Annotated in this window: 204 protein-coding genes, 1 tRNA gene and 1 pseudogene (2 of these 206 running past the window's edge); 112 read left to right on the forward strand and 94 right to left on the reverse strand. The window is 70.3% G+C overall.

Annotated features, from left to right (window positions below; all coding sequences use genetic code 11):
* On the reverse strand, positions 1-124 hold the 5' end (the start) of the coding sequence (locus BLQ91_RS03260; RefSeq protein ID WP_090095031.1) for a Gfo/Idh/MocA family protein. The gene continues 884 nt to the left of window position 1, outside the view; the window shows 124 of its 1008 coding nt (coding positions 1-124); its start codon is at positions 122-124; the stop codon falls past the left edge of the window.
* 197 nt (positions 125-321) lie between these two features.
* Between BLQ91_RS03260 and BLQ91_RS03265 the strand changes: the two genes are divergently transcribed.
* Both BLQ91_RS03265 and metX read left to right on the forward strand, forming a co-directional pair.
* Entirely contained in the window at positions 322-1608 is a 1287-nt protein-coding gene (locus BLQ91_RS03265; protein WP_090095032.1) for a bifunctional o-acetylhomoserine/o-acetylserine sulfhydrylase, read from the forward strand.
* Positions 1608-2621 (forward strand): homoserine O-acetyltransferase MetX, encoded by a 1014-nt coding sequence (gene metX / locus BLQ91_RS03270; protein ID WP_090095033.1) that lies wholly within the window; start codon positions 1608-1610, stop codon positions 2619-2621. Before BLQ91_RS03265 ends, metX begins: the two co-directional genes overlap by 1 nt.
* Here the strand turns inward: metX and BLQ91_RS03275 are convergent.
* The gene (locus BLQ91_RS03275) at positions 2584-3270 is read right to left on the reverse strand and encodes a TioE family transcriptional regulator (RefSeq protein ID WP_090095034.1); all 687 of its coding nucleotides are present in this window, start codon (positions 3268-3270) and stop codon (positions 2584-2586) included. The two genes, metX and BLQ91_RS03275, sit on opposite strands and share 38 nt — an antisense overlap.
* A gap of 78 nt (positions 3271-3348) precedes the next feature.
* Between BLQ91_RS03275 and BLQ91_RS03280 the strand changes: the two genes are divergently transcribed.
* Positions 3349-4464: an erythromycin esterase family protein gene (locus BLQ91_RS03280; protein ID WP_090095035.1), complete on the forward strand. Its 1116-nt coding sequence runs from the start codon at positions 3349-3351 to the stop codon at positions 4462-4464.
* On the opposite strand, the gene BLQ91_RS03285 is transcribed toward BLQ91_RS03280, so the two are convergent.
* Complete coding sequence (locus BLQ91_RS03285; RefSeq protein WP_090095036.1) at positions 4436-4942, reverse strand: hypothetical protein; 507 nt, start codon at positions 4940-4942, stop codon at positions 4436-4438. The genes BLQ91_RS03280 and BLQ91_RS03285 overlap by 29 nt on opposite strands.
* Positions 4943-5062: 120 nt before the next feature.
* On the opposite strand from BLQ91_RS03285, the gene BLQ91_RS03290 reads away from it, so the two are divergent.
* The 4 genes from BLQ91_RS03290 to BLQ91_RS42420 are packed head-to-tail and all read left to right on the forward strand — an operon-like array spanning position 5063 to position 8607.
* A complete protein-coding gene (locus BLQ91_RS03290; RefSeq protein WP_090095037.1) occupies positions 5063-6181 on the forward strand; it encodes a sensor histidine kinase in 1119 nt (372 codons plus the stop codon).
* On the forward strand, positions 6178-6831 hold the full coding sequence (locus tag BLQ91_RS03295) for a response regulator (protein ID WP_090095038.1): 654 nt from the start codon (positions 6178-6180) through the stop codon (positions 6829-6831). The genes BLQ91_RS03290 and BLQ91_RS03295 overlap by 4 nt, the downstream gene beginning before the upstream one ends.
* A 52-nt stretch (positions 6832-6883) precedes the next feature.
* On the forward strand, positions 6884-7588 hold the full coding sequence (locus BLQ91_RS03300; RefSeq protein WP_090095039.1) for an alpha/beta hydrolase: 705 nt from the start codon (positions 6884-6886) through the stop codon (positions 7586-7588).
* Positions 7585-8607 carry an acyltransferase family protein gene (locus tag BLQ91_RS42420; RefSeq protein WP_245733048.1) on the forward strand — a complete coding sequence of 341 codons (1023 nt, stop codon included), beginning with the start codon at positions 7585-7587 and terminating at the stop codon, positions 8605-8607. Before BLQ91_RS03300 ends, BLQ91_RS42420 begins: the two co-directional genes overlap by 4 nt.
* A gap of 1369 nt (positions 8608-9976) precedes the next feature.
* Here BLQ91_RS42420 and BLQ91_RS43575 read toward each other — a convergent pair.
* Positions 9977-10438 (reverse strand): annotated as a pseudogene (locus BLQ91_RS43575) (hypothetical protein); the annotation flags it as partial.
* 118 nt (positions 10439-10556) lie between these two features.
* Positions 10557-11129, reverse strand: a complete 573-nt coding sequence (locus BLQ91_RS03310) for an SACE_7040 family transcriptional regulator (protein ID WP_090095041.1) — start codon at positions 11127-11129, stop codon at positions 10557-10559.
* A gap of 467 nt (positions 11130-11596) precedes the next feature.
* Here BLQ91_RS03310 and BLQ91_RS03315 point away from each other — a divergent pair, with 467 nt between their 5' ends.
* The 5 genes from BLQ91_RS03315 to BLQ91_RS03335 all read left to right on the forward strand — a co-directional run bounded on the left by BLQ91_RS03315 (position 11597) and on the right by BLQ91_RS03335 (position 20044).
* On the forward strand, positions 11597-12382 hold the full coding sequence (locus BLQ91_RS03315) for an SGNH/GDSL hydrolase family protein (protein WP_090095042.1): 786 nt from the start codon (positions 11597-11599) through the stop codon (positions 12380-12382).
* A gap of 138 nt (positions 12383-12520) precedes the next feature.
* Positions 12521-14110 carry a carboxyl transferase domain-containing protein gene (locus BLQ91_RS03320; protein ID WP_090095043.1) on the forward strand — a complete coding sequence of 530 codons (1590 nt, stop codon included), beginning with the start codon at positions 12521-12523 and terminating at the stop codon, positions 14108-14110.
* A gap of 2 nt (positions 14111-14112) precedes the next feature.
* On the forward strand, positions 14113-16029 hold the full coding sequence (locus BLQ91_RS03325; protein WP_090095952.1) for an acetyl/propionyl/methylcrotonyl-CoA carboxylase subunit alpha: 1917 nt from the start codon (positions 14113-14115) through the stop codon (positions 16027-16029).
* 5 nt (positions 16030-16034) lie between these two features.
* A complete protein-coding gene (locus BLQ91_RS03330) occupies positions 16035-17189 on the forward strand; it encodes an acyl-CoA dehydrogenase family protein (protein ID WP_090095953.1) in 1155 nt (384 codons plus the stop codon).
* 119 nt (positions 17190-17308) lie between these two features.
* Complete coding sequence (locus tag BLQ91_RS03335; protein ID WP_090095044.1) at positions 17309-20044, forward strand: type 1 periplasmic-binding domain-containing protein; 2736 nt, start codon at positions 17309-17311, stop codon at positions 20042-20044.
* Here BLQ91_RS03335 and BLQ91_RS03340 read toward each other — a convergent pair.
* Positions 20041-21576 carry an acyl-CoA dehydrogenase family protein gene (locus BLQ91_RS03340; protein WP_090095045.1) on the reverse strand — a complete coding sequence of 512 codons (1536 nt, stop codon included), beginning with the start codon at positions 21574-21576 and terminating at the stop codon, positions 20041-20043. The genes BLQ91_RS03335 and BLQ91_RS03340 overlap by 4 nt on opposite strands.
* A gap of 170 nt (positions 21577-21746) precedes the next feature.
* Between BLQ91_RS03340 and BLQ91_RS03345 the strand changes: the two genes are divergently transcribed.
* Together BLQ91_RS03345 and BLQ91_RS03350 are read left to right on the forward strand one after the other, a co-directional pair.
* The gene (locus BLQ91_RS03345; protein ID WP_090095954.1) at positions 21747-22997 is read left to right on the forward strand and encodes an FAD-binding oxidoreductase; all 1251 of its coding nucleotides are present in this window, start codon (positions 21747-21749) and stop codon (positions 22995-22997) included.
* Entirely contained in the window at positions 22998-24230 is a 1233-nt protein-coding gene (locus tag BLQ91_RS03350; RefSeq protein WP_090095046.1) for an SAM-dependent methyltransferase, read from the forward strand. It begins immediately after the preceding gene.
* Positions 24231-24300: 70 nt separating this feature from the next.
* Here BLQ91_RS03350 and BLQ91_RS03355 read toward each other — a convergent pair whose 3' ends face one another.
* The 4 genes from BLQ91_RS03355 to BLQ91_RS03370 form a co-directional block, all read right to left on the reverse strand.
* The gene (locus BLQ91_RS03355) at positions 24301-25128 is read right to left on the reverse strand and encodes a S1C family serine protease (protein ID WP_090095047.1); all 828 of its coding nucleotides are present in this window, start codon (positions 25126-25128) and stop codon (positions 24301-24303) included.
* Between the two features lie 66 nt (positions 25129-25194).
* On the reverse strand, positions 25195-27228 hold the full coding sequence (locus BLQ91_RS03360; protein WP_176959547.1) for an EAL domain-containing protein: 2034 nt from the start codon (positions 27226-27228) through the stop codon (positions 25195-25197).
* A gap of 148 nt (positions 27229-27376) precedes the next feature.
* Positions 27377-27844: a GNAT family N-acetyltransferase gene (locus BLQ91_RS03365; RefSeq protein WP_090095049.1), complete on the reverse strand. Its 468-nt coding sequence runs from the start codon at positions 27842-27844 to the stop codon at positions 27377-27379.
* Entirely contained in the window at positions 27841-28941 is a 1101-nt protein-coding gene (locus tag BLQ91_RS03370) for an LLM class flavin-dependent oxidoreductase (protein ID WP_090095050.1), read from the reverse strand. The genes BLQ91_RS03365 and BLQ91_RS03370 overlap by 4 nt, the downstream gene beginning before the upstream one ends.
* 190 nt (positions 28942-29131) lie before the next feature.
* On the opposite strand from BLQ91_RS03370, the gene BLQ91_RS03375 reads away from it, so the two are divergent.
* A complete protein-coding gene (locus tag BLQ91_RS03375) occupies positions 29132-30826 on the forward strand; it encodes an FAD/NAD(P)-binding protein (protein ID WP_090095955.1) in 1695 nt (564 codons plus the stop codon).
* On the opposite strand, the gene BLQ91_RS03380 is transcribed toward BLQ91_RS03375, so the two are convergent.
* From BLQ91_RS03380 to BLQ91_RS03390, 3 genes are read right to left on the reverse strand one after another with little or no spacing between them, the layout of a single operon-like run.
* On the reverse strand, positions 30815-31282 hold the full coding sequence (locus tag BLQ91_RS03380) for a flavin reductase family protein (protein WP_090095051.1): 468 nt from the start codon (positions 31280-31282) through the stop codon (positions 30815-30817). The genes BLQ91_RS03375 and BLQ91_RS03380 overlap by 12 nt on opposite strands.
* Positions 31279-31758, reverse strand: a complete 480-nt coding sequence (locus BLQ91_RS03385) for an NADPH-dependent FMN reductase (RefSeq protein ID WP_090095052.1) — start codon at positions 31756-31758, stop codon at positions 31279-31281. The genes BLQ91_RS03380 and BLQ91_RS03385 overlap by 4 nt, the downstream gene beginning before the upstream one ends.
* 56 nt (positions 31759-31814) lie before the next feature.
* Positions 31815-33470: an FAD-binding dehydrogenase gene (locus tag BLQ91_RS03390; RefSeq protein ID WP_090095053.1), complete on the reverse strand. Its 1656-nt coding sequence runs from the start codon at positions 33468-33470 to the stop codon at positions 31815-31817.
* A 383-nt stretch (positions 33471-33853) separates the two neighbouring features.
* Between BLQ91_RS03390 and BLQ91_RS03395 the strand changes: the two genes are divergently transcribed.
* Positions 33854-34297 carry a DUF6098 family protein gene (locus tag BLQ91_RS03395; protein ID WP_090095054.1) on the forward strand — a complete coding sequence of 148 codons (444 nt, stop codon included), beginning with the start codon at positions 33854-33856 and terminating at the stop codon, positions 34295-34297.
* On the opposite strand, the gene BLQ91_RS03400 is transcribed toward BLQ91_RS03395, so the two are convergent.
* Complete coding sequence (locus tag BLQ91_RS03400) at positions 34281-34970, reverse strand: hypothetical protein (RefSeq protein ID WP_090095055.1); 690 nt, start codon at positions 34968-34970, stop codon at positions 34281-34283. The two genes, BLQ91_RS03395 and BLQ91_RS03400, sit on opposite strands and share 17 nt — an antisense overlap.
* A 112-nt stretch (positions 34971-35082) precedes the next feature.
* Between BLQ91_RS03400 and BLQ91_RS03405 the strand changes: the two genes are divergently transcribed.
* Positions 35083-35625, forward strand: a complete 543-nt coding sequence (locus BLQ91_RS03405) for a hypothetical protein (protein WP_090095056.1) — start codon at positions 35083-35085, stop codon at positions 35623-35625.
* 251 nt (positions 35626-35876) lie between these two features.
* Positions 35877-39110 carry a S8 family serine peptidase gene (locus BLQ91_RS03410; RefSeq protein WP_090095057.1) on the forward strand — a complete coding sequence of 1078 codons (3234 nt, stop codon included), beginning with the start codon at positions 35877-35879 and terminating at the stop codon, positions 39108-39110.
* Between the two features lie 51 nt (positions 39111-39161).
* Here BLQ91_RS03410 and BLQ91_RS03415 read toward each other — a convergent pair whose 3' ends face one another.
* Positions 39162-39437: a hypothetical protein gene (locus tag BLQ91_RS03415; RefSeq protein ID WP_143022508.1), complete on the reverse strand. Its 276-nt coding sequence runs from the start codon at positions 39435-39437 to the stop codon at positions 39162-39164.
* A 156-nt stretch (positions 39438-39593) separates the two neighbouring features.
* Positions 39594-40676: a mechanosensitive ion channel family protein gene (locus BLQ91_RS03420; RefSeq protein WP_245733049.1), complete on the reverse strand. Its 1083-nt coding sequence runs from the start codon at positions 40674-40676 to the stop codon at positions 39594-39596.
* 115 nt (positions 40677-40791) lie between these two features.
* Between BLQ91_RS03420 and BLQ91_RS03425 the strand changes: the two genes are divergently transcribed.
* Genes BLQ91_RS03425 through BLQ91_RS03440 form a run of 4 tightly spaced genes read left to right on the forward strand, consistent with a single transcriptional unit; the run spans position 40792 to position 44596 of the window.
* On the forward strand, positions 40792-41799 hold the full coding sequence (locus BLQ91_RS03425; protein WP_090095059.1) for a protein kinase family protein: 1008 nt from the start codon (positions 40792-40794) through the stop codon (positions 41797-41799).
* A 2-nt stretch (positions 41800-41801) separates the two neighbouring features.
* Positions 41802-42782 carry a hypothetical protein gene (locus tag BLQ91_RS03430; protein ID WP_090095060.1) on the forward strand — a complete coding sequence of 327 codons (981 nt, stop codon included), beginning with the start codon at positions 41802-41804 and terminating at the stop codon, positions 42780-42782.
* 1 nt (position 42783) lies between these two features.
* A complete protein-coding gene (locus BLQ91_RS03435; RefSeq protein WP_245733051.1) occupies positions 42784-44115 on the forward strand; it encodes an adenylosuccinate synthetase in 1332 nt (443 codons plus the stop codon).
* Complete coding sequence (locus BLQ91_RS03440) at positions 44033-44596, forward strand: NUDIX hydrolase (RefSeq protein ID WP_245733053.1); 564 nt, start codon at positions 44033-44035, stop codon at positions 44594-44596. The genes BLQ91_RS03435 and BLQ91_RS03440 overlap by 83 nt, the downstream gene beginning before the upstream one ends.
* A gap of 36 nt (positions 44597-44632) precedes the next feature.
* On the opposite strand, the gene BLQ91_RS03445 is transcribed toward BLQ91_RS03440, so the two are convergent.
* From BLQ91_RS03445 to BLQ91_RS03465, 5 genes are all read right to left on the reverse strand, one after another.
* Positions 44633-45829, reverse strand: coding sequence for a M1 family metallopeptidase (locus tag BLQ91_RS03445; protein WP_090095957.1), 1197 nt, complete (start codon positions 45827-45829; stop codon positions 44633-44635).
* Positions 45826-49563 carry a Pls/PosA family non-ribosomal peptide synthetase gene (locus tag BLQ91_RS03450; RefSeq protein WP_090095062.1) on the reverse strand — a complete coding sequence of 1246 codons (3738 nt, stop codon included), beginning with the start codon at positions 49561-49563 and terminating at the stop codon, positions 45826-45828. The genes BLQ91_RS03445 and BLQ91_RS03450 overlap by 4 nt, the downstream gene beginning before the upstream one ends.
* Before the next feature lie 101 nt (positions 49564-49664).
* Positions 49665-51557 carry a DUF4153 domain-containing protein gene (locus tag BLQ91_RS03455; protein WP_143022509.1) on the reverse strand — a complete coding sequence of 631 codons (1893 nt, stop codon included), beginning with the start codon at positions 51555-51557 and terminating at the stop codon, positions 49665-49667.
* 88 nt (positions 51558-51645) lie between these two features.
* Complete coding sequence (locus BLQ91_RS03460; protein WP_090095064.1) at positions 51646-52644, reverse strand: HAMP domain-containing sensor histidine kinase; 999 nt, start codon at positions 52642-52644, stop codon at positions 51646-51648.
* Entirely contained in the window at positions 52641-53330 is a 690-nt protein-coding gene (locus tag BLQ91_RS03465; protein WP_090095065.1) for a response regulator transcription factor, read from the reverse strand. Before BLQ91_RS03465 ends, BLQ91_RS03460 begins: the two co-directional genes overlap by 4 nt.
* Before the next feature lie 83 nt (positions 53331-53413).
* On the opposite strand from BLQ91_RS03465, the gene recD2 reads away from it, so the two are divergent.
* The 4 genes from recD2 (at position 53414) to BLQ91_RS03485 (ending at position 59479) form a co-directional block, all read left to right on the forward strand.
* Positions 53414-55585 carry an SF1B family DNA helicase RecD2 gene (recD2, locus tag BLQ91_RS03470; RefSeq protein ID WP_090095066.1) on the forward strand — a complete coding sequence of 724 codons (2172 nt, stop codon included), beginning with the start codon at positions 53414-53416 and terminating at the stop codon, positions 55583-55585.
* Positions 55586-55931: 346 nt separating this feature from the next.
* Entirely contained in the window at positions 55932-57212 is a 1281-nt protein-coding gene (locus BLQ91_RS03475) for a M14 family zinc carboxypeptidase (RefSeq protein ID WP_090095067.1), read from the forward strand.
* A gap of 14 nt (positions 57213-57226) precedes the next feature.
* Positions 57227-58306: a serine hydrolase domain-containing protein gene (locus BLQ91_RS03480; RefSeq protein WP_090095068.1), complete on the forward strand. Its 1080-nt coding sequence runs from the start codon at positions 57227-57229 to the stop codon at positions 58304-58306.
* 81 nt (positions 58307-58387) lie between these two features.
* Positions 58388-59479, forward strand: coding sequence for a serine hydrolase domain-containing protein (locus tag BLQ91_RS03485; RefSeq protein ID WP_090095069.1), 1092 nt, complete (start codon positions 58388-58390; stop codon positions 59477-59479).
* A 73-nt stretch (positions 59480-59552) separates the two neighbouring features.
* Here BLQ91_RS03485 and BLQ91_RS03490 read toward each other — a convergent pair whose 3' ends face one another.
* Positions 59553-61172 (reverse strand): glycosyl hydrolase family 18 protein, encoded by a 1620-nt coding sequence (locus tag BLQ91_RS03490; RefSeq protein ID WP_090095070.1) that lies wholly within the window; start codon positions 61170-61172, stop codon positions 59553-59555.
* 306 nt (positions 61173-61478) lie between these two features.
* Positions 61479-63887 carry an ATP-binding protein gene (locus tag BLQ91_RS03495; protein ID WP_090095071.1) on the reverse strand — a complete coding sequence of 803 codons (2409 nt, stop codon included), beginning with the start codon at positions 63885-63887 and terminating at the stop codon, positions 61479-61481.
* A gap of 204 nt (positions 63888-64091) precedes the next feature.
* Between BLQ91_RS03495 and BLQ91_RS03500 the strand changes: the two genes are divergently transcribed.
* Positions 64092-64805: a response regulator gene (locus BLQ91_RS03500; protein WP_090095073.1), complete on the forward strand. Its 714-nt coding sequence runs from the start codon at positions 64092-64094 to the stop codon at positions 64803-64805.
* A 95-nt stretch (positions 64806-64900) separates the two neighbouring features.
* Positions 64901-65812, forward strand: coding sequence for a DNA-3-methyladenine glycosylase family protein (locus tag BLQ91_RS03505; RefSeq protein ID WP_245733055.1), 912 nt, complete (start codon positions 64901-64903; stop codon positions 65810-65812).
* A 268-nt stretch (positions 65813-66080) separates the two neighbouring features.
* Here BLQ91_RS03505 and BLQ91_RS03510 read toward each other — a convergent pair whose 3' ends face one another.
* Both BLQ91_RS03510 and BLQ91_RS03515 read right to left on the reverse strand, forming a co-directional pair.
* Positions 66081-66962 (reverse strand): serine/threonine-protein kinase, encoded by an 882-nt coding sequence (locus tag BLQ91_RS03510; protein ID WP_090095076.1) that lies wholly within the window; start codon positions 66960-66962, stop codon positions 66081-66083.
* Between the two features lie 109 nt (positions 66963-67071).
* A complete protein-coding gene (locus tag BLQ91_RS03515) occupies positions 67072-68454 on the reverse strand; it encodes an N-6 DNA methylase (RefSeq protein ID WP_176959548.1) in 1383 nt (460 codons plus the stop codon).
* 52 nt (positions 68455-68506) lie between these two features.
* On the opposite strand from BLQ91_RS03515, the gene BLQ91_RS03520 reads away from it, so the two are divergent.
* A complete protein-coding gene (locus BLQ91_RS03520) occupies positions 68507-69202 on the forward strand; it encodes a PP2C family protein-serine/threonine phosphatase (RefSeq protein WP_090095079.1) in 696 nt (231 codons plus the stop codon).
* A gap of 54 nt (positions 69203-69256) precedes the next feature.
* Here BLQ91_RS03520 and BLQ91_RS03525 read toward each other — a convergent pair whose 3' ends face one another.
* From BLQ91_RS03525 to BLQ91_RS03535, 3 genes are all read right to left on the reverse strand, one after another.
* Complete coding sequence (locus tag BLQ91_RS03525; protein ID WP_245733057.1) at positions 69257-71032, reverse strand: alpha/beta hydrolase; 1776 nt, start codon at positions 71030-71032, stop codon at positions 69257-69259.
* 176 nt (positions 71033-71208) lie between these two features.
* Positions 71209-72099 (reverse strand): helix-turn-helix transcriptional regulator, encoded by an 891-nt coding sequence (locus BLQ91_RS03530; protein WP_236216704.1) that lies wholly within the window; start codon positions 72097-72099, stop codon positions 71209-71211.
* Between the two features lie 58 nt (positions 72100-72157).
* Positions 72158-72973: an oxidoreductase gene (locus BLQ91_RS03535; RefSeq protein ID WP_090095081.1), complete on the reverse strand. Its 816-nt coding sequence runs from the start codon at positions 72971-72973 to the stop codon at positions 72158-72160.
* A gap of 126 nt (positions 72974-73099) precedes the next feature.
* On the opposite strand from BLQ91_RS03535, the gene BLQ91_RS03540 reads away from it, so the two are divergent.
* Positions 73100-73627 (forward strand): TetR/AcrR family transcriptional regulator, encoded by a 528-nt coding sequence (locus BLQ91_RS03540; RefSeq protein ID WP_090095083.1) that lies wholly within the window; start codon positions 73100-73102, stop codon positions 73625-73627.
* Positions 73628-73630: 3 nt separating this feature from the next.
* Here BLQ91_RS03540 and cobF read toward each other — a convergent pair whose 3' ends face one another.
* From cobF to BLQ91_RS42430, 3 genes are read right to left on the reverse strand one after another with little or no spacing between them, the layout of a single operon-like run.
* Positions 73631-74374, reverse strand: a complete 744-nt coding sequence (gene cobF, locus BLQ91_RS03545; protein WP_090095960.1) for a precorrin-6A synthase (deacetylating) — start codon at positions 74372-74374, stop codon at positions 73631-73633.
* Between the two features lie 9 nt (positions 74375-74383).
* Entirely contained in the window at positions 74384-75022 is a 639-nt protein-coding gene (locus tag BLQ91_RS03550; protein WP_090095084.1) for a peptidylprolyl isomerase, read from the reverse strand.
* Positions 75023-75068: 46 nt separating this feature from the next.
* Entirely contained in the window at positions 75069-75302 is a 234-nt protein-coding gene (locus BLQ91_RS42430) for a DUF2306 domain-containing protein (protein WP_245733060.1), read from the reverse strand.
* 669 nt (positions 75303-75971) lie between these two features.
* On the opposite strand from BLQ91_RS42430, the gene BLQ91_RS03560 reads away from it, so the two are divergent.
* The 3 genes from BLQ91_RS03560 (at position 75972) to BLQ91_RS03570 (ending at position 81209) form a co-directional block, all read left to right on the forward strand.
* Positions 75972-76826: a M23 family metallopeptidase gene (locus BLQ91_RS03560; RefSeq protein WP_090095961.1), complete on the forward strand. Its 855-nt coding sequence runs from the start codon at positions 75972-75974 to the stop codon at positions 76824-76826.
* A 443-nt stretch (positions 76827-77269) separates the two neighbouring features.
* Positions 77270-79399, forward strand: coding sequence for a bifunctional diguanylate cyclase/phosphohydrolase (locus tag BLQ91_RS03565; RefSeq protein WP_245733063.1), 2130 nt, complete (start codon positions 77270-77272; stop codon positions 79397-79399).
* Between the two features lie 262 nt (positions 79400-79661).
* Entirely contained in the window at positions 79662-81209 is a 1548-nt protein-coding gene (locus BLQ91_RS03570; RefSeq protein ID WP_090095086.1) for a tannase/feruloyl esterase family alpha/beta hydrolase, read from the forward strand.
* Here BLQ91_RS03570 and pip read toward each other — a convergent pair.
* From pip to BLQ91_RS03585, 3 genes are all read right to left on the reverse strand, one after another.
* On the reverse strand, positions 81206-82153 hold the full coding sequence (gene pip, locus BLQ91_RS03575) for a prolyl aminopeptidase (protein WP_090095088.1): 948 nt from the start codon (positions 82151-82153) through the stop codon (positions 81206-81208). The two genes, BLQ91_RS03570 and pip, sit on opposite strands and share 4 nt — an antisense overlap.
* Positions 82154-82239: 86 nt before the next feature.
* Complete coding sequence (locus BLQ91_RS03580; protein ID WP_090095089.1) at positions 82240-82782, reverse strand: DUF305 domain-containing protein; 543 nt, start codon at positions 82780-82782, stop codon at positions 82240-82242.
* Positions 82783-82881: 99 nt separating this feature from the next.
* On the reverse strand, positions 82882-83355 hold the full coding sequence (locus BLQ91_RS03585) for a hypothetical protein (protein WP_143022510.1): 474 nt from the start codon (positions 83353-83355) through the stop codon (positions 82882-82884).
* Positions 83356-83634: 279 nt separating this feature from the next.
* On the opposite strand from BLQ91_RS03585, the gene BLQ91_RS03590 reads away from it, so the two are divergent.
* From BLQ91_RS03590 to BLQ91_RS03600, 3 genes are read left to right on the forward strand one after another with little or no spacing between them, the layout of a single operon-like run.
* The gene (locus BLQ91_RS03590) at positions 83635-84387 is read left to right on the forward strand and encodes a lytic polysaccharide monooxygenase (protein ID WP_090095093.1); all 753 of its coding nucleotides are present in this window, start codon (positions 83635-83637) and stop codon (positions 84385-84387) included.
* Between the two features lie 4 nt (positions 84388-84391).
* Entirely contained in the window at positions 84392-84988 is a 597-nt protein-coding gene (locus tag BLQ91_RS03595; protein ID WP_090095095.1) for a DUF305 domain-containing protein, read from the forward strand.
* Positions 84989-85023: 35 nt separating this feature from the next.
* Entirely contained in the window at positions 85024-86046 is a 1023-nt protein-coding gene (locus tag BLQ91_RS03600; protein WP_090095096.1) for an FAD-dependent monooxygenase, read from the forward strand.
* Here the strand turns inward: BLQ91_RS03600 and BLQ91_RS03605 are convergent.
* Both BLQ91_RS03605 and BLQ91_RS03610 read right to left on the reverse strand, forming a co-directional pair.
* A complete protein-coding gene (locus BLQ91_RS03605; protein WP_176959549.1) occupies positions 86015-88612 on the reverse strand; it encodes an ATP-binding protein in 2598 nt (865 codons plus the stop codon). The two genes, BLQ91_RS03600 and BLQ91_RS03605, sit on opposite strands and share 32 nt — an antisense overlap.
* A 4-nt stretch (positions 88613-88616) precedes the next feature.
* Complete coding sequence (locus BLQ91_RS03610) at positions 88617-89378, reverse strand: AraC family transcriptional regulator (protein WP_090095100.1); 762 nt, start codon at positions 89376-89378, stop codon at positions 88617-88619.
* Between the two features lie 50 nt (positions 89379-89428).
* On the opposite strand from BLQ91_RS03610, the gene BLQ91_RS03615 reads away from it, so the two are divergent.
* Together BLQ91_RS03615 and BLQ91_RS03620 are read left to right on the forward strand one after the other, a co-directional pair.
* On the forward strand, positions 89429-89827 hold the full coding sequence (locus BLQ91_RS03615; RefSeq protein ID WP_090095963.1) for a DUF2000 domain-containing protein: 399 nt from the start codon (positions 89429-89431) through the stop codon (positions 89825-89827).
* A 127-nt stretch (positions 89828-89954) separates the two neighbouring features.
* The gene (locus BLQ91_RS03620) at positions 89955-91160 is read left to right on the forward strand and encodes an MFS transporter (protein WP_090095102.1); all 1206 of its coding nucleotides are present in this window, start codon (positions 89955-89957) and stop codon (positions 91158-91160) included.
* Here the strand turns inward: BLQ91_RS03620 and BLQ91_RS03625 are convergent.
* Positions 91070-91891, reverse strand: coding sequence for an alpha/beta fold hydrolase (locus BLQ91_RS03625; RefSeq protein ID WP_090095103.1), 822 nt, complete (start codon positions 91889-91891; stop codon positions 91070-91072). The two genes, BLQ91_RS03620 and BLQ91_RS03625, sit on opposite strands and share 91 nt — an antisense overlap.
* Complete coding sequence (locus BLQ91_RS03630) at positions 91888-92571, reverse strand: SRPBCC family protein (protein ID WP_090095105.1); 684 nt, start codon at positions 92569-92571, stop codon at positions 91888-91890. The genes BLQ91_RS03625 and BLQ91_RS03630 overlap by 4 nt, the downstream gene beginning before the upstream one ends.
* A gap of 135 nt (positions 92572-92706) precedes the next feature.
* Here BLQ91_RS03630 and BLQ91_RS03635 point away from each other — a divergent pair, with 135 nt between their 5' ends.
* Positions 92707-93291, forward strand: coding sequence for a DUF998 domain-containing protein (locus BLQ91_RS03635; protein WP_090095106.1), 585 nt, complete (start codon positions 92707-92709; stop codon positions 93289-93291).
* Positions 93292-93349: 58 nt separating this feature from the next.
* Here the strand turns inward: BLQ91_RS03635 and BLQ91_RS03640 are convergent, their stop codons facing one another.
* Positions 93350-93574 carry a zinc-ribbon domain-containing protein gene (locus tag BLQ91_RS03640; RefSeq protein WP_090095107.1) on the reverse strand — a complete coding sequence of 75 codons (225 nt, stop codon included), beginning with the start codon at positions 93572-93574 and terminating at the stop codon, positions 93350-93352.
* A gap of 87 nt (positions 93575-93661) precedes the next feature.
* On the opposite strand from BLQ91_RS03640, the gene BLQ91_RS03645 reads away from it, so the two are divergent.
* The 6 genes from BLQ91_RS03645 to BLQ91_RS03670 are packed head-to-tail and all read left to right on the forward strand — an operon-like array spanning position 93662 to position 98423.
* The gene (locus BLQ91_RS03645) at positions 93662-94168 is read left to right on the forward strand and encodes a GNAT family N-acetyltransferase (protein WP_218130145.1); all 507 of its coding nucleotides are present in this window, start codon (positions 93662-93664) and stop codon (positions 94166-94168) included.
* Positions 94169-94198: 30 nt separating this feature from the next.
* The gene (locus tag BLQ91_RS03650) at positions 94199-94789 is read left to right on the forward strand and encodes a nucleotidyltransferase family protein (RefSeq protein ID WP_090095111.1); all 591 of its coding nucleotides are present in this window, start codon (positions 94199-94201) and stop codon (positions 94787-94789) included.
* Positions 94752-95000 carry a BON domain-containing protein gene (locus BLQ91_RS03655; RefSeq protein ID WP_089921671.1) on the forward strand — a complete coding sequence of 83 codons (249 nt, stop codon included), beginning with the start codon at positions 94752-94754 and terminating at the stop codon, positions 94998-95000. Before BLQ91_RS03650 ends, BLQ91_RS03655 begins: the two co-directional genes overlap by 38 nt.
* Positions 94997-95716 (forward strand): metallophosphoesterase family protein, encoded by a 720-nt coding sequence (locus BLQ91_RS03660; protein WP_176959550.1) that lies wholly within the window; start codon positions 94997-94999, stop codon positions 95714-95716. The genes BLQ91_RS03655 and BLQ91_RS03660 overlap by 4 nt, the downstream gene beginning before the upstream one ends.
* Entirely contained in the window at positions 95713-97476 is a 1764-nt protein-coding gene (locus BLQ91_RS03665) for a thiamine pyrophosphate-requiring protein (protein ID WP_090095113.1), read from the forward strand. The genes BLQ91_RS03660 and BLQ91_RS03665 overlap by 4 nt, the downstream gene beginning before the upstream one ends.
* Positions 97473-98423: a TIGR03557 family F420-dependent LLM class oxidoreductase gene (locus BLQ91_RS03670; RefSeq protein ID WP_090095115.1), complete on the forward strand. Its 951-nt coding sequence runs from the start codon at positions 97473-97475 to the stop codon at positions 98421-98423. Before BLQ91_RS03665 ends, BLQ91_RS03670 begins: the two co-directional genes overlap by 4 nt.
* Before the next feature lie 133 nt (positions 98424-98556).
* On the opposite strand, the gene tuf is transcribed toward BLQ91_RS03670, so the two are convergent.
* Complete coding sequence (gene tuf / locus BLQ91_RS03675; RefSeq protein WP_090095117.1) at positions 98557-99738, reverse strand: elongation factor Tu; 1182 nt, start codon at positions 99736-99738, stop codon at positions 98557-98559.
* Positions 99739-99943: 205 nt separating this feature from the next.
* Entirely contained in the window at positions 99944-100813 is an 870-nt protein-coding gene (locus tag BLQ91_RS03680) for a LysR family transcriptional regulator (protein ID WP_090095119.1), read from the reverse strand.
* Between the two features lie 70 nt (positions 100814-100883).
* Here BLQ91_RS03680 and BLQ91_RS03685 point away from each other — a divergent pair, with 70 nt between their 5' ends.
* Together BLQ91_RS03685 and BLQ91_RS03690 are read left to right on the forward strand one after the other, a co-directional pair.
* Complete coding sequence (locus BLQ91_RS03685; protein WP_090095120.1) at positions 100884-101879, forward strand: FAD-binding oxidoreductase; 996 nt, start codon at positions 100884-100886, stop codon at positions 101877-101879.
* Between the two features lie 193 nt (positions 101880-102072).
* On the forward strand, positions 102073-102456 hold the full coding sequence (locus tag BLQ91_RS03690) for an STAS domain-containing protein (protein WP_176959551.1): 384 nt from the start codon (positions 102073-102075) through the stop codon (positions 102454-102456).
* Positions 102457-102474: 18 nt separating this feature from the next.
* On the opposite strand, the gene BLQ91_RS03695 is transcribed toward BLQ91_RS03690, so the two are convergent.
* The 11 genes from BLQ91_RS03695 to BLQ91_RS03745 all read right to left on the reverse strand — a co-directional run bounded on the left by BLQ91_RS03695 (position 102475) and on the right by BLQ91_RS03745 (position 116063).
* Positions 102475-103620 carry a glycosyltransferase gene (locus BLQ91_RS03695; RefSeq protein ID WP_090095124.1) on the reverse strand — a complete coding sequence of 382 codons (1146 nt, stop codon included), beginning with the start codon at positions 103618-103620 and terminating at the stop codon, positions 102475-102477.
* A 49-nt stretch (positions 103621-103669) separates the two neighbouring features.
* On the reverse strand, positions 103670-104749 hold the full coding sequence (locus tag BLQ91_RS03700) for a nucleotide disphospho-sugar-binding domain-containing protein (protein WP_090095125.1): 1080 nt from the start codon (positions 104747-104749) through the stop codon (positions 103670-103672).
* A 73-nt stretch (positions 104750-104822) separates the two neighbouring features.
* Complete coding sequence (locus tag BLQ91_RS03705) at positions 104823-105341, reverse strand: TetR/AcrR family transcriptional regulator (RefSeq protein ID WP_090095127.1); 519 nt, start codon at positions 105339-105341, stop codon at positions 104823-104825.
* Positions 105342-105697: 356 nt separating this feature from the next.
* Positions 105698-108457, reverse strand: a complete 2760-nt coding sequence (locus tag BLQ91_RS03710) for a helix-turn-helix transcriptional regulator (RefSeq protein WP_090095129.1) — start codon at positions 108455-108457, stop codon at positions 105698-105700.
* 86 nt (positions 108458-108543) lie between these two features.
* Positions 108544-109461 (reverse strand): LCP family protein, encoded by a 918-nt coding sequence (locus tag BLQ91_RS03715; protein WP_090095131.1) that lies wholly within the window; start codon positions 109459-109461, stop codon positions 108544-108546.
* Entirely contained in the window at positions 109458-109964 is a 507-nt protein-coding gene (locus tag BLQ91_RS03720) for a SigE family RNA polymerase sigma factor (RefSeq protein WP_090095133.1), read from the reverse strand. Before BLQ91_RS03720 ends, BLQ91_RS03715 begins: the two co-directional genes overlap by 4 nt.
* Before the next feature lie 95 nt (positions 109965-110059).
* On the reverse strand, positions 110060-110440 hold the full coding sequence (locus BLQ91_RS03725) for a very short patch repair endonuclease (protein WP_090095965.1): 381 nt from the start codon (positions 110438-110440) through the stop codon (positions 110060-110062).
* A gap of 63 nt (positions 110441-110503) precedes the next feature.
* Positions 110504-111307, reverse strand: a complete 804-nt coding sequence (locus tag BLQ91_RS03730; protein ID WP_090095134.1) for an SAM-dependent methyltransferase — start codon at positions 111305-111307, stop codon at positions 110504-110506.
* A gap of 58 nt (positions 111308-111365) precedes the next feature.
* Positions 111366-112406, reverse strand: coding sequence for a hypothetical protein (locus tag BLQ91_RS03735; protein WP_090095136.1), 1041 nt, complete (start codon positions 112404-112406; stop codon positions 111366-111368).
* On the reverse strand, positions 112399-112878 hold the full coding sequence (locus BLQ91_RS03740) for an RNA polymerase sigma factor (RefSeq protein WP_176959552.1): 480 nt from the start codon (positions 112876-112878) through the stop codon (positions 112399-112401). The genes BLQ91_RS03735 and BLQ91_RS03740 overlap by 8 nt, the downstream gene beginning before the upstream one ends.
* Positions 112879-112988: 110 nt before the next feature.
* Positions 112989-116063, reverse strand: a complete 3075-nt coding sequence (locus BLQ91_RS03745; RefSeq protein WP_090095140.1) for a TIR domain-containing protein — start codon at positions 116061-116063, stop codon at positions 112989-112991.
* Positions 116064-116264: 201 nt separating this feature from the next.
* Between BLQ91_RS03745 and BLQ91_RS03750 the strand changes: the two genes are divergently transcribed.
* Positions 116265-116744, forward strand: a complete 480-nt coding sequence (locus tag BLQ91_RS03750; protein WP_090095143.1) for a DUF4262 domain-containing protein — start codon at positions 116265-116267, stop codon at positions 116742-116744.
* Positions 116745-117020: 276 nt separating this feature from the next.
* Here the strand turns inward: BLQ91_RS03750 and BLQ91_RS03755 are convergent, their stop codons facing one another.
* The gene (locus BLQ91_RS03755; protein WP_090095144.1) at positions 117021-117974 is read right to left on the reverse strand and encodes a helix-turn-helix transcriptional regulator; all 954 of its coding nucleotides are present in this window, start codon (positions 117972-117974) and stop codon (positions 117021-117023) included.
* Positions 117975-118056: 82 nt separating this feature from the next.
* Between BLQ91_RS03755 and BLQ91_RS03760 the strand changes: the two genes are divergently transcribed.
* Positions 118057-118530, forward strand: a complete 474-nt coding sequence (locus tag BLQ91_RS03760) for a VOC family protein (RefSeq protein ID WP_090095146.1) — start codon at positions 118057-118059, stop codon at positions 118528-118530.
* Between the two features lie 15 nt (positions 118531-118545).
* Here BLQ91_RS03760 and BLQ91_RS03765 read toward each other — a convergent pair whose 3' ends face one another.
* The 4 genes from BLQ91_RS03765 to BLQ91_RS41035 all read right to left on the reverse strand — a co-directional run bounded on the left by BLQ91_RS03765 (position 118546) and on the right by BLQ91_RS41035 (position 122453).
* Positions 118546-119916, reverse strand: coding sequence for an NAD(P)/FAD-dependent oxidoreductase (locus BLQ91_RS03765; protein ID WP_090095148.1), 1371 nt, complete (start codon positions 119914-119916; stop codon positions 118546-118548).
* A complete protein-coding gene (locus tag BLQ91_RS03770) occupies positions 119917-121137 on the reverse strand; it encodes an MAB_1171c family putative transporter (protein WP_090095149.1) in 1221 nt (406 codons plus the stop codon). It abuts the gene before it with no gap.
* The gene (locus BLQ91_RS40090) at positions 121124-121681 is read right to left on the reverse strand and encodes a hypothetical protein (protein WP_176959553.1); all 558 of its coding nucleotides are present in this window, start codon (positions 121679-121681) and stop codon (positions 121124-121126) included. Before BLQ91_RS40090 ends, BLQ91_RS03770 begins: the two co-directional genes overlap by 14 nt.
* Positions 121682-121745: 64 nt before the next feature.
* A complete protein-coding gene (locus tag BLQ91_RS41035) occupies positions 121746-122453 on the reverse strand; it encodes a hypothetical protein (protein WP_176959554.1) in 708 nt (235 codons plus the stop codon).
* Positions 122454-122678: 225 nt separating this feature from the next.
* On the opposite strand from BLQ91_RS41035, the gene BLQ91_RS41040 reads away from it, so the two are divergent.
* Together BLQ91_RS41040 and BLQ91_RS03785 are read left to right on the forward strand one after the other, a co-directional pair.
* Positions 122679-123593 (forward strand): GGDEF domain-containing protein, encoded by a 915-nt coding sequence (locus BLQ91_RS41040; protein ID WP_245733214.1) that lies wholly within the window; start codon positions 122679-122681, stop codon positions 123591-123593.
* A 252-nt stretch (positions 123594-123845) separates the two neighbouring features.
* Complete coding sequence (locus BLQ91_RS03785; RefSeq protein ID WP_090095155.1) at positions 123846-125933, forward strand: M6 family metalloprotease domain-containing protein; 2088 nt, start codon at positions 123846-123848, stop codon at positions 125931-125933.
* Between the two features lie 42 nt (positions 125934-125975).
* On the opposite strand, the gene BLQ91_RS03790 is transcribed toward BLQ91_RS03785, so the two are convergent.
* Positions 125976-127370 (reverse strand): LLM class flavin-dependent oxidoreductase, encoded by a 1395-nt coding sequence (locus tag BLQ91_RS03790; RefSeq protein WP_090095157.1) that lies wholly within the window; start codon positions 127368-127370, stop codon positions 125976-125978.
* Between the two features lie 64 nt (positions 127371-127434).
* On the opposite strand from BLQ91_RS03790, the gene BLQ91_RS03795 reads away from it, so the two are divergent.
* Positions 127435-127917: a MarR family winged helix-turn-helix transcriptional regulator gene (locus tag BLQ91_RS03795; protein ID WP_245733070.1), complete on the forward strand. Its 483-nt coding sequence runs from the start codon at positions 127435-127437 to the stop codon at positions 127915-127917.
* A 103-nt stretch (positions 127918-128020) separates the two neighbouring features.
* Here the strand turns inward: BLQ91_RS03795 and BLQ91_RS03800 are convergent, their stop codons facing one another.
* Complete coding sequence (locus BLQ91_RS03800) at positions 128021-128812, reverse strand: hypothetical protein (RefSeq protein ID WP_090095161.1); 792 nt, start codon at positions 128810-128812, stop codon at positions 128021-128023.
* A gap of 158 nt (positions 128813-128970) precedes the next feature.
* On the opposite strand from BLQ91_RS03800, the gene BLQ91_RS03805 reads away from it, so the two are divergent.
* Together BLQ91_RS03805 and BLQ91_RS03810 are read left to right on the forward strand one after the other, a co-directional pair.
* On the forward strand, positions 128971-129192 hold the full coding sequence (locus BLQ91_RS03805) for an SWIM zinc finger family protein (RefSeq protein WP_090095163.1): 222 nt from the start codon (positions 128971-128973) through the stop codon (positions 129190-129192).
* A 1-nt stretch (position 129193) separates the two neighbouring features.
* A complete protein-coding gene (locus BLQ91_RS03810; protein ID WP_090095165.1) occupies positions 129194-130588 on the forward strand; it encodes a DUF6880 family protein in 1395 nt (464 codons plus the stop codon).
* A gap of 98 nt (positions 130589-130686) precedes the next feature.
* Here BLQ91_RS03810 and BLQ91_RS03815 read toward each other — a convergent pair.
* Positions 130687-130761, reverse strand: a tRNA-Arg gene (locus BLQ91_RS03815).
* 150 nt (positions 130762-130911) lie between these two features.
* On the opposite strand from BLQ91_RS03815, the gene BLQ91_RS03820 reads away from it, so the two are divergent.
* Entirely contained in the window at positions 130912-131820 is a 909-nt protein-coding gene (locus tag BLQ91_RS03820) for a cation diffusion facilitator family transporter (protein ID WP_090095966.1), read from the forward strand.
* Positions 131821-132082: 262 nt separating this feature from the next.
* On the opposite strand, the gene BLQ91_RS03825 is transcribed toward BLQ91_RS03820, so the two are convergent.
* The 4 genes from BLQ91_RS03825 to BLQ91_RS03840 form a co-directional block, all read right to left on the reverse strand.
* Entirely contained in the window at positions 132083-136315 is a 4233-nt protein-coding gene (locus BLQ91_RS03825; RefSeq protein ID WP_090095166.1) for a GH92 family glycosyl hydrolase, read from the reverse strand.
* 587 nt (positions 136316-136902) lie between these two features.
* Positions 136903-138777, reverse strand: a complete 1875-nt coding sequence (locus BLQ91_RS03830; protein WP_090095168.1) for an acyl-CoA dehydrogenase family protein — start codon at positions 138775-138777, stop codon at positions 136903-136905.
* A 148-nt stretch (positions 138778-138925) separates the two neighbouring features.
* Complete coding sequence (locus BLQ91_RS03835) at positions 138926-139618, reverse strand: DUF305 domain-containing protein (protein ID WP_090095170.1); 693 nt, start codon at positions 139616-139618, stop codon at positions 138926-138928.
* Between the two features lies 1 nt (position 139619).
* Positions 139620-140447: a thioredoxin-like domain-containing protein gene (locus tag BLQ91_RS03840; RefSeq protein ID WP_090095172.1), complete on the reverse strand. Its 828-nt coding sequence runs from the start codon at positions 140445-140447 to the stop codon at positions 139620-139622.
* A 169-nt stretch (positions 140448-140616) separates the two neighbouring features.
* Here BLQ91_RS03840 and argS point away from each other — a divergent pair, with 169 nt between their 5' ends.
* The 6 genes from argS to rho all read left to right on the forward strand — a co-directional run bounded on the left by argS (position 140617) and on the right by rho (position 149222).
* Entirely contained in the window at positions 140617-142245 is a 1629-nt protein-coding gene (argS, locus tag BLQ91_RS03845; protein ID WP_090095174.1) for an arginine--tRNA ligase, read from the forward strand.
* Positions 142245-143663: a diaminopimelate decarboxylase gene (gene lysA, locus BLQ91_RS03850; RefSeq protein WP_090095967.1), complete on the forward strand. Its 1419-nt coding sequence runs from the start codon at positions 142245-142247 to the stop codon at positions 143661-143663. Before argS ends, lysA begins: the two co-directional genes overlap by 1 nt.
* The gene (locus tag BLQ91_RS03855) at positions 143660-144961 is read left to right on the forward strand and encodes a homoserine dehydrogenase (RefSeq protein WP_090095176.1); all 1302 of its coding nucleotides are present in this window, start codon (positions 143660-143662) and stop codon (positions 144959-144961) included. The genes lysA and BLQ91_RS03855 overlap by 4 nt, the downstream gene beginning before the upstream one ends.
* Positions 144958-146025: a threonine synthase gene (gene thrC, locus BLQ91_RS03860; protein ID WP_090095178.1), complete on the forward strand. Its 1068-nt coding sequence runs from the start codon at positions 144958-144960 to the stop codon at positions 146023-146025. The genes BLQ91_RS03855 and thrC overlap by 4 nt, the downstream gene beginning before the upstream one ends.
* On the forward strand, positions 146022-146876 hold the full coding sequence (thrB, locus tag BLQ91_RS03865) for a homoserine kinase (protein ID WP_090095180.1): 855 nt from the start codon (positions 146022-146024) through the stop codon (positions 146874-146876). Before thrC ends, thrB begins: the two co-directional genes overlap by 4 nt.
* 321 nt (positions 146877-147197) lie before the next feature.
* Positions 147198-149222 carry a transcription termination factor Rho gene (gene rho / locus BLQ91_RS03870; protein WP_090095182.1) on the forward strand — a complete coding sequence of 675 codons (2025 nt, stop codon included), beginning with the start codon at positions 147198-147200 and terminating at the stop codon, positions 149220-149222.
* 121 nt (positions 149223-149343) lie between these two features.
* Here the strand turns inward: rho and BLQ91_RS03875 are convergent, their stop codons facing one another.
* On the reverse strand, positions 149344-149730 hold the full coding sequence (locus BLQ91_RS03875) for a hypothetical protein (RefSeq protein ID WP_143022515.1): 387 nt from the start codon (positions 149728-149730) through the stop codon (positions 149344-149346).
* A gap of 254 nt (positions 149731-149984) precedes the next feature.
* Between BLQ91_RS03875 and rpmE the strand changes: the two genes are divergently transcribed.
* The 5 genes from rpmE to prmC all read left to right on the forward strand — a co-directional run bounded on the left by rpmE (position 149985) and on the right by prmC (position 154872).
* Positions 149985-150197, forward strand: coding sequence for a 50S ribosomal protein L31 (gene rpmE / locus BLQ91_RS03880; RefSeq protein WP_090095185.1), 213 nt, complete (start codon positions 149985-149987; stop codon positions 150195-150197).
* A gap of 88 nt (positions 150198-150285) precedes the next feature.
* Positions 150286-151350 carry a peptide chain release factor 1 gene (gene prfA / locus BLQ91_RS03885; RefSeq protein ID WP_090095187.1) on the forward strand — a complete coding sequence of 355 codons (1065 nt, stop codon included), beginning with the start codon at positions 150286-150288 and terminating at the stop codon, positions 151348-151350.
* Positions 151283-152581, forward strand: coding sequence for an acyl-CoA thioester hydrolase/BAAT C-terminal domain-containing protein (locus BLQ91_RS03890; protein WP_143022516.1), 1299 nt, complete (start codon positions 151283-151285; stop codon positions 152579-152581). Before prfA ends, BLQ91_RS03890 begins: the two co-directional genes overlap by 68 nt.
* 11 nt (positions 152582-152592) lie before the next feature.
* Positions 152593-153978 (forward strand): dihydrolipoyl dehydrogenase, encoded by a 1386-nt coding sequence (gene lpdA, locus BLQ91_RS03895; protein WP_090095189.1) that lies wholly within the window; start codon positions 152593-152595, stop codon positions 153976-153978.
* Between the two features lie 18 nt (positions 153979-153996).
* Positions 153997-154872 carry a peptide chain release factor N(5)-glutamine methyltransferase gene (prmC, locus tag BLQ91_RS03900; protein ID WP_090095968.1) on the forward strand — a complete coding sequence of 292 codons (876 nt, stop codon included), beginning with the start codon at positions 153997-153999 and terminating at the stop codon, positions 154870-154872.
* Here prmC and BLQ91_RS03905 read toward each other — a convergent pair.
* Positions 154866-155189 carry a hypothetical protein gene (locus tag BLQ91_RS03905; protein ID WP_090095190.1) on the reverse strand — a complete coding sequence of 108 codons (324 nt, stop codon included), beginning with the start codon at positions 155187-155189 and terminating at the stop codon, positions 154866-154868. The two genes, prmC and BLQ91_RS03905, sit on opposite strands and share 7 nt — an antisense overlap.
* Positions 155186-156907, reverse strand: coding sequence for a hypothetical protein (locus BLQ91_RS03910; RefSeq protein WP_090095192.1), 1722 nt, complete (start codon positions 156905-156907; stop codon positions 155186-155188). The genes BLQ91_RS03905 and BLQ91_RS03910 overlap by 4 nt, the downstream gene beginning before the upstream one ends.
* A 175-nt stretch (positions 156908-157082) precedes the next feature.
* Between BLQ91_RS03910 and BLQ91_RS03915 the strand changes: the two genes are divergently transcribed.
* On the forward strand, positions 157083-158039 hold the full coding sequence (locus BLQ91_RS03915; protein WP_090095193.1) for a TIR domain-containing protein: 957 nt from the start codon (positions 157083-157085) through the stop codon (positions 158037-158039).
* A gap of 108 nt (positions 158040-158147) precedes the next feature.
* On the opposite strand, the gene BLQ91_RS03920 is transcribed toward BLQ91_RS03915, so the two are convergent.
* The 5 genes from BLQ91_RS03920 to BLQ91_RS03940 form a co-directional block, all read right to left on the reverse strand.
* On the reverse strand, positions 158148-158549 hold the full coding sequence (locus tag BLQ91_RS03920) for a hypothetical protein (protein ID WP_143022517.1): 402 nt from the start codon (positions 158547-158549) through the stop codon (positions 158148-158150).
* Positions 158550-158713: 164 nt separating this feature from the next.
* Positions 158714-159466 carry an ESX secretion-associated protein EspG gene (locus BLQ91_RS03925; protein ID WP_090095197.1) on the reverse strand — a complete coding sequence of 251 codons (753 nt, stop codon included), beginning with the start codon at positions 159464-159466 and terminating at the stop codon, positions 158714-158716.
* Positions 159463-160737 (reverse strand): hypothetical protein, encoded by a 1275-nt coding sequence (locus BLQ91_RS03930; protein WP_090095199.1) that lies wholly within the window; start codon positions 160735-160737, stop codon positions 159463-159465. The genes BLQ91_RS03925 and BLQ91_RS03930 overlap by 4 nt, the downstream gene beginning before the upstream one ends.
* Before the next feature lie 22 nt (positions 160738-160759).
* A complete protein-coding gene (locus BLQ91_RS03935) occupies positions 160760-161299 on the reverse strand; it encodes a DUF3558 family protein (protein WP_090095201.1) in 540 nt (179 codons plus the stop codon).
* Positions 161299-161742, reverse strand: a complete 444-nt coding sequence (locus BLQ91_RS03940; RefSeq protein ID WP_176959557.1) for a type VII secretion target — start codon at positions 161740-161742, stop codon at positions 161299-161301. Before BLQ91_RS03940 ends, BLQ91_RS03935 begins: the two co-directional genes overlap by 1 nt.
* 230 nt (positions 161743-161972) lie before the next feature.
* On the opposite strand from BLQ91_RS03940, the gene BLQ91_RS03945 reads away from it, so the two are divergent.
* From BLQ91_RS03945 to BLQ91_RS04005, 13 genes are all read left to right on the forward strand, one after another.
* Positions 161973-162623 carry an L-threonylcarbamoyladenylate synthase gene (locus BLQ91_RS03945; RefSeq protein ID WP_090095204.1) on the forward strand — a complete coding sequence of 217 codons (651 nt, stop codon included), beginning with the start codon at positions 161973-161975 and terminating at the stop codon, positions 162621-162623.
* An 80-nt stretch (positions 162624-162703) separates the two neighbouring features.
* Positions 162704-163843, forward strand: coding sequence for a glycosyltransferase family 4 protein (locus BLQ91_RS03950; protein WP_090095205.1), 1140 nt, complete (start codon positions 162704-162706; stop codon positions 163841-163843).
* A 96-nt stretch (positions 163844-163939) separates the two neighbouring features.
* Complete coding sequence (locus BLQ91_RS03955) at positions 163940-164386, forward strand: Cg1360 family ATP-synthase-associated protein (protein ID WP_090095207.1); 447 nt, start codon at positions 163940-163942, stop codon at positions 164384-164386.
* A gap of 149 nt (positions 164387-164535) precedes the next feature.
* Complete coding sequence (gene atpB / locus BLQ91_RS03960) at positions 164536-165312, forward strand: F0F1 ATP synthase subunit A (protein ID WP_090095208.1); 777 nt, start codon at positions 164536-164538, stop codon at positions 165310-165312.
* 64 nt (positions 165313-165376) lie between these two features.
* Positions 165377-165628, forward strand: coding sequence for an ATP synthase subunit c family protein (locus BLQ91_RS03965; protein ID WP_090095210.1), 252 nt, complete (start codon positions 165377-165379; stop codon positions 165626-165628).
* A 29-nt stretch (positions 165629-165657) separates the two neighbouring features.
* Entirely contained in the window at positions 165658-166206 is a 549-nt protein-coding gene (locus tag BLQ91_RS03970; protein ID WP_425412407.1) for a F0F1 ATP synthase subunit B, read from the forward strand.
* A gap of 3 nt (positions 166207-166209) precedes the next feature.
* A complete protein-coding gene (locus tag BLQ91_RS03975) occupies positions 166210-167043 on the forward strand; it encodes a F0F1 ATP synthase subunit delta (RefSeq protein ID WP_090095211.1) in 834 nt (277 codons plus the stop codon).
* 46 nt (positions 167044-167089) lie between these two features.
* Complete coding sequence (gene atpA, locus BLQ91_RS03980) at positions 167090-168736, forward strand: F0F1 ATP synthase subunit alpha (RefSeq protein WP_090095212.1); 1647 nt, start codon at positions 167090-167092, stop codon at positions 168734-168736.
* Positions 168737-168744: 8 nt separating this feature from the next.
* Positions 168745-169659, forward strand: a complete 915-nt coding sequence (locus BLQ91_RS03985) for a F0F1 ATP synthase subunit gamma (protein ID WP_090095214.1) — start codon at positions 168745-168747, stop codon at positions 169657-169659.
* Entirely contained in the window at positions 169652-171088 is a 1437-nt protein-coding gene (atpD, locus tag BLQ91_RS03990) for a F0F1 ATP synthase subunit beta (RefSeq protein WP_090095970.1), read from the forward strand. The genes BLQ91_RS03985 and atpD overlap by 8 nt, the downstream gene beginning before the upstream one ends.
* Positions 171089-171252: 164 nt before the next feature.
* Positions 171253-172419, forward strand: coding sequence for an MFS transporter (locus tag BLQ91_RS03995; protein ID WP_143022519.1), 1167 nt, complete (start codon positions 171253-171255; stop codon positions 172417-172419).
* A 90-nt stretch (positions 172420-172509) separates the two neighbouring features.
* On the forward strand, positions 172510-173940 hold the full coding sequence (locus BLQ91_RS04000) for an ABC transporter transmembrane domain-containing protein (protein ID WP_218130146.1): 1431 nt from the start codon (positions 172510-172512) through the stop codon (positions 173938-173940).
* Positions 173937-175664, forward strand: a complete 1728-nt coding sequence (locus tag BLQ91_RS04005) for an ABC transporter ATP-binding protein (RefSeq protein ID WP_090095218.1) — start codon at positions 173937-173939, stop codon at positions 175662-175664. The genes BLQ91_RS04000 and BLQ91_RS04005 overlap by 4 nt, the downstream gene beginning before the upstream one ends.
* Here BLQ91_RS04005 and BLQ91_RS04010 read toward each other — a convergent pair whose 3' ends face one another.
* Positions 175665-176888 (reverse strand): hypothetical protein, encoded by a 1224-nt coding sequence (locus BLQ91_RS04010; protein ID WP_090095220.1) that lies wholly within the window; start codon positions 176886-176888, stop codon positions 175665-175667.
* On the reverse strand, positions 176879-177367 hold the full coding sequence (locus BLQ91_RS04015; RefSeq protein ID WP_090095221.1) for a SigE family RNA polymerase sigma factor: 489 nt from the start codon (positions 177365-177367) through the stop codon (positions 176879-176881). Before BLQ91_RS04015 ends, BLQ91_RS04010 begins: the two co-directional genes overlap by 10 nt.
* 115 nt (positions 177368-177482) lie before the next feature.
* On the opposite strand from BLQ91_RS04015, the gene BLQ91_RS04020 reads away from it, so the two are divergent.
* Positions 177483-177839 carry a F0F1 ATP synthase subunit epsilon gene (locus BLQ91_RS04020; RefSeq protein ID WP_176959606.1) on the forward strand — a complete coding sequence of 119 codons (357 nt, stop codon included), beginning with the start codon at positions 177483-177485 and terminating at the stop codon, positions 177837-177839.
* 22 nt (positions 177840-177861) lie between these two features.
* Positions 177862-178293 carry a DUF2550 domain-containing protein gene (locus BLQ91_RS04025; protein WP_090095224.1) on the forward strand — a complete coding sequence of 144 codons (432 nt, stop codon included), beginning with the start codon at positions 177862-177864 and terminating at the stop codon, positions 178291-178293.
* Between the two features lie 49 nt (positions 178294-178342).
* Here BLQ91_RS04025 and BLQ91_RS04030 read toward each other — a convergent pair whose 3' ends face one another.
* Entirely contained in the window at positions 178343-178915 is a 573-nt protein-coding gene (locus BLQ91_RS04030; protein ID WP_090095226.1) for a cob(I)yrinic acid a,c-diamide adenosyltransferase, read from the reverse strand.
* Between the two features lie 35 nt (positions 178916-178950).
* Between BLQ91_RS04030 and murA the strand changes: the two genes are divergently transcribed.
* Positions 178951-180216 (forward strand): UDP-N-acetylglucosamine 1-carboxyvinyltransferase, encoded by a 1266-nt coding sequence (gene murA, locus BLQ91_RS04035; protein WP_090095227.1) that lies wholly within the window; start codon positions 178951-178953, stop codon positions 180214-180216.
* Here the strand turns inward: murA and BLQ91_RS04040 are convergent.
* A complete protein-coding gene (locus BLQ91_RS04040) occupies positions 180213-180500 on the reverse strand; it encodes a hypothetical protein (RefSeq protein WP_090095229.1) in 288 nt (95 codons plus the stop codon). The genes murA and BLQ91_RS04040 overlap by 4 nt on opposite strands.
* Before the next feature lie 103 nt (positions 180501-180603).
* On the opposite strand from BLQ91_RS04040, the gene BLQ91_RS04045 reads away from it, so the two are divergent.
* Complete coding sequence (locus BLQ91_RS04045) at positions 180604-182598, forward strand: protein meaA (RefSeq protein WP_090095231.1); 1995 nt, start codon at positions 180604-180606, stop codon at positions 182596-182598.
* Positions 182599-182615: 17 nt separating this feature from the next.
* Positions 182616-183374, forward strand: a complete 759-nt coding sequence (locus BLQ91_RS04050) for an enoyl-CoA hydratase-related protein (protein WP_090095232.1) — start codon at positions 182616-182618, stop codon at positions 183372-183374.
* On the opposite strand, the gene BLQ91_RS04055 is transcribed toward BLQ91_RS04050, so the two are convergent.
* Positions 183289-184143 carry a helix-turn-helix transcriptional regulator gene (locus BLQ91_RS04055; RefSeq protein WP_218130147.1) on the reverse strand — a complete coding sequence of 285 codons (855 nt, stop codon included), beginning with the start codon at positions 184141-184143 and terminating at the stop codon, positions 183289-183291. The two genes, BLQ91_RS04050 and BLQ91_RS04055, sit on opposite strands and share 86 nt — an antisense overlap.
* Positions 184144-184245: 102 nt before the next feature.
* On the opposite strand from BLQ91_RS04055, the gene BLQ91_RS04060 reads away from it, so the two are divergent.
* Positions 184246-184947 carry an SDR family oxidoreductase gene (locus BLQ91_RS04060; protein ID WP_090095234.1) on the forward strand — a complete coding sequence of 234 codons (702 nt, stop codon included), beginning with the start codon at positions 184246-184248 and terminating at the stop codon, positions 184945-184947.
* On the opposite strand, the gene BLQ91_RS04065 is transcribed toward BLQ91_RS04060, so the two are convergent.
* Together BLQ91_RS04065 and BLQ91_RS04070 are read right to left on the reverse strand one after the other, a co-directional pair.
* Positions 184944-185351, reverse strand: coding sequence for a hypothetical protein (locus BLQ91_RS04065; protein ID WP_090095972.1), 408 nt, complete (start codon positions 185349-185351; stop codon positions 184944-184946). The genes BLQ91_RS04060 and BLQ91_RS04065 overlap by 4 nt on opposite strands.
* Positions 185348-185938, reverse strand: a complete 591-nt coding sequence (locus BLQ91_RS04070) for a DJ-1/PfpI family protein (protein WP_090095236.1) — start codon at positions 185936-185938, stop codon at positions 185348-185350. Before BLQ91_RS04070 ends, BLQ91_RS04065 begins: the two co-directional genes overlap by 4 nt.
* Positions 185939-186047: 109 nt before the next feature.
* On the opposite strand from BLQ91_RS04070, the gene BLQ91_RS04075 reads away from it, so the two are divergent.
* Positions 186048-186974 (forward strand): GlxA family transcriptional regulator, encoded by a 927-nt coding sequence (locus tag BLQ91_RS04075; RefSeq protein ID WP_090095973.1) that lies wholly within the window; start codon positions 186048-186050, stop codon positions 186972-186974.
* Here BLQ91_RS04075 and BLQ91_RS04080 read toward each other — a convergent pair.
* Positions 186971-187465 carry an NUDIX domain-containing protein gene (locus BLQ91_RS04080; protein WP_245733073.1) on the reverse strand — a complete coding sequence of 165 codons (495 nt, stop codon included), beginning with the start codon at positions 187463-187465 and terminating at the stop codon, positions 186971-186973. The genes BLQ91_RS04075 and BLQ91_RS04080 overlap by 4 nt on opposite strands.
* Positions 187466-187561: 96 nt before the next feature.
* On the opposite strand from BLQ91_RS04080, the gene nucS reads away from it, so the two are divergent.
* The gene (gene nucS, locus BLQ91_RS04085; protein WP_090095240.1) at positions 187562-188221 is read left to right on the forward strand and encodes an endonuclease NucS; all 660 of its coding nucleotides are present in this window, start codon (positions 187562-187564) and stop codon (positions 188219-188221) included.
* On the opposite strand, the gene BLQ91_RS04090 is transcribed toward nucS, so the two are convergent.
* The gene (locus tag BLQ91_RS04090; protein WP_090095241.1) at positions 188222-188428 is read right to left on the reverse strand and encodes a hypothetical protein; all 207 of its coding nucleotides are present in this window, start codon (positions 188426-188428) and stop codon (positions 188222-188224) included.
* Positions 188429-188615: 187 nt separating this feature from the next.
* On the opposite strand from BLQ91_RS04090, the gene BLQ91_RS04095 reads away from it, so the two are divergent.
* The 4 genes from BLQ91_RS04095 (at position 188616) to BLQ91_RS04110 (ending at position 193392) form a co-directional block, all read left to right on the forward strand.
* On the forward strand, positions 188616-190307 hold the full coding sequence (locus BLQ91_RS04095; RefSeq protein WP_090095243.1) for a sodium:solute symporter family protein: 1692 nt from the start codon (positions 188616-188618) through the stop codon (positions 190305-190307).
* A gap of 11 nt (positions 190308-190318) precedes the next feature.
* A complete protein-coding gene (locus BLQ91_RS04100; protein ID WP_090095244.1) occupies positions 190319-190555 on the forward strand; it encodes a hypothetical protein in 237 nt (78 codons plus the stop codon).
* 227 nt (positions 190556-190782) lie between these two features.
* On the forward strand, positions 190783-191787 hold the full coding sequence (locus BLQ91_RS04105) for a DUF3558 domain-containing protein (RefSeq protein ID WP_143022520.1): 1005 nt from the start codon (positions 190783-190785) through the stop codon (positions 191785-191787).
* 99 nt (positions 191788-191886) lie between these two features.
* Positions 191887-193392, forward strand: coding sequence for an aldehyde dehydrogenase family protein (locus tag BLQ91_RS04110; protein WP_090095247.1), 1506 nt, complete (start codon positions 191887-191889; stop codon positions 193390-193392).
* Between the two features lie 22 nt (positions 193393-193414).
* On the opposite strand, the gene BLQ91_RS04115 is transcribed toward BLQ91_RS04110, so the two are convergent.
* Complete coding sequence (locus BLQ91_RS04115) at positions 193415-194407, reverse strand: ABC transporter substrate-binding protein (RefSeq protein ID WP_090095249.1); 993 nt, start codon at positions 194405-194407, stop codon at positions 193415-193417.
* Positions 194408-194551: 144 nt separating this feature from the next.
* Here BLQ91_RS04115 and dhaK point away from each other — a divergent pair, with 144 nt between their 5' ends.
* The 5 genes from dhaK to BLQ91_RS04140 all read left to right on the forward strand — a co-directional run bounded on the left by dhaK (position 194552) and on the right by BLQ91_RS04140 (position 199776).
* Positions 194552-195544, forward strand: a complete 993-nt coding sequence (gene dhaK / locus BLQ91_RS04120; protein ID WP_090095250.1) for a dihydroxyacetone kinase subunit DhaK — start codon at positions 194552-194554, stop codon at positions 195542-195544.
* Between the two features lies 1 nt (position 195545).
* Positions 195546-196172: a dihydroxyacetone kinase subunit DhaL gene (gene dhaL, locus BLQ91_RS04125; RefSeq protein WP_090095252.1), complete on the forward strand. Its 627-nt coding sequence runs from the start codon at positions 195546-195548 to the stop codon at positions 196170-196172.
* On the forward strand, positions 196169-196876 hold the full coding sequence (gene dhaM / locus BLQ91_RS04130; protein WP_090095253.1) for a dihydroxyacetone kinase phosphoryl donor subunit DhaM: 708 nt from the start codon (positions 196169-196171) through the stop codon (positions 196874-196876). The genes dhaL and dhaM overlap by 4 nt, the downstream gene beginning before the upstream one ends.
* A 490-nt stretch (positions 196877-197366) precedes the next feature.
* On the forward strand, positions 197367-199142 hold the full coding sequence (locus BLQ91_RS04135) for a 3-hydroxyacyl-CoA dehydrogenase family protein (protein WP_090095254.1): 1776 nt from the start codon (positions 197367-197369) through the stop codon (positions 199140-199142).
* Positions 199143-199185: 43 nt separating this feature from the next.
* Positions 199186-199776: a DUF3558 family protein gene (locus tag BLQ91_RS04140; protein ID WP_090095256.1), complete on the forward strand. Its 591-nt coding sequence runs from the start codon at positions 199186-199188 to the stop codon at positions 199774-199776.
* Here BLQ91_RS04140 and BLQ91_RS04145 read toward each other — a convergent pair.
* Positions 199773-199976, reverse strand: coding sequence for an FmdB family zinc ribbon protein (locus BLQ91_RS04145; protein ID WP_090095257.1), 204 nt, complete (start codon positions 199974-199976; stop codon positions 199773-199775). The genes BLQ91_RS04140 and BLQ91_RS04145 overlap by 4 nt on opposite strands.
* A gap of 32 nt (positions 199977-200008) precedes the next feature.
* Between BLQ91_RS04145 and BLQ91_RS04150 the strand changes: the two genes are divergently transcribed.
* Entirely contained in the window at positions 200009-200302 is a 294-nt protein-coding gene (locus BLQ91_RS04150; RefSeq protein WP_090095974.1) for a hypothetical protein, read from the forward strand.
* Position 200303: 1 nt separating this feature from the next.
* On the opposite strand, the gene BLQ91_RS04155 is transcribed toward BLQ91_RS04150, so the two are convergent.
* The 5 genes from BLQ91_RS04155 to mce all read right to left on the reverse strand — a co-directional run bounded on the left by BLQ91_RS04155 (position 200304) and on the right by mce (position 204989).
* On the reverse strand, positions 200304-200996 hold the full coding sequence (locus BLQ91_RS04155) for an alpha/beta fold hydrolase (protein ID WP_090095259.1): 693 nt from the start codon (positions 200994-200996) through the stop codon (positions 200304-200306).
* On the reverse strand, positions 200996-201541 hold the full coding sequence (locus tag BLQ91_RS04160) for a GNAT family N-acetyltransferase (protein ID WP_090095260.1): 546 nt from the start codon (positions 201539-201541) through the stop codon (positions 200996-200998). Before BLQ91_RS04160 ends, BLQ91_RS04155 begins: the two co-directional genes overlap by 1 nt.
* A gap of 139 nt (positions 201542-201680) precedes the next feature.
* The gene (locus tag BLQ91_RS04165) at positions 201681-203045 is read right to left on the reverse strand and encodes a coiled-coil domain-containing protein (RefSeq protein ID WP_090095262.1); all 1365 of its coding nucleotides are present in this window, start codon (positions 203043-203045) and stop codon (positions 201681-201683) included.
* Positions 203046-203081: 36 nt separating this feature from the next.
* Positions 203082-204395: a crotonyl-CoA carboxylase/reductase gene (gene ccrA, locus BLQ91_RS04170; RefSeq protein WP_245733079.1), complete on the reverse strand. Its 1314-nt coding sequence runs from the start codon at positions 204393-204395 to the stop codon at positions 203082-203084.
* Positions 204396-204542: 147 nt separating this feature from the next.
* The gene (gene mce, locus BLQ91_RS04175) at positions 204543-204989 is read right to left on the reverse strand and encodes a methylmalonyl-CoA epimerase (protein WP_090095265.1); all 447 of its coding nucleotides are present in this window, start codon (positions 204987-204989) and stop codon (positions 204543-204545) included.
* Between the two features lie 125 nt (positions 204990-205114).
* On the opposite strand from mce, the gene BLQ91_RS04180 reads away from it, so the two are divergent.
* The 5 genes from BLQ91_RS04180 to BLQ91_RS04200 all read left to right on the forward strand — a co-directional run bounded on the left by BLQ91_RS04180 (position 205115) and on the right by BLQ91_RS04200 (position 210190).
* Positions 205115-206305 carry an acetyl-CoA C-acetyltransferase gene (locus BLQ91_RS04180; RefSeq protein ID WP_090095267.1) on the forward strand — a complete coding sequence of 397 codons (1191 nt, stop codon included), beginning with the start codon at positions 205115-205117 and terminating at the stop codon, positions 206303-206305.
* 9 nt (positions 206306-206314) lie between these two features.
* Complete coding sequence (gene meaB, locus BLQ91_RS04185; protein ID WP_090095269.1) at positions 206315-207265, forward strand: methylmalonyl Co-A mutase-associated GTPase MeaB; 951 nt, start codon at positions 206315-206317, stop codon at positions 207263-207265.
* Positions 207262-207870 (forward strand): hypothetical protein, encoded by a 609-nt coding sequence (locus BLQ91_RS04190; RefSeq protein ID WP_090095271.1) that lies wholly within the window; start codon positions 207262-207264, stop codon positions 207868-207870. The genes meaB and BLQ91_RS04190 overlap by 4 nt, the downstream gene beginning before the upstream one ends.
* 170 nt (positions 207871-208040) lie before the next feature.
* Positions 208041-209546: a GAF domain-containing sensor histidine kinase gene (locus BLQ91_RS04195; RefSeq protein ID WP_176959558.1), complete on the forward strand. Its 1506-nt coding sequence runs from the start codon at positions 208041-208043 to the stop codon at positions 209544-209546.
* A complete protein-coding gene (locus BLQ91_RS04200; RefSeq protein ID WP_090095274.1) occupies positions 209537-210190 on the forward strand; it encodes a response regulator in 654 nt (217 codons plus the stop codon). The genes BLQ91_RS04195 and BLQ91_RS04200 overlap by 10 nt, the downstream gene beginning before the upstream one ends.
* Here BLQ91_RS04200 and BLQ91_RS04205 read toward each other — a convergent pair.
* Complete coding sequence (locus BLQ91_RS04205) at positions 210187-211482, reverse strand: glycosyltransferase family 2 protein (RefSeq protein ID WP_245733085.1); 1296 nt, start codon at positions 211480-211482, stop codon at positions 210187-210189. The two genes, BLQ91_RS04200 and BLQ91_RS04205, sit on opposite strands and share 4 nt — an antisense overlap.
* Positions 211483-211858: 376 nt before the next feature.
* Here BLQ91_RS04205 and wecB point away from each other — a divergent pair, with 376 nt between their 5' ends.
* The 3 genes from wecB to BLQ91_RS04220 all read left to right on the forward strand — a co-directional run bounded on the left by wecB (position 211859) and on the right by BLQ91_RS04220 (position 215778).
* A complete protein-coding gene (wecB, locus tag BLQ91_RS04210; RefSeq protein WP_090095277.1) occupies positions 211859-213115 on the forward strand; it encodes a non-hydrolyzing UDP-N-acetylglucosamine 2-epimerase in 1257 nt (418 codons plus the stop codon).
* Positions 213116-213391: 276 nt separating this feature from the next.
* On the forward strand, positions 213392-215152 hold the full coding sequence (locus tag BLQ91_RS04215; RefSeq protein WP_218130148.1) for a DUF2334 domain-containing protein: 1761 nt from the start codon (positions 213392-213394) through the stop codon (positions 215150-215152).
* Positions 215153-215163: 11 nt separating this feature from the next.
* Entirely contained in the window at positions 215164-215778 is a 615-nt protein-coding gene (locus BLQ91_RS04220; RefSeq protein WP_245733088.1) for a hypothetical protein, read from the forward strand.
* Here BLQ91_RS04220 and BLQ91_RS04225 read toward each other — a convergent pair.
* The 4 genes from BLQ91_RS04225 to BLQ91_RS04240 all read right to left on the reverse strand — a co-directional run bounded on the left by BLQ91_RS04225 (position 215763) and on the right by BLQ91_RS04240 (position 221093).
* Positions 215763-217277 (reverse strand): alpha/beta hydrolase, encoded by a 1515-nt coding sequence (locus BLQ91_RS04225; RefSeq protein ID WP_090095281.1) that lies wholly within the window; start codon positions 217275-217277, stop codon positions 215763-215765. The genes BLQ91_RS04220 and BLQ91_RS04225 overlap by 16 nt on opposite strands.
* A gap of 12 nt (positions 217278-217289) precedes the next feature.
* Positions 217290-218816 carry an alpha/beta hydrolase gene (locus tag BLQ91_RS04230; RefSeq protein WP_090095282.1) on the reverse strand — a complete coding sequence of 509 codons (1527 nt, stop codon included), beginning with the start codon at positions 218814-218816 and terminating at the stop codon, positions 217290-217292.
* Positions 218817-219081: 265 nt separating this feature from the next.
* Positions 219082-220113: a class I mannose-6-phosphate isomerase gene (locus BLQ91_RS04235; protein WP_245733090.1), complete on the reverse strand. Its 1032-nt coding sequence runs from the start codon at positions 220111-220113 to the stop codon at positions 219082-219084.
* A complete protein-coding gene (locus BLQ91_RS04240) occupies positions 220110-221093 on the reverse strand; it encodes a LacI family DNA-binding transcriptional regulator (protein WP_090095976.1) in 984 nt (327 codons plus the stop codon). The genes BLQ91_RS04235 and BLQ91_RS04240 overlap by 4 nt, the downstream gene beginning before the upstream one ends.
* A gap of 560 nt (positions 221094-221653) precedes the next feature.
* Between BLQ91_RS04240 and BLQ91_RS04245 the strand changes: the two genes are divergently transcribed.
* The 6 genes from BLQ91_RS04245 to BLQ91_RS04270 all read left to right on the forward strand — a co-directional run bounded on the left by BLQ91_RS04245 (position 221654) and on the right by BLQ91_RS04270 (position 229447).
* Positions 221654-223870 (forward strand): GH92 family glycosyl hydrolase, encoded by a 2217-nt coding sequence (locus BLQ91_RS04245; RefSeq protein WP_281199210.1) that lies wholly within the window; start codon positions 221654-221656, stop codon positions 223868-223870.
* A gap of 28 nt (positions 223871-223898) precedes the next feature.
* Complete coding sequence (locus tag BLQ91_RS04250; RefSeq protein ID WP_090095287.1) at positions 223899-226145, forward strand: ATP-binding protein; 2247 nt, start codon at positions 223899-223901, stop codon at positions 226143-226145.
* 96 nt (positions 226146-226241) lie between these two features.
* Positions 226242-227033 carry a hypothetical protein gene (locus BLQ91_RS04255; RefSeq protein ID WP_090095288.1) on the forward strand — a complete coding sequence of 264 codons (792 nt, stop codon included), beginning with the start codon at positions 226242-226244 and terminating at the stop codon, positions 227031-227033.
* A gap of 77 nt (positions 227034-227110) precedes the next feature.
* Positions 227111-228022 (forward strand): ABC transporter ATP-binding protein, encoded by a 912-nt coding sequence (locus BLQ91_RS04260; protein WP_090095289.1) that lies wholly within the window; start codon positions 227111-227113, stop codon positions 228020-228022.
* Positions 228019-229062 (forward strand): ABC transporter permease, encoded by a 1044-nt coding sequence (locus BLQ91_RS04265; RefSeq protein WP_090095291.1) that lies wholly within the window; start codon positions 228019-228021, stop codon positions 229060-229062. Before BLQ91_RS04260 ends, BLQ91_RS04265 begins: the two co-directional genes overlap by 4 nt.
* A gap of 49 nt (positions 229063-229111) precedes the next feature.
* Positions 229112-229447: a DUF3817 domain-containing protein gene (locus tag BLQ91_RS04270; RefSeq protein WP_090095293.1), complete on the forward strand. Its 336-nt coding sequence runs from the start codon at positions 229112-229114 to the stop codon at positions 229445-229447.
* On the opposite strand, the gene BLQ91_RS04275 is transcribed toward BLQ91_RS04270, so the two are convergent.
* Positions 229419-229620, reverse strand: the end of a protein-coding gene (locus BLQ91_RS04275) for a phosphotransferase (protein ID WP_143022522.1). It continues 842 nt past the right edge of the window; 202 of the gene's 1044 nt are visible here — the last part of the coding sequence; the start codon falls outside the window, past its right edge; its stop codon occupies positions 229419-229421. The genes BLQ91_RS04270 and BLQ91_RS04275 overlap by 29 nt on opposite strands.

Here is a 229620-nt window from a genome sequence, read left to right on the forward strand (position 1 = left end):
CCTCTGCCTGGCGCCGGGGGTTCGAGGTGACGACGGCCGAGAGCTCCAGGCCCTCGGTTGCCTCGATGAACGGGGCGTGGAAGGCGGCCCCACCTAGTCCGTAGCCGACGAGAGCTGTGCGCATGCGATCAGCCTATGCGGTCTCACCTGTTGGACGGGGTGTCCACAGGACCGTGTGGCCCCTTACATTCGTCAACTATGACCATGCCGCTGGTTAGCCGACGCCACGTCGATTACGTGCGCGTCACCAGCATGGCCTGTCGTTGCTCTCGTTGATCCCGGCCCTCTCCCAGCAGTCAACGAACGTTCTGGAGCACAGCCATGTCCTGGTCCTTTGAGACGACGCAGATCCACGCGGGCGCCGCGCCCGACCCGGCCACCGGCGCCCGCGCCACGCCGATCTACCAGACCACCTCCTACGTCTTCCGGGACACGCAGCACGGTGCGGACCTGTTCGCGCTCGCCGAGCCCGGGCACATCTACACGCGCATCAACAACCCCACGCAGGACGTTCTGGAGCAGCGGGTCGCCGCCCTCGAAGGGGGCGTGGCGGCCGTCGCCTTCGCGTCCGGGTCGGCTGCCGGGACCGCGGCGATCCTGAACCTCGCGCGGGCCGGGGACCACCTCGTGTCCAGCGCCTCGTTGTACGGCGGCACGTACAACCTGTTCCACTACACGTTGCCGAAGCTGGGCATCGAGGTGTCCTTCGTGGACGATCCCGACGACCTGGACGCGTGGCAGGCCGCGGTGCGGCCGAACACCAAGCTGTTCTTCGGCGAGACGCTCGCGAACCCGCGCAGCCACGTGCTCGACGTCGAGGGTGTCGCCGGGGTCGCGCACGCGAACCAGGTGCCGCTGATCGTCGACAACACGGTGCCCACGCCCTACCTGCTGCGGCCGTTGGAGCACGGCGCGGACATCGTCATCCACTCCGCCACGAAGTACTTGGGCGGCCACGGCACGGCCATCGCCGGTGTGGTCGTCGACGGCGGCAAGTTCGAGTACGGCGCCGAGAAGTTCCCCGACTTCCACGAGCCCGACCCCAGCTACAACGGCCTGCGGTACTGGCCGGTGCTCGGCCACGGTGCCTTCGCGGCCAAGCTGCGGGTGCAGGGGCTGCGGGACACGGGTGCGGCCATCGCCCCGCTGACCAGCTTCCTGGTGATCCAGGGCATCGAGACGCTGTCGCTGCGCATCGAGCGGCACGTGCAGAACGCGCAGGCGCTCGCGGAGTGGCTGGAAGGGCGCGACGAGGTCGAGAAGGTCCACTACGCGGGCCTGCCGTCGTCGCCGTTCCACGCCAACGCGCGGAAGTACCTGCCGAAGGGCGCCGGCGCGGTCGTCAGCTTCGAGCTGCGCGGCGGGGTCGCGGCGGGGCGGGCGTTCGTGGACGGCACGAGCCTGTTCAGCCAGCTGGTGAACATCGGTGACGTGCGGTCGCTGATCGTGCACCCGGCTTCGACGACGCACAGCCAGCTCTCACCCGAGGAGCAGGTCGTCACGGGTGTCACGCCCGGTCTGGTGCGCCTCTCGGTCGGGCTGGAGGGGCTCGAGGACCTCAAGGCGGACCTGGAGGCGGGCTTCACCGCGGCGAAGTCCGAGTTGTAGTGGGCGGCTGGCGCTTCGGCGACCCCAACGGCCGGCGGAAGTGGTTCAGCCACACCGAGTCGTTCGCGGGGCTGCCGGGTTTCCAGCTCGCGTACGAGACGTGGGGGACCTTGAACGCGGAGGCCTCCAACGCGGTGCTCGTGCTTCACGCCCTCACCGGTGACAGCCACGTCGCCGGGGGCGTGGAGCCGGGCCACCCCACGCCGGGCTGGTGGAACTCCCTGATGGGAGAGGGAAAACCGCTCGACGGGTCGTTCGTGGTCGCGCCGAACGTGCTGGGCGGCTGCCAGGGCAGCACCGGACCCTGGCAGTACCCCGAGTTCCCCGGCATCACGATCCGCGACCAGGTCGCGGCCGAGGTGCACCTCGCCGACTACCTCGGCATCGAGCGGTGGGCCGCGGTGCTCGGCGGGTCGATGGGCGGGATGCGCGCGGTCGAGTGGGCGGTGAGCCGCCCCGAACGGGTGAAGTCGTTGCTGGTGCTGGCGACGACGGCGGCGGCGTCGGCGGAGCAGATCGCGCTCGCGTCCGCGCAGGTGCACGCGATCAGGGCCGATCCCGTCGGGGGGTTGGGGGTCGCGCGCCGGATCGCGCACATCAGCTACCGCAGCGAGCAGGAGCTGCAGGCCCGGTTCGGCAGGAGGAAGCAGGAGGACGGGCGGTTCGAGGTCGAGTCCTACCTGGACCACCACGCGGCGAAGCTCACCGGGAGGTTCGACGCGGCCAGCTACGTCACGCTCACCGAGGCGATGAACTCGCACGACGTCGGGCGTGGCCGGGGCGGTGTCCAGGCGGCGTTGCGGCGGGTCACGGCGCGCACGATCGTCGCGGGCGTGGACTCGGACCGGCTCTACCCCTTGGCGCAGCAACGGGAACTGGCGGCGGGCATCCCCGGCGCCGACGAGCTCAGGGTGATCGAGTCGCCGTACGGGCACGACGCGTTCCTGGTCGAGAGCGAGCAGGTGGGCGCTCTCGTCACGGAACTGGTGCCCGTGCGGTCAGGTACTCGTTGAGCCGCGCGGAGGCGGCGAGCATCGCGAGGCCCTGCGCTCTCAGGCGGTGTCGCCAGTCGGCGAGGGCGGCACCCAGCGTGCCGGTGCCGCCCGCCGTCCGGATCTGCTCGACCACCAAGGCGATGCGCGCCAGCGGGTAGCCGCCGCGCCGCAGCAGGTGGGCGAGCTCGGCGTCGCGCACGTCCTCGGCGCGGAACACGCGGTAGCCGGTGGGTTCCCTGGGCGGGACGAGGATTCCGGCCTGCTCCCACGAGCGCAGCGTCGCGGGGGTGACGTCGAGGCGGCGGTCCAGCTCGCCGATCGAGCGCGGCCGCGGAGCCGGTTCGAAGTCGGCCAGGTCCCGCACGGCGTTGCTGACCGAGTCGAGCGTCGCGCGGTCGCGCAGGAGCTGTTCGTGACCGCGGTCGACGGCCAGCAGCACGTCGTCGACCGCGCCGGCGTGCACGGCGTTCATGATCTGGCCCGCGCGGAGGTGGCCGAACGCCGGGACCAACGCGAGGAACGCGCGCAACGCGGCGGCGTGGACCTCGGTGTAGACGCGGTAGCCCGACGGCGTGCGCTCGGCGGGCGGGAGGAACCCGGACCGCTCGTAGTTGCGCACCGCCTGGGTCGAGATGCCGTGCTCGCGGGCGAGGTCAGCTGGGCGCACGTTGAGACTTTAGCGGCCCACTCCAGCCCTAACTGGATAAAAGCTTCAACGGAGCTTTCAATGTTACGGTTGAACCACATGAGCCAGGACATTCGCGAGTTCATCACCCCCTTCACCGAGCTGCTGGGATTCGGCGAGCCGACCCACCTCGAGCACGCCCACACGTGGATCCGCAATGAGCTGTTCGAGCAGCTGGCGGGCCTGGGCTTCCGCTCGATCGCGCTGGAGAGCTGCCGGATCCGGGGGCTGGCCGTCGACGACTTCGTCCACGGCGGACCGGGCGACCTCGACACGATCATGAAGGAGGGCTTCTCCCACTCGTTCGGCGAGAACTGGCCCGCCAACCGCGAGCTCGTGCAGTGGATGCGCGAGTACAACTCGGACAAAGCGCCGCAGGAGCAGCTGTCGTTCCACGGCTTCGACTTCCAGGGCGAGACGGCCAGCGCGCCCAGCCCGCGCCCGTACCTCGAACACGCGCGCGACCACCTCGGCGAGGACGTCGACCTCACGATCGACGACGAGGAGTGGAGCCGCGACGAGGCCGTCCTGGACCCCGCCCGGTCACCGGGGCGGTCGGCGGAGGCCGTCAGGCTGCGTGAGATCGGCACAGGGATGCTCATGCGGCTGCACGAGCGGAAGAGCACCGACGAGGCGTGGGCGCGCGCTGAGACGTACCTGACGGCCGGTCTGAGCCTCCTGCAGTACCACCGGGAGTGCGCGGAACCGAACCCGCTGGGCGTGCGCCTCAACCGCCTGTGCCAGATGCGCGACGGCGTGATGGCGCGGAACCTGCTGGAGATCCGGCGCGCCGAGGCGGCGAAGGGTCCGACGTTCGTGTTCGCGCACAACGCCCACCTGCAGCGCACCGGCAGTTCGATGGAGATGGCGGGCGAACGGGTCGAGTGGCTCTCCGCGGGCGCGCTCGTCGCGCCGATCCTCGGTGACCGGTACACGGTCATCGGTGGCACCCTCGGCCGCAACGACACCTTCGGGCTGGGCGAACCGGACGGGGCGACCCTGGAAGGGCAGTTGCAGGGCCGGTTCACCACCTGGGGCGTCACCGCCGACAAGCCGCGCGGCACGACCCGCACCGACGCGAGGCCGGAGATGGGCTACTTCCCGCTCGACCAGCACCTGATGGACGGTGTGGACGCGCTGCTGCACGTCAGGGTTGGTCGTCCAGTGACGAGGTGATCCACGAGGCGACGGGCAGGTCGCGCGTCTCGCACTCGATCGCCAGCTTCAACGTCCACCGCAGGGCTTGCAGCACCACGGTCGCGAGCTCCTGCGGCTGGCCGTTGGCGAGGGCGATCTCGATCTGCTCCGACGCCGCGTCCTGGTCGCCGTGCACCTCGGCCAGCAACGCGCGGATCGCGGTGCGCACGGGCGGGTCCGCGTCGTCGATCTGGACCTCGTTGCCCTCCTCGTCGAACACCTGCATCTTCACCGGGGTCGCGCCGCCGGAGCCGAGCTCGCTCACCATGCTGCTGCACTCGGCGAACAGCAGGAGCACCAGCTCACGGATCTCCTCGTTGCCCTCGGGCGACCCGCTGAGGTACCCGGTCACGAGGTCCACCGCCACAGCGTCTTCCCCGGCCCTGGCGGCAGCCAGCGCCTCACCGGCCACGGCGGTGAGCCGTGACCAGCGATCTGGATCCTGTGGTGGTTTCACAGGTACTGCCTACCGCGCGGTGTCACGCGTTCGCAATGCCCCATCTTGATCAGAGTCATACCGGGGTATGTCACTCCGCAGGTCAATGTGCAAATTCGCGGCTCCACCTAGCATCGGCTGGTGTTCCGCGCGCTGTACCGAACCGTTCTGGGTCCCGACCGCACCCGAGTGCTGGCCAGGGCGCTCGGCCGGCTGCGCATCCCGGTGCACGCGGCGTTGATCGTCTACGCCTTCGCGTGGGCGGTCGTCGCGAGCGCCGGCTACGTGCGCCAGGAGGACTCCGACGGCTGGTGGGTGGTCGTCTTCCTGGCGACGCTGGTGCCGTACGTGCTGCTGATCTGGTCGCCCCTGCTCGCCTGGCGAGTGGCCGCGCTGATGTTCTACGTGGTGAGCCTGCTGTGCAGCGGTGAGGGAGCCGCCCCCTTCCAGTACTGGACGGCGATCCCGCTCCTCGTGGCAGTCGCTGCCTTCTACTCGCGGCCGATCGTGATCAGCGCCACGCTGGTCAGCATGGGCGTGGTCGTGGCCTCCGAGCCGCAGGCCGCGGACATGGCGTTCTTCGTGCCGATCATTTGCACCGTGGTGTACCTCTTCGGCGCGCGGGGCAGGGCGGAACGCGAGCTCGAGGAGGAGCGGGACGCCAAGGCCGCGCTCGAGGAACGCGCCCGCATCGCGCGCGAGATGCACGACGTGGTGGCGCACCACATGTCGATGGTGGTGGTCAGGTGCGAGACCGCGCCTTACCGCCTCAGCGGCCTGGGCGAGGACGCGGAGAAGGAGTTCGCCGAACTCGGCGAGGCCGCGCGTGAGGCGATCACCGACATGCAACGGCTGTTGGGCGTGCTGCGCGGCAACGGGGAGGTCGCGCAACGCGAACCGCAGCCGGGCATCAGCCGCATCCCCGAGCTGGCGAGGCCCGGTGACTCCGCCGAGGTCGACGTGGACGACGTTCCGGAGGCGGTCGGCCTCACCGCGTACCGGATCGTGCAGGAGGCGCTCACGAACGCGACCAGGCACGCGCCCGGCTCCCGCGCGTCCGTCCACGTGCGCCGCGACGGCGACCGGCTGGACGTGCTGGTGCGCAACACCGCGGGCGGACCGTCCCGGGGTGGCGGCAGCGGGCAGGGTCTGGTGGGGATGCGGGAACGCGTGGCCGTGCACGGTGGCACGCTGACCGTGAAGTCGACCGAGGACGGCGGGTTCCTGGTCAGGGCGAGAATTCCGTTGGGGGACAAGTGATCAGGGTGGTCGTGGTGGACGACCAGGAGATGGTGCGCGAAGGGTTCTCCGCGCTGCTGGACGCGCAGGACGACATCGAAGTGGTCGGTGCGGCGGGCGACGGGGTGCAGGGCGTCGCGTTGGCGCGTACGGTCAAACCCGACGTCGTGCTGATGGACATCCGCATGCCGGAGATGGACGGGCTCACCGCCACCCGGCTGCTGCTGGACGGGTCGGACGACGTCAAGGTCCTCGTGCTGACCACGTTCGACCTCGACGACTACGTCTACGACGCGTTGCAGGCCGGCGCGAGCGGGTTCCTGCTCAAGCACGCACCTGCCCGCGAGCTGCTGGGCGCCGTCCGCGTGGTGGCCGCGGGGGAGGCGCTGCTGGCCCCGTCGATCACCAAGCGCCTGATCGAGGACTTCGTGAAGTCGCGCCGCGGTGAGCGCGTCCGGCCCGCGCAGCTGTCCGTCCTGACCGAACGGGAGACCGAGATCCTCCTGCTGGTCGCGCAGGGCCTGTCGAACTCCGAGATCGCCGCGCACCTCGTGCTGGCCGAGCAGACGGTCAAGACGCACGTGAGCCGCGTGCTGATGAAACTGGGGCTCCGCGACCGCGCCCAGGCCGTCATCGCGGCGTACGAGAGCGGGCTCGTGGTACCGGGGTAATGGCACCGCGGGGTGACGATCCGGGGCCTGTCGACTTCCTAGCTTCTGGGGCATGCGCCGTGCCGTTCTGTTCCTCCTGCTGATCGCCCTGCCGTCGGTCGCCCCGTCGATCGCGCAGTGGCGGTCCGACGTCGCCCGCCGGGTGGCGGTCGTCGGCGACCTGGGCACCGCCCGCGACGTCGTGGTCGTCGTGCCGGGGTCCGACGTGGACGTCGACCGGTTCGACCGCACGATCGGGAGGATGGCGGTCAACCTGCACGAGCAGGCCCGCCGCGACGACCTCGCGGTGATCGCGTGGCTCGGCTACCGGACTCCGCAGGGGCTCGGCGTCGACGCGATGACCGGCTCGCTGGCCCGGCAGGGCGCCGCCGACCTGGTCGACTTCGTGCGCGCGTTGCGGACCGACGCGCGCATCCACGTCTTCGGGCACAGCTACGGCTCGGTGGTCGTCGGACTCGCGGCGCCCGACCTGGACGTGGCGGACATCGTGTTCACCGGCAGCCCCGGCGTGCGCGCCGGTTCCGTGAGCGAACTGGGCACGCGCGCCAAGGTCTGGGCGGTGCGGCTGGACGGCGACTGGATGCGGTTCGTGCCGAACGTCCGGTTGTTCGACCTCGGGCACGGCACCGATCCCGCCTCGGACGGCTTCGGCGCCTCGGTCCTGCGGTTCGGGGGCGGCAAGCACGACACCTACTACGAGCCGGGCAGCGAGACCCTGGCCGCGCTCGTGCGAATCGCCTCGGGGGAGCAGCTGTGAGAAATCCGTTCATCGACGCCGTGCGCGCTATCGCCGTCGTCACCGTCGTGCTCGGCCACTGGCTCGTGACCGCGCTGGTGGACACGCCCACCGGCATGCACATCGACAGCCCTCTCCGGCACTTCTCCGCGTTCACGCCGGTGTCGTGGGTGCTGCAGACGCTGGGCCTGTTCTTCTTCGTGGGCGGGTTCGCGGCCGCGCACTCGAAGACGCCGTTCTTCGTCAGGGTGAAACAGCTCGCCGTGCCCACGTCGCTGATGCTGGCCTGCTGGGCGGCCGTCCTGTTCGGACTGGTGCTGCGCGGGGCCGACCAGGGAACGGCGTGGAACATCGGGTTCCTGGTCACGACGCCGCTGTGGTTCCTGGGCGTCCACCTGGTGCTGCTGGCGATGAAACCGTTGGTGCGCCTGCTGGACGAGCACTCGTGGGGTGTGCTCGTGCCGGTGGTGCTCGTGCTGGTGGTCCCGTACGCGGTGTGGTGGGCGGCCTGGCAGCTCGGGCACTCGCTGGCGCGCAGGAGGATCCCCGGTCCGCCGCTGCTGGTCCTGGGCGTGCTCGGGTACGCGCTGCTGACGACGTTCGGCGGCTACCCGGCGTCGGCGGTCGGCATCCCCGGCGAGGTGGTCTCGAACCTGAACCCGCCGAACTACGCGACGCTCGCGCTGGCGTTCGCGCAGATCGGCCTGGTGCTCACGATCGCGCCGCTGCTGACCAGGCTCGGCACGGCGGCCCCCGTGGCGTGGCTGAACCGGCGGGCGCTGGGGATCTTCCTGGCGCATCAGAGCGCGCTGGTCACCGTGACGCTGGCGCTCAGCGCGTGGGGGCCGTTGCCGGGGCTCCAGCAGCCACCAGATCATCCGGACTGGGTGTGGCAGCGGCTGCTGTGGCTGCCGGTGTGCGCGGCCGTGACCTGGGGATGGCTCCGAGCACTGCGAGGCCGATCGCCACGGCGTGCAGCACCACCACCGGGGGAGTCGGGTCCAGCGCCAGCATCGGCGGTACGCAGGCCAGTGCCGTGAGCAGCCACGGCAGGCGGGTGTCGCAGCTGCCGTGGCGGGCGGTGTGGATCAGGTACCAGCCGAGCAGGAGGTGGATGAGGTTCTGCAACGGGTCGACCGGCAGCAGCACGAGCACCCCGTCGCCGAGGAACCCGCTCACCACGAACCCGAGCACGCCGAGCGTGCCGAACGACACGCCCATGCCCGTCGCGAGGCGCGTGCGGTGCGACTCGTGCACCAGGCGCGGGAACCGGACCAGGCGCCGTTCGAAGCGGTGGAACACGAGCACGAGCGGCACCAGCCCCAGCACCAGCCAGATCGGTGCCTGCGTCAGCCCGAGCAGGCCGACCAGGGCGCCCAGCACGGCCAGGTACGCCAGGTACAACGTCATCGGTGAGCGGCGGGCGAAGTCGACGACGTGCCAGAACGGGCCGTCGAGCCACGTGCTGGCCCGGCCGCGCGCGAGCAGCGCCAGGCAGACCTGGGCCACGCCGAGCACCATCATCGAGCGCGGGTAGCCGCTGAAGAACACCAGAGCGGGCAGCGTGACCGCGCCCAGCGCCGCCGGCACCCGCCGGGACAGCTGCTGCAGCGTGCCGTCGGCGTAGAAGAAGCCGACCTGCTGCATCAGCAGCGCGCCGACGATCAGGTTCACGTACCCGCCGGTCCTCCAGTCCGTCGACGTGCGGGCGACCTCGACGAACAGCGTCACGAGCACCAGCACGAACGGCGTGGCGCGGCGGAGGTGCCGGTGCAGCCACGCGGCGGCGGGCGTGGCGGCCACCGCGAGCAGGTAGACCCCCAGGAACCACAGCGGGTGCGTGATCAACCGGCTGTACTCGTCGACCTCCACGTCCAGCAGGTTCAGTCCCGCGAACAGCACCACCCACAGCAGCACGAACGCCAGCACCGGCCGCAGCAGCCACGACGTCCGGCTGGACACCCAGCACCCGAAGCCGCCCTGGTGCGCCTGCCAGCTGCGCAGGTTCGCGTGCCCGCCGGCGAAGAAGAACAGCGGCACCGCCTGCAACGTCCACAACCAGGGCGTGCCGACGCCTCGCAGGTGCGCGAGCGTCGCCACCGTCTCGCCCAGCACCAGCAGCGCGAGGCTGAACAGCCGCAGGAACGTCGCGTAGCGGTCCTGCTCGGCGTGGGCGAGGACCGGCGGCAGCGAGTTCGCGTCGCCGCGCGGCCCGTCGTCGCGGCGGCGCCCGTGCAGGCGTGCCAGCAGGAGGAACACGACGACGGCGCTGCCGAACGCCCAGGCCACCACGGGCTCGTGGCCCGGCGCGCCCCACCGCTGCCGCCAGGAGTTGAACTTCAAGCCGAGTGCGTAGGTCTCGGCCACCGCGTGGCAGCTCTGCTCGGCGCCGCGCGGGTTCAGCCGGCACTGGGTGTGCAGGTCGGCCGCGAGCCGGTCGTCCAGCGCCTTGCGCGCGTCCGGCCCCAGCGGGTCGCCCTTGTGGTCGGCGTAGCGCAGCAGGTCGTAGCCCAGGTCGTGCGCGCGGCACGCGGTGCCGAAGTCCCACTCCGTGTCCCCGGCGGGTCCGGAACAGCCACCGCCGGCGTCGACGACCCGCAGCGTCCCGTCCGGAGCCGTCACCGTCTTCGGATCGCGCCCCATCTCGCGGGCGAAGTCCGACGGCAGATTCACGTGGGGGTCGTGCGTCGCGGACGGCGACACGAACGCGTCGACGGCGTTGGCCGCGGCGATCACGTCGGCGGTCGGCGGTGTCCCGCCGTCACCGGTGGCGGGACGGGAGGCGATCACCCCGCAGACGAACACCGCGAGCGTGATCACCGTGAACCGGAACCAGGCCGGGAGCCGGAGGAGGAGTTTGCGCGCACCCATCACCGCGCAGGTTACGGAAGGGTCTCGGCCGACCGCCAGTTCGCCAGGTCAGCGGCGTGCCACCCGAAGCTCGGCGGAGGCGGGCCGACGACACCGCGGCCCACCGGCGAGGCCTGCTTCAGGACCTCACGACGGCCGGCGTGAGCGAGGCCAGCGCCATGCGCGACAACAGCGCCGCCATCTGGTCACGGTCGAGATGAGCGCTGTGGGGCGTCGAGTTGATCAACCCGAACACGGCGTGCGCGGCAGCACGAGCCGTCGGCTCGTCGAAGTCCGGCACCGTGTGCCGGATCGTCTCCACCCACACCTCGACGTAGCGGCGTTGCAACGCGCGCACCCGCCGCCGGTCCGGATCCGTGAGGTTCGCGAGGTTGCGCATCTGCACCGTGATGAGCGCGGGATCGTCCAACGCGAAGTCGACGTGCCACCCGATGAGCTCCCGCAACGCCTCATCGGCACTCGTCGCGGCGTCCACCCGGGCCTGCCCGCCGTCGAGCAACCGCTCCGAGATGGACGTCAGCATCTCCCCGAGCATCGCGTCCTTGCTGCGGAAGTGCCGGTACAGCGCGGGCCCGGAGATCCCCACAGCGGCACCGATGTCGTCGATGCCCACGCCGTGGAAGCCGTGCCGCGCGAAGAGCTCAGCCGCGGCGTTGAGGATCTGGTCCCGACGCGAGGGTTTCTCAGCCACCCGCGCAGGTTAGCAGGCGTTTACCTGACGCCTTGGCCCACAACCGGGCCGCCTGGCGAGGCGCACACGAGGTGTCAACCGCAGCCACCAATGCAAGGCGATCAGCCACACACGCAGCCTGACGTGGTGATGCGAAGCGAGCCGGTTGGACCCGGCGCCGCCGGGTGGCGGTCGCCACCCCGGCGCTTCGTCCCGACCTGAGGAACCACCCCCGCAAGGCGGTCCAACCGCGCCGGCGCAACCACTCCGCTGGTGCCGCAACGCATCAACGCAAGCCGTCCCGCACCCGGCGCCACCAACGGCGTCGAAGGCAATCCGGCCGCACACCCCCGTCGTCCGATGGGTGGAATTTCCGCAGGTACAAGCCCCAAATGTTGACTGTTGACCAATACTTCACACAGGTCTTACCCGTGGGTAACGATGAACCCGCACTGCATCAACCCCTGCGGCCCCTTCGGGAGTCTTCGATGCGTCCTGCCCACTTCCTCGCCTCGGTGGTCACCGCCGCCGCGGCGGTCATCGCCCTCGCCGGCCCGGCGAGCGCGGCCCCCGTCAACTACGTGGCCCTCGGCGACTCCTACGCCTCGGGCCTCGGCACCGGCAGCTACGACGGCACCAGCGGCAGCTGCAAGCGCGGCCCGTACGCCTACCCGGCCCTGTACGCCGCGGCGACAGCCCCGGCCAGCTTCAAGTCCGTGGCCTGCTCCGGTGCGCGAACAGGCGACGTCCTCACCCAGACCAACAACCTCACGAGCGCCACGAACCTGGTGACCGTCCAGGTCGGCGGCAACGACGCGGGCTTCACCGACGTGATCACCACCTGCACGTTCGGCTCGGACCAGGACTGCGTCAACCGGGTCAACACGGCCAAGAACTACGCCGCGAACACGCTTCCCGGGCTGCTGAACAACGTCTACGGCACCATCAGGTCGAAGGCCCCGTCTGCGCGCGTGGTCGTGCTCGGCTACCCGCGCATGTACAAGGTGCCGGGCTCCTGCAACGTCGGCCTGAGCGACACCAAGCGCGCCGCGATCAACTCCGGTTCCGACGCCCTGCACAGCACCATCAGCGCGCGGGCGGGTGCGGCCGGGTTCACCTACGTCGACGTGCGCGGGGCGTTCACCGGGCACGAGATCTGCTCGTCGAGCTGGTGGCTCAACAGCCTGAGCTGGCCGGTCGAGGAGTCGTACCACCCGAACCGCGCCGGGCACGCCAGCGGCTACCTGCCCGCGCTGCGGGGTGTCGTCGGCTAGGGAATTCCGGAACGTGGGAGTGCCTGATCAGATGGCTGACCTGCGATCAGGTCACTCTCCGGCCTCTTCGGTGGACCGTCAGGTGAGCGGGCGTTAACATGGCCTTGTTAACGCCCGCTAACCTGAGGTCTGGGGAGCATGGACGCACCTGTCCTGCGCAGCGCCGCCGAGCCGTCGGACCGCTACGCCAAGGAGCACACCGCGCTCGTCGACGAGCTGCGGAGCAAGCTCGCCACCGCCGCTCCAGGCGGTCCCGAGAAGGCACGTCAGCGCCACGTCGACCGCGGCAAGCTGTTGCCCCGCGAACGCGTGGACACGCTGGTCGACCCCGGTTCGCCGTTCCTCGAGCTGTCGCCGCTGGCCGCGAACGGCATGTACGGCGACGAGGCGCCGGCCGCGGGCATCATCACCGGCGTCGGGCGGGTCTCCGGGCGCGAGTGCGTGATCGTCGCGAACGACGCCACGGTCAAGGGCGGCACGTACTACCCGATCACGGTCAAGAAGCACCTGCGCGCGCAGGAAGTGGCGCTGCAGAACAACCTCCCGTGCATCTACCTCGTCGACTCCGGCGGCGCGTTCCTGCCGAAGCAGGACGACGTGTTCCCCGACCGCGAGCACTTCGGCCGGATCTTCTACAACCAGGCCACGATGTCCGCGAAGGGCATCCCGCAGATCGCCGCGGTGCTGGGCTCGTGCACCGCCGGTGGCGCGTACGTGCCGGCGATGAGCGACGAGGCGATCATCGTCCGCAACCAGGGCACGATCTTCCTCGGCGGCCCGCCGCTGGTGAAGGCCGCGACCGGGGAAGTGGTCAGCGCCGAGGACCTCGGCGGCGGCGACCTGCACTCGCGCACGTCCGGCGTCACCGACCACCTGGCGGAGAACGACGCGCACGCGCTGCGGATGGTCCGTTCGATCATCTCGACGCTCGGCCCCCGCGCGCAGCGGCCGTGGGACGTCGCGCCCGTCGAGGCGCCGGTGGTGACGGACGACCTCTACGGCGTCGTGCCGACGGACTCCCGGACGCCCTACGACGTGCGCGAGGTGATCGCGCGGATCGTCGACGGCTCGAAGTTCCAGGAGTTCAAGAAGGAGTACGGGCAGACGCTCGTCACCGGCTTCGCCCGCATCCACGGCCACCCGGTCGGCATCGTCGCGAACAACGGCATCCTGTTCGGCGAGTCCGCGGTCAAGGGCGCGCACTTCATCCAGCTGTGCGACAAGCGGTCCATCCCGCTGGTGTTCCTGCAGAACATCACCGGGTTCATGGTCGGCCGCGAGTACGAGGCAGGCGGTATCGCCAAGCACGGCGCCAAGATGGTGACGGCGGTGGCGTGTGCGCGCGTCCCGAAGTTCACCGTGATCATCGGCGGCAGCTTCGGCGCCGGCAACTACTCGATGTGCGGCCGGGCGTACTCGCCGCGGTTCTTGTGGATGTGGCCCAACGCCCGCATCTCCGTGATGGGCGGCGAGCAGGCGGCGTCCGTGCTCGCGACCGTGCGCCGCGACCAGCTCGGTGACGAGTGGTCAGCGGAGGACGAGGAGGCGTTCAAGGCGCCGATCCGCCAGCAGTACGAGGACCAGGGCAACCCGTACTACTCGACCGCGCGGCTGTGGGACGACGGCGTGATCGACCCGCGGGACACCCGCACGGTGCTCGGCCTCGCGTTGTCCAGCGCGGCCAACGCCCCCATCGACGATGTTTCCTACGGCGTCTTCCGGATGTGATCATGTTCGACAGCGTTCTGGTGGCGAACCGCGGGGAGATCGCGGTCAGGGTGATCCGCGCGCTGCGGTCGCTCGGGATCCGTTCCGTCGCCGTCTACTCCGACGCGGACGCCGAGGCGTTGCACGTCAGGCTGGCCGACGAGGCCGTGCGGATCGGCCCTGCGGCCGCCCGTGAGAGTTACCTGTCCATCGAGAAGATCGTTCAAGCCGCCGTTTCCACCGGTGCGCAAGCAATCCACCCCGGTTATGGCTTCCTCGCCGAGAACACGGCGTTCGCGGCGGCCTGCGATGAGGCGGGGATCGTGTTCGTCGGCCCGCCCGCGTCGGCGATCGAGGCGATGGGCGACAAGATCCGCGCGAAGCTGACGGTGTCGGCGGCGGGCGTTCCCGTGGTGCCGGGCCGCACCCGCGAGAACATGTCCGACGACGAGATCGTCGAGGCCGCCGCCGAGATCGGCTTCCCCGTGCTGCTCAAGCCCTCCGCGGGCGGGGGCGGCAAGGGCATGCGGCTGGTGCACGAGGAGTCCGCGCTGCGCGAGGCGATCGAGTCGGCCCGGCGGGAGGCGCGCGGGTCGTTCGGCGACGACACGCTGCTGATCGAGCGGTTCGTCACGAACCCGCGCCACATCGAGATCCAGGTCCTCGGTGACGCGCACGGCAACGTGGTCCACCTCGGCGAGCGCGAGTGCAGCCTCCAGCGCCGGCACCAGAAGATCATCGAAGAGGCGCCCTCACCGTTCCTCACGCCGGAGATGCGCGAGGCGATGGGCTCCGCGGCGGTCGACGCGGCCAAGTCCGTCGGGTACGTCGGCGCGGGCACCGTCGAGTTCATCGTGGACGGTGCGTCCGGCGACTACTTCTTCATGGAGATGAACACCCGGCTGCAGGTCGAGCACCCGGTGACCGAGATGGTCACGGGCGTCGACCTCGTCGAGTGGCAGCTCCGCGTGGCGTCGGGAGAGGCCCTCGACCTGACCGTCGGGCTGCGAGGCCACTCGGTCGAGGCGCGCGTCTACGCCGAGGACCCGGCGCGCGGCTTCCTGCCGACCGGCGGCCGCGTGCTGGCGCTGAGCGAACCCACCGACGTCCGCGTGGACTCCGGACTGTACGAGGGGCTCGTCGTCGGTTCGGACTACGACCCGATGCTCGCCAAGGTGATCGCGCACGGCCGCACCCGCGAGGAGGCGCTGCGGCGCCTCGACCACGCGCTCGGCGAGATGGTGCTGCTCGGCGTCACGACGAACATCCCGTTCCTGCGCGCACTCCTGCGCGACGAGGACGTCCGCGGCGGCGCCCTGGACACCGGCCTGGTCGAGCGGAAGCTGGACGCGCTGACGACGGCCGAGGTCCCGGACGAGGTCTACGTCGCGGCCGGCCTGGAGCGCTCGCTGCAGCCGCACGGCGACGACCCGTGGGACCAGCTGACCGGCTGGCGCGTCGGCGAGCACGCCTGGACGACCTGGCGGATCAACGACGTCGACGTGCGCGTGCGCGGCGACGAGGTCGTCGTGGGTGCCGGAGAACCGGTCAGGGCGCGCGCTCGCAGGGAAGGCGCCGACCTGCTCGTCGGCTCGCGCCGCTACTCGATGGCCCGCGACGGCGACGTGCTGTGGCTCGGCCGCGACGGAGCCTCCTGGGCGTTGGTCGAGGCCGAGTTCCTCGTCGGCGCCGCCGGTGGTGGTGCCGCCGCCTCGGGCGGCCCGGTGAAGTCCCCGATGCCCGGCACCGTGCTGGTCGTGCGCGCGGAGCAGGGCGGCGAAGTGACCGCCGGTCAAGCGTTGTTCGTGGTCGAGGCCATGAAGATGGAGCACACCGTGACCGCACCGGTCGACGGCGTGCTCGCCGAAGTGAACGTGCAAGCAGGCCAGCAGGTCGCACTCGACCAGGTGCTGGCCCTCGTCGTCTCTCACGAGGAGTGACAGTGGTGTTGGACTTCAGGCTCCCGAGCGAGTACGAGGACCTGCGCAAGACCGTCGAGGAGTTCGCCCGCGAGGAGGTGGCGCCGGTCATCGGCGACTACTACGAGCGCTGCGAGTTCCCGTACCCGATCGTCGCGAAGATGGGGCAGATGGGCCTGCTCGGCCTGCCGTTCCCGGAGGAGCACGGCGGCATGGGCGGCGACTACTTCGCCCTGTGCGTCACGCTGGAGGAGCTCGCGCGCGTCGACTCGTCGGTCGCGATCACGGTCGAGGCGGCCACGTCGCTCGGCGCGATGCCGATCTACCGCTTCGGCACGGACGAGCAGAAGGCGCGGTGGCTGCCTTCCCTGACCTCGGGTGAGATGCTCGGCGCGTTCGGCCTCACCGAGCCCGGTTCCGGTTCGGACGCGGGCGCCCTCGCCACCACCGCCCGCCTCGAAGGCGACGAGTGGGTCATCAACGGCACCAAGGCGTTCATCACGAACTCCGGCACCGACATCACCGGCCTCGTCACCGTCGCCGCCGTCACGGGCACGCTCCCGGACGGCCGCAAGGAGATCTCCTCGATCATCGTCCCGTCCGGCACCCCGGGCTTCACGGTGTCGAAGAAGTACTCCAAGGTCGGCTGGAACGCCTCCGACACCCGTGAGCTGTCCTTCTCCGACTGCCGCGTGCCCGCCGCGAACCTCCTCGGCGAGCGCGGCCGCGGCTTCGCCCAGTTCCTGCGCACGCTGGACGAGGGGCGCGTCGCCATCGCCGCGCTGTCCGTCGGCCTCGCCCAGGGCTGCGTGGACGAGTCGGTCCGCTACGCCCACGAGCGCGAGACCTTCGGCGCGAAGATCGGCACCTACCAGGCGATCCAGTTCAAGATCGCCGAGATGGAGGCCCGCGTCCACACCGCGCGCCTCGCGTACTACGAGGCGGCGTCGAGGATGCTGCGCGGCGAGCCGTTCAAGAAGCAGGCGGCCATCGCGAAGCTCGTGTCGTCCGAGGCGGCGATGGACAACGCCCGCGACGCCACGCAGATCTTCGGCGGCTACGGCTTCATGAACGAGTACCCGGTGGGCCGCTTCTACCGCGACGCCAAGATCCTGGAGATCGGCGAGGGCACGTCCGAGGTGCAGAAGATGCTGATCGCCCGCGAGCTCGGCCTGCGCTGACGCTGGTCCGTTCCAGCCGAATAACTCCAAACCACCGGTTCGGCCCGTTCGGTCCGGCTACCGTCGTTTCCCTCCGCACGAGTGTGAGGGAGCAGATGACAGGTAGCCGGACAGAACCCGTGTTCCCGGGTTCGAACGTTCTCCTCGAGGTCATCCGCGGCCTGTGCGACCGGCCCGGGTTCTTCTACCGGAGCAGGACCGAGGAAGTGGTCGGCGACCAGCCGCTCCCGCTGCTCTACCTGGAGGGCGAAGCCAGTCCGACGGACTTCCTGCACGCACTCGGGCGCAAGCTCGACGAAGGGCGCCCGCCGATCCCGCACGCCTACGTCGACGTGTCCGCGGTCAGCGCGGAGGTCGCCAAGAGGTGGCCGCCGGAGGCGCGGGAGACCGAGCCGCTGCTGCCGTTGCTCGACGTGCTGAGCCACCGGTTGTCGGAGGTCCACGTCGGCAGCGAGCGGCTGACGCGGTTCGACCACTACCGGCTCGTCGACTGGCTCACGAGCAAGCGGCTGCCGCGCAAGCCGGGCCGCGACGACCGGGCGAGCGTCATCGAGCTGCTGCGGCAGTGGACCGGCAGGACCGGGGGCGGCGGCGACGAGCTCAACCGGGCCGTCGACGCGTTCATCCCGAACCTCGTCACGCGGCTGGGGCTCGGGCTCGTCGCGTGGGTCGGCAGCAAGGCGGGGTTCCGCTGGCTCGGCAAGCGCGTGCCGGGGCTGCGGCGCGAGTCCCGGTGGTTCATGAAGGGGCAGAACTTCGCGCTGCCCCACCACTCCATCGAGTTCCTCGGGTTCGCCGAGCGGCTCACCCTCGGCCGGCGCGAGTCGGAGAACACCGGGCAGATCAAGCTGTTGCTCGTGCACGCGTTCCTGGAAGACCTGCGGATCGCGTACCGGCGGCGCTCCCGCTTCCTGCCGCGCAGGGCCGGGTGGCGGCGCACCGCCTACATCCCCGTGCTGCTCGACGGCGTCACGGAGGACAACGGCGGCTGGGAGCTGCTGGAGCTGATCAACGACGTCCGCAACGAGACGGGCGAGCTCGACCCGTTGCTGGTGATCGCGGCCAGCTCGGTGCAGCCCGCCCTGTCGCAGCGGCTCGGGACCGCGCCGGTCGTGCCGGACGAGACCGCGGACGCGCTGGCGACGTGGCGGGAGGAGCTGCCGCGCAAACGGCAGATGCTCGCGCCCGACGCCCGCTACCTCATGATCAGGCTGTCGTTCCCGAGCCCGGACAAGAAGAGGTGGAAGGGCGCGCCCTCGTTCCACGCCGCGCCGGTGCGGTGGCTCGCGAAGTCGCGGCGGCTGGAGGCCATCATCGCGGCGGTGGTCCTGGTGCTGCTGGTGCCGGGGTTCGTGACCGTGCAGAACCACTTCGACGCCAACTGCTCGATCGTCGGCTCCGCGGTCTCGCCCGGTGTGTCGACGAGGCTGATGGAGGTCGAGGGCAACGTCGAGTGCCTCGGCTACAGCGACAACAGCGGCCAGGTGTTCGGTGCGAACGAACGGCTGCGGTGGACGCAGCGGTCGGTCTTCGCGCAGAACGAGGAGGCGGAACGGCTGCGCGCCGGCTCCACACGCCCGCTCGTGACGGTGCTCTACTTCTCGAGCCTCACCCACAGGGACAGCAACCCCGACGCCGACCACTCCAGGGCGGAGGAGCTCGAGGGCATGCTGCTGCGGCAGCGGCAGCAGAACGACAGGTCGAGCTCGGGACCGCTGCTGCGCGTCGTGGTCGCGAACGGCGGCGCGAAGATGGGCCGCGCGCACGACGTGCTGACCGAGATGCTGACCCCGTTGCTGGAGCGGGACGCGGGCATCATCGGCGTGGTCGGGCTCGACCGCAGCGTCGAGCAGACCAGGAAGGTCATCACCTCGCTCGGGTCGCTCGGCGTGCCGACCATCGGCACCACGCTCACCGAGGCGTCGCTGCCGAAGCTCTCCACGATGTACTTCCAGCTGATCCCCGGCAACGTGCGGCAGGCCGACCTCGTCCGGCGCTACGCCCAGCACGTCCGCGCGACCAAGGTGACGATCCACCACCCGAAGCTGCGGCAGGACGACGTCTACCTCGACAACCTGGTCGCCGTCCTGGGGCAGGAGCTCGCCAGGTCGGGCGTGAACTACGAGGCGCGCGAGTGGGCGGGCGGCCCGCAGGAGGTGCCGTCGCAGTGCGTCGAGGACCACTCCGGCGAGCTGGTGTTCTTCGCGGGCCGCGAGGAGCACTTCGGCGAGTTCCTCCAGGCCGTCGGCAGGAACTGCTACGACAAGAACCGCCTGCCGCGCATCCTCGCGGACGACGCGATCATCCGGTTCATCGCGCAGGAGGCCAGCCGCAAGCGCGACTCGCTGGCCGGCATGCGCGTGTCCTACGTGAGCATGGCGGGCCTCGTCGTGCTCGCCGGCAAGCCCTGCGTGGAGGGCAGGCCGGACGAGAGGACGCGCGGCGGCCTGCCCCTCGACGCCTTCTGCGCCGGCTACAGCAAGCTGACCGGGGAGGTCCAGGGCTCCTCGCTGCCCCGCGAGGACAAGCCCGCCAAGCCGTGGCCCGGCGAGCACATGGCGGTCGCCTACGACGCCGCGGGGCTCTTCCTCGACGCCGTCCGCAACGCCCAGGCCCGGCTGGCCGGGCACACGCCGCACCGGGGTGCGATCGGCGGTGAGCTGCGCGAGCTGGAGTTCTTCGGCGCCACCGGGCGCACCGACTTCGCGGTGTCGCGGGTGGGGGAGACGAGGAACTTCACGATCCTCGAGATCGCGGACATCTACGAGTTCGACCAGCAGCCGACGTGCGTGTTCCTGACCGGCGACCTGTACGGGCCGGACTCGCCGCGGCAGGACAACGGCTGTCCTGCCTAGAGCTTCGGCACGGCCCGGTCGATGATCGCGGCGAAGTCGGTCGAGCGGGGGAGCGTGCCGAACGCGACGCCCCAGTCGCCGCCCAGCCGCGAGGCGAGGAACGCGTCCGCCACGGCCGGGTGCCCGTGCCGCACGAGCAGGGCGCCCTGCAGGACCAGGGCCATCTTCTCGACGATCCGGCGCGCCTGCGACTGGTCCACGTCGGACAGCGCGGTGCCCAGTTCGCCCACCGCCCTGTCGATCCGCGCGTCGACGCCGGTGACGGCGGCGAGGAACTCCTGCACGGACTCGGGTTCCTTCCGCACGGCGCGCAGGACGTCGAGCGCGGCGACGTTGCCCGAGCCCTCCCAGATCGACATGAGCGGCGACTCGCGGAACAACCGCGGCATCCCGCTGTCCTCGATGTAGCCGTTGCCGCCCAGGCATTCCAGGGACTCAGCCGCGTGCACCGGGCCGCGCTTGCAAACCCAGTACTTCGTGACCGCGAGGCCGAGCCGGGGCCTGTGCCGGGCGAGCCACATCGCGGTCGTGGTCGCCGCCTCGGACTCGATCGCGAGGTCCGCCAGCACGTTGCGCATGGCGGGCTGGTCGACCAGGTAGCCGCCGAACGCCTTGCGGTGCGCGGCGTGGTGCGCGGCCTGGCGCAGCCCGAGGCGCATGCCCGCCGCCGTGCCCAGGACGCAGTCGAGCCGGGTCATGTTGACCATCTCGATGATCGTGCGCACCCCGCGGCCCTCGTCGCCGACCCGGTGCGCGAACGCCTCGTCGTACTCGATCTCGGCGGAGGCGTTGGACCTGTTGCCCAGCTTGTCCTTCAGGCGTTGCAGGAAGAACCGGTTGCGCGTGCCGTCCGGCAGCACCCGCGGCACCAGGAAGCACGTCAGGCCACCGGGAGCCTGCGCGAGGGTGAGGAACACGTCCGACATCGGCGCCGAGGTGAACCACTTGTGCCCCGTGAGCACGTAGCCGTCCTGGACGGGCTTCGCGACGGTGGTGTTCGAGCGGACGTCCGAGCCGCCCTGCTTCTCCGTCATGGACATGCCGGCGATGAGGCCCCGCTTCGCGAGCGGCGGGCGGAGGCCGAAGTCGTAGGTCCGTGCGGTGAGAAGGGGTTCGTAGGTCGCGGCCAGGTCCGGCGCCGCGCGCAGAGCGGGCACCGCCGCGTAAGTCATCGAGACAGGGCAACCGTGACCGGCCTCGGTCTGGGACCACACGTAGAACCTCGCCGCGCGCTCCAGGTGCCCGCCGTCGACGAAGGCGTGCAAACCGTGCGAAACGGCGACGTTCATCAGATCGTGCCAGGCGGGGTGGAACTCGACCTCGTCGATCCGGTTGCCGTACCGGTCGTGCGTGTGCAGCACGGGCGGGTAGGCGTTGGCGAGGCGGCCGCGTTCCTGCCACTCGTGGCTGCCCGCGAGCCTGCCGAGGGAGTGCAGATCGGCGTCGTCGACCCAGCTGAGCAGGGCGGGGTCGTCCGCGACGTCGTGGCCGCTCAGCGGCGGGACCTGGTTGGTCACCTCGTGCGTAGCCATGCCCGGCACGCTACTACTCGCTGGTAACTTTGGGCAGGGTGCGCCGGAAGATCGCTGGTCCATTCCGGCTTTTGGGCGTGCCAACGGCGCTGACGAGGAATAACGTCGTCGGCGTGAGTGACCATGGGCACAACTCGGCCGTGGCTGCGTTGAGCGCGCAGTACGCCGCGATGCGCGAAGGTGCGCCGGTGCGGCTCGCGAAGAAGACGTCGAACCTCTTCCGGTTCCGGGCCGACCAGGCCGGCGGGCTCGACGTCGGCAGGTTCGACCAGGTCCTGTCCGTGGACCCGGCCGGACGCACCGCACAGGTGCAGGGCATGACCACCTACGAGAACCTCGTCGCCGCGACACTGCGCCACGGCTTGATGCCGTTGGTGGTGCCGCAGCTCAAGACCATCACCATCGGCGGTGCGGTCGCGGGACTCGGCATCGAGTCCACGTCCTTCCGCAACGGCCTCCCGCACGAGTCGGTGCGGGAGCTGGAGATCCTCACCGGCGACGGCGAAGTGGTCGTCTCCAAACCGGACGACGACCTCTTCCGCGCCTTCCCGAACTCCTACGGCACGCTCGGCTACGCGCTGCGGCTGGAGATCGAGCTGGAGCCGGTGCGCCGGTACGTGCGGCTGCGGCACGTGCCGTTCGGCTCCTTCGAGGAGTGCGCCGCCGTCATCGAGGAGGTCTGCGCGGACGGCTCGGCGGACTTCGTCGACGGCACGGTCTTCTCCCGCGGCGAGATGTACCTGACGCTGGGCCACTACGCCGACATCGCGCCCTGCACGTCGGACTACACGGGCAACCAGATCTACTACCGGTCCATCCAGCAGCGCCGCACGGACCACCTGACGATCCACGACTACCTGTGGCGCTGGGACACCGACTGGTTCTGGTGCTCGCGGGCGTTCGGGGCGCAGAACCCGGTCGTGCGCCGCCTGTGGCCGAAGCGCTACCTGCGTTCGGACGTGTACCGCAGGCTGGTGGCGAAGCACCGGCGGCTGCGGCCGCGGGTGGACGTCGAGCCGGTGATCCAGGACGTGGAGATCCCGGTCGCCGGCCTGGCCGAGTTCCTCGACTTCTTCGACCGCGAGATCGGCATCTCGCCGGTGTGGCTGTGCCCGGTGCGCCTGCGCGACACCACGGGCTGGCCGCTGTACCCGATGGACGCGGACACGTTGTACGTGAACGTCGGGTTCTGGTCGGAGGTCCCGGTGCGTCCGGGGGAGAAGATGGGTGACCGCAACCGGCTGATCGAGCGCGAGGTGGCGCGGCTGGGCGGCCACAAGTCGCTGTACTCGGACTCGTACTACACCGAGGACGAGTTCTGGCGGCACTACAACGGTTCGCACTACCGGGCGGTGAAGGCCCGGTACGACCAGACGAACCGCCTGCCTGATCTGTACGCCAAGTGTGTCAGGGGACGATGAATGCGGTTGGCCTCCGTTTTCCAGCGCATCACAGGTGGCAGCGACGTTCGCTTCCAGGCCTACGACGGCAGCACCGCCGGCCCGGCGGCCGCGCCGGTGTCCATCGAGATCAAGACTCCCGAAGCCCTGTCCTACCTCGCCTCCGCGCCGGGTGAACTGGGCCTCGCCCGCGCCTACGTGACGGGACACCTGGAGATCCTCGGCGACGTGCACGCCGGCCTCTCCCGGCTCTCGGAGTTCTCCCTGCGCGGGCTCCCGTGGCTGCAACGCGTGGAGCTGCTCAAGTTCTTGGGCGGCATCCGGTTGTCGCACAAGGTCTCCCCGCCACCGCAGGAGACCCGGCTGCGCGGCCTGCGCCACTCGAAGGCCCGCGACCGGCAGGCCATCGCCCACCACTACGACGTCTCGAACCAGTTCTACGAGTGGGTCCTCGGCCCGTCGATGGCCTACACCTGCGCGGTCTACCCCTCTTCCGAGTCCACTTTGGAGGAAGCGCAGTTCGAGAAGCACGACCTGGTGGCCCGCAAGCTCGGCCTGAAGCCCGGCATGGAGCTGCTGGACGTCGGCTGCGGCTGGGGCGGCATGGTGGTGCACGCCGCCCGCGAGTACGGCGTGCGCGCGATCGGCGTGACGCTCTCGCGCAACCAGGCGGAGTACGCGCAGAAGGCGATCGTCGAGGCGGGCCTGTCGGACCTGGCCGAGGTGCGCCACCTCGACTACCGCGACGTCCGCGAGACGGGCTTCGACGCGGTGTCGTCCATCGGCCTCACCGAGCACATCGGCAAGGCCAAGCTGCCCGGCTACTTCGCGTCGCTGTACCGCAAGCTCAAGCCCGGCGGGCGCCTGCTCAACCACTGCATCACCCGCCCGGACAACAAGCAGCGGGCGCTGTCCGGCCCGTTCATCGACCGGTACGTGTTCCCGGACGGCGAACTGGTCGGCCCGGGACACCTGGTGTCGCTGATGCACGACACCGGGTTCGAGGTGCGGCACGAGGAGAACATCCGCGAGCACTACGCCCTCACGCTCGCCGCCTGGGGCCGCAACCTCGAGGAGCACTGGGACGAGGCCGTCGAGGAGGTCGGGGAGGCCCGCGCCCGCGTGTGGCGGCTCTACCTGGCGGCGTCGCGGCTCGGGTTCGACCGCAACAGCATCCAGCTGCACCAGGTGCTGGGGGTGAAGCTGGACGGGACGACGTCGCACATGCCGTTGCGGCCGGACTGGCTGTCCTGATGGTCCGTGCCTGCCACGTTGTGCGCTTGGCGGCCGCTCCCGGCGCCAAGCGCACGTTCGACGTGATCTCCTAGCTCAGCCGGTCCACGATCTGCTTGGCGGTGTTCGACGGGATCGCGAACCCGATCCCCACGCTCCCCGCCTCCCCGCTGCTCGCAGCGGGCGAGTAGATCGCCGAGTTGATCCCGACCAGCTCGCCGGCCGCGTTCACCAGCGCGCCGCCGGAGTTGCCGGGGTTGATCGACGCGTCGGTCTGGATCGCCTGGTACGACACGGGTTGCGAGCGGCGCGTCTCGCCGGGCACGGTCACCTTGCGGTCCAGTGCCGAGACGATGCCGGTGGTCACGGTGCCCTGCAGGCCCGACGGCGAGCCGATGGCCATCACCGCGTCGCCCACCTCCACCGAGCCCGAGTCCGCCCACTTGACCGGCGTGAGGCCCGAGACGCCGGACGCCTGCAGCACCGCGAGGTCGGAGGTGGGGTCGGTGGAGACGACGGTGGCGGGCACCTCGCGGCCGTCGGTGAACTTCACCGTCACCTGGCCGCCGGCGGAGGCGACGACGTGGTTGTTGGTGAGGATCCTGCCGTCGGCGGAGAGGACCACCCCGGAGCCGAGGCCGTTGCCGACGTTCACCTGCACGACGGAGGGCAGCACCTGCGCGGCGACGGCGCTCCAGTCCGGTGTGGACGTGTTCGCGATCGTCCGCGCCGCGACGGACGACGAGGCGGCGGGCGCGTCCGACGAGGCGACCACCGCTCCGGTGACGCCTCCGAACAGGCCGGCGACGAGTGCCGCGGCCGTGAGCACGGGGGCCGTCCGGCGCCAGAACTTCGGCGCGGTGACGGGCTGCGGTTCCACCAGTGACCCGCTCATCGCGGGGAAGCTCTGCTCGGTCATGGCTCCACGATGGACCCCGATCTTGTGAGCAACCTGTGCCGAAACCCGCGAAAACCCTGATAAGAACTAGCTGAGAAGCAGCGAGGAGACCTGGGGGGCCGACAAGGCCGGGCCGAAGTGCGGGCCCTGCGCGCCCGTCACGCCCAGCTCCGCCAGCCGCGCCGCCTCACCGGCGGTCCGCACGCCGTCGGCGTACAGCGGCAGCCGCAGCACCGCCGCCCACCGCAGCAGGGCCACCGCGGCCGTCTCCTCCATGCGGATCGCGTCCGGGCCGAAGGCGTGCGCGACGGCGCTGTTGAACTTCACGCCGCTCCACGGCAGCACCCGCAGCCGGCCCACGCCGACGTTGCCCCCGCTCACCTGGCCGACCACGAGTCCGACGCCGCGCTCGGTGAGGATCGTGAGCTCTTCGAGCTGGTCGTCGTTCAGCGACGTCGGCACGTGCTCGTGCAGTTCGAAGCGCAGCAGCGACGCGGGGAGGCCCGTGCGCTCCAGAACGCAGAGGACCTCGGCGACGAGCTCGGGCTCCTGGCACAGCCGCAGGGGCAGGTCGATCGTCAGCGTGGGCGTCCGGGGTCCCAGTTCGCCGTGCCACGCGCTCACCTGCGCACACGCCTCCTCGACCGCCCACCGCACGAGACGGACGACCATGCCGTTGCCGGTGGCCTGCCCCAGGAACGCCTCGGGGCCCAGCACGCCCTGCTCGGGGTGGTCCCACACGATCTTCGCTTCGAGCGCGAGCACGGAACCGTCGGCGAGCGAGTGGACCGGAACGTAGTCGACGCGGAACTGGTTCTCCTCCAGCGCACCCGGGATCGACGCCGCGAGCGCGTACCGCTCCTTGTCGCGTGCGTCCCTCTCCGGGTCGTACAGCGCCCATTGCGCCTTGCCGGCGCGCTTGGCCCAGGCGACCGTCACGTCCGCCGCGCGCAGCAGGTCCGCCGCGTCACCACCGCGGGCGGCGCGCGGGACGACGCCGACGCTGGTCGTCACGCCGACGCCGTGGCCGTCGATCCAGGTCGCCTCCTCCAGGCGCCGCGTGAACTCCTCGACCAGGGCGATCACCGAGGGCGTGTCGCGCGGGTCCCTGATCAGCACGCCGAACTCGTCCTCGCCGATGCGCGCGACCCTGCCGACGTCCTCGGTGAACACCTCCCGCAGGTGCTGGGCGACGTGCACGAGCACCTGGTTGCCGACGTCGTGGCCGAAGGCGTCGTTCATGCCGCGGAACCCGTCGACGTCGATCTGGACCAGCGCGAGGCTCTCGGGGCCCATCGACCCGGTCGCGCCCTCGAGCCAGCCGAGGAACTGCGCCCGGTTCGGCAGGCCCGTCTGCACGTCGTTGAGGCTCTGCCGGAGGAGTTGCGACTGCAGCGCGCGCATCTCGTCCATGCTCTCGACCATCGTGACGAGGTACGACGGCGTGCCGTCCTCCTCGCGCACCAGCGAGATCGCCATGTGCGTCTGGATGGTCTCGCCGTCGCTGCGGACCATCCGCTTCTCGACGCGCACGTTGTCGTGCTCGGACGCGACCAGCCGCATGGTGAGCTGCCGCAGGTCTTCCCTGTCGTCGGGGTGCACGAGGTCGCGGCCGCTCATCCGCCGCACGTCCTCGTGCTGGTAGCCGAGCATCGTCAGCAACGCGTCGTTGACGTCGATGATCTCGCCCTTGAGGCCGCTCACGACGATCCCGAACGCCGCGCTGGAGAAGACCGCCCGGAACCTGGCCTCGCTCGCCCTGACCGCGCTCTCGGCCTTGCGCATCGCGTTGATGGCGGCCGTGCGGCTGAGTTCCTGCTGGGCGAGCGTGAGGTCGCGCAGGCCCTCGGCGTACCCGGCGGCGAGTGCGGCCAGCTGAGCGGGTGTGACCGGGGGCAGCTCACCGAGCTGCGTGAGCGACCGCTCCAGCGTCGCCGAGGAGATGAGGTCGTGCTCGACCATCGACCGGCCGACCTGCCGGGCCTCGTCCACGCCACCACGGAGCAACTGCTCGACGTAGCCGCCGAGCAGTCGCGCCAGCTTCTCGCGCGTGAAGTCCGCGACGAGCGTGGTGGAGATCGCCGCCGCCCACTGCACGGCGGCATCGCGGATGTCGACCATGTTCATTCAGCTCGGTGGCCATTCGTGGGGACCGGGTGATCTGCGGAAGATCCGACGGACATGCTCACTGATGGGTCATACCCTGTCCAACCGAACCCCGAATCCCCGTCTGGATTCGGCGGATCCACCACGAATTCACTCGTTTGAACTAACGGATCACCTTGCTGAAGGCCAGCGGACCAATTGTCAGGGGATCCGTCTCCACGTCGAACAACGGTGTGTACCCGGTCGCCAGGTACAGGCCTTTCGCCTCCGGCTGGCGAGGCCCCGTGGTGAGGTAGATCCTGCTGTACCCAAACGTTCTCGCTTCGTTCTCGAGTTCGACGAGCACGCGCCGCGCCAATCCGCGGCGGCGGTGTTGTGAATGGGTCCAAATGCGTTTCATCTCGGCGGTTTCTTCGTCACGGCGCTTGAACGCGCCGCCCGCCACGGCCACCCCGCCTTCCATCAGCAGGAGGAACTGCCCGTTCGGGGGTTCGAACACATCCGCCGGCCTTTGCATCTCCGCTGCGCCCGATGGCCCGTAACGAGACGTGTACTCGTACGTGAGTTCCGCGACCAGCGGCGCCGCTTCCGGGTCGGACTGCCGGACGCGGCGCACCTCGAGCGTCGTCATGCGGCCTTGGCCCGGTCGCGCTTCGCGACTTCCTCGCGCACCAGCGGGATCACGTACCGGCCGAAGTCGATCGCGTCGTCGAGCAGGTCGTAGCCGCGGGCCGAGAGGATGTCCACGCCGAGGTCGTAGTAGTCCAGCAACGCCTGCGCCACGGTCTCCGGGGTGCCGACCAGCGCGTTGGAGTTGCCCGCGCCGCCCGTCGCCTTCGCCGTGGGCGTCCACAGGGCGCGGTCGAACCGTTCGCCGCGCTCCGCGACCGCCAGGAGCCGCTGCGAGCCGGTGTTCTCCGGGGCGGTGAGCGGGTGCCGGCGGCTCAACGGCCCGTTCGCCTTCCTCGCCTCGATCCTGTCCACGGTCCGGTGTGCCTTCTCCCAGGCCAGTTCCTCGGTCGGCGCGATGATCGGTCGGAACGCGACCTGGATCCGCGGCACGTCCGTGCGCCCCGCCGCCTTCGCCGCCTGCTTCACCGACTCGATCTGCTGCGCGGTCTCGGCGAGCGGCTCGCCCCACAGGCAGAAGATGTCCGCCTCCGCCCCGCCCGCCGCGTAGGCCGCGGGGGAGGAGCCGCCGAACGAGACGTTCGGGCGTGGCTGCTGCACGGGGAAGACGTCGCTCACGAAGTCGGCGAAGTGGTAGTGCTCACCGTCGTGGTCGAACGCCTCCCGGCTGAGCCACGCCTTCTTGACGATCTGGATGTACTCGCGCGTGCGGCCGTAGCGCTGGTCCTTGGTGAGGTAGTCGCCCTCGCGCTGCTGCTCGTGGTCGGTGCCGCCGGTGATGAAGTGCACCGTCAACCGGCCGTCGCTGATCTGGTCGAGCGTCGCGAAGGTCTTGGCGGCGAACGTCGGGTAGGACACGTTCGGCCGGTGCGCCAGCAGGATCTGCAGCCTGTCCAGCTTGGCGGCCAGGAAGGCGGCCGCGGCGGAGGGTTCCGGCGCTCCCGAGCCGTACGCGAAGAGCACGCGGTCCCAGCCGTGCTCCTCGTGCGCGCGGGCGAGCCTGAGCGTGTAGTCCTTGTCGAACGCGCCGGCGGACGACCGAGGCGTCGTCTCCGACCCGTCGTTCGTGGCGGCGATCCCGAGAAACTCGACTGGCATGACCGATTCCCCAGAGCTGTAGTGGGATTGGGGTGCGTTGAGGGAGACGCCCTTCGAGTGCACACCTCGGCCCCGCTCGCCGCAACGACGTCCACAGAGCGGGATTTGCTTGCACACGCGGGGTACCGTGGTGGTGTTCGCGTTGAGGGGCGCGGCTCGTTTCTCGTTGTCCTCCAACGGAAAGACGCGCATGCGCTCACTCGTCGTCATCGGCGGCGGCCCACGCGCCGCCGGCCTGCTGGAACGGATCGCCGCCCAGTCGCCCTCCCTCGAGCTCGCGGTGCACGTCGTCGACCCGCACCCGCCCGGAGCGGGCCGGGTCTGGCGGCACGCCCAGTCCCCGTTGCTGCGCATGAACTCCATGGCCGAGGACGTCACGGTCTTCACCGACGACTCCTTCGACGGCGAGGGCCCGGTCCGTCCGGGACCGTCGCTCGCGGAGTGGATCGACATCGACCCGACCTCGTTCCCGTCACGGCAGGTGCAGAGCGGCTATCTCTCGTGGTTCTTCGAGCACGTAAGGGAATCTCTGCCTCCGAACATCTCGGTGACCGTGCATCGGGCGACGGCTTCGAAGGTCGTCGGCACGAGGGTGTGGCTCGACGACGGGTCGTCCCTGGACGCCGACGTCCTCGTGCTCGCCCTCGGCCACCTCGACGCCGAACCCGAGCCGGAGCACCGCAAGCTCGCCGAGCACGCCGCGGAGCACGGCCTGGTCTACGTGCCCCCGCTGTACTCCGCCGACGCGGACCTCTCGGCCGTCACCGGTCACGTCGTGCTGCGCGGGTTCGGGCTCGCGTTCATCGACCTCATGGTGCTGCTGACCGAGGGGCGCGGCGGCCGGTACGTGCGGTCGGGAGGCCGGCTCGCCTACGTGCCTTCAGGCGCGGAACCGACGCTGTACGTGGGGTCGCGGCGGGGTGTGCCGTACCACTCGAAGACCGGCTACCGGTTGCAGGGGCCACGTCCGCCGCTGCCGCACTTCTTCGTCGCGGACGCCTTGAGGGGCCGCGATCTGGACTTCCGGGACGACGTGTGGCCGTTGATGGCCAAGGAGATCGCCTGGGGTCACTACCACGAGCTGTTCACCGGCCACCCCGGCCTGGTGGGCATGCCGTTCGTCGAGTTCGCCACCTCGTTCAGCGCTCTGCCCTGGTACAGCGAGGAGATGCGCGAACTCGAGGCGCTCGCCGTGCCCGATCCCGCCGACCGCATCGACTTCGAACAGCTCGACCGGCCGCTCGCCGGCGTGACGTTCGCGACGGCGGAGGAGTTCCAGGAGCACCTGCGCTCGTACGTCGAGGCGGACGTGGCACGGCGGTCGGATCCCCGCTACAGCGCCGATCTCGGGGCGTTCCTGGCGCTGCTGTCGGTCTACGGCCAGCTGGCGGGGCTCATGCCGTTCGACGGGTGGTGGCACGGCTACTTCAGCTACCTCGCCTCCGGTCCGCCGCCGGACCGGCTGGAGGAACTGCTGGCGTTGTCGCGCGCGGGGATCGTGCGGTTCCTCGGCGCCGACATGTGGGTCGAGGCGGTGGAAGGAGCCTTCGCGGCGGGCAGCGCGACGACACCGGACGTGGTGCGCGCCAACGGGTTGATCGAGGCACGCCTGCCCACGCACTCGTTGTCCCGCACGGCGGATCCGGTGCTGCGGTCGTTGCGCGCGGTCGGTGACGTCTCCGAGGACGCCGCCGGGCTCGTGCGGGTGTCGCCGGTGGGACGTCTGGTCGACGAGCGGGGCGAGGAGGACCCCGTCCGGTTCGCCGTGGGGCCCTACACGACCGGGAAGGCGTTCGCGGCGTTCGCACGGCCCGGCACGAACGCCCCGGCGTTCCGGCAGAACGACGTGCTGGCGCGCGAGGTCCTGCGGACGCTAGGCGACTGAGGTGTAGCGCCCCTGGTGCCGCACCAGGGGCGTCGCGATCTCGGAGTGCGTGATGTCCAGCGGTTCGCCGACCAGCGCCACGTGGTCGCCGACCGCGATCCGCCGCGAGGTCCTGCACCGCAGGCGGACCGGCGCGTCCAGCAGCGACGGCACGCCGTCCTCGTCCGCCCGCCACCGCGTGCCGGGGCCGAACCGGTCGACGCCCTTGGTGGCGAACAGGTCCGCGAGCGCGGTCTGCGTGACGTCCAGCAGGTGCACGGCGAACAGCGGCGCGGTCCGCAGCACCGGCCACACCGACGCGCCCTCGCCGATCCACACGACGACCAGCGGCGGTTCGAACGAGACCGAGGTGAACGAGGACACCGTGGTGCCGACCGGACCCTCCGGGCCGCTGGCCGTGACGATCGTGACGGCCTGGGCGTGGTGCTTCAGGGCGTTGCGCAGCTGCTCCTTCACCGCAGCACCTTCAGCGCGTCGAGGTCGAAGTCGGCGGGGGCGGCGGGAAGCGCGGCCTCGGTGAGGAACAACGCCTGCGGCACGACGGCACCCAGCTCGGCGAGCACGGGTCGCAGGTGGACCTCGACGGCCAGCGCGTGCCTGTCGGCCGCGGCGATCTGGAGCGGGACGACGAGCTTGCCCTTCAGCCAGCCCGGTGGCGCCTGGTCCAGCACGGCCTTCAGCAGGCCGGTGTACGCGGCCTTGTACGTGGGCGTGGCGACCACGAGGGCGTCGGCCTGCCCGAGCGCCTGCAGCGCGGCCTTGATCGTGTCCGGTTCGGTGAACACGGCGGGAGCCAGTTCCGCCGCCTCGACGACGGGCCCTTCGACGGGCACGCCCAGCGTCGCGGCGAGCGCCTCGCGCAGGGCCAGGGCCGCCTGCAGCGTGCGCGAGGCGGGCCGCGGGTTGCCGACCAGAACACCGATCTGCGTCATGCTCCCAGCACAGCCGCAGCGCAGGGGACCGTCAACCCGCGTCCACCACGCGAGAACTACTTGACGGCCTCTGCCGCCGAGCGGCCCGCGACGCGCCCGGAGAACAGGCAGCCGCCGAGGAACGTGCCCTCCAGCGCCCGGTAGCCGTGCACGCCACCGCCGCCGAACCCCGCGGCCTCCCCGGCGGCGTAGAGCCCCGGCAGCACCTGGCCGGAGGTGTCGAGCACCCGCGACGACAGGTCGGTGTGCAGGCCGCCCAGCGTCTTGCGGGTGATCACCGAGAGCCGCACGGCGATCAGCGGACCGGCCTTCGGGTCGAGCAGCCGGTGCGGCTCGACGACCCGGATGAGCTTGTCGGTGAGGAACTGCCGCGCCGAGCGGATCGCGTTGACCTGCATGTCCTTGCTCAGCCCCGCGGTGACCTGGCGGTCGCGCTCGACGATCGTCCTCTCGAGCTCGGCGGCGTCGATCCTGCCGTCGCCGGTGAGGGCGTTCATGCCGCGGGCGAGGTCCGCGACCGTGCGTGCCTGGATGAACTCCTCGGACCTCCGCGCGAACGCCTCGACCGGCGCGACCGCGCCCGGCAGCGCGCGCTTGAGGACCGCCCTCGTGTCCTTGCCCGTCAGGTCCGGGTTCTGCTCGGAGCCCGACAGCGCGAACTCCTTGCCGATGATCTTCTTGTTCAGCACGAACCACGAGTGCTCGTGGCCGTGGGTGGTGATGTGCTGCAACGCGCCCAGCGCGTCGAAGCCGGGGAACAGCGGGATCGGCAGGCGCCTGCCGTCGGCGTCGAGCCACAGCGGCGACGGGCCGGGCAGGATGCGGATGCCGTGCCGCGACCAGACCGGCGCGTAGTTCGCGATGCCCTCGGGGTAGTGCCACATGCGGTCGGCGTTGATGATCGCGCCGCCGGCCTTCTGGGTGATCTCCATCATCGAGCCGTCGACGAAGTCGGGCACGCCCGCGAGCATGAACTTCGGCGGCGTGCCCATCCGCTCGGGCCAGTTCCTGCGCACCAGGTCGTGGTTGCCGCCGATGCCGCCGGACGTGACGACCACGGCCTGCGCGCTGAGCGAGAACTCACCGGCGACCGTGCGCGAGCTCGGTTCGGCCCTGCCGTTCGACGACGGCTCCAGCACGTCACCGGACACGCCGTCGCACACGCCGTCGGTGACGTTGAGGCTCGTGACCTTGTGGCGGAACTTGAGCGTGACGAGCCCCTTGGCGACGCCTTCCCGCACCCGCCGCTCGAACGGCTCGACGATGCCGGGCCCGGTGCCCCACGTGACGTGGAAGCGCGGCACCGAGTTGCCGTGCCCGTCGGCCAGGTAGCCGCCGCGCTCGGCCCACTGCACGAACGGGAACCAGCGGACCCCCATGTTGTGCAGCCAGGAGCGCTTCTCGCCGGCGGCGAAGTCCACATAGGCCTGTGCCCACAGCCGTGGCCAGTGGTCCTCGTCCCGGTCGAACGCCGCCGAGCCCATCCAGTCCTGCAAGGCCAGGTCGTGCGAGTCCTTGACCCGCAGCCTGCGCTGCTCGGGGGTGTCCACCATGAACAACCCGCCGAACGACCACCACGCCTGGCCGCCGAGCGACGCCTCCGGCTCCTGGTCGAGGAGGATGACCTTGCGGCCCGCGTCCGCGAGCTCTGCGGTCGCGACGAGACCTGCGAGGCCCGCGCCGACGACGATGACATCCGCGTCATGTGCCATCGGGCGAGTCTAGATCGACCGCTGGTCACGCACGAGACCTGAGTCAATTTCACTTTCTGGGGAGCGCCCGACGTCGTTCGACCCGCCCGACCGGCGTGGACACCGGTGCGCGGCCTTGAGGGGTGCCGCCGACCGCCACTACCGGTGAGGGGGGTTTCCGGAGTGCCGGTCGACGGCGGGTTGGCCGCCGCGCGAGCACGCGCGCCTGCGGAAGGGCATTTCCGACCTGGGGGTGTCGGATCGCCCCGGCGCGCAGCTCGAGCGCCGGCGGCCAACCACTTGTTGAACGTACAACCGGTCTGCTGTGTTCCGGTCGGCTTTCACTGTGACCAGGCTCAATTCCTTCAGGTTTCCTTCAGGTTCGGCCGGGTAGGTCACCAGGCGTGACAGATGAACTCCCCACGATCACGAGCATCGCCGAGCTGGTCGGCTACGTGGGAGACGACGTCTACGTGCGGTGGTCGAAAGGCCCGGGCGTGGACGCCGCCTCGACGTCGCGCGACTCGCTGACCGGCGTGGAACTGCCCGGCCTCTCGGCGAGCCCGCTGCGGATCGAACCGTGGTGGGCCGACCGCTCCCACGAGCTGTGGGTGGCGCGCCGCCTGTTCGACTACCGGCACCTGCGCGACCTGCGCGGGTCCGACGTGCGCGCCTGGGTGCTCCGGGGCGACGAGGTGGGCAGGGGACCGGACAACGAGCCGCTGGTCCGCTGCCTCGAACCCCTGGCGTGGGTGGCCGACGAGGCGCTGCTCGAGTGCGAGGAACTGGTCAACGCGCAGCACTCCGAGGAGTGGGGGTCGCTCGACCGCTCTAGCTCAGGTCGCTGAGCTTGCGCTCCGCGGCCTTGCGGGTCTTCTCGGCGGCCGCGGTGATCCGCTTGGCGTCCTCCAGCCGTTCCGCTGCCCGGTCGAACGCCCGCTGTGCCGCCAGCTGGTCGGCCTGGGCCTCCCCGAGGGCCTGCTCGGCCTCGTCCAGCGCCTGCTGCGCCTCGGCCCGCTTCTTCTCCTGCCGCTCGCGCCGCTTGCGCGCCAGGGCGTCCTCGCCGTCGTCCGACGGCGGTTCGGGGACGGGGAGGGCGAACCCGAACCCGGAGTACTCCAGCGGCTTGGTGAGGTGCCCCGCCCGCACCTGCGCGGCGGACTCCGGGTCGGCCATCGCGGCCGTCAGCGTGTTGCGCACCTGCGTGACGGCGTCGTCCGCGAGCGGGCCGGTGAGCTCCAGGGTGCGGTAGACCAGGGCCTCCACGAGCTCCTTGCGCTTGCGACCCAGCTCCCGCATGGTCAGCTGCGCCGTGGAGAGCCCCAGTGCCTCCTCCAGCCCCTCGGGGGCGTCGCGCACCAGCCGGTTGACCGCCCAGGCGCTCACGGTCGGCTTGCGCAGGTCGGCGATGGCCTTCGCGAGGTCCTTGTCGTCGGTCTGCTTGGCCGCGGCGTTGCGGGCCGCGGTGAACTCCTTCGGGGGCAGTCCGTAGAGCTCGTCGGCGACCGGCTTCAGGTCCATGGGCGCAAGGTAGCGCCTGATCAGCTTCCAGTCCCGCGGAACGCTCAACGGGCGGGACGTCACGTGCGTTGGAGGAACGTGACGCCCGGAACCGGGTGAACAGGACGGGGAGATGCACACCAGGTGGAGATGGGTTCTGTTCGGTCTCGGCGCCGCCGTGGCCGCGAGCGGACCGATCGCGATGGCGGGCGGTCCGTGGTACGGCTACGTCTTCGGCGGCCTGTGGTGCCTGATGGGCGGCACGGTGGCGTGGCGCAGCTTCGGCATGGGCACGAAGCTCACGCCGCGGGGCATCACGTCGAACAGCCTGGACCGGCAGACGACGGTCGAGTGGTGCGACGTGCGGGCCGTGGAGCCGGCCCGGCGCCGGAACCTGGTCTTCTTCCACACCGCCGCCCCGGTCGTCCGGCACGACCGCGGCGCAGAGGTGCTCACCGAGCTGAGCCTGTTGTCGGTCAAAAAGGACGTGGTGCCCGAACGCACGCGGCGGCACGTGACGGAACTCCAGCAGGCCCTGAAAGCACATCGCGCCGGCTGCCCGAGGTGCGGGGCGACGCCGAAAGCGGTCGCGGCGGGCCTCGGCCTCGGTGCGAGGGTGCGTTCACGATTGCGTTCGCTATTGCGCGGAAATGGTGGTCGGAGCATCGTCCGGTGACGGGATCCTGTTACACGGCAACACCGTTCACCGTTGACAGAGGCTTGACATTCCCCTCCATCAGCCCTTGACTGGAGGGCATCTGCTCGTTCCACGGCGTAAAAGAAACGCGCAGCACCAAAACCCTGCTCGGACAAGCCGCTGAACAGTCCAATGTGGATATGAAGAATGCTCCGGGCAGACGATTGCCCCTCGTCAGGTGAAGAGATGTGCTTCGGAGCACTCTTTACCCCACGAAGGGCACATGCGCCGTGAAGAACTGGAGACGCCGCACCGGAACGGTCTTGCTGACCGCGGTGTTGGGCACTACCGGGATCGGCTTCGCCGCCACCCCTGCCATCGCGCAGAACGCTCCTCAGGAGCAGCCGGCCGCTGACAAGCAGCTGGACAAGAAGGACCGCGAGCTCGTCGACCAGGCCGCCCGCGAGGGCAAGCCGACCGTCGACCTGCTGGTCGCCGCCGAAGACGGCAAGACCGACGCCGCCGTCGCGGAGCTCAAGGCGCTCGGCGCCACGGTCCAGAAGACCGAGAAGGACGTCGACTACGTCAAGGTGACCATTCCGCGCGACAACGCGGAGAAGGCCGCCAAGCTGGCCTCGGTCAGCACCGTGGACGTCGACGGGCTGATCGCGCTCGACGACCCGCGTCCGCAGGGCATGGAGCAGCCGGCCCCGCAGAAGGCGCCGGACGCGAAGACCCCGCGCACGAACCCGTACATGCCGACGCAGGACACGCAGGCGGCGCAGTTCGCCACCGCGCACCCGAAGTGGGACGGCCGCGGCACCACGATCGCCGTGATCGACTCCGGCATCGACCTCGACACCCCGGCCCTGCAGACCACCAGCACCGGTGAGCGCAAGATCATCGACTGGTACAACGCGAACGCCACGAACTCCGGCGACGGCACCTGGGTCTCGATGACCAAGACCGGCGTCACCGGCAAGTTCACCAACGGCGGCCGCGAGTGGACCGCGCCGGCCACCGGCGGCCCGTACTCGTTCGGCCTCTTCCGCGAGACCGCGGGCGACCTGAACCTCTCGAACAGCGAGACCGGCGGCGACATCAACCGCGACGGTGACCGCGTCGACTCCTTCGGTGTCATCCAGGACATCACGACGAAGGAAGTCTTCGTCGACACCGACGGCGACGGCAACTTCACCAACAACAAGCGCATGATCGACTACAAGGTCAAGCAGGACGTCGGCTTCTTCGGCACCGACAACCCCGCGACCCCCGTCGTCGACCGCGTCGCGTTCGTCGTGCAGACCGACCGCTCGGTCTACGACAACGCGGGCACCCCGTACGTCAACCTGGGCATCTCGGGCGCCGCGCACGGCACCCACGTCGCCGGCATCACCGCCGCGCACAAGATGTTCGACGGCAAGATGGCCGGTGCCGCGCCCGGCGCGAAGCTGATCGCCATCAAGGCCTGCCTCTCCACGCCGTCCTGCACCAGCTCCGGCCTCATCGACGGTGTCCTCTACGCCGCGCGCAACGGCGCCGACGTCGTGAACATCTCCATCGGTGGCCTCCCGGCGCTCAACGACGGCAACAACGCGCGCGCCGAGCTCTACAACCGCACCATCGACGAGTACAACGTCCAGCTGTTCATCTCGGCGGGCAACTCGGGTGCGGGCGCCAACACCGTCGGTGACCCGTCGGTCGCCACGAACGCAGTGAGCGTCGGCTCGTACATCACCAAGGAGACCTGGCTCTCCAACTACGGCTCGAAGACCGCGCAGAAGCAGAACCTGCACGGCTTCTCGTCGCGCGGCCCGGCCGAGGACGGCGGCTTCAAGCCGAACATCGTCGCGCCCGGCTCGGCGATCTCCACCACGCCGCGCTGGCAGCCGGGTGGCCCCGTGACGGGCACCTACACCCTCCCCGCCGGCTACTCGCAGTTCAACGGCACCTCGATGGCCGCCCCGCAGGCGACCGGTGCCGCGGCTCTCCTCGTGAGCGCCTACAAGGCCACGCACAACGGCCAGCGCCCGACCAGCGCCGAGCTGCGCTACGCGATCCAGCGCAGCGCGAGCTTCGTGAGCACCCTCGGCGCCTACGAGCAGGGTGCCGGTCTGTTCAACACCAACGCCGCGTGGTCGCTGCTGGACAAGCACTCCACGCCGGACAAGGTCACCACGGCCGTCCCGGTCAACACCGTCCTCAGCGGCCTGCTGGCCACCCCGGGCGTCGGTGTCGGCATCCACGACCGCGAGGGCGTGACTGCGGGCCAGGAGTACACCCGCACCTACACCCTGACCCGCACGACGGGCCACGACGACGAGACGTACAACGTGTCGTGGAAGGGCAACGACGGCACGTTCACGGCGGCGAAGAAGGTCCGCCTGCCGCTGAACACGCCTGTGCTGTTCCCGGTCAAGGTCAAGGCCAAGACGGCGGGCGTGCACAGCGCCGTGCTGCAGCTCGACAACCCGGAGACCCCCGGCGTCGACGTGCAGACGCTGAACGCGGTCTTCGCGGCGGAGAACTTCAACGCCGCCAACAAGTTCTCGGTCACCAAGACGGGCACGATCGCGCGCAACCAGTCGACCAGCCTTTTCGTGAACGTGCCCGCGGGCACGAGCGCGCTGAAGGTCGACATGGCCGCCGGCGGCGCCGAGGCCGGCAAGGGCCAGGTGCGCTTCCTGCGCTTCACCCCGCAGGGTGTGCCGCTGGACGTGACCAGCTCGACCAACTGCTACAACCCGGACGCGGGCGCCGGTTGTGCCGGTGGCACCCCCACCAGCCGCACGGTGGCCAACCCGATGGCCGGTGTGTGGGAGATCGTGGTCGAGGCGCGCCGCACCTCCGACGCCGACGTGGCGCCGTACACGGTGACCGCGTCCGTGCTCGGCACGTCGGTCAGCCCGAACCCGGACGTCATCCCGTCCGCGGCCCTCGGCACCCCGGTCGAGCGCACCTACACCGTCACGAACACGCAGGCCGTCTTCACCGGCCGGCTCGCGGCGGGTGCGGTCGGCAGCGCGAAGCAGGACCGCCCGACCATCGCGAACCTGGAGACCAAGTTCTACGACATCCAGGTCGCGCCGGGCTCGTCGAGCCTCACCGCCACGATCGGCAACACCGCCGACCAGGCCGCCGACCTCGACCTGTTCCTGCTGAACTGCACCAGCGGCACGTGCGTCGTCGCCGGTCAGTCGGCTGACGCGGACTCCGAGGAGTCGGCGACCGTCACCAACCCGGCAGCGGGTCTGTGGCGCGTCCAGGTGGACGGCTACGCGGTGCCCGCGGGCACCACGGCGTACGACTACTTCGACATCTACACCTCGGCCGCTCTCGGCGCGCTGACCGTGAGCGACACCAACGCCGACCGCGCCGCCGGTGCGTCGTGGAACGCCAAGGGCGTCATCACGCCGCTGGGTCAGCCCGGTGCCGGCCGCGTGCTGCGCGGTGAGCTCGAGGTGCGCACGGCGGACGAGAACGTCGTCGGTCGCGGTGCCGTGATCATCCAGGCAGTCAGCTAGCAGTCCGGTAGTGCGCGGAAAGCCCCAGGATCCAAGAGGTCCTGGGGCTTTCTACGGTTCGGGCAGCCTGTTCCCGAGCGGCTCGTCCACGTCCACCTTGGACACGCCGGCGACCAGGTACGCGTCTTCCACCTTGTCCACGGGCATTTCGGCGCGCAGGTAGCCGATCCTGGGATCGCGCGACTCGACGGTCGCGCCCAGCTCCGTCAGTGCCTGCTCGACCTCCTCGTCGCGTCCCGGCTGCACGGAGATCATCAGCGGCACTGTGAGGTGGCCGTCGCGCTTCGCCTGCTCGATCCGGTTCTTGTCCGGTTTGGCCGATGACACGACAGGCACCTCCGAGGACGACGAGGTCGGCACGAGGGTCCCGTTCGTACCACAGCTGCCGAGAGCCAGCGCGCAAAACGCGACGGCGAGCGGTCTTCTCATGCTCGGAGGACGGAACGCCCGCCGCGGGCGGTTGCACCCGATTTTCGAGCGGTCCTACTGCCGGGGACCCGCAAACGCTTGCTCCCGCAGTGCGCCGTCCGCGCTCTCGCCGAACACACGCGCGTCCGTGTGCTGGTCAGAGGCGGGTTGCGCCTTGCCGACGCCGGTGACCGCCCGCGTCCTGACCTGCGGCAGTGCGCCGTTGTGCCGGCGGTGGACCCAGTCCACGAGGTGCTCCCTCGTGAGGCAGCGCAGGTCCCACAGCTTTCCGGCGTCGGACGCGCTCACGAGCGCACGCACCCGCACGAACCCGTTGGTGGCCTGCGTGACCTGCAGGACGCACACCCGCCCGTCCCAGAGGTCGCTGCCCTCCAGCATGGACCGCATCTCCTGCCGCATCGCCTCGACCGGCACGGCCCAGTCCAGGTCGAGCTCCACGGTGCCGAGCAGCGCCGACTGCGTGCGCGTCCAGTTCTCGAACGGGGTCTTGAGGAAGTACGAGGTGGGCAGCACCAGCCGGCGGTCGTCCCAGAGGTGCAGCACCACGTACGTCAGCGTGATGTCCTCGACCCGGCCCCACTCGCCCTCGACCACCACGACGTCGTCGAGCCGCACCGCGTCGCTGAACGCGATCTGCAGGCCCGAGATCAGGTTGCCCAGCAACGACTGCGCGGAGAACGCCGCCACCGCGCCGATGACCGCCGCGGACGCCAGCACGGTCGACCCGACCGCTCGCGCCCCGGGGAACGTCATCAGGATGGCGCCCACGGCGAGCACGCCGATGACCACGAGGACCAGCCGCCGCACCAGCATGACCTGGGTGTGCACGCGCCGGGCGTGCCGGTTGTCCGTGACGTCCGTGCGGACGCGGGACAGCGAGATGTCGACGAGCGTGCTGATCAGCGCCGCCAGCAGCCAAGCCCCGGCCAGGATCAGCGCGATGCCCAGGGCGTGCAGGGTGATCGGCACGTCGACCGGGTAGGCGCTCAGGCTTATCTGAGCGGCCAGCAGCGCTCCGAACAACTGGCCTGGCCGGTACATCTTCCCGCTGTGGGTGAAGCGGCGCACCAGCCGGTGGACCACCTCCACCACGAGCAGTGCGAAGGCCACGGAACAGCCCATGACGACGAACAGCACGTTTCCTCCTTCCGGTATCGGGACGGGGTACCCGGCGTCTCGCGACGGGGACACCATGAGCCGGGTCACGGGGAACCCCGTTGCCATCCGGGTTTGAGTTACATAGACTCAAACCATGTTCACGACAGCCGAGGCCCTGGAACTGGTGGAACGCGCCACGTCACCCGAAGCGCTCTTCGGGCCGCGCACCACCGATTCCGGCCTGCGCAAGCAGGCACGGCGCCGGTACCACGCGCTGGCCTCGGTGCTGCACCCCGACGTGGTCGGGCCGCACGACACGAGGGCGCACGCGGCGTCCGCCGAGCTGACCCGCCTGCACCACGAGTGGTCGCACGGCGCGGTCGTCGAGCTGCGGACCAAGACCGCCGTCTACCGCGTCGGCGAGCCGTTCGCGGTCGGCAGCGTCGCCAACCTGTACGAGGCGGACGGTCCGCACGTGGTCAAAGTGGTGCGCAACCCGGCCCTCAACCCCTTGCTGCACGCGGAATGGCACGCGCTGCGGACGCTGGAGTCCTTCACGGACCGCAACCCGTGGCTGCGCCCGTTCTACCCGCGGCTGCTCGACACCTCGGGTGACGTCGCGAAGGGATCGCGCGCCTTCACTGTGCTCGACCCGCTGCTGGACGGCTTCGTGACGCTCGCGGACGTCCGGCGCGCCTACCCGTGCGGCCTCGACGGCCGCGACTGGGCGTGGATGCACCGCAGGCTGCTCAAGGCGCTGGCCGGCGCGCACCAGAGCGGTCTGGTGCACGGGGCCGTCACCACCGAGAACGTCATGGTGCACCCGGAACAGCACGGGATCGTGCTGGCCGGCTGGTCGTTCGCCGTCGAGGACGGTCAACGGCTCCTCGCGACCAGCGGCACCATCACCTACCCGCCGGAAGTCGTTGCACAGCAACCGGTGACGGCCGCGACGGACGTCCACATGGCACACACGCTGATGCTCGACCTGCTGGCGGACGACGAACACCGGCAGCGCGCCTTCGCTCGCGGCTGCCTGCAGGAACGCCCGGAGCGGCGGCCCGACGCCGTCGACCTGATCGAGGAGTACGACGACCTCCTCGAAGACCTCTACGGCGCACGGCGCTTCCGCCCGTTCGCCCTTCCCCGGACAGGAGAATGACCATGGGACACGGCAGGTGGGACGACAACGCCTACGCCGCGGCGAAGACCTTTCGCGCGGCCAAGGGAATCGCCGACTTCGGCTACACGGCCTCGATGAGGTCGACGCCCGCCGCGAGCTGGAAGGCCGCGCCGTCGCTCGACCCGCTGGGCGTCGGCTTCCGCGAGTGCCGCGACTCGCCCGACCACGCCGACTCGACACCGATCGCGGTGCTGTTCGACGTGACCGGGTCGATGGGCGCGGTGCCGCGGATCATGCAGGGCAAGCTCGGCAAGCTGCACGGGTTGTTGCAGCGCAAGGGCTACCTCGCCGACCCGCAGCTGATGTTCGGCGGCATCGGTGACGCCGACAGCGACCGCGTGCCGCTGCAGGTCGGGCAGTTCGAGTCGGACAACCGCATGGACGAGCAGCTGCGGGACATCTTCCTCGAGGGCGGCGGCGGCGGGCAGAAAAGCGAGTCGTACGAGCTGGCCGCATACTTCATCGCGCGGCACGTCGTCACCGACGCCTGGCAGAAGCGCGGCCGCAAGGGCTACCTGTTCATCATCGGCGACGAGCTGAACAAGCCGCGGCTGGAGGCCAGGCACATCCGCAGGGTCATCGGCGACGAGGTCGGCCAGGACATCGACCCGGTGTCGGTGTACCGCGAGCTCGCCCGCAGGTGGCACGTCTACTTCATCCTGCCCAACCAGTCGTCGTACTTCCACGACGACAGCATCGGCGAGCACTGGCGGTCGATCCTCGGGCAGAACTTCCTCAAGCTCGACGACCCCGGCGCGGTGTGCGAGCTGATCGCCGCCACGATCGGTGTCGAGGAGAGCGTCGTGGACCTCGGCCAGGCACTGGTGGACCTCGCCGAGATCGGGTCGGCCGCCGAGAGCGAGGCCGTCGGCAAGGCGCTGGCCACGGTCGGCGCGCGCTCGCTCACCGCGTCGGCCACGCCGCTCGGCATCGACGGCCCCGACGACGTCAGGCTGAGCTGACATGAGGCACGACGAGCACGTCATCGTCGTCGGACTGGGGTTCGGCGACGAGGGCAAGGGAGCCGTGGTGGACGCGCTGTGCGCGAACGGTCCGGTGTCGGCGGTGGTGCGGTTCAACGGGGGAGCGCAGGCCGCGCACAACGTGGTGGCCGACGGCCGGCACCACACGTTCAGCCAGTTCGGGTCCGGCACGCTCGCGGGCGTGCCGACCTGGCTCTCGCGCCACGTGCTCGTCGAGCCGATCGCCCTCGCGACCGAGTCGCGCGAGCTGGAGGCGATCGGCGTCGCCGACCCGTTGTCGCTGGTGTCGATCGACGCCGGCGCCCTGCTCACGACCCCGTTCCACGTGGCCGCGAACAGGGCGCGGGAGATCGCCAGGGGCGCCGACCGGCACGGGTCGTGCGGCAAGGGGATCGGGGAGACCGTCTGGTACGGGCTCCTCGGCGACCGGGGGGCGGTGCGGGGCGAGGTGGTCGAGGAGCAGCGGGTGCTCGGCGACCCCGGCCCCGCACCGAGGGTCGGCGACTGCCTGGACCCGAGGGCGCTGCGGCGCAAGCTCGACCTGCTCGCCCGGTTCTACGAGCCGCTCACCGGCGACGTCGGCCGCGTGGACGAGCTGGTCGAGCTCTACACCTCGTTCGCGGACGCCGTCCGGATCACGACGGGGGACGAGGCCGGGCGGCTCGCCGAGGGCGGACGGCTCGTCTTCGAGGGAGCCCAGGGCGTCCTGCTCGACGAGACGTACGGCTTCCACCCGCACACGACGTGGTCCACGGTGACGCCCCGCAACGCGCGGGAGCTGCTCGACGGCCGTCCCGCCCGCGTGATCGGCGTGACCAGGACCTACCAGACGCGGCACGGCGCGGGCCCGCTGCCGACGGAGGACCCCGCCGTGCTCGAGCGGTTCCCGGAGGCGCACAACGGCACGGGGGAGTTCCAGGGCGCGTGGCGGGCGGGCCACCTGGACGCCGATCTGCTGCGCTACTCGGTGCGGTGCTGCGGCGGCATCGACGGCCTGGCCGTGACGCACCTGGACGCCCGCGGCCTGGAGGTCGCCTCCGGTCCGGTGCTGGAGGAGATGCCGGATCCGCTGGCGTACCTGCGAGAACTGCTCGGCGTCGAGGTGCTGGTGACCGGAGCGGGCCCCTCCAGGGAGGACTACGCGGTGCGGGAGAATCCACGACATGATCGAGTCGACTTTGGTGTCGGTGGACGTGATCGTGCTCCGGTTCGACCCGGAGTCGCGCGCGGTGCTCCTGGGGGTCGCACCGCGCGCCCAGGAGCCGTTCGCCGGCGAGCTGGCTCTCCCCGGTGTCCTGCTGGGCAGGGGTGAGCGCCTGCGCGACGCGACCACCAGGGCGGTCACCGGCAAGCTCGGTCTCGCCGAGGAGTCCGTGACGGCGACCGGTCAGCTGGCCACGTTCGACGAGCCGTCGCGCGACCCGCGCGGCCCGACGCTGTCGATCGCGCTGTGGGCCACGGTGACCCGCCCGAGCGGGGACGTGGCCGTCTGGAGCCGCCTGGGCGAGGTGCCGCCGCTGGCCTTCGACCACGACCGGATCGTCGCCGACTGCCGCCCGTTGCTCGCGGACAAGCTGTGGCGCGACGTGCCGTTCACCGCGGGTCTGCTCGGGCGGGAGTTCACGACGGCGCAGGCGCTCGACGTGACCGAGTCGCTGACCGGGGACAGGCCGTACCCGGCCAACCTGGGCCGCACGATGGACCGCGTGCCGGGCCTCGAACGCACCAGCGAGCACGCGGCGGCCCTGCCCAGGGGAGGCCGTCCGCCGCTGGTGTGGAAGTGGACGGCCTAGGCCCGGTTATCGCGAACATGGACTTCGACACAGGCCCTAGCGGGGTAGCTCGGTCTCGAACAGCCACCGGGTCAGCAGGTCCCGGTGCCCGGCGAGGGCGAGGAAGTCCTCGGTCGTCACCACGCCGTGCCGGTTGCGCGCGCACCACTCCCGCAGCAGCGCGAAGAACGAGTCGTCGCCCATCTCGCGGCGCAACGCGTGCAAGGTCAACGCTCCGCGCTTGTAGACCCTGTCGTCGAACCACTCGGCCCGGTCGGGCCGTCCGATCACGACGTCCTGGGGCAGCCGCCGCAGGAGGTCCCGCGCTCCGGCCGCGCACGCGTCCGCGGACCGGCCGCCCGAAGCCTCGGACCACAGCCACTCCGAGTAGCTGGCGAAGCCCTCGTTGAGCCAGATGTGCTCCCACGCGGCGATGCCCACCGAGTTGCCGAACCACTGGTGCGCCAGCTCGTGCGCCACCAGCCGTTCCGAACCGCGGCGGCCGTCCACGTGGTTCGCGCCGAACGTCGACAGCCCCTGCGCCTCGACGGGGACGTCCAGCGCGTCGTCCGTCACCACGACCGAGTACCGCGGGAACGGGTACGGCCCGAAGAGCGACGAGAACAGCTCGACCATCTGGTCCTGCCGGCCGAAGTCGTGCGCCACCAGCCGCTTCAGCCTCGACGGCGCCCAGACACCGGGCAGCGCCTCGACATACTGTCCTATCTGGACGGTCGCGAGGTACGTCGCCATCGGCGAGGCCATCGAATACGTCCACCGCGTCGTGCTGCCGGAGACCTTGCCGTCCACCAGGACCCCGTTGCACACCACCGTGTACGGCGAGGGCGCGGTGACCTCCAGGTGGTAGGAGGCCTTCGAGGAGGGCTCGTCCAGGCACGGGAACCACGACGGCGCCCCGATCGGTTGCGACGCCACGATCGAGCCGTCCGTCAGCTGGTCCCAGCCGAGGTCGCCCCACTCGGGCGTCGAGACCGGCACCGGCGTGCCCGAGTACCGGACCTCGACCGAGAACGACCCGCGCACGGCCGCGCGGACGTTCAGCACGCCGCCCGCGTGGGCGTACCGCGCCGGCCTGCCGTTCACGAGCACCTTCGAGACCCGCAACGAGCCGAAGGACAGCGAGAACGAGCTCAGCGACGTGCAGGAAGCCTGCAGCACCGCACGCCCGGACAGGCGTGCGGAGTGCGGCTTGTAGTCCAGCTCGAGTGCGTAGTGGTGTACGGAGAAGCTCATGTCCACGCGGAGATCGGGTTGCCCAGCCAACGGGTGCCCGACGGTACATCTTCTCCGCGCATGACGAGCGAGGCGGGTCCGATCGTGGTGTTCGCGCCGACCGACGCGCCGGGCAGCACGATGCCGTGCGGGCCCAAAGTGGACCCGGCGCCCAGCTCCACGCGGTCCATGCGCAGGATCCGGTCGTGGAACAGGTGCGTCTGCACGACGCAGCCGCGGTTCACCGTGGCACCCTCGCCCAGCCTGACCAGGTCGGCCTCGGGCAGCCAGTACGACTCGCACCACACGCCGCGGCCCACCGACGCGCCCAGCGAGCGCAGCCAGAGGTTCATGACCGGCGTGCCGCCGGAGAACCCGATCAGCCACGGCACCGCGAGCACCTCGACGAACGTGTCCGCCAGCTCGTTGCGCCACACGAACGCCGACCACAGCGGGTACTCGCGCGTCTTGAAGCGGCCCACGAGCACCCACTTGGCGACCACGGCCACCAGGCACGCGGCCACGCCGGCGCCCAGCAGCACGACGCCGGACCACCAGATGCCGAACTCCTTCAACGCGAACAGCACGAGCACGACCAGTGCGACGTTCAGCACCACCGGGACGAACCGGCACAGCTCGACCAGCGCCCGCGCCCACATGAGGTGCTTGGGCGGGTCGAACGTGCGCGACTGGTCCGACACCTCGGCGGCGCGCGGCAGTTTCATCGGCGGCATGCCCAGGTACGACGACCCGGCCTTGGCCCGCTTCGGAGCTGCCGACAGCACGCCGACCAGCCCGCCCTTCGGGACGTTGCGGCCGGGCGCGGTCATGCCCGAGTTGCCCAGGAACGCCCGCTTGCCCACACGCGCCGTGGCGATGCGCAGCCAGCCACCGCCGAGCTCGTACGTCGCGACCATCGTGTCGTCGGCCAGGAACGCCCCGTCGCCCACGCGGGTCATCTTCGGCAGCGCGACCACGGTCGAGGCCTCCACGTGCCGGCCGACCTTCATGCCGAGCAGCCGCAGCCACACCGGCGTGAACAGCGACGCGTACAGCGGGAACAGGGCCGAGCGCGCGTTGTTCATCAACCGCTCGGTCGTCCACGCCGCCCACGCGACGCGGCTGTGCACGGGGTAGTGCCCCTCGCGCATGCCGATGCCGAGCAACCGCACCGCGACGAGCACCAGCAGCGCGTAGGAGCCGAACCAGATCGCCGCGGCGGCCGGGACGTCCCACAGCGCCGACGTCAGCGTCACGGGCCGCCTCAGCACGTACAGCAGGGCCGGAGCCGCCGCCAGCAGCGGCAGTGCGGCCATCAGACCGGAGGAGACGCCGTACATGAAGCTCCACCAGCGCGACCGCTCCGGGCGGCGGGACGGGAACGACCGCGCCGCCTTGCCCTCGCGGATCGCCGGGACGCCCGCCCAGCGCTGCCCGGTCGGCACGGAGCCGACGACGCCCGAACCGGGCGCCACCTCGGCCCGCTTGCCGATCTTCGCGCCGGGGAACAGCGTGCTGCGCGCCCCCACGGTCGCGCCCGCGCCGATCCGGATGCGCCCGATGCGCAGCCGGTCGCCGTCGAGCCACCAGCCGGACAGGTCGACCTCGGGTTCGACGGCGGCACCGCGGCCGACCTTCAACATGCCCGTGACCGGCGGCAGCGAGTGCAGGTCGACGCCGGGAGCGATCTTGGCCCCCAGCGCCCGCGCGTAGTGCGTGACCCAGGAGCCGGAGAGGTCGGTGGCGCGCGACAGCTGCGCCAGCACCTCGGCGGTCCACAGCCGCAGGTGGACGGACCCGCCGCGCGGGTACTCACCGGGCTTCACGCCGCGCAGCAGCAACCGCGCGCCGCCGGCGGAGATCGCGAGACGCCCGGCGGGGCTCAGGAAGACCGCGAACCCGGCGGCGATCCACCACCACGACACCGACGTCCAGCCCAGCACGTTCGACAACGCCGTCAGCGCCACGGCCCACCGCGCCCCGGCGACGGTCATCAGCGGGATCATCAGCAGCGTCTGGACGACACCGGTCCACCGCGGCGTCGGCGCGACCTCGTGCACCTCGGCCGCCTGGCCGTAGGACTCCAGGCGCTTCGCGAGCCCGTGCAGCGTCGTGTTCTGGTAGACGTCCGACACCGACGCGCTCGGGTAGCGCGTGCGGATCATCGAGACGAGCTGCGCCGCGGCCAGCGAGCTGCCGCCGGACGCGAAGAAGTCCGCGTCCTCGGAGGCCGGGCCGGAGCCCAGCACGGCCGTCCACTGCTCGGCCAGCCAGCCTTCGAGGCCCGAGAACACCGCACCGGTGGTGCCGAGCGACTCGAGCGGCCACGGCAGCGCGGCGCGGTCGACCTTGCCGGACGTGCGCGTCGGCAGCGTCTCGACCACGGCGATCAACGGGACGAGCGCGGCCGGCAGCTCGGCCCGCAGCTGCTCGACGGCCGCGGCCTGGTCGAACTCGCCGTCGGCCACCACGTAGCCGACGAGGATCTGGTTGCCGCCCCGCGTCGTGCGCACGGCGGCGGCGGCACCGGCCACGCCGTCGAGCGCGAGCAGGGCCGCGTCGACCTCGCCCAGCTCGATGCGGCGGCCACCGAGCTTGATCTGCTCGTCCGCGCGGCCGAGGAAGACGAGGCCCTCCGGTTCGGCGCGGACCACGTCACCGCTGCGGTACGCGCGGTCCCAGCCCGTCGAGGGCAGCGGCGCGTACTTCTGGGCGTCCTTCTCGGCGTCGAGGTAGCGCGCCAGGCCGACGCCGCCGATGACCAGTTCGCCCGGTTCACCCATCGGCACGACCTCGCCCCGCGAGTCGACCACGGCCAGTTCCCAGCCGTCCAGCGGCAGGCCGATGCGCACGGGACCCCGGCCGGTCATCCGCGCGGCGCAGGCGACGACCGTCGCCTCCGTCGGCCCGTAGGTGTTCCAGACCTCGCGGCCGGGCACGGCGAGGCGTTCGGCCAGTTCGGGCGGGCAGGCCTCGCCGCCGAAGATCAGCAGCCGCACGTCGTCCAGCGCCTCGACCGGCCACAGCGCGGCCAGCGTCGGCACCGTGGACACGACGGTGATCTCCTGCTCGACCAGCCACGGACCCAGGTCCATGCCGGTGCGCACCAGCGAGCGCGGCGCGGGCACCAGGCAGGCGCCGTGGCGCCACGCGAGCCACATCTCCTCGCAGGAGGCGTCGAACGCGACGGAGAGACCCGCCAGCACCCGGTCCTCGGGCCCGATCGGCTCCTCCCGCAGGAACAGCCGCGCCTCGGCGTCCACGAACGCGGCCGCGCTGCGGTGCGTCACGGCGACGCCCTTGGGCTTGCCGGTGGAACCGGACGTGAAGATGATCCACGCGTCGTCGTCGAGACCCGGCTCGCCCGGCACGCCGAGCGCGGTGCCGTGCGGCACAAGGGATCGGCCCTCGCCGAGCACGGCGCTCACCCCGGCCTCGCCGAAGACGAGCTCGGCGCGCTCGTCCGGGTCCTCGAAGTCGACGGGCACGTAGGCCGCGCCCGCCGCGAGGGTCGCCAGGATCGAGACGTAGAGGTCGGCGGTGCCGGACGGCACGCGGATGCCGACCCGGTCGCCGGCCCCGACCCCCTCGGCGGCCAGCTTTTCTTTGAGCTGGAGCACTTCCGAGATCAGTGCGCGGTAACTCAGCGCGGTGGTGCCGTCGTCGACGGCCAGCGCGTCCGGGTGCTCCTCGGCACTCGCGCGCAGGATGTCCACCAGGGTGCGCGGTGTGGGCGCCTCTCCCGCGGTGAACATCGATCGAAGGACAACGGGTTCAGCCGCAATGGTCACTTGAGCGTCACTTCTCACCCTCTCGGCAAACTTGCAGACCTGCTACTTTACCTGCGCTTAACGGATTACCGCTCTCCGGAGTAGGTGGACTCACAGGTGACCTCAGTCACCGCAACGCTTTCGAGCGACTTCCCGGCGGTGTACCGGGCGAGGTTGAACTCGCGCCAGTCCTGCTCGACGACCCTGTTCTTCAACCACCGCAAGGCACACGACCTCTGCGGCTCGGGCAACCTCGTGAGCGCCGGCACCGCGTCCTCCGACAACCGCGACAGGTAGACCGTGTCGATCTTCCGCGTCGCCTCGAAGCGCGTCACGTTGTAGTCGGCCACCACCCGCTCGGGGTTCAGCACCACCACGGCGAGGAAGAACGCCGTTCCGGTCGCGACGATCGCCTTCGGCAACCAGTTGGCGCGCAACGAGATCCCGCTCGCGATCACCATCAGGTACACGACGGCCAGCCACACCTCGCACGACGCGACGAGCAGCCGCAGCACCGTCCACCCGTACGCCTGCTGGTAGAACCACATGCGGCTCAAGGCACTCGCCACGATGACAAGTGTGAGAACAGCCAGTGAACCCAGAAGGACCCGCAGCCACAACTGGTCCCGTGCCGTCTTCCTGACCGCGAACCGCGCCACCCCGGTGATGACGCCGAGCGTCAGGATCGTGACCCACAGCAGCTGCCAGAAGCCGGACCGCGCGTACTCGGCGAACGTCACGCCCGCAGTCCGCATCACGTAGGCCTCGCCACCGAACAGAACCGCGAGCTGCGTCCCCACGAAACCGGTGAACAGCAACACGAGCACACCGACCGGCAACCCGTAGTCCTTGAGCCGCAACGACCCGGGCTTGGCCTCGACGTCCTCGTCGATCTCCGGAGGCGCCGCCACGAGGTAGCACGCCCCGATCGCACCGGCGGCAGCCACGACCCCGAAGAACACCATCCGCACGAAGCCGTCGACCTCCAGATCCGGCACCAGGCTCTCGAGGAAGTTGTTGAACCCCTTGTCCGCCCCGGCCAGCAACGACCCGAAGACCAGCAACAGCACCGCAGCCACACCGACGGACGCGAACGGCCTGATCCCGATCGGCCCCCGCTTGCTGATCCCCTTGGCCACCCACGGAATCGAGCGGAACGCCGCCAACCCGACACCGAGCGCACCGAAGACGAGCCCGCGCACCGTCCTGCCGCCGGTCATGGCGATCGAACCGCACAGCATCGACGCCAGCACGCACAACGGGAAGACCCACTCCGCGGCCCTCAGGAAGCCCATCGCGAGGAACGCCAGCGCCCCCGCCAGCCACAGCGCGCGTTCAACGCCCGGCTTGCCCGCGTGGAACAGCACGGCGCCGACGCCGAACAGCCCGGCCAGGAACCAGCCGACGCCGTTGCCGGGCGGTGCGAGCAGCGCGCCCGCCAGACCGGCGACGAGGCCGGCGACCATCACCTGACCCGGCGCGCCCGTCGTGGGCGGCTTCCACCAGGGCAGGAAGGGCACGCCCGGTGCCGCGACCACCGCCGGGGCGGCGAGGTGGCGGGGTTGGGCCTGCCAGGGGGAGGACGGGGGCGGGGTCGCGGTGGCCACCTGCGCGGGTCGGGGGAGGGCGTTGGGGGTGGGAGCCGTGGGCTCGTCGGCGGCCCTCGGCTTGTCGGAGGGCTTCGAAGCCTTCGTCTCGTCGCCGGCCGAAGCCGCCGGCTTGGCCCCGTCGCCAGCCGCCTCCGCAACCACCGCCGCCCCGGGCTCGGCGGCGGCCTTCCCCTCGTCACCAGCCGCCTCACCACCCACCACCCCCGCGGGGTCCGGCGAGCCCCCAGAACCCGCCGGCCCCCCACCCCCGGCGACGGGCCGGTACCCGACCCTCCGGAACTGCCGGTACCCGCGCCGCCTCGCGGCCTCCTCCCGGGGCGACTCCGCGGAGTCCCCCGAACGCGTCGAGTCAGAGCCAGAGTCAGTCATGTCTCTCTCCATAAGCCCGAAGAGGGCGTGCGTCACCGCCGCACCAACCAGGCGGCGGTGCGGTCGAAGCAGGGTCGTCAGGACGAGCTCAGCGGGGCAGGGTCACCCGGATGCACGACCCGGGGCCGACCACGGCGATCGTGCCGCCGTGCAGGTCCACCACCCACCGGGCGATGGCGAGACCGAGCCCGGTCCCGCCACCGCCCGCCCTCTCCCCGCGGGTGAACCGCTCGAAGATCCGCGACCGGTCGGCCAGGGCGATCCCCGGTCCCTCGTCGCGCACCTCCAGCACCACGGAACCCGCGCTCGCGTACCCGGACACGGACACCTTCCCCCCGGTGGGTCCGTGCCGGGCCGCGTTGTCGACGAGGTTCACCAGCACCTGGTGCAGCCGCTCCCCGTCGGCGAGCACGGTCAGGTCTCCCGCGACGTCGATCGAGAACGTCGCGGCGGGTGCCGCCACGGCTGCCTCGGCCACCACGTCGGCGACCAGCGAGGACACCGACAGCTCCTCGCGGTTCAGCGAGAGGACGCCGGCGTCGATCTTCGACAGGTCGAGCAGTTCGGTGACCAGCCGTCCGAGCCGTTCGGTCTGCGCCAGGGCTGTCCTCATCGTCGCGGCGTCGGCGACCGCCACGCCGTCGACCACGTTCTCCAGCACGGCCTGCAGCGCCGAGATCGGCGTCCGCAGCTCGTGCGACACGTTCGCGATCAGCTCACGCCGTTGCCGGTCGGCGGCGGCGAGGTCGGCGGCCATGACCGTGAACGCCTCCGCCAGCTGCCCCACCTCGTCCGACGATGTGGCGCGCACGGAGCGCGTGTAGTCGCCGGACGCCATCGAGCGGGCCGCCGACGTCATCTCCCGCAACGGCGACGTCATGCCGTGCGCGAGCAGTTGCGACGTCAGCAGGCCCAGACCCAGTGCGATCAGGGTGGTCCGCGGCGGCAGCCACCCCGTCACGTAGCGGAAGTACGCGAACGACACGCACCCCGACACCACGATCACGATCCCGAGCTTGAGCTTGATCGACCGCACCGAGTCGAGCGGGCGCGGCAGCACGTCGAGCCAGCCCAGGACCGTCTTCACCCGGACACCTCCTTGCGAGGGACCTCCAGCGCGTACCCCACCCCGTGCACGGTCCTGATCAGGTCGGCGCCGAGCTTGCGCCGCAGCGCCTTCACGTGGCTGTCGACCGTCCGCGACGACGCCCCCTCGTGCCACCCGCACGCCTCCGCCAGCAGGCGCTCCCGCGCCTGCACGGCGGAGGGGCGTTCCGCGAGGAACACCAGCAGGTCGTACTCGGTGGGCGTCAGGTGCGCCTCGACGCCCGCGCGGCGCACCCGGCGGGCGGCGAGGTCGATCACCAGGTCCCCGAGCTCCAGCGACCGCGACGACACCGCCCGCGACACGCGCCGCAGCAGCACGTGCACCCGCGCCGCCAGCTCGCGCATCGAGAACGGCTTCGTCAGGTAGTCGTCGGCCCCCACGGCGAGCCCGACCAGCAGGTCGGTCTCGTCCCCCCGCGCGGTCAGCATCAGCACCGGCACCGACCGCGACGCCTGGATCCGCCGGCACACCTCGAGCCCGTCGTACCCCGGCAGCATCACGTCGAGGACCACGAGGTCGGGCAGGAACGCCGCGGCCTGCGCGACCCCCGACGGCCCGTCGTGGGCCACCGACACCACGAACCCCTCCGCCCGCAGCCGTGCGGCCACGGACTCGGCGATCGTGATGTCGTCCTCCACGACGAGCACCCGGCGCTGACCTGTCATGGCGGCGACTTTATGGGCATGTCGTGGAGGACGCCGGGACGAGTTGTGAAGATCGTGTGCAGACCTGCGGGTAGGTTCGGGGCATGAACGTCCTCGAAGCGGTCCTGGAGAGGATCACCTACGCCAACGAGGACAACGGCTACACCGTCGCCAAGGTCGACACCGGCCGGGGTGACCTGGTCACGGTCGTCGGCGCGCTGCTCGGCGCCCAGCCGGGCGAGTCGATCCGCATGCGCGGCCACTGGGGCTCGCACCCGCAGTACGGCAAGCAGTTCCACGTCGACGACTACACGACCGTCCTGCCCGCGACGATCCAGGGCATCCGCCGCTACCTCGGCTCCGGCCTGATCAAGGGCATCGGCCCGGTGCTCGCGGACAGGATCGTCACGCACTTCGGCGTCGACGCCCTGGACGTCATCGAGCACACGCCCGAGCGGCTGGTCGAGGTCCCGAAGCTCGGCCCGAAGCGCACCAAGCTCATCGCGGACGCCTGGGAGGAGCAGAAGGCCATCAAGGAGGTCATGGTCTTCCTGCAGGGCGTCGGCGTCTCCACCAGTCTCGCCGTCCGCGTCTACAAGCAGTACGCGGACAAGGCCATCGAGGTGGTGAGGGAGGAGCCGTACCGGCTGGCGAGCGACGTCTGGGGCATCGGCTTCAAGACCGCCGACGTCATCGCGAAGGCCGTCGGCATCCCGCACGACAGCCCCCAGCGCGTGAAGGCCGGCCTGCAGTTCACGCTGTCCGAGGCCACCACCGACGGCAACTGCTACCTGCCGGAACAGGCGCTGATCGCCGAGGCGATCAAGATCCTCCAGGTCGACACGGGTCTCGTCATCGACTGCCTCGCGGAACTCGTCGAGGAGGAGGGCGTCGTCCGCGAGGAGCTACCGGACGACGAGGTCGCGATCTACCTGGTCCCGTTCCACCGCGCCGAGATCTCGATGGCCGCGCAGCTCAAGCGACTGCTGCACGCCGGCACCGACCGCATGCCGAGCTTCGCCGCGGTCGACTGGGACAAGGCGTTCGCGTGGCTCGGCACCGAGCTCGAGCAGCACCAGGCCGAGGCGGTCAAACTGGCTCTCACGCAGAAGGTCGCGGTGCTGACCGGCGGCCCCGGCTGCGGCAAGAGCTTCACCGTGCGCTCGATCGTCCGCCTCGCCCAGGCCAAGCGGGCCAAGATCGTGCTGGCCGCGCCGACCGGGCGGGCCGCGAAGCGCCTCACCGAGCTCACCGGCCACGAGGCGCGCACGGTCCACCGGTTGCTGGAGCTCAGGCCCGGCGGCGACGCGGCCTACGACCGGGACCACCCGCTCGACGCCGACCTCGTGGTCGTCGACGAGGCCTCGATGCTCGACCTGCTGCTGGCCAACAAGCTCGTAAAGGCCGTCCCGCCGGGTGCCCACCTGCTGTTCGTCGGCGACGTCGACCAGCTGCCGAGCGTCGGGGCGGGGGAGGTGCTCCGCGACGTGCTGGCGCAGGGCAGCCCGATCCCGAACGTCCGGCTCACGCACATCTTCCGGCAGGCCCAGGAGTCCGGCGTCGTCACGAACGCGCACCGCATCAACAGCGGCGACTACCCGATCGTGCAGGGGATGCCCGACTTCTTCCTCTTCAGCACCGACGAGGCCGAGGACGCGGCGGCGCTGACCGTGGACGTCGTCGCGAACCGCATCCCGCGCAAGTTCCGCCTCGACCCGCGCAAGGACATCCAGGTCCTCGCGCCGATGCACCGCGGCCCGGCCGGCGCCGGCGCGCTCAACACGGTGCTGCAGGAAGCCCTCACGCCGTCGCGCGACAACCTGCCCGAGAAGCGCTTCGGCGGCAGGGTGTTCAAGCTCGGCGACAAGGTCACCCAGATCCGCAACAACTACGACAAGGGCCGCAACGGCGTCTTCAACGGCACTCTCGGCGTCGTCATCGGCCTGGACACCGTCGAGCAGAAGCTGACCATCCGCACCGACGAGGACGAAGAGGTCGACTACGAGTTCTCCGAGCTCGACGAGCTCAGCCACGCCTACGCGATGACCATCCACCGCTCCCAGGGCAGCGAGTACCCGTGCGTGGTCGTCCCGATCACGACCAGCGCGTGGATGATGTTGCAGCGCAACCTGCTCTACACCGCCGTCACGCGGGCGAAGAAGCTCGTCGTGCTCGTGGGCAGCAAGCGGGCCATCGGCCAGGCCGTGCGCACGGTGGGGGCGGGCCGTCGCCACACGGCGCTGGCCCACCGCCTGAGGACCGCGCAGGCGCTCTGAGCTCCGTCAGTCGACGCTGCGCACGATGGTCGGCTCCAGTCCCTCGTCGTCGTCGGTGAGAGAGCCGCGCCAGGGGAAGGAGATCTCGGCGACACCGTCGTCGTAGAGGTGGTCCATGGCATGCTCTCCCGCTTCTTCCCGAGACTGGTCGTGGGCGAACCCCGCTGTCCGTCGAGTCGGTTTCGGCTTCACTGCGCAATAACCGCTGCGGTGCTGACCCTGATGTTATTGATCTTCGTCACATCACGCCAATGGCACCTTCCGGCGTCTCAAGCACCGGACGGTAATCATCCGGTCGGTCGAACGGACTGGCGACGATCGGCCGAACAGCCCATGATCGTCGATCATGCGGACCGCCGTCGCCCTGATCGCCTGCCTGGCCCTGCTCCTCAGTCCCGCACCGGCTCCCGCGGACGGTCCACAAGCGACGTACGTGCTGCGCGTGCCCGCCCCGCTGGGGGACTCCGCGCAACGCCTGCTGGGACTCGGCTACGACGTGCTGGAGCAGCGCGACGGTGACGACCTGTTCGTCGCGGGCGGCAGGAACACCGCGGACGAGCTCCGCGCGGACGGCTACCGGCCGGCTGTCGAGAAGGTCCTGCCCCCGTCCCGGCGGGCGCCGCGCTCTGTCGGGGACGCGACTTATTACGGCGGTTATCGGACCATCACGGCACACCTGGCGCATCTCGACCAGGTAGCGACCGCGCATCCCGAACTGGCGACGGTCGTCGACTACGGCGATTCCTGGCGCAAGACGCAGGGCAGCGGCGGCCACGACCTGAAAGCCGTCTGCGTCACCCGGAGGAAGCCCGGCGACTGCGCGTTGACGCCGACCGCGCCCAAGCCGCGCCTGTTCGTGATGGGCCAGCTCCACGCCCGCGAGATCACCACCGGCGACATGGCGTGGCGGTTCATCGACGACCTGGTCGGATCGGCGGACCTCACCGCGCTGCTCGACGAGCTGGAGGTCTGGGTCGTCCCGATCGCCAACCCGGACGGCGTCGACATCGTCGAGTCCGGCGGCGACTCCCCGGTGCTGCAGCGCAAGAACGCCAACGGCACCTGCGCCTCCGGCCCGCGCGGCGTCGACCTCAACCGCAACGCGGGCTCGCACTGGGGCGAGGTCGGCTCGTCCGCGAACCGGTGCAGCGAGACCTACCGCGGCACGCGCGCCGACTCCGAGGTGGAGGTGCAGGCACTGGAGTCGTTGTGGCGCAAGCTCTACCGCGACACGCGCGCACCCGGCGACACCGCGGCGGCCACGCAGGACACCACCGGCGCCGTGATCTCCATGCACAGCTACGGCGACTACGTGCTGTTCCCGTGGGGCTGGAGCACGCAGAAGACCGGCAACGACGCCGCGTTGCGCAAGATGGCGCAGGACATGGCCGCCCTGTCGGGTTTCCGCGCCGGCCAGCCCGGTGAGCTGCTCTACAACGCCGCCGGCGCCACGGACGACTGGGTGTACGACGACCTGGGCGTGCCGAGCTTCGTGTGGGAGATCGGCGCGAGCTCCGGCCGGTGCGGGGGCTTCCTGCCGCCGTTCTCGTGCCAGCGGGACGTGCACTGGCCGAAAGTGCGTCCCATGCTCGTTTCGGCCATGAAGGCAGCAAAGCGCCCGTATTGAGGCGTTGGGGAGGCATGGGGACACGATCACTGGCCATCGCCACCGCCTGCACGCTGCTCTTCACCGGCACCGCCGCCGCCGACAGCCCGAGGATCGACCGCGGGATCGTCCAGGAGGGGCTGGACGAGATCGTCCGCACCGCCGCGCAGGGCGTCCAGCTGCGCGTGACGGACGGCCGGACCCGCTTCACCGCGCGGTCCGGCACCGCGGGACTCCGCGACCCGCGTCCGGTCCCGGCGAACGGGCGGTTCCGCGCGGGCAGCACCACCAAGTCGTTCACCTCCGCCGTCGTGCTCCAGCTCGCCGGGGAGGGCGAGGTCGACCTGGACGCGCCCGTCACCCGTCACCTGCCGGGCCTCGTCGACGACCGGATCACCGTGCGCCAACTGCTGCAACACACGAGCGGGCTGTTCAACTACACGGACGCCCTCGACTTCGACCCCCCGGGCTTCGAGCCGATCCGGTACCGGCACTGGGAGCCCGAGGAGCTCGTCGCGCTGGCCACGAGCCGTCCGCTGGAGTCCGAACCCGGCACGAGGTGGCGGTACAGCAACACCGGCTACGTCGTCCTCGGCCTGCTGATCGAGAAGATCACCGGTCAGGACTACGCGGAGGCCGTCTCGCAGCGCGTCCTGAGGCCGTTGCGCCTCGTCGACACGACGTTCCCCGGCGACAGCCCGGACGTCCACGGCCCCCACGCCCGCTCGTACGGCCTGGTCGACGGACGGCCGACCGACACGACCCGGTGGAACACCACGGTCTTCTGGGCCGCCGGTGACGTCGTCTCGACCACGAAGGACCTCGACACCTTCTACAACGCCCTGCTGGGCGGTGTCCTCCTCGCGCCCGAGCAGCAGCGCGAGCTGACGCGGACCACGGCCGTCAGCCCCGGCTACGGCCTCGGACTGTTCCTCGACCAGGTCTCGTGCGGCGCGACGATCATCGGCCACACCGGCAGCGTGCCGGGCTTCTCGAGCTACGCCTACTCGAGCCCGGACCGGAAGGTCCGCGCGGAGTTCTCCGCCACCACGGGCCTGGGCACCGGCGACCCGACCGGGGCCTACTTCCGCGTGCTGGACGAGATCTTCTGTTGATCAGGACACCAGGGCAAACCCTGAGACGCCGCGCGACCTGAGGTGGATGCGGGGACCCGCCGTTCCCGGCAGGGTGGAGTCATGGGGATTCGACTGGTAGCAACGGTTACCGCAACGAGCCTGCTGGCACTGACCACCGCGGGGGTCGCTTCGGCCGACACCACGGGCGCCGACCGCGAGGTCGTCCAGCAGGCCCTGGACCAGATCGCCCAGGGCGGGGGAGCCCTCGGCGTGCAGGCGCGCGTGACGGACGGGCGGCAGCACTTCACCGCCCGTGCGGGCAAGGCCGAGCTCGGCAGCGACAAGCCGGTTCCGCTCGACGGCCGGTTCCGGGTCGGCAGCATCACCAAGACGTTCGTCTCGACCGTGCTGCTGCAGCTCGCGGGCGAGGGCGAGGTCGACCTGGACGCACCGGTCGTGCGCTACCTGCCGGGCCTGGTCGACGGGCGCATCACCGTCCGGCAGGTCCTGCAGCACACGAGCGGCCTCTACAACTACACGGAGGCGTTGCCGCTCAGCCCGGACGAGTTCGAGAAGATCCGCTACAAGCACTGGTCGCCGCAGGAGCTGCTCGCGATCGCCACGGCCAAGCCGCTCGACTTCGAGCCGGGCACGAAGTGGAACTACTCCAACACCAACTACGTCGTCGCGGGCCTGCTCGTCGAGAAGCTGACGGGCAAGCCGTACGAGAAGGCGGTCGAGCAGCGGATCATCAAGCCGTTGCGCCTCGGCGACACCGAGGTCCCGGGCGACAGGCCGACCATCAAGGGCCCGCACGCGCACGGCTACTGGACGGCGAACGGCAAGCCGTCCGACATCACCCGCATCAACCCGTCCGTCGCGTGGGCGGCCGGTGAGATGATCTCGACGACCCGCGACCTGGACACGTTCATCGTCGCGCTGTCGAGCGGGAAGCTGCTCAAGCCGGCGCAGCAGCAGGAGATCAGCAAGACCACCGAGGTCAGCCCGGACTACGGTCTCGGTCTCGGCGTGCAGACCTTGCCCTGCGGCACGAAGGTGTGGGGCCACGGCGGCGGCATCCCCGGCTACTCCACGGAGATGCTGTCGACGCCGGACACCAAGAAGCGCCTGGAGCTCTCGGCGACGAGCGCGCCCACCCCGGGCGACCCCGGTGACGCGCTCGGCAAGATCCTGAACGAGGTTTTCTGCTGATTTCGGGCGAACGAAAGGGGAGCTGGGCTGACCAGCTCCCCTCCCGGCGTTCATGAAGGACGACCCGGGTGGACTACCCGAGGGCGTTCTTCATCGCGGTGATCAGCTCTCCGTTCGCGGTGTCACCCGTGAGCTCCCAGAAGAACGCGCCGCCGAGACCCTGGCTGCGTGCCCACTGGATCTTGCTGGTGATCGTCTGCGGGGTGTCGTAGCTCCACCACTGGCCGTTGCAGAACGCGTAGGCCGTGCCGGCGATGGTGCCGGTGGCGGGGCACTTCGTCTTCAGGACCTTGTAGTCCTCGATGCCCGCCTCGAACGTGCCGGGAGCCGGACCGGTCGCCGTGCCACCGGGGGCAGCCTGCGTCACACCCGTCCAGCCGCGGCCGTAGAAGCCGATGCCGAGCAGGAGCTTGCTCGCCGGAACGCCCTTGCCGCGCAGCTTCGAGATCGCGGCCTCGGAGTTGAAGCCGGCGGTCGGGATGCCGGGGTACGACGTCAGCGGGGAGTGCGGAGCCGTCGGGCCCTGAGCCGCCCACGCACCGAAGTAGTCGTACGTCATGACGTTGTACCAGTCGAGGTACTGCGACGCGCCGCCGTAGTCGGCCGCGTCGATCTTGCCGCCGGCGGAGCCGTCAGCGGTGATCGCAGCGGTGACGAGGAAGTTCTGGCCGAACTTGGTGCGCAGCGCCTGCGCCATGTTCTTGAACGCCGCCGGGCCGCTCGTGTCGCACGACAGGCCACACGCGTTCGGGTACTCCCAGTCGATGTCGATGCCGTCGAACAGACCGGCCCACCGCGGGTCCTTGAGCAGGTTGTAGCAGGAGTCGACGAACGCGGGCAGGTTCCGCGACGCCTCTCCGAAGCCGCCGGACCAGGTCCAGCCACCGAACGAGTACAGCACCTTGATGTGCGGGTACTTCTTCTTCAGCTTGAGCAGCTGGTTGAAGTTGCCGCGCACCGGCGCGTCCCACGTGTCCGCGACGCCGTCGACGCTCTCCGCCGCGGTCATCGCCTTCTCGATCGCGGGGAAGGCCTCACCGATGGTGCACTTGCCGCCGACCACGTTGCCGAACGAGTAGTTGATGTGCGTGAGCTTCGACGCCGAGCCCGAGGTGTCGATGTTCTTCACCTGGTAGTTGCGCGCCGGGTACACACCCCACTCGGCGAAGTAGCCCAGGTTGATCTTCCCGGGAGGCGGCGGCGGACCGGTGGTGGTCGTCGTCGTGGTGGTCGTGGTGGTGGTGGTGGTCGTCGACGTCGTGGTCGTGGTGGTCGGGTTGGTCCCGCCCGCCTCGCACGAGCCGCCGTTGAGCTTGCAGTTGGTCGGCGCACCGAACGTGCCGGTGTACGAGCCGTTGAAGCCGAAGCTCACCGACCCGCCGACACCGATGTTGCCGTTCCAGGTGTTCTTGACCGTGACGGTCTGACCGCTCGTCGTGTAGGAGCCGTCCCACAGCGACGTGACGCGGTGGTTCGCCGGGAGCGTGAACTCGACGGTCCACGACGTCAGGGCCGCCGCGCCGTTGTTCGTGATCGTGTACTTGCCCTCGAAGCCCGTTCCCCAGTCCGAACCCTTGGAGAACGTGGCGGAAACGCCACCGGCGCCGCTAGCAGCGGGCACGACGACGATTCCGAGGACCATCGCGGCGACTGCCGCGAAGAGAGCAGCTAGATGCCATCGGAACTTGGACATCGGTCTCCTCAGTCGCAGGGGTACCGGAACGATGTGGTTTAGACCACTCGAAGGTCAAGGTCTAGACCTCTTCCGTCACTCGAACGGAGTAGTCCGAAAACGGTTCCGAGATGCTGGTTGACCGATTTCTGTCCGGTGGGCGAACACGCGGTGGGCCTGCGAGACCGAGCCCTCGATCTCGTTCAAGACCAAAGCGTTCGCACGGCCGGGTTCGCCCCATCGGGTCAAACCCGGGCCGCCGCGCGCAGGCCGGGGCACGGCCCGCGCTCGGGCAGGCCGCCGACGCGCGGGCCGACGTCTACGCGCTCAGCCGATAGCCCGTTCCGCGCCCCAGGCGGCGATGTCCTCCCGGCTGCGCAGACCCAGCTTCTCCCGCAGCCGGTGCAGCCGCGACGCGACCGTCCGCAGCGACACGTTCAGCCGGTTCGCGATCTGCTGGTTCGTCAGCCCCGTCGCGAGCAGCGCGATCACGCGCCGTTCGTGGTCGTCCAGCGCGTCGAAGGCCGCCTCCGTGCGGTCCAGCCACACCTCGTCGTGGATGAACGCCTCGGTTTCGGCAGCGGTCAACGGCGTGGCAGCGGCGTCTGCGCGCGCAACAGGCAGCATCAGTCGTGCGGTGCGCATCGCGACGGCGACCTTCTCCCTCCAGAACGGGTTCGGCACCACGCCGACGGACCGGCGCATGGCCCGTCCGGTGGCCTCCAGTCGTAGCGCGCGCTCAGCCTGACCCCGCGTCACGGCGACCACGGCCAAGCCTTCCAAGGCGTCCGGTGCGGTCAGCGGGTTGAGGCCGTCCATCCGCAACGCTTCCTGGAAGGCGTGCGTGGCCTCGTCGAGCTCGTCCTGCACCAACGCGACCGTGCCGCGTGTGTTGAGAGCGGAGGCGATGCGCGCGGGAACACCTGACGTGCGCGAGATGGGCAACGCCTTCATGACGTTCTTCTCGGCACGTTCGTGCTTGCCCAGCGACAACGCCGTGCGCGCGAGATCGACCAAGCACGCCGCACGGGCGAGAGGCTCGCCCAGGAGTTCCGCGACGCGCAGGCACTCGGTGCTGTTCTGGTCCGACGCCTCCCACTCGCCGGACGACTGCTGCACCGCCGCCAGCGTGCTGCGGCAGCTCATGACCAGCGCCGGCAGCCCGCTGGCCGCGGCCAGGCGCAGGGCCTCGCGGGACAGGCCGGCGGCCTCGTCGTGATCACCCTGCTCGGCCGCGAACCGTGCCGCGTGGTTCAGGGCCACGCACCGGTAGTCGTCGCGGGTGGACGGTCGCCGCAACGCGTCGCGCAGCATCACCCGCGCCTGGCCGAGCCGTCCGCGCCGCGCGGCGCAGTCGGCCAGCGCGGAAGTGAGGAGCAGCAACCGTTCATCGCCGCGGTCAGCCGCCCACTCGACCGTGCCGAGCAGGCTGTCGACGTGGTTGTCGAGCTTGTGCTGCACTTCCGCGGGCACCGACAGCGGCGAGGTGATCAGCACGTCCGAGAGGTCGGTGAACCACCGGGCGAGCGCCTCGTAGGCGATGTCGGCCTCACCCGCGGCCAGCAGCTTCTCCCTGGCGTGCAGGCGGACGGTCTCCAGCTGCCGGAACCGGGTCGTGCCGGGGACGGCCGCCAGCAACGACTTCGCCTGCAGCCGCGACAGCACGTCGAGCACCGGTTCCGCCGACCGTTCCGACGAGCACACCTCGGTGGCCGCCACCAGGTCGAAGCCGCCGTCGAACACGCTCAGCCTGCGCAGCGCGAACTGCTCGTCCGGCCGCAGCAGCCGGTAGCTCCAGTCGATGGCCTCGCGCAACGAGCTCTGGCGCGACGGCGACTTCCGGCAGCCGAGCGTCAGCAGTTCGAGCGGCTCGTCCATGCGGTCGCAGATGTCCGCGACCGGCAGCAGCTGCACCCACCGCGCGGCGAGCTCGATGGCGAGCGGCATGCCCTCCAGCCGTGCGCACAGCAACGCGACCGCGGCGGTGTTCCCGGCCGTCAGCCGGAAGTCGGGCTTGCGCTCGCGGGCCCTGTCCACGAACAGCTTCACCGCCTCCGACCGCGGCGCCGCCGTCGTGACCAGGTCCCGGTCCGTCGAGGGCACCGGCAGCCCCTCGACGTGGAAGCTGACCTCCCCGGTGATCCACAGGGCCTCGCGGGACGTCGCCAGCACCCGCACGCCCGGGCAGCGGCTCAGCAGCATGTCGGTGAGCTCGGCGCACGTGTCGAGGAGGTGCTCGCAGTTGTCGAGGACCACGACGACCTTCATGTTCACGAGCGTCTCGACGACGGTGTCGCGCAACGGCTCGTCCGGCCGCTCGGCCACTTCCAGCGCTCGGGCGAGGGCGGGCAGGACGTCCGCCGGGGTGGTGACGGCACCGAGCTCGACGAGCACGACCCTGTCGGTCCGGCCGCGCCGCAACCGGCCCGCGCTCTCCAGCGCGAGACGCGTCTTGCCCGCACCCGCACTGCCCACGAGCGTGACGAGCCGATGCCGGCGCAACAGCTGGTCGAGCTTCGACAGCTCCTGCTGGCGGCCGACGAACGTGTCGCGCGCGGCGGGCAGGTTCGACAGCACCCGCAGGTTCTGCCTGGTCGCGGGCGCCGCCGCCGTCACGGTGACCCGGCGGCGGTACGCCCGCTGGCGGCACGCGTTGGAGCAGTAGGACCTGCGTTGCTCGGAGGTGGCGGGAGGCAGCGCGCCGTCGCACGAAGCACAACGTCCGGGGCTGGTCATGAATCCCTCTCCTCAAGCCGTAACGGCAGGCTGTTCCCGTCTCGTTCAAGCGTTCCCGCAGGTGGTGGGTGGTGGGCGTCACCGTGCAACCCGTTACACCTGCGTGCGCGCGAGACGGTGCGCAACCTCGTCGTTATGCCTGCCTTCCCGTGGTGCTCGTTCGGGAACAAACTGGTAGCTGGTCCGGTCTGACAGGGAGAGGTCATGGCGTTGACGACGAGCACCTCGTGGGCGAGCGGAGGTCTGCAACTGGTGGACAAGCCGCGCACGATCACCGTCGGCATCGCCGACGACCAGGTCCTGGTCCGCACGGGAGTGCGCGGCGTGCTGGAGCGCTCCGGCGGCATCGTCGTCATCGGCGAGGCCGGCGACGGCTCCGGCGCCGTGGAGATGGTGCGCCGCCACCGCCCCCAGGTGCTGCTCATGGACGCCTCGATGCCCGGCATGGAAGGCCTCGCCGCCGTCCGCATGGTGCGCAGGAGCGTCCCCGGCACCCAGGTGATCATGCTGTGCACCCCGCAGACCGAGGAGATGCTCTTCCCGGCCCTGCGCGCCGGCGCGGCGGGGTTCCTGTTCAAGAACGGCGAGGCCGACACCCTCGTGACCGCCGTGCGCGCCGTCGCCGCCGGCGAGGCGATCCTGTCGCCGTCCGCCACCCGAGCGCTGGTCGACCACTTCACCGGCGCCGACTCCGAGCGTCGCGACGCCGCGCGCAGCCGCATCAGCCTGCTCACGCGACGCGAGCAGGAGGTGCTGGTGTACCTGGCGCAGGGCATGGCTAACGCGCGCATCGCAAGGCTCATGTACCTCTCGGAAGGGGCGATCAAGGCCCACGTCAGCCGACTGCTGACGAAACTCCGCTGCGACAACCGCGTCCAGGCCGCCCTCATCGCACGCGACGCCGCCCTTCCCTGCTGAAAACCGACAACAACTCCTGCAGCGGCGCACCAACCAGCCTAGCCACGGAATTTCCCGCCGCGAAGCAGGTCACCCGGTTGGCCCCGTCCGGAATGATGTCGCTTTCCCGCCAGCGTCTCGGTTGGAATGGCGTCATGCTTGGCGGTATGCGGCTGAACACGTTCTCGGAACGGTTGCACTTTCAATCACCTCTGTACCCCGACAACCTGTTCGGCCACCTCATCGCCACCGCCGTACCGGGAGTGGAGGAGTGGCGCGACGGCGTCTACCGCCGAACCCTGCGCCTTCCGCACGGATTCGGCATCGCGGCTTTGCGCCCGTTCCCGGACCACGTCGCCTGTACCCTGGAACTGTCCGACTCCCGCGATTCGAACACTGCTCTAGACCTTTGCCGCTTCCTTCTCGACCTCGACACCAATCCATTGACAGTGGATGCGGCTTTGTCCGAAGACCCCCTTTTGGCCCCTTTGGTTTCCGCCGCCCCCGGCCGCCGCGTCCCGCGCACGACCGACGGCGCCGAGTTCGCCATCCGAGCCGTCCTCGGCCAGCAGGTCTCGACGAAGGCGGCCCGAACCCACGCCGCCCGCCTGGTCGCCGCCCACGGCACCCCGGTGGGCGACCTGTTCCTGTTCCCGCACTCCTTCGACCCGGCGACCCTCGCCGTCCCGCAATCGCGCCGCCGCACGATGGCCGCCCTGCTCGCCGCCCTCGACGAGGGGCTCGACCTGTCCGCTCACGCCGACCGCTCAGTCGCGCGTTCCTGGCTCTCGTCGTTGCCGGGTTTCGGGCCTTGGACGGTGGAGACGATCCTGATGCGTGCGCTGGGAGATCCGGACGCGTTCCTGCCCACGGATTTGGGGATCAGGGTGGCGGCGGAGGCTTTGGGGCTGCCGACCACGCCCGCTGCCCTGGTTCGGCGGTCGGAGGTGTGGCGTCCTTGGCGGTCTTACGTCGTGCAGCACCTGTGGGCCACCGGGGATCACGAGGTGAACCGCATTCCGGCGTAGGTTGGCGAGGGTGGTGGTGTGGTTGCGGCCGACGTTGACAACTGTTGTGGCGCAACGGTTCGCTGACTGTTCAACGGAAATCGCTCTCGCGGCGCCCACTCGTCGCAGCCGGACCCGGTCGTGGCATTGGGGGCTGGCTTCGGCCCGCCTCCGCGTGCCGGTTGGCCACGTCGCCACCGGACTGCGCTGCCGGACTCGTCGCCCGCGCCCTGCCACCACAACCGATCGACGCCACCCGCCGCCACCAGCCCTCCGGCACCGCGTCCCGCTACACCTCGCCGAACCGCCGCCCCCGCTGCACGCTCGCGTACATCGCCACCGCCGACCCGTCCCCCACGAACCCGGGCAACGGCGGCGGATCCTGCGCAAACCGTTGCAGCTCCCCGAAAACCTCGAGCGCAGTCGCCGGCCGGTCCCCGGGGTCCTTGGCCAGCAACCGTTGCAGCACCGCGTCGAGCGCACCCGCCACCCGCGGCGGCGCCTCCTTGACGTGCTTGTCGAACACCGCGTACGCCGTGGGGCCGGTGAAGAGCTGCTCGCCCGTCACCATCTCGTGCAGCACGCATCCCAACGCGTACAGGTCGCTGCGCGGCTCGGCGACCCCGCGCTGGATCTGCTCCGGGGCCATGTACGACGGGGTGCCGAGGATCTGCCCGGCGCGGCTGAACGGTGCGACGTCGCTCTCGCGCAGCAGGGCGAGGCCGAAGTCGAGCACCTTCACGGCGCCGTCCGGGCACAGCATCAGGTTGGTGGGCTTGAGGTCGCGATGGCAGATGCCGCGTTCGTGCGCGGCGGCGAGGACCGCGGCGGTCTGCGCGGCGATGTTCGCGGCCCACGCCTCGGGCAGCGGGCCGAACTCGCCGACGAGGTCGGCGACCGTCACGCCGTCGACGAACTGCATGACCTGGAAGAGGCGCTGCTCGTACGTCCCGAAGTCGTGCAGGACCGGCACTCCGGGGTGCTCGAGCTTGGCGACGATCCGCGCTTCCCGCGCGAAGCGCTGGCGCACCTCGTCGTCGCTGCCCGGCAGCCGCAGCAGCTTGACCGCGACCCGCCGGTCCAGGCGCAGGTCCCGGCCCTTGTGGACGGAGCCCATGCCACCCCGCCCCAGCGGCAGGTCGTCGATCTCGTAGCGGTCGGCGATCAGCACGCCGGAAGCCTAACCGCCACGACCTGTTCGCTGGCCACGCGCGCTTCCTCGTACGCGAGACGACGGTAACAGCGTTTCAGGACATCTCGATCGGGTGAATCCAGCCTGCTCACGCCGGTCTGATCTGTCCGCTCAGCAGTCCATTGTAGCCCAAACGGACCAGGGTGACGGCGTCTTCCAAACCGGCCTCCAAGGCCTTGAGCTGCGCGAACGCCTGGCCGTAGCGGCGTTGTTCCTCAAGTGGCAGCGACGGGACCTGCGTCCGGCGAACGTCGAGGCGGGTCGAACCGGTGGGGGTGCGCGCGAACGCGGCGCGCAGGACGCCCTCCAGGAAGTCCGGGTCGACCTTGCGCGGGTTGATCTCGTACGTCGCACCGGTCGGGGACGTGACGACGTGCTCGCCGGGAGACGCGCGCACGAGTTCGCCGATCGTGGTCATCGGCACGGAGGCCGAGGCGCGCAGCTCGGGAAGAGCGGGCAGGTCGAACGCCGGTTGCGCGGCGAGGTACGCGGACACGTCGGTGCCGCTGCGGCGCGCAGGCGACAGGTCGACGTCGTCGTCGAGCAGGTCGAGCACCCGCGTGTTCGGGTCGATCGGGCCGGGCGCTTCCAGCAGCGCGATGTGGTCGGGGGCGCGGCCGACCGGGTTGCGCAGCAGCCACAGGTCGCGGCCCGGCTGCACGGTCATCACGGCGCGCACGGCCCCGGCGCGCAGGAGGTTGCCGCGGATCCGCTTGCCCGGCCGGCGGGACGCCGCGGCCGACGGCAGCAGCACCGCGGCGAGACCGCCGGGCTTGGCCAGCGACAGGCAGTGCTGCAACCACGCCAGCTCCGGCTCACCGCGCGGCGGCAGGCCGTACGTCCAGCGCGCGTCGCCCACCAGTTCCTCGTGACCCCACGCCCGGTCGTGCCACGGCGGATCGCACACAACGGCGTCCGCCTTCTCCTGAACCCCGTTGTGCCGCAACGAGTCCCCGGTGTGGATCTGCGCGGACGGCAGCCGGCGCCGCGCGATGACCGCCGACACGGGGTCGAGCTCCTGGCCGATCTTGTTCCGCGCCCTGGAGGCCTTCAGGAGACCCCCGGTGCCGCAGGCGGGGTCGATCACGGTGTCGCCGTCGGTCGTGGCGAGGACGACGTCGACGACCTCGGGCGGGGTCGGGTTCAGCAGCCGCGAGTGGGCCTCCAGGTAGCGCTCGTGCAGGAACTCGAAGGTCTCGGCGTCGCAGTCGACCGCCGCCAGTGCCTCGCCGAGCCGCAGGTCGTCGACGGTGCGCAGCTGCGTCCACAGGCGTTCGGCGGGGGAGACGCGGAACGGCTTGCCGTTGCGCCGAAGCCACGACTCCACGTCGCGCAGCAGGTACAACGGACTGGAGGCCGTCCCACCGACCGGTGCTGGGAAGTCCTCGAACCGCCGCCGCCAGTTCGACACGGCCGCCCGCCCCACTTCGGCGAGGCGCGCTATGTCACCGGCGTTGACCGTCTCATCCATGTTCACAACCGTATTGCTTGTGAAGTCACTTCACAACTGATCTACTGGAGAGATGACACACGAGCTGCGCATCGCCGTGGCGACCGATCCTGGGCTCGTTCGCGAGCACAACGAGGACTCGGTCTACGTCCGCCAGGACCTGCAGGCCGTGGCGGACGGCATGGGCGGCCACGAGTACGGCGAGGTGGCCAGCGCGCTCGCGGTGAACGTCCTCGCCGACTGGCGGGGCGACCTCGGCCCCGCGGTGGCCGAGATCGCGCGCAGGCTCGACGCCGAGACGCCCCAGGGCGCCGGCACCACGCTCACCGCGATGCGCTGGGAGGGCCTCGCCTTCCAGTTGGCGCACATCGGCGACTCCCGCGCGTACGTGCTCAGGGAAGGCGAACTGCGCCAGCTCTCCCACGACCACACGATGGTGCAGGCCCTGGTCGACGCCGGCCGCATGACGCCCGAGGAGGCGGCGAACCACCCGCGCCGCGCGTACGTCCTGAGAGCGCTGCAGTCCGGCAACTCCCACGAGCCGGACCTGTCGTGGCACCAGGCCAAGGTCGAGGACCGCTACCTGATCTGCAGCGACGGCCTCACGGACTACGCGGACCTGGCGGAGGTCCACGAGATCCTGCTGTCCACTGAGGACGGAACGGACGCCGCCTGGCAGCTGGTCGCGCTCGCCAACGGCAACGGCGGCCCGGACAACATCACCTGCGTGGTCATCGACGTCGTCCGCAAGAAGTGGTGGCAGCGCTGAGAAGTGGAAGCGGCTCCCGGCACATCGTGCCGGGAGCCGCAGCTTCGAGGGGTGTTACAGGTTGGCCGGCATGCCCGACTCGTCGGCCGCCGCCGTCGAGGAACCGCTCAGCAGGTCCTTGACGATCTTGTTGGCCTCCTTGACGGCGGGCGTGATCATCTTGATCTTCACCTTGCCGTTGGTGAGCTTGCCGCCGACGTCGAACGTCTTGTCCTCACCGGGAAGCGGGAGCGCCTGGCAGCCGGTGAACTGCTTGCGCGGGGTCGCACCGGTCTGGAAGTAGAAGACGATCGGGTCGTCGACGCAGTCCGTGTTGTACGGGAACAGGCCGTGCGTGCCCTCGTTGTCGACGCTGATCAGCTTGGCGTTCGGCAGAGCCTTCGCCGTGGCCAGGCCGCCCTCGTACGCCGTGGCGGCGTCGAGCTCGGACTGCGCGACGAGCAGACGCGGGAACGTCTTCTTGTCCGCCTTCGGCATCGAGTTCTTGGTCGGCCAGTAGGCGCACAGCGGCGTGGACATGAACGGCGCGATGAACGGCGCGTTCACGGTCAGGTCGGCCAGCCAGTAGTTCCAGTAGTGCAGGTTCTGGTTCCACTGACCGTCCTGGCAGCGGATCGCCTCGAACGTCGCGTCCCAGGTCTCGACCTCGGCGGCGGCGGTCGTGGACTTCACCGCGACGCGCTCCTTCTTGGCGATGGCGGCCAGCGCGTTGCCCTTGGCCTTGGCGATGAACGCCTTGTTCTCGTCGGTGAGGCCCGCCGTCGCGAGCATCTTCGAGACGATCTGCTCGACCTTCTCCGAGGCGGTGCCCTCGCTACCGGCCGCGTCGATCACCGAGGCGACCGCGGAGGCCGCCGCGTGGTACTGCGAGGTGTCGTACATCGCCGGGATCACGAACCACGCGACGAAGAGCTGCCCGACGAACTCGCGGGTGCCGCCGGCCTTCTCCCAGTTGCGGCGGATCTCCATCGGGTCGGTGCCCTGGCCGTACTTGGCGTCGTTGCGCGCCATGAACGGCAGCAGCGCCTCCTGGAACTGGCGGTCGCGGGTGCGCGGCTGCAGGTCCCAGGTGTTCTCGAGGGTCGACTGCGAGGCGTCGACGGCCGAGTCGAGCAGGAAGCGGTGCGCCTTGCTCGGGAACGTGGCGGCGTACCAAGTGCCGAGCCACGTGCCGTAGGAGTAGCCGATGTAGCTCATCTTCTTCTCGCCGAGCACGACGCGGATGAAGTCCATGTCGTAGGCGGTCTGCTCGGTGGTGATGAACTCGGTCAGCGGGTTCTCGAGGCAGCCGTCGACCTTCGCCTTGTTCAGCACGTTGACGTCGGTGCTGTTCGGCACGGTGTAGCTGCAGGTGAGCGGCGTGGAGAGGCCGACACCACGCGGGTCGAAGCCGATGAAGTCGTACTGGCCCGCGAGCACCGGGGTGCGCAGGGCCATGGCCGCGCCCCACGGCAGGCCGGAGCCGCCGGGACCGCCGGGGTTGACCAGCGCGATGCCCTGGCGGCTGGTGCCCTTGTGCGCGGTCTCGGTCTTGGAGACCCGGATGCCGATCGTGTTGCCGTCGGCCGGGTTGTGCCAGTCGCGCGGGACCTGGATGGTCGCGCAGGCGAGGCCCTTGACGGTCTTGAACTTCGCGACGGTCGCGGGGTCGACGCCGGGGAAGGTGCACTCCTCCCAGGTCACCTTCTGGGTGGCGAGCGCGCCCGCGAGCTTCTGCGTGTCCGGGTCCTGCCCGGCGGCGGCCGCACCCGCGGCCGGCGTGAGCACGATGCTCGACGCGACCAGCGCCCCTGTGACCGCGGCGATGCCGCCTCTGACGAACTTCCTCACGGTGGATCCCTTCCTGCCCCCGCACGGCCGAGAGAGGCCGCGCATGCAACAGAGGAGAAAGGGAAAAGCCCGCGTTTAACACTCCTGGGTGATGGCGGAAAGTCGCCATGTCTGAAAACTGTCACCGAAAGTGTTCGCAGAGTAATGAAGATCAATGTCTCAATTGCTGAGGGTGACTAGAGCCAACCCCGCCGTGACGCCTGCACCCCGAGTTGGAACCGGGTCTGGGCCCCCAGCAACTGCTGCAACCGACTTACCCTGCGGTGCACCGTCCGGTCGCTCACGCCGAGCTCGCGCGCGATCGACTCGTCCGTCAGACCGGCGCTGAGCAGTGCCATCAACCGCCGGGTCGCGGTCGTCGGCTCCTGCTGGGTGTCCTCGCCGGTGCTCGGCGTGATCGACACGGCCATCCGCCAGAACGCCTCGAACAACTCGCTGAGCGCACTCAGTAGCACGGACGGGTGAATGAGCAGTGCCACGACGTTCCCGCCCTTGACCGTCGGCACCGCGATCAGCGCCCGGTCCGAGTCGGCGATGACGAGCTTGAGCGGCACCCCGGGGAACGTCCGCGCCTGCTCACCCACGGCGATGCTCTCCTGCACCGACGCGAACCCCCGTTCGGTCTGCAGCAACGCCGACTCGTAGACGACCCGGTACGCGACGCCGCGGGCCAGCGCCGGCGGCTGCGCGGGGCTCGCCTCGGGCTGCGGGCTGAGGTACGAACCGGGGTCGAGCGCCCGGACCTCCGTCTTCGCCTGGCTCTGCATCTCCTCGAACGCGCTGATCACCTCGCCCGCGTCCTTGAGGACCTCGACGAAGTCGACCTCCTTCGCCCCGTGCTCGGCGTAGGCGGCGGCCAGGACCTCGGCGGTCTCCCGCGCCCTGGCGGCCGCGGCCTCGTGGCTCGACGCGATCGCGGCCAGCGCTGACCGCGGTGGGCGCACCTCGTTGTTCCTGACCAGACCGAGCCGTTCGAGCTCCGCGTGCGCGGCGCCGAGTCCCACGTCGGCTCCGCGCAACATCGCCAGGTACAGCTGTTCGGCCTCCGGCGACAGCCCCTCGTGCACACGACTCCCCTCGGTGGTTCTGAACCGAAGGTACCTGGTCAGACAGGAGGAACAGGGGTTAGGCGAACCGGCGCATCGCCCCGAGGAACAGCGCGTCGAACGCCCGGTCGGACAGCACCCTGCGCGCGAACAGGACCGGCCGCGCCCCGAACCCCGCCGCGTACCGCGTCCGCGGCCTCCTCGCCTCGGCGGCCTTCACGATGACGTCCGCGATGACCTTGGGCTCACTGGCGCGGTCCATCTGCGAGAAGAACCCCGCCAACTGCTTGACCTGCTCCGCGTACGCACCACCGCCGGACGTCTTCTCGAGGTTCTCGACGGCGATCCCACCCCACTCGGTCTTGATGCCGCCGGGCTGGATCACCACGACGTCGACCCCGAACGGCTTCAGTTCGAGCCGCAGCGAGTCGCTCAACCCCTCGACCGCGAACTTCGTCGAGTGGTACCAGGCGCCGAGCGGCTCGTAGATGCGCCCGCCGATCGAGGAGACGTTGATGATCCGCCCGCGGCCTGCTTCCCGCATGTGCGGCGACACCAGCTGGACCAGCCTCGCAAGCCCGAAGACGTTGACCTCGAACTGGTACCGCGCCTCGTCCAGCGGCACGTCCTCGACGGCGCCGTACGACCCGTAGCCCGCGTTGTTGACGAGCACGTCGATGCGCCCGGTCTCGGCGATGATCTTCTTGACGCCCTCGGTCATCGACCCGTCGTCGGTGACGTCCATCTCGAGCACCCGGACGCCCTTCGCGGCGAGCCCCTCCATCCGCCGCACCCGGCGCGCCGCCGCGTAGACGGTGTAGCCGGCCTTCTGCAGCTCCTGCGCCGTGGCCTCGCCGATTCCCGACGAAGCACCCGTGACCAGTGCGACCTTCATGCCCTACTCCTGACCGACCGTACTAACTAACTGTTTGGTTGACAGAGTTAGACAACCACGTCCCGGGGCAAGATGTCAACCAACTGGTTAGTTGCCTCTACCAACCGGTTGGTTAAACTGGCGGGCGTGGTGAGGGACAAGGAAGCGACCAAGGCCAAGTTGCTGGAAGCGGCGCTCGACGAGTTCGCCGAGTACGGCATCGCCGGCGCGCGCGTCGACCGCATCGCGGCCAAGGCGGGCTGCAACAAGGCGATGATCTACGCCTACTTCGGCAGCAAGGAGGGCCTGTTCGACCAGCTGCTGAAGATCCAGATCGACCACGTCGTCCAGTCCGTGCCGATCACGCCGGACGACCTCCCGGGCTACGCGGGCCGGTTGTTCGACGCCTACCAGGAGGAGCCGAGGCTGCTCCGGCTCGCGGCGTACCACCGCCTGGAGAACGGCTTCGACACGATCCCGGAGCCGGAGGCACAGGCGCACCGGCACAAGGTCGAGGCCATCGCTCAAGCCCAGGTGGAAGGCAAGATCACCGCGGTGTTCAACGCCACGGACCTGCTCGACCTGGTCGTGCACATGTCGATCCTCGCGTTCAGCACGCCGAACGCGTCGAGGGACCTCGTCGTCCGCTCCGTCGAGCGGCTGATCGCGGAGTAGCGGTCAGGGCCTGCGCAGCAGGTAGGTGTCCATGATCCAGCCCTTGCGCGCACGGGCCTCCTCGCGCACCGAACGGATCTCCGCCGCCACGTCCCCGACCCGCCCCGACACCAGGATCTCGTCGGGCATCCCGAGGTAGGCGCCCCAGTAGATCCACGTGTCGGGGTCCACGCCCTCGAACGAGTACGAGGCGTCCAGCATCACGGCCACGTCGTCCACGCCGGACGGCCAGCCCTCGGCGAGCCGGCGCCCGGTCGTGATCTGCACCGGCTTGCCGACCCGGTTCAGCGCCACCCGGTGCCCTGCCGTCAGCGCCGCGACCGACGTGACGCCCGGGATGACCTCCACCTCGAACGACTCGCCGCGGGCCAGCAGGTCGTCGAGGATCGCCAGCGTCGAGTCGTACAGGGACGGGTCGCCCCACACCAGGAACGCCCCGACCTCGTCCTCGCCCAGTTCGGACAGCAGGCCCAGGCACACGTCCGCGCGCGCCCGGCGCCACGCGTCGATGGTCGCGGTGTAGTCGGCGGGGGTGCGGTCGCGGTCCGGGTCGCGGCCCTCGACCCAGCGGTACGGCCGCGTCACGTGCGCCTTCAGGATCGACGCCCGCAGGTCGACGAGCTCCTGCTTCACGGAACCCTTGTCCAGCACGAAGTACACGTCGACCGTCTGCAACGCCTTGACGGCCTGCACCGTCAGGTGGTCGGGGTTGCCCGCGCCGATACCGATGACCAGGATCTTTCGCACGGCCACACACTAACCAGCGAGGACGTGCAGGATCCTCACCGGCTTGCGGGGAGCACCGTCGAGCAGGCCGTCGGGCTGCGGCACGATCCCGGCCTTCACGATCCGGTCGAGCGTGTCCATGCCGTAGGTCACGTGGCCCATCACGGTGTAGACGGGCTTGATGTTGGCGAACGAGTGCACGATGAAGAACTCGCTGCCGTTCGTGCCGGGTCCCTGGTTGCCGTACGCGATGGTGCCGCGCGGGTAGGTCTCCCGCCCCGTCACCTCGTCGGCGAACCGGTAGCCCGGCCCGCCCTCTTCGGCGCGGTGGATGTCACCGCACTGCAGCACGCCCAGGCGCGTGGTGTCGGTCAGGCGCCAGCACTGCGTCATCGTGTAGAACCAGCTCCGCGCCAGGTGGGCGAAGTTCTCGACACCGCACGGCGCGTTGGCGCGGTCGAGGTCCGCGACGACCACGCCGTAGTTCGTCGCGATGGTGACCTTCACGGTTCCCCGCGCGGGCACCACGGACCTCGGTGGCTGGACGGGGCGGGCGGCCGGGTTCTCCGGCGTCGGGATGAACTCGCACTTCGCGGTCGGGGTGGCCGGCGCGGCGGACGCGACCGGGGCGAGGGCGACTATCATCAGCACAGCGAGCAGCAGCCTCATGGGAACCGACCGTAGCCGCCGCGCAACCCCTTGTCAGCCTGCCGGATCACAAGCTGACCACCTCCCGCTGCCCCGCCACCGCACGCCGCCGCCGGGGCTGGCGCTCCAGCCACCACTGCGAGATCAGCAACGGCACGGTCCACCCCGCCCAGGTCGAGATCCCGGCGATCGTGGCCGGCGGCTCCGCCTGCGGCACGCGGTCCGCGAACAGCAGGAACGCGACCACGCCCCAGATCCGGTTCGTGATGATCGAGACGGTCAGCGCGAAGCTGCGGATCATCCACCTGCGGTGGTCGCGGAACTGCCGCTGCCGGGCCGCACGCCACGGCCGATTCGGCGGTGCGACGCGGGGAAGCGGCCGCGGAGCCAGGGCCAGATCTGCACCACGCACGTGACGATGGCGATCGACGAGCAGACGACGTGCACCACGAGCAGGGGGTAGTGCGGCCCCAGTCCGACTGCACGCGCGCCTGCAGGCGGTCGCCGGTCAGGTAGGGCGGCAGCGAGAACGCCACGAAAGCCAGCACCACGAACGCCAACGGGCCCACCCAGGGCTTGCGCAACCACGTCATGCGGCCACGACGGCGGGTGCCGCTGACCGATCGCGCACCGATCGCTGACGTCCACGACCTCGTCCGCCGACCGGCTGCGAAACGCACGAGTCAGTCCACATCGGACAGAAAGGGGGTGTGCCGGTCGAGCCGCCCCGCCCCGCCGTGGGCGCACCGGGCGGCCAGCGCCTCGCGCAGGAGGCCGCAGCGCCGGCGACAGCGTTGTGCTGTGGTTCTGACACCTCGCTGACAGCTGACCGGGTGTAGCTGTCAGGTCGCTGTGAGCGCACACCGGCAGTGTCAGCGCCATGGGGGAGCGCGGCTCGACCGGCTGCACCACCGTCCGGCCGTCTCAGGCCCGCACCGCAGAACCGTTTTTGGACGACGAGGGGAAGACCATGAACGTCAAGAGGATGATCTCCGGGGTCGCCGGTCTCGCGATCGGTCTGGGGGTGCTGGTGCTCGGCGCTCCGCAGGCCGGCGCCGCCACCAACTTCGAGCTGCCCTTCCCGTGCGGGCAGACCTGGTCGGGCCAGACCCGCACCGGCCACAGCCCGCAGCTCGCGATCGACCTGAACCGCGGCGCGGACGAGGGCGACGCGGTCGTGGCGTCGGCGGCCGGCAAGGTCAGCAAGGTCCGCAACGAGGGCAGCACGAGCTACGGCCGCTGGGTCGAGATCGACCACGGCAGCGGCTGGACCACGCGCTACGCCCACCTGTCCGCGCAGAAGGTGTCGGTCGGCCAGAGCGTCTCGCAGGGCCAGACCATCGGCAACGTCGGCAACACCGGCGGCTCGACCGGCGCCCACCTGCACTTCGAGCAGCTGCTGAACGGGACGCCGCAGAAGATCAAGTTCTCCGGGACGACGATCCTGTACTACGGCACCAAGAGCTACAAGTCGAACAACAAGTGCGGTGGCGGCGGCACCACCAACCCGTACACCCCCGAAGAGGCGTGCGGTGACGGCTACAAGGTGGTCGACGGCGCCGACGTCACCGGTGCCCGCGTCTCGCTGCTCTACAACGCGTCCAACGGTTACAACTGCGTCGTCGCGATCAAGACCACCAAGATCGGCACCGCCTCGGACGTCGGTGCGTTCCTCGAGGTCCAGGGCGAGGCCCGCACGACCGACCGCGACGAGTACGGCTACTACGCCGGGCCCGTGAAGAAGAAGGCGCCCGGCAAGTGCGTCAAGTGGGGCGGCGTGGTCGGTTCCTCCAGCTACACCAGCGCTTTCGAGCACTGCGGCTGACTCCTGGCTGACCCCGGCTGATCCAGCCGTCCACGGGGTCCACCGGATCCTCCCTGCGCAGACCGGGTGTGCCGAGCAATCGGCCGCCCGGTCTGCGTGCTTTCGCGTCCCGCTCCGGCCGGCAGCGAGCCACTGTGAACGACGAAGGCCGCACGGGAGCAACCGACTGACGGGGCAGTCGGGAATTGTCCGTCACAGGAGGTGCGCGAATCCACCTTCGAACAGCGAAAAGTCGTGTCAAAATCGACCGGGGGGGGACCAGTGCGGGCACCGATCGGCGACGCCGCGGATCAACGTCGTCGCAGTGGCGAAAAGCAGAACCGGGATTTGCGGTAACGTCGGTAATCGTGGGTCACCTCATTGGAGTAACGCCGGTGCCGCGATCATCCGGAGTCGGGCATCATCACGTGGCTCGACCAAAGTCGTAGAACGAGGGGTCTCGTGTGACCGTCTTCCGTGCCGGCCGGACCGGAGCGTGGTGGATGTACCTGGTGGCAGGTCACCTGCTGCTGGGTCTCTACTACCTGATCCCGGTCAGCCCCGCGGGAACGACGGGGCAATCGGTGCGAGTGGCGCTCTACTGCACGATCAGCGCCTCTGCCGCGATCGCGACTTTCGCCGGTGTCAAGCGCAACCGCCCCCAATGGCGGCGGCCATGGGTGTTCCTCGCACTCAGCCAGGTCGTTTACGCGATCGCCGACCTGACGTTCTACGCGTCGCACTACATCTTCGAGTACACGGTTTACCCGTCCTATGCGGACATCTTCTACCTGGGCCATTACCCGCTGATGGTGGCGGGCGTGATCCTGCTGATCCGCCGCCGCACGCCGGGCCTGGACCTGCCGAGCCTGCTCGACGCCGCCGTGCTCGCGGTCGTCGCCGGAATGGCGTCCTGGCTCTACGTCATCGGCCCCCAGGCGCGGACCACGTCACCGGTGCTGGTGAAGATCGCGTCGCTGGGCTACCCGATGATGGACCTCGCGCTGTTCGTGGTGGCGCTGCGCCTGATCTTCGGCGCCGGCCCGCGGCCCCGCGCGTTCGTGCTGCTGACGTGCAACCTGCTGGGCATCCTCACCGCGGACACGATCTACGTCCTGCAGCGCCTCGACGGCAGCTACCACGCGGGCAACTCCCTCGACGCCATCTGGCTGTCGGCGAACCTGTGCATCGGCGCGGCGGCGCTGCACCCCACGATGTCGCGGCTCGGCGACCGCGCGCACGTCAAGGACGTCGGCCTGAGCCGCGGCCGGATCGTCGCCCTCTCCTCGGCCGCCCTCGCCGCCCCGGTGCTGATGCTGCTCCACGACGTCGGCCAGTCGTCGCAGGACGTCCTGGTGATCGCCGGGGGCAGCGCGCTGCTGTCACTGCTGATCATCGCCCGGCTCGCGGGTCTCGTGGCGGACCAGCGCAAGCTCGCGATCACCGACAGCCTCACCGGGTTGCACACCCGGAGGTTCTTCGAGGCGCAGCTGCCGCTGGAGATCTCGCGGGCGCGGCGCAACGACGGGTCCGTCGCGGTGTTCATCATCGACGTCGACCGCTTCAAGTCGATCAACGACAACTACGGCCACCCCGCGGGCGACGACGTGCTGATGGAGGTCGCGGCACGGCTGCGCGCCGCGTCGCGGTCCGGGGAGGTGCTCGCGCGCTACGGCGGCGAGGAGTTCGCGCTGCTCGTCCCGGACGCCGGTCCCGGCAGGCTGTCGGTGATCGCGAACCGGTTGCGCGAGCGCGTGGCGGAGAAGCCGATCCCGGTCAACGCGGGCAACGACGACATCCCGCTGTCCGTCACGGTGTCGGTCGGCTCGGCGAGCTTCCCGACGCACGGCGACGGCCCCGACGACATCGTGGTGATCGCGGACCGCGCCCTGTACGCGGCGAAGGCGGCGGGCCGCAACAGGATCGCGGTCGGGCCGGAACCGCTGCCCGCGGTCGACCCGGACACCGACGGCGCGATGGCCGAGTTCCTCTGCCAGGTCGCGGACCGGGTGGACGGGTGGCTGCACCGCTACGACCACAGCCGGTCGGTGTCGCGCTGGGCCGGGGTGGCCGCGGGGGAGTTCGGGCTCGACGCGCCGACGATCAGGGTCGCGCAGCTCGCGGGCCGCCTCCACGACATCGGCAAGGTCATCATCCCCGAGGTGGTGCTGACCAAGCCGGGCGCACTGTCCGAAGAGGAGTGGCGGCTGCTGCGCCAGCACCCCGACTTCGGCTACCGGCTGGCGCGGATGGTGCCGGGGTTCGCGGGCGTGGCCCACGTGATCAGGCAGCAGCACGAGCGCTACGACGGCACCGGGTACCCGGACGGCCTGCGCGGCGCCGACATCCGCGCCGAGGCGAGGATCCTGTCCGTCTGCGTGGCGTGGGCGGCGATGCGGTCGAACCGCCCGCACCAGACCGCGCTGGACGAGAACCGCGCCAGGCGCGAGCTCTGGGCCGGCCGGGGCGAACAGTTCGATCCGGACGTCGTGGACATGTTCCTCGACCTGCACACCCAGGGCAGCATCGGAACGCTTCGCCCATCCGGGTTGTCCGTTCAGGAAGCGGGGTTCCCGGCCGAGTTCCGGCCCTGACCACCTCGTGGTGGCATGCTCCGCTCCATGAGCACGGAGTACGTGTCGCGCGACTTCACGGGCGTGATCCCGCACGCGCACTTCGAGTGGTCCGAGGGAAAACCCCTGGGGCACCTGATCCTCGGTCGCGGTGATACCCCTCCGGTCGTACGCGAGATCATCCGCTCGGCTGAGAAGGATCAGACTCCACGCCCACGCGTGCACGTCGGACAGCTGGAACACTCCCCTTGCACGTCCTGCTACAGGGGGAAGGACGCTTCACATGTCGCGCAAGTTGTTCATGTTCCTCGTCGCTTTGACGACCGTCGCCGCGGGCATCTCTCCTGCCACGGCAAGGCCAGGACCTCGTCCGGTGCGATCGTGCGCGGACCTGGTGCGTTCGTTCGACGTGCCGGACGCCCGCACCCAGGTCACGTCGGCCGCTGTCGTGGCCGGGACGCCCGAGTTCTGCGACGTGCGCGGCACGATCGCGCCGGGCATCGGCTTCCAGCTGAAGCTGCCGACCCGCGGTTACCAGGGGCGTTACCTGCAGTACGGGTGTGGCGGGTTCTGCGGGATCATCGGCGATCCGGCCTTCCCGGCCGGGTGCGGCCCGGCTTTCGGCGACGCCGCCGTCGCGGCGACCGACGACGGCCACCAGGTCTCGCCCGAGGACCCGTTCGACACCAGGTGGGCTGTCGACGACCAGAAAGCACGTGACGACTACTTCTTCCGCGCGCCGCACGCGTTGTCGAAGGTGTCCAAGCACATCATCTCGGTGTTCTACGGCAAGGCGCCGACCCGTTCCTACTTCAGCGGCTGCTCCAACGGCGGACGCGAGGGCTTGCTGCTCGCCCAGCGCTACCCGGACGACTTCGACGGCATCATCGCGGCGGCGCCGGGGGCCTACTACACGGCGCTGATCGCCTACCAGGCGTGGATCGCGCGCAACACCATCCCGAACGACAAGATCTTCGTGCTGCACGACGCGGTGATGAAGGCCTGCGACGGCTCGGACGGCCTGGTGGACGGCCAGATCGACGACCCGCGCCTGTGCCGGTTCGACGTCGGCACGCTGGCCGGTCAGCTGACCGACGACGAGATCGCCCGCGTCCGCCGCCTGTACGCGGGCCCGTCCGACGGTGGGGTGCGGCTCTACCCCGGCGGCCAGCCCTACGGCTCCGAGCGGTCGTGGACGTTCTGGCTCAACCCGACCCCGGGCCTCGGCAGGGGGATCGCGCCCGAACTGGCCGACAACGGGCTGAAGCACCTCGTCTACCCGATCGGCCGCCCGCACTCGTCGCTGGAGTCGTTCGAGTTCACGCTGCGCGAGTTCCGCCGCCTGGTCCCGGAAACCGTGAAGGCGAACTCGCTCTCGCTCGACCTGCGCCGGTTCCAGCGTTCCGGCGGCAAGCTGATCCTCTGGCACGGCGCGGGCGACCAGGGCATCCCGTTCGAGGGCACGCTCGACTACTGGCAGCGCCTGACCGGCGGCACGAACCCGGACTGGGCAAGGCTTTTCGTCGTGCCGTCGATGTGGCACTGCGGCGGCGGCGACACCCTCACCGACTTCGACCCGTTCGCCGCCCTGGTGTCGTGGGTGGAGGGAGGCACCGCACCGTCCCGCATCCTCGCCGTCGGCCGTGACGACGCCGGCAACGTCGTCCGCACACGACCGGTGTTCCCGTACCCGTTGCGCGCCCGCTACGACGGTTCCGGTTCCGTGGACGACGCCTCGAACTTCGTGGCCGCACCCGGTTTCGGCTTTGCGGACCGGATCAGGTGGGCCGGTGAGGACCTCTACCACCGGCCCGGACCCGTCGCGCCCTAGCGGAACTTCTCGACGGCGGCGGTGATGGCCCGGTCCATGCTGTTGCCCTCCATGATGACGTGCCCGGCGTCGTTCAGGATGACCAGTTCGGCGTCGGGCCACCTCTTCGCGACCTCCCACGCCGTGTGCAGCGGCCCGCCGAAGTCGTTGCGGCCGTGGATGAGGATCCCCGGGATGCCTTCGAGCCGGTGGAGGTTGTCGAGGACGTGGCCGGGCTCGAGGAACGCCTCGTTGCCCCAGTAGTGGCTGACGGTCCGCGCGAGCTGGTAGCGCATCACCGGGTCCTCGTACCGCGTGCCGGTGAAGTCGTTGTCCCCACCGGTGATCGTCGCCAGGTCCCACTTGCTCCAGTCCCACGCGGCCTTCTCGCGCACCTCCGCGTCCGGCGAGTTCAGCAGCCTGTTGTAGGCGAGCGCGAGGTTGCCGTCGCGGTCCTCCTCGGGCACGCCGTCGCGGAAGGCCTCGAAGTGGTCGGGGAAGAACATGCCGAGGCCGCGGGTGATCCACGCGTGCTCCTCGGGGCGGGAGGTGGTCACCGCCGGGATGATGATCTCGCTGACGCGCTCGGGGTGCTGGATGGCGTAGGCGAGGACGAGGGTGGAGCCCCAGGAGCCGCCGATCAGCAGCCACCTGTCGATGCCGAGGTGCTCCCGCAGCTTCTCGGCGTCGTCGATCAGGTGCTGGGTGGTGTTGTGCTCCATGCTGGTTCGCGGGTCCGACGCCGGCGGGGTGCTCTTGCCGCTGCCTCGCTGGTCCCAGAGCACGAGGTTCCAGTGGGACGGGTCGAAGTCCTCCCGCCAGCGGGGGTTCGAGCCGGAGCCCGGGCCGCCGTGGAAGACGACCGCCGGTTTGCCGGCCGGGTTGCCGCTGGCTTCCCAGTGGATCTGCTGGCCGTCGCCTACGGGGAGGTGGCCTTGGGCGTAGGGCTCCACTCCGGGGTACATGGGGTGGAGGGTAGGGCTGGGTGGGCGGGTTGCCGACTGGTTTTCCGGCCGGGCGGCTGGTCGATGTTCCGGCAGACGGTGCGGCGTCAGGACTTCTGCTTGGCGCTGATCTGGTCCAGGACCTCGGTCTGCGACACGATGATCTTGCCGGCCAGTGCCTTCGAGCCGATGTGCTCGCCCTTCGCCTGCGCGTCCTTGGCCATGTCGACGCCGCTGCGGAGGTGGCGGGAGAGGGTCGCGAGGAAGAGGTCGTCGTACTGCTTGCCGGTGGCGGACTTCAGGGCCTCGACGTCCTTGGCGGTCATCATGCCCGCCATCTTGTGGGTGGCGCCGGCGTCGTCGCCGGGAACCTGGATGTTCCAGCTGCGCAGGTAGGTGGCCATCTGCTCGATCTCGCCCGCTTCGGCCGTGGCGATCTTGTCGGCCACGTCGACCACGAACTGGTCCTGGGACTTCTGCGTCGCGACCTTGGCGATCTCGATCGTCTGGCGGTGGTGGGGGATCATGCGCAACGAGAACGTCGCGTCCGCCTCGTTGGCCGCCGGTTCGCCGGTGCTGCTGCCGCTGACCGGTGAACAGCCCGCCAGCGCCAGCAGCCCCAGCGCGATGATGAGCAGACGCGCTCGCATGAAGCCTCCCGTCTCGGTTCCCTGCCGAGGGATACGGGTGGCCGATCTGTCCGGTTCAGAGGAAGTCCCGGAACCCGGAGGATTTTCGATTCCGGTGGATCAGCGCAGGTCGTCCAGTGCTTTGAGGACACCCGCCACGACGTCGGGGTGGCCCAGCGGGAGCGGCGCCCGGGTGTGGTCGTCGTCGCTGGTGCGGGCGATGACCCGGACGAACGGTTCGGTCGGGTCGACCTCCGGGTCCACCAGCAGGACCGAGCGCACGAGGTCTTCGTGCTGGCTCACGAGGTCGACCACGTCGGCCGCCAGCGGACCGCTCGACACCACGTCGAGCACGGTGCGGGAATCGCGGTGCCTGCTCAGAACCGTGTCCACTGTGGACTTCCAAGTCGGGGCGGCGGGCACGCGCAGCCACACCACGCGCAGCTCGCCGGTCAGGTCCCGCCAGGTCGCCGGGATCTCGTTGTGAGGAGCCTCTCCCGCTGGATCGATCACGAGTACCGTGGGCGCACCCGCGGGTCCGTCGGCTACGACGCCGGGGCCTGATGTCCTGCTGGGCTCGTCGAAATCGCGCATGGGCAGGGGATACCCACGTTCGCGCATTCCTACCGGTGGGCCGATCGGTGTGTCGCGGTAACCCGAATGGCGCAGGACAGGACCACTGGCGTAAGTGGACCTGTTGGCGCTGAACGGGTTCGAGGTCGCGGACGTGACCGCTTGACCACTTTCCGAAAGCCGGTTTATGGTCTGGACCACTGACCGAAACTGGATCGGTGAGCGATCAGAAGCGCTCCCGGTTCCCACCCCCTGCCTACGGGTCACCCCGTCCGGGAACGATCCAAGGAGTTCGGACGAATGAAAATCATGCGTAAAGCGGCGCTCGTCCTGGCCGCTGTCCCTGCCATCGTCTTCATCACGCCGGTCGGTACCGCCAGTGCGCACGGCTACGTGTCGTCACCGGCCAGCCGTGCGGCGCAGTGCGCCCAGGGTGCGCTCGGCAACTCCTGCGGCCAGGCCAGGTACGAGCCGCAGAGCGCCGAGGGCCCCAAGGGCCTGATGAACTGCAGCGGCGCCAACAGCGCCTTCCGCGAGCTCGACAACGACGCCCTCCCGTGGAAGGTCCACAACACCGGCAGCTCCCTGACGCTGACCTGGACCTTCACCGCCCGGCACGTCACGCGCGACTACGAGTACTTCATCAACGGCACGCGCGTCGGCTACGTGTCCGGCAACAACGCGCAGCCCAGCAACCCGACCACGCACACGATCAACCTCGGCGGGTTCTCCGGTCGCCAGAAGCTCTACGCGATCTGGAACATCGGCGACACGGTGAACGCGTTCTACTCGTGCATCGACCTCAACATCAACGGTGGTGGCGGCACGACCCCGCCGCCCACCACCACGACGACGCGCCCGACCACGACCACCACGCCGCCGACCTCCACGACGCAGCAGCCGCCCGCGGGCGGCACGTGGGCGGCGAACACCTCCTACGCGGCCGGCTCGACCGTCACCTACGGCGGCTCGACCTACCGCTGCCGGCAGGCGCACACCTCGCTGACCGGCTGGGAACCGCCGAACGCCGCGGCGCTCTGGGAGAAGATCTGACCCGATGAAGCGCCTGGTGATCGCGGTCGCGGTCCTGGCGCTGGCGGGGTGCGGCGGAGAGGCCGTCGTGCCGGAGGGCCAGCAGGCCCACGGGCACGGCGCGTCCTCCGCCGCACCACCCGTTCCGGGTGCCAGTGCGAGGTTCAACGACGCGGACGTGATGTTCGTGCAGATGATGGTGGACCACCTGCAGCTCGGCATCAGCCTGTCGCAGGTGGGGCTCGCGAAGGCGACCAGTCAGGAGGCGAAGGACCTCGCGGGCGCGATCGACGTGACCCAGCGCGAGGAGCTCACGATGCTCAAGTCGTGGCTGAAGCTCTGGGACAAGCCGGAGGGTGACGGCGCGAGCCTGCACGCCGCCCACGGGGGTCAGCCGCTGCTCGACGACAAGGTCATCAACGAGGCCAAGGAGAAGAGCGGCGCGGAGTTCGACATGAACTTCCTCAACCTGATGACCGGTCATCAGGGCGCCGGTGTGGAAATGGCGCTGGCCGAGAAGAAGGACGGCATGAACCCGGAGACGACGGCCTACGCCGACCGGGTGGTCACCACCCGCCAGGGCCAGATCTCGCAGATGCTCAAGATCATCAGCGGTTCGTAGGCGTTCGGTCAGCGGACCGGCGTTGGCTCCCGGGCATGGACGTACTGATCTCGGGAGCGGGAGTCGCCGGACCCGCGCTCGCACACTGGCTGGCGCGGCACGGTTTCTCCCCGACGGTGGTGGAACGCGCGCCGTCGCTGCGCAGCGGCGGGCAGGCCGTGGACTTCCGCGGCGAGGCGCACCTGTCCGTGCTGAGGCGGATGGGTGTTCTCGACGCGGTGCTGGCCGCGCGGACGACACCGCGCGACATGGTGTTCCGCGGCGTCGACGGACGTGAGCGCTCACGGCTGCCCGCGTCGTTCACCGCGGGGGACGTCGAGATCCTCCGCGGCGACCTGTCACGGCTGCTGTACGAGCTGAGCGCCCCGGACGCGGAGTACGTGTTCGGCGACTGGATCACGTCGCTGCACGACGACGGCGCCGGTGTGGACGTGACGTTCGCGCACGGGCGCCCGCGGCGGTTCGACTTCGTGATCGGCGCCGACGGCATGCGGTCCGGCGTGCGGCGGCTCGTCTTCCCCTCGTACCGGCCGGAGTTCGGCGGCTACTACTTCGCGATCTGGGACGCCGAGGGCGACGACCGCGACCTGACCTGTTCGCCCGGAGTCCTCACGGCGCCGGGGTGGCTGATGTACAGGTCGTCGGTGCCGCCGGAGATGATGCCGGAATCGCTGATCGCGCCGGGCGTCTACTTCGACTCGATCAGCCGGATCCGCATGCCCGCGGTGAGCTCCGGCCGCGTCACGCTGATCGGCGACGCGGGTTACGGGTCCACCCTGGGCGGCATGGGAACCGGGCTCGCGGTCGTCTCGGCCTACGTGCTGGCCGGCGAGATGGCGGCGGGGGGCGACGCGTTCGCCCGGTACGAGGCCCTGGTCGGACCGTACGCGCGGGGCTGCCAGGGCAACCCCGGGCCGTTCCTCGCGCCGGGCAGCCGGCTCGGGATGTGGGTGCGGGACCGGATGTTCCGCCTCCTGCCGAAGATCCCGCTGGTCGCGCGGACGGACCTGCGGGCGGCCACGGCGATCAAGCTCCCGGAGTACCGGCCAGTTCGCTGAGCACCTCGTCCACCTGCTGCTGGGCGGCGGCGTGCATCCACCCGAACCCGAGCTCCCGCCGGGCCTCCCGCAGCAACGCCTCGGCCCGCGCCGGATCACCCCCGCGGTGGGCGATCCGCGCGAGGCCCGCGTGGGCGAGCGCACGCGTGGCGGACAGGCCCGCCTCCGCGGCGAGCTCCAGGGCCTGGAGGTAGTCGCGCTCCGCCTGGCCGGGGTCGAGGTCGAGCAACCGGTCCGCGCGCCGCCCGCGCAGCTCGGCGAGCTCCTCCTTGGCGCCGAGCTCGCCGACCACGCGCAGGGCCTCGTCGGTCAGGGCGAGCGCCTCCACCGGGTCCTCGGTGAGGTTCGCCAGCACGTCGAGGACCTGCGCCGATCCCCAGCGCTCCCCGAGGTCCTGGAACCGGCGCAACGCCGCGCGCGACTCGCTGACCGCCCGCGGGCGGTCGCCGCTCGTCGCCCAGGCCAGGTAGGCGTTGCTGAAGCCGATGAGGCCCTGGATCCACGGGTCCTCGCTGCCCTCGACCTCGTCCTGCAACGCCGTGCGCGGGGCGGACGGGTCGGGCGGACCGGTGAGCATGGCCCACGCGACGAGCACGAACGGCTGCCGGATCGGGCCGCGCAGCTCGAGCAGCTTCTCCTGCACGCGTTCCGGGGCGGCGAGCGCCAGCAGGACCGCGTACTCCTCCGTGGACTGCTCCGGCACGCGGTCGAGAAGTGCCCGGGCCAGGCCCTGCACCTCCGTCCGGCTGCCTTTCACGTACCAGTACCAGGAGAGGTCGCTGACGAGGCGCAGCGCCCGTTCCGGCTCGTGCGCCGTGGCCCACTCGACGGCCTGGAGCAGGTTCGCGTGCTCGGCGCTCAGCCGCGCGAACCACCGGACCTGGTCCCGCCGGCGCAGCTCGGGATCGGCGCGGCGGGCGAGGTCGTGGAAGTACGCGGCGTGCTCGGCGTCGACGCGCCTGTGCTCGGAGCAGAACTCCCGGATGGTCTCCAGCATCCGGTACCGGCCGTCGGCGGCCTCCACCAACGACTTGTCCACCAACGCGTCCAGCACCTCGACGTCGTGCCGGCAGACCTCCTCGACGGCGTCGAGCGTGGCGCCGCCGCTGAACGTGGCGAGGCACGCGGCCAGGTCGCGCTCGTCCGGCGACAGCAGGTCCCAGCTCCACTCCACGACCGCGCGCAGCGTCTGGTGGCGGGGTGCGGCGGCGCGGTTCCCCTTGGTGAGCAACCGGAAGCGGTCGTTCAGCCGCTGGGAGATCTCCTCGGTCGTCAACGTGCGCGTGCGCGCCGCGGCCAGCTCGATCGCCAGCGGCAGGCCGTCGAGCTCGCGGCAGATGGCGGCGGTGTGCCGGTCCCGCGCGAACGCCGGGTTGACCAGGCGGGCGCGGTCGGTGAACAGCGCCACGCTCTGCTCGGGGTCGAGCGGCGGCACGGGGCACAGCGTCTCGCCGGTGATGCCGAGCGCCTCCCGGCTCGTGGCGAGGATGCGCAGGGACGGGCAGGTGCCGAGCAGGTGCCCCGCCAGCCGGGCCGCCTGCACGACCAGGTGCTCGCAGTTGTCCAGCACCAGCAACGAGTCGCGGTCGCGCAGGGCCAGCGTCAGGCGGTCCTCCGGCTCCAGCGCGGTCTCCTTGAGCCCCAGCGCCTGCAGCGTCGCCGCCGCGACGTCCTTGGCGGGCGCCAGGTCCACGAAGATCGCGCCGGGACCGGCGGCCTGGAGCGCCAGCCTCGTCTTGCCCGCCCCGCCGGGCCCGGTGAGGGTGACGAGGCGCGAGGAGAGCGAGGCGATGCGGCGCAGCTCCTCCTCCCTGCCGACGAAGCTGGTCAGCTGGGCCGGCGGCTCCCGGTGGGTCTGGCCGCGCAGCACCCGCAGGTGGACGGCGCGCAGCTCGGGCGACGGGTCGGCGCCGAGCTGGTCGGCCAGCAACGCCCGCGCGTCCTCGAACGCCTGCAACGCCTCGGCCTGGCGGCCCTGCTGGTGCAGCACCTGCATCAGGTAGCCGCGCAGCCGTTCGTCCAGCGGGTGCCGCGCCACCAGGTCCCGGACCTCCCGCACGCCGGCCTTCCCGAGCCGGACGCGCGCGGCGACCAGCGAGGTCGACGCCGCCGAGCGTTCCTGTTCCAGCCGGGTCGCGTGGTCCGGCAGGGCGACGTCGGCGAGCGCGGGCCCGCGCCACAGCCGAAGCGCCTCGGACAGGAGGGATTCCGCTGCCTGCGCGTCACCCCGCTCCAGCGCCTGCCGGCCTTCCGCCGCGAGCGAGGCGAACCGGTGGGCGTCGACCTGCGAGGCCGGCAGCGCCAGCAGGTAGCCGGCGGGGCGGAACTCGATCAGCGAGGCGTCGCCCAACGCCCTGCGCAGCCGGGAGACCTGGCCCTGCAGGGCGTTCGCGGCGTCGGACGGCGGCGCGGTGCCGTAGAGCTCGTCGGTCAGCCGGTCGAGCGGCACGATGTCGCCCGCCCGGATCGCCAGCGCCGCCAGCAGGGTGCGCGGCCGGGGGCCACCCACCGCGATCCTGCCGTCAGGGGAGTGCGCCTCAACGGGCCCGAGAATGCCGACGTGCACGGTGTCAGCGTACGAACCGGCCGGGACTCGTACCCAGGACACGGCGGAAGTGGCGCGTCAGGTGTGACTGGTCGTGGAACCCGGCCAGCACCGCCGCCTCCGCCGCGGACCGCCCCTCGACCAGGTACCCGCGCGCGAGGTCGACGCGGCGCCCGGTCAGGTAGCGGTGCGGGGGCAGGCCGAACCGGCGGCTGAACGCCCGCACCAGGTGCGTCGGGCTCGTCCGCAGCTCCCGGGCGGCGTCGTTCAGCGTCACCCCGCCGGGCAGCGAGGCGTCCAGGAGCTGCCGCACCCGGTCGGCCAGCGTCGGATCGGCGTGGACCGCCGGGGTGGTGCCCGCGAAGTGGTGCGCCAGGCGTTCGGTGATCAGCGCGAGCCGGCTCGACGCCTCGAGCGGTTCGTCCAGCGCGAGGTGCAGCTGGTGCACGCGCTGCCGCAGCAGCGGGTCGGCGAGCATCGGCGTGTCGACGGCCTTGCCGACCAGGCCGGCGGGCAGCACCGAGTCGTCCAGGTACAGCACGCGCTTGTGGAAGCCAGTCGGGAACGCGGAACGGCCGTCGTGCGGCACGTGCGGCGGCAACAGCGTGACGCCTTCGACGAGAGCGCCGTGCTCGTGACGGTCCAGTTCGTACCGCACGGCACCGGTGTCGAGCAGCATCAACGTCCAGGCGTCGTGCGTGTGCGCCGGGTAGACGTGCGTGGTGAACGACGCGTGGAAGACCTCCTTGATGCCTTCCACCGCAGGTTTCCACGCGGTCGTGCTCATGTCAGGAACGTACAAGACGCCGCACGGCCACGTCCGCGATCGTGGACGGCATGTTCGACACCAAGATCGCTGTGCTGCTGCGGGACGACCTGGCCGGCTGGCAGGCCCTGAACGTGACCGCCTTCCTCGTCAGCGGGTTGCCGGAGGTGCTGCGCGGAGAGCCGTACGTGGACGCCGACGACGTGAGGTACCTGCCCATGTTCGGCCAGCCCGTGGTGGTGCTGCAGGGCGACCGGGACCTCGTCAAGAAGGCCCACGAGCGCGCGCTCAACCGCGACCAGGTCATGTCGATCTTCACCGCCGACCTGTTCGCCACCGGCAACGACGCCGACAACCGCGCCGCCGTCCGCAAGGTGCACACGCAGGACCTCGACCTCGTCGGCATCGCGGTGCACGGCCAGAAGAACGCCGTCGACAAGATCTTCAAGGGCGCCCGGATGCACCCCTGACGAAACCGCGTTCCCGTTCCACCCGCGGTCAAGCTGCTCCGGACGGGCGTGGACACCGAATTGGCCCAGGGAAAGAGCACGGTCTTGTCCCAAGGCCAGGGCCAATCGCGGTCCTACGGTCTGATGCATGACCAGGCGACTCGCGTACGCGCAGCTGACGAGCTCGATCGGTGACGGCGGTTTCCTCGTCGTCTCGGCCCTCTACTTCACGCAGGTCGTGGGCCTCAGCGCGGCGCGGGTGGGCCTCGCGCTGACCCTCGCGTGGGGAGTGGGGGCCGTCGCCGGGGTCGCGCTGGGCCACGTCGCCGACCGGCTGGGCCCGCGCACCACCGCCGTCGTGCTCGCCGCCGCCACGGCCGCGAGCACCGGCGTCCTGCTCCTCACCAGGGACTTCACCGCGTTCGTGGTGGTCATGTGCCTGTACGCGAGCTTCCAGAGCGGGTTGCAGGCGTCCAGGCAGGCGCTTCTCGCGGGCCTCACGACACCGCGGGAGCGGACGCGGGCCCGTGCGCGGATCCAGTCGACGGCCAACGCGGGCATCGCGATCGGTGCCGCGGCCGGAGGGTTCGCGCTGCACCTCGGCACCGAGGCCGCCTACACCGCCGTGTTCGTGCTCGACGTGCTCTGCTTCCTCATCGCCGCGGCGGTCGTGGCCACGTTGCCCGAGACGGTGATGAGCAGGACCAAGGGCAAGTTCGACGTGCTCGGAGACCGCCCGTACGCGCTGATCACGCTCATCAACGCCGTGATGCTGCTTTACATGCCGTTGCTGAGCCTGATCATCCCGCTGTGGATCGTGCAGCGCACCGAGGCGCCGACGTGGCTCGCGGCCGCGCTGCTGGTGCTCAACACCGCGGCCGTCGTGCTGTTCCAGGTCCGGATCGCCCGCCGCGCCACCGGTCTGGGGCAGGCCTCGAAGCTCGTGGAGCACGCCGGACTGGTCCTGTTCGCGTCCTGCGCGGTCTTCGCGGTGACGGCGTTCAGCCTCGGCGCCTGGCCTGCGGCGGCGTTGCTGGTCGCCGCCGCCGCGCTGCAGGTGCTCGGCGAGATGATGCTGGCCTCCGGGGCGTGGGAGATCAGCTTCTCCCTCGCGCCCGCCGACCGGCAGGGCCAGTACCAGGGCTTCTTCTCGACCGGAACGGCCGTCGCGCGCATGGTCGGTCCCGCCCTGCTCACCACCGTCGTGCTCGGCTGGGGAGCGCTCGGGTGGCTGCTGGTCGGAGGGCTCTTCGCCGTGGCCGGTTACGCGATGGGACCGGCGGTGCGCTGGGCCCGTGAGAAGAACTCCACGAGTTCCGGCGCCATGACCGACGACTTGTACAGGTGCGTCTGACCGGGCAGCGTCCTGTGGTCCGCCCCCAGCACCTCCGCGACGTTGCGCATGGCGTTGCGCAGGTACTCCGGCGACTTGCCGCCGTCCATCGCGAGCGTGGGCACCTCGACCTTCCAGCGGTTCGCCGGGAGCGGGGTGCCGCGGCCGTCGTCGCCGAGGATCGTCAGGTCCCACGGCAGGGTGTGCGCGACCGGCTTGAGCTTCTTCCACACCGGGGTCAGCTTCATGACCGCGAGGCCGATGCCGGGCACGCCGACCATCTTCATGAACGTCGAGAGCATGCGGGAACGGTCGCCGCGGGCGAGCATGTCGTTCATCTGCCGCACGATGTCCGCGGGGCGGGGCTCGTACGTGCCGTCCACGACGAACGGCGCCTCGTACAGCGCGAGCCGGGTGATGCCCGGCAGGCGTGAGGCGGCCTCCATCGCGAGCACCGCGCCCGAGGACGCGCCGAACACGAACGCGCTGCCGCCGGCCTCCCGGATGACCGCGTCGACGTCCTCGACCTCGCGTTCGAGCGACCACGGCGTCGCGCCGTCACCGGTCTCGCCGCGTCCGCGCCGGTCGTAGGTGTGGACGGTGAAGTCCTTGTCGAGCACCGAGGCCAGCTCGGTGGTGGGGCCGAAGCGGCGGTGGCACATCGCGCCGTCCACGAGGAGCAGCGCCGGGCCGGAGCCGGTGACCGAGTAGGCGATCTCCGTGCCGTCGGCGGAGGTCGTGAAGCGCGTCATCTCTGCTCTCCCAAGGTGGTGTCGAGGAAGTCCTGCCAGTCCTGTTCGGACTCGGCGCCCTCGAAGACGTGGTGTGCCGCGATCATCGGGCCCGCGAAGCCGCGCAGGAACCGGTACAGGCCGCTGCCGGTGCGCAGGCCGAGCGTGTGGGCGTTGCGGTGGAACTCGACGGCGTCCGGGAGCTTCTCCGCCAGCGCCGCGCCGAGCTTCTCCCAGGCCTCGTCCCAGTCGGTGACCACGGGTCCGAAGACCGTGAGCGGGCGGGCCGTGCGGCCGGGGAAGTACGTCAGGTACTCCTGCAGCGTGCGCCGGAACAGCGCGCCGCCCAGCGTCATCGCCTCGAACTCGTCGGCCCAGTCGTCGCCGGGCAGAAAGCCGCTCGTGACCATCCGCAGCACCGTGCTCGCGTGCTCGCGGCCCTCGACGAGGAACTCGTAGGCGATGAACCGGCCGTCGGGCGCCTTGCCGCTGTCGTGGGCGAAGTGGCGCGGCGGGTCGCACGCGGTGACCTCGCTCGTCGGCCGGTAACCGCCGAAGGCCATCCTGACCTGGCCGTCCGCGACCTCGTTGCGGCCCATGAACCACGAGTCGATGCCGGGCCCGGTCGCGATCGCGGTCCAGACGTCCTCGACGGACGCCGGCACCTCGATCTCATCGGTGCTTCTGAACTCGTGCCCCATCGGCTCTTCCCTCCAGGCTGGTGGATGGTCTCATCCTGCCGCCGACGATTCTCTTCGTCAAGACAGTGCGACTATTCTTGACAAAAAATATTGTCGGTGATCCGGTTCTCCCCACACCGAACCGCTGGAGGAACCATGTCCCGCATCGCCTGCGGAGTCGTCGCCGGACCGCTCTACCTCGTCGTCGGGTACGTCCAGGCGTTCACCCGGGAGGGCTTCGACCTCACCCGCCACCCGTTCAGCATGCTCAGCCTCGGCTCGCTCGGCTGGATCCAGATCGTGAACTTCGTCGTCTGCGGGGCTCTGTTCGTCGTGGCGGCGACCGGCATGACGCGGCGCACGAGGTGGGGTGCGCGGCTGATCGGCCTGATGGGGGTGGGGATGGTCCTCGGCGGGGTGTTCGTGGCCGACCCGGCCCTGGGTTTCCCGGCGGGCGCTCCCGACGGCCCGCCCGCGTCGACGTCCTGGCACGGCGCGCTCCACGCGGTGGCGTTCGGCGTCGCGATGATCGGCTGGATCGGGGCGTGCTTCGTGTTCGCGCGTAGGCTCGGGGGGTGGCTCGCGGTGATGAGCGGCCTGACGGGCCTGCTGCTGGTGGTGCCGATGGCGTTCCTGGGCGACCCCGGCGGCACGGTGCTGCTCTACGTGGTCGCGACGATCGGCTGGCTGTGGACGTCGGTGCTGTCCCTGGGGCTGAGCCGGCCTGCCTCCTCGAGCTGATCTGCCCGGAGTGCGGGCGCGTCACCACCGATCGGCACGCGCCCGGCTGCGAGGCCTGTCAGACCAGCTGATGCGCGTGCATCTTGCTGATGTCGTAGGAGGCACCGCAGAACGTGCACTGCAGCCCGTACCTGCTGCGAATGGTGAACAGCGGGATGAAGAAGATCGTGGGCTTCGTGTAGCGCCGGAAGAGTTGGTGCGCGGACTGGTGGTGGCAGTGCCCGCACACCAGCGTGAGCATGCGGATCTGCTGGATCGTCGTGCGCCAGCCGAAAATGACCATCTGCGCTCCCTCTTCGTCCCTTGTACGTCTGACGTGCGGGATGCCCCCTGAGTTGCGGCCCGACGCCTGGATTCGGAAGGTGGACGGGTGAACAGCCTGCTGCGGCCCTGGACCCCCGACGACGCGCCGGTCGTGCTGGCCGCGGCCGGCGAACCGCTGATGGACCGCCAGTTCACCTTCCCGGTCGACTCCCTGCCCGCCGCCCAGGAGTGGATCGCCCTGGCGCAGGCGCGCCGGAACGAGGACATGGCCTACTCGTTCGCCGTGCTGCACGAGGGTGTGCCCGTCGGCAACGTGGCCGTGTCGAGCGTCGAGCGCCGGCACCTGACCGGGTGGGTCTCGTACTGGATGCGGGAGGAAGCGCGAGGCAAGGGCCTCGCCACCGCCGCCTGCCGCGCGCTCAGCGAGTTCGCCTTCACCGAGCTCGGCCTGTTCCGCTTGGAGCTCGCCCACCGCGTGGACAACCCCGCCTCCTGCCGCGTCGCGCTCGGGGCGGGTTTCCTCGTCGAAGGCGTCGAACGGGGGCGGCTGCTGTACGACGGCGTCCGCTACGACACCGAAACGCACGCACGCCTTGCCGGTGACCGAGGTTGACGTCGCGATCAGCCGGGTAACCCGGAGCGCATGAGCGACGTGCAGGCCGAGTTGCTGATGACCTTGACCAAAGTTGCCAAGGTCTTACGTGGGGCGGAGATCCCGTTCGCGCTGACCGGTGGTTGCGCCGGTTATGCGCGAGGAGGGCCGGTGAGCGAGCACGACGTCGACCTCCTGGTGAGGGAAGAGGACGTCAACGAGGCCGTGCGGGTGCTGGTGGAGGCGGGCCTGCGCGGCGCGGAACCGCCGGAGGACTGGTTGCTGAAGGTCTACGACGGCGACTCGCTCGTGGACCTGCTCTTCCGCCCGAACGAACGCCCGGTGACCGACGAGATCCTCGCGATGGCCGAGGAGATGCCGGTCGGTTCGGTGATGCTGCCGGTCATGCCGGCGACGTTCGTGCTGAGCAGCAAGCTGCTCGTGCTGGACGGCCACCGCTGCGACTTCAGCGAGCTGCTGCCGTTCGCGCGGGCGCTGCGAGAACAGATCGACTGGGACCGGGTGCGCGAGGAGACCAAGCACTCCCCGTACGCCGAAGCGTTCCTGGTGCTCATCGAACGCCTGGACATCATCGGGAGGGACCATGAGTTCCGAGCAGTACCTGGCGGCAAATCTGCGTAGGGCGGTCGCCGAGGACCCGCGGACGGCGGAGCTCGGCGTGCGCGTCACCGTGCGCGGCGACAACGTGATGCTCTCCGGGGACGTCGCCTGCGCGGACCGCCGCGCCGCGCTCGAGGAGGTCCTGCACGAGGCCGCCCCCGAGCTGAAGATCCTCAACGACGTGCGCGTGACACCTGCGGGCGAACCGGAGGGTGAGGAGGACCTGCGATGATCCGAGTCGCTGCGGTCGGGGACATCCACCTCGGCGAGGACATGCGCGGACACCTCCGCCCCGCCCTCGAGAAGGTCGGCGAGCACGCCGACGTCCTCCTGCTGGCAGGAGACCTCACCCGGCACGGCACGGTCGTCGAGGCCGAGGTCGTCGCGGACGAGTTCGCGGACCTCCCCGTGCCGGTCGTCGCGGTGCTGGGCAACCACGACCACCACGACGACAAGCCCCTCGAAGTCACCAAGACGTTGCAGGACAAGGGTGTCCACGTGCTGGAGGGCACGACGTTCACCCACCGGGTGAACGGCTGCTCCATCGGCATCGCGGGGGTGAAGGGGTTCGGCGGCGGTTTCGCGGGCAAGTGCGGCAGCGCCTTCGGCGAGCGCGAGATGAAGGCGTTCGTCCAGCACACCTGCGACATCGCGAAGAACCTGGAGGGCGCGCTGTCCGAACTGGACACCGACATCAAGGTCGCGCTGACGCACTACGCGCCGGTGCCGGACACCCTGCGCGGTGAGCCGCCGGAGATCTACCCGTTCCTCGGCTCGTACCTGCTCGGCGAGGCGATCGACGCCACAGGCACGCACCTCGCCGTGCACGGCCACGCGCACTTCGGCACCGAGCACGGCATGACACCGGGTGGTGTGCGCGTCCGGAACGTCGCGCAGCCCATCATCCGCTCCGCCTACACGGTCTACGTGCTGGAGGGGCACTCGTGACGACGACCGTCGGGGACTTCGTGGTGCAGCGCCTGCGCGACTGGGGAGTCGCGCAGGTGTTCGCCTATCCCGGCGACGGCATCAACGGGATCGTCGCGGCGTTCGGCAAGGCGGACGACGACCCGAAGTTCGTCCAGACCCGGCACGAGGAGATGGCCGCGCTCGCGGCCGTCGGTTTCGCGAAGTTCAGCGACCAGGTCGGCGTCTGCCTCGCCACCTCCGGCCCCGGCGCGATCCACCTGCTCAACGGCCTCTACGACGCGAAGCTCGACCACGTGCCGGTCGTCGCGATCGTCGGTCAGACCGCCCGCACCGCGCAGGGAGGCAGCTTCCAGCAGGAGGTCGACCTGCACTCGCTGTTCCGCGACGTCGCCTCGTTCCTGGTCGACGTCACGGTGCCGGAGCAGCTGCCGAACGCGCTGGACCGGGCGATGCGCACGGCCCGGGCCGACCGCGCGCCGGCCGTGGTGATCATCCCGAACGACGTGCAGGAGCAGGAGTACGCCGCCCCGGAGCACGAGTTCAAGCACATCCCGTCGAGCCCGCCGTCCCGTCCGTCCTCGGTCGTCACGCCCGCGCAAGACGAGGTCGAGCGCGCGGCCGAGGTGCTGAACTCCGGCGAGAAGGTCGCGGTCCTGGTCGGCCAAGGCGCCCGCGGCGCCGCCGACGAGGTGCGCGCGACCGCGGACCTGCTCGGTGCCGGCATCGCGAAGGCGTTGCTGGGCAAGGACGTCCTGCCCGACGACCTGCCGTACGTGACGGGGTCGATCGGGTTGCTCGGCACGCGCCCCTCGTACGAGATGATGCGCGACTGCGACCGGTTGCTGATCATCGGTTCGAACTTCCCCTACTCGCAGTACCTGCCGAAGCCCGGTGCGGCACGAGGCGTGCAGATCGACCTCGACGGCCGCGCGATCGGCATGCGCCACCCGACCGAGGTCACCCTCGTCGGCGACGCCAAAGCGACGTTGCGCGCGCTGATCCCGCTGCTGCGGCGCAAGGAAGACCGCTCGTGGCGGACGAAGATCGAGGCCGACGTCGAGCGCTGGTGGGAGGTCGTGGAACGGCAGGCGCAGGTGCCCGCCGACCCGGTCAACCCGATGAGGATCGTCTCCGAGCTGTCCCGGCGCCTGCCGCACAACGCGATCGTCACCGCCGACTCGGGTTCCGCGACGAACTGGTACGCCCGGCTGCTGCGGGTGCGCGGCAACGTGCGGTCGTCGTTGTCCGGCACGCTCGCGACGATGGGCTGTGCCGTCCCGTACGCGCTGGGCGCCGCTTTCGCCCAGCCGAACAGGCCGTTGATCGCACTGGTCGGCGACGGCGCCATGCAGATGAACGGCATGGCGGAGTTGCTGACCCTGCGGCGCTACGGCATCCGGTGCGTCGTGTGCGTGTTCCACAACAACGACCTCAACCAGGTCACGTGGGAGCTGCGCGCGATGGGCGGTGCGCCCAAGTTCGAGCAGTCGCAGTCGCTCCCGGACGTCTCGTACGCCTCCTATGCGCGGTCGATCGGGCTGCAGGGCATCGAGGTCGACGACCCCGAGCAGCTCGGTGCCGCCTGGGAGACGGCGCTCGCGTTCGAGGGCTCGACCGTCCTCGACGTGCGCTGCGACCCCGACGTGCCGCCGATCCCGCCGCACGCGACGTTCGACCAGATCAAGGACATGACCGAAGCGGTGCTGCGCGGCGACCCCGACGCGTGGGGCGTCCTGCGCCGCGGACTGCACACCAAGATCCAGGAGTTGCTGCCGTGAAACTGGGCTATTTCATTTCCTCGGAAGAGCACGGACCGCGCGAGCACGTCCGGCACGCGAAGATGGCTCAGGACCACGGGTTCGAGTCGTTGTGGATCTCCGACCACTACCACCCGTGGAACGACGAGCAGGGCGAGTCGCCGTTCGTGTGGGGCACCATCGGCGCTCTCTCGGAGGCCGTGACGCTGCCGATCACCACGGCCGTGACGTGCCCGACGATCCGCATCCACCCGGCCGTCATCGCGCAGGCGGCGGCCACCGCGGCCGTCCAGACCGAGGGCAGGTTCGTCCTGGGCGTCGGCAGCGGCGAGGCGCTGAACGAGCACGTGCTCGGCGACCGCTGGCCCTCCGCCGACGTGCGGCTGGAGATGCTGGAGGAGGCGATCGACGTCATCCGCGCGCTGCACCAGGGCGACGAGGTCACCCACCACGGCAAGCACTACACCGTCGAGAACGCCCGCATCTACACCCTTCCCGAACGCCCGGTGCCGATCTACGTCTCGGCGTTCGGCCCCAAGGCCGTCAAGCTCGCCGCCCGCACCGCCGACGGCTACATCAGCGTCGGCCCGACCGGTGAGCTCGTGGAGAAGTACCGCGCCGAGGGCGGCCGCGGACCGGCGCAGAGCGGCCTCAAGGTCTGCTACGCCAGGACCGAGGACGAGGCCGTCTCCACGGCGCACCGCCTGTGGCCCAACGACGGCCTGCCGGGCGAGCTGGCGCAGGTACTGCCCTCGCCCAAGCACTTCGAGCAGGCCTCCCAGCTCGTGACGCCGGAGATGATCCGGTCGTCGATGCCGTGCGGGCCCGACCCCGAGCAGTACGCGGAGAAGATCAGGGAGTTCGCGGAGGCCGGCTTCGACGAGGTCTACGTGCAGCAGATCGGCAAGAACCAGCAGGAGTTCTTCGAGTTCTGGGCGAAGGAAGTCGTGCCGCTGCTCGACGCTTAGAAGTGCGCGCGCAGGGCGACCGGTCCTATGAGGAGCTTCCTGCGCGAGCACAGCCTGAAAAACGCGGCGGGACACCACGTCCCGCCGCGCTCCCCAGGCAGCGCGACCACCTTCTCGGGTCGTCGCCACCGCCCTACGCGAGGATCTCGCCGACCGTGCCCGCTCCCACGGTCTTGCCGCCCTCGCGGATCGCGAAGCCGAGCCCGGTGTCCATGGCCACCGCCTTGCCCAGCTCCACCGTGACCTCGACGGTGTCACCCGGCATGGCCGGCGTCCTGTCGAGCTCCACCACGCCGACGACGTCGCCGGTGCGGAAGTGGAACTGCGGGCGGTAGTTCGACGCGATGCCGGTGTGCCGGCCGCCCTCGGCGTGCGAGAGCAGGTACACCGTCGCGCGGAACCGGGTGTGCGGTGCGACGCTGCCCGGCAGGGCCAGCACCTGGCCGCGCCGGACCTCGCCGCGCTTCACGCCGCGCAGCAGGACCGCGGCGTTGTCCCCCGCCTGCGCCTGCCGCATCGGCTTGCCGAACGTCTCGATGCCGGTGGCGACCGAGGTCACCGCCGCGCCGAGGCCGACGACCTCGACCGCGTCACCGATGCCGAGCACGCCGCGCTCCACCGCTCCGGTGACGACGGTGCCGCGACCGGTGATGGTCATGACGTTCTCGACCGGCATCAGGAACGCGCCGGTCAGGTCGCGGACGGGCTCCGGCACGTGCGCGTCGACGGCGTCGAGCAGGTCGACCACCGACCGCACCCACACCGGGTCGCCCTGCAGCGCCCGCAGGCCGGACACCCGCACCACCGGCGTGGCGTCGCCGTCGAAGCCGTACTGGGAGAGCAGGTCGCGCACTTCCAGCTCCACCAGGTCGAGCAGCTCCGGGTCGCTCACCGCGTCGGCCTTGTTGAGCGCCACCACCACGTGCGGCACGCCGACGCGGTGCGCGAGCACGACGTGCTCCCGCGTCTGCGGCATCGTGCCGTCCTCCGCGGACACCACGAGGATCGCGCCGTCCAGCTGCGCCGCGCCCGTGATCATGTTCTTCACGTAGTCGGCGTGGCCGGGCATGTCGACGTGCGCGTAGTGACGCGTGGGCGTCTCGTACTCGACGTGCGCGATGTTGATCGTGATGCCGCGGGCCAGCTCCTCCGGCGCGCGGTCGATGCGGTCGAACGCCGTGAAGGTCGTGCCCGAAGGGTCCATTTCGGACAGAACTTTGGTGATGGCCGCGGTGAGCGTGGTCTTGCCGTGGTCGACGTGACCCATGGTGCCGATGTTGAGGTGCGGCTTGGCGCGCACGAACTCTTGCTTCATGTCCCTGTCCTCGACGTAACAGCTGGGGGTTCAGAACCGCGGACCGCCACAACCCTCCTCCAGTGGTCCTGAAGGATGGACTGGAGAAGGGTCAGGGTCGGGCGCCGGCCAGCTGAGCCGGGGCGGCGGCGAGCGCGCCCGCGGGAACACCCGCGTGCGTGTTGCGCTCAGCCGTCAGGAACATGCGGTGATGGTGACAGGGCGGTCAGCCGGCTGTCACCCGGTTTTCCGCGAGCCCGATCAACGCCCGCGCGGCCGGGCTGTGCGGACCCTCCGCGCGCCAGGCGAACGCGAGCCTGCTGTGCGGCACGGGATCGGTGATCCGGACCGCGTGGAGGTCCCCGGCCATCGACGACGCCAGGACCGCCGGCCCGAGCCCGCGCCGCGCCAGCGTGATCACCATCGGCGGGGCGGACGCCTCGAACGCGATGCGCGGCCGCCGCGACCCGCACGCCTCGTCCAACGCCCCGCGCAGGCCCGTGCCCGGTGGCAGGCTGATCAGCCCGCGCTCCAGCAGTTCCGCCACGGTGACGGACTCCCTGCTGCACCAGGGATCCGACTCGGCGACCGCGGCCACGAGCGGTTCGTCGGCGAGCACCCGCACCGACAGCCCCTCCGGTGCCCCGCCGGCGTAACCGATCAGCGCGAAGTCGAGCTGTCCGTCCACAAGAGACGCGATGAGCGAGTCGGAGTTGGCCTCCGCCAGCGTGATCTCGACGCCGGGGAACGAGGAGTGGAACGCGGACAGCAGCTCGGGGAGGTCCGGGATCCCGCAGGACACGACCATCCCGATGCGCACGGCGCCGCGCACCAGCCCGGCCATCTCCTCCACGGTCCGCCGGGCCGACTCCACCGACCCCAGGGCCGCCCGTGCCCACGGCAGCACCGCCGCGCCGACGTCGGTCAGCGTCACCGCGCGTCCCGACCGGTCCAGCAGGTCGTGCCCGAGCTCGCGCTCCAGCCGCCGGACCTGCGCGCTGACACCGGGCTGCGCCACGTGCACGCGTTCCGCCGCGCGCGTGAACGAGCCCTCCTCCGCGACCGCGACGAAGTACTCCAGCTGCCGAAGCTCCATAACGAACGATTATAAGGATGAGCACAACCAGCTCTTGGACTTATAATCCCAGCTCGACGAGGCTGGAAGCATGCGAATCCTCCACCCCGGCGATCCCGGCTACGACGACGAACGCAGCGGCTTCCAGACGGGGCTCCGCCACGAGCCGCAGGTGGTCTTCGCCGTCGAGAACGCGCGGGACGTCGAAGAAGCCCTCCGGTACGCCGACGCCCACGGCTTGGAGCACGCGGTCCAGGCCACCGGCCACGGCCTGACCACGCCGACCACCGGCGTCCTCATCTCGACCAGGCGGATGAACGCCGTCGAGGTCGACCCGAGGACCCGCACGGCCAGGGCCGAGGCGGGTGCGGTGTGGCAGCAGGTCCTCGAGCGGGCGGCACCGCACGGACTGGCTCCGCTGAGCGGCGACGCGGGTGACGTCGGCGTCGTCGGCTACACCCTCGGAGGCGGGTTCAGCGTGCTGGCCAGGGAGTTCGGCTTCGCGAGCGAGCGCGTCCGCACCACGGAGCAGGCCGGGGACGTGGTCACCGCGCTGGAGTTCGAGCTCCTGCCGATCAGCGAGGTCCACGCCGGCGAGATGTTCTTCGCCGCGGAACACGCGGAGGCCGTCTTCGAGGCGTTCCACGCGTGGGACCTGCCGGACCACGTCACGCCCGCGCTCACCACCCTCGGCGACGTCGCCCGGGTGACGTTCGCGAGCACCCGCCCGTTCGACGTCGGCCACCTCCGGGTCGCACCGCCGCTGAAGGAGGAGTTCGGCTTGAAACCGTTCGCCCGGGCCGTCGGCAGGCCGTTGCCGCCGCACACCTACCAGGGTGACAACGTCCTGCTCGGCGAGCTCCCGCTGGAGGCGCTGCAACGCCTGCGGGAAGCGGCCGCGAGCTCCAGCGCCGAGATCTTCCTCGGCGTCCTGCCCCTCGGCGGTGCCCTGAGCGGCGGAGCGAGCCACCTGGTCAAGCTGGTCTCACCCCGGCTCGGCGTCGGGGAGCAGCACGAGGAGGTGTTCGACGTGGTGCGGCCGTTCGTGCTCGGCAAGTCGCGGAACTTCCGGTACGCCGTGGACTGAAGGGGCGGTCCCGTGGGGGACCACGACGGAGACCGTGCTGCTCGCGGAGCGTGCACGCCCAGCCGCTGTCCGGCCGCTGGGCGTGCAATATGTTGTGAAGGGGAAGCAACGGCCGTAACGTCGGAGATGTAGCCGGGTTCAGCAGGGTGCTCGGAGTCCGAGTCTCGTGCGCTTCGGCCACCGGGGAGTGCTGGTGAACGAAGATCAGTTCCAGGAAACACCGCTGCTCACCGTGCACGTCGCGGAGGTCGCCGGAGTGGCGGTCGTCGCGGTGGAGGGTGAGATCGACGTCGACACCGCGGACGACGTGCTCGACGCGCTGCGCCAGGGGTGCGAGTCGACCGGCCCGGCCGTGGTCGCCGACTTGACGCTGGTCAGCTTCTTCGGCTCGACCGGCATCTCCACGCTGATCTCGGCCCACGAGCTGGCCGACGAACACGGCAAGGACCTGCGCGTGGTCGCGCCGCAGCGAGCCGTCCGCAGGCCGTTGCAGGTCACGGGCGTGGCCGACGTCCTCGTGCTGCACGACACGGTCGAGGAGGCGCTGGCAGCGCTGAAACCGGTGCCCAGCGAGTAGGCACCGGTCCGCACGTCCTCAGCCGGCGAGCTCCACGAGCTTCGGCACGACCTCGTCCGGGTGGGGCATGGCGGCGATCTCCGCGGCGATGCGCGCGGTCGCTGCCCGCACGCCGGTGTCGCCGAGCAGCCTGCCGACGGTCTCGCGCACCGCGTCGGCGGTGAAGTCCTCCCCGACGAGCTGAGCACCCAGGCCGGTGTTCGCGACGATCTCCGCGTTGCGGAACTGGTCCGCGCCCTGCGGCAGCACGAGCTGCGGCAGACCGTGGGTCATCGCGGCGACCGTGGTGCCGGCACCGCCGTGGTGCGCGACGAGATCCGCGTGCGCGAGCAGATCCGCCTGGGGCACCCACGGCAGCACGTGCACGTTGCCGGGCACGCCGGTCAGCGCGGACGGGTCGACCTGCGGTCCCGTCGCGACGATCACCTCGGCGTCCACCCCGGACAGCCCGGCGACGGCGGTCCTCAGCACTTCGGCGTTCGAGAACGCGGTGCCGAACGTCAGGTAGACCAGGGGCCTTCGGTGCTCGACCACCCATCCGGGCAATTCGCCCGGCTCGGCGAACGGAACCGGACGCATCGGAATTCGATGCACGTCCGAAAGGAACTCCACGTCCTGCAAAGACGGCGGGAAGACGTCCAGATAAGGTGATCCGAGACCGTAATGCTGCCCATTCGGGAGGGTGATGCCGAGTTCGGCGACGTACTCCAGGAAGAGGTCGCTCATCGCCTCTGGGACCAGCGACTCGTCCATCTTGCCGAATCCGTGGCACACCGCCGGAATGCCCGCGCGCATCGCGGCGAGCCCCGCGCCGGCGTTGATGATCTCGAAGACCACCAGGTCGGGCTTGTCCCGCTCGAGCACCGGTTCCAGATCGTTCACGAAGGCCCTGGGCAGCAAGGACCCGAACGCGTCGAACGCCGTCTGGCGCAGCATGTCCCGCCGGAACGACGCCGTGCCGTGCAACTCGTTCGCCTGCCGGAACGCGTCCCAGATGCTGATGCCCGCGTCGACCACGGTGAACCCGAGCTTTTCCGCAGTCGCGTGGAATCCCGAGTCGACGGCGTACAGGACGTCGTGACCCTGCTCGCGGGCGGCGATCGCGAGCGGGAGTATCGGATAAACGTGTCCGTGTGAGCCTAAGCTCGAGAAGAGAATGCGCACCCGGCCAGATTAGGTGCTCTCCTATTGCGGCGGGGTCGATCTTCGCGAATCATTCAGCCCGCACGAGACTTTCCCACCGCGCCGCCACGTCGGCGGGCGACGGCATCGCCGCCATCTCCGCCCGCACCTCACCGGCGGCCCGCTGCAGCTTCGAGTCCTCGATCAGCCGGGTGAGCAGCTCCGGCGTCACGTCCCGCGGCCCGGCCCTGAGCCCCGCCCCGCGCCGCGTGACCGCGTCGGCGTGCGTGGTCCGGTCACCGGGTCCGGGCTCCACGAGCTGCGGCACCCCGGCCGCGAGCGCGCCGAGCAACGTCCCCGCGCCTCCGTGGTGGACGATCCCGTCGCACAACGGCAGCACCCGCGGGATCGGCACCCACCCGACCGCCCGGACGTTGTCCGGCAGCCCGTCGGTCCGTTCCGGACGCACGAGCACGAACTCGGCGTCCACCCGCCCGGCCGCCCTGACCACCGCCGCCGTCATCTTCCCCGCGCCGGGACCGGGCACCGTGCTCCGGCTGACCAGGACGCGCGGCCGCCCGGACGGCTCCGCGAGCCACCGCGGCACCTCCCCGCCCCCGCTGTAGGCGACGAACCGCATCGCCTCCCCACCGGGGAACTCGCCGAGCGACGGCGGCGCGGTCCGCAGAACCGTTGCGGGAGAACGCACCTCGGCCTTCATCCGCGCACCCACGGCCCTGGTCAGCTCCAGCCCGTCGAACACCGGCACGTCGTGCACGACCGACGGCACCCCGAGCACCGACCCGGCCGCCGCCAGCGGCTCGTGCACCACGACATCCGGCTTCCACCTCGCCGCGAGCGCCCGCAACGGCTTCGTCATCGCGTCACCGACCGTGCCGAACATCCGCGACACGAAGTCGAGCCGCCCGCTGCCCTCCAGCTCCCTCTTGGCCATCACCGGGTGCGTGAGCACGATGCGCAGCGCGATCGGTCCGAAGCGCACGTTCCCCGGGACGACGTCCTCGACGTGCAGGCCGGAGTCGCGCACCCGCAACGCCTCGCCCCCGGTGGCGACCACGACGTCGTGTCCGGCTTCGCGCAGGGCCAGGGCCAGGGGGATCAGCGGGAAGACGTGACCCAGGAGGGGTGCGGCGACGACGAGAACACGCATGCAGCCAGGTTAGCCACGGCGGGAGGGGAGACTCGGGCCGTCGGCGCCGGTCCGCGAGGCTTCGGCGGCGGACCTACGGCTCCACCAGCCGCCGAACCGCCTCCACCACGGTTCGCCGCCGCTCCACGTGATCGGCCCCGGCCGGAGCCCCGGACCACATCGACGCAACGGCCTGCACCATCAGCAGCACCTGCTCGGCGGAGAACCGCGACGACACCACCCCGGACTCCTGCGCCGCCCGGACCGCCTCCACGTCCCCCAGCCGCCGCACCGGCCCGCGCCGCTCCAGCCGTTGCCAGGTCGCGAGCCGCGCGAACTCGGGGTGCCGGTGCTGCAGGTCGTACAGCCGGCCCGCGTAGCCCGGCAGGTCTCCCGCGTCGAACTCCACCGCCGCCGCGCCCGCCACCTCCGACTGCACGGCGTCGAACAGCTCGTCCTTGCCGCCGTAGTAGGTGTAGGCGAGACCCGCGGAGCAGTGGGCGATGCGGGCGATGCGTTCCATCCGGGCGCCGGCGATCCCGTAGGCGGCGAACTCGACGAACGCGGCGTCCAGCAACCGGCGGCGGGTTCGTTCCCGATCGCGGAGGGCCATGCACCCAGGCTAGGGCGAAGGGCCGCACCCCTGAAGAGGTGCGGCCCTGTTCCGATCGGGCGATCACTTGGCCATGTCGAACCAGTTGAAGCCCTCGACCATCTGACGGGTCGTGCCGCTGACGTAGCGCGGGCCGGTGAGCTCCCAGCTCGTCGCCGTTCTTCTCCAGGCCCGCGCGGTGCTGGTCCACGTCGCTCACGCCGCACTTCTTGACGTTGAAGTCGGGGCCGACGAGCTCGGCCGCTCCGACGCACGGCGGCGGCGACGAGAGCGTTGCGGATCATTTCGGGGGACGACCCTCAACCCTTTGGCGGAGAAGCTGGGTGTACCAGGGACACCCCCCACGGCGCTCCGCCTCAGGCGAGGACGCGTGCGAGGTCCCTGCGACCTGCGATTCCGAGCTTCGTGTAGATCCGGCCGAGGTGGTTCTCGACCGTCTTCGGCGTCACGAACAGCTCCTGCGCGATCTCCCTGTTCGCCCGGCCCGTCGCCGCGAGGTCGGCCACCCGCCGTTCGGACGCCGTGAGCGCCTCCGCTCCGAGCACGACCTGCCGCCGCGGCCGGTCACCGAGCGCCTCCAGAGCCTCCACCGCGCGCGTCCGCTGCACCGCCGAGCCGCAGGCGGCAGCCAGGTCGATCGCCCTGTGCAACGGCTCGCGCGCGTCCGACCTGCGACGCGCCACCCGCAGAGCCTCGCCGAGGTCGACCAGCGACCGGGCGAGCTCCAGCCGGGCGGGCGAGGTCTCCAGCACGGACGCGGACTCGGTCAGCAGCTCCAGCCGTGACCGGGGATCGGCGTGCGCGAGCAGCCGCAGCGCCGCCCCGACCTCGGTCGCCGCACCCCACCTGCGTGCGATCTCCAGCTGTTCGGTGGCCAACTCCAGGCCGAGCTCGTGCTGGCCGAGCAGCAACGCCGCCCGCGCCGCCGGAGCGCGCCACGGGATCGTCGGCGGGTCCACGTGGACCTGGTGCATCGCGTCGCGCTGGCGGTAGGCCTCGAACAGCGCGCGCCGTGCGTCGCCTTCCGCCAATGCGATCAACGCGCGCACCTCGTGCAGCCAGATCATCGGCATCGTCTGCCGTGCGCCGGCATGGGCGGAGTCGAACGCCGTGGCGAACGCGGACGCCGCCGCGACGTCACCCCGTTCGAGCGCCGCGTAGACCGCGAAGTGCGTCGAGGTGGCCCGCAGGCTGATCACCTCGGACACCGGGTCCTCGTGCGCGACGGCGGCCAGTGCGCTCTCGGCCCCGGCCTCGACGGCCGGCATGTCGCCGCAGCGCCAGTTCAGGAACAGCATCGCGTTCGTCACCATCGCGAACTCGATCGGCGACCCGTGCGTGCGCACCTTGAGCCGTGCGCGCTCGATCTCGTGCCGTGCGATGTCGACGCCGTCCGCGGCCATCAGCGCGAGCAACGCCACGAGCCACGCGACCATCGCGTCCGTGCTGCCCGTCGCGTCGTCGAGGTACGCGCCGTTCGCGAGCGCGCGCGTCGCCGTCGCGGCCACCTCGTCGTGCGGCCACACCTCGTAGCGGCCCATCTGCGCGAGGAGACCGAGCAGCGTGCGTTCGTCGGGAGTGCTGCCGGCCAGACCGGCGTACGCGCTGAGGTGCGCCGACGCCGTTCGCCGCTGGTCGGGCAGGAACGAGCGGAACACCGCCAGCCGTGCTTCGAGGTGCAGCCGGGACTCGCCGTCCGGACGGGCCGCGATGGCCTCCGTCAGTTCCGCGATCGCCGCCGCCGGGCCTTCCAGCGCCGCCGTCGCCGAGGCCGCCGCGGCCACCAGCTCCGCGTCCGGAAGTCCCTGTGCCGCGGCCTTCAGGTGCCGGTGCGCGTTCACCGCGTCGCCGGTTCGCAGCAACGCCCTGCCGAGCTCGGCGCGCAGCCCCGCGTCGTCGGGCTTCTCGTCCACCGCCCGCGCGAGATGTGCCGCCGCCGTGCGCGCGTCACCACCCGAGAGCAGCGTGGAAGCGGCTTTGCGCAACACTTCCGCTGCGTTGGGCAGTGTCCCTTTAGGAGCGTGCACGAGATGCGCGGCCACTCGATCGACCGTCGCGTGCGCCTCCCACAAGGCTTTCGCGGCGCGCGCATGCAGCGAGGCGCGTGCGATCGGCCCCAGGCCGGACAGAACCGCTTCCCGCACAACGGGATGCACGAACTCCAGGTGCTCGCCGGTGACCAGGACGTTCGCCGCGGCCAGAGCCTCGACGGCGGCGGGGAGGTCGTCGACCTCGGCCAGTTCCGCCGCCTGCCAGGGATCCGCGTGCGTGCCGAGCACCGCGACCGCTCCGGCGAGGGCCACGGCGTGCGATGGCAGCCGGCCGAGAGTGGCGCGGAAAACCGTGCTCGGCCCGAGCGTGCCGACCTTCTCCGCCGTCGACGCCTCGTCCAGCGGCAGCCCGAGCGCCGCGAGCTCGTCGACGAGCACACCGGACAGGAACGGGTTGCCGCCGGTGGCCGCGTGCAGGGCGTTGACGACCTCGGGATGCCCGCCGACCAGGGCGCCGATCGCCTCCGCGGTGAGCGGACGCGGCAGCAACCGGTCGGCGGACACGCTGAGCTGCGCGAGCGGCCCGGAGTTGTCCGCCGGTGGCCTGGTCGCGACGACCAGCGCGATCGGCAGGTCCGCGATCCGCCGCGACAGGTAGACGAGGAACTGCAGCGACGAGTGGTCCGCCCAGTGCGCGTCGTCCACGGTGATCAGCAGCGGGCGGGTGGACGAGAGGTCCACCGCGACCCACCACAGCGAGTGCAGCGTGCGGGCCAGCTCGGCCTCGCTCGGGTCGAGCGCCGCGCCGTCCAACGCCTTCAGCGCGGCCCCGGACGGCCCGGCCAGGATCTTCTCGCGGATCTCGCCGGAGTACCGCGACACCGAGCGCTCGACCATCTGCCGGACGACGCCCCACGCCATGGCGCTCTCCAGGGCGTCGCCGACGGCCTGGAGCCGCCCGAAACCGCGTTCCTTGGCCAGCTCACGGCACTCGCGCACGAGCCTGGTCTTGCCGATGCCCGCACGGCCCTCGATGACGACGACGCGACCCTCACCACGGGTGGCTGCGTCCAGAGCTCCGCGGATGTGCGCTATCTCGGAGTCCCGTTCCAGTGGTTCGCGCACAAATCGATCGTAGCGGCCGCCTGGCGGCCGACATGCTGGTCATCGACACCGCATCCGGGCGACTTGATGCTCCATTGGTGTGAACGTCACCGCACGCACCCGTCCTGCGGGGTCGCCTTGCCGCCGAACCAGTCCGCGACGAACTGCCGCGACGCTCCCGGGTCGGCCTGCAGCGCCTGTCCGGCGGGACCGTCGACGGGGGCGCCGACCGGCAGCGTCCCGGTGACGATCTCGACGGGGCCCTGGAACCGCTGCGCGAACGCGAGCACGTCCCACCCCTCGTCGACGCGGACCGACCTGCCCACTTCAGCGGCGAGCGCCACGGCGTTGTCCTTGTTGATCTTGGCCGCGAGCCCGGTCAGGAAGGCCTGGTGCCGCTTCACGCGGTCGAGGTCCCCGTGCGGCAGGCCCATCCGCTGGCGCAGGAACGCGAGCGCCCGGTCGCCCTCGACCGTCTGCCGCCCGGCGGGGAAGGAGGCGCCCGACCGCTCGTCCTCGGTCGCCGCGAGCAGGCACACCTCGACGCCGCCGACGATCTGCGCGATCCGGCCGAACCCGCCCATGTCGACCGCCGCGTAGTGGTCGACCTCCACCCCGGTCAGCTGCTCCACCGCGCCGGTCAGCTTCTCCGGAGCCTGCCCGTAGAGCCGGTTGATCTTCTCCTCGCCGACCTGGAGGTCCCGGGGCAGCGACACGGCGCTGACGGACCCGTCCGCGTCGAAGCGGGCGAGCACGAGCGCGTCGGTGAACTCACTGTCGTCGGTGCCGATGAGCAGCACGTTCTGCGAGGCGGCCGGCGGCGCGGCCGGCGACGCGTCCGTCTTCTTGATCGTCGCCGGGACGACCACGGCCGCGACGGCCGCGGCCGCGGTGAGCGTCGCGACGCCGACGATGAGCCCGAACGGCTTGCGCTTCTCGGCCTTGTGCAGGCCGGCCAGCACCGTCCGGGAGTCCACGCGCTCCTCGGCCTCGGCGGCGATCGCCTGGCGGATCAGGTCGTTCATGAGTGCACCCCCAGGGTGGCGGACCGGGCGAGTTCGTGGGCGCGCAACGTCTGCAACGCGCGGGAGAGTTGGCTGCGCACAGTGGATTCCGCGCAACCGAGCACCTGTGCGATCTCAACGTCAGTGCAGTCCTCGTAGAACCGCAGCACCAACGCGGCACGTTGCTTGCGCGGCAGCACGGCGATGCGTGCGCGCATCGCTTCGCGTTCGGCGTGCGCGTCAGCCGGATCGGCCGTCGACGGCACATGCCGCGCGAGCTCGGCGCGTTCCACGGCGATCTCACGCGCTGCCTTGCGGTGACGCCACGACAGGTAGTCGTTGGTCACCATGCGTTTCACGTAGAGGTAGGGCGCATCCATCGCCCCGATGCGCTCCCACTTGCCCTGCGCGCGCATGAGCACGTTCTGCACGATGTCCTGCGCCAGGTGTTTGTCGCAGGTGATCGCGGTGGCGTACCCCAGCAGCCGGTCCAGCCGCTCAGCGACGAACTGGTCGAACCCCACGCCGCCCCCTCCGTGTCAGTGTCGTTTGCGGCAGGGGAAACCCCGTCACCGCCTCCGTTCGCTGCATCGGCTTGTGTGTTCCGGCTCACAGCGGGTCATCGACTCCGTCTGCTCAGCACGATCTCCCGGATGCGGGCGGCCGCGGTAGCGGCCGTCTCGTGCTCCCACACCCGCACCGCGAGCCAGCCGTCGTCGGCGAGTTTCCGGTCCGTGTCGAGGTCGCGGCGGCGGTTGGTCTCGATCTTCGTCCGCCAGAACTCGGCGTTGTTCTTCGGCCACGTCGCGTGCTCGGGGCAGCCGTGCCAGAAGCAGCCGTCGACGAAGACGGCGACCTTCGCCGAGGTGAAGACGATGTCGGCTTCGCGCCGGACGCCCCGGACGGGTCGCCGGTGCACCCGGTAGCGCAAACCCGCGGCGAACAGCGCCCTGCGCAGGTCGACCTCGATCTGCGTGTCCCGGGTCTTCTGCTTGCTCATCCGGGCTCGGACACCCGGCGCGGTCTCGAGGGGCTCCACACCGGCATTGTTCCGAACGGCCACCTAGACCTTGCGGCCGATTCCCACGTAGACGTCCTCCGGGCCGCCCTCTCCCGCCGGGCCGAGTTCCGGGTGCCACCGCGGCGCCGGGACGACGCCCGGCTCGAGCAGTTCCATGCCGGCGAACATCGGCTCGAACCGCGCGAGCGAGCGGAAGTGCATCGGGTCGCGGCTGTGCTCCATGGCGTCGACGACGAAGCCCATCTCCTCCGGCTTGAAGTCGGCCGTGAGGTGCGACAGCGCGATCAGGCTGCCGGGCGGCACGGCGTCGCGGTACCGGGCCACGACCTCGGCCGGGCCCTTGGAGTCCGGGACGAAGTGCAGCACGGCGACCATGAGCAGGCCGACGGGCTTCGAGAAGTCGATCAGGTCCTTCACGACCGGGTCGGACAGCACGTCCTGCGGCTGGCACATGTCCGCCTGCACGACGCCCGCGTTGTCGTTGCCCTCCAGGATGAGCTGGCTGTGCGAGACCGCCACCTCGTCGTGGTCGACGTACACGACCCGTGCGTCCGGGTTCTCCCGTTGCACGATCTCGTGGACGTTGCCGACCGTCGGGATGCCGGAGCCCAGGTCGAGGAACTGGTCGATGCCGTGCTCCATCATCAGCAGGACGGCGCGGCGCATGAACGAGCGGTTCGAGGACGCGATGGCGCGGCCGTCGCGCAGGACCCGCAGCACCTTCTCGCCGACCACGCGGTCCGACGCGAAGTTGTGGCCACCCCCCAGCAGGAAGTCGTAGACCCGTGCCGCGCTGGGCACGTCGGTGTCGATTCCGGTGGGCACCCAGGAGAAAGGCTCGGCCATGCGCAAGAACCTACTCGTGGGCGCGCACGCGTGTATTTGCGCGGATCGGGTGAAACCGTCAGTTACACCGTGCGGAACGGGCCGACATGTGCTCTGCCAGCACGGACGCGCCCGCGGCACGGGCTTCCTGGTCCAGCCACCGCAGGTGGTCCTCGGCGCGTGCCGACCGCAGATCGCGTGCGGCCTCCACGGCTTTCACGGCGAACTCGGTGGCACCGGCCTCGTCACCCAGGGCGAGGTGGTTGCGGGCCAGCGCCGTCAGCGCGATGGCGCGGGCACGGGCGCGGTCGTCGCCATAGGTGTCGACCGTCGTGGCCAACGAGGTGATGGCCCGGGCGGGGTCGTCCAGCGCGCGGCGGTCGGCCCACGAGTTGTGCGCGGCCACGAGTCCGAGCTGGAACGCCTTCAGCGCGTCCTCGGGCGCGTTGTGGTGCAGGAACATTCGTCCGGCGCGGGCCAGCACGGACGCGATCAGCGCCTCGTCCTCCGCCTGCCGCGCCAGCGTCAGGGCCCGAGCGAAGTGCGGCAGCGCGGCGCCGGGCATGCCGCTGTCGAACGCCGTCCAGCCCGCCAGTTCGTACACCTCGGCGACGGCGGTCCAAGTGGCCGCGTCGCCCACCACGACCACGGGTTCGACGGTCGCCAGGTGCTCCAGAACCGAGGCGTGGCAGGCGATTCCGCCGTAACGACGGTCCAACGCGCGCAACGCCCGCGTGCGCGAAGTGATCACCGGGGGTGCGATCCGGTGCGCCGGCATCCCGGAAGGCAGCCAGTCGAACGTCGGCGCTCCGACCATGATCCGGGCGGCGTGCTCCAGGAAGCGTTGGCGCGCAGAGGAGTTCTCGAGCACCAGCTCGTCGGCCTCGGGGAACCCGTCCGCCACCGCGGCGCGGCACCACCGCCGTGCCTCGGCCTCCTCGCCGAGGGCGAACAGGACGCGCGCCAGCCGCACGGCCGCGTCGCCGAGGCGCTGGTCGGCGGCGACGCGGAAGTGCACGGCCGCCTCGCGCAGCCGGCCCGCGCGTTCGGCTTCCTCGGCGAGCCGGTACAGGCGCTCGACGGCGTCGTCCAGCTCGAACCGCGCCAGCAGGTCACCCATCACTGCCTCCGAGGATCCGCCGCAGCTCGGCCCGGCCGCGGGTGAGGTGGGTCCGCACGGTCGACTCGCCCACCACCAGCACTTCGGCGATCTCGCTGACCGAGTAGCCGAGCAGGTGGTGCAGCGCCACGGCCTCGCGGTGCCGGGGGGAGAGCTCGCGCAGGGCCGAGTGCAACGCCTCCACGTCGTGCACCTGCTGGACGACGTCCGGCACCTCGACCAGCGGCGTCTCCAGCTCGTGCCGCTGCTGCCACCGCCGCATCAGCCGGATCGCGACCTTGAGCACCCACGCCTCCGGCTTGTCGTAGGCGTGGACGTCGTGCCACCGGTGCTGCGCGATCACCAACGCGTCCTGCGCCATGTCCTCGACCACGCGGGTGTCGCCGTTCAACGCCGTCAGCGTCCTGGTCACCACGGGCAGGCACCTGCGGAAGAACTCGGCGAAGCCCTGGTCCGGCTCCGGTGTGCTCAACGGTCTTCCCTTCAGCGTCCGCCGGTGTCGTTCACCGCCCTGGGGCGACCTTCACCGGGTACAGGCGCTGAAGCCGGGAAAAGCTGAGCCGATCGCGCGAGTTCACCCGTTCAGGGCAAGAGGTGGCGGAACGCGGCGACGAGCAGCATGCGTTGCCGGTCGACGTCGAGCCCCTCGTCGAGCTCCTCGTCCTCGCGGTACTCCCTGGTGTCGCGGGCGGCGCGCCCGCCGAACGGCTCGACGCGGACGGCGATGTCCACCAGGTCGGACGTCAGCTCCACAGTGGACTGGTCGTCCGGGATCGGCTCGTTGTGCTGGTACAGCTCGTAGGAGAACCGCATCCCGACCGCGCCGTCGAACGTGACCTGCTCGGTCGGCAGCTGCATCGCGTCGAACACCGCCCGGTAGAGCGCCGCTCCGGTGAGGTGCAGCGGTGTCATGACGACGTGCGTCGTGCCGAGGTCGTGGCTGCGCACCGAGACCGCGGCGGTCGGGCCGTCCGGCGTCGGCGGGACGGGCTGCGGGAACACCGGGAGCTCCGACTTGCGGTCCGCGCGCCAGGTCGCCACGAGGCGGTCGGCCGCGTCCACGAGGTCGATGTGCTTGCGCGGCGCCAGGAACGGCGGCAGCGGTTCCTCGTCGAGCCGCACGAGGAACAGGAAGGCGCGGCGGCGGGTCATCTCCAGGGTGAACGCCGCCGTCCAGCCCTCCGTGACCCACTCCCGCTGCCGGGTGTTCGCCGACCACAGCAGCACGTAGTAGTCGGAGGTCGCCAGGGCGTCGTCGATGGCGGAGACCACGTCGTCGCCGGGCTCGACCTCGTTCTCGTCGAGGTAGGCGTTGACGTTGCGCGCTTCCAGCTCGGCACGGAGCTGCTCCGCGTGCGGGCGGTCCTTGCCGGCGAACGACAGGAACACCTTGGGACGGGTTTCGAGCGGCACGGGTTCTCCGATCATCCTCAGTCTTCTGCGCAGCGGGCCCGCCGTGGTCTGAACGCCCGCGTCGCCGTGCAGGGACCAGCACGCCCAGTCGGCGGGGTGCCGGTCGGCGACCTCTCTCAACGCGTGCTGCAGTGCGCGGTCCCGGGGCAACCTCGCGAGGTGGCGGTCGAACGCGTCGAGCACCCCGCGCGCCACTGCGGCATCGGTCCTCCAGTGCGCCGCGACGACCGCTCCCGCGCCGGCGGTGATGGCCGCGCGCACGAAACCGGCCCTGTCGTCCCGGCCGCGTCGCTGGACCATCCCGGACTCGCAGGCGCCGAGCACGACCGTGCCGCACGCGCTGAAGTCCATGTGCTGCAACGCTTTCACGGACACCCGTTCGTCACCGAACTGCAGCCACGACTGTTCGGGGTTCATCCGGTCTTGCGTGCCGTGGGCGTCGATGCGGATGCGGTGGAAGCGACGTTCTTCGAGGACCTGCCGCAGATCCGCGCCCCTGCTGACGACCACCGTCCCGTCGCCTCGCTGGCCGCGGGCGCGGCGGCGCAGCACCGGCAGGGCGGACAGGCACGGCAGGCTGGACAGCGCGTGCGCCAAGCCGAGGTGCGTACCGGCGACGGGCAGTCCGGCGAGCGGCACGTCCGCGACGACGTCGCCCGCCACCACGGCGATCCGGGTGGTCCCGGGCGGCAGTGCCCTGACGACGTCGTCCAGTCCGATCAAGGCGGCCAGCTCGACGAGCAGCGCGCCGAGGACCGCCGGGTCGTACCGGGGTTTCCACGCCTTGAGCCGGCGGATCGTGTCGGTGAGGTCGGCGACGTGGACGTCGGTGGTGAGGTGGGTGGTCGTGCGGCCGACGAGCAGGTGGTGCACCTGGTCCGGCGTCACGTGCACCATCCACACGACCTGGTCGCGCGGCAGGCGTCTCGTCGTCGCGCGGAGCCAGCGCCGTGCCGCGGGCAGGTCGCCGAAGCCCGGCAGCTCGCGGGGTTCGGCGAGGACCGTCGCGCTCCTCGCCGCCTCGACGGCGACCACCAGCCCCGCCAACGCCTTCGCGCCTTCGCGCCGGACGCGCCGGGCAGCGGCGAGCACCCGGCCGTCGTGCTCGTCCCTGGGGACGCGCAACATCCGCAGCTTGAGGCTGGGGCTGTCCCGGTGATCGGCGATGTCCTGCTCGATCCGGTGCGACGCCGTCCAGTGCCGTGCGGCCCGGTCCTCGTCGCCCGCGTCGGCGAACGTGTCCCCGAGCTTGCGCAGCGCCAGCGCCTTCAACTCGGGGTGGTCCGACCGGCTCGCGACCTCGAAGTGCCCGGCGGCCTGCTCCAGGAGGCCCCGGGCGTGGGCCAGCTCGGCCGCGGTCAGGTGCCACAGCGGCGAGTTCCCCTCGCCCAGCAGGCCTTCCGCCTTGACCAGCTCGCCCTGGGCGACCAGGCGGCGGACGTGGCTCAGCCTGCGCTCCGGGCTGATCGCCCTGGTGGCGTCCGGCAGCCTCGAGAGCACCTCGGGCCCCGCGGCCGCGGCCAGCAGCGGGAAGAGCCGCCGCGCCGCACCCGCCTGCCGGGTCATCACCAGCAGCGCGGTCAGTTCGTGCAGGACGGCGAGCCGCAGCGCGGGCTCGATCTGGTAGCTGGTGGCGCACCGGGTCATCAACGCGAGCGCTTCCTCGTACCGGACCTCCCCGCGCAGCGCGGCGGCCCGTTGCAGGAACTCGGCGGGGGAGCCGGGAGCGTCGCCGCTCCTCGTGACACGGCTGCTCCTGCGCACGTCGAGCAGGAGCCGGTCCCTGCCGACGTGCTCGAGGTGCTCGGGCCGTCCGGCGCGGCGGAAGTGGCGTTCGGCGGCGTCGAGCTCGCTCTCCGGGGTGGGGTAGTCGTAGCGGTCCGCGGCGGCCAGCGCGGCGACCCTGGCGAGCCGCGCCTGTTCCAGCTCGGTGAGCTTGAGCTTCCGCAACGCGCGCACGTCCCGCTCCGCCGCCGTGTGGTCCGTCGCGGTGCTGCGGATCTGCGCCCTGAGGATGCGCAGCGTCATGTCGTTGCCCCTGCACAGGTACTCGTCGCAGCGCTGTGCGGCCTTGGCGACGGCGCCGAGCTCCAGCAGGGTCGCGCAGTGGTCGTGGGCGACGACCGGGCTGATCTTCGCGGCCTTCTCGTAGGCGAGGTCGACGCCGAGCACGTTGCCGCGCAGGGCGGCGGAGCGCGCGGCCCTGACCGCGTCCGCGAGGGGAGTGCCGGGTTCGAGGTGCATTCAGTCCCCGCAGCCCTGGACGAGGGCGTCAGGCTGAACGGAAAGCCTTCGTTGGCGCATGCACGATCCTCCGTGCGTCGCAGGGTAACGATCCAGACGGCCCACAAATCGTTTGTCCACTTTCTGTCCACGAACTGCTCGAAACGATCTTGTCGGTGCTCCTCGGCACACTGGATCCACCACCGATCCGAGGAGATCACGATGTGCTGGGACTGCGACCACCCCGCCGACCGCATGGAACAACACCTGGCCACGCTGCGCCGCTGCATCGACGCGCGGGGCTGGGCCGTCCAGGCGGTGGAACGGGACCGAGCGCACCCGCCCTGGGCCTACACCGTCGGCCTGACCCTGCGCGGCCTGCCGGAGCTCGTGGTGACGGGAATGCCCGTGCTGCAAGCAGGTCGCCTGCTCGACGACGCCGCCGAACACCTGGAGCACAGCTGCCTGCCCGCTCCCGGCTGCCCGTTCAGCCTGCCCGGCGGGCCGGAGCTGGAGGTGGTGCGCGTCGCCCGGCCCTGGGCCCACCTGCTGGTGTCCGCCCGGCTGTTCGGGGAGGGAATCGAGGCCCTGCAGCTCGTGCACGCCGACGAGGAGGGGCGCTGGCCGTGGGACAGCTCGTACCAGGGGGTGCTGGGCGGTCAGCCGGTGCTGGGGGTGAGAGCGGGGCCGCCGGGCAGGTGAGCCGCGCGGCCGCCGGGTGCCGCCGCGTCCTTCTGCGCCAACGGTTCCGGCGATCCCGACGGCCTGCGGTCTCCGGCTCGACGGCTGGTGGATCGACGACCTGGCCTGACTGCCGCCGGCTGCCCGTCACGCGTCGCTCGGTCGCCCGCTGCCAGCAGCCCGCAGGCCGGTCGCCGACCGCTGTCGCCGTCCTCGCCTCACCGACCTGTCGCCTCACTGCCCCGTGAGCCGACGCTTCTCGTTACGCGACACCGCCCGTCACCTCCTACCACCCCTTCATTCCACCGACCGACGAATCCGTTCCCCCAACCCCCGCAAGTGCTCCACGAACTCCACAGGTCCGTCCACCGTGAACTCACACCCGAGCGACGTGAGGCGGAACGCGAGGTACTCGACCGTGTCCTCGGGGCTGTGCCAGCCGCACGACCCGTCGTCGAGCGCGGTCAGCTCACCGGCGAAGTCCCCCAGCCGCGCCCGCGCGAGGTCCACCGGCAGTCGCAGGGTCGCGCGTGCCCGGTAGGTCGGCGCCGTGTCGTACATCCGCTGCGTCACGTACTCCGTCGCGTCCCCGCCGGGCACGGCGCGGGCTGCGAACCGGGCACCGGTCGCGAGCGCGGAGGAGACGCGGTCCAGCCGGAAGATCCGCCAGTCGTCCCGTTCCACGTCGAACGCCAGGAGGTACCAGCGCCGGTCCAGCGCTACCAACTGAACAGGCTCCACGTGCCGTTTGGAGACGACGTTCTCCTGTGCCACGTAGGTGAACCGCACGCGCTCGCGGGCGTTGACCGCGCCGGCGACCACGGAAAGCTGGGCCGGGTCGACCAGCGACGCGGACGAAGCCGCGCCGGCCGCGGTGGCGGACGTCAGCGACGCGACCCGGCGCGCCAGCCGCGGTGGCAACACCTGCTGCAGCTTCGCGAGGGCGCGCAGGGAAGCCTCGGCGATGCCCGCCACCGGTTGCCGCGACGCGGTGCGCAGACCGACCGCGATGGCGACGGCCTCCTCGTCGTCGAGCAGCAGCGGTGGCATCGCCGCACCCGCGACGAGCCGGTACCCGCCGAGCACGCCCAGGGTGGCCTCGACGGGGTACCCGAGATCGCGCAGCCGGTCGACGTCCCGCCGCACCGTCCGCGTCGTCACCTCCAGCCGCACCGCCAGTTCGCTGCCGGGCCACTCGCGAGGCGTCTGCAGCAGCGACAGCAGGCGCAACAACCGAGCCGCGTCACTCATGCCACCAAACTAGGCCAGAAACAGGACCCAAACAGTCCTATATCGGTCATACGGTCGTCCTACCGACACGAGGGAGAGACCGATGAACGTCGTGCCCAGCGGCTACCACACCGTGACGCCGTGGCTGATCACCCCGGGCCGGACGGCCGAGCTGATCGACTTCCTCACGGAGGTGTTCGACGCGACCGAGCTCGGCCGCGTCGGCGAACCGCCGGCGATCGGCCACGCCGAGGTCCGCATCGGCGACTCGGTGGTGATGCTGTTCGACCACCCGAACTGGCCACGCACCCCGGCGTTCCTGCGCCTCTACGTCGCCGACGACGCCACGACGTTGCAGCGAGCCGTGCGCCTCGGCAGCAGGATCGTCACCGAGCCCGCGGAACTGTTCTGGGGCGACAGGGTCAGCCGGTTCGCCGACCCGTTCGGCAACCTGTGGTGGCTGCACCAGCGCGTCGCGGAACCGACCGGGGAGGAGATGGCCGCGAGGATGCAGGACCCGGTGTTCATCCGGGCCATGGAGTACGTGCAGAGCGCGGACTTCGTCCCGCGAATGTGACCGGCGGCCTGACCGTCAGCCCGTCACCCGGTCCCGCTCGTCCGCGGTCAGCGTCGGCTCCGGGGACACCTCACCCCGGGGCCCGCGCATCGTCGCCCACACCACCCTCGGGCTCACGAGACCCGCCATCGGCGCGGACAACGTGAAGGCGTCCAGGAAGGCCCGGGTCACCGGCGCCTCGGTGGTGGCGGTGCGCACCAGGCGATCGACGTAGCGCTGCAGGACCCGCCCGGCCAGCGGCAACGGCTTGCCCACCGCACCGGGGTAGAGGATGTCCTGGTTGGTCGCCATCGCCCAGGCCCCGTCGACGACCTTGCCGATGCCGCGCTGGATCCGCTGCGCGGAGTCGCCCGCGCGCAACCCGGCGTCGAGCGCCTGCGCGCTCTGCGCCGCGATCGACATCCCGTGCCCGTAGACGGGGTTGTAGGTGGCGACGGAGTCGCCCAGCGCGACCAGTCCGGTGGGCCAGGACCTCAGGCGCTCGAAGTACATCCGCCGGTTCGCCGTGCTGTGCGACCCGTACACCGGCGACAACGGCTCGGCCGAAGCGATCAGCTCGCCCACGACCGGATCGCGCACCGAGCGGGCGAAGCCGACGAACTCCGACTCGTCCGTCGAGGGTTCGCCGCCGCGCGTGCCGGACAACGTGACGAGCCAGCGCCCGTCCTCGATCGGCAGCAACGTGGCGGTGCAGCCCGGATGCGGATCGCGCGGGTTCGCCTGCACGTTGACGATCGGGAACCCGGACGCCGCCGGCGGGGGAGCGCGGAAGATCCTGGTGGCGTAGGCGAGGCCGGAGTCCACCGACTCGGACTCCACGGCGGGCAGCCCGAGCTCGGCGAGCCAGGCCGGCAGGCGCGAGCCGCGTCCGGTCGCGTCGACGACCAGGTCCGCCTCCAGCGAGATCCGCTCGCGCGAGACGCGGTCCTCGACCAGCACACCGGTCACGGCGTCCCGGTCGCCCAGCAACGACACCGGCTCGGTCCCCGTCAGCACCGAGATCTTGTCGTCCCGCAACGCGCGGCTGCGCACGACCCAGTCGAGCAACCCGCGGCTGCACGTCACGATGAACTGCATCTCGGGGAACCGCGGCACCCACCCCTGCGCGCTCAGCGACACCAGGTCGTTGGGCACGCCGATCCGGTGCGCGCCGGCGTCGAACAACGCGTCCAGCGTGCCCGGCAGCACCGCGTCGATGGCCCGCGCGCCACCGGACATCAGCAGGTGCGCGTGCCGGGCCTGGGGCACGCCCGACCGCGGCGACGGCCCGTCCGGCAGCTTGTCGCGCTCCACCACGGTGATCTCGTCGTAGTGCCGGACGAGGACGGACGCCGTGAGCATGCCCGCGAGCCCTCCACCGAGGACAACGGCGTGTGTCGGTGCCATCTATTCCATTCCCCCTGCTGCGTCCACGCGTGCCGCGACGGCGGCTACGGCGGCATCGACTATCGGCGAGTGCTGGTAGGCCCGCGAGATCCGCACCCACCTGTCGTGCTCGGCCGCGAGGTCGGTGCCGTCGACGATCTCCGCGGCGGGGCGCCGTACCGGTTCCCGCGCGCGTCCACCGGACGAGCCCGCGACCCGCAGCTGGGCCGCCTCCACGACGGCGGCCACCTCGTCCTTGGTGAGCGAAGCCTCGTGCGCGAGAGAGGCCGCGGCCTCACCGACGTTCAGGTCGAAGTACGGCGTGAGCGCCCAGCGCCAGTCGTTGAGCTCGATGATCTGCCGGCGCACGCGGTGGTGCGGGTTGAGGTGCTTGCCCGGCGCCACGAGGACGATCGCGGGGTTCACGTGCACCAGCGCGCGGTGCAGGGGCCGCAGCGCGAAGTACGTGCGCCACCGCCGCACCCACAGCGAGGGCGACGGGCGGCGCGGCCCGAAGACCGGCAGCGCCATCGCGATCACCAGCGGGATCATCGACAGCGACGCCATCAGGGGCGCCGTCGTGCTCAGCACGTCGAAGCCGTGCTCGCCCGCCCAGTTCGTCAGCAGCACGAACAGCTTGATGACCGCGAACATCATGGGGAACAACGCCGCCGCGCAGTACCAGCGCAACCCGAGGCGCAGCCACGGGCGGGTGGAGATCGCCTCGTCGCACGACCCCTGCCAGCAGTGGTAGGCCTGGCCGCCGCAGCCGATCATCGTGGCCACGAGGTAGATGAACAGGAACACCGCGATCGTCGGCTGCGTCGCGTAGAACGTGTCGAAGTCGACCTGCCGCTCCTCCCCGACCTCGGACTCGGAGAACAGCACGATCATCGCGGCGACGATCGAGGCGTAGCCGACGACGATCAGCCGGACCCGCCGCCAGGCCTGGGCCGCCGGGTACCTCCAGTACAGCACCAGCGCGAACGCCGACCCCGCGAAGCACACCACGAGGCTGTAGACGAGCAGGGCGGCGAAGTTCGGCACGCCGCTCGTGCGGTTGATCCAGCCGATGTTCGCGGGCGCCGCGCAGAGCAGGGCGAACGCCGAGAAGAACACGGTGGAGATCAGCGCGACGACACGGGGGCTGCCCCAGCTCGACCGCAGCGCGCGGATCTTGTAGGCGAGGAGGAGCAGCCCGACGACACCGCACGAGAGGTAGATCAGGTTAAAGATCGCCACGACGCACCCAGCGAGATCTTCCTTCGAGCGACTCGGCCACGCGCCGCACGTGCGCGGGTTCCTCGGTGGCCGCCGTGTCGGCCCAGACCCGGTGTTCGGTCAGCCGTTCCAGCAGGTGGTCGGCGAGGTTCTCGGCCTCGCGCTCCTCGTCCTCGGTCAGCGCCGTCCGGCCGGCGATGATCTTCGCCATTCGCGGCAGCAGGTGCGGAGCGAGCCTGCGCAGGCCCTCGTCACGGCTCAGCGCGACGGGCTGGTGCTCGAGCAGGACGTGCGCGAACTCGTGCAGCAGCACGTGCAGGCGGTGGTACCAGGACGGGGAGTCCGCGCAGATGACGAGGTACGTGCCGTTCTCCAGCAACGCCGTCGCGCCGCTCAGGCAGACCGCGTTCGTGATGGCGGCGAAGCGGACGTCGACCGGACGCCCGAGGCGTTCGCCCATCAGCTCGCAGACCCGGCGGCTCGCGTCCCGGTGCGTGGCGTCGGGCGGCAGGCCGAGGTCCCGGGCGACCTCGTCGACCAGCTTGCGCAGTTTCCTGCGGTTCACCCGTCGCCTCCTCTCGATGTCGTCTGCAGCGGTCCAGGCCGAGATCTTCACGCAGCGGGCGCCATCAAGTGTGGTCCGCGGACGTGCGACGGCTGTTCAGCGGGAACGACCAGCCTTCGCCGACTTCGAGAGCCTGCCGGAACCCTTCTACCGCAGCAGCCCTGGCTTGCGGGGACAGATCGCCGGTGCGTTCGGCCAGACGGGTGACGAACTCGACGACGCCGAGCTCGCGCAGCGCGAGGAAGTCCGTGAGCTCGGCGTCGACGCGCGCGGCCAGGTCGTCGTCGAAGAAGTACGCGGGATCGGCGCCGAAGTGGTCGGCCAGGCCGAGGATGTGCTTGAGCCGCGGGTTGCCGCTGGTGTTGCCGAGCAGTTCGCGGATGTAGCTCGCGGAGATGCTGCCGAACTGGCCGGACGCGCTGATCGCGGCGGCGACCTCCTCCGGCGACCACGGGCCGCGGTCCGGCGGGTGCACGGCTTCGAAGAGAGTGCTCAACGCCGTTGCGCGCCAACCGGGTCGTTCCGCCGGGTGCAGCTCACGACGGCCGCCGAGGAACACCGCGGGGTGCACGCCGAGCGCGCCGGCGAGGTCCACGATCGCCTGGCAGGTCGGGTTGTCCTTCACGCCGAGCCGCAACTGCGAGATGTAGCCGTGCCCGATGTCGCCGCCCCGCGACTTCACCGCCGCGGCGAGCGCCACGTTGGTGACCTTGCCCCGGCCGTCGGGCGGGTTGGTGCACAGCTCGTTGAGGACCTCGGCGAACGGCCTCACGCCACACCTCCGGTGGAGCGACTCGGGGCCAGCGATCATTCCACTGGTGTGGAACCCCGAGAGCATATGGCATCACAAGGGTTGAATCCACCTGACGGTAGCCCTATGATCACACTCCGCCGCTTGCACTGTTGTGTCGCGTTTGATCCGAACGACGTCACTTCAGTTGAAAGGGGCAGATCGGGCCAGTCGGAGCATCCGGGGGGACTCATGGCGACTGCGCGGATGGGGTTGCCGGTGGACCACGGGTATCTGCGCCTGCACGACGAGAGCGCGCCTTCGCGCTGTGTCTCGTGCGCGCAACCCGTTGGTGCATGGGCGACAGACCGCCTGACGGGCCTTCTCGGCCGTTGGGGCTGGGACGACCAGGCTCCTGCCGCATACCGCCGGGCTCAGCGCCGCTGGGAGCACGTGGCGCTGCTCATGGTCGACCTCGACCGCTTCAAGAAGATCAACGACGAGTACGGCCACCCCGCCGGTGACGTGGTGCTGACCGACGTCGCCGCGGTCCTCGCAACCCACACGCGCCCGACAGACCTCGTGTGCCGTCACGGTGGCGATGAGTTCCTCGTGCTGCTGCCGCGCACCACAGGCCGAGAAGCGGCCCTCATCGCCGAATGCATCCTGCGCGACATCCGCGCGTTGCAGACCGAGATCACCACGAACGACGGCTACCACGTGACGCTGCACGGCCAGACGGCGTCCATCGGCGTCTCGTCCCACGTGCCCGGCAGCGAGGACACGCTGCTCGACCTGGTCCGCGAGACCGACGCGGCCCTGCAGCGGGCCAAGCGCGCCGGTCGCGCCCGCGTCCAGGTGCACGACCCGAGCGCGTTCACCACCGAGCACAGCGTCGACCCGGCGGCCCTGCACCACCTGCTCGCGTTGCAGGACCTGATGAGCAGCGACCAGCTCCCGCAGGTGCTGGTGGCGCTGTCCGACGGCCCCAAGGCGGTGGAGGACCTCGTCCCCGGCCTCGGTCCGAGGGTGATCATGACCCTGGAACGCTTGCAGGGCAACGGCTTCGTGCTCCGCCGCGCCGCGCGCTACGAACTCACCGCCGCCGCCCGCGAGTGGATCACCGACGTGCTGCCGGCCGTGGCCGCTTGGACGAACCGCCACCACGGCCCGGTCCGTTAGGCCGCACCCCGGGCAAGAGGGACCGAGCAGGAATCGAGAAGTCCGAACCGGGTGGCGCGCCTACCGTCCGAGCCATGTGCTTCATGTTCGGTGCCGGCAAGGAAGACGTGCGACGGATCCTCGAGGCCGAGAACGGCCGGGGGGCCGACCCCGAACCGGCAGAGGCCCGGATGTGCTGGCGGGCGGTCTCGTCCTCACTGCCAGACGATCGAAGGGTGGCTGGCACGGGCGGGTCTGCACCACGGTGAGCAGATGGACCGCAGACACCGGCGCCCTGCCCTGCTGATCACCGCGTTCCTCTCGGTCGCGATGGTCACCGCCGGCAACTCCGCCGCAGCCCCGCCCGACCAGCCGCAGCACCACTGGCAGTACGACCACTGGCCGCAGCAGCAGCCGTGGCAGCAGTCGAGGGACTCCGCCCGCGTGCTCGCGCAGGCCGGTTTCCCCGGCCCGATCGACCCGCAGAACTGGGTCAACCCCGACCACATGACGTGGGAGCGGGACTACCGGAAGATTCCCGGCACCAACTGGGCCGACCCGTCGGTGACGGGGTCGGTGCGCAACTTCAAGGGCGCGGTGGTCCTGCTGGACTACCCGAACCAGCCGTTCGTCGTCACGCAGCCCCGCAACTTCACGGTGTTCGGCAACCCGAGCGCCGAGGCGAGCAACGTCCCGCGCGCCGCGGTCGCGCAGTTCTACCAGGACTTCCTCAACAAGCCGAACGGCCTCAACCGGGGCCACACGGTGCACGAGTACTGGATGGAGACCTCCGGCGGGCGCTACGGCGTCGAGCTCAAGGCGTTCGGCCCGTACACGATGCCGGGCAAGGACCACGAGTACGCCATGGAGTTCCAGGGCGGGACCGCCTGTCCCGCAGGCGACTCGTGCAACCGCGACATCCGCACGGACGGCCGTGCCGCGTGGGTGGCGGACGTCGGCGCCGAGGTGCCGGCGGGCTACGACTTCATCTACTACCTGTCGGCGGGCCAGGACGAGTCCGGCACGTGGCAGGAGTTCGGGATGATGAAGTTCCGGACGAAGGAGGACGTCACCGACGCCTTCGGCCCGCCGGACCCCGCGCTGCCGAACTTCTCGCGCACCCGGTACGTCGACTGGACGTCGTGGGCGGCGGGCTCGTCGCTGTGGCCCAACGCGAGCGGCGGCTCGTCCACCCAGGCGGAGAGCTCCGGCCAGGGCGTCTACGCGCACGAGCTGAGCCACATCCTCGGCATCGGCGACAACTACAACAACCCGTACGGCACCCCGCCGCGCCGTGACTACAGCGGCCCGTGGGACATGCTCTCGCGCGGCTCGTTCAACGGCCCCGGCGGCCCGCACTCGCGCTGGACCATCCCGGCCACCGGCGGCGGATCCCTGGGAGCGCAGCAGACCCTGCGCAACAAGATCAAGCTCGGCATCATCGACGAGCGCAACGTCCTGCGGCTCTCGCGGGAGGCGCTGGCGAGTTCCGGCACGGTCATCGCGAAGATCACCGCACGCGAGGTCGACCCCGGCGCGACCGGCCTGACCGGCATCAACCTCGCACTCGGCACCGGGGACAAGACGCCTTCCTGCAACGTGAGCACCGACCCGTTCTGCGACGGCGGCGGCTACCACAACTACACGCTGGAAGTCGTCGACCGCATGGGCGCCGACTCGTTCACCCCGGACTCCGGCGTCCTGCTCGCCAAGACCAAGAACGTCGACGCCGCACCGTTCACGTGGGTGGTCGACGCCAACCCGCAGGACATCGGCATGACCGACTACGTCCTGCCCGACGGCACCAAGGTCCCGATCACGATCGGCGACTACCGGCAGCTGTCCGACGCCCTGTTCCACGCGGGCACGAACTCGGGCAGCGAGTACGAGTTCGTCGACACGGCGAACCGCCTGCACTTCTACGTCCTGGACGTGCGGCGCGACTCCCGCGGCGTGCTGTCGTACACCGTCGCGATCCGGTCCCTGGACGGCGCCGGGCCGCAGCAGCGCGGCGTGCGCGTCACGCCCACCGCCGCCCGCGCCGACGGGTCGGGAGTGGCGACCTGCCGCTTCCCGCTGACCAACACCGGCCGCGCCGCGGCTCCCGGCGGTCAGCACCCGGAACCCGTCGACCAGTACCTCGACGGTGACGTCTACCGCGTGACGGCGAAGGCGGAGAACGGCTGGACCGTCTCCGTGCCGAACGCGCTGGCGACGGCGAAGTTCGGCGGCCGGGTCGACGTTCCGGTGCACGCCCGGCGCAACGGCGGACCGATCATGTCCAAGGTGACGCTGACGGCCGTGTCGGAGAGCAACCCCGGCCGGTCCGCGACCGCCACCTGCACGGTGACGGGCCGCTAGCGGTGACGGCTCCGGACCGGCCCGCGCCGGTCCGGAGTGCGGTCAGTGGTGGTGAGCGATGCGGGCCATCGGCTCGACCAGCTCACCCTCCTCATAGGACAGATGCGACAGCAACGTGTCCGTGAGCAGGTCGACCGCGTCCCGCACCTCGCCGATCCGGTGCGGCTCCGCGACCGTGGCCACCAGCGCGGCGTCGAGGCGTTCGAGCACCTCGTGGATGACCTGGTGCTCCTCGGTCAGCCGGTCGAGCACCGGGCCGAGGCGCGGGTCGCCCTGCCTGAGCTGCGGGTAGAGGCTCGTGTCCTCCAGCGTGTGGTGGATCGTCACCAGGCGGCAGTAGGTCTCGCAGTACGCGCCCATCGTCCAGTTGTTCTGGCGCATGGTCATCGTGTTGATCTCGGACCGCGCGTCGCCGATGTCGAGCACGCCGTCCGCGGCCTGCCCGACGATCTCGCGGATCTTCTTCAGCTCGTCGCGCAGGTGGTTGTGGACCCCGATCAGCTGACGCCCCAAGGCTCTACCTGAAGCGGTGTAGACGGCGTCCGCTTCAGGCGCCGGGCCTTCTGGGCGGGCGGACTCGTCCCACGGCAGCTTCGAACCGCGTTCCTTCTGCACGATCTCACGCACGGCAGGAGCGATCTCCTCCGCGAACGTGCGCAGTTCGTCGTCGGTCTCGACCATCAGGATGAAGCCGCTCATGCCGTCGTCGAGCGCCAACTCGGCGAGTTGGTCGGCGGTGAACCCGGGGGCGATGTTGTAGAGCCGGCGGATGTCTTTGGGAGACCGCCCGGCTTCTTGCGCGGCCTCGTCGATGATGGCGTTCATCGCCTGGAGTTGTTGTGGTGGCGCGTACGGGCTCGACGGCAGCCAACCGTCCGCCTTCCGCCCGGTCAGCTGCAGCATCCGCTTCTTGTAGGCACCGAGCCAGATGCCGACGTCGTGCGCGGGGAACGGTCCGGGACGCGCACCGCCGAGCGAATAGTGCTTGCCCTGCAAGCGACTCCCGCGACCAGGCGTCCACAGCGCCCTGATCACCGCGATGGCTTCCTCGAGCGCCTCGACCGACTCGGCCGGGGTGCGCCGAGGCCCGCCCATGGCCGCGATGGCGTCCCAGAACGCGCCCGCGCCAAGCCCCAGCTCAACCCGCCCGCCGGTGATGACGTCCAAACTCGCCGCCGCACGCGCAAGCACGGCCGGCGGCCTGAGAGGCAGGTTCGCGACGTTGGGGAACACACGGACGTTGGTGGTGGCCCCGCCGATGACCGACAACGACGTCCACGTGTCGAGGTGCGTCGCGTTGTACGGGTGGTCCTGAAGGCTGACGAACTCCAGTCCGAGCACGTCAGCGGCCTGCGCGAGCCGCAACGTGTCACCGAACCTCTCCGCCGCCGGCGGCAGGAACACCCCGAACTCGACCGGGTGGCCGTAATCTGTCATGCCGAAAGTATGCCATGCAGATGTTCTGTTTAACAGACGTTCTGCTCGGGCTATCATTGGTCGGGTGACCGCGCTAGAGGACGACTTCGGCTGGACCCTCGGCGTGGTGTTCCGCGCCTTCGTCAAGGCGACGAACGCGGCCGTGGGTGACCTCCCTGGAGGCCACCGCGGCTACCAGATCCTCACCGCCTCGGTGCGCGACCAGCCGGAGAGCCAGTCCGCGCTCTGCCAGCAACTGGGCATCGACCGCACGGTGATGACGTACCTGCTCGACGACCTGGAACGCGCCTCCCTGGTGGAACGCCGCCCCGCCCCCACCGACCGCCGCACCCGCCTGGTCGTGGCGACCGAGACGGGCCGCGCGCGGCTGACCGAGCTGGACCTGCGCCTCTGCCACGCCGAGGCCCACGTCCTGTCAGGGCTGTCGGCGGCGGACCGCAAGACGTTCAAGGCGCTGCTGTGCCGGCTGGCGGGGCACGTCAACGAGCTCGACCCGGTGCCGAGCGCGTGCCAGGCCGTGCAGGACATCGCCGCGAGCACCTCCTGACCCGACCGGGTGGCCTGGTCGGGTCAGCGGTGGATCTCTCGGTCCTTTGGCCTGCGCGCCGGTTGTTGGTGTTCGCGAGTGCGACCCGTCCCGGTCGTGCGGGCTACGCCGGGTTCTCCGCGACGGCGAGGTAGTCCGTGTAGATCTGCGGCGAGCCCGAGAACGAGGCCAGTTGCTTCCACTCCTCGTACATCTGCTTGGTGTCGCGGTGGGCGGCCGCGAACTCCGCGGCCTCGCCGGTGGCGATGTCGGGCTCGGGGTAGAAGACGTCCAGTGCGTCCAGGCTCGCGATCTCCATCATCATCACGTACTGGTCGAGGCGGTTGCCCCGCTCGCCCTTGAGCACGTGGAAGCGCCAGTCCGGGTAGTCGTCGATCCGGTGGTGGTTCTCGGCGATGAAGCGGTCGAACATCTCCTCGGTCACACCGGCGCGCAACGCCAGGTTGTGGATCCCGATGACCCGGGCGACGGGCTCCTCGCCCGGGCGGTCGCGGTAGCGGGGGCCGGGCGTGACCGTGCTCCGCGGGTTGTCGGCCAGCAGCCGGTAGTCGGTGAACAACGTCGGCAGCTCACCGAACGTGCCCAGCCGTCGCCATCGCGCCAGCACGGCCTCCGCCTCGGGGTGCCGCGCCCAGAACAGCCGGGCCAGCTCGGTCTGCTCACCCCTGGCAGTGACGTAGCGGTCGCGCTGCTCGGCGCTGTCGATCTCGTACAACATCAGGTACTGCCCGGTCCGCTCTCCGCGCAAGCCGCGCAGCAGAGTCCACCGCCACCCTGGGTACAAGGGCAGGTGAACGCCTTCAGCGCGCACGAAGGTCTCGAACTCCTCCGGCGTGACACCAGCCTCCGTGTCGATGGCGATGTACTGGAAGGTGAACACCGACGAGCGTCCCATTGCGTCCAATCCTCGTGCCGTGAAAGGGAACGCGCGTCCGACAAGCACGAGTCCCCTGCACCACATCCTGCCAGCTCCGGGGAGAACGGGGCCTGCGGGACTTCCCCGGTGGACGCGATCTGACCGCTGGTTGCGGGTGCCTGGCAGGATGGCCGGCCGTGGCGGTGACCAAGGGCACGGTGCGGAAGCTGGCTGACGAGAGGTCGTTCGAGCGAGGCGAGCGGTACTTCGCGGCCGGCCAGGTTCGGCGGGTCGCGGTGGACGGGTCGACCGTGACCGCAACGGTGGACGGCACGCAGACTTATCGCGTGCGGCGCCGACGGCGTGTTTTGCAAGCACTGCGTCGCTACTTCGCTGGCATGGCTGGAGCAAGGCGGTGAGGTGGGGGAGCCGCGTGCGAAGCCGTTGTCGGACAAGCGCTTGCGGTTGTTCCTGCGTGGTTGTGATCAGGAGTGGCTGGTCGAGCAGCTGATGACGGCCGCGAAATCCGATCGCGTGCTGCGCGCCCGGCTCGCCGCCGCGGCCGGGCAGAAGAACGAGTTCGACGACCGTGATATCAGAGTCCGCTTGGAACGGGCCATCGACATTCCCGATTTCATCGACTACAGCGGGGCGTACGGCTACTTCCTGCACGTCGGTGAGGCCCTGGACGAAGTCGAGCGACTGGTCGGAGCAGGGTTCGCCGATGCCGCGATCACTCTCGCCGAGTACGCGCTGGAACTGCTGGAGTCCTCGGCCGAGCGGGTGGACGACTCCGACGGCGGGCTGTCCGAGGCGATCGCCCGCGCGGAGGAGATCCACCTGGCGGCATGTGAGGCGGGCTCACCGGACCCGGTGGAGCTGGCCGAGCGTCTGGTCACGCGGGCGGTGAGCAGCGACTACGAGGTGTTCCTCGACGTGCTGCCCGCGTACGAGGACGTGCTCGGCGCAGCGGGCTTGGCGCGGTACCGGGAACTCGTCGAGCAGGCGTGGCGGAAGCTGCCGCCGAAGAAGCCGAACGACTACGGCGCCCGCCGCTTCGTCATCACCCATCTCATGGAGAACCTGGCCGAGTCGTCGGGAGGGGCGGACGGGCTGGTCGAGGTGCTGGCCCGGGACGTCACGAGTTCTTACGACGTGCTCCGCATCGCTGAGCGGCTGTGTGCCGACGACCGTGACGACGAGGCGCTGACCTGGCTGGAACGCGGCCTGGCCGACTTCGAACCCGACTTCCGCCTGCGCGATCTGGCCGCCGAGATCCACGTGCGCGCGGGCCGGCTCGACCGGGCAGGCGAGATGCTCTGGGCCAACTTCACCGAGCGGCCGAGCCTGGAGACCTTCCGCGCGCTCCGCGACGGCACCACTGGTGACTTTCCGCAATGGCGGGAACGCGCGCTGGCCTTCCTCGCCGACCTGCCGCCCGTCAAGGGATCATGGTCATTGGGCCGCTCGACGTTGGTGGAGATCCTGCTGGCCGATGATGACCACGAGGCTGCCTGGAAGGCCGCGGTCGACGGCGGCTGCTCGGACGGTCTGTGGCTTCGCCTCGCGCGTGTCCGTGCCGCAAGCCGTCCGGCCGACGCCATTCCGATCCTGCTCCGCGCCGCCGACCGAGCGATCGAAGTACGCAACCGTGACTCCTATCAGGCGGCCGTGCGCTTGCTGGCCGAGGCCAAGACGCTGTTCACCCGCTGCGACCGCGACGACGACTTCCGCGCTCACATGACCGCTGTGCGCGACGCGCACCGCACGAAGTGGGCCCTGCGTCAGGAACTCGATTGGGCCCGGTTGCCTTGATCAGCCGGGAGCAGCAGACGGCCGGCTCTGGCCAAACATGGCTGGACACGACAAAACGCCCGCTGAGCGGATTTGCGCTGCTCAACGGGCGTTCTCACTGGTGCCCCCGGCAGGATTCGAACCTGCGCTCCCGCCTCCGGAGGGCGGTGCTCTATCCCCTGAGCTACGGGGGCCGTAGCTACGTGGAAGATCCTAGCGCACACCCGCCACCCCGTTTCACCCCTACCCCCACCAACCCGCCAGGCGTGGCGTCCGTCACCGGATCGGCTGGTGGGGAACAGCGCGGATTGCACTCATGCGCATGTCGCTATATGTTCCGAAGCATGGGCCACGGGCATGGGCACGGCACGGCGTCTGCGAGCGGGCAGCACACCGGCAAGCTGTGGGTTGCGTTCGGCATCGGTGCCGTCTTCATGGTCGTCGAATTCGTCGTGGGGTTCGCGACGTCCTCGCTCGCGCTGATCTCCGATGCGGCGCACATGCTCACGGACGTGCTCGGGGTCGGGATGGCGCTGGCCGCGATCATGGTCGCCAGGAGGGCCAGGGCCGGGAAGAACCGCACGTTCGGGTTGTACCGGGCCGAGGTGCTGGCGGCGCTGGCCAACGCGGTGCTGCTCTTCGGGGTCGCCGGGTACGTGGTCTACGAGGCGTTCGGGCGGTTCCAGGACCCGCCGAGTGTGCCGGGGTGGCCGGTGCTCATCGCGGCGGGGTTGGGGCTCGCTGCCAACCTCGTCAGCTTCAGCGTCCTCAGGGAGGGCGCCAAGGAGAGCATCAACGTCAGGGGCGCGTACCTGGAGGTCCTGGCCGACCTGGTCGGGTCGGTGGGGGTGCTGGCTTCCGCGGTCGTCACGATCACGACGGGGTGGAAGTACGCGGACCCGATCATGGGTGTGCTCATCGGGGTGTGGGTGCTGCCGCGGACCTATGTGCTGGCGAAGAACGCTTTGCACATCCTCTTCCAGCACGCGCCGGAACGGTTGGACGTCACGGAGGTGCAGCAGGCGCTCGCCGAGTTGCCCGGTGTCACGGAGGCGCACGACCTGCACGTCTGGACGCTCACGAGCGGGATGGAGGTGGCTTCGGCGCACCTCACGACCGCGCCGGACGCCGACCACGAGACCGTGCTCAAGGCCGCTCAGTCGTTGCTGGCGACCAAGTACCACATCGAGCACGCCACGCTGCAGGTCGAGGGCGGCTCGTCAGCGCAGCGGTGCCGGGAGCTTTCCTGGTGATGCCGGGAGATCGCGGATCCCGTCCTTGGTGGACGGGGCTCCGGTTCGTGACGGAACGATTTCCGTCCTCGGCTGGGGGACCGCGATCCGCACACGGCCTCGTTCGAACGGCACCACAAGAGCCTCCCCAGTCACCACGCGCGGAATGCCAAGATCTCATCGGAGTATGTCTGAAAGGGATAGATCCTTTCAGGTGAACGGGAAAGGCCGCGTTCCGTGACGGAACGCGGCCTTCCTCGTCAGCGCGACGGGCGGCTACGCACTACAGCCCGGCACACTGCCCTGCCTTCGGACCCTTCACGTCGTTCGCGAAGCCGTTGTTCGACGGCTCCGGGTCGTTGCCGGTGCAGGACAACGGCCCGCCGACGGTGGAGAACGCCACGACCGACCTGGTCTTGTTCGACGTCAGCGACACGGGGCCGCTGACCGACGTGTTCTCGACCGCCACCTCGGTGGCCGAGCCGTGGACCGTCACCGGACCGGCCACGTTGGTGCCGACGAGCACCACGGAACCCGCGTCCGACGCCGAGATCGGGCCCTTGACCTCGCCGCCGAAGACGTACAGCGTGGCGCCGCGGGCAACCGTCACCGGACCGCTGATCGTGGCACCGTCCACATAGGTCACGCCCTTGACCTGGAGCGGGCCGTTGACCGTGCCGGTCACCGTGGTGGTGGCGGCCGGCAGCGGCTTCGACATCAGCTCGAACTCGGCGAGCGCGACGTCGCCGGAGAACTCCAGGCGGTAGAAGTTGTAGCGACCCGGCGAGGCGATCTTGAACGACCGGGTGTACTGCTGCCACTGGAAGGTCTCACCGGAGCGCTTGTCGACCGTTGCCCACGTCTTGCCGTCGTAGGAGCCCTTCAGCTCCCAAGCCGACGGCGAGGTGCCCGTGCGGGCGTTCGTGAGCGTGTAGAACTCGGCCTTCTCCTTGGCGTCCGCCGCCTTGAAGTCGAACGAGCGGACCACCGCGGACGTGGAGGAGTTGTTGTCCACCAGGGCAGAGGTGGACACACCCGTGGCCACGTCGCGCAGCGGCGTCGGGACCGCGTCGCCCCGGGTGATCGAGTCCGGCACGTCGTTGACGCCGGTGCCCCACGCCGAGGGGTTCGGACCCATGTCGAAGTCGATCGTGGCACCGGCCGCGAGCACGTCGTGCGGCAGCGACGTCTTGTTCCACGCCTTGCCGTTGACCTTCACGCCCTGCACGTAGATGTTCTTCGCGCTGTTCTTCGGCGCGTTGATGACGAGCTTCTTGCCGTTCTCGAGCTTCACGGTCGCCTTGGTGAACAGCGGCGACCCGATCGCGTAGGCCGGCTTGCCCATCTGCAGCGGGTAGAAGCCCAGCGAGGAGAACAGGTGCCAGGCCGACATCTCGCCGTTGTCCTCGTCGCCCGCGTAGCCCTGGCCCTCCTGCGAGCCGACGTACAGGCGCGACAGGATCTCCCGCACCTTCTCCGCCGTCCGCGCGGGCTTGCCGGCGTAGTTGTACATGTAGGCGATGTGGTGCGACGGCTGGTTGGAGTGGCCGTACTGGCCCATCCGCACGTCCCGCGCCTCGATCATCTCGTGGATCACGCCGCCGTAGCCGCCGGGGAACTTCGCGGTCTCGGGCAGGGTGAAGAACGAGTCGAGCTTCTGCGCCAGCTTCTCCCGCCCGCCGTACAGGTTCGCGAGACCCTGTCCGTCGTGCGGCACCGTGAACGCCATGTTCCAGCCGTTCGTCTCGGTGTAGTCGTAGCGCCAGTCCTGCGGGTTGTACTTCGCCGGGTCCTCGACGCGCCACGACCCGTCGACGTTGCGGCCCTGGAAGAAGTCGATCCGCTTGTCGAAGGTCAGCACGTAGTTCTGGGCGCGGTTGAGGAAGTACTCGTGCTCCTCGGCGTACCGCTTCTCGCCCGTCTTCTCGTGCAGCGCCTTCGCCATCGACGCGATGCCGAAGTCGTTGAGGTAGCCCTCGATCGCCCACGACCACGCCTCGTGCAGCTGGTCGTTGCCGGTCCAGCCGAGGAAGATCGACCGGTCCATGCCCTTGCGGCCGACGTTGTTGCTCGGCGGCACGACGGACGCGTTCTTCACCGCGGCGTCGTAGGCGGCCTTGACGTCGAAGTTCGACACGCCCTTGAGGTACGCGTCCGCGAACGCCACGTCGGAGCTCGTGCCGGTCATCAGGTCCGCGTAACCGGGGGAGGACCAGCGCGAGATCCAGCCGCCGTCCTTGTACTGCTGGACGAAGCCCTCGGCCATCTCGCCCGCCTTCGACGGCGTGAACAGCGAGTACGCGGGCCAGGTCGTGCGGTAGGTGTCCCAGAACCCGTTGTTGACGTAGACCTTGCCGTCCACGATCTTGGCGCCGGTCCGCGTCGGCGTGTTCTCACCGACCGCGGGTGACACCGGGGACGCGTACCGGGTCTTGCCGCCGACGTTCTCGAAGCCCGAGTTCGGGTAGAGGTAGAGGCGGTACAGGTTGGAGTACAGCGTGATCAGCTGGTCCTCGGAAGCGCCTTCGACCGTGATGATGCCGAGGATCTCGTCCCAGGCGGCCTGCGCCTTGTCGCGCACCGAGTCGAACGTGTCCGACGCGGTGACCTCCTGCTCCAGGTTCGACTTCGCCTGGTCCACGGAGATCAGCGACGTGGCGATGCGCAGCTCGACGGTCTTGTCGCCGAACGAGAAGTAGCCGCCCACGTTGTCGCGGCCCATGCCGGTGAGCTTGCCGCTCGCCGTGACCGCCTTGTCGACCTCGCCGTAGACGAACAGGCGGGTCGCGCCGGTGGACAGGCCGCTCTTGACGTCCGAGTAGCCCGTCACGACGCCGTTGGCGGCGTCGAGGGTGAGGCCACCGGAGTTGTTCACGTTGTCGAAGACGAGGTTCTTCTGGCCCTGGTCGGCGAACGTGAACCGGAAGACCGCCGCGTGGTCGGTCGGCGCGATCTCGGTCTTCATGCCGTTCTCGAAGGTCACGCCGTAGTAGTGCGCCTTCGCGACCTCGTTGTCGTGCTTGAACGGCAGTGCGCGCAGCGCGCGGTCCTGGGTCGGCGCCTTGTCCGACGGCATGACCTGGAACGTCTGGCGGTCACCCATCCACGGGCTGGGCTCGTGGGAGGTCGTGAACGCCTGCAGCGTCGGCAGGTTCTGCGCGTTGTTGCGCTGCTGGTACTCGTACAGCCAGCTCTGCGAACCCGCGTTGGTCATCGGAGACCAGAAGTTGAAGCCGTGCGGAACGGCGGTCGCCGGGAAGTTGTTGCCCCGCGAGAACGAGCCGTTCGAGTTGGTGCCGCGCGTGGTGAGCACGTAGTCGGAGGGCTTCGCGTACTGCTTGGTGACGACGTCGCCGATGCGGATGTCGTCGTACCAGGCGGCGAAGTCCGTCGGTCCCTTCGGGCCGTCGTAGGCGACCAGGACCCGCTTGATCGTCTTGCCGGCCGCGACGGCGCCGATCGTCGACGCCACCTTGTTCCACTGGTTGGTGTAGAGGAACTTGCCCGCGCCTTGGCCCTGCGGCGACAGCACGGCTCCGTGCTGGTCGACGGCCTTGAGGTCGCTCAGGTAGGTGCCGTCGGAGAACGCGAGGTCCACCGCCGAGTACGTGCTCGGGTAGTCCAGGTTGTCGGCCACGAACTCCGGGAAGATCATGTACGACAGCTCGGTCTTCGCTCCGACGGGGATGTCGACGTCGAAGACCTTGTTGTAGCTGTACGCGCGCCCCTCGGTCGTGTGGCGGCCCTGCGTGCGGAACGACTTCACGCCCGTCCAGCCGACGCGCGACTTGGACGTGTAGCCGCCCGTCGGGCCGGTGCCCGTGACGCTGCGCATGTTCGGCGCGGGCGGGTTCGTCGAACCGTCGGACAGCTGCACCTCGGCGAGCTGCACGATGTTCGTGGAGCCGTTGTTCAGCGTGACGTCGAGCTTGTAGTGCAGGAACGACTGCGGCGACGCGATGTCGTACGCCTTCGTCTGGAAGCGCTCGGCGAACGTCTCACCGGTGCGGGTGTCGATCACGGTCCAGTCGGTGCCGTTCGCCGAACCCTGCAGGGTCCAGTTCCTCGGGTCGCGCTCGGGGGAGTCGTTGGCCGACGAGAGCGCGTACTTCCTGATCGTCCTGGCCTCGTCGAACTTGAACGTCGCCCAGCCGGTGGTGGCGAAGACCAGCCACTTGGTGTTGACGCTGCCGTCGACGAGGTTCTCCTTGACCTCGCCCGACTCCGCGTGCTCGCCGTTGGCCCTCACCTCGACGACCTTGTCGGAGACGTTGCCCGGGATGCCCGAGCCGTCCGAGCCGATCACGCCCGCGGCCTTCGGCCCGCCCGCCGCGTCGGTCTCGACGGTGTTCGACCACGACGGTTGAGGTTGACCGTCCTCAAAGGACGACGAAAAACCCACTCCTGGCTCCTCTGGTGCGGCGGCCGCATAGCCGTTGGTGACGCCACACACCAGTGTCGCAGTGATCGCGACGCTCAACAGGGTTGTAGTTCGTCTCTTGCGCAGGTGCCTCATTGCAACCCTTCCGCCCGCCTGCCCCATGTGGGTGGGAGCGTTTCGGCACGTGACATCGTTGTCAAGGGAGTGGACCGGATCTGTCCGTCAACCTGTCCTCTCCGCGGTCGCCGGTCGAGGAAGCCGATCGACGCCTGGGCTCGTCGGTGACCGGCCGCAAGTCGCCGGGTGGTGCGCCAGCGGTCATCGGCGGAGCCGTGGTGGCCCGGGTGGACGAGCGCGACCGCGGCCGGCGGGGTGCGGGAAGATCGCTCCGCATGTCCATTGTGGACATTTTGTGAGAGCGCGGGCGACGGACCCCGGTGCCGTGCTCTTCGGAGCTGTCGCGACAGGCACGCGAAATGGTCTTGAAAGTTACTCTCTGAGAGTAGTTGAACTGCTCCCACCTGGTGATTCACTCAATTGTCGTAACTGTTAACGGTGTTTTGTGGCTTAGCGTTACCAGAACCTCCACCTGGAGGGTTGTGTCCTTCCGTTGCAAGGGGAGTCGGTAGGGGGATGCGGGGGACGTAGCCCCCTACCGACCGTGCACTGGGCAGGTGCCGCGCCCGCACCACCATCAGCCTGCCCAGTGCAGCAACGGAGGGCTATCGGGGTGTCGGCCGGTGGACGTTCGCCGCAGTCGACTCGCGGTGGGCCGAGTCCGCGATCCACCGCCCCGGGGTGGACGCGTCGACGATGCCGTCCTCCAGCCACGTGTACGCGCCGTCGAGGACCTGCCCTGCCAGCACCTGGTCGCTGTCGTCGGTGTTCTTCCAGAGCTTCTCGAACAGCTCGTCGACCCGGATCCGCGCCTGCCTGGCGAACGCGTCCGCCAGCGCCCGCGAGTTCGGGTTCTGGTCCTGCGCCGCCCGCACGCACGCGGCGCTGATGGCGAACAGCTCGGCCCCGATGTCCACGATCCGGCTCAGGAACCGCTGCTTGCGCTCCATCTTCCCCTGCCACCGCGACATGGCGTAGAACGTCTGCCGCGCCAGCTTGCGCGCCGACCGCTCGACGAACCGCAGGTGCTTGGCGAGCGGCCCGAACTCGGTGTAGCCCACCGGCGTCTGGCCCTTGCCGACGATCAGCGTCGGGAACCACTTGGCGTAGAACCCACCGGCCTTCGCCGCCGCCTTCACCTTCGCCTGGCGGTCGGCGTCCGGGTCGATGATGTCGCCCGCGACGCTGAGGTGCGCGTCGACGGCCTCGCGCGCGATCAGCAGGTGCATGATCTCGGTCGAGCCCTCGAAGATGCGGTTGATCCGCAGGTCGCGCAGGACCTGCTCGGCCGCGATGCCGCGTTCCCCGCGCGCGGCCTGGCTCTCCGCCGTCTCGTAGCCGCGCCCGCCGCGGACCTGGACGAGCTCGTCGGCGACGAGCCACGCCTTCTCCGACGCGTAGAGCTTCGCCAGCGCGGCCTCGATGCGGATGTCGTGGCTGCCGGCGTCGGCGAGCTCGGAGCTGAGGTCCAGCACGGCCTCCAGCGCGTACGCCGTCGCGGCGATGTAGGCGATCTTGCCCGCGATGGCCTCGTGCCTGCCGACCGGCAACCCCCACTGCACGCGCTCGCCCGACCACTCCCGCGCGATCTTGAGGCACCACTTGGCACTTCCCGCGCAGAGGGCGGGCAGGCTGAGCCGGCCGGTGTTGAGGGTGGCGAGGGCGATCTTGAGGCCGGCGCCCTCCTTGCCGATGACGTTCTTCTTCGGCACGCGGACGTCGTGGAACCTCGTGACGCCGTTCTCCAGACCTCGCAGGCCCATGAACGCGTTGCGGTTCTCGACGGTGATGCCCTCGGCGTCGCCTTCCACGACGAACGCCGTGATGCCCCTGCCCGGGACCTGGGCCATGACGACCAGGAGGTCGGCCACCACGCCGTTGGTCGTCCAGAGCTTCACGCCGTTGAGGACGTAGTCGTCGCCGTCTTCCGTCGCGGTGGTGCCCAGCCGGGCCGGGTCGCTGCCGACGTCCGGTTCCGTGAGGAGGAAGGCGGTGATCTCACCCTTGGCGCACCTCGGCAGGAACTCCTGCTTCTGCTCGGGGCTGCCGAACATGGCGACGGGCTGCGGCACGCCGATCGACTGGTGGGCGCTGAGCATCGCGCCGATGGCCGGGTTGGCGCTGCCGAGGAGCATGAGCGCCTTGTTGTAGTAGACCTGGGTCAGGCCGATGCCGCCGTACTCCGGCTTGATCTTCATGCCGAACGCGCCGAGGTCCTTGAGGCCCTTCAGGACGTCGTCCGGGATCTGGGCGTCGCGTTCGACGACCGCGTTGTCGATGTGCTCTTCGGTGAACTTGCGCAGCTTTTCGAGGAACGCCTCGCCGCGGGCCCTGTCCTCGGCCGTGCCACTCGGATGGGGGTGGATGAGGTCGAGGCGGAAGTGGCCCAGGAAGAGCTCTTTGCCGAAACTGGGGCGCTGCCAGCGGGTTTCCCGTGCTTGTTCGGCGACCTTCCTGGCCGCGCGCTCATCGACGGTCATGGTTACCTCCGAGTAGGGGTGTGATCTACGTTACTCGGGGGTAGGCGGTTGTCCAGGTGCGTTGGGGTGCGTGCGGGGACTCGGGGCAAGCGAAAGGGCCGCCCCTGCCTTCCGGGGACGGCCCTCGCGGTCGATCGGCGGTACCGGGCTACGGCAGCGGGGCGGCTCCGCGCTTCGCCAGGTAGTCCTTCATCAGGTCGGTCTCGGCCGACTGCGACTTCAGCATGTTGTCGGCCAGCGTCTTCACGAACGGCAGGCCCGCTGTGGCCGAGGCGTACTCGGCCATCGGGGCGCCGCCCACGTGGTGGCGCAGCATCAGCTGGAGCCAGTACACGTCGAAGTCCCGGCCTGCCGCGACCGTGCGCAGCTTGGTGAGCTCCTCGGTGGTGGCCATGCCGGGCATGACCGGCTTGCCGGCTTCCGGGGTGGTGGCGCCGTGGCCGTGGATGCCCGCCGCGTCCATCCACTTCATGTAGACGCCGCTGATGTTCTGCTCGTGTTCGTTCCACATCATCAGCCAGCCCTTCATCCTGCCCACCTGTTCGAGCTGGGTGGAGGCGATGTCGAAGGCGAGCTGGCGGATCTCCGGGTCCGCGGAGCGGTCCCTGGCGATGTTGGCCATCTGGATGCCCTGCAGGTGGTGCATGGCCATGTCCTGGCAGAAGCCGACGTCCACGGAGCCGGAGGCCGGGGCCGCGGAGTCGCCGGTGGAGCCGGGGAGCTTGACGAGCAGGCCGACCGCCGCGCCGAGCAGGAGCACGGCGAGGACGGCGGCGCTGATCACGAGGGTCCGGGCGACCCCGGAGGCGGGGCGCCCGGACGCGGTCTCGTCAGAGGTCATGTCAGCTCGACGGCGGCGTCGAGGCGGTGCCCGACGGGGGCGTGCTGGGGTTCTGCTGGGGCTGGGGCTGGGTCTGCGAGTCGTCCTTGCCGCCGTCCATCGGCACGGCGTCGGCGCCCGGCTTCTCGGCCACGAACGGGGCCGGGTTGGCGAGGAACTGCGAGTTCTCGCAGGACGCGCCGACCTCGGGGTAGGTGTTCGCGTTGCGCAGCAGCGAGGAGATGAACTGGTCGATGCGCTCGTCGTCGGCGTTCTCGACCTTCAGCTGGTGGCCCCAGGACTGCAGGGAGATCGGCTTGTCGAGGCCGGGGAACGGCGACAGCATCATGTACGGGATGCCCTCGACCTTGGTCTTGAGCTTGGCGAGCGCGTCGTCCTTGACCTGGTCCGGGTTGTACGCGATCCAGACGGCGCCGTGCTCGAGGCCGTGGACCATGTTCTCGGTGCGGACGGCCTTGTCGTAGACCACGCCGGTGCAGTCGGCCCACTGGGCGTCGTGCGGGCCGCCGAACGCGGGGCTCTGGTCGTAGGCGACGCGCTGGGTCGGCTCGACGTGGCGGGAGCCCTTGTAGTCCTTGACCACGATGCCCGCGAGCTGCGTCGACGGGTCCTTGTTCGTGTCGGTGGGCTTCCACTTGGCCAGGGCGGCCTCTTTGACGTTGTTCGCGTGGATCTGCGAGTACGCATACCCGAAAACGCCGGCCGCGAGGCCGAGCACTGCGATCACCGCGATGATCGTGCCCCACGGCTTGGGCTTGCTCGCCACCACCGAGGAACGGGCTGCGGCCACGCTGTTGCGTGTGGCCTTCGTCTTCTTGCCGCTGGTCATGTCCGCCTCAGATGTCGTCCTGGTCAACCGGCGCCAGTGTAGGGACTCCGTGTCGGATCGCTGTCAGCGCAGGGCGATACCACGTGCGCGTTAACACTTGCCGTCTCACCCTCCGAGACCCGGCAACCCGGTCGAGACCTGCGACAACGCTTCTCTAAACTCTTCTGGCGTGACCCCAGAAGCGCTCGCCGATCTGGTCCGGACCACGGTTGCCCGGTTGCTGGCCGACCGACGTCTGGACCCTGCCGCTGCACCCGAGCGGGTGACGGTCGAGCGACCCAGGAACCCCGAGCACGGCGACTACGCCACCAACGTCGCGCTCCAGCTCGCCAAGAAGGTCGGCGTCCAGCCCCGCGAGTTCGCGACGTGGCTGGCCGAGGCCCTGCAGACCGAGGCCGCCGTCGCGAAGGCGGACGTCGCCGGTCCCGGCTTCCTGAACCTCACCCTCGCCGGCGAGGCGCAGGGAGCGATCGTCCGTGCGGCGCTCGAGGACGGCTACGGCACCGGCACCGAGCTCGCCGGCAAGCGGATCAACCTGGAGTTCGTCTCGGCGAACCCGACCGGTCCCATCCACCTCGGCGGCGCGCGCTGGGCGGCCGTCGGCGACGCGCTCGGCGAGGTCCTGCGGGCCCGCGGCGCCGAGGTCACCCGCGAGTACTACTTCAACGACGCCGGCGCGCAGATCGACAGGTTCGTCCGGTCGCTGATCGCCGCCGCCAAGGGCGAACCGGCCCCCGAGGACGGCTACGCGGGCACGTACGTGAACGACATCGCGGCCGAGGTGCTGCGCCGCGAACCGGGCGCCCTCGGCGACCCCGAGACGGTGCGCGAGATCGGCGTCGGGCTCATGTTCGAGGAGATCAAGCGCAGCCTCCACGAGTTCGGCACCGACTTCGACGTCTACTTCCACGAAGACTCGCTGCACGAGAGCGGCCGCGTGGACGAGGCCGTCGCGAAGCTCAAGGCCAACGGCTCGCTCTACGAGGAGGACGGCGCCTGGTGGCTGCGGTCCACCGACTTCGGTGACGACAAGGACCGCGTCGTCATCAAGAGCGACGGCGCGCCGGCGTACATCGCGGGCGACATCGCCTACCTCGTCGACAAGCGCGGCCGCGGCTTCGACCTGTGCATCTACATGCTCGGCGCGGACCACCACGGCTACATCGCGCGCCTCAAGGCCGCGGCGGCCGCCCTGGGCGACGACCCGGACAGCGTCGAGGTGCTCATCGGCCAGTTGGTCAACCTCGTCAGCGAGGGCCAGCCGGTGCGGATGAGCAAGCGCGCCGGCACCGTCATCACGATGGAGGACTTGGTCGACGCGGTCGGGGTCGACGCCGCCCGCTACGCCATGATCCGGTCGTCCGTCGACTCCGGCCTCGACATCGACCTCGACCTGCTGCGCAAACACAGCAACGAGAACCCGGTCTACTACGTGCAATACGCGCACGCGCGCACGTCGTCGATCCTGCGCAACGCCGCTGATCTCGGCATCACCCCAGGTGAGGACTTCGCGCTGCTCACCCACGAGCGCGAGGGCGACCTCATCCGCACCATCGGCGAGTTCCCGCGAGTGGTGGCCACCGCCGCCGAGCTGCGCGAACCGCACCGCGTCGCCCGCTTTCTGGAGGAGCTCGCGGGCACGTACCACCGCTTCCAGCAGGACTGCCGCGTCCTCCCCCGCGGCGATGAGGAGACGACTCCGTTGCACCAGGTCAGGCTTCAGCTCGTCAACGCGACCAGGCGCGTGTTCGCCGCGGGCCTGCGCCTGCTCGGCGTCACCGCCCCGGAGCGCATGTGATGCGCGCGCACCCGGCCGGACCCCGGCACGCCGACGTCATGGTCCCCGGCAGCACCGCCGGGGACCGTCCCACCGCTACCGACCAGCTCGACTACCTTCACCCGAACGTGTGGCCGCGCAACGCCCGGCGCAACGACGCCGGCGTCGTGGAGCTGGCGGGCGTGGACGTGCGCGGGCTCGCCGAGCAGTACGGCACCCCGTTGTTCGTCATGGACGAGCAGGACTTCCGCGCGCGGTGCCGCGAGCACGCCGAGGCGTTCGGCGACCCGACGCTCGTGCACTACGCCTCCAAGGCGTTCCTGAGCGTGCAGGTCGCCAAGTGGGTGGCCGAAGAGGGCCTCTCCATCGACGTCTGCAGCGGTGGCGAGCTCGCCATCGCCCTGCGCGCGGACTTCCCCGCCGAGCGCATCGCGTTGCACGGCAACAACAAGAGCGTTCCCGAGCTGATCGCGGCCGTCGAGGCGGGCGTCGGCGGGGTCGTGCTCGACTCGTACCACGAGATCGCGCGCCTCGACCAGATCGCGCGCGAACGCGGTGTGGTGCAGCCGGTGCTGATCCGCGTGACGGTCGGCGTCGAGGCCCACACGCACGAGTTCATCGCGACCGCGCACGAGGACCAGAAGTTCGGCTTCTCGCTGTCCTCCGGTGACGCGGCCGAGGCCGTGCGCCGCGTGCTCAAGGCAACAGGCCTGGAGCTCGTCGGCCTGCACAGCCACATCGGCTCGCAGATCTTCGACGCCTCCGGCTTCGAGGTCGCGGCCCGTCGCGTCATCGGCCTGCTCGCGGCCATCCGGGAGGAGCACGGCGACGTCCCGTCGCTGGACGTCGTCGACCTCGGCGGCGGTCTCGGCATCGCGTACACGCCGGACGACGACCCGCCCCCGCCGGCCGAGCTCGCGCGGCAGCTGCACAACATCGTGCAGAAGGAGTGCGAGCACAACGGCTTGGAGATGCCTCGGATCGCGGTCGAGCCCGGCCGCGCGATCGTGGGCCCCGGCACCGTCACCGTGTACGAGGTCGGCACGATCAAGGACATCGAGCTCGACGGTGGCGCGCGGCGCCGGTACGTCAGCGTCGACGGCGGCATGAGCGACAACATCCGCACTGCCCTGTACGACGCGGTCTACGACTGCAAGCTGGTCTCCCGTGCGTCCGAGCCCGAATCGAGGGCCGTGCTGTGTCGTGTGGTGGGCAAGCACTGCGAGTCCGGTGACATCGTCGTCCGCGACTGCTGGCTGCCCGACGACCTGGCGCCGGGCGACCTCGTTGCGATCGCCGCCACAGGGGCCTACTGCTACTCGATGGCGAGCGGGTACAACCGACTTCCACGGCCCGCGCTCGCCGCGGTGACCGACGGAGAGGCGCGGCTGCTGCTGCGTCGCGAGACCGAGGACGACCTGTTCCGTCTGGAGGTATGAAAGCCGTGAAACCGATTCGGGTCGCCTTGCTGGGGTGTGGCACGGTGGGCACGGAGGTAGTCCGGCTGCTGACGGACCAGGCAGAGGACCTCACCCAGCGCATCGGCGCGCCGGTGGAACTCGCCGGCATCGCCGTGCGCAGGCCGAACAAACACCGCGAGGTGCCGGAGCACCTGCTCACCACGGACGCCGCGGCGCTCGTGAAGTCGGACGACGTCGATGTGATCGTCGAGGTCATCGGCGGCATCGACCCGACGCGTGGTCTCCTGCTGGAGGCGTTGCGGGGCGGCAAGTCCGTCGTCACGGCGAACAAGGCGTTGCTGGCCGAACACGGGCCCGACCTGTTCGAGGCGGCCGACGCGTCCGGCGCGGACCTGTACTTCGAGGCCGCCGTCGCCGGCGCGATCCCGTTGCTGCGCCCGTTGCGGGAATCCCTCGCGGGAGACCGGATCACGCGCGTCATGGGCATCGTGAACGGCACCACCAACTTCATCCTGTCGGCGATGGACGCCACGGGCGCGGGCTACGCCGAGACGCTCGAGGAGGCCTCGCGCCTCGGTTACGCCGAGGCCGACCCGACCGCGGACGTCGACGGGTTCGACGCCGCGTCGAAGGCCGCGATCCTCGCCTCCCTCGCGTTCCACACGCGCGTGACCGCGTCGGACGTCTACCGCGAGGGCATCCGCGCGGTGTCGGCGGCGGACATCGCGGCCGCCAGGGGCCTCGGCCGCACGGTCAAGCTGCTCGCGATCTGCGAGCGCGTGGTCAGCCCGTCCGGCCAGGAATCAGTCGCGGTTCGAGTCCACCCGGCCATGATCCCCAGGACGCATCCGCTGGCGAGCGTCAACGGTGCGTTCAACGCGGTGTTCGTCGAAGCCGACGCGGCGGGGGAGATGATGTTCTACGGGCAGGGTGCCGGTGGCGCCCCCACGGCGAGCGCGGTCGTCGGCGACCTGGTCGCCGTGGCGCGCAACATGGTCGCGAGCGGACGTGGTCCGCGCGAGTCGGCCTACGCCGCGCTGCCCGCGCAGCCGATGGGCAACACGCCCACGCGCTACCACATCAGCCTCGACGTCGCGGACAAGGCGGGTGTCCTCTCGCAGGTCGCCGCCGTGTTCGCCGAGCACGACGTGAGCATCGCCGCGGTGCGCCAGGAAGGCCGCGTCGAGGACGCCAGCCTGGTGATCGTCACGCACGCGGCGACCGACGCCGCGCTGCGGTCCACTGTGGACAAAATCGGTGGCCTCCCCGTGGTGCGGGACGTCGTCAGCGTCATGAGGGTGGAGGGCGAAGAGTGAACGCCTCAAGAGCGGGCTGGCCCGGACTCATCAACGCCTACCGGGACCGCATCGAGATCCCTCGCCTGAGTGATGGTTCCGATGCCGAGATCGTCACGCTGCACGAGGGCGGCACGCCGCTGGTGCACGCCAAGCGCCTCTCCGCCGCCACCGGCTGCGAGGTCCACGTCAAGGTCGAGGGCGCGAACCCGACCGGCTCGTTCAAGGACCGCGGCATGACCGTGGCGATGACGTACGCGCTCGCGTCCGGCCTCAAGGCCGTGATCTGCGCCTCCACCGGCAACACCTCCGCCTCCGCCGCGGCCTACGCGGCCAAGGCGGGCCTGACGGCGGCCGTGCTGGTGCCCAGCGGCAAGATCGCCATGGGCAAGCTCGCGCAGGCCGTCATGCACGGCGCGAAGATCCTGCAGATCGACGGCAACTTCGACGACTGCCTGGAGCTCGCGTCGAAGACCGCCGCCGAGTACCCGGTCACGCTGGTGAACTCGGTCAACCCGGTCCGCCTGGTCGGCCAGCAGACCGCCGCGTGGGAGGTGGCCGACGTGCTCGGCCGGGCCCCGGACGTGCACTGCCTGCCGGTCGGCAACGCGGGCAACATCACCGCGTACTGGAAGGGCTACACGTCCTACGACAAGGGCCTGCCGAAGATGTTCGGGTTCCAGGCCGCCGGGGCCGCGCCGCTGGTCAGCGGCCAGCCGGTGCCGAACCCGGAGACCATCGCGACCGCCATCCGGATCGGTTCGCCGGCGTCGTGGGCGGGCGCCGTCAACGCCCGCGACTCCTCGGGCGGCCTGATCGACGCCGTCACCGACGAGCAGATCCTCGCCGCGTACCGCCTGCTGGCGTCGTCCGAGGGCATCTTCGTCGAGCCCGCGTCGGCCGCGTCCATCGCCGGTCTGCTCAAGACCGCCGAGGACGGCAGGCTGCCGAAGGGGTCCACCGTTGTGTGCACCGTCACGGGCCACGGTCTGAAGGACCCCGACACCGCGTTGCTCGGCACCACCGAGGTCGAGCCGGTCCCGGTCGACCCCGGCGCCGTGGCGCACGCGCTGGAGCTCGCGTGAAGTTCCTCGTCTCCGTCCCCGCGTCGACCGCGAACCTCGGTTCGGGGTTCGACGCGCTGGGCATGGCGCTCGGCATGTACGACGACGTCGAGGTGGCCGGCGGCGAAGGTGTCGAAGGCCTCTCGATCACCGTTGACGGTGCCGGATCCGGTGACGTCCCGCTCGACGAGACCCACCTCGTCGTGCGGGCCGTCCGCGCCACCGGCTACACCGGTGGACTGGCCCTGAGGTGCCGAAACACCATCCCGCACGCACGGGGACTGGGCTCGTCGGCCGCCGCGATCGTGGCGGGTGTCGCAGCCGGGTTCACCCTGACGGGTCGCGAGTTGGACACGGACGCGTTGCAAATCGCCGCCGAGTTCGAGGGCCACGCGGACAACGCCGCCGCCTCGCTCTTCGGCGGTGTCGCCGTCGCGTGGTCGGAGGGCGAGCGGTACCGCGCCGTCCGGATGGACGCCGACGCACGCGTGCGCCCGGTCGTCCTCATCCCGTCGCAGGAGTCGTCCACCAAGACCACGCGCGGCCTGCTGCCGGCCGAGGTGCCCCACGCGGACGCGGCGCACGCCGCGGGGCGGGCCGCCCTCGCGGTGCACGCGCTGACGTCCGATCCGTCGGTTCTCCTTGCCGCCACTGAGGATCGACTCCACCAGAACTACCGCGAACCCGCATGGCCGGACACCGTTCGGGTGATCAACGATCTCCGCAAGCTCGGTGTTCCCGCCTGCGTGTCCGGAGCGGGACCCACCGTGATCGTGTTCGGCGACCTCCCCGCCGAGGTCGACACGCACGGCTTCGACGTGCGCAGACTCGACGTCGACGCCGCCGGCGTGCGCGTTCGTCCATTGGACTGACACACCCGGACCCGGTTGTTGCATGGTGGAGGAGCGGCGTCTACCCTCGGGGGCGATCAGTCACCGCGCGCACGGGCGCCGGTGTCGCGCCCGGACACTCGTTCCGGGTCGCAATCCTTTTGTGTTCCGGCTCTGTGCCGTGCGGGCGGAGCAGACGCAAAAGAGGCACCCGATCGCCGTGTGACCTGAGAAAAGTCCCGTGCTTGCCGGAAGCTGTGTGTGCTTCCGTCTGCATCGGACTGACCGTCGTTCCCCAGTTGAAGCGGGAAGACGGGTCCGCTGGGTCGCGTAGGAGGCGGGGCCTGGTCAGGAAGGACATGTGTGAGCAACACCGATTTGCTGAGCAGCGACGTCGCAGCTGCGTCTGGTTCTGGAGCCGAGGAGAACGCTCTGTCCACCCCTTCGAACGGCACGACGCCGCGCCGACGCGCGGGTCTGTCCGGCATGGTGCTCGCTGAGCTTCGAGAGCTCGCGGGCCAAATGGGCATCACCGGAACCGCAGGCCTGCGCAAGGGCGACCTGATCGCGGCCATCAAGGAGAAGCAGGGCTCCGGCGCCCCGGCCAAGGCGGAGAAGCCCGCGAAGGCCGAGAAGGCCGCCGCGAAGGCCGAGGTCCCCGCCGAGAAGCCCGCGGTGAAGGCCGAAAAGGTCGCCGAGAAGCCTGTTCAGCAGCAGCTCGACGTAGCGGAGAAGCCCGCTGCCGCCGAGCCCGGCGCTGGTGACGACGCCCGGTCGTCCGAGGACGGTGGGCGCCGCGGTAACCGTCGCCGCCGTTCCGGACGCGGTGGCGGCGGCGCCGAGGGCGAGGGCCAGCAGCAGTCCGAGCAGCGTCCCGACCGCGGCGAGCGGTCCGAGCGTTCTGACCGCGGCGAGCGGTCTGAGCGTCCCGACCGCGGCGAGCGCCCGGAGCGTTCTGACCGTGGTGAGCGCCCGGAGCGTTCCGACCGTGGCGAGCGTCCGGACCGTGGTGAGCGTTCCGACCGCGGCGACCGTGGCGAGCGTGGCGGCCGTGACCGCAACCGCGACCGCGGTGAGCGTTCGGACCGCGGCGACCGTGGCGACCGCAACGACCGTGGCGGCCAGCTGGACGGCGACGACGAGGGCGGCCGTCGCGGCCGCTTCCGCGACCGCCGCAGGCGTGGTGGCCGTGGCGAGGGCCAGGACGGCGGCGGTCGTGGCGACCGCGAGACCGAGGTGCGCGAAGACGACGTCCTGCTCCCGGTCGCGGGCATCCTGGACGTGCTGGAGAACTACGCGTTCGTCCGCACCTCCGGCTACCTGGCGGGCTCGAACGACGTCTACGTGTCGTTGTCGCTGGTCCGCAAGTACGGCCTGCGCCGTGGCGACGCCATCACCGGCGCCGTCCGCCAGCCGCGCGACGGCGAGCAGCAGCGCCAGAAGTTCAACCCGCTGGTCCGCGTCGACAAGATCAACGGCTTGGACCCGGAAGAGGCGCGCAACCGCCCGGACTTCACGAAGCTGACGCCGCTCTACCCGAACGAGCGGCTGCGCCTCGAGACCGAGCCGCACATCCTCACCACCCGTGTCATCGACCTGGTGATGCCGATCGGCAAGGGCCAGCGCGCCCTGGTCGTGTCGCCGCCGAAGGCCGGCAAGACCTCGGTTCTGCAGTCGATCGCGAACGCGATCACGACGAACAACCCCGAGTGCCACCTGATGGTCGTCCTCGTGGACGAGCGCCCGGAAGAGGTCACCGACATGCAGCGCTCGGTGAAGGGCGAGGTCATCGCCTCGACCTTCGACCGGCCGCCGTCGGACCACACGACCATCTCCGAGCTCGCGATCGAGCGGGCGAAGCGCCTGGTCGAGATGGGCCACGACGTGGTCGTGCTGCTCGACTCGATCACGCGACTGGGTCGTGCGTACAACCTGGCGGCGCCGGCTTCCGGCCGCATCCTGTCCGGTGGTGTCGACTCGACGGCGCTGTACCCGCCGAAGCGGTTCCTCGGAGCCGCTCGGAACATCGAGAGTGGCGGGTCGCTGACCGTCATCGCGACGGCGCTGGTCGAGACCGGCTCCGCGGGTGACTCGGTGATCTTCGAGGAGTTCAAGGGCACCGGCAACGCCGAGCTCAAGCTGGACCGGAAGATCGCGGACAAGCGGACGTTCCCGGCTGTCGACGTCGACTCCTCCGGTACCCGCAAGGAAGAGCTGCTGCTGTCGCCGGATGAGATGGCGGTCACGCACAAGCTCCGCCGGGTGCTGCACGCGCTCGACGGGCAGCAGGCCATCGACCTGCTGCTGGACCGGCTGCGGAAGTCCCGTACCAACATCGAGTTCTTGATGCAGGTGGCGAAGACGACGCCCGGGGCCGAGCAGGACTGATCCTGACGCCAGTTCCCCGTGAAATTGCCCCCGCTGCTGGTCAGCGGGGGCTTTTTCGTCGGGCGTCACGCGAATGCCGAGGGGTGCGCCGGGTTCCGCTCCGGCCTTGCGCGGCGGGCGGTCAGCGGCAGTCGGCGGTTCGCCGGTTCTCGTCGTTCTGGACGAGGCACTGGAACACCAGGCCCAGCAGCACCGGTACTCCCACGACCGTGGTGACCAGCGCGGGGATCTCCACCGCGCCCACCAGCACACCGACCGCCAGGACCGCCGCCAGGTAGGCCCACCGGAACCAGGTTCGTTGCCAGGTGCGCTTCCAGCGCACGCTGCCCGAGGTGGCTGCGGCCACGGCCACGCCGGCGCCCGTCACGACCGGTGACAGGGGGACGGTGGTCCAGGCGGCCGTCAACAGCCCTGCCGACCCCATCAGGCCGAGCACGGCGGCGGAGAACAGGAACGGCACAGCCAGCCACAGCAGCGGGCTCGTCGGCCGTTCGGCTACGCAGAACACCGGCACAGTCTGCTGGACACCGACCGGCGACGCGGAGTCGTATCCAGCCGAACGGTTGCGCCTTGCGCCGAACGGCGTATCGCGGAGGTTGAGCGGCTGTGACTTCGACCACGCACAAGGCCTCGTGCATGCATCGGGAACAACCGCGTTTTTGCACGTGTTGAACGGTCTGGCAAACTAAACGGTCGAGTCCGGCTCCGGTTCACCCGTTCACCAACTGGGACCCGGCGGCCATCCTTGAAAGGGACAAGATCTTGAAGAGTGGAATTCACCCCGAGTACACCGCCACCGAGGTGACGTGCAGCTGTGGCAACAGCTTCACCACCCGCAGCACCACCTCGGCGTCCGAGGTCCGCGTCGAGATGTGCTCGAACTGCCACCCGTTCTACACGGGCAAGCAGCGCATCCTGGACACCGGTGGTCGTGTGGCGCGCTTCGAGGCGCGTTACGGCAAGCGCAACAAGTAGCTGCTTTCACGGCGCCTGACCTCGGCCTTCACGGCCGGGGCGGGCGCCGTCGCCGTTTCCGGGGCAACTCAAGACGAAAGCAGGAGAAGTGTCGCAGTCGCTGGACAGCTTGCTCGCCGAGTACGACGAGCTCGAGAAGAAGCTCGCGGACCCCTCCGTGCACGCTGACCAGGCGGGTGCGCGCAAGCTGGGCAAGCGGTACGCGCAGCTCGGTCCCATCGTGCAGACGGCCAGGGAAATCGAGCAGGTCCGCGACGACCTCGAGGCGGCCAAGGAGCTCGCGGCCGAGGACAGGACGTTCCAGGACGAGGTCGAGCAGATCGAGCAGCAGCTCCCCAAGCTGGAGGAGCGGCTCACCGAACTGCTGCTGCCGCGTGACCCGCACGACAGCGACGACGTGCTGCTGGAGATCAAGTCCGGTGAGGGTGGCGAGGAGTCCGCGCTGTTCGCCGGGGACCTGCTGCGCATGTACACGCGGTACGCCGAGCGTCAGGGCTGGAAGGTCGAGATGCTCGACGGCACCGACTCCGACCTGGGCGGGTTCAAGGACGTCACGGTGGCCATCAAGGCCAAGGCCACGACCCCGGACGGGGTGTGGAGCCGGCTGAAGTGGGAGGGCGGCGTGCACCGCGTGCAGCGCGTGCCCGTCACCGAGTCGCAGGGCCGCATCCACACGTCCGCGGCGGGTGTCCTCGTCTTCCCCGAGACCGAGGAGACCGCCGAGGTCGAGATCGACGAGAAGGACCTGCGGATCGACGTCTACCGCTCGTCCGGCAAGGGTGGTCAGTCGGTCAACACCACCGACTCCGCGGTGCGCATCACGCACCTGCCGTCCGGCATCGTCGTCTCGTGCCAGAACGAGCGCAGCCAGCTGCAGAACAAGGCCCGCGCGATGCAGGTGCTGCAGTCGAGGCTCGCCGCTCTCGCCGAGGAGCAGAAGGCGCAGGAGCAGTCGGACGCGCGCCGCACGCAGATCCGCACCGTCGACCGCAGTGAACGGGTGAGGACCTACAACTTCCCCGAATCACGCATCTCCGATCACCGCGTTGGGTACAAAGCGCATAACCTGGACCAGGTCCTCGACGGTGACCTGGACGCGGTGGTGGACGCTCTCGCCGCCGCTGACCGGGCGGAACGGCTCGCAGGCGGGTAATCCGACGTGGGAGGGGCGCGTTGTGGCCGAGATCCTGGTGAATCCGCAGACGGCGCCCCTCGACCAGCCGGTCGAGGCGCGGGTCGTCGGCCTGGAACCGGGCCAGACGATCACAGTGCAGCTCTCCACGGGTGAGCGCGCTTCTCATGCCGTGTTCGACGCGGATGACCACGGTGTCGTAGACCTCACCAGGCACGCGCCTGTCGAGGGCAGCTATCGCGGTGTCGACCCGATGGGGTTGTTCTGGTCGTTGGAACGCACGGGTGGCAAGCCCGGCCCGACCGTTCTCTCCGTTGAGGGCGTGGGGGATCGCGTTCTCGACCGGCTGGCGGTGCCAGAGGGCGTCGAACGCCAGGAGGTCCGGGAGAACGGACTCGTCGGCACGCTGTTCGCCCCCGAGGACGACGGAGGCGACCTTCCGGGCGTCATCGTGCTCAGCGGCTCCGAAGGCGGCCTGCACGAGACGGACGCTGCGCTGCTGGCCGCGCACGGGTTCGTCACGTTCGCGCTCGGCTACTTCGGCTTGCCGGGGCTGCCCGAGCACCTCGTGGACGTCCCGCTCGAGTACTTCGGCAAGGCCATCGACCACCTCAGCGAGCGCGCCGGTGAGATCGGTGTGGTCGGCGGCTCGCGCGGCGGTGAGCTGGCGTTGCTCGTCGGATCGACGTACTCCCAGGTCAAGGCCGTGGTCAGCGTCGTGGGCAGCGGTGTCGTGACCCAGGCGATCGGACCGGGCGCGAACCTGCTGCAGAAACTCTCGTACGAGGCGGCGTCGTGGACGCTCAAGGGCGAACCGCTGCCGTACCTGCCGTACGAGATCGGCGACGAGCTGCGCACCAGGATCGTCAACGACGAACCGGTGCCGTTGCGGCTCGCGTTCAGCACCGAGGACGGCGTCCCGGAGGACACCGAGGTCCCCGTCGAACGGATCGCCGGAGGTGTGTTGCTCATCTCGTCCGGACAGGACGACGGGTGGCCGTCGACGGAGCTGAGCGACGTCGCGCTGCGGCGGCTGAAGGACCACGACCACCCGTTCGCGCACGAGCACGTCGTGTATCCCGAGGCAGGACACCTGATCGCGGGCCCGCCGCACCGGCCGGCCACCGAGGTGACCTACCCGGGACCCGGCGTCACCTTCTCGGGTGGTGGGACTCCGCAGGCCACCGCGCACGCCCGCGCCGACGCGTGGAAACGGACGGTTGAGTTCTTGCGGGAGCAGCTCGGCACCTAGGCTGTGTGCTTATGAGCGCACACTTTGATGTCGTCGTCGTGGGTGCGGGTCCCGGCGGGTACGTCGCCGCGATCCGTGCGGCTCAGCTCGGGCTGAAGACCGCCATCGTCGAGGAGAAGTACTGGGGCGGCGTCTGCCTGAACGTCGGCTGCATCCCGTCGAAGGCACTGCTGCGCAACGCCGAGCTGGCGCACCTCTTCACGCACGAGCAGAAGACGTTCGGCATCAAGGTCGACGGCACCGTCAGCTTCGACTACAGCGCGGCGTGGCAGCGCAGCCGCAAGGTGGCGGACGGGCGCGTCAAGGGCGTGCACTTCCTGATGAAGAAGAACGGCATCACCGAGTTCAACGGGTGGGCCAACTTCACCGACGACCACACGCTGACCGTCGGGGACGAGACGATCACCTTCGGCCACGCGATCATCGCCGTGGGCGCCACGACCCGGATGCTGCCGAACACGCAGAAGTCCGACCGCGTCGTGACCTACGAAGAGCAGATCATGACCGAGGACCTGCCCGAGTCGATCATCATCGCCGGCGCGGGCGCCATCGGCGTCGAGTTCGCGTACGTCATGCACAACTACGGCGTGAAGGTCACCATCGTCGAGTTCCTCGACCGCATGGTGCCGCTCGAGGACGAAGAGGTGTCCGCCGAGCTGCTCAAGCGCTACAAGAAGCTCGGCGTCGACGTGCGCGTCGGCACGCGGGTCGAGTCGATCGACGAGTCGGGCGAGAAGGTCCGCGTCACCGTGTCGAAGAACGGTGCCGAGGAAGTCCTGGAAGCCGACAAGGTCATGCAGGCCATCGGCTTCGTGCCGCGCGTCGAGGGCTACGGCCTCGAGAACACCGGCGTGAAGCTCACCGAGCGCGGCGCGATCGACATCGACGGCCGCGGCCGCACCAACGTGCCGCACATCTTCGCCATCGGTGACGTGACCGCGAAGCTGATGCTTGCGCACACCGCCGAGTCCATGGGCATCATCGCCGCGGAGACCATCGCGGGCGCCGAGACCATGGAGCTCGACTACGTGATGATCCCGCGGGCGACGTTCTGCCAGCCGCAGATCGCCTCGTTCGGCTACACCGAGAAGCAGGCCCGCGAGAAGGGCTTCGACGTCCAGGTCGCGAAGTTCCCGTTCACCGCGAACGGCAAGGCGCACGGCCTGGCCGAGCCCGGCGGTTTCGTGAAGCTGATCAGCGACGGCAAGCACGGCGAGCTGCTCGGCGGCCACATCATCGGCCCCGAGGCGACCGAGCTGCTGCCCGAGCTCACGCTGGCGCAGCAGTGGGACCTCACGGTCCACGAGGTCGCGCGCAACGTCCACGCGCACCCGACGCTGTCGGAGGCCGTCAAGGAAGCGGTGCACGGCCTGGCCGGGCACATGATCAACTTCTGAGAAGGCGACTTCTCGATGATGAACCGGCAGCCGCTGCGCCTCGCGATCTCCGAGGCGGCCAAGATCCTCGCCGAGGCGGGGGTGGACAGTCCGCGCGTCGACGCGGAGTACCTGGCCGCGCACGTGCTCGGGGTCGAGCGCGGACGGCTGCCGCTCATCCCGCTGGTCGACCCGCCGGTGGTCGACCAGCTGCACAAGCTCGTGCGCACGCGTGCCTCGCGCGTTCCGCTGCAGCACATCCTCGGCTGGGCGCCGATGGGCTCCATCTCGGTCGAGGTCGGGCCGGGGGTGTTCGTGCCGCGGCCCGAGACCGAGTTGCTCATGGAGTGGAGCCTGAAGGCGCTCGCCGGCGTTTCCGCCCCCGTCGTCGTGGACCTCTGCACGGGAACGGGCGCGCTGGCGCTGTCGATCGCCGCTGCCCGTCCCGACGCGGTGGTGCACGCGGTGGAAATCGATCCGCAAGCGCTTGCGTGGACGCGTCGCAACGCGGACGCGCGGGTCGCCGCCGGGGACACACCGATCCGGTTGCACTCCGGTGACGCCACGGACCCGTCCCTGCTGTCCGATCTGGACGGCCAGGTGGACCTCGTCGTGTGCAACCCGCCCTACGTGCCGGAGGGAACGCCCGTGCAGCCCGAGGTGGGCGTGCACGACCCGCACCACGCGGTGTTCTCCGGGCAGGACGGGCTGGACGTGATCCGGCACGTCGTGCGGGCCGCCGCGCGGTGGCTCAAGCCCGGCGGGTCCGTCGGCATCGAGCACGACGACACGCAGGGGGAGTCCGTGCCGGCGCTGCTGTCCGCGCGCCGGGTGCTCACCGACGTCGCCGACCACCAGGACCTGGCCGGGCGGCCCCGGTTCGCGACCGCCCGCAGGGTCCAGGGCGGTCAGTAGAGGGCGGCGAACGCCTTCGCCAGATCCTTCATCTGCTCGCCGAGACCGCGGTCCGCCAGCTTGTCCATCAGGTGGTCCGTGACGTCCTTGCGGGGCTTGGGTTTGCGCGCCTCCGCCCGCAGGTCGTCGACTGCCTCGACGGTCGACGTGGGCGCCTGGGCCTCGTTCAGGTCCTCCCGCAGCTCGTCGAGCAGCCGCAGGACGGCGCTGACGTCCTGGATGTGTCCGATGTGGACGTCGCCCGCCCTGGCGCGCCCGCTCGTCCCGACGTTGCTGCCGATCACAGGCCCCTGGATCTCGAACTTCCGGTTGTTCATGAGGTTCCCCTCGTGGTGGTGCCACTGGTGTTGCCCGCGCGTGCCTTGCCGGTCGTGGCGATGTTGCTGGAGATGACCGGGCCGGTGATGTGCACGTTGTTGCTGGTCACCTGCATGGCCTGTGCCATGAACTCGGTGACCGAGATGCCCTTCTCCTCCAGGAACTCGCCCAGCGTGCGCAGCAGCCGCGACTCCAGCACCTTCACGTACCGCTCGATGTCGGTGAGCTGGAAGTAGTTGTCCACCTGGCTCCGGCTGGCCAGCTCGCGCAGGCTGGTCGTGGCGCCGTACCGACCCGCGACGAACGTCCCCTCGGCCTGGTTGACGGGTGTCAGCCACCCCACGGCCGTCGCGAACCGCTTCGGCAACGACGCCGGGAACCTCAGCAGGTCGACCAGGGCGTCGAGGAACGGCCTCACCGACTGCTCCGCCAGCACGTCGATCTCCCGGTGCCGGGCGTGGATCGGATGGAGGATGCAGGGCGTCCACTCGACGTAGAGCATCTCCTCGTCGAGCCCGAAGGTCAGGTAGGCGGAGACGACGACATCCCGGTCCCACGTCTCGACCTGGAACGAGCGGAAGTAGCGCATCCACTCCATCGGCTCGGTGATCAGACGGTCCACAACGGACCTGCCGACCGCCGACCGCGGCGCGTGATCCTTGTCCGGCAACACGATCCGAGCCTCGGCGTCGTCGATGTGGTCGACCAGCTCGACGGAGGAGATCACGACCCGGTCGCCGGTCCTCATCTCGCGCAACCGGTGGCCCGGGGAGAACGACGGCGAGCGGCCCGTCTTGACGAGCTCGCTCGTGATGCGTTCGTACAGCTCGGGAAGGGCGAAACCGGGCAGTGGCGCGCCGGTCCCGTCTCCGGCGTGCTCGAGGGGCAACGCCATCGACCACGGTTCGAACATCACGCCGGAACCGATGAACGGCCGATAGCCGTGGTAGACGATCACCTGCGCCGCGTCCGGGTCGTCAGGCCCGCCGTCCTCGTCGGTGGGGTAGAGCGCGAGCGCTCCGGCGTAGCTCGCGTGCCCAAGCCGCCGGATGGCCCACTCGTTTCGCCACAGCTCCCGCTCGCCCCGGCTGGTGCGGAACCCGTTGCGCCGGAAGCTCTTCGTGACCAGCAGCCAGATGATGACCCGGTCGGCCAGCAACACCGCAAAGATCAGCGCGATCCCGATGATCACGAACGTGAACTCGGCGTCGCTGTGCGTCGGCCCGCACACCTCCGACCTGCGCCTGCAGTAGTTGCTGATGTCGTCGAACTCTTCGATGAGCTTGGACAGCGCGAACAAGAGCGCGATCGCGCTGACGATCGCGCCGAGCGCGGCCGGCCCTCGACCGTGCGGCGAGACCCGCCGTTGACGCAAGGACGCGAGCTTGCTCCCGCTCGCCACCGCGACCATCGCCGCGACCAGCAGCCACGCCACGGCCAGCGTTCCGGTCGCGGCGAACAGCACCAAGACCGCCAGCAGCAGCAGCAGCCCGTCGCGCACTTTCCGCCGCGTGCGCCCTGCCACCGCCTCCCGCAACACCGCGCCGGCGTTGACCCCGGGCGAGCGCGGAATCGACCGGGTGGACTCCACCAGGTACTCGCGAATGGCCGAGTCCGCGAACTCCTCGTCGCGGTGAGCGGCTCCGCAGAGGAAGCGGGTCGTGTCGTCGCGCGACCTCGAAGAATCGTTTCCCTTCGCCGTCGCCGGTGTTGACATTGTCCTGTCCACTTTCTGTCATTGAATCGAGCACTTCGCGTATGTGCTGGTCAGGGACGTTGCGAGACATGGGCAACACGCATTTCCATTCCGAGGGTGGCACAATAGTCGGTCCTGATCAGAATGGGGTGAAAGTGGCGGAAACGCGAATTGTCAATGCGCCGAAGGAAGGCAGATGACGCCCTTGTCGGACGCCCCTGCGATCCGGTGCTTCCTGAGCTACGCACGCCAGGACGACGTGGTGATGGACTTCGTGGCCCCGTTCGCCGAAGCCCTGCGCCACTACGCCTACGCCGACCGCGGCCGAGCCCTGGAGATCTTCCTCGACCGCGAGGCCATCGGCTGGGGAGACCTCGTCCAGCCGACCCTGCGCGCCGCGGTCCGCAGCGCCATGGTCCTCCTGCCCGTGCTGACCCGCCGCTACTTCGACCGCCCGTACTGCCGCGAGGAACTGTTCCTGTTCCACAACCAGGCTTCCGCGGACGACGTCCGCGGCCTGCTGCTGCCCGTCGTCCTGCTGGGCGAGGACCACCTGACCGAGGACAACCCGGACCTTGCCGTGCAGATCGTCGTGGAACGCCGGCACCACAGCGTCCGCGAGGCGTGGATCGAGGGCCCGGACTCCCCGGTGTGGCGCCGCACCATGCTGACCCTGGCCTCCGCGATCGTCGACAACGTCGAAGCGGCCGAACGCGCGTTGACCTCTGCCCCGACGCCCACCGCGGTCGACGTTCCCGCCGTGCTGTCCCAGCTGTCGCTGGACGTCGACTCCGCCACCCGCACCGCCGGCTCCGTCGTGGCGGAGTTCCACGCGCTGCTGGCCACCGACTCCCCGGACTTCTCTCCCGGTGCCACCCGCCTCCGTGACGCCGCCCTGACGTTCGAACGCCAAGCCTTCGAAGCCGACCGCCTTTTGCGCGCTGCCAACGCTTCCGGCACCACCCCGACCGTGGCCGACCTGGGCGACCTGCTCGCGGGCATCGAAGCGCTGCTCACCGCCACCCACCGCCTGGAGACCTCCGACGTGCCGATCCGCCTGGCGATGGCGGCGTTCCGCGAAGGCCTCACCGCGCTGCGCAGCGGTCTGAGAGTGGCGAAGTCGTGGTCGAAGTTGCCAAATCCTGGCCAATAACTCGACGTTTCGTCGCACTGCGGCCGAGCGGTCGTAGGTTCTCGGCGGGGAGGGCACGCGGTCACGCGCTACGAGGATCCGCCGCCTCGCGCGTGACCGCGTGTGCGCCTACTGCTTCTCGGCCGCCGGCTCTGGCCGCCGAACCGGGAGCCGGACGACGAGCAGGACGAACCTGGCGCTGCCCAGCAGGCCGATCGCGAACAGCGCGTTGTGGAGCCAGGAGACCTCGTCGCGTTCGAGGCTGGTGAAGAACCCGGTCCCGTCCACTACGACATCGAGCTCGGCACCGACCGGCTTGGCCTTCCGCGCACCGGTGGGCGAGAGCTCCAACTCCCTGTCACCGCACCGCAGGTGGGTCGTGAACGAGTCGGCGCCACGGCTGCTGGGGTGCCGCTCGACGGCGTCCACGCGGCAGCGCAGCGTCTCGCCGAACGCGGTGAGCCACACCGAGTGCCCGCCGATGCCGGCGGGGAACAGGCTGCCGACGAAGACCGCCAAGGCGGGGACCAACAGCCACCCACCACCCCGCGGGCGGAGCTTTCCCAGGGCGATGATCGCGGAACGGCTCGACGAAGCGCGGGACCTTCTGCTGGTACGGCTCCTCGTAGTTCTTTTTCAGCGTTGCTGGAGCTGCTGCGCCCTCGACTCGAGGTCCGCGATCATCTTCTCGGGGTTCATCGGTCGCTCGTCATCGCCAGGACCTGCCCCAGGTGCCTCGCCAGTCCCATGTTGTCGGCGGGGCCGATCGTGAACCAGCCGGCGCGGGCGGGTACGTTCGAGTAGCGCCCGGCTTTCGTGTCGATCCAGGTGACGGGCGGGAAGTCGCGCTTGGTGCGCCCCTGTCCCATCTGCACCAGGAAGTGGCCGTTGCCGATGGCCGGGCCGGTCAGCATCTGCTTGGCGAGGCGCACGTCGTCGTTCTCCGTCGTCCTGACCGCCTGGCGGAAGCCCTCCTGCCGTTGCGGCTGCTCCTCGAAGGCCTGCGCGGGCACCGTCACCGGCTTGCCCGGCCCGGGACGTCCCGGCGGCATGGCGTTCGCGAGGCTGGTCGCGATCTCGTTGGCCTGCACCAGGTTCAGCGTGATGCCGCTGTCCTCCTGGACCACCAGCACCGCGTAACCGCCGCGCGCCACCACGCTCGCCCGGACCACCGTCCGCTGGCTCATGTTCGGCATGCAGAGAGCGATGACGCGGAGCTCGGGACGCGCCAACAGGTTCAGCGCGTCCTCGAGGTCGGGTTCGGGCTTGCCTCGCCGCGCGAGGTTGCGGCGTTCGAGATCGGCGTGCACCGCCGCCTTGATGCGCGCACGCTCGTCGAGCGTCTCACCGTGCTGGTTGATCTCGAAGGGGTACGGGATGCTCCCCGCCCGCAGGTCCTCCCAGAGGACCTCGAACGCGGGCAGGGAGAGCTGAGCGATCTGCCTCATCCGCCGATCACCGGCGGCGCGACCATGCGATCGTCGTCGAAGAACTCGTCGGTGGGCACGAGGTAGTTGGACTTGTGCTCCTTGTCCTCCCCGCCCTGGCCACCCTGACCGGCGCCACCGGCACCCATGCCACCAGCGCCCGCAGCCCCGGCACGACCGGAGCCACCGCCCGCGCCACCCGCGGCGCCGGCGCCGCCGCCAGGCCCCATGACACCGGCGCTGCCGCCGGGGGTCGACGGCCCGAAGCTGCCCATGCCACGACCGGCGCCCATGCCGCCGCCCATGCCACCGGGTCCACCCATGCCACGGCCACCACCGGCGCCGCCACCAGCACCGCCGCCGGGCCCACCCGGTCCGCCGGGACGCATGCCGGGCCCACCAGGCCCGCTACCGGGAGGCCGGCCCTGCAAGCCGCCACCGGGTGGCCGCATGCCGGGAGGCAACATCCCGGGCGGGGTGAACGGCGGCCGGTTCTGGCCACCGGGGTTGTTCTGGTTGTTGCCGCCGGGCTGCAGCGACGGGTACTTGACCTGCGGCGCGGCCCACGAGGCGTTCGTGGTGCCGTTGTTGATGCCCGACGGCGTGGACGGCATGCCCGCGTTGCTGGTGCTGCTGAAGCGCTGGCTCGCGTTGACGTTGCTCAGGCTGTGCGAGCTGTTGGTGCTGCTCGCCTGCGTGACGCCCTGGTCGTGCGTGACCTGGGGCGTGGACTCCATGGTGGGCATGGACATCGCGGCGGACATCATCGTGTTGTCGCGCGTCTGCATGACCTGGACGGCTTCTTCTTTGGCGCCCTGCTGCTTGTTGTACGTCGCCATCATCTCGATGGGCGCGCCCACCATCATGACGGGGTTGACCATGCCGCCCTTGTTCGTCAGCCAGTCGCCGGCGATGGAGAGGGGGTCGAACTTCACGGGGTCGGGCATGGACTTGTTGGCCTGGATCGCCGCATCCCGTTGCTGCGCAATGGCCTTCGAGGTGTTCGTGAAGCCCTCGCCGGTGTTCTCGGCGAACGTTCCCACCTTGCCGAGCGCGGCCCGGACTCCCTCGGCGGCCTTGCCCGTCCACGCGGACTGCGAGCCGTTCACGAGGATGCTGAAGTCGGTCGCCAGGTCCTTGAACGTGTTGCCGATCTTCAGCCAGGCGTCGCTGACGGCGGTCGCCGTGTCGGGAACGTAGTTCTGAGTGACCTGGGCCTTCATCTGCTCGTGCTGCTGGCCTGGGTAGTTCGCGTTCGGCGTCGGAACGCTGGGTTTGACGACGGGTGCCATGAGAATCCCCCCTCGGACGTCGTTACGGCAGCTTCGGTGCGATCAGGTCGGCAGCCTTGGAGGCCCGTGCGCAGGCGGCCGCGGTGTCGTCCGAGACGAGGCCGATGTTCCCGATGATCGAGACGGAGGACGACTCGCTGACGGCGATCACGTAGGTGCACATGCTGGTGGCTCCGTCCGGTGCCTCGACCTTCGTCGCGTCGTACTTGCCGACCTTGGTCTGGGAGACCTGACCGGTGAGGTTCAGGTCTTTGACACCGGACGTGGTGCGGATGCCCACGCGAAGCCCGCCCTTGCCGCTCACGTTCCAGCTGCATCCCTCGGCGGTACCCACCTTTTCCGCCTTGCCCTGGGTCTTGAGGTCGAGGCTGCCGGCCTCGGCCTCGGTCAGCAGGTCGCACGGCTTGCTGGCCAGTGCTTCCAACCCGGACGCGGAGCTGGAGCTGGTGGTCGGGGTTTCGCCACCACTCGTCGGCGTCGGGCTGCCCGTCGTTCCGGTGCTGGTGCAACCGGTGGCGAGAACGGTCAGGCTGATCGTCGTGGCGATGAGGATGCGCTTCATCACTTCCCGAGTTTCTTGAGCGAGTCGGCACCCGCTCGGTCGACGTTCGTGTAGGAGGCCCGGCTCTTCTCGATCTGCGTCTTGAGATCGTTGATCGCCTTGGCGAGCTCCTTCAAAGTCTTCTGCGCGGCGGTGCCGAACGTCCGGTTGCCCCTGCTGATCTCCTCGGCGTACCCCCCGCCGAGTTTTGTTTCCTGGCTCAGCTCTGCCGACAACTGGGCGACGTTCTCCAGCTCGTCCTGCATCGCGGTCAGTTTTTTGATCATGGCGTCGACCAGGTGCGGGTCGACGGACAGCTGCTGGGTCTCGACGGCCACGGCCACGGCCTTGCCGGCGGCCATCACGGCGCTGAGACCACCGTCGAAGATGCTGTTCCAGGTACCCCCGGCGGCCTTGTCGGCGAAACTGCCGACCTTGCCGCTCGTCACCACTTCCTCGGACACAGGAACTCGACCCTCCCCCGTTGCGCTCTGTGGTCGGCTCATGACCATACAGTTGTGCGGCCGTTCGGTGGATGCGTTGAACTACTTAGCCCTGTTTGGGTTGAAACTTTGGCTGGTCAGCCGTGGTGTGGTCGCTCGAAGTGAGAATGTAAGCGCAGGTCCGAGGTGATGTCCCGGAGTGTGCGCACCTGCATGCGGTGAGAGCAGCGGGGCTGGCTAGGCTCAGCGAGGTGAGCACGGTCTACGACTGCAGCGAACCTGGCAACCGCGCGGCCGGACTGGCCGCTGCCGCCGGTGCGGTGCGCAGCGGACGCCTCGTCGTCCTGCCCACCGACACCGTCTACGGGATCGGCTGCGACGCGTTCGACGCCGAAGCGGTCCGGAGTCTTCTCGACGCCAAGGGGCGCGGGCCCGACATGCCCGTGCCCGTGCTGGTCGGGTCCTGGACCACCATCGACGGGTTGGTCCTGAGCGTTCCCCGGCAGGCCCGGGCGCTCATCGAGGCCTTCTGGCCCGGTGGGCTGAGCATCGTGCTGCCGCACGCGCCGAGTCTGGCCTGGGACCTCGGGCAGACGCGCGGCACGGTGATGCTGCGCATGCCGTTGCACCCGGTGGCGCTCGAGTTGTTGCGCGATGTCGGGCCGATGGCCGTGTCCAGCGCGAACAAGACGGGGCACGCGCCGGCCGCCAGTGCGCAGGAGGCGCGGGACCAGCTCGGTGACGCTGTGCCCGTGTACCTCGACGGTGGTCTCAGCGGCGAGAACATCGCCTCGACCATCGTGGACCTCACGGGGCCGGACGCGTTGATCCTGCGTGAGGGTGCTGTCAGCAAGAAGGACGTCGACGAGGTGCTCGGCATCGAGGTTGAAGTCGCTCGCTGACGAGCGGCTGCCAGAATGATCATGCTGCCGCGAGTACCGTGGCGTGCACCCCGAACAAACACCGATTGATTGGTAGGCCCGTGGGGCCCGCATCCTCGTTCGTCCTTCCCGTGCGCGAGTACCTGCTCGTCGCGTTGATTGCTGCTGTTGTGACGTTCCTGCTCGTCGGTTTGGTGCGCGCGCTCGCGTTCCGGGTCGGGGCGGTGGCCTATCCGCGGCAACGGGACGTGCACGTGCAGCCGATGCCGCGGATGGGTGGTGTCGCCATCTACGGCGGCGTGCTGTGCGGCATGTTCGTGGCGCACCAGTTGCCGGTGCTGCGGGCGGCGTTCGACTTCTCCAACGATCCGTGGGGTGTCATCGTCGCGGGCGGCGTCATCGTGCTCGTGGGTGCGATCGACGACAGGTTCGAGCTCGACTCGCTCACGAAGCTGGCGGGACAGGTCACCGCTGCCGGCATCCTCGTGCTGTTCGGTCTGCAGTGGATGATCGCGTGGGTGCCGTGGGACGGCGGCGCGACCATCTCGCTGGACCAGAACCAAGGCGCGCTCCTGACCGTGCTGCTCGCGGTCACCATGATCAACGCGATGAACTTCGTCGACGGACTCGACGGGCTCGCGGCCGGCATCGGCCTGATCGCCGCGGCGGCCACGGCGGTGTTCTCGATCGGTCTGCTCGTCGAACGCCAAGGCGCCGTGGAGGCCTACCCGCCGGCGCTGATCGCCGCCGTGCTGGCCGGCGCGTGCCTCGGCTTCCTGCCGCACAACTTCAACCCCGCGCGGATCTTCATGGGCGACTCGGGCTCGATGCTTATCGGCCTGATGCTCGCCGCCGCGACCACCAGTGCGTCCGGCAAGATCAACCAGGCCACGGGCAGCGCGGCCGACCTCCTCGGTCTGCTGTCGCCGTTGATCGTAGTGGCGGCGGTGTTGTTCGTGCCGCTGCTCGACCTGCTGATGGCGATCATCCGCAGGACGCGCCGCGGCGAGAGCCCGTTCTCCCCGGACAAGATGCACCTGCACCACCGGCTGCTGGAAATCGGTCACTCGCAGCGGCGCGCGGTCCTGCTCATCTACCTGTGGGCGGGTGTGCTGGCGTTCGGCGCGGTGGCGCTGACGCTGTTCGACCCCATCATCGTGGCCACGTGCTTCGTCATCGGGCTGATCGTGACGTTCGTGGTGTCGGTGATCCCGCGGCTGCGAGAAGCGCGCAAGTCCTGACGGGAATTGGCGCGCCATCTTGTTTGGAGCCGCTTAACCGTCGTTAACGAGGGGCTGCGCGCAAGGCCTCACGAGCCGGTTCCTAGACTTCGGGACATGAGCGACGCGGACAAGGCCGTCACGCACGAGCTGACCGTCCAGCGACTCGCCGGGGAAATGTTCCGCGAGGCCGCCTGGGCCGCGCTCGGCACGTTTGTCCTCGGTGTCGTCGTGTCAACGGTGATCTGGGGGACCGCTGGTCTCTTCGGGTCATTGATCGGTGGTGCCATCGCCATCGGTTCGAGCCTCGGCACGCTGTTCTTGATGCGCAAGACGGCGTCTCTCGATCCGATGTTCGTGATGGTCGCCGCACTCGGTGGATTCATGGGCAAGCTGATCGTGCTGCTGCTCGCGGTGATCCTGCTGCGGGGCCAGTCGTGGCTCGAACCCAAGGCGCTCGGAATCACCCTGGTGGCGACTGTTCTCGTGACGTCGTTCCTGGAGGCCAGGGCCTCCAAGCGCAGCCGTAGTCAGATGGTGGTCCCCGCCTCCGAAGGCGCCTAGACCTGCTGATATGGTCCGCGCAGACCAGGGACACCCGATAGCAGGGGTGCCTCTGGCAGTCGCTTGCGAACCGTAAGGTACGTTAAGTCCAGATCGTGACGATTCCCCCGGCGGAGTGAACGCCGGCCGGGAGAACCGGAAGGAACACAGTGACCAAGTTGCTGGCTTCGGGGAGTGAGTTCGTCGCTCCCGGTGTGAAGGACTTCTTCCTCCCGCCGATCTTCGGTGACGTCACGAAGCCGATGGTCCTGCTGGTGCTGTCGATCTTGATCATCGGCGCCTTCTTCATTGCGGCGACCCGCAACCTCAAGGTCGTTCCCGGCAAGTTCCAGTTCGCCGCCGAGTCGCTTTACGACTTCGGGCGCAACAACATCGCCCGGGAGCAGATCGGTGCGAAGGACTTCAAGCCCTTCGTCCCGCTGATCCTCACGATCTTCTGCTTCATCCTCGTGAACAACCTGTTCGGGCTCATCCCGATCATCCAGTTCCCGACGATGTCGCACATCGGCTTCCCGCTCGCCGTTTCGTTGCTCGTTGTTTACCCGGTGTACCACTTCGTCGGGTTCAAGCGGCACGGCTTCGTGGGCTACTTGAAGCACCAGACGGTTCCGCCGGGCGCGCCGTGGTTCGTGCTCCCGCTGCTGATCCCGATCGAGTTCTTCCAGAAGTTCATCCTGAACCCGCTCACGCTGGCGATCCGAGTTTTCGCGGCCATGTTCGCGGGTCACCTCCTGCTGCTGGTGTTCACCCTGGCCGGTGAGTTCCTGCTGCTGAACGGCGGGCTGACCGTCATCGTGGCGCCGGTGTCCTTCGCCTTCGCCATCGCGCTGACCTTCCTGGAGGCACTGATCATGTGCCTGCAGGCCTACATCTTCGCGCTGCTGTCTGCCAGCTACATCGGCATGGCGCTGGCAGAAGAGCACTGAGAAACAGCACAAAGCCTCCGATCCGCGAACTCTCGCGGACCGAGTTGGAAAGGGAACAGCAACAGTGAGCGCTCTCCAGATCGCCCAGGACGCCGCCGTCAACATCAACCCGGGTCTTGCGGCCATCGGTTACGGCCTCGCCGCGATCGGCCCCGGCATCGGTGTGGGTCTGATCTTCTCCTCGGTCATCAGCGGCACCGCCCGCCAGCCCGAGGCCCGCGGCGTGCTGCTCGGCCTCGCGTGGACCACCTTCGCCATCGTCGAGGTCCTCGCGCTGATCGGCTTCGTCGTGTACTTCATCGCGACCGCCGGCTGACCTAACCCTTCAACGCGCTAGGAGACGTCGTGTACGACACCCTGATCCTGGCTGCGGGGGACGAGGTCAACCCCGTTATCCCGCACCCGGCAGAGATCATCCTCGGTCTCGTCGCGTTCCTGCTCCTCCTCTTCGTCATCAAGAAGTTCGTGTCACCGCGCTTCGAGGCGCTGTACGCGGAGCGGACGGCCAAGATCGAGGGTGGCATCGAGAAGGCGGAGCAGGCTCAGGCCGAAGCTCAGCGCACGCTCGAGCAGTACAAGGAGCAGCTGGCCGAAGCTCGCGCCGAGGCCGCGCGCATCCGCGACGACGCACGGGCCGAGGGCCTGCAGATCGTCGAGGAGCTGCGTGAGCAGGCGCAGGCCGAGTCGGCCCGCATCGTCGCGCAGGGCCAGCACCAGCTGGACGCGCAGCGCGCCCAGATCGTCGCCGAGCTGCGTGCCGACCTCGGCCGCACCGCCGTCGAGCTGGCGAGCAAGGTCGTGGGCGAGTCCCTCGAGGACGAGTCCCGCCGTCGCGGCACCGTCGACCGCTTCCTCAACGAGCTGGACGCCGTCGCGGCGCCCGCGAGCAAGTAGAGGCTGCCGATGACGTTGCATGCCGCAAGTCGTGAAGCTCTGGCAGCCGCGGAACTGCGGCTGCTGGAGCTGGCCGACGCCACCACGTCGACGAACGACCTCGCCACGCTCGGCGAGGAGCTCTTCGCCGTGCTCGACCTGCTGGCCGGGCAGCGCTCGCTGCGCGGCGCGCTGGCGGACGCCTCGTCCGAGGCCGCCGGTCGTGAGCAGCTGCTCCGCGGCGTGTTCACGGGCAAGGTGAGCGACGCGACCCTGCAGGTCCTGGTCGCGGTCGTGACCGCGCGCTGGTCCAGCCCGCGTGAGCTCGTCGACGGTGTCGAGTCGCTCGCCCGCACCGCGCTGCTGGTGCGTGCCGAGCGTGACGGCCAGCTCGACTCGACCGAGGACGAGCTCTTCCGCCTCGGTCGCATCGTCGCCGGTTCGAACGAGCTCGAGCTGCTGCTGGCGGACCCCGCCGGCGACGCGGCGGGCAAGGTCGCGCTGGTCGGCTCCCTGATCCAGGGGAAGGTCAGCCCGGTCACCAAGACGCTGGTGGACCAGCTGGTCCGCAACCCGCGCGGGGTTCGCGTCGCGGACGGGCTCTCCGAGCTCGCCGACCTGGCGGCCCAGCGCCGTCAGCGTTCCGTCGCGCACGTGAAGTCCGCTGTGGAGCTGACCGCCGAGCAGGTCGACCGCTTGACCGCGACGCTGACCACGATCTACTCGCGCCCGATCGCTCTGCACGTGGAGGTCGACCCCTCGCTGGGCGGCGGCCTCTCGATCAAGATCGGCGACGAGATCATCGACGGAAGCATCGCCGGCCGGTTGGCGGCACTGCGCCGCAATCTCGCCAGCTAGCCCCCGAGCCCTTTCCCAAGAACGAAGAAGTGAGAGCAGGAACGACATGGCGGAGCTGACGATCTCGTCGGACGAGATCCGCAGTGCGATCGAGAAGTACGTCTCGAGCTACTCCCCGGAGGTCAGCCGGGAAGAGGTCGGTACCGTCTCCGAGACCTACGACGGCATCGCCATCGTCGAGGGCCTTCCGGGCACGATGACCAACGAGCTGCTCGAGTTCCCCGGCGGTGTCCTCGGCGTCGCGCTGAACCTCGAGGTCCGCAACATCGGTGCGGTCATCCTCGGTGACTTCGACAAGATCGAAGAGGGCCAGGAGGTCCGCCGGACGGGCAAGGTCCTGTCCGTGCCGGTCGGCGACGGCTTCCTCGGTCGTGTCGTCAACCCGCTGGGTCAGCCGATCGACGGTCTCGGCGACATCGTCGCGGACGACACCCGCGCCCTGGAACTGCAGGCCGCGTCCGTGCTGCAGCGCCAGCCGGTGTCCGAGCCGATGCAGACCGGCATCAAGGCCATCGACGCGATGACCCCGATCGGCCGCGGTCAGCGCCAGCTGATCATCGGCGACCGCAAGACCGGCAAGACCGCGGTCTGCATCGACACGATCATCAACCAGAAGAAGGCCTGGGAGTCGGGCGACCCCCAGCAGCAGGTCCGCTGCGTGTACGTCGCCATCGGCCAGAAGGGCTCCACCATCGCGGGCGTCAAGACCGCGCTGGAGGAGGCGGGCGCACTCGAGTACACGACGATCGTCGCCGCCCCCGCTTCTGACTCCGCCGGCTTCAAGTGGCTGGCGCCGTACACCGGCTCCTCCATCGGCCAGCACTGGATGTACCAGGGCAAGCACGTCCTGATCATCTTCGACGACCTGACCAAGCAGGCCGAGGCGTACCGCGCGATCTCGCTGCTGCTGCGCCGCCCGCCGGGCCGCGAGGCCTACCCCGGCGACGTCTTCTACTTGCACTCGCGTCTCCTCGAGCGTTGCGCGAAGCTCTCGGACGACCTCGGCGGCGGTTCGATGACGGGTCTCCCGATCATCGAGACCAAGGCGAACGACGTGTCGGCGTACATCCCGACCAACGTCATCTCCATCACCGACGGTCAGTGCTTCCTCGAGTCCGACCTCTTCAACGCCGGTGTCCGCCCGGCCGTCAACGTGGGTATCTCCGTCTCCCGCGTCGGTGGTGCCGCGCAGATCAAGGCGATGAAGGACGTCGCGGGCTCGCTGCGCCTCGACCTGTCGCAGTTCCGCGAGCTGGAGGCCTTCTCCGCGTTCGCGTCCGACCTCGACGCCGCGTCGCGCGCCCAGCTGGACCGCGGTGCCCGTCTGGTCGAGCTGCTCAAGCAGGGCCAGTACTCGCCGGTCCCCGTCGAGGAGCAGGTCGTCGAGATCTTCGCCGCGACCAAGGGCCACCTGGACGACGTCCCCGTCGGTGACATCCGCCGGTTCGTCGCCGACTTCAAGGACTCGCTGCGCCGCAACCACGCGGACCTGCTGGGCAGCATCGTCGAGACCAAGAAGTTCCCCGAGGACGCCCAGAACCGCGTTGCCGCCGCCGTCGCCGAGTTCAAGAAGCAGTTCACCGCTTCGGACGGCACGACGATCGTCAACGAGGCGCCCGAGAAGGCGATGGACGCCGACAAGGTCGCCCAGGAGTCGGTGAAGGTCCACAAGCCCGAGCCCACCAAGAAGTGATCTGAGCCATGGGCGCACAGATTCGGGAGCTCCGCCAGCGGATCCGAACGGTCAACTCGACCAAGAAGATCACGAAGGCCTACGAGCTCATCGCCACGTCTCGCCTCGCCAAGGCGCAGACCAGGGTCGCGGCCTCGCGCCCCTACGCGGACGAGATCACGAACGTGCTCTCCGCGTTGGCCGAGGCCTCGGCGAACCTCGACCACCCGCTGCTGACGGAACGCAAGAACCCGAAGCGCGCCGCTGTCCTGGTCGTGACCAGTGACAAGGGCATGTGCGGTGGCTACAACGCCAACGTGCTCAAGGCGGCCGAGCAGCTGATCGAGCTGCTCAAGTCCGAGGGCAAGGAGCCGGTGCTGTACGCGACCGGCCGCAAGGCGATCGGGTACTACAACTTCCGCCGCCGCGAGGTCACCGCGTCGTGGAGCGGGTTCTCGCAGACCCCGCACTACGTCAACGCCGTCGAGGCGGGTGACGCGCTGGTGGAGGCGTTCCTGGAGGGCACGGAGAACGGTGCGCGGGGCGTGGACGAGATCCACGTCGTGTACACGGAGTTCAAGTCCATGCTGAGCCAGACGCCGACCGCCAGGCGGATCGCGCCGATGGACGTCGAGTACACCGGTGAGACCCCCAAGGGCCCGCGCGCGGTGTACGACTTCGAGCCCAGCGCGCAGGCGCTGCTCGGTGCGATGCTGCCCAAGTACGTGAAGACGCGGCTGTTCTCCGCGTTGCTGGAGGCGGCGGCGTCGGAGTCGGCGGCACGCCGCACGGCCATGAAGGCCGCGACGGACAACGCGACGGAGCTCGTCCGCAACCTCAGCCGGGCAGCGAACTCGGCCCGTCAGGCCCAGATCACCCAGGAGATCAGCGAGATCGTCGGTGGCGCCTCCGCGCTTACCGGTGGCGCAGGAAGTGATGACTGACATGAGTGTTACTGCCACCACCACCCGCACCGGTCGTGTGGTCCGGGTGATCGGTGCGGTCGTCGACGTGGAGTTCCCGCGCGACGCCGTGCCGGAGCTGTTCAACGCCTGCCACGCGGAGATCACCTTCGAGGCCGTCGCCAAGACGCTGACCCTCGAGGTCGCGCAGCACCTCGGCGACAACCTGGTCCGCTGCATCTCGATGCAGCCGACCGACGGTCTCGTCCGCGGTACGACCGTGACCGACACCGGTGCCGCCATCTCGGTGCCGGTCGGCGACGTCGTCAAGGGCCACGTCTTCAACGCCCTCGGTGACTGCCTCGACCAGCCCGGCCTCGGCCGCGACGGCGAGCAGTGGGGCATCCACCGCAAGGCGCCCGCCTTCGACCAGCTCGAGGGCAAGACCGAGATCCTCGAGACCGGCATCAAGGTCATCGACCTGCTCACCCCGTACGTCAAGGGTGGCAAGATCGGCCTGTTCGGCGGCGCGGGTGTCGGCAAGACCGTGCTCATCCAGGAGATGATCACGCGTATCGCGCGTGAGTTCTCCGGTACGTCGGTGTTCGCCGGCGTCGGTGAGCGCACCCGTGAGGGCACCGACCTCCTCCTCGAGATGGAGGAGATGGGCGTTCTCGGCGACACCGCCCTGGTGTTCGGTCAGATGGACGAGCCGCCCGGCACGCGTATGCGCGTCGCGCTGTCCGCTCTCACGATGGCGGAGTACTTCCGCGATGTGCAGAACCAGGACGTGCTGCTCTTCATCGACAACATCTTCCGGTTCACCCAGGCCGGTTCCGAGGTGTCGACCCTGCTGGGCCGCATGCCTTCCGCCGTGGGTTACCAGCCGACGCTGGCCGACGAGATGGGTGAGCTCCAGGAGCGCATCACCTCGACGCGCGGTAAGTCGATCACGTCGCTGCAGGCCATCTACGTGCCCGCTGACGACTACACCGACCCCGCCCCGGCGACCACCTTCGCCCACCTGGACGCGACGACGGAGCTTTCCCGTCCGATCTCCCAGAAGGGCATCTACCCGGCCGTCGACCCGCTGTCGTCGTCGTCTCGAATCCTCGAGCCGTCGATCGTCGGCGAGGAGCACTACCGGGTCGCCCAGGAGGTGAAGAGGATCCTGCAGAAGTACAAGGAGCTGCAGGACATCATCGCCATCCTCGGTATGGACGAGCTCTCCGAGGAGGACAAGGTCCTCGTCGGTCGCGCGCGTCGTCTCGAGCGCTTCCTCGGCCAGAACTTCATCGTGGCCGAGAAGTTCACGGGTCAGCCCGGTTCGTTCGTGCCGATCAAGGACACGATCGAGGCGTTCGACCGCGTGTGCAAGGGCGAGTTCGACCACTACCCGGAGCAGGCGTTCTTCTCCTGCGGCGGGTTGGACGACGTCGAGGCCAACGCCAAGAAGCTTGCCGGCAACTGAGCCAGCTGGCTTTGCGAAGGGCCGTCCCTCCTCTGTGGAGGGGCGGCCCTTCGCCTTTTCGCGCGGCATGACGTTTCCGTTGGGTGGAAACAGCCCTCCCGGCCGCGGGTCCCAGGTCGCACGATGCACGGCATCACCAGGGCCCCTCGGCGAGGAGAGAGCGCGTGAACAAATGGGTGTTGCCGTTGTGCTGGACCGCGGTCCTGCTCGACGGCTTTGACCTCGTCGTGCTCGGCACGGTGATCCCGACGCTGTTGCAGGAGGGGGTCCTCACGACGGCGTCCGCCAGCGCGGTGTCCACGGCCGGGCTGGTCGGGATGATGCTCGGCGCGCTCGTCATCGGGACCATCACCGACGTCATTGGGCGGCGCAAGGTGATGATCTGCGCCGTCGCAGGGTTCTCCGTGTTCACCCTCGCCTGTGCGGTGGCGCAGGACGCCACGACGTTCGGCGTCTTCCGGTTCCTCGCCGGGCTGGGGCTCGGCGGGTGTCTGCCCACGGCCATCGCGCTGGTCAACGAGGCCCGGCCGCGGCAGGGCGGGCGGGCCACCACGCTCGTCATGACCGGGTACCACGTCGGTGCCGTCATCACGGCGCTGCTGGGGATCGTGCTCATCCCGGACCTCGGCTGGCGGTCGCTGTTCGTGGTGGGGGCGTTGCCCGCGCTGGTGCTGGTCCCGTTGATGGTCAAGCACCTGCCGGAGACGGTCGCGCGCAAGGCTCCCGCGCGCGAAGCGGTCGGGTCGTTGTTCAAGCCAGGCCTGCGGAAGGCGACGATCGCCTTCTGGGTGGCCTCGTTCATGGGGCTGTTGCTCGTGTACGGGCTCAACACCTGGTTGCCGCAGATCATGCGCAGCGCCGGGTACGAGCTCGGCACGGCACTGGCGCTGTTGCTGACGCTCAACATCGGTGCCGTGGTGGGGCTGCTGATCGCCGGTGCGGTGGCGGACCGGATCGGGGTCCGGCCGGCGGCCGTCGGGTGGTTCGGTGCCGCGGTGGTGTTCCTGGCGTTGCTGAGCATCAAGCTGCCCGGGGCCGGGGTGTACGTGGCCGTGTTCTCGGCCGGGTGCTTCGTGTTCAGCGCCCAGGTCCTCGTGTACGCGTACGCGGGGCGGGTCTACGAGGAGAACCGGGCCACGGGCATCGGGTGGGCCGCCGGGGTGGGGCGGTTGGGCGCCATCAGCGGGCCGTTGCTCGGCGGTGCGTTGCTCACGGCCGGGTTGGCGCACCCTTGGGGCTTCTACGCGTTTGCGCTCGTTGCGGCGTTGGGCGCAACGGCCGTTGGTGCGATTGGGCCGACGGCGAAATCGGTCGTGGGCCGGGCCGGGTGATGGCAAGGTCGGGGCATGGGCCGACATGCTCCGTACGACGATCCCGGGACGCCTGACGTTCGATCGCCAGGGCGGTACCTGTGGTGGCTCGTGTCCGCGCAACGGTGGCGGGTGCTGACCGGCGCGTGGTGGGGATCGCTGTGGATGTGCGGGCTGGTCGTGCCGCCCTACCTCATCTCACGGGCCATTGAGGACGGTCTGCGGGGCGGTGACCGCGTAGCACTGGTGTGGTGGTGTGCAGCGCTTCTCGTGATGGCGGCGGTGCTGGCGCTCCTCGGGGTCGCGCGGCACCGCACGATGACGCTGGTGCGCACGGATGCCGCGTTGCGGACGGCGCAGGTCGTCGTCCGGCACGTCACGCGGCTCGGCGGGGTGGTGCGGCGCAAGCTGTCCACCGGTGAGCTGACGTACCTGCAGAACGGCGACACGCAACGGATTGCGCACGCGCTCACCAGCACCGGGCCCGGCGTCGGGGCGGTCGTCGCGTACGGCGTCACGGCGGTGTTGCTGGTGCGGATCTCGCCGTTGATCGCGGTGGTGGTGCTGCTGGGGGTGCCGGTGCTCGCGGTGGTCACCGGGCCGGTGCTGCGGCGGCTGCACGTCGTGGAGGCCGGGTACCGCGGCAGTCAGGGGGAGCTGAGCTCGCGGGCCGGTGACATCGTCGGGGGACTGCGGGTGCTGTCGGGCATCGGGGGGAGGCGGGCGTTCGAGGAGCGCTTCCGGGCGCAGTCGCGGGAGGTCCTGCGGGACGGCTACCGGGTCTCGGTGTCGCTCAGCTGGGTGCAGGCGCTGACGTGGGGGCTGCCCGCGCTGTTCTCCGCCGTGGTGACGTGGATCGTGGCGCGCAGGGTGGTCGCGGGGGAGATCTCCGTCGAGGACATGGTCGCGGTCTACCTGTACGTCACGACGCTGATCGTGCCCGTCAGCTTCTTCGTCGAGGGCGCGGACGCCATTCCGCGGGCGCTCGTCTCGGCACGGCGGGTCGTGGACGTCCTGCGGTTGCGGCCGGAGGAGAAGGGCGGCGGGGAGGGGACGCTGGAGGTCGAGTCCGGTGCGCTGACGGTGGTCGTGCCGGCGAACGCCGCGCAGGCCCGGGAGGCCGTCGAACGGCTGCCGGGTGTGGTGGCGGACAACGACGACTACCTGTTCCCGGGGACGGTGCGAGAGGCGGTCTCGGTGGCCGAGCACGACAACCGCGAGCTCGAGGAGGCGTTGCACGCGGCGGCCGCGGTCGACGTCGTGGAGGCGATGCCGGACGGGCTCGACTCGCACCTGGAGTCGCAGGGGCGCAACGTCTCCGGCGGTCAGCGGCAACGGCTGCGGCTCGTGCGGGCGCTGCTGAGCGATCCGGAGCTGCTGGTGCTCGTGGAGCCGACGTCGGCGCTCGACGCGGTGACCGAAGCCGCTGTGGCGCAACGGGTTCGCGCGAAACGGCTGGGGCGGACCACGGTGGTCGTGTCGTCGTCGCCGTTGTGGGTGGGGCAGGCCGACCAGGTCGTGCACCTGGAGGGGAGCCGGTGAAGCGGCTTCCCGTCGCGGACCGGCGTGAGGTCCGGCGCGCGGCCGCGCGGCTGTTGCGCGGAGAACGGCGGGCGCTGGCCGTGGTGCTCGCGCTGACGGTGCTGACGGCGGCGTCCGGTCTCGCCGGGCCGTACCTGCTCGGCAAGGTCGTCGGTGGGGTGGAGGCCGGCACCCTCACGTTGTCCACTGTGGACTTGATCGCGCTGGGTGTGCTCGGTTCGGCCGTGGTGCACCTGGTGCTGGTGCGGTGCAGCGCCTTGCTGGCCGCTCGGCTCGGCGAACGGGTCCTGGCGTCGCTGCGCGAGGAGGCGGTGGCGCGCACGCTGGCGTTGCCCGCACGGGTGGTGGACCGGCTGAGCACGGGCGACCTGCTGAGCCGCGTGACGAGCGACATCGGGGTCGTCGGCCAGGCCCTGCGGGACGCCGTGCCCGAGGTGCTCACCGGCGTCGTGCACCTGGTGGTCATCTACGCGGCGCTCTTCTGGCTGGACCCCGTGCTCGGTCTCGTCGCGCTGGCGGGCCTGCCGTTCGTGGCGTGGGCGCTGCGCTGGTACCTGGCCCGTGCGCGGCAGGCGTACCTCGCGGAGAGCGAGGCCGGCGGCGACGTCGCGGAGATCTCCGCCGCCGTCGGCGAGGGCAGCCGGACGATCGAGACCTACGGGCTGGGGAACCGGCTGGTGGCGGTCGCGGAGGCCGCGATCGCGCGGTTGTTCCGGACGCGGATGCGGACCCTGCGGTTGCGGAACGTGCTGTTCCCGGTCGTCAGTTTCGCGAGCACCGTGCCGACCGCCCTGGTGCTGCTCTTCGGGGGCCTGTTCTACGCGGCGGACGCGGTGGGCGTCGAGGTCGTCGTCACGGGTGCGCTCTACGTGTGGCGGCTCGTGGAGCCGTTGGAGCGCATCATGTTCTGGGTCGAGTTCCTGCAACGCGGTGGCGCGTCGTTCGCCAGGGTCGAGGGGATCGGCGCCGACGTCGAGCCCGTGCCGGAGGTCGGTGAGCCGGACGGCGACCGCATCGAGGCGTCCGGCGTTCGGTACTCCTATGTGGACGGTCACGAGGTGCTCCACGGCGTCGACCTCGTCGTGCAGCCGGGGGAGAGGCTCGCGATCGTCGGGGTGTCGGGAGCCGGCAAGTCGACGCTGGGCAGGCTGGTCGCGGGCGTCGACCGGCCGGCGGCCGGTTCGGTCCTGGTGGGCGGTGTGCCGGTCGCGGACCTCACGGCGGCGGGCGAGCAGCGGATCGTGCTGGTGACGCAAGAGCACCACGTGTTCATCGGCACGGTCAGGGACAACCTGGCGATGGCGGCTCCGGACGCTCCCGACGGCAGGCTCGTCGAGGCTCTGCGGACGGTGGGCGCGAGCTGGTTCGACGACCTGCCGCGAGGCCTGGACACGCCGCTGGGCGCGGGCGGGCTGGAGCTCGACCCCGCGCAGGCGCAGCAACTGGCGCTCGCGCGGGTGGAGGTCGCCGACCCGCACACCCTGGTGCTGGACGAGGCGACGTCCTCGCTCGACCCGGCCACGGCCAGGCACGCCGAGCGCGCGATCGCGGCCGTCCGCGAGAGACGCACGGTGATCGCGATCGCGCACCGGCTGCAGACGGCGCGCGACGCCGACCGGATCGCGGTCGTCGACGCCGGCCGGGTCGTGGAGCTGGGCTCCCACGACGACCTGGTCGCCAGGGACGGCACCTACGCGGCGCTCTGGCGTTCCTGGCACGGGTGATCAGGACAGCGGCACGACCGAGGAAACGTCCCCGTGGCGCACCATCACGTCCTTCGTGCCGGCGGGGGCCAGCCAGGCGTGGATCCGTTCCTGCGGGCCGATGCGGCCGTCGAAGTCGGCGACGATCGTGCCCTGGCCGTCCGGCAACGGCACGACCACCGGCGTGCCCTTCACGGCCTTGCCGCCGAGCAGGGGAGCGCTGAACGAGCCGGATGGTTCGTAGAGAGCGCCGTACAGCTCGCCGAACGCCTCGAACACCTCGGCGTAGCGGCCGTCCGGCAGCCACGCGCAGACACTCCACTCGCCGGTGGCGTCCCAGTCGACCACGTAGTCGAGCAAGCCCCGCTGGTGCAGGTCCCCCCGGGGCGACGGCGCCTTCTCGGCAGGCCACCCCGGGCCCTCGACGGGGCTGTCCGACGCGCACTGCCGACCGGACCAGCCGAGGCCGGGGTGCGGCACGAACGCCGTGTCCGGGCGCCACGCGAACCTGCCCCGCAGCGGCTCCGAGCCGAAGTCCTGGGGCAGCGGGGGGTTGTCCGCGCGGACGAACACCGGCCGTTCGGACTGCCTCGCGGTGACCACGGCGACGCCGCCTGGTCCCGTCTCGGCCTCCCGCCACGTCCGGCTCAGACGGTTGTCGGGGCCCCGCACCGGGTTCACCGACCAGAACACCTTGCCGCCCAGGCCGAGGGCGAGGTACGTCGAACTGTCCGGCCCGAACCGGTAGAGCCCGCTCTCCTGGCCGCGGTCGAGCTCGCGTTGCACGACGCCGCCGCCGGCGACCAGGCCCACCAGCACGCGGGGCGAGGGATCATCGCCCACCCGCACGGCTTGCGCGAGCAGAGCAGCCGGTCCGCTCGGGGTGTTCGCGGCCCAGAAGACGTTCGACGGACCCGTGAACTCCGTCACGTTGTCGTACGGTCGCAGGCCTGCGCTCTTCGAACGGCCCCACAGCGCTTGCGCCTCGCTGATGAACGCCCTGTCGCCGGAGAGATCACCCTCGGTCGTCGCCGTCAGGCGCGCATCGGCCGCGACCGCGGGCACTGACGAGGAGTCCGTCAGCACCACCCCGGTTGTCACCCCCGCGAGCAGGGCCACCGCCGCGGTCAGCGCCACCAGCCTGCGCGTGTGCCGCCGCCTGCCTCCCGCCATCACGTCCCCCACGAATCCCGGCCGCACGTCCAGGTCCGCCGTCGCGGCCTCCATCGCGCTCTTCAGCTCCACGTCAGCACCTGCTCACCCATCAGTTCCCGCAGGCGGGCGAGGCCCCGAGAGGTCTGGCTCTTCACCGTGCCGACCCCGCAGCCGAGCGCGCGGGCCGTGTCGGCCTCGGTGAGGTCGTCGAAGTACCGCAGCACCAGGACGACGCGCATCCTGCTCGGCAGCTGCGCCAGCGCGCGCACGACGCTGTCCGCGTCCACGACCTGTTGTTCGTGGCCTCCCGCCAGCGGCGTCTCCGCGTGCTCCATCGGTGCCTCCGGCTTGCGGGACCGCCGTCGCCACCGGTTCGCGGCGGCGTTGGCCAGAGCCGCACGGGCGTACGCCTCCGGTGAGGTCCTGATGCGGCGCCACTTGCCGTACATGCCCATCAGGACGTCCTGCAAAATGTCCTCCGCGGCGCTTTTGTCCCCGCCGCACAGCAGGTAGGCGGTGCGCAACAACGCCTGTGAGCGCAACGCCACGAAGTCCTCGAAGTCCTGCATGTCCCCCCTTCGACGGTTGTCGTAGGTGCTGACACCGGGCGGGGCGGCAAGGTTGTCAGGCGACCGTTTAGACTCAGCTCGACTCCAGACGACGAGGGAGATACGCGTGGCCGAGATGACCGTTGAACTGGTCGCCGTTGAACGCCGCCTGTGGTCCGGTACGGCCACCTCTGTTTCGGCACAGACGACCGAGGGCGAGATCGGCATCCTGCCCGGTCACGAGCCCGTTCTCGGCCAGCTGGTCGAGGGTGGCGTGGTGCGCATCCGCACGACGGACGGTGGCCTGGTGACCGCCGCCGTGCACGGTGGCTTCCTTTCCGTGACCGGCACCGGCGTGTCGATCCTCGCCGAGGACGCCGAGCTCGCGGGCGAGATCGACGTGAACGCGGCGCGGTCGGCGCTGCAGGACACGGACGACGCGGAGCGCGCACGTGCGGCAGCGCGCGTGCGGGCCGTGGAACAGTCGGCCTGAGACCGGGCGCGAGGGCCCAGCCGTGGGGATCACCGAAATCGCCGGACTGATCCTGCTCGGGGTGGCGATCGTCATCGCCTACTTCGCTTGGCGCCGCATCCGGCTGCTGCGCGAAGGTGGCGTGCACGTCGCGCTGCGCAGCAAGTTCGACGATCGAGGCCGTGGCTGGCACCTGGGGGTCGGGCACTACCGGGGCGACTCGTTCGCGTGGTTCCGGGTGCTGTCCCTCGGGTCGCGGCCCGACGAGCTGATCTCCCGGGACGGGCTCGAGATCGGCGCCCGGCGTGAACCCACGGGGCCCGAGGCCTACGCCATGCCGGTGGGGGCGACGGTGCTGCGGTGCCGGTCCGCCTCCGGCGAGGTGGAGATCGCGATGGGGCCGGACGCCCTGACCGGGTTCCTGTCCTGGTTGGAGTCGTCGCCTCCCGGGCGGTCGATCCCCTGGGCTTCCTGATGCACCGACGAAGGGCGCTTCCCACTGCGGGAGGCGCCCTTCGTCGTGCTCAGGCGTTGCCGCCCGGCTTCCACAGCACGTCGCCGTCCGGGTTCGCCACCCGCGCCAGGATGAACAGCAGGTCCGACAGCCGGTTCAGGTACTTCGCCGTCAGCACGTTGGTGTGCTCGGCGTCGGCCTCGATCAGGGACCACGCGCGGCGCTCCGCCCTGCGGGCGATGGTGCGGGCCTGGTGCAGCAGGGCCGCACCCGGCGTGCCGCCGTTGAGGATGAACGAGTCGAGCGTGCCCAGGCGTTCGTTGAACGTGTCGCAGTAGGTCTCCAGGCGGTCCACGTAGGCCTGGGTGACGCGCAGCGGCGGGTACTTCGGGTCCGGGACGATCGGGGTGCAGAGGTCCGCGCCCACGTCGAACAGGTCGTTCTGCACCTTGCGCACGACCTCGAAGACGTCCGGGGCCAGGTCGCCCAGTGCCAGGGCCACGCCGAGGGACGCGTTGGTCTCGTCGACGTCCGCGTACGCCTCGATGCGCGGATCGGTCTTCGGGACGCGGGAGAAGTCGCCCAGGCCGGTCGTGCCGTCGTCGCCGACTCGTGTGTAGATCTTGGTGAGATGCACCGCCATAACCGGCACTCTATGGGCGTACGTAGGATTGCCGCGTGAGCGAGCATTTCCGGGTACACGGTGGCGCACGTCTGGTTGGCGAAGTTGACGTCGTCGGCGCCAAGAACAGCGTCCTTAAGTTGATGGCGGCGGCCCTGCTCGCCGAGGGCACCACGACCATCACCAACTGCCCGGACATCCTCGACGTCCCGTTGATGGCCGACGCGCTGCGCAGCCTCGGGTGCGAGGTCGAGCTCGAGGGGGACGTGGCGAGGATCACGACTCCGGCAGAGCTCAGCTACCACGCCGACTCCGAGGCGATGGGCAAGCTGCGGGCGTCCATCTGCGTGCTCGGGCCGCTCGTCGGGCGGTGCAAGCGCGCGGTCGTGGCGCTGCCGGGTGGTGACGCGATCGGCTCGCGGCCGTTGGACATGCACCAGAGCGGTCTGGAGAAGCTCGGTGCCACGACCGGCATCGAGCACGGCTGCATCGTCGCCGAGGCCGAGGGGCTGCACGGCGCGCAGATCTGGCTCGACTTCCCCAGCATGGGGGCGACCGAGAACATCCTGATGGCGGCCGTCCTGGCCGACGGCACGACGGTCATCGACAACGCCGCGCGCGAGCCCGAGATCGTCGACCTCTGCCTGATGCTCACGCAGATGGGCGCGAAGGTCGAGGGCGCCGGCACGTCCACGTTGACCGTGCACGGCGTCAAGGAGCTCAAGCCGACCGAGCACCGCGTCATCGGCGACCGGATCGTGGGCGCCACCTGGGGCTTCGCCGCCGCCATGACGCGGGGCGACGTGCGGGTGCGGGGTGTGAACCCGCACCACCTCGACCTGGTGCTCGAGAAGCTGCGCATGGCCGGCGCCGAGGTCACCGTCTACGAGGGTGAGGACGAGGGCTTCCGCGTCGTCATGGACGGCCGGCCGAAGGCCGTCGACTTCGTGACGCTGCCCTACCCCGGCTTCGCCACGGACAACCAGCCGTTCGCGATCGCGCTGTCGGCCGTCGCCGAGGGCACCTCGATGATCACCGAGAACCTGTTCGAGGCGCGGTTCCGGTTCATCGACGAGATGATCCGCCTCGGTGCCGACGCGCGCACGGACGGGCATCACGCCGTCATCCGCGGCGTCGAGCAGCTGTCCAGCGCGCCCGTGTGGGCTTCGGACATCCGTGCGGGTGCGGGACTCGTCCTCGCCGGTCTGTGCGCGGACGGGGCCACCGAGGTCTACGAGATCTTCCACATCGAACGCGGCTACCCCGGGTTCGTGGAGAACCTCCGCAAGCTCGGCGCCAACGTGGAGCGCGTGAGCTCCTAGGTCTTGAGCACGAGCCGCGCGTTCGCGACGTCCGACGGGAACACCATCACCTGGTAGGGCGCGTTCCGCGAACGCGTGGCCCGCACGCCGTTCCTCCTCAGCTTCTGCACGAGGACGGTCGCGGCCTCCTCGGTGGGCACGACGGCCACCTCGCTCAGCAACCCGAAGTCCGTGCCGTCCAGATCCGGCACGGGCCTCCTGTCGTTGCCCACGAAGTACCGCAGCACCAGTGCCAGCAGGCCTAGGACCGCGAACACGACCACGGTCTGGTAGATCCCCGTCACCTCTTCATCATGCTCCTTCTGGTCTCGATTCAGTGAGCAAGCGCACGCGCGGCAACGGTTACTGGCCAGTACGCTCCGATGAACGACGATGTGGGAGGTTGCTGTGCCGTATCCAGCTGACCGCGAACGCGACCGCCCCTGGGTGATGCGGACGTACGCGGGTCACTCCTCGGCGGCGGCATCCAACGCCCTCTACCGCCGGAACCTCGCGAAGGGCCAGACGGGTCTGTCGGTGGCGTTCGACCTGCCGACGCAGACGGGGTACGACCCCGACGACGAGCTCGCCAAGGGCGAGGTCGGCAAGGTCGGTGTGCCGATCAGCCACCTCGGCGACATGCGCCAGCTCTTCGACCAGATCCCGCTCGCCGGCGCCAACACGTCGATGACGATCAACGCGACGGCGATGTGGCTGCTCGCGCTCTACGTCACCGTGGCGGAGGAGCAGGGCGCGGACCCGTCGGCGCTCGCCGGCACGACGCAGAACGACATCATCAAGGAGTACCTGTCCCGCGGTACGTACGTGTTCCCGCCGGGGCCGTCACTGCGGCTGATCACCGACATGGTCGCGTGGACCGTGTCGAACGTGCCGAAGTGGAACCCGATCAACATCTGCAGCTACCACCTCCAGGAGGTCGGCGCGACGCCGGCGCAGGAGGTCGCGTACGCGATGTGCACGGCGATCGCGGTCCTCGACTCGGTGCGCGACTCCGGTCAGGTGCCGCAGGAGAAGTTCGGGGACGTCGTCGCCCGCATCTCCTTCTTCGTGAACGCCGGTGTGCGGTTCATCGAGGAGATGTGCAAAATGCGCGCGTTCGCCCAGCTGTGGGACGAGATCACGCGCGAGCGTTACGGCGTCGAGAACCCGAAGCACCGCCGGTTCCGCTACGGCGTGCAGGTCAACTCGCTCGGCCTCACCGAGGCGCAGCCGGAGAACAACGTCCAGCGCATCGTGCTGGAGATGCTCGCGGTGTCGTTGTCGCGCAACGCCCGTGCGCGTGCGATCCAGCTGCCGGCGTGGAACGAGGCGTTGGGCCTGCCGCGTCCGTGGGACCAGCAGTGGGCGTTGCGCATGCAGCAGGTGCTCGCCTACGAGACGGACCTGCTGGAGTACGAGGACATCTTCGACGGCTCGCCGGTCATCGAGGCGAAGGTGGACGAGATCCTCGCCGGTGCGCGCGAGGAGATCGACCGCGTGCAGGCGATGGGCGGGGCCGTCGCGGCCGTCGAGTCCGGCTACATGAAGTCGCAGCTAGTGTCGTCGCTCGCTGATCGGCGTCGTCGCGTCGAGTCCGGCGAGGAGGTCGTCGTCGGCGTCAACAAGTTCGACACGACCGAGCCGTCGCCGTTGCAGGCCGAGGGCGCGAACGCCATCGAGACCATCGACCCGGTCGTCGAGCTGCACGCCGTCGAGGCGATCCGGCAGTGGCGTGCTTCCCGGGACGACGCCGCGGTCGAGGCGTCGCTGGACGCCTTGCGCGAGGCCGCGAAGACCGACCGGAACCTCGTCGAGGTGACGCTGGCGTGCGCGCGTGCCGGTGTCACGACGGGCGAGTGGTCGCAGGCCCTGCGCGAGACCTTCGGCGAATACCGTGCGCCGACCGGCGTTTCCGGTGCTTCGGCGTCGGGCGAGGCGGGTTCGGAGATCGCTAGGGTGCGCGACCGGGTGCGCGCGACCGGTGAGGAGCTCGGCGAACGGCTGCGCATGCTCGTCGGCAAGCCGGGGCTCGACGGGCACTCCAACGGTGCCGAGCAGGTCGCCGTGCGGGCCCGCGACGTCGGTTTCGAGGTCGTCTACCAGGGCATCCGCCTGACGCCCTCGCAGATCGTGTCCGCGGCCGTGCAGGAGGACGTGCACGTCGTCGGCCTCTCGATCCTGTCCGGGTCGCACCTCGAGGTCGTGCCCGCGGTGGTCGACGGGCTGCGTGCCGCCGGTGCCGGGGACATCCCGGTGATCGTCGGCGGCATCATCCCGCCGGACGACGCCCGGACGTTGCGGGAGCGGGGCGTGGCGCGGGTGTTCACGCCCAAGGACTACGAGCTGACCGAGATCATGGACGAGATCGTCACCGTGATCCGGGAGGTGCGCTCTCCCGCGTAGGGCCTTACTGTCGCGGAATGGTGGACGTTTCGCGGGACGGGTCGGTCGTCCGGATCACGATGAACCGCGCGGCCAAGCGCAACGCGCTGTCCGCGGAGCACCTCGCGGAGTTGCTGGAGGCGTTCCGCGAGGTGCGGACGTCCGACGCGGCGGGCATCGTGCTCGGCGCCGAGGGGCCGGTGTTCTCCGCGGGGCACGACTTCGCGGACGTGCACGCACGCGACGAGGAAGGTGTGCGGCTGCTGCTGGAGCTGTGCACCGTGCTGATGAAAACCATCCAGTCCGCGCCGCAGGTCGTGATCGCGCGCGTGCAGGGACTGGCGACGGCGGCCGGGTGCCAGCTGGTGGCCTCGTGCGACCTCGCGGTGGCGGCGGACACCGCCGGGTTCTCGTTGCCCGGCGGCAAAGCGGGCTGGTTCTGCCACACGCCCGCGGTGCCGGTGGCCCGCTCGATCGGGCGCAAGCGGCTGATGGAGCTGGCGCTCACCGGTGACGTGATCGACGCGGCCACGGCGGTGGAGTGGGGCCTGGTCAACCGCGCGGTGCCCGCGGACGAGCTGGACGCCGCCACCGACGACCTGCTCGCGCGTGCGACGCGGGGGAGCCGGGCGTCGAAGGCCATCGGCAAGCGCACGATCTACGCGCAGCTGGACCGGCCCGAGATCGACGGCTACGAGATCGCGTTGTCCGTCATGGCCGAGACCTCGCAGTCCCCGTCAGCCAAAGAGGGGCGGGCGTCGTTCCTGGAGAAGCGTTCTCCCGTGTGGCCCGACTAGTCGCGAGGAGCTTCAGCGCGTCGGCGTCCGGACCCGGTTCCGCCTGGTAGACCACCAGGAACTGACCGGGTGCCTCCCGCACGTCGAACGAGTGGTAGGTCAGCTTCACCCGGCCGACCGCCGGGTGCGCGAACTCCTTGGCGTCCTGCGTCTTCCCGCGCACCTCGTGGTTCTCCCAGAGCTCCTTGAACACCGGGTTGCCGCTGAGCTCCGCGACCATCCGCCCCAGCCGAGGGGAGGTCGGGTCGGCCGTCAGCCGCAGGTTGCCGACCGTGCTCTGCGCGACCCAGTTCCAGCGCGGGTAGAAGCTCGCGGCGGCGGGGTCGAGGAACGCCATCCTGGCCAGGTTGTCGGCGGGTGTGAACGGCTCGTACAGGGCGTCCGCGAGCGCGTTCGTGGCGAGCAGGTCGAGGTAGGAGCTCATCACGAACGCCGGCATGTCGTGCAGGCCGCTGATGAGGCGCCGCAGCTCGGGACTGACCTTGTCGGTCGAATGGCCCTCGTCCGCGACGACCCCGGCGAGGCGGTGCAGGTGCGCGCGGGCGTCGGTGTCGAGCCGCAGCGCGCGGCTGAGGGCGTCGAGGACCTGCGCCGACGGGTTGGTCTCGCGGCCCTGCTCCAGGCGGGCGTAGTAGTCGGCGCTCACCCCGGCGAGCACGGCGACCTCCTCGCGCCGCAGACCCTTGACCTTGCGCTGGGTGTGACTCGGCAGGCCCGCGTCCTGGGGGTCGACGCGGGCGCGGTGCGCTTTCAGGAACTCCCCGAGCATGTTCCCGAGGATATGCGCGGGCCGCGCCGTCTGCCCGGGTGTGCCACACCTAGGGGGAAGGTGTCCTGGTCGGCCTCGCGTTGCGCGGCGAGTGTTGTGGCCATGAGCAAAGTTGTGGTGATCAGTGGAGCTTCCAGCGGTATCGGCGAGGCCACGGCCCGTGTGCTGGCCGCGGCGGGACACCGGGTGTTCCTCGGGGCGCGGCGGGAGGACCGCCTGGCGGCGCTGGCCGAGGAGATCGGTGCCGGGTACGCACCGCTCGACGTGACGTCGCGGGAGTCCTTCCAGTCCTTTGTGGACGCCGCCGTCGACCGGTACGGGCACGTGGACGTGCTCGTGAACAACGCCGGTGTGATGCCGTTGTCCCTCATGGACTCGTTGAAGGTGGACGAGTGGGACCGCATGGTGGACGTGAACATCAAGGGCGTGCTGAACGGCATCGCCGCCGTGCTGCCCCTTTTCACCGGCGGCGACGGCCACGTCGTCAACGTCGCCTCGATCGGCGCGCACCTGGTCACGCCGACGGCCGCGGTCTACTGCGCGACCAAGTACGCGGTGTGGGCGTTGTCCGAGGGACTGCGCCAGGAACGCGACGACCTGCGGGTCACGGTGGTCTCGCCCGGCGTGACGGAGTCCGAGCTCGCGGGCACCATCACCGAGGAGTACGCGGCGTCGTTCATGGACGAGTACCGCAAGAACGCGCTGCCCGCGTCGGCGATCGGTGACGCCATCGCGTACGCGATCTCGCAGCCCTCGGAGGTCGACGTCAACGAGATCGTCGTGCGGCCGGTCGCGACGCGTTAGGCGCCGGTCGTCGAGCCCGGCCGGAGGATCATCAACACGGTCACGACCGCCCAGAGCAGGTTGAACACGCCCGTGTGCATCGCCAGGTGCTTGACGTCGTCGGTCTTCAACGCCTTCTCCTGGCCGGGCAGGACCTTCAGCGCGAGCACGAACGCGGCGGCGGCGGTGAGCGCGATCGACACGACCACCCAGGGGTGACCGGTCACGCCCATCACGCCGGCCGTCGCGAACCCGAAGACCGGTACGGAGATGCCGAGGACGGCGTAGACGCGGCAGATCCGGTGCAGCAGCTCGGGGTTGCCGCCGGTCCTCACGGCCTTCGGGAACATGCTGGCGGCGACCGTCACCGGACCGATGGCGATGATCGCGGCCAGGACGTGCAGCGAGAGGAAGAGCTTGCTCACGCGGCCCTCCACACCGTGCCGCGGCGTTCGTGCGCGAACAGCTGCTCGACCTCGAAGGCCTTCCTGGCTCCCACTTCGCGTTCGAGGAGGTACAGGCCGAGGTCCACACCCGACGTCACGCCGGCGGCCGTGATCAGGTCGCCGTCCTCGACGACGCGAGCGGGAACCGCGTTCACGCCGAAGCTCGCGAGGGCTTCCAGCCCGAGGTGGTTGGTCGTGGCGGTGCGCCCCTCCAGCAGCCCGGCCATCGCCAGCACCAGCGAGCCGCCGCACACCGTCGCCACCGTGACGCCGTCCCGGTCCAGCGCCTGCCGCACCGGGGCGGCGAGAGCCGGCGCCGCCGCGGCCAGCAGCGCTAGGACCTCCTCGTCCGTCCGCGCCGCAGCACCGGGGACCAGCAGGATCCCAGGTTCTTCCGCGTCGAGCCCCCCGGTGGCCCGCAGGGAGAACCCCACGCCGCTCGGCACCTCGCGCGGGCCCTCGGCCGTGACCAGCTCGGCCTGGATCCCGCCGGCGGTCAGCGTCTCGTACGGGCCGATCGCGTCCAACGGGTCGAAGCCGTCGAACAACACCACTTGAGCTTTCACTTCGTCTGACTCCTTGCGTCGGTGATCACACGGTAGGAGCGCGGGTGCCGGGGCAGAACTGGCTGGAATGCCATGTTCCAACGGATTCTCGCCAGCTAGGGTGGAGGACGTGCACGAGGTGGCAGTGGTGGCGATGGACAGCGTGGTCCCGTTCGACTTCGCGACGCCGGTCGACGCGTTCAACTGGGTCGGGCAGTACCGGGTGCGCGTCTGCGGTCCGAAGAGGATGGTCGACGCGGGCTGTTTCGAGATCAAGGTCCCGCACGGCCTGGAGATCCTGTCCGAAGTGGACACCATCGTGCTGCCGGGCCACGACCCCGACATGGCCGTGCCCGGGCCGGTGGTCGAGGCGTTGCGGAAGGCGGCGGCACGAGGTGCCCGGATCGCGTCGATCTGCACGGGCGCGTTCGTGTTCGCGGAAACCGGGCTGCTCGACGGGCTTCGCGTCACCACGCACTGGCTGGGCGCCGAGGAGCTGGCCGCGCGCTACCCGGCGCTGGAGGTCGACCCGGACGTGCTCTACGTCGACAACGGCCAGTTCCTGACCTCCGCCGGTGCCGCGGCGGGCCTCGACCTGTGCCTGCACATGATCCGGCGCGACCACGGGTCGGCGGTGGCGGCCGACGCGGCGCGGTTCGCCGTCATGCCCCTGGAGAGGGAAGGCGGGCAGGCGCAGTTCATCGCGACCCCGCCCGTGGCGCCCCAGGGAGCCGAGCTCGAGCCGCTGCTGAAGTGGATGGAGGCCAACGCCGCGCGCGAGCTGACGCTGGACGAGCTCGCGCGGCAGGCCGGGATGAGCACGCGGACGTTGAACCGGCGCTTCCGCGAGCAGACCGGGACGACGCCGTTGCAGTGGCTGCACCGGGCCCGCGTGCGGCAGGCGCAGCACCTGCTGGAGACGACGAAGGAGTCCGTGGAGCTGATCGCGAGCAGGGTCGGGTTCGGCTCGGCCACGGCGTTCCGCGACAGGTTCAAGCGGATCGCCGGCACCTCACCGCAGAGCTACCGGTCGGCGTTCCAGGGCTGCAGGCCCTAGGGCTGGGCGTTCTCGTGCAGCAGCAGGAGGGTGTAGGCGGCGATCGACTGCGCGTCCGTGATCTCGCGCTGGGCGATCATCGCCTCGAACTCGGCACGCGGGAACCACCGCGAGCGCATGTCCTGCTCCTCGTGCTCGCGCTCGTGGAACCCCTCGGTGAGCTCCGTGGCGAGGAACACGCGGCCGCGCTGCGACGACATGCCCGGTGCGACGTCGAGCAGTCCCAGCTCGACCAGCCGCCCGGCGCGCAATCCGGTCTCCTCCCGCAGCTCGCGGCGCGCGAGCTCCAGCGGGTCGGAGTCCTCCCGGTCGGGCGCGGTGCCCTGCGGGAACTCCCAGCGGCGCAGGCCGAGCGGGTAGCGGAACTGCTCGACGAGCCGCACGCGTTCCCCGTCGAGCGGGATGACCAGCGCGAAGTCGGGCTTGTCGACCACGCCGTAGATGCCGTTCGAACCGTCCGCGCGCCGGATCTCGTCCTCGCGAACGGTCATCCACGGATTTGCGTACACCTGACGGGTGCCGAGGCTTTCCACGGCACGGACCGTACCTAACGACTCGTTTCTGGACACACCCCGTAGCCTGTCGCGGTGCGTCTCGTCATCGCTCGCTGCAAGGTCGACTACGTAGGCCGACTCACCGCCCATCTGCCGATGGCCCAGCGCTTGCTGCTCATCAAAGCCGACGGTTCGGTGTCGATCCACTCCGACGACCGCGCGTACAAGCCGTTGAACTGGATGAGCCCGCCCTGCTGGCTGATCGAGGACCCGGACATCTGGACGGTGCAGAACAAGGCGGGGGAGAAGCTGATCATCACCCTCGAAGAGGTCCTGCACGACTCCAAGCACGAGCTCGGCCCGGAGCCCGGCCTGCAGAAGGACGGCGTCGAAGCCGACCTGCAGAAGCTCCTCGCCGAGCACGTCACCACCCTGGGCGACGGCTGGACCCTGGTGCGCCGCGAGTTCCCGACCCCGATCGGCCCGGTCGACCTGATGTGCCGCGACTCCGGCGGCGCCTCGGTCGCCGTGGAGATCAAGCGCCGCGGCGAGATCGACGGCGTCGAGCAGCTGACCCGGTACCTGGAGCTGCTGAACCGCGACCCGCTGCTCGCGCCGGTGTCCGGTGTGTTCGCGGCGCAGCAGATCAAGCCGCAGGCGCGGACGCTGGCCGAGGACCGCGGGATCCGGTGCGTGGTGCTGGACTACGACGCGTTGCGCGGGATCGAGCCGGACGAGTTCCGGCTGTTCTGATCAGTTCTCGAACATGCCGATGGCCCAGATCGCCGCTGAGAGCGGGTGGTCCGGGCCTGACGCGTCATGGGCGAGCTTCGCCGCCCGCACCGGTCTGCCCTCCACGAGCAGGTCCATGAGTTCCGCGAGCACCTCGTCGGGCAGCGACTCGAGCAGGGCGAGCGCCGCGGCGTCGCGCCCCTCCGCGTCCACGTCGATCTCGTCCACTCCCCGAGTCTCGGCTTCGAGGGCAGCCTCGTGCGACCGAATTCGCTGCTTGCGCGCTTCAGCGAGCGACTCTTCGAACGCCGTGGTTTGGTGATCATTCACACGGGGTAGGACTGCGCTCACCTGGAGTACTGTCCTCTCCTGGTCGATGCTGTTCGACTTTGTGCGAAGTCTTGGGAGGTGGACGGTGACGATCTTGGCCGAGGCGGACCTGCGGCTGGACGCGGGACCGATCGACTACGCGTTGCTCGTCATCTACTTCGTCGTGGTGCTGGGCATCGGCGTGATGGCACGGCGATCCGTCTCCTCCAGCCTCGACTTCCTGCTGTCCGGGCGGTCGCTGCCGGCGTGGGTGACGGGTCTCGCGTTCATCTCCGCGAACCTCGGCGCGCTCGAGCTGATGGGCATGACGGCCAACGGCGCGCAGTACGGCATGGCGACCGTGCACTACTACTGGATCGGCGCCATCCCCGCGATGGTGTTCCTCGGTCTGGTGATGATGCCGTTCTACTACGGCTCGAAAGTGCGCAGTGTTCCCGAGTTCATGCGCCGCCGCTTCGGCAAGCCGGCCCACCTCGTCAACGCGATCAGCTTCGCCGTCGCGCAGATCCTGATCGCGGGCATCAACCTGTTCGCGCTCGCGGTGATCATCGACGCGCTGCTCGGGTGGCCGCTGCCGGTGTCGATCTGCGTCGCGGCGCTGGTGGTCCTCGCCTACACGACGCTCGGTGGCCTGTCCGCCGCGATCTACAACGAGGTGCTGCAGTTCTTCGTCATCGTGGCCGCGCTGGCGCCGTTGACGATCCTCGGCCTGATCAAGGTCGGTGGCTGGCAGGGGATCGTCGAGAAGGTCACCGACCAGGAGCAGCTGTCCGCCTGGCCCGCGACGGAACTCACCGGCATCAACAGCCCGGTGTGGAGTGTGGTCGGGTTGGTGTTCGGTCTGGGCTTCGTGCTGTCGTTCGGGTACTGGACGACGAACTTCGCCGAGGTGCAGCGCGCGATGAGCGCCAAGTCCATGTCCGCGGCCAAGCGCACGCCGATCATCGGCGCGTACCCGAAGGCCCTGATCCCGGCGATCATCATCATCCCCGGCATCATCGCCGCGTTGATCGTGCCGGAGATGGCCCAGCTCAAAGCCGGCGACACGAGTGGCGACGTGGCCTACAACGACGTGCTGCCCCTGCTGATGCGCGACCTTCTGCCGAACGGCATCCTCGGCATCGCGATCACCGGTCTGCTGGCGAGCTTCATGGCCGGTGTGGCGGCGAACGTCAGCTCGTTCAACACCGTCTTCACGTACGACCTGTGGCAGGACTACGTGAAGAAGGACCGTCCGGACGAGTACTACCTGCGCGTCGGGCGCCTGGCGACGGTCGGTGCGTGCGTCCTCGCGATCGGCACGGCGTTCATCGCGGCGGCGCTCGGCGGGTCCAACATCATGGACTACATCCAGGCGCTGTTCTCGTTCTTCAACGCGCCGCTGTTCGCGACGTTCATCCTCGGCATGTTCTGGAAGCGGATGACGCCGACCGCCGGTTGGGTCGGTCTGCTCGCGGGCACGTTCACCGCGATCTTCATCTACGTGATCTCGGAGCCGTCGTTCGGCATCGAGCTGCTGGAACTGCCCGGCCAGGGCGCCAGCTTCCTCGGCGCGGGTCTGGCGTTCGTGGTCGACATCGTCGTGAGCGTCGCGGTCACGACGGTCACGCGGCCGAAGCCGGACAGCGAGCTCGTCGGGCTGGTCTACAGCCTCACGCCCAAGGAGGACAGGGCGCACTCCACCACGGGTGAGGACGCGGGCTGGTACCGCTCGCCCGCCCTGCTCGGTGGCGGTGTGCTGGCCCTGACCGCCGTTCTCTACTTCGTCTTCGGCTGAGGGAGGCCGCCATGAGGTTGTTCGACCTGCGAATCATCATCGCTTTCCTCTTCGGCCTGTACGGCGTTGTACTGGTCGTCGTCGGTCTCGGTTTCACGACGGACGAGGACCTGAAGAAGGCTGAAGGGGTCAACATCAACCTGTGGGCCGGCATCGCCATGGCGGTGCTGGCGGCGCTGTTCGCCGCGTGGGCGGTGCTGCGGCCTCAGTTCGTGGACACGGACAAGCAGCCGCTCGAGGAGCTATGACCGCGGACGACCTGGGTGGACGGGGTTGAAGGCCTCGATCGTCCACGCGTCGAGCCAGTTGATTGCGCGGCGAATTCGGTTGCGCACGTCTCTCCTCTTCTCGGGGTCTTCACCCGGTACAGCGCGTCGATCTTCTGAATCGTTCCCGTAGCGCTGCGTGACATGTGCCACGGAGCAACTCGGGGTACCGGCCACGAACGTCCGCGAAGGTCGCTACCGTGCACGTCGTGCCTCGTTTTCGTGCCGCCGCCGTGGTCGCCGCCGCCGCGCTGCTGATGGCCGGTTGTACGACCGGTCCGGGTCTTGCCAAGACCAACTCGCCGCGCCGCACCGTGCAGGCGGGCGCCGACACGACGACGTCGGCCGAACCGTCGACCAGGTCGTCCGCGCCGGTGAACAGGCCGGTCGACCCCGCGTTCGCCGCGGAGCGGCTGCGGCTGGTCAACCCGTGCGCGTTGATCGAGAAGGACCTGCTGCAGACCGTCGGCACGCCGTCGAGGTACACGAGCAGCAGCTACACGCGCTGCTCGAACTACATGAAGGACAAGGGCGGCAAGACGCTCAACGTCACGGTGGACATCGGCTACACCCTGACGTCCACCGAGCTGAAGAACGCCAGGAACACGATCGCGGGGCTCAAGAGCAGCGAGCAGAAGCTGACGTCGACGTGCGCGATCACGGCGGTGACGCAGGAGAACCCGCCGCAGGCCGTGCGCGTCCAGGTCGGCGTCGGCAGCGAGGGCGCGGAGCCGTGCGAGCCGGCGCGCAAGCTGCTCGAGGGCGTGGTGCGCAAGCTCAGGGGCAACCCGCAGAAGTACAGCCCGCCCAAGGGGTCCCCGGTCGAGGTCGACCCGTGCGCGGTGGTGGACAAGGCGACGCTGGCGCCCGTGGTCGGTGCGTCGCCGCGCATGCTCGCGTTCGGCCTGCACCAGTGCTCGTGGTCCGGTCAGAGCGCGCAGATGCAGATCGAGTTCAAGACGGCGCGCATCCCCAGGGACGGCAAGTTCGACACCCAGTCCGCCGAGGTCGACCTGGGCGGGCCGAAGGGCTACCAGGTGCTCAAGGACGGCCCGTTCCCTACCTGCGAGCTCGTGGTGGTCCGCACCAAGGACTCGAGCGACGCGGGTGAGATCGTGGAGCTCAGCGTCGGCGCGACCAAGGACAAGACGCTGGACCGCTGCCAGGCGGTGCAGGCCTTCGCCAAGGGCGTCATCCCCAGCCTGCCCTCGTGACCGCGGCCCGGTCGGGAGACCGGCGACGCGACGCGGGGGCTGAAAGTTGTCCCAGTACCCGTTAGGGTCGAGGTTACTGGCGAGTACCGGGAGGGCCCCATGACGCAGACCGCTTCGGACAGCGCGCTGTCGGCCGATGGCGAGCAGCGGCGGTTCGCATCACTGGACCCGCGCACGGGCGAGGTCGTCGCGCACCACCCGATCCACACGGCCGCCGAGGTCGAGGACGCGGTGACGTCGGCGCGCGACGCCGCGGCGTGGTGGGCGGGCCTCGGCTTCGAGGGGCGCAAGGCCAAGCTCGACGCGTGGCGCAAGATCCTGTCGCAGCGCTCGGACGAGTTCATCGCGCTGATCAGCTCGGAGACCGGCAAGCCCGCCGACGACTCCCGCGTCGAGGTCGCGCTGGTCATGGACCACCTGCACTGGGCCGCGCGGCACGCCGGTCGCGTGCTGGGCAAGCGCCGGGTCTCGTCGGGCATGCTGATGTTCAACCACAGCGCGACGCTGGAGTACCGGCCGTTGGGCGTCATCGGCGTCATCGGGCCGTGGAACTACCCGGCGCACACGCCGATGGGGTCGATCTCGTACGCGCTGGCCGCCGGCAACGCCGTGGTGTTCAAGCCCTCGGAGTTCACGCCGGGCGTCGGCACGTTCCTCGCCTCGACCTTCACCGAGGCGGTACCGGAGCACCCCGTGTTCCAGGTGGTCACGGGCTTCGGCGAGACCGGTGCGGCGCTGTGCGCGTCCGGTGTCGACAAGATCGCCTTCACGGGTTCCACGCGGACCGGCAAGAAGGTCATGGCCGCGGCCGCCCGGTCGCTGACGCCGGTGCTGGTCGAGTGCGGCGGCAAGGACGCGCTGATCGTCGACTCCGACGCCGACCTGAACGCCGCCGCCGAGGCCGCGATCTGGGGAGCGGTGTCCAACGCCGGCCAGACGTGCGCGGGTGTGGAACGGATCTACGTGGCCGAGCAGGTCGCGGACGAGTTCACCGAGATCCTGGTGAAGCGGGCGAAGAAGCTCAAGCCGGGCGGCGAGCCGAATGCGAACCTCGGGCCGATCACCATGCCGGCGCAGGTGGAGGTCATCCGCGAGCACGTGCGGGACGCGCTGGACCGCGGCGGCAAGGCGCTCGTGGGCGGGCCGGACTCGATCAGGCCGCCGTACGTCGAGCCGGTGGTGCTCACGGACGTGCCGGAGGACTCGCTGGCGATCACGGAGGAGACCTTCGGACCGACCGTGGTGGTCAACCGGGTGCCGAACGCGCTGGAGGGCGTGCGGCTCGCGAACCGGTCGAAGTACGGGCTGGGCGCGGCCGTCTTCTCGAAGTCGCGCGGCGAGGAGCTGGCGGCGGAGCTGCGGGTCGGCATGGTGTCGGTCAACTCGGTGCTGACCTACGCGGCCATCCCGGGGCTGCCGTTCGGTGGCGTCGGCGACTCCGGCTTCGGGCGCATCCACGGCGAGGACGGGCTGCGCGAGTTCGCCTACGCCAAGGCCGTGACGAAGCAGAAGTTCGCGTCGCTGATCGACATGGCGACGTTCGACAGGTCGTCCATGGCGGGCAAGCAGATGCTGCGCCTCGCGCGGATGCTCTTCGGTCGCTGAAGAGCACCCGCGCGGGCGGGTGTCAGGCGCCCAGCTGCTTCTTGAGGTCGTCGAGGACGACGTTCGCGGCGAGCACGCCGAGGCCGAGGAAGTAGGTCTCGTCCTGCACCGGCTTGGCCTTGCCGCCCTTGACGGCGTTGAGACCGCTCCACAGCGGGCCGCCGAGCACCGAGGCCTGCGCGGTCTTGGCCGGGTCGCCGTAGGTGGAGTAGACGACGAAGTCGGCGTCGGCCTTGCCGATCTCCTCGGCGCTCACCTCGGCGGCCAGGTCGTCCACCTGGGACGGTGACGGCTGCGGGATCTTGGCGTCGACCAGGATCGTGCCGATGAAGGACTTCTTGGCGTACAGGCGGATGCGGCCCGGCATGAAGCGCAGCGCCGTCACGGTCGGGCGCACGCCGAGCTTCTTCTCGATGGCGGCGCCGGTCTCGACGGCCTTGTTCGTGTAGTCCTCGAGCATCTTCGCGGCGTCGGCCTGGCGGTCGAGCGCGGCGGCGTTGAGCAGGAAGTTCTCCTTCCACACGTAGCCGGGCCGCACCGAGAAGACGGTCGGGGCGATTGCCGAGAGCTTCGGGTAGAGGGCCTCCGCGCGCAGCTGCGAGCCCAGGATCAGGTCCGGGTTCAGCTTGGTGATCGCCTCGAGGTTGAGGTTGTTCGTGGTGCCGACGTTCTCGGGCGTGCCGCCCTTCTCGCCGATGTAGGACGGCATGGTGGGGGAGCCGTCGGTGTAGGCGATGCCGACCGGCTTGATGCCGAGCGCCACGACGTTGTCGAGCTCGCCCGTGTCGAGCACGATCACCCGTTCGGGTTTCTTCTCGAGCTTGGTCTCACCCATCGCGTGCTTGACCGTGCGGGGGAACTCGCCGGGCTTCTGCGTCGTGCCGAAACCGTTGCTCAGCTGGGTGGCCTTGCCGAAGTCCTCGCCGCCCTGGGCGACGGTGGGCTTCTCCGGCGTGCTGGTGCAGGCGGTCAGGGTCAGGGCGACTGCTGCGAGCAGCGCTGCTCTCTTCGGCACGACGGTGTTCCTCCACTACGGAACGTGAGTTCGACCTGCGGTTGTTGGGGCGGGCTCACGGTAGCCGGGTCCTTTGCCCGTTCCGAGTGTCAGACCCCAGGAGTAAGAAGGAACACGGTCACCGCCGATCGGGAGGTCTGTTCGATGAAGAAGATCATCAATGATCCGGAAACCGTGGTGCAGGACTCGCTGCGGGGGATGCAGGCCGCCCATTCCGATCTGCTGACCGTGCACCACGACCCGGCGGTCGTCGTGCGCGCGGATGCCCCGGTTCCGGGCAAGGTCGCGATCATCTCCGGGGGAGGGGCGGGCCACGAGCCGTTGCACGGCGGGTTCGTCGGGCGCGGCATGCTCGACGCCGCCTGTCCCGGTGCCGTGTTCACCTCGCCGACGCCGGACCAGGTGCTGGACGCGGTCTCGAAGACCGACGGCGGCGCCGGGGCGTTGCTGGTCGTGAAGAACTACACCGGCGACGTGCTGAACTTCGAGACCGCCGGTGAGCTGGCGGAGTCCGAGGTCAGGTCGGTCGTGATCGACGACGACGTGGCGGTGAAGGACTCGCTCTACACGGCCGGGCGCCGTGGCGTCGGCGGCACGGTGCTGCTGGAGAAGATCGTGGGCGCGGCGGCGGAGCGCGGTGACGATCTGGCTGCCTGCGAGGCGTTGGCGTTGCGGGTCATCGCGTCGGTGCGCTCGATGGGTCTGGCGCTGACCTCGTGCACGGTGCCGCACGTGGGCTCGCCGTCGTTCGAGCTGGCGGACGACGAGATGGAGGTCGGCATCGGCATCCACGGCGAGCCGGGCCGTCGGAAGGTCGCGGCCGGGACGGCGTCCGACATGGTGTCGGCGTTGCTGGAGCCGATCCTCGAGGACCTGCCGTTCTCCTCGGGCGACCGGGTGTTGCTGTTCACGAACTCGATGGGCGGGACTCCGTTGATCGAGCTGTACTTGGCGCACGGCATCGCGGAGCAGTTGCTGGCGGATCGGGGGATCACGGTGGAACGCAGACTGGTCGGCCCGTACATCACGAGCCTGGAGATGCAGGGCATGAGCATCACGCTGTTGAAGCTGGACGACGAGATGGTCTCGCTGTGGGACGCGCCCGTCCACACGCCCGCGCTGCGGTGGGGAGTCTGAGGTGGGGTGCACGGCAGCGGACGTCGTGGCGGCACTGCGAGCCGCCGCGGCCGTCGTTCAGGAGCACCGCGACGAACTGGTGCGCCTCGACCAGGCGATCGGCGACGCCGACCACGGCGAGAACATGAAGCGCGGCTTCACCGCGTTGCTGTCCCGTTTGGACGCCGAGCCGCCCGACACGCCCGGCAAGGTGCTGAAGCTGGTGGCCACCACGCTGATCTCGACGGTCGGCGGCGCGGCGGGTCCGCTGTACGGCACCGCCTTCCTGCGCGCCTCGGCCGCGGTCGGCGACGCCGCCGAACTGGACCCCGCCGCCGTCGCGCGAGCCCTGCAAGGGGCCCTGGACGGCGTGGTGGCCCGCGGCAAGGCCGCGGTGGGCGACAAGACGATGGTCGACGCCCTGACACCGGCCGTGGCGGCGGCCGAGGGCGTGAACGGCTCGGTGGCCGCGGCGTTGTCCGCGGCCGCCGACGCCGCCGAGGAAGGCGCCGCCTCGACGGTGCCGATGGTGGCGCGCAAGGGCCGGGCCTCGTACCTCGGCGAGCGCAGCGCGGGCCACCTCGACCCGGGAGCCCGCTCGACGGCGCTGCTGCTGCGTGCCTTCGCCGACGCGGCGGCCCGGGCATGACCGCGGCCTCCGGCACCGGCCGCGTGGGCCTGGTGGTCGTGTCGCACAGCGACATGCTCGCGAACGGCGTGGCCGAACTGGCCGCGCAGATGGCCCCCGACGTGGCCGTGCTGCCCGTGGGCGGCACGGAGGAGGGCGGCCTGGGCACCGACTACGGCGCGGTCGTCGAAGCGCTGGCCGACGCCGACTCCGGCGCCGGCGTCGTGGTCCTCTACGACCTCGGCAGCGCCAAGATGACCGCGGAGATGGCGGTCGAGTCGGCGGACGACCCGTCCCGCTACACCGTGGTGGACGCACCCCTGGTCGAGGGCGCGGTGTCCGCCTCGGTGGCAGCCCAGGGAGGCGCGGCGCTGGCGGACGTCGCGGCCGCCGCCGAACGAGCGTCCGGCGACGTCCCGGCAGCCGCCCCGGCCCGCCCCGACCTGCACCTGGTGCCGGACGCGGTGACGGCGGAAGTCCTGCTCACCAACGAGGTCGGCCTGCACGCGCGTCCAGCCGCACTGCTGGCGCGCACCGTCGCCGAGCTCGACGCCGACGTGGTCGTCCGCTACGGCGCCGAGGAGGCGAACGCCGCGAGCGTGCTGGCGCTGATGGGCCTGAGCGCGCCGGGCGGCAAGTCGATCACGGTGGTCGCCACGGGCAAGGACGCGGGCGAGGCGGTGCGGCGCATCCAGGAGTTGGCGGAGAGGGGGTTCGACGACTAGCGCCGCACAACGGGATGGTGTGGGGCGGCCTGCTCCGCGTGGTTGGGCGCTGTCCGGTTGGGCGCTGTCTGGTTGGGTGCCGTGCGGCTCGGAAGCTGTGGGCGCGGAAGCTCTGCGGCTTAAGAGCTGTGCGGGTAAGGCTGCGAGGAACGCGGCGGCCGGAGCGAGGTCGGGCGCAGCATGGCTTCATACCGTCGAGTCGTGCCGCGTAACCAGGTGCTGAGGGGCTCGCGCCACCAGCCCTCGTTCACGCGATCCTGTCGCGCACGGCCTCCCCTCCGAACCATCGGGCCGTCCCCTCACATGGCGCAGCCTTCCGTTCCCCCACACGGGTTCAGCAGGCAAAACGCTCCGCTCGACCCTCACCCTGGACCGATCACTGTTTCGATCCCGATGGCGAAGCTCACGGCCTCGTCCGGCGGGAGGAGTGGCATAGTCGCCCGCAAGTTACTCCTTGGTAGCTCACGCTTTACCCGCAGGGAGGTCTGCAGTGGCGCGCGAAATCAACACCGTCGGAGTCGTCGGTTTCGGAACCATGGGCGCGGGCATCGTGGAGGTACTCGCGCGCACCGGCATCGCGGTGAAGGTCGTCGACGTCGACGCGGCGGGTGTCGAGCGCGGGCTCGGGCACCTGGAGCACTCGACGGAGCGGGCCGTCCGGCGCGAGAAGCTCACCGGCGACGAGAAGGCCGCGTTGCACGGGCGGGTCACGACGAGTCTCGACCTCGCGAGCCTCGCGGACTGCGACCTGGTGGTCGAGGCGGTGCCGGAGAACATCGAGCTCAAGGCGCGGATCTTCCAGGAACTCGACGGGATCCTGGCGCCCGAGGCGATCATCGCGTCGAACACGTCGTCGTTGTCGATCACCGAGATCGGTGTGCACACCCGGCGGCCCGGCAAGGTCGTCGGCCTGCACTTCTTCAACCCCACACAGGTGTTGAAGCTGGTCGAGGTCGTGCGCACGGTCGTCACCGAACCCGACGTGATCACGGACGTCGTGGCGTTCACCGAGCGGCTGGGCAAGTCGCCGGTCGTGATCGGGGACAGGGCCGGGTTCATCGCGAACGCCCTGCTGTTCCCGTACCTCAACCACGCGGTCAAGATGCTCGAGTCGAAGTACGCGACGCGCGAGGACCTCGACGCGGCCATGCGGTACGGCTGCGGGTATCCGATGGGTCCGTTGGCGCTGTTGGACCTCATCGGTCTCGACACCGCGTACGAAATCCTCGACACGATGTACCACCAGTCGCGCAACCGCTTGCACTCGCCAGCGCCGCTGCTCAAGCAGATGATCACGGCCGGTCTGCTGGGCAGGAAGTCCGGGCGCGGCTTCTACACCTACGACGGGCCGGATTCGCCGGTCGTCGTCGACGACGTGCACACGCCGTCCCAGGTGGACAGCGCTGCGCAGACCCGCGAGGTGCAGCGGGTCGGTGTGATCGGCACGGGCACGATGGCGACGGGCATCGCGGAGGTGTTCGCCAAGCGCGGGTACGACGTCGTGCTGCGCGCCCGGAGCCTGGACAAGGCCGAGAAGGCGATCGGCGCGGTGCGCAAGTCGCTGGAGCGCGCGGTCAGCAGGGGCAAGCTGTCCGAGGAGGACCGCGACGCGACGCTCGCGCGCATCTCGCCCGCGGTGGAGTTCGTGGAGCTGGCCGACTGCGACCTGGTCGTCGAGGCCGTGGCCGAGGAGATCGGGATCAAGAAGGAGGTCTTCGCGGCGCTCGACGAGGTGTGCAAGCCCGGCGCGGTGCTCGCGACGACGACGTCCTCGCTGCCCGTCATCGAGGTCGCGGCGGCCACGTCGAGGCCCGCGGACGTCGTGGGCCTGCACTTCTTCAACCCCGCGCAGGTCATGAAACTAGTGGAGGTCGTCGAGACGATCTCCACGGCCGCCGACGTGGTCGCGACGGCTCGCAAGATCTGCCTCGACCTCGGCAAGCACCCGGTGCACTGCGGCGACGTGGCGGGGTTCATCGTGAACGCGCTGCTCTTCCCGTACCTCAACGACGCGGTGAAGATGCTGGAGGCCCACTACGCCGAGGCCGACGACATCGACAACGCGATGAAGGTCGGCTGCGGCCTGCCGATGGGACCGTTCGCACTGCTGGACGTCGTGGGGCTGGACGTGTCGCTGGCGATCCAGCGCACGCTCTACAACGAGTTCCGCGAGCCCGGCTTCGCGCCGGCGCCGCTGCTGGAACACCTGGTCACGGCCGGTCGCCTCGGCCGCAAGACGGGCAAGGGGTTCCGGGACTACTCGTGATCCGCTAACAGGGGCACCATGTCGCGTCTGGCATGGTGGGGGCATGCGGCGACTGGTGCTCCTGTTGGCTGTCCTCGTGCTCGCGTCCGGCTGTGCCCGGACGTCCGTCGAGGGCAGTCCGGTCGCGCAGGCGCCGCTCGACGCCACGTCGCCGTTCGACCAGGAGAGCTCGGCCGACCCCAGCGCGTCCGCCGATCCCGAGGACCCGGAGACGGCGCCGATCGACGGTGAGGTCTCGCCGATCTGCGCGAGGCTGAAGTGGACGGACCTGCCCTACCCCGGCACGAAGGCCGAGACGCCGCCGACGCAGATCAACTACGACTCGACGTTCGACCAGTCGTGCCGGTGGACAACGAAGATCGACAACGTCGAGGTGGGCGTCTCCCTGCGGTACCGCGAGGGCAAGCAGATCACGATCGAGCGCACCACCGGCGAGTGGGACGTGAAGGACCACAAGGTCACGTACCTCGACCGCTCCGGCGAGGAGGACGTCGAACCGTCGTGCGTGCTCGTCGTTCCCTATGAGGGCGGCGGGCTCGGCATCATCGTCATCGACTCGTCCGGCAAGTTCGGCAGCGTCTGCGACCAGGGCCGCAAGATCGCCGAAGTGATGATCGACCGCGAGACGGCCTAGCCGCAGCAGCCGCCACCGCAGCACCCGCCGCCACCGCCCGCGGGGGCTTGCAGGGTGCCGCCGATGCCCGCCATCGACAGCAGCTTCACGGTGTCGGCGTGCCCGTCGGGGCAGCTCGCCGGCGAGGACGACTCGCTCATCGGGCGCTGCAGCTCGAAGGTGTCGTCGCAGGTTCGGCAACGGAACTCGTAGGTCGGCACGCCCCGATTCTACGAGCGGTTACCGTGTGGCCGTGCCACGTCGCAACAGCCCCAAACCGGGAAACCACCGACCACTCGGCGGTGGCGTCGGCTGGGCGCGTGCCGAGTCGGGTCCGGACGGCGACTGGCTGGTCCGCGCCATCTCGGGCTCGCAGGCGCAGAAGACCTACCGCTGTCCCGGCTGCGACCACGAGATCCGCCCCGGGGTGCCGCACGTCGTGGCGTGGCGCGCCGAGGACGCGGGCTCGGTGGAGGAGCGCCGGCACTGGCACCAGGGCTGCTGGGACTCGCGCGGCCGGCGTGGGCCGACCGCGCGCCGCTGGTGACCTAGAGACCGACCTGCTTGCGCCACCGCTCCAGCCGGGTGCGGAACTCCTCCGGCTGCTCGACGGGCGGCAGGTGCCCCGCGTTCTCGATGCGTTCGCTGGTGGAGTGCTTGAGGTTGATCGCGAGCTTCGCGGCCACGTCGGGCGGTGTGAGCTTGTCGTGCTCGCCCACGAGCACGAGCGACGGGACGTCCAGCGACTCCAGCACGTCCGTCGAGTCGGGGCGCTTGGCCATGGCGCGCTGCCACCACGCCACGTCTTCGGCCCGCTGCTCCAGGATCATGGTGCGGGTCCGCGCCCGCGCGGTGTCCGAGGCGCCGGGGCCCAGCAGGTTCGGCAGCACCGCGTCGGCGAGCCACTCGCCGACGCCCTCGCGTTCGACCCGGTCCGCCATCGCGTGCCGGTTCGCGACGGCCTCGGGTGCGTCCGCGGTGTGCTTGGTGTCGACGAAAATGAGGCCCTTGACGCGTTCCGGTGCGCGCCTGACCAGCGCCATCGCCACGTAGCCGCCCATCGAGCACCCGCCGAGCACGACGCGGTCGAGGTTGCGCTCGTCGAGCACGCCCAGGACCTGGACGGCGACCGAGTCGAGGTCCGGCTCGCCCTGCCCGCGCAGGGACGGCGTGAGCGCGCCCGGCACGTCCCACATCCGCGCGTCGAGCGGAAAGGCGTGCAGCAGCACCAGATCGTCCATCAGCTCTCCCACTCCGGCGCCAGCACCGACCACACCTCGAGGTCCTGCCGGACCCCGCGGTGCAGGAAGTACGAGCGCAGCACCCCGTCCCTGGTCATCCCGAGCCGCCGCGCGACAGCGATGCTGGGCGCGTTCGCCGACGACACGAGCCACTCAACCCGATGCACGCCGCGCTCGCGAATCGCCCAGTCGATCAGCACCTTCGACGCCTGCGTGACCAGCCCCCGGCCGGTCGCGGCCGGCTCCAGCCAGCACCCGACCTCCGCACGTCCCTGCGGGATGTCCATGACGCGGAACAACACGCCGCCGACGAGCTCGTCCTCGAGCCAGATCCCGAAGATCCGCCCGGTGTCGGACGCCGCCTTGTCCGCGTAGCCCTGCAGGAGCCGGCGCGCGCTCTCCAGGTCCCCGGCCGCGTCAGCGAACCCGATGTGCTGCCCGATGAACTCGCGTCCGCGCTCCATGTGCGCGAAGAACTCCTCGGCCTGCCAGGGCTCCAGCGGCCTCAGCTCGGCACCGGCTGTGCCCAGCGCTTTCACGAACATCCTGTTCCCCCAAGATGGTGTGTGTCCACGCGAATCGTATTGGTGCGAAGCGTGCACACCGGCGGCGTGCGCAAAACAGGGGCCCCTGAGCGGAACCCCTGCTTGAGCTCGGCTTTGCGCCGTCAGAACGCCGCGGCGGTCAGGACTTCTTGGCCGTCTGCGGGCGGGCGAGCTTGGCCGTGGGGCCGTCGACCTGGGACTTGGCGGGCGTGGGCTGAGCGGACTGCGGCGCCGAGACGGGTTTGGTCGTCGCGGGAGGTGCGGCCTGCGCCTTCGCCGGAGCGGCCTGGGCGGGCTTGCCCGAAGCAGCGGCCTGCTGGACGGGAGCCTGCGGAGCCGCGGGCTGTGCCGGAGCGGCCTTCTGCGCTTGGACCTGCGGTGCGGCCTTGGCCGGCGCAGCAGCCGGAGCCTGAGCAGCCGGAGCCTGAGCAGCCTGAGCCGGGGCAGGTGCGCCGCCCTGAGCCGGTGCGCCGCCCTGAGCGGGAGCCGGAGGCGTGGGCGCCTTCTCCTCCTCCACGGGGTCGAGCAGCGGCACGACGTCCTGCAGCGCCGTCCGCACGTTGTGGAGCTGGTGCGAGAGGCGGTTGCGGAGGTTGCGGAGCTGTTCGACGCGCTGGGTGGCGGCCGTGGTGCGGCGGTTGGCTTCCTCGGTGGCCTCGCGGACGCGGCGGTTCGCCTCGTCGGTGGCCTCCTGGATGCGGGCGGTGGCCTCGGCGATGGCGTCGTGGCGGCGGCGGCCGGCCTCTTCGGTGGCCTCGCGGACGCGGCGCTCGGCCTCGGCCTTCGAGGCGGTCTGCTCGGCGGCGACGGCGGCGCGGATCCGGGCGGCCTCCTCGGCCGCCTCGCGCAGGCGGCGGTCCGCCTCGGCCTTGGAGGTGGCCTCCTGGTTGGCCAGGGTGGCCATCGCCTCGGAGCGGCGGGCGGCCATCGCGATCTCGAAGTCCTCCTCGACGGTCACGCGGCGCTGCTCGGACTCGTCGGCGATCTTGCGGGCGGCGGCTTCCGCCTCGGAGACGATCTTCTCCGCCTCGTTGCGCGCGGTGTCGAGGACGCCCTTGTGCTCGGCCTCCATCGCGGCACGGCGCTCGTCGAGCTCGGTGATCAGCTTCTCGTAGCGCTGGCGCAGCACACCCGCGTCGGCTTCCGCCTTGGCGCGGATGTGCCCGCCCTCCGCCTCGGCACGGGCCTTGATCTCGTTGGCCTCGTCCTGGGCCAGCCGCAGCATGCGCTGGAGGCGCTCGGAGAGCCCCTCCAGCGTCGTCGGCGGCAGTGACAGGCGCTCCACCTGGTTGCGCATCTCGGTGATCTCCGAGCGTGCGGCTTCCAGCTGGCGCGCCAGGTCGGACGTCTGGGACACGGCTGCATCGCGGTCCGCGGCCAGCAGCCGCAGGTCCGAGTCGAGGCGTTCGAGGTGATCCTCGACCTGGGCGCGGTCGTAACCGCGCTTGACGATGTCGAAGCCGGATCCCAGTGGGACGAGGTCACGGTCGTCGGCGAGGCCCATGCCCCTCACGCTACCCGTTCGGGTCACCCCCGAAGGTCACACACCCCGGAATCGATTGATAGCTGTGAGGTGCTTCGCGCGCAGTTCGTGATCAAGCACACCCAAACCCTCTTCCGGCGCAAGGCACAGCACGCCGACCTTGCCCTGGTGCGCGTTGCGGTGGACGTCGTGCGCGGCCTGGCCCGTTTCGTCCATTGAGTACACCTTGGACACCGTCGGGTGGATCTTTCCCTTGGCGATCAAGCGGTTCGCCTCCCACGCCTCGCGGTAGTTCGCGAAGTGGGACGACAGGATGTGCTTGAGGTTCATCCACAGGTAGCGGTTGTCGTACTGGTGCATGTACCCGGAGGTCGACGCGCACGTCACGATCTTGCCGCCCTTGCGCGCGACGAACACCGACGCGCCGAACGTCTCACGGCCGGGGTGCTCGAACACGATGTCCGGGTCCTCGCCGCCGGTCAGCTCGCGGATCTTCGCGCCGAAGCGCTTCCACTCGCGCGGGTCCTGCTCGTGCTCGTTCTTCCAGAACCGGTAGCCCTCGGCGGAGCGGTCGATGATCAGTTCGGCGCCCATCGAACGGACGATCTCCGCCTTCTCCGGGGAGGAGACGACGCAGATCGGCGTCGCGCCGCCGTTCAGCGCGAACTGCGTGGCGTACGAGCCGAGCCCGCCGGACGCGCCCCAGATCAGGACGGTGTCGCCCTGCTTCATGTTCGCGCCGTTGGTCGACACCAGCTGCCGGTACGCGGTGGAGTTCACCAGGCCCGGCGACGCCGCCTCCTCCCACGTGAGGTGCTTCGGCATCGGCATCAGCTGGTTCGACTTCACCAGCGCGAGGTCGGCGAGGCCGCCGAAGTTCGTCTCGAAGCCCCAGATCCGCTGCTGGGGGTCGAGCATCGTGTCGTTGTGGCCGTCCGGCGCCTCCAGCGGCACGTCGAGGCAGTGCGCCACGACGCGGTCGCCCGGCTTCCACGCCGTGACACCGGGCCCGACGCGCACGACGACGCCGGCCAGGTCCGATCCCACGACGTGGTACGGCAGGTCGTGGCGGCCGCCCAGCTTCCTCAGGAAGCCGAACGTGGACACCGGCTCGAAGATCGAGGTCCACACGGTGTTGTAGTTGATCGCGGAGGCCATGACGGCCACCAGCGCCTCGCCGGGACCGAGCTCCGGCGTGGCGACCTCGTCCACGTGCAGCGACTTGCGCGGGTCCTTGTCCCGCGTCTCGAGGCCGGCGAACATGTCGGCCTCGTCCGCGTGCACCGTCACGCCCCGATAACTCTCCGGAACGTCCAAGGAACCGATCGCGTCCAGCTCGTCGGCCAGGATCGCGTCAAGGATCTTCTGCACGGCGGCATTCCTTCCCGAGTGAGGGATAGTCGCAGGTTGCCGGAGGTTACTCATGGGTAACCGATTCAGAATCCCGCTTGTGAGGGATTCCACTCGGAACAACCCGGACGGCGGACGGCGCGGGGGATTCGGCCGGAAACCGCGGTGTCAGTGCCCCGTCGCGGCGGGTTCGACCAGCTCGATGAGCACGCCGCCCGCGTCCTTCGGGTGCACGAAGTTGACCCGGCTGTTCGACGTGCCGCGCTTGGCCGCGTCGTAGAGCAGGCGCAGCCCCTTGGCCCGCAGCGCGTCGGCCGCGACGTCCACATCGGACACCCGGTAGGCCAGCTGCTGCAGGCCGGGGCCCGAACGGCCGATGAACTTCGCGATCGTGGAGTCCTCGTTCAGCGGCGCCAGCAGCTGGATCGCGGTGCCGCCGTGGTCGCCGGGCGCGTGCAGCATCGCCTCGCGCACGCCCTGCTCCTCGTTGACCTCCTCGTGGGCCACCTCGAGGCCGAAGTTGTCGCGGTAGAACGCGATGGCTACGTCGAGATCGGGCACGGCGATGCCCACGTGGTCGATCGCGGTCACGAATCGAGCGAGTTCTGCGTTCATGGTTGGCGAGGGTATCCACGTGATCGGTGCAGGTGCTCCTGTGCGGGGTCTCACACGATTACCGCCGGGTAGCCGCCGGTATGGTGCCTAGTTAACGACCGTTCGCTCTTCCAATGGAGGCAGTTGTGTCCGGTTCCGTGATCGTCGCCGGGGCGCGCACCCCGATGGGCCGACTGCTGGGATCGCTCAAGGACTTCTCGGGCGCCCAGCTGGGTGGCGTCGCGATCAAGGCGGCACTGGAGCGCGCGGGCGTCGCCCCCGAGCAGGTGCAGTACGTGATCATGGGCCAGGTGCTCACGGCAGGCGCGGGCCAGATCCCCGCCCGCCAGGCCGCGGTGGCCGCCGGCATCCCCATGAGCGTTCCCGCGCTGACCATCAACAAGGTCTGCCTGTCCGGCATCGACGCGATCGCGCTGGCCGACCAGCTGATCCGCGCCGGTGAGTTCGACGTCGTCGTGGCCGGTGGCCAGGAGTCGATGACCCAGGCGCCGCACCTGCTGCCGAAGACCCGCAGCGGCTACAAGTACGGCGACGTGACGATGGTCGACCACATGGCGCACGACGGCCTGTTCTGCGCGTTCGACCAGGTCGCCATGGGCGTCTCGACCGAGAAGTACAACAGCCGCTACGGCATCACCCGCGAGGAGCAGGACGCGTTCTCCGCGCGTTCGCACCAGCTCGCCGCCAAGGCCGCCGGGAACGGCGTGTTCGACGCCGAGATCGCGCCGGTCGAGATCCCGCAGCGCAAGGGCGACCCGGTCCTGTTCTCGACCGACGAGGGCGTCCGCGGCGACACGACCGCCGACACCCTCGGCAAGCTGCGCCCGGCGTTCGCCGCGGACGGCACCATCACCGCGGGCTCGGCGTCGCAGATCTCCGACGGCGCGGCCGCGGTCGTCGTGATGAGCAAGGCCAAGGCCGAGGAGCTGGGCCTGGAGTGGATCGCGGAGATCGGCGCCCACGGTGTCGTCGCGGGCCCGGACGCCTCGCTGCACGAGCAGCCGTCGAACGCCATCAAGGCCGCCTGCGCCAAGGAGGGCATCGACCCCGCCTCCCTCGACCTCGTCGAGATCAACGAGGCGTTCGCGGCGGTCGGCATCGTCTCCTCCCGCGAGCTCGGCATCCCGGAGGACAAGGTCAACGTCAACGGCGGCGCCATCGCGCTCGGCCACCCGATCGGCATGTCCGGCGCCCGCATCGCCCTGCACCTCGCCCTGGAGCTGCAGCGGCGTGGCGGCGGCGTGGGTGCCGCGGCGCTCTGCGGTGGTGGTGGCCAGGGCGACGCCCTGATCATCCGCGTGCCCGCCAAGGCCTAGTGCCGGCCTGTGGCCGCGGCTGTTGACGTACCAGGACTGGTCGACCGCGCGCGTGACGGCGAGCCGCGCGCGGTCGCCAGGCTGATCTCCCTGGTGGAACAGGGCAGCGCCCGCCTCCCGGAGGTGGCCGCCGCCCTGGCTCCCCACACGGGCCACGCCCGGGTGGTCGGCCTGACCGGCGCCCCCGGCGTCGGCAAGTCGACCTCCACCAACGCCCTCGTCCGCGCCTACCGCGACCAGGGCAAGCGCGTGGCGGTCATCGCCGTCGACCCGTCGAGCCCTTTTTCCGGCGGCGCACTGCTCGGCGACCGCGTCCGGATGGGCGACCACGCGACCGACCAGGGCGTCTTCATCCGCTCGATGGCCACGCGAGGCCACCTCGGCGGCCTCGCCTGGGCCACCCCGCAGGCCCTGCGCGTGCTCGACGCGGCCGGCTTCGACGTGATCCTGGTGGAAACGGTCGGCGTGGGTCAGTCCGAGGTCGAGGTGGTCGCCCTGGCCGACACGACGGTCGTGCTCCTGGCACCGGGCATGGGCGACGGCATCCAGGCCGCGAAGGCGGGCATCCTGGAGATCGCCGACGTCTTCGTCGTCAACAAGGCCGACCGCGACGGCGCCGACCAGACGGCCCGCGACCTGAAGTACATGATCTCCCTGGGCCGACGCGACCGGGAAGGCCCGTCCTGGCGCGTCCCGGTCGTCAAGACGGTCGCCGCCCGCATGGAGGGCGTCGACCGCGTCGTCGAGGCGATCGCGGACCACCACACCTGGATGACCACCCACGGCGAGCTGCGGGAACGCCGCCTCCGCCGGGCGGGAGCCGAGATCGAGGCGCTGGCCGTGGAGCGCGTCCGCACCCGCCTCGGCCCGGCCGGCCAGCTGGCGGAGCGCGTGGTCGAGGGCGAACTGGACCCGTTCGCCGCCGCGGAGATGCTGATCAGCGGTAACCTGCGGCCATGACCGCTTGGGGAGCGCCTCAGCCCGTCGTCCTGGACCTCGGCAAGAGCGACACCCGCAAAGTCCTGATCGGCGGCTCCGTGGCCGGAGTCCTGGGCGTCCTCGCCCTGGTCGGCGCCGTCACCGCCTTCCTCGACGGCGAACCGGTCGGCGGCAGCATCGCGGCCGTCATCGGCATCGCGTTCACCGGCATCGGCGTCATGGCCGTGGTGAAGTGGAAGACCATCTCCCGCCCCCGCAAGCTCGTCATCGAGCACCAGGGCATCCGCCTCGACGACCCGCAGGGCGCCCCGTGGGCCGTGACCTGGCAGGAACTGGGCGCGATCTCGATCTCCCGGACCCGGGAACGAGCGGTCCAGCTCGCCGACGCCCTGGTCCGCCGCACCCTGGTCCGCGTCGACCTGCACCCGCGCGACCCGCACCGGTTCCGCCCGGCACACCCGACCATGGAACCCCTGTGGGAGTTCCACCGCGTGCAGAACGGCTACCGCCTGCCCCTGGGCGACTCGGCGGGCTTCATCGCACCCCTGGACCACGGCCTGCGCACCTTCGCGCCGTCGATCTACCGCGGGGTGCTCGACGAGGGCTTCACCGTCGGCCTGCACTGACGGCCAGGCCAGGCCAACCCGCGCAGCCTTCACCCCCGCTGTCCACTCACTCCCACTCTGGGTAGCCCCTGATTTCACTGCTTGCAGTGATGGTCTCCCGCTTGACTACTCAGTGGAGTTACCCTCAGTCGTTCGTGTGGTGTCCTTCGAGCCCCCAAGGGGGTGAAGCCGTGGGCGGCAACGTGAGCACTGAACAGCGCGTCCTCGACGTCGTCCTCTCGTTCGCCGAGGACGACACGCTCCCCGACCTGCTCCGCCACGTGGTCGAGTCCGCCTGCGAGCTGACCGGTGCCCCGTACGGCGCCCTGGCGGTGGTCGACGGCCACAAGGAGCTGGCCGAGTTCACCGCCGACGGCCAGGTCCGGATCACCGCCGGCGATCCTCGCTCCATCGGCGCGGCCGACTTCCTGGGCGCCGCCGTCAAGGTCCAGGACGACACCTTCGGCAACCTCTTCCTGAGCGGGAAACCGCAGTTCACCGCCCAGGACAGGGACGTCCTCGCCGCCATCGCCACCGCGGCGGGCTCGGCCGTGGGGCACCTCGACCGCTACGAGCAGACCCGCAAGCGCGAGGTCTGGCTGCGGGCGGCCGCCGAGGTCACGACGAACCTCCTCACCGGCACGAACGGCAGGGACGCGCTCTACCTCGTCGCGCAGACGGCGCGCCGGACCGCGAACGCGGACTTCGCGGCCGTCGTGCTCCCGGACCACAACGGCGACCTCGTCATCGAGGTGACCGACGGCGGCGCGTACGACGCCGAGGGCATGCGCGTGCCCAAGGAGGGCACGGTCAGCTACCGCGTCTACGAGTCGGGCCGGGCCGAGTGCCACGACGAGGGCACCGTCCCGACGGTGCCGGGGCCGTGCGCCGTCGTGCCGCTGACGGTGGGGGACAGGACGATCGGCGTGCTCATCGTCGCGCGGCCGAAGAACGAGCCGAGCTTCGACGACCCCGAGCTCATCGAGGCGTTCGCCGCTCAGGCCGCGCTCGTCCTCGAGTTCACGAAGGCGCAGGGCGACACCGAACGGGTCGCGGTGCTGGAGGACCGCGACCGCATCGCGCGCGATCTGCACGACCTGGTCATCCAGAGGCTCTTCGGGCTCGGCCTCGGCTTGCAGGGGCTGACCGGCATGAGCGCGAAGCCGCAGCTCACCGAGCGGATCAGCGGGTTCGTCGAGGAGGTCGACCACACGATCCGCGAGATCCGCCGCACCATCTTCTCGCTGCAGGAACCGCCGTCGGGCAGCACGAGCCTGCGCGGTCAGCTGCTCACCGCGGTGCACGAGTCGGCGCGGCTGCTCGGCTTCGACCCGGACGTCTCGCTGGAGGGACCGCTCGACACGGTCGTGCCCGACGAGGTCAGGCCCGACCTGCTGGCCACCCTCCGGGAGGCCCTCGCCAACGTCGTGCGGCACGCGGGGGCGCAGCACGTCGCTGTCGCCGTCAGCGTCGACCGCACGGTCACGAGCCTGGAGCTGCTCGTCAAGGACGACGGCCGTGGCTTGCCGGTGGCTGACGATCCGGCGGGCGCGCCCCACCACGCGGGCGGGCTCGCGAACATGGCGGCTCGGGCGCGGCGCCACCACGGCGACTGCGCGGTGGACTCGATCCCCGGGGCGGGGGTGAGCATCACCTGGTTCGTCCCGCTGGTGCTGCAGGAGGCGAGATGGCGATAGCGGTGCTCTTGGTGGACGACCACGAGATCGTGCGGCGCGGGCTGGTGCAGCTGCTCGCGCAGGCGGAGGACATCGACGTCGTGGGGCAGGCCGACAGCGCGACGGCCGCCGTCACGCAGGCGCCGCGGCTGCGGCCCGACGTGGCGATCATCGACGTGCGGTTGCCCGACGGCGACGGCGTCACGGTGTGCCGGGAGATCAGGAGCCTGGTGCAGCCGCCGCCCGCGTGCCTGATGCTCACGTCCTACTCCGACGACGAAGCGCTGTTCGGCGCGATCATGGCCGGTGCGTCCGGGTACATGCTCAAGGAGGTGTCGGGCAACGACCTCGTCGCCGCGGTCCGCACCCTGGCCTCCGGCGGGTCGCTCCTGCACGCCGGCGTCACCGCGACCGTGCTGCAACGGCTGCGGGGCGGGCCGGAGGAGGACCCGCGCTACGCCGCGCTCAGCCCGCAGGAACGCCGGATCCTCGACCTCATCGCCGAGGGCATGACGAACCGGCAGATCGCGAACAGGCTGTTCCTCGCGGAGAAGACCGTCAAGAACTACGTGTCGAGCCTGCTGCACAAGCTCGGCTTCGACCGCCGCACGGAGGCGGGCGTCTACGCGGCCCGGCGCAGACGCGCCCACCCCGGCACCTTCTAGGCGATCTTCGGGACCGGCTGCGGGGCGACCGGGGCCGGAACCTCCTTCTCCGCCAGGCGTTCCGTCTTCGCCCACGTGGTGCGCCGGGCGAAGTGCCGGTACAGCGCCCGCGACGTCGAGAACGAGCCCAGGACCAGGAACGCCGGGTACGCGAGACCCACGAGCAGGCACCGCGGCAGCGGCTCGTCGTGGTTCCTGAGGCGGTGCACGACGCCCCAGACCAGGCCGGGCAGCACCAAGGCCACCAGCCAGATCCCCAGCGCCGGCAGGGCGTCCGAGCCGTTCGCGGTGAACCCGGCGAACTCGTGGCCGCTGAACTGCGCGTAGAAGTTCACGCCCATCAGCGCGGTGATGAGCAACGTCATCGGCGCCACCAGCCACGGCGTCAGCAGGTACTGCAGGAACTCGAGCAGCGCGACCGATCCGACGCTCTTGGCCCGGACGAGCTTCGGCACGTACCGCAGGCACTGCAGGTTGCCCTGGCCCCACCGGGTGCGCTGGCGCAGCAACCGCTTCACGTCGACCAGGCCCTGCTGGGTGATCGTCGCGTACGCGGCGTAGCGGATCCGCCGGCCCGTCAGGTGCACGCGCAGCCCCAGCTCCAGGTCCTCGACCAGGCAGGCCGACCACGGCGCGTCGCCGAGGCCGGTCAACGTCGACAGCCGCACGAACTGCCCGTTGCCGCCGAGACCGACCGTGCCGACGAGGTCCCGCAGCGACTGCGAGGCGTCCACCACGCAGCCGAACTCCAGGTCCTGCAGGAACGCCAGCAGGGTGGTGCGGTTGTGGATCCGGACACGGCACTGCACCGCGCCGACGCTCCGCCGCGCGAAGTATGAGGAGATCTCGGTCAGCATGCCGGGCTCACCGCGGCCGTCGCCGTCGATCACGCCGATGATCGTGCAGTGGACCGTGCCGGCCTCCTCGGCGATGCCGCGGACGTAGCGGTACGCGTGGTTCAGCGCCTCGCCCTTGCCCCTGCGGGCATCCGGGAGAGTGCGCCTCAGCACGTGCAGGCGGTGGTCGTCGATCTCGGCCAGGACGCGCGGTGTGCCGTCGTCGGAACCGTCGTCCACGACGACGACCTGAACCGGTGTGCGAGCGCCGTCCAATGCGAGTGCGGAACGCACCGTGTTGGCTACGACGCGTTCCTCGTTCAACGCCGGAATGATGATCCAGTACTGCAACGGGTCCCGTGCCGGAACTTCCGCTCTGCGCGCTTTCGGACGGCACCAGACGAACAGCGCGAGCACCAGGTTGTAACCGGGCCAGAACAAGAGCAAGACGAGCATGACTGCGGCTAGTTGTGTCGTTTCCGTCATGGCACGAACCTGTTCGCAAAATCGGTTGCGCTGACAACAACAGTGGTCGAGATGTGGAGTTCAGCCATTCCGAGCTCCTGGTAACGATGCGCTGGACCGGTGCGAGATACCGGACAGCAGGGCCAGGAGCTGGTGTTGGTGGCGAGACCAGGAGTTGACGAAGCAGAGCGTCAACCGGCCATATCGAGGACCAATGCGCCTTTGTTACACGAGGTTCGCATTGTTGATCACCGAGGTGGCGGTACCCGCGCGAGCGGATACCGGTTGATTGTCGGCGACCACCGAGTCGCTGTGCGTATTGGCGCACGTTCGCCGCGCGTGCCCGAGTAGCACGAAGAGGTACAAGATGGGTCCAAGTGCCCTGGTGCCCGGCCCCCGGCAGTTCCACCGGGGTGAGGTTCCCGAAGTTCTCCTGGTGGCGGGAACACGTCCGGAAGCAGTGAAGATGGCACCGGTCGCCGCCGCCATGTACGCCGTCGGCCGGATCCGGCCCGTGCTGGTGAACTCGGGGCAGCACCCCGAGATGGTCGACCAGGCGCTCGAGTCGTTCGGCTTCGCCGCGGACGTGACGCTCGAGCTCAACCGCGTCACGGGTGGTCAGGCCGAGCTGACCAGCCAGCTGATCGAGGAGTTCGACCGGCTCTTCACCGAACGCGTACCCGGCGCGGTGCTCGTGCAGGGCGACACGACGACGACGCTCGCGGGCGCTCTCGTCGCGTTCTGGAGGCAGGTCCCCGTCGTGCACCTCGAGGCAGGCCTGCGCTCGCACGACCTCACCTCGCCGTTCCCCGAGGAGGGGAACCGCAAGATGGTCGGTCAGCTCGCGTCGCTGCACCTCACCCCCACCGCCGACGCCGCCGCGCACCTCGCAGCGGAGTCCCTGCAAGGCAACAACGTCCTCACCATCGGCAACACCGTGGTGGACGCCGTGCTGGACGTCGCCGCCCGGCGCGCCCCCTACAGCGACGCCCGGCTGCAGCAACTCGAAAACCGTGTCCACGGCGGGCAGTCCCGGCTGGTTCTCGTCACCACGCATCGGCGCGAGTCGTGGGGTGAGCCGCTCGACCGCGTGCTGCACGCCGTGGAGGACGTCGTGCGGGCGCGCCCCGACGTCGAGGTCGTGCTGCCCGCGCACCCGAACCCCGCCGTGCGCGCGCAGGTCGTGGACGTGCTCGGCGGCGTCGGCCGCGTCACGATCACCGACCCGCTGCCGTACGCGCAGATGGCCCGGCTGCTCGCGCAGTGCACGCTGGTGCTGTCCGACTCGGGCGGCATCCAGGAGGAGGCGCCGTCGTTCGGCGTCCCGGCCCTGGTGCTGCGCGACGTGACCGAGCGCATGGAGGCCGTGAACGCGGGCTGCGCCGTGCTCGTCGGCACCGACCGCGAGCGGATCACGTCGCTCACCCTGCGCCTGCTCGACACCCCGTCCGCGCGCCAGGCGATGACCGCGGACGGCAACCCGTTCGGCGACGGCCTCGCCTCCGTGCGCACCGAACAGGCGCTCGCCTGGCTGCTGGGCATGCAACAGCAGCGCCCCGACGAGTTCGCTCCCTACGCGGGCAGCGCGACCGTGCGCCTGCCCGGAGAGGTGGATGTGGCTTGACCTCCGCTTCCCCGCCTCACGACGGGGAAGCGCTCATCGGCTTCACAGCCGGTGTTTCCCGCTTCCGTCTCCCCCGGAGGGAGGTTCCGGCAGATGCCGCGCCGACTGGTGCCGGATTGGTCCGGCACCGTCTCCACAGGCTGCGACCGACGCCTCACAGGATGACGACCCAGCACGTGTCACCGGCTTGCGGGGCACAACCAGTCCACCCGCCGACGGGCTCGGGCGTGCGAAGTCCGCCACCACCTCGACGGGCAGCATCCGATTGGAGTTCCGATGAAGGCCAGACTTCTCGAGGTGGCCGCCGGGGTTGCCCTGGCGGTCGCGATGGTTCCCGCTCCCGTCCAGGCCGCACCCCTCCCGCTGGCCCCGGACGCCGCCGGTGAACTGGTCGAGAGCGCGTTGCCCGCGCCTCCGCTGACGGACAGGGAGCCGTCCGCGACGAGCACGCGCGTCGCCCAGCGCACCACACAGCCCGGTGTGGTCTCGACGGTGCTCGGCGTCTCGTCCGCGGCGGGCACGAACGGCGGGGGCGCACCGGGGGCGAACGCGTCGCAGAAGACGCTGATCCTCTACGACAGCACCGGTCCCTGGGCGTGGCTGGGTGAGGCGTACGCGGTGCAGGCGGGCAACCTCGCCTCGCACGGCAGCCCGTACGTCATGCACCCGGTCGGCTCGTACGTCGCGGGGGAGATGTCCGGCTACACCGGCGTGATCTACATCGGCTCGACCTACGACGAGCCGATTCCCGTCTCGTTCCTCGACGACGTGCTCGCGGGCAGCAGGCCGGTGCTGTGGATGGCGCACAACATCTGGCAGCTCACCGCCCGTGCGCCGAACTTCCGGGCGACCTACGGCTGGAACTGGGTGCGGTACGACACCGGCGCGGCGACCACCGTCCGGTACGAGAACACGGACCTGGGCCGCAGCCCGCTCGCGACGCCGTCCGGTCTGATGATCACCTCGATCGCGGACCCGGCCATCGCGTCCGTGCCGGCGGTCGCGACCGGTTCGGCGGCCGGTCCGATCAACTGGGCCACCAAGGCGAAGAACCTCACCTACATCGGCGAGGTCCCGTTCAGCTACGTCGACCACGGCGACCGCTACCTCGCCGCGGCGGACCTGATCAGCAGGGTCTCGAACCCGGCGATGGCCGACCGCAAGCGGGCGCTGGTGCGCATCGAGGACGTCGGCCCCGACGCCGACCCGAACGAGCTGCGCGCGATCGCCGACTACCTGAGGTCGCAGAACGTCCCGTTCGGCATCGCGGTCTACCCGCGCTTCGAGAACCCGCTCGGCGCCGACAACGGCGGCGTGCCGGAGGCGGCCGACCTGGCACAGCGCCCGCAGGTCGTGAACGCGCTGAAGTACATGGTCCAGCGCGGCGGCACGATCCTGATGCACGGTTACACGCACCAGTTCGGGAAGCTCGTCAACCCGTACGACGGCCGCAGCGGCAACGACTTCGAGTTCTACACGGCCCACGTCGACCAGAACGACAGCGTCATCTACGACGGTCCGGTCCCCGGTGACTCGGCGGCCTGGATGCAGGGTAGGATCGACTCGGCGACCTCGGCGTTGGCGGCGGCGGGCTTCCCCCGTCCGGCCATCTTCGAGCCGCCGCACTACGCCGCGTCGGCCGTCGACTACCAGGTCGTCCAGCAGAACTTCGGCAAGCGCTACGACCGCGGCCTGTACTTCGCCGGGTACTGCCCGAACGGTGCCTGCGGAACGGGTGCGCCGCAGTACGACAAGATCTACGGCCAGTACTTCCCGTACCTGGTCCGCGACGCCTACGGCTCCGTCGTGGCGCCGGAGGCGGTGGGCAACGTCGAGCCCGAGCCGTTCAACAACCACCCCGCGCGCCTGCCGGCCGACCTGGTCGGGACGGCGCGACAGCTCAAGGTGGTCGATGATGGTGTCGCGAGCTTCTTCTACCACCCGTACCTCGGTACCGGGTACCTGCAGCAGACCGTCTCGGGGCTGAAGAGCGCGGGCTACCGGTTCGTGTCCGTCGGCACCGTGATGGCGGGCTGATCGGAGGTCACGTGCGCTGGGTGTGGGTGGTGCTGCTGCTGGCGGGGTGTTCCGCCGGTCAGGTCGCGCCGCCCCGGTCCGGCGGCACGGACGAGGGCTGGCAGGTCACCGTCTACTACACCGCCGTGGAGGCGTTCCACGGCGGACCGGCGGTGCCCGTGCGCGGATGCCCGGTCATCGACTGCGAGAACGGCGAGGACCTGCTCGGCACCTTCCCGCAGTCGTTCGCGAAGGCGGTGCGGGACGAAGGTACCGGCCGCACGGCGGACGGCCGGTACCTCAACTGGTCGCACGACTCGGGCTACTGGCTCGACACCGAGCCGCGCGACTCGTTCGGCAGACCCCTCCGGCCCTTCGTCTCGGCCGCCGCCGACGGGGTGAGGACCGGTTCACGCGTCAAGCTGATCTCCTGTGGACGGACGCCGGAGGGCGGTGAAGTCGACGCCGCCGTGTGCCGCAAGCTCGCGTCCTCGGCCTGGGAGATCACCGACGAGTTCACGCCGGGTCTCGGCGGCGACCGGCACATCGACCTCTACCTGGGTGAGGAGACGGGGCCGGACTTCACCGGAAGCGCCTGGTGCACGACGTTCTCCCAGGCCGTGCTGGAGGTTCACCAGCCGAGCTGAACCGCGAGCCTCCGCGCCTGCTCCAGCGGACCGGCCTGCCGCGCACCCGGTTCGGGCAGCGGCACGCCGGGGCAGGACAGGTCGCCGGGCGGCGTGACGCCGTCGACGAGGTAGCGCTCGACGACGTCGTTGACGCAGGCGTTGTCGAACCCGTAGATGCCGTGGTCGCCCTCGTCCCGCACGGTGAGCATCCGCGAGCCGGCGAACCCGGCGTGCGCCTTGCGCGCTCCCTCCACCGGTGTCGGTGCGTCGCGCACGGACTGCACCATCAAAGACGGTGCGACACCGATCCCGTCGGGGCGCTTCAGGTTCACGTCCGGCCGGTCCCAGAACGCGCACGGGCCCATGATCTGGTAGTAGCCCATGAGCGGCCACCTCGCGCCGTCCCGGGTGCCGTCGCGTTCCAGGTACTCCCGGCCACCGCGGAACTTCGTGTCGTTGCACAGGATGGTGTGCAGGGTGGCGTTCTGCGCGTCCGGGTAGCTCGCTTGCGCCGTCACCTGCACGGGCACCGCACCGGCCAGTTCGGCCAGCTTGCGCGCGGCACCGTCGAAGGCGTACTTGCTGTACTGGCCCTGGATGAGCACCAGGTCCAGGGTGACCGCGTAGTACGTGCCGTCCGGCAGCGTGACGGGCTGCTCGTTGAGCTTGGCGCGGGTGCGTTCGTAGGACTGGCGCACCTCCTCCGCGGTCTTGCCGAGGTGGTAGACGTCGTCGTACTTCGCCACCCACGGCAGGAAGTCGACGCGGAACCGCCGTTCGAAGCCCATGCCGAAGTCGCCGAACACCGTCTGCCACGGCGCGGTGAACTCCGTGTTCGAGTCCAGGACGATCTTGCCGAGCGTCTTCGGGAAGTACGTGGCGTAGTAGGCGCCCATCCAGCTGCCGCCGGAGTAGCCGAGCCAGTCGACCTTCTTGCGCCCGAGCACCTGGCGCAGCAGGTCCAGGTCCTTCACGGTCTGCTCGGTGGTGACGTACCGGCCGAACTCGCCGGACTTGGTCTGGCAGAACTTCGCCTGCAGCTCCATGCCGCTGTGGATCAGGTCGAGGTTCGCCCTGCTGCGGTCGCGCGGGTCCGTCGAGCCGAGGGTGTCGAACCCGCCGCACGTGACGTTGCTGCTGGCACCCGTGCCGCGGACGTCGATGCCGTAGACCTCGGCGTTCTCGCTGAGCTTCGGCCGGTTCAGGTAGACCAGCGGCAGCGTCCGCCCGGCGCCGCCCGGTCCGCCGGGATTGGTGAAGACGGCGGTCTTCGCCTTGCCGTTCAAGGGAACCGTGCGGCTGACCGCGATCGTGACGGTCTTGCCGTTGCGCGGGTCGTCCCAGTCCATCGGCGCGGTGAAGCTGCCGCACTCCAGCCGTTCGAAGCCCGGCTCGTCGGTGCACTTCTGCCACTTGATCTCCTGCGCGGCGAACCCGCTCGCCTGCGCCGGTGGCGCGATCAGCAGCGATGTCGCCGTCGCGGCGGCGAGTGCCGCCGCGATCCTCCTGCGGTGCATGAGTTCCCCTTCCTACCAGCCGAGCCGGGTGGCGAGCCGCTGTGCCGTCGTGAGCGAGTTCCGCGTGGCCTCACCGGGTGCGGGCAGCGGGACGCCGGGGCACTTCAGGTCCCCGGCCGGCGTGACGCCGTCGACGAGGTAGCGCTCGACGACGTCGTCCACGCACTGGTTGCCGAAGCCGTAGATGCCGTGGTCGCCCTCGTCCTCCACGGTGAGCAGCACGGAGTTCTTGAAGTTGCGGTGCGCCCGCCGTGCCTGCTCGACCGGTGTGGCGGGGTCGCGCACGGACTGCACCATCAGCGTCGGCGCGACACCGGTCCCGGTGGGCTGCTTGAGCCGGATGTCCGGCCGGTCCCAGAACGCGCACGGCCCGGCGATCTGCGTGTAGCCGACGAGCGGCCACTTGGCGCCGTCCCGCGTGCCGTCGCGCTCCAGGTACTCGCGGTCACCGCGGAACGGCGTGTCGTTGCAGAGGATCGAGTAGGCGGTGCCGAGCTGGGCGTCCGGGTAGCCGGCCAGCGCGTTCACCGGAGCCGGCACGGTTCCGGCCAGTTCCGCGAACGTCCGCGCGCCCTCGGCGAAGCTGCCCTTGCTGTAGAGCGTGCTGCGCAGCAGCGCGTCGAGCGTCACGCCGTTGTAGACGCCGTCCGGCCGCGTGACGGGCTGCTCGTTGAGCTCGGCGCGGGCGCGTTCGTAGGACTGGCGCACCTCCTCCGCGGTCTTGCCGAGGTGGTAGACGTCGTCGTACTTCGCCACCCACGGCAGGAAGTCGACGCGGAACCGGCGCTCGAAGGCCATGCCCCAGTCGTCGAAGATCGGCTGCCACGGCAGGGTGAAGTCGACGTTGGAGTCGAGCACGATCCTGTCGAGCGTCTTCGGGAAGTACGTGGCGTAGTAGGCGCCCATCCAGCTGCCGCCGGAGTAGCCGAGCCAGCTGACCTTCTTCTTGCCGAGCACCTGGCGCAGCAGGTCGAGGTCTTTCACCGTCTGGTCGGTGGAGACGTACCTGCCGAACTCGCCGGACTTGGCCTGGCAGAACTCGGCGAGCAGCTCCATGCTGCCGTAGAGCAGGTCGAGGTTGGCCTTGCCGCGGTCGCGCGGGTCGACCTGCCCGTCGGTGTTGAAGCCGCCGCACGTGACGTTGCTGCTCGCGCCCGTGCCACGCACGTCGATGCCGATGATCTCGGCGTTCTCGCTGAGCTTCGGCCGCTCGAGGTAGAGCAGCGGCATCGTGCGGCCGGGTCCGCCGGGGCCGCCGGGGTTGGTGAAGACGGTGGACTTCGCCTGGCCGTTCTTCGGCGTGAGCCGGCTGACGGCGATCGTGATGGTCTTGCCGTTGCGCGGGTTGTTCCAGTCCATCGGCGCGGTGAAGCTGCCGCACTCCAGCCGTTCGGACCCCGCCGGGAAGCCCGGTGGCGGCGGGTCGAAGCACTTCTGCCACTGGATCCGCTGCGGTGGTTGGGCGAGTGCCTGCGGTGCCACCAGCAGGCTCGCCGAGGTGGCGACGGCCAGCGCCGTCGCCAGTGCTGCGCGGTGCATCGGGTTGTTCCCCCTTCTGCCGGCCTGACACGGCCGGTGCCCCCAGCTCATCGCTTCCGGGGTGCGGGAGCATCGGCCGTTGGGAGGCGAACGGGTACGACTCTCGTCTTACGCCGTTGCGGGCAAACCCCGATGACGTACGTCATCCGACGGAACAGGGCCGCCCATCGCGAGGAGGAACGGCCCTGTCCCGTAGTGGATCAGCAGGACTGCTTGCAGAAGTACTTCGAGCTGGCCGAGGCGTCGTCGGGGGAGCCCGGCCGGCTCATCGCCGAGCATCCTCCACAGTGGAGAGAACGGGCGGACGGCAGCGGATCGCCACCAGGTCACCGGTCAGGCCGAGCTCACCGGCCGCGTGCGGCACGACGACGGTGCTGCCCTTGTGCACCTCCAGCCCGCCGAGCTGGCCGGCACCCTCCAGCACGACGAGCACGGCGAACGACGGCTCCAGCGCGAAGGAGCCCTCCACGTGCAGGCGGTCGGCCTGGAAGAACGGGTTGGCGTCCTCGCCGAGCAGGTCGACCGACGGCGCCCACTTCTCGGACGTCTGGCGGACGAGCTTCTCGAGCCTGCCGCCCCAGCCCTGCCGGTCCACGCAGTCGAGCGCGACGTCGTAGCCGAGGCCGAGGTGGCCGATGTCGGCGTTGTCGAGGAAGCCCTGCCACTCGAGCGTCACCGAGAAGTCGGTGGGCTGCTGCAGTTCGACGATGAACACGCCCTCGCCGATCGCGTGCGGCACCCCGGCGGGCACGAACACCGTGTCACCGGGCCGCACGCACACCGGGTTCAGCGCGTCGAGCATCGCCTTCGTGTCCTGCGTGGCGACCCAGTCGGCGACGGTGTCCGCGGGCACGTCGTCGCGGAATCCGATGTAGACGGTCGGGTTCTGACCGGTCGTGCCGACGACGATCCACGCCTCCGTCTTGCCGTGGCGGCAGTTCAGGTGCGAGGACGCGAAAGCGTTGGACGGGTGGCAGTGCACCGGCAGGCGCTGCCCCGCGTCGAGCAGCTTGACCAGCAACGCCGTGTCAGCGCCGAACTTCGCCGCGTGGTCCGCGCCGAGCCACCCCGCCGGGTCCGCCTCCACGGCGTCGCGCAGGAGGACGCCGTTGGGCAACGTCGTCAACCCGGCGTCGCTGCGTCCGTAGAGCGTCGTCGTGGACGCCACCCAGTCCTCGGGCCCGAAGTCGCCGCTCGTCCCGCCGCGCAGCGCGGCGATCGCCTCCCCGCCGCGGTAGAACTGCTTCGGCTGGTTGGCAGGCAGGTTGACAGGCTGGTGGAGCACACCAGAACTCACGCGTGGACCTCCCCGGATCCTCGTGGCACCAAGCGCACCGGCAGCACGACGCGGCGCGGTGGTGAGTTGTCGCCGTCCAGTCGGGCGAACAACAAATCGGTGGCCGCCTTGCCGAGCGCGCTCGCGTCGTGCGCGATCACGGTCACCGGCGGCGACAGCAGGTCGGCGAGTTCGAAGTCGTCGAAGCCCACCAGCGCGGGCCGTTCCGCGACTCCCGCGAGCGCGCGCAGGATGTAGACGGTGATGCGGTTGTTGCCGGCCACGATGGCCGTGGCGGGCTCGCGCATGCTCTGCAACCGCTGCAACGTCGTCGCGACGCTGCTCTCGTCGTGCGGCCCCATCGCCACGAGCTCCTCGTGGTACCCGATCCCGGCCCGCACACACCCCTCGCGATACCCGCGCAGGCGCTCGTTGGCGGTGAAGATGTCCGGCGCGTCCCCGAGGAACGCGATGCGCCGGTGCCCGTGCGCAGCGAGGTGCGTGACGGCCTCGACGGTGCCGCCGATGTTGTCCACCAGCACCGTGTCGGCGACGACGTCACCGGCGGGCCGGTCCAGGAACACCACGGGCGTCCCGGCCCGCATCTCCGGCACGAGGTAGCTGTGCTGCAACCCGGCGGGCACGATCAGCAGCCCGTCGACGCGGCGGGAGCAGAACTCCAGCGCCAGCTCGCGCTCGCGCCCGGGGTCCTCGTCCGACGACCCGGAGATCACCTGTCTGCCCCGCAGGCGGGCGATTTCCTCGACAGCGCGGGTCACGCCGGAGTAGAACGGGTTGCCGACGTCCTCCAGCACCAGCCCGATCGTGCCGGTGGACGACCCCCGGCGCAGGTTGCGGGCACTGAGGTTCCGCCGGAACCCGAGCTGGTCGATGGCCGCGAGCACGCGCTCGGCGGTGGACGGGTGCACACCCGGCTCGTCGTTGACCACGCGCGAGACGGTCTTGATGCTCACGCCCGCGAGCCGCGCGACGTCGTTCATCGTCGCGCGACGCACCTTGCGCTGACCGGCCACGGGTCCGCTGGGGGACAACGTTGTCATAGTGGCCGTATCTCACCTCGGCTTTACGGCGATGTCAACAGCTTCCTGACCGGTCCAGGACCCCTCCGCGGCCCCTGATGTCCGGAACAGGACAAGTGGGCGCGATGGTCTTGACCTCCACCGTGTGCGCTCCGCGATGATCACGTGACGGACAGCGTCGGCGGCGCCGTCCGGTTCGAGGCCCCCGGGCCGGGGTGCGCGCTCGGCGGCGGTGCACCCCGGCCCGGTCCCCGGATCGACTCCGGCAGTCACCCGGTCGGATCGCCAGCCGATGCCGAAGCCGAGGCGTCCGGACCGTACTGCTCTGACCAGCGGTGATGGTGCAATCGCAATCGTCGCGAAGCGGTGATGACCCAACCACGCGCGATGCGGGACCCAAAGCAACCACCCCCGGTGGAACCGCAACCAGCCACCCCAAGCGGACCGGCACCGACTCCGCCCCCGAACCACCCGACCGGACCACTTCCGCCACCCACCGCCCCACCCCGACCCCCTCTAGGGTGAAACCCGTGGAAGCACTGGACCCCATCGAGTCGGTCAACACCTTCATCGGCACGAAGGACGAGGGCAACACCTTCCCGGGCGCCTCCATGCCCTTCGGCAAGACGCACAGCAGCCCCATCGGCTCGCACTACGCCGGCTACCGCTACGACGACCAGCACATCCGCGGCTTCGGCCACTTCTTCCTGTCCGGCGCGGGCTGCTGGGAGCAGGGCGGTCTGGTCTCGATCCTCCCGGTCACGCAGCTCCCGCAGAGCTTCGACCACAAGCGCTACGCCAGCGGCTACACGCACGACGGTGAGATCGGCAAGCCCGGTTACTACAAGGTGAAGCTGGACCGGGACATCACCGTCGAGTGCACCGCGACCACCAGGGCGGGCGTGGAGCGGTACACGTTCCCCAACGGCGTCCAGGGCACGCTGCTCGTCAACGTCGGCCAGGCCAACGACAAGGAACCGGTCAGCGCCAGCTCCGTCCGCGTCGTCGACGACCGCACGATCACGGGAACCGTGGAGACGCAGGCGTTCTGCGGCGGCCGGCCGTACCTCACGCATTTCACCACCAGGTTCGACCGTCCGTTCGCGAGCTGCGGCACCTGGGGTCCGTCGGGACCGAAGCCGGGCCAGAACGAGTCGAGGGGCGGAGCGGGGCTGAGGGGCGCCTGGGTCACGTTCACCCCGGGACCGGTCACCGCGAGCACCGCACTGTCCCAAGTGGACGAGCGTGGTGCGACCGGCAACCTCGAGGCGGAGACGAAGGGCAGGTCCTTCGACGAGCTCCGCAACGAGGCCCAGCAGGCGTGGCGCGACGAGCTCGCGTGCATCGAGATCGACACGGACGACTGGGACGAGCGGGCGGTCTTCTACACCGCGCTCTACCACGTGCTGCTGCAGCCGCTCACTGGAAGTGATGCCGACGGCCGGTACCGCGGCTTCGACGGCCAGGTCCACCAGGCGGACGGCTGGACGTACTACGAGTACTACTCGCTGTGGGACACCTACCGCGCCCACAACCAGCTGCTCGCGTTGCTCCGCACCAAGCGGTCGCAGGACATCGCGAGGAGCGTCCTCGCCATCCACGAGCAGGGTGGCTGGTTGCCGCGGTGGGCGTTCGCGAACCAGGAGACGAACTGCATGACCGGTGATCCGGTCACGCCGTTCCTGGTCGACCTGTGGCGGTTCGGGCACCTCGAAGGCCTGGAGGAGCGGGCTTACCGCGCGCTGGTGCAGAACGCCGACGGGATCCCGCCGGCCTCCAGCAGGTTCCAGGGCAGGTCGGGCAACCCGAGCTACCTCGCCAACGGGTTCGTCCAGTACGACAAGCGCTTCCCCAAGAAGGGGCAGGACACCGACCCGCACCACGGCGCGTCCGCGACGCTGGAGTACGCGCTGGCCGACGCCACGCTCGCCATCATGGCCGAGGCGCTGGGGCACCGGGAGGACGCGGAACGGCTCAGGGTGCGCGGCCTCAACCACCGGACCCTGTGGGACCACAGCGTCACGGACCGGGGCTTCACCGGCTTCCCCCGGCCCAAGCTGCCCAACGGCGCCTGGCTGGACCCGTTCACGCCGCAGGGGCCGGAAGGGTTCCACGAGGGCACGGCGTGGCAGTACCAGTGGCTCGCGCAGCACGACGTCACCGGGCTGATCACGGCGCTCGGCGGCAAGGCGGCGGCCGAGGCGCGGCTGGACGACTTCTTCGCGTACCCGGACCTCCTGGCGGACCCGAAGCGCACGGTCCGCGAGAAGTGGGTTGTCGGGCCGTACGAGTACTACAACCAGTTCAGGTACAACCCGAACAACGAACCCGATTTGCACGCGCCCTGGATGTACGCGCTCATCGGCAGGCCGGAGAAGACGTCGGTGGTGGTGCGGGCCGCGCAGACCTTGTTCGTCAACGGGCCGGCGGGTGTCACGGGCAACGACGACCTCGGCACGATGTCGGCCTGGTACGTGTTCAGCGCGCTCGGGATGTACCCGGTCGTGCCGGGCACCGGGGAGTTCGTGCCGCACGCGCCCAGGTTCCGCAAGGCGGTCGTCCACCTGGAGAACGGGCGGGACGTCGTCATCGAGGCCGAGGCCGCCGACGTCGCGAAGACGCAGGTGGTGCAGCGCGTCCGCAGCGGGTGGTTGTCGAAGTCCAAGGACCGGGTCGAGCTCGCGGAGCTGCGGTCCGGCACCACCCTCGAGGTCGACCTCCACACACTTCCCAACTGAGACGCTCGTTCGGTCGTAGGCTCGTGCGATGGGCACCTGCACGAGCTGCGGCACGGACTTCGCGCCCCTGCCGTCGCGGGCGCGGTACTGCTCCAACGCGTGCCGCCAGCGCGCGTACCGCCGGCGGTCCTCCGGAACGTCCACTGTGGTCACCGAGCTGCCGGCGTACGACGACGTGTTCGTCGGCAGAGCGCGCGAGCTGGCCGAGCTGCTTCCGTTGCTGCGCAAGCACAGGATGCTCACGGTCGTCGGTTCGGCCGGGATGGGGAAGACGCGGCTCGCGGTCGAGCTGGCCCGGCGGGTGCGGCGGACCGAGGTGCGCACGGTCGAGCTGGGCGGGCTGAGCCGGGCGGACCAGGTGGTGCAGGCGTTCGCGGAAGCCGTTGGGGCGTACCGGCACACGGGCTTCTCGCTGCTGGCCGCGCTGCTCGCCGAGCTGAGCCACCGACGGGTCCTGCTCCTCGTCGACAACTGCGAGCACCTCGTCGAGGAGTGCTGCGAGGTCGTGGACGCGCTGCTGTCGCGCTGTCCGAACGTGCACGTCCTCGCGACGAGCAGGGAGGCGCTGCGAGCGGTCGGTGAGGTCGTGTACCCGCTGCACGGCATGGACTCCGACGCCGTCCGCCTCTTCGCCGAACGCGCCGGTGCCGCGGCCGACCACGCCTCCGCCGCCGCGATCTGCGCGCGGCTCGACGGTGTGCCGCTCGCCGTCGAACTGGCCGCGAAGCTCTCGGCGACCGTGCCGCCGGCCGAGCTCGCGGACCGCCTCGACCACCGGCTGGACCTGCTGAGCGACGCCGGGGAGCAGGCCCGGCACCGGAGTCTGCGCGCGGCCGTCGCGTGGAGCCACGACCTGCTGACCACGCGGGAACAGGAGCTGTTCCGCAGGCTTTCGCTGTTGCCCGGCGGGTTCGGGCTGGAGATCGCCGAGGTGGTGCACGGCGGCCCGGTGATCGGCCTGCTCGGCGCGTTGCACGCCAAGTCGCTGGTGGTGCGGGGCGACGACGGCCGGTTCCGGATGCTGGAGTCGATCCGCCTCTACGCGGAGGAACGGCTCGTCGAGCACGGCGAGCGCGAGGTGATCGCCGAACGGATCGTCGCCTGGCTGTGCGAGAAGGGCGAGCCGGGCGTCTCGTCGTCGATCCTCACGCCGGAGCAGGTGAAGGCGCAGCACGAGGAGTACGACAACGCGACGTACGCGTTCCACCGTTTGGTGGCGCCGCAGGACGACCGCAGGCTGATGCTGGCCACGATGCTGCTGCGGGTGTGCTTCGACCGCGGCTACTTCGCCGAGGCGGGCGCGGTGCTGGTGCAGGTGCTGGACCGGACGCCCGCGGACACCCGCTACCGGATCCTCGCGCTGGAGTACGCGTCCCTGCTGGCACGGCACGAGGAACGCCACGACGAGGCGGTGGCGTACGCCCTCGAAGCGGTCGAGACGGCCGAGGCCGGCGGGCAGGACCTGATCCTGTGCCGGCTGTTCCGGACGCTGGCAGGGGCCTATGACGGCATGGACGACGTGCCGAACACCGTGCGGGCGCTGCGCCGCTCGATCGAGCACGGCGTGCGCAACGGCAACGACGTCAGCGTGGCCGTGTCGAGCCAGAACCTCGGCTGGGGGCTGCTGGTCCAGGGCGAGGTCGACGCCGCGGCCGAGCTGGTCGAGGCCGCGCTGCCGGTGCTCAGGGCGCACGCGCGGCACGACGTCGTGGCCATCGCCGCGCACTCCTCGGGCTGCATAGCCCTGGAACGCGGCGACCTGACGACGGCCGGCGCCCGGTTCGCCGAGAGCGCGCGGATGACGGCGGACGCGCCCCGTGCCGTGCTGGAGCCGGTCGAGGGGTGCGGGCTCGTCGCGGTGCTGTCCGGACGGCACGAGCTCGGCGTGCGCCTGCTGGTCGCGTGCCACCAGATGCGCACGACGTGGGTCATCCCGCCGGACCCGTGGTGGCGGCGGAAGATGACGGCCGCGATGGACCTCGCCCGGGAGTCGCTGACCCGCGCGGCCTTCCACCGGGCGCTCACCGCCGGGCGGGCCATGGACGTGCGGCACGCCCTGGAGACCGCGCTGGACACCGGGTTCGCCGGCGACCCGGTGCTGAGCGACCGGCAACGCATGGTCGTCGAGCTGGTGGCGCAGGGCTTGACGAACGCCCAGGTGGCGGCCAAGCTCGGGATCTCGCACCGGACCGTCGAATCCCACGTGCACAACGTGAAGACCGCGCTGGACCTGTCCTCCCGCGCACAGCTCGCGGCGTGGGCCCGATCGGGCTGAGACGTCCAACTGAGACGTAACGCTGCGCGCCATCCGGATGACTTCCGAGCCCCGGCCGTTCATCGTGGGCGGAACGACCGACCTGGGGAGGGCGACGTGGAACCGATCCGCCTGCTGCACCCCGACCTGGTGCCGCAACGCCGCGAGTCGCTGCAGCACGCCGCGTCCACGCTGGTCCAGATGGGCCTGGACGACACGGTGCTGTCGGCGCCGCTCGTGCACCAGCGGCTCGCCCACGTGGTCCTGGCGACCAGCGGCATGATCGAGTGGGCTCCCGGTTCCGGAGCCGGCGACGACGGTCCCGACGAGCGCTTCGGCGTCGAACGGGTCGCCGGCGACCGCGGCGGCGTCTTCCTCTCCGGCGTCCTCATCGCCTACCTCGACGTGCTCGACAACGCGGCCAGGATGGGCACGTCGATCAGCGAGGACGCCTGGCGCACGCTGCTCTGGGCGCCGACCGCGCTCTTCGACCACGTGCTGCGCCGCCCGCAGGTGGGCATGACCGTCGTGCCGCCCGGCCGCGGCACCGAGGACCTGCCGCACGAACGCGCCCAGGCCGGGCAGCGCCTCTACTTCGCGCTCATGCAGGCGACCCGGTTCGCCGTCAACGGGGTCGTGCGCGCCCAGGACGACCGCACGCTCGTCGAGGACTGCGTCACGCTCGCGACGGCGTGCCTGCGCGCCGCCGCCGTGGCGCTCGCGTTCGCCGCGGACGTCGTGGACCCGCCGGAGCTGGTCGTCGAGACCGCCGAGCACCGGTACCTGTGGCAGGTGCTCGGCGACGTGCGCGCCGCCGTCCCGAGGGCGCGGTTCGACCAGTTCTCGGCCGCGCTGCGGAGGTTGGACGACTTCCGCGCCGCATGCCCGTTGCTGGTCGCGGGCGGCTGACCCGTTCGTCTCGACTTCGCGCCGACTTTCGTCGTTCCGCTCCGTGTCCTGCCCGGCGCTGACCTAGCGTCTCGCCCATGACGGAGGAACGGGCGGCGGTCGTGGTGCGGGACGTCCGCAAGAGCTACGGCGAGCTGAAGGCGGTGGACGGTGTCTCGTTCACCGTGGCCGAAGGGGAGTTCTTCGGCATCCTGGGCCCCAACGGAGCCGGGAAGACCACCACCCTGGAGATCGTCGAGGGACTGCGCGAGCCCGACAGCGGCGAGGTGCGGCTGCTCGGGGAGAGCCCGTGGCCGCGCAACGTGAAGTTGTTGCCGCGCATCGGGGTCCAGCTGCAGGCCTCGTCGTTCTTCGAGAAGCTGACCGCCAAGGAGCAGTTGCAGACGTTCGGCTCGCTCTACGGCGTGAGCCACGGCACGGCCGCGGACATGCTGGAGCTGGTCGGCCTGGCGGACAAGGCGAACGAGCAGGAGAACAAGCTCTCCGGCGGGCAGCGCCAACGGCTCTCGATCGCGTGCGCGCTGGTGCACGATCCGGACGTCGTGTTCCTCGACGAACCGACCGCGGCGCTCGACCCGCAGGCGCGCCGCAACCTCTGGGACGTGCTGCGCGCCATCAAGGAGCGCGGCAAGACCATCGTCTACACCACGCACTACCTCGACGAGGCCGAGATCCTCTGCGACCGCGTGGCCATCATGGACACCGGCAGGATCCTCGCGCTCGACCGGCCGGCGGTGCTGGTGCGCGGACTCGACGCGCCGACGCACGTGACGCTGCAGAAGGGTGTTGTGCCGGTCGCGGACGCCGTCGCGATGGAGGGGGTCGAGGAGGCGCACGAGGACGAGGTGTCGCTGACGATCTCCACGCGCCGCCCCGCTCCCGTGCTCTCCGCACTGGCCGAGCGCGGCGCGCTCGACGGCCTGCAGGTCCGCACGGCCACCCTCGAAGACGTTTTCCTCACCCTGACCGGTCGGGAGTACCGCGCATGACCGCGTTCAAGACGCTTTCCGTGGCGATGCTCAAGGGGTTCGTCCGGGACAAGGTGACGCTGTTCTTCACCTTCCTGTTCCCGTTGATGTTCCTCGTCATCTTCGGACTGGTCCTGCGCGACGCGGGCACCGACAGGACGAGGATCGCGCTCGTCGGCGACGGCCCGATCGTCAGCGCGCTGCGGGACAGCGGCACCCTCGAGTTCGAGTCGTACGACGACGAGAACGCGGCTGTGCGGAAGGTGGAGGACGGCGACCTCCCCGCGGCGCTGATCGTCCGCGGCCAGGAGGTCGACGTCCGGTACGCGCAGAGCGACCAGGTCGAGTCGGCGACCGTGCTCGGGATCGTGAACGGGTTCGTGGACAAGGCGAACCTCGCCGCGACCGGGCAGCCGCCGCGGTTCACGTTCGTCTCGCAGAAGGTCGAGGACGCCACCCTCGAACCGATCCAGTACCTGACGCCGGGCATCCTGTCGTGGGGTGTGGCGGTGTCGGCGGTGTTCGGGTCGGCGCTCACGCTGGTGTCGTGGCGGCGCAAGCAGGTGCTGCGGCGCATCCGGCTCGCGCCGGTCTCGACGACCTCGGTGCTGTCGTCGCGGATCATCGTCAGCGCGGGGGTCGCGCTGCTGCAGGGCGCGATCTTCATCGGCATCGCGTCGCTGCCGGTGTTCGGGCTCCGGCTGTCGGGCCACTGGTGGCTCGCGATCCCCTTGCTGCTGCTGGGAACCATCGCGTTCTTCGCGCTCGGCATGCTCGTCGGCGCGTTCGCGAAGACCGAGGAGGCGGCGTCCGCGGCGGCGAACATCGTGGTGCTGCCGATGGCGTTCCTGTCCGGCACGTTCTTCCCCGTCGACCGGGCACCCGCGTGGCTGCAGGTCGTGTCGGAGATCTTCCCGTTGCGGCACATGAACGACGGCATGCTCGACGTGCTGGTGCGCGGCAAGGGGATCGAGGCGCTCGCGGTGCCGGCGGCCGTCCTCGTCGGCTTCTCGCTCGTGGTCGGGTTCGTCGCCTCCCGCGTCTTCAAATGGGAGGAATAGGACACCCCCGGTGCGTTGTGCTCCCAGTCACGGTTCATGATGGACAACCATGACGTTCTCCAGCGTGGTCGGACGGTTCCGCATCCTCGCCCTGGCCGAGGCGGTCTCCTGGGCGGGCCTGCTGCTCGGGATGTTCTTCAAGTACGTCGTCGTGCAGAACGAGATCGGCGTCAAGATCTTCGGCCCGATCCACGGCTTCGTGTTCGTCGCCTTCATCCTCGTCACGCTGATGACGAAGGAGCCGCTCAAGTGGGACGCGCGCACGCTCCTGCTCGGCCTGCTGTCGAGCATTCCGCCGTTCGGCACGGTGCTCTTCGAGCGCTGGGCCGCGAAGACCGGCCGCCTCGACGAGCCCGCTAGCGCACCATCTCCCGAACAGCCCTGAGCTCCACCTGCGGGTCGCCCTCGTGGTAGATCCGCTCGGAGGTCTCGATGTTGTCCAGGAAGAGCTGGTACTTCACCGCGTTGTGCAGGCGTGACGCGCGGCGGGCGACGTCGAGGGCCTCCAGCGGGCGGCTGTCCGGGCGGTGCCGCAGCCACGCTTCGCTCCACACCCGC

It is taken from the genome of Lentzea jiangxiensis (genome assembly GCF_900104175.1).
In the GTDB taxonomy this organism is placed as follows: Bacteria; Actinomycetota; Actinomycetes; order Mycobacteriales; family Pseudonocardiaceae; genus Lentzea; species Lentzea jiangxiensis.

Excerpts from the sequence above, each read along its gene's own strand:
- BLQ91_RS03265 (WP_090095032.1), top strand. The coding sequence starts at position 322 with ATGTCCTGGTCCTTTGAGACGACGCAGATCCACGCGGGCGCCGCGCCC.
- BLQ91_RS03280 (WP_090095035.1), top strand. The coding sequence starts at position 3,349 with ATGAGCCAGGACATTCGCGAGTTCATCACCCCCTTCACCGAGCTGCTG.
- BLQ91_RS03300 (WP_090095039.1), top strand. The coding sequence starts at position 6,884 with ATGCGCCGTGCCGTTCTGTTCCTCCTGCTGATCGCCCTGCCGTCGGTC.
- BLQ91_RS03315 (WP_090095042.1), top strand. The coding sequence starts at position 11,597 with ATGCGTCCTGCCCACTTCCTCGCCTCGGTGGTCACCGCCGCCGCGGCG.
- BLQ91_RS03320 (WP_090095043.1), top strand. The coding sequence starts at position 12,521 with ATGGACGCACCTGTCCTGCGCAGCGCCGCCGAGCCGTCGGACCGCTAC.
- BLQ91_RS03325 (WP_090095952.1), top strand. The coding sequence starts at position 14,113 with ATGTTCGACAGCGTTCTGGTGGCGAACCGCGGGGAGATCGCGGTCAGG.
- BLQ91_RS03340 (WP_090095045.1), bottom strand. The coding sequence starts at position 21,576 with ATGGCTACGCACGAGGTGACCAACCAGGTCCCGCCGCTGAGCGGCCAC.
- BLQ91_RS03345 (WP_090095954.1), top strand. The coding sequence starts at position 21,747 with ATGCGCGAAGGTGCGCCGGTGCGGCTCGCGAAGAAGACGTCGAACCTC.
- BLQ91_RS03350 (WP_090095046.1), top strand. The coding sequence starts at position 22,998 with ATGCGGTTGGCCTCCGTTTTCCAGCGCATCACAGGTGGCAGCGACGTT.
- BLQ91_RS03355 (WP_090095047.1), bottom strand. The coding sequence starts at position 25,128 with ATGACCGAGCAGAGCTTCCCCGCGATGAGCGGGTCACTGGTGGAACCG.
- BLQ91_RS03360 (WP_176959547.1), bottom strand. The coding sequence starts at position 27,228 with ATGGTCGACATCCGCGATGCCGCCGTGCAGTGGGCGGCGGCGATCTCC.
- BLQ91_RS03365 (WP_090095049.1), bottom strand. The coding sequence starts at position 27,844 with ATGACGACGCTCGAGGTGCGCCGCGTCCGGCAGTCCGACCCGGAAGCG.
- BLQ91_RS03370 (WP_090095050.1), bottom strand. The coding sequence starts at position 28,941 with ATGCCAGTCGAGTTTCTCGGGATCGCCGCCACGAACGACGGGTCGGAG.
- BLQ91_RS03375 (WP_090095955.1), top strand. The coding sequence starts at position 29,132 with ATGCGCTCACTCGTCGTCATCGGCGGCGGCCCACGCGCCGCCGGCCTG.
- BLQ91_RS03385 (WP_090095052.1), bottom strand. The coding sequence starts at position 31,758 with ATGACGCAGATCGGTGTTCTGGTCGGCAACCCGCGGCCCGCCTCGCGC.
- BLQ91_RS03390 (WP_090095053.1), bottom strand. The coding sequence starts at position 33,470 with ATGGCACATGACGCGGATGTCATCGTCGTCGGCGCGGGCCTCGCAGGT.
- BLQ91_RS03400 (WP_090095055.1), bottom strand. The coding sequence starts at position 34,970 with ATGGACCTGAAGCCGGTCGCCGACGAGCTCTACGGACTGCCCCCGAAG.
- BLQ91_RS03405 (WP_090095056.1), top strand. The coding sequence starts at position 35,083 with ATGCACACCAGGTGGAGATGGGTTCTGTTCGGTCTCGGCGCCGCCGTG.
- BLQ91_RS03425 (WP_090095059.1), top strand. The coding sequence starts at position 40,792 with ATGTTCACGACAGCCGAGGCCCTGGAACTGGTGGAACGCGCCACGTCA.
- BLQ91_RS03430 (WP_090095060.1), top strand. The coding sequence starts at position 41,802 with ATGGGACACGGCAGGTGGGACGACAACGCCTACGCCGCGGCGAAGACC.
- BLQ91_RS03435 (WP_245733051.1), top strand. The coding sequence starts at position 42,784 with ATGAGGCACGACGAGCACGTCATCGTCGTCGGACTGGGGTTCGGCGAC.
- BLQ91_RS03445 (WP_090095957.1), bottom strand. The coding sequence starts at position 45,829 with ATGAGCTTCTCCGTACACCACTACGCACTCGAGCTGGACTACAAGCCG.
- BLQ91_RS03450 (WP_090095062.1), bottom strand. The coding sequence starts at position 49,563 with ATGTTCACCGCGGGAGAGGCGCCCACACCGCGCACCCTGGTGGACATC.
- BLQ91_RS03455 (WP_143022509.1), bottom strand. The coding sequence starts at position 51,557 with ATGACTGACTCTGGCTCTGACTCGACGCGTTCGGGGGACTCCGCGGAG.
- BLQ91_RS03465 (WP_090095065.1), bottom strand. The coding sequence starts at position 53,330 with ATGACAGGTCAGCGCCGGGTGCTCGTCGTGGAGGACGACATCACGATC.
- recD2 (WP_090095066.1), top strand. The coding sequence starts at position 53,414 with ATGAACGTCCTCGAAGCGGTCCTGGAGAGGATCACCTACGCCAACGAG.
- BLQ91_RS03475 (WP_090095067.1), top strand. The coding sequence starts at position 55,932 with ATGCGGACCGCCGTCGCCCTGATCGCCTGCCTGGCCCTGCTCCTCAGT.
- BLQ91_RS03480 (WP_090095068.1), top strand. The coding sequence starts at position 57,227 with ATGGGGACACGATCACTGGCCATCGCCACCGCCTGCACGCTGCTCTTC.
- BLQ91_RS03485 (WP_090095069.1), top strand. The coding sequence starts at position 58,388 with ATGGGGATTCGACTGGTAGCAACGGTTACCGCAACGAGCCTGCTGGCA.
- BLQ91_RS03490 (WP_090095070.1), bottom strand. The coding sequence starts at position 61,172 with ATGTCCAAGTTCCGATGGCATCTAGCTGCTCTCTTCGCGGCAGTCGCC.
- BLQ91_RS03495 (WP_090095071.1), bottom strand. The coding sequence starts at position 63,887 with ATGACCAGCCCCGGACGTTGTGCTTCGTGCGACGGCGCGCTGCCTCCC.
- BLQ91_RS03500 (WP_090095073.1), top strand. The coding sequence starts at position 64,092 with ATGGCGTTGACGACGAGCACCTCGTGGGCGAGCGGAGGTCTGCAACTG.
- BLQ91_RS03505 (WP_245733055.1), top strand. The coding sequence starts at position 64,901 with ATGTCGCTTTCCCGCCAGCGTCTCGGTTGGAATGGCGTCATGCTTGGC.
- BLQ91_RS03515 (WP_176959548.1), bottom strand. The coding sequence starts at position 68,454 with ATGGATGAGACGGTCAACGCCGGTGACATAGCGCGCCTCGCCGAAGTG.
- BLQ91_RS03520 (WP_090095079.1), top strand. The coding sequence starts at position 68,507 with ATGACACACGAGCTGCGCATCGCCGTGGCGACCGATCCTGGGCTCGTT.
- BLQ91_RS03535 (WP_090095081.1), bottom strand. The coding sequence starts at position 72,973 with ATGAAGGTCGCACTGGTCACGGGTGCTTCGTCGGGAATCGGCGAGGCC.
- BLQ91_RS03550 (WP_090095084.1), bottom strand. The coding sequence starts at position 75,022 with ATGAGGCTGCTGCTCGCTGTGCTGATGATAGTCGCCCTCGCCCCGGTC.
- BLQ91_RS42430 (WP_245733060.1), bottom strand. The coding sequence starts at position 75,302 with ATGATCCGCAGCTTCGCGCTGACCGTCTCGATCATCACGAACCGGATC.
- BLQ91_RS03560 (WP_090095961.1), top strand. The coding sequence starts at position 75,972 with ATGAACGTCAAGAGGATGATCTCCGGGGTCGCCGGTCTCGCGATCGGT.
- BLQ91_RS03570 (WP_090095086.1), top strand. The coding sequence starts at position 79,662 with ATGTCGCGCAAGTTGTTCATGTTCCTCGTCGCTTTGACGACCGTCGCC.
- pip (WP_090095088.1), bottom strand. The coding sequence starts at position 82,153 with ATGTACCCCGGAGTGGAGCCCTACGCCCAAGGCCACCTCCCCGTAGGC.
- BLQ91_RS03580 (WP_090095089.1), bottom strand. The coding sequence starts at position 82,782 with ATGCGAGCGCGTCTGCTCATCATCGCGCTGGGGCTGCTGGCGCTGGCG.
- BLQ91_RS03585 (WP_143022510.1), bottom strand. The coding sequence starts at position 83,355 with ATGCGCGATTTCGACGAGCCCAGCAGGACATCAGGCCCCGGCGTCGTA.
- BLQ91_RS03590 (WP_090095093.1), top strand. The coding sequence starts at position 83,635 with ATGAAAATCATGCGTAAAGCGGCGCTCGTCCTGGCCGCTGTCCCTGCC.
- BLQ91_RS03595 (WP_090095095.1), top strand. The coding sequence starts at position 84,392 with ATGAAGCGCCTGGTGATCGCGGTCGCGGTCCTGGCGCTGGCGGGGTGC.
- BLQ91_RS03600 (WP_090095096.1), top strand. The coding sequence starts at position 85,024 with ATGGACGTACTGATCTCGGGAGCGGGAGTCGCCGGACCCGCGCTCGCA.
- BLQ91_RS03610 (WP_090095100.1), bottom strand. The coding sequence starts at position 89,378 with ATGAGCACGACCGCGTGGAAACCTGCGGTGGAAGGCATCAAGGAGGTC.
- BLQ91_RS03615 (WP_090095963.1), top strand. The coding sequence starts at position 89,429 with ATGTTCGACACCAAGATCGCTGTGCTGCTGCGGGACGACCTGGCCGGC.
- BLQ91_RS03620 (WP_090095102.1), top strand. The coding sequence starts at position 89,955 with ATGACCAGGCGACTCGCGTACGCGCAGCTGACGAGCTCGATCGGTGAC.
- BLQ91_RS03625 (WP_090095103.1), bottom strand. The coding sequence starts at position 91,891 with ATGACGCGCTTCACGACCTCCGCCGACGGCACGGAGATCGCCTACTCG.
- BLQ91_RS03630 (WP_090095105.1), bottom strand. The coding sequence starts at position 92,571 with ATGGGGCACGAGTTCAGAAGCACCGATGAGATCGAGGTGCCGGCGTCC.
- BLQ91_RS03635 (WP_090095106.1), top strand. The coding sequence starts at position 92,707 with ATGTCCCGCATCGCCTGCGGAGTCGTCGCCGGACCGCTCTACCTCGTC.
- BLQ91_RS03640 (WP_090095107.1), bottom strand. The coding sequence starts at position 93,574 with ATGGTCATTTTCGGCTGGCGCACGACGATCCAGCAGATCCGCATGCTC.
- BLQ91_RS03650 (WP_090095111.1), top strand. The coding sequence starts at position 94,199 with ATGAGCGACGTGCAGGCCGAGTTGCTGATGACCTTGACCAAAGTTGCC.
- BLQ91_RS03655 (WP_089921671.1), top strand. The coding sequence starts at position 94,752 with ATGAGTTCCGAGCAGTACCTGGCGGCAAATCTGCGTAGGGCGGTCGCC.
- BLQ91_RS03660 (WP_176959550.1), top strand. The coding sequence starts at position 94,997 with ATGATCCGAGTCGCTGCGGTCGGGGACATCCACCTCGGCGAGGACATG.
- tuf (WP_090095117.1), bottom strand. The coding sequence starts at position 99,738 with ATGAAGCAAGAGTTCGTGCGCGCCAAGCCGCACCTCAACATCGGCACC.
- BLQ91_RS03680 (WP_090095119.1), bottom strand. The coding sequence starts at position 100,813 with ATGGAGCTTCGGCAGCTGGAGTACTTCGTCGCGGTCGCGGAGGAGGGC.
- BLQ91_RS03685 (WP_090095120.1), top strand. The coding sequence starts at position 100,884 with ATGCGAATCCTCCACCCCGGCGATCCCGGCTACGACGACGAACGCAGC.
- BLQ91_RS03700 (WP_090095125.1), bottom strand. The coding sequence starts at position 104,749 with ATGCGTGTTCTCGTCGTCGCCGCACCCCTCCTGGGTCACGTCTTCCCG.
- BLQ91_RS03705 (WP_090095127.1), bottom strand. The coding sequence starts at position 105,341 with ATGGCCCTCCGCGATCGGGAACGAACCCGCCGCCGGTTGCTGGACGCC.
- BLQ91_RS03715 (WP_090095131.1), bottom strand. The coding sequence starts at position 109,461 with ATGAACGACCTGATCCGCCAGGCGATCGCCGCCGAGGCCGAGGAGCGC.
- BLQ91_RS03725 (WP_090095965.1), bottom strand. The coding sequence starts at position 110,440 with ATGAGCAAGCAGAAGACCCGGGACACGCAGATCGAGGTCGACCTGCGC.
- BLQ91_RS03730 (WP_090095134.1), bottom strand. The coding sequence starts at position 111,307 with ATGGCCGAGCCTTTCTCCTGGGTGCCCACCGGAATCGACACCGACGTG.
- BLQ91_RS03735 (WP_090095136.1), bottom strand. The coding sequence starts at position 112,406 with ATGGGTGACCTGCTGGCGCGGTTCGAGCTGGACGACGCCGTCGAGCGC.
- BLQ91_RS03745 (WP_090095140.1), bottom strand. The coding sequence starts at position 116,063 with ATGCACCTCGAACCCGGCACTCCCCTCGCGGACGCGGTCAGGGCCGCG.
- BLQ91_RS03750 (WP_090095143.1), top strand. The coding sequence starts at position 116,265 with ATGTGCTGGGACTGCGACCACCCCGCCGACCGCATGGAACAACACCTG.
- BLQ91_RS03755 (WP_090095144.1), bottom strand. The coding sequence starts at position 117,974 with ATGAGTGACGCGGCTCGGTTGTTGCGCCTGCTGTCGCTGCTGCAGACG.
- BLQ91_RS03760 (WP_090095146.1), top strand. The coding sequence starts at position 118,057 with ATGAACGTCGTGCCCAGCGGCTACCACACCGTGACGCCGTGGCTGATC.
- BLQ91_RS03765 (WP_090095148.1), bottom strand. The coding sequence starts at position 119,916 with ATGGCACCGACACACGCCGTTGTCCTCGGTGGAGGGCTCGCGGGCATG.
- BLQ91_RS41040 (WP_245733214.1), top strand. The coding sequence starts at position 122,679 with ATGGGGTTGCCGGTGGACCACGGGTATCTGCGCCTGCACGACGAGAGC.
- BLQ91_RS03785 (WP_090095155.1), top strand. The coding sequence starts at position 123,846 with ATGGACCGCAGACACCGGCGCCCTGCCCTGCTGATCACCGCGTTCCTC.
- BLQ91_RS03790 (WP_090095157.1), bottom strand. The coding sequence starts at position 127,370 with ATGACAGATTACGGCCACCCGGTCGAGTTCGGGGTGTTCCTGCCGCCG.
- BLQ91_RS03800 (WP_090095161.1), bottom strand. The coding sequence starts at position 128,812 with ATGGGACGCTCGTCGGTGTTCACCTTCCAGTACATCGCCATCGACACG.
- BLQ91_RS03820 (WP_090095966.1), top strand. The coding sequence starts at position 130,912 with ATGGGCCACGGGCATGGGCACGGCACGGCGTCTGCGAGCGGGCAGCAC.
- BLQ91_RS03825 (WP_090095166.1), bottom strand. The coding sequence starts at position 136,315 with ATGAGGCACCTGCGCAAGAGACGAACTACAACCCTGTTGAGCGTCGCG.
- BLQ91_RS03830 (WP_090095168.1), bottom strand. The coding sequence starts at position 138,777 with ATGACCGTCGATGAGCGCGCGGCCAGGAAGGTCGCCGAACAAGCACGG.
- BLQ91_RS03835 (WP_090095170.1), bottom strand. The coding sequence starts at position 139,618 with ATGACCTCTGACGAGACCGCGTCCGGGCGCCCCGCCTCCGGGGTCGCC.
- BLQ91_RS03840 (WP_090095172.1), bottom strand. The coding sequence starts at position 140,447 with ATGACCAGCGGCAAGAAGACGAAGGCCACACGCAACAGCGTGGCCGCA.
- lysA (WP_090095967.1), top strand. The coding sequence starts at position 142,245 with ATGCGCGCGCACCCGGCCGGACCCCGGCACGCCGACGTCATGGTCCCC.
- BLQ91_RS03855 (WP_090095176.1), top strand. The coding sequence starts at position 143,660 with ATGAAAGCCGTGAAACCGATTCGGGTCGCCTTGCTGGGGTGTGGCACG.
- lpdA (WP_090095189.1), top strand. The coding sequence starts at position 152,593 with ATGAGCGCACACTTTGATGTCGTCGTCGTGGGTGCGGGTCCCGGCGGG.
- prmC (WP_090095968.1), top strand. The coding sequence starts at position 153,997 with ATGAACCGGCAGCCGCTGCGCCTCGCGATCTCCGAGGCGGCCAAGATC.
- BLQ91_RS03905 (WP_090095190.1), bottom strand. The coding sequence starts at position 155,189 with ATGAACAACCGGAAGTTCGAGATCCAGGGGCCTGTGATCGGCAGCAAC.
- BLQ91_RS03910 (WP_090095192.1), bottom strand. The coding sequence starts at position 156,907 with ATGTCAACACCGGCGACGGCGAAGGGAAACGATTCTTCGAGGTCGCGC.
- BLQ91_RS03915 (WP_090095193.1), top strand. The coding sequence starts at position 157,083 with ATGACGCCCTTGTCGGACGCCCCTGCGATCCGGTGCTTCCTGAGCTAC.
- BLQ91_RS03925 (WP_090095197.1), bottom strand. The coding sequence starts at position 159,466 with ATGAGGCAGATCGCTCAGCTCTCCCTGCCCGCGTTCGAGGTCCTCTGG.
- BLQ91_RS03930 (WP_090095199.1), bottom strand. The coding sequence starts at position 160,737 with ATGGCACCCGTCGTCAAACCCAGCGTTCCGACGCCGAACGCGAACTAC.
- BLQ91_RS03935 (WP_090095201.1), bottom strand. The coding sequence starts at position 161,299 with ATGAAGCGCATCCTCATCGCCACGACGATCAGCCTGACCGTTCTCGCC.
- BLQ91_RS03955 (WP_090095207.1), top strand. The coding sequence starts at position 163,940 with ATGAGCGACGCGGACAAGGCCGTCACGCACGAGCTGACCGTCCAGCGA.
- atpA (WP_090095212.1), top strand. The coding sequence starts at position 167,090 with ATGGCGGAGCTGACGATCTCGTCGGACGAGATCCGCAGTGCGATCGAG.
- BLQ91_RS03985 (WP_090095214.1), top strand. The coding sequence starts at position 168,745 with ATGGGCGCACAGATTCGGGAGCTCCGCCAGCGGATCCGAACGGTCAAC.
- atpD (WP_090095970.1), top strand. The coding sequence starts at position 169,652 with ATGACTGACATGAGTGTTACTGCCACCACCACCCGCACCGGTCGTGTG.
- BLQ91_RS04015 (WP_090095221.1), bottom strand. The coding sequence starts at position 177,367 with ATGCAGGACTTCGAGGACTTCGTGGCGTTGCGCTCACAGGCGTTGTTG.
- BLQ91_RS04020 (WP_176959606.1), top strand. The coding sequence starts at position 177,483 with ATGACCGTTGAACTGGTCGCCGTTGAACGCCGCCTGTGGTCCGGTACG.
- BLQ91_RS04030 (WP_090095226.1), bottom strand. The coding sequence starts at position 178,915 with ATGGCGGTGCATCTCACCAAGATCTACACACGAGTCGGCGACGACGGC.
- BLQ91_RS04050 (WP_090095232.1), top strand. The coding sequence starts at position 182,616 with ATGGTGGACGTTTCGCGGGACGGGTCGGTCGTCCGGATCACGATGAAC.
- BLQ91_RS04055 (WP_218130147.1), bottom strand. The coding sequence starts at position 184,143 with ATGCTCGGGGAGTTCCTGAAAGCGCACCGCGCCCGCGTCGACCCCCAG.
- BLQ91_RS04060 (WP_090095234.1), top strand. The coding sequence starts at position 184,246 with ATGAGCAAAGTTGTGGTGATCAGTGGAGCTTCCAGCGGTATCGGCGAG.
- BLQ91_RS04080 (WP_245733073.1), bottom strand. The coding sequence starts at position 187,465 with ATGACCGTTCGCGAGGACGAGATCCGGCGCGCGGACGGTTCGAACGGC.
- BLQ91_RS04100 (WP_090095244.1), top strand. The coding sequence starts at position 190,319 with ATGAGGTTGTTCGACCTGCGAATCATCATCGCTTTCCTCTTCGGCCTG.
- BLQ91_RS04110 (WP_090095247.1), top strand. The coding sequence starts at position 191,887 with ATGACGCAGACCGCTTCGGACAGCGCGCTGTCGGCCGATGGCGAGCAG.
- dhaK (WP_090095250.1), top strand. The coding sequence starts at position 194,552 with ATGAAGAAGATCATCAATGATCCGGAAACCGTGGTGCAGGACTCGCTG.
- dhaM (WP_090095253.1), top strand. The coding sequence starts at position 196,169 with ATGACCGCGGCCTCCGGCACCGGCCGCGTGGGCCTGGTGGTCGTGTCG.
- BLQ91_RS04140 (WP_090095256.1), top strand. The coding sequence starts at position 199,186 with ATGCGGCGACTGGTGCTCCTGTTGGCTGTCCTCGTGCTCGCGTCCGGC.
- BLQ91_RS04155 (WP_090095259.1), bottom strand. The coding sequence starts at position 200,996 with ATGGACGATCTGGTGCTGCTGCACGCCTTTCCGCTCGACGCGCGGATG.
- BLQ91_RS04160 (WP_090095260.1), bottom strand. The coding sequence starts at position 201,541 with ATGTTCGTGAAAGCGCTGGGCACAGCCGGTGCCGAGCTGAGGCCGCTG.
- BLQ91_RS04165 (WP_090095262.1), bottom strand. The coding sequence starts at position 203,045 with ATGGGCCTCGCCGACGACCGTGACCTCGTCCCACTGGGATCCGGCTTC.
- mce (WP_090095265.1), bottom strand. The coding sequence starts at position 204,989 with ATGAACGCAGAACTCGCTCGATTCGTGACCGCGATCGACCACGTGGGC.
- BLQ91_RS04190 (WP_090095271.1), top strand. The coding sequence starts at position 207,262 with ATGACCGCTTGGGGAGCGCCTCAGCCCGTCGTCCTGGACCTCGGCAAG.
- BLQ91_RS04200 (WP_090095274.1), top strand. The coding sequence starts at position 209,537 with ATGGCGATAGCGGTGCTCTTGGTGGACGACCACGAGATCGTGCGGCGC.
- BLQ91_RS04205 (WP_245733085.1), bottom strand. The coding sequence starts at position 211,482 with ATGCTCGTCTTGCTCTTGTTCTGGCCCGGTTACAACCTGGTGCTCGCG.
- wecB (WP_090095277.1), top strand. The coding sequence starts at position 211,859 with ATGGGTCCAAGTGCCCTGGTGCCCGGCCCCCGGCAGTTCCACCGGGGT.
- BLQ91_RS04215 (WP_218130148.1), top strand. The coding sequence starts at position 213,392 with ATGAAGGCCAGACTTCTCGAGGTGGCCGCCGGGGTTGCCCTGGCGGTC.
- BLQ91_RS04225 (WP_090095281.1), bottom strand. The coding sequence starts at position 217,277 with ATGCACCGCAGGAGGATCGCGGCGGCACTCGCCGCCGCGACGGCGACA.
- BLQ91_RS04230 (WP_090095282.1), bottom strand. The coding sequence starts at position 218,816 with ATGCACCGCGCAGCACTGGCGACGGCGCTGGCCGTCGCCACCTCGGCG.
- BLQ91_RS04240 (WP_090095976.1), bottom strand. The coding sequence starts at position 221,093 with ATGAACGACGTCGCGCGGCTCGCGGGCGTGAGCATCAAGACCGTCTCG.
- BLQ91_RS04250 (WP_090095287.1), top strand. The coding sequence starts at position 223,899 with ATGGGCACCTGCACGAGCTGCGGCACGGACTTCGCGCCCCTGCCGTCG.
- BLQ91_RS04260 (WP_090095289.1), top strand. The coding sequence starts at position 227,111 with ATGACGGAGGAACGGGCGGCGGTCGTGGTGCGGGACGTCCGCAAGAGC.
- BLQ91_RS04265 (WP_090095291.1), top strand. The coding sequence starts at position 228,019 with ATGACCGCGTTCAAGACGCTTTCCGTGGCGATGCTCAAGGGGTTCGTC.
- BLQ91_RS04270 (WP_090095293.1), top strand. The coding sequence starts at position 229,112 with ATGACGTTCTCCAGCGTGGTCGGACGGTTCCGCATCCTCGCCCTGGCC.